This window comes from Sutcliffiella horikoshii, from assembly GCF_002157855.1.
Lineage (GTDB): Bacteria > Bacillota > Bacilli > Bacillales > Bacillaceae_I > Sutcliffiella_A > Sutcliffiella_A horikoshii_C.
Window position 1 is genome coordinate 1,839,852 of record NZ_CP020880.1, and the last position, 230,686, is coordinate 2,070,537.

At 40.3% G+C, this 230,686-nt stretch carries 226 protein-coding genes, 1 tRNA gene and 1 other annotated feature (2 of these 228 only partly in view); of the genes, 213 read left to right on the forward strand and 14 right to left on the reverse strand.

Annotated features, from left to right (window positions below; translation table 11 throughout):
- The 24 genes from spoIIGA to B4U37_RS09660 form a co-directional block, all read left to right on the forward strand.
- Positions 1 to 556: the 3' portion of a sigma-E processing peptidase SpoIIGA gene (spoIIGA, locus tag B4U37_RS09545; protein WP_088018054.1), read on the forward strand. The gene continues 374 nt to the left of window position 1, outside the view; the window shows 556 of its 930 coding nt (coding positions 375-930); the start codon falls outside the window, past its left edge; the stop codon is at positions 554 to 556.
- A 48-nt stretch (positions 557 to 604) separates the two neighbouring features.
- Positions 605 to 1,324 carry an RNA polymerase sporulation sigma factor SigE gene (gene sigE, locus B4U37_RS09550; protein WP_010193070.1) on the forward strand — a complete coding sequence of 240 codons (720 nt, stop codon included), beginning with the start codon at positions 605 to 607 and terminating at the stop codon, positions 1,322 to 1,324.
- Positions 1,325 to 1,466: 142 nt separating this feature from the next.
- Complete coding sequence (gene sigG, locus B4U37_RS09555; RefSeq protein ID WP_010193071.1) at positions 1,467 to 2,246, forward strand: RNA polymerase sporulation sigma factor SigG; 780 nt, start codon at positions 1,467 to 1,469, stop codon at positions 2,244 to 2,246.
- A gap of 168 nt (positions 2,247 to 2,414) precedes the next feature.
- The gene (locus B4U37_RS09560; protein ID WP_010193072.1) at positions 2,415 to 2,675 is read left to right on the forward strand and encodes a YlmC/YmxH family sporulation protein; all 261 of its coding nucleotides are present in this window, start codon (positions 2,415 to 2,417) and stop codon (positions 2,673 to 2,675) included.
- A 104-nt stretch (positions 2,676 to 2,779) separates the two neighbouring features.
- Positions 2,780 to 3,613, forward strand: a complete 834-nt coding sequence (gene pgeF, locus B4U37_RS09565; RefSeq protein ID WP_088018055.1) for a peptidoglycan editing factor PgeF — start codon at positions 2,780 to 2,782, stop codon at positions 3,611 to 3,613.
- Positions 3,610 to 4,296, forward strand: coding sequence for a YggS family pyridoxal phosphate-dependent enzyme (locus tag B4U37_RS09570; protein ID WP_088018056.1), 687 nt, complete (start codon positions 3,610 to 3,612; stop codon positions 4,294 to 4,296). Before pgeF ends, B4U37_RS09570 begins: the two co-directional genes overlap by 4 nt.
- Positions 4,297 to 4,312: 16 nt before the next feature.
- On the forward strand, positions 4,313 to 4,780 hold the full coding sequence (locus tag B4U37_RS09575; RefSeq protein ID WP_010193075.1) for a cell division protein SepF: 468 nt from the start codon (positions 4,313 to 4,315) through the stop codon (positions 4,778 to 4,780).
- A 6-nt stretch (positions 4,781 to 4,786) separates the two neighbouring features.
- Positions 4,787 to 5,056, forward strand: coding sequence for a YggT family protein (locus tag B4U37_RS09580; protein ID WP_010193076.1), 270 nt, complete (start codon positions 4,787 to 4,789; stop codon positions 5,054 to 5,056).
- 69 nt (positions 5,057 to 5,125) lie between these two features.
- On the forward strand, positions 5,126 to 5,899 hold the full coding sequence (locus B4U37_RS09585) for a YlmH family RNA-binding protein (RefSeq protein WP_088020229.1): 774 nt from the start codon (positions 5,126 to 5,128) through the stop codon (positions 5,897 to 5,899).
- A 79-nt stretch (positions 5,900 to 5,978) separates the two neighbouring features.
- A complete protein-coding gene (locus tag B4U37_RS09590; protein ID WP_010193078.1) occupies positions 5,979 to 6,479 on the forward strand; it encodes a DivIVA domain-containing protein in 501 nt (166 codons plus the stop codon).
- A 93-nt stretch (positions 6,480 to 6,572) separates the two neighbouring features.
- Positions 6,573 to 6,809: a binding site (T-box leader), on the forward strand.
- 68 nt (positions 6,810 to 6,877) lie between these two features.
- Positions 6,878 to 9,646, forward strand: a complete 2,769-nt coding sequence (ileS, locus tag B4U37_RS09595; RefSeq protein ID WP_088018057.1) for an isoleucine--tRNA ligase — start codon at positions 6,878 to 6,880, stop codon at positions 9,644 to 9,646.
- Positions 9,647 to 10,045: 399 nt separating this feature from the next.
- Complete coding sequence (gene lspA / locus B4U37_RS09600) at positions 10,046 to 10,513, forward strand: signal peptidase II (protein WP_010193082.1); 468 nt, start codon at positions 10,046 to 10,048, stop codon at positions 10,511 to 10,513.
- Positions 10,510 to 11,424, forward strand: coding sequence for an RluA family pseudouridine synthase (locus tag B4U37_RS09605; RefSeq protein ID WP_088018058.1), 915 nt, complete (start codon positions 10,510 to 10,512; stop codon positions 11,422 to 11,424). The genes lspA and B4U37_RS09605 overlap by 4 nt, the downstream gene beginning before the upstream one ends.
- A gap of 207 nt (positions 11,425 to 11,631) precedes the next feature.
- A complete protein-coding gene (pyrR, locus tag B4U37_RS09610; protein WP_088018059.1) occupies positions 11,632 to 12,174 on the forward strand; it encodes a bifunctional pyr operon transcriptional regulator/uracil phosphoribosyltransferase PyrR in 543 nt (180 codons plus the stop codon).
- A gap of 154 nt (positions 12,175 to 12,328) precedes the next feature.
- Entirely contained in the window at positions 12,329 to 13,648 is a 1,320-nt protein-coding gene (locus tag B4U37_RS09615) for a solute carrier family 23 protein (RefSeq protein ID WP_088018060.1), read from the forward strand.
- Positions 13,649 to 13,815: 167 nt separating this feature from the next.
- Complete coding sequence (locus tag B4U37_RS09620; protein ID WP_088018061.1) at positions 13,816 to 14,742, forward strand: aspartate carbamoyltransferase catalytic subunit; 927 nt, start codon at positions 13,816 to 13,818, stop codon at positions 14,740 to 14,742.
- On the forward strand, positions 14,708 to 15,997 hold the full coding sequence (locus tag B4U37_RS09625) for a dihydroorotase (RefSeq protein WP_010193089.1): 1,290 nt from the start codon (positions 14,708 to 14,710) through the stop codon (positions 15,995 to 15,997). The genes B4U37_RS09620 and B4U37_RS09625 overlap by 35 nt, the downstream gene beginning before the upstream one ends.
- The gene (locus tag B4U37_RS09630; protein ID WP_010193091.1) at positions 15,994 to 17,091 is read left to right on the forward strand and encodes a carbamoyl phosphate synthase small subunit; all 1,098 of its coding nucleotides are present in this window, start codon (positions 15,994 to 15,996) and stop codon (positions 17,089 to 17,091) included. Before B4U37_RS09625 ends, B4U37_RS09630 begins: the two co-directional genes overlap by 4 nt.
- Positions 17,076 to 20,291 (forward strand): carbamoyl-phosphate synthase large subunit, encoded by a 3,216-nt coding sequence (gene carB / locus B4U37_RS09635; RefSeq protein WP_088018062.1) that lies wholly within the window; start codon positions 17,076 to 17,078, stop codon positions 20,289 to 20,291. The genes B4U37_RS09630 and carB overlap by 16 nt, the downstream gene beginning before the upstream one ends.
- Positions 20,291 to 21,067: a dihydroorotate dehydrogenase electron transfer subunit gene (locus tag B4U37_RS09640; RefSeq protein ID WP_088018063.1), complete on the forward strand. Its 777-nt coding sequence runs from the start codon at positions 20,291 to 20,293 to the stop codon at positions 21,065 to 21,067. The genes carB and B4U37_RS09640 overlap by 1 nt, the downstream gene beginning before the upstream one ends.
- On the forward strand, positions 21,064 to 22,005 hold the full coding sequence (locus B4U37_RS09645; RefSeq protein ID WP_088018064.1) for a dihydroorotate dehydrogenase: 942 nt from the start codon (positions 21,064 to 21,066) through the stop codon (positions 22,003 to 22,005). Before B4U37_RS09640 ends, B4U37_RS09645 begins: the two co-directional genes overlap by 4 nt.
- The gene (pyrF, locus tag B4U37_RS09650) at positions 21,977 to 22,690 is read left to right on the forward strand and encodes an orotidine-5'-phosphate decarboxylase (protein ID WP_088018065.1); all 714 of its coding nucleotides are present in this window, start codon (positions 21,977 to 21,979) and stop codon (positions 22,688 to 22,690) included. Before B4U37_RS09645 ends, pyrF begins: the two co-directional genes overlap by 29 nt.
- 8 nt (positions 22,691 to 22,698) lie before the next feature.
- The gene (pyrE, locus tag B4U37_RS09655; RefSeq protein WP_088020230.1) at positions 22,699 to 23,331 is read left to right on the forward strand and encodes an orotate phosphoribosyltransferase; all 633 of its coding nucleotides are present in this window, start codon (positions 22,699 to 22,701) and stop codon (positions 23,329 to 23,331) included.
- Between the two features lie 636 nt (positions 23,332 to 23,967).
- Positions 23,968 to 25,005: a nuclease-related domain-containing protein gene (locus tag B4U37_RS09660; RefSeq protein ID WP_088018066.1), complete on the forward strand. Its 1,038-nt coding sequence runs from the start codon at positions 23,968 to 23,970 to the stop codon at positions 25,003 to 25,005.
- Here the strand turns inward: B4U37_RS09660 and B4U37_RS09665 are convergent.
- The gene (locus tag B4U37_RS09665; RefSeq protein WP_157663759.1) at positions 24,997 to 25,764 is read right to left on the reverse strand and encodes a SurA N-terminal domain-containing protein; all 768 of its coding nucleotides are present in this window, start codon (positions 25,762 to 25,764) and stop codon (positions 24,997 to 24,999) included. The genes B4U37_RS09660 and B4U37_RS09665 overlap by 9 nt on opposite strands.
- A gap of 168 nt (positions 25,765 to 25,932) precedes the next feature.
- Positions 25,933 to 27,636, reverse strand: a complete 1,704-nt coding sequence (locus tag B4U37_RS09670) for an Rqc2 family fibronectin-binding protein (protein ID WP_088018068.1) — start codon at positions 27,634 to 27,636, stop codon at positions 25,933 to 25,935.
- A 159-nt stretch (positions 27,637 to 27,795) separates the two neighbouring features.
- On the opposite strand from B4U37_RS09670, the gene B4U37_RS09675 reads away from it, so the two are divergent.
- The 18 genes from B4U37_RS09675 to spoVM all read left to right on the forward strand — a co-directional run bounded on the left by B4U37_RS09675 (position 27,796) and on the right by spoVM (position 46,100).
- On the forward strand, positions 27,796 to 30,483 hold the full coding sequence (locus B4U37_RS09675) for a calcium-translocating P-type ATPase, SERCA-type (RefSeq protein WP_088018069.1): 2,688 nt from the start codon (positions 27,796 to 27,798) through the stop codon (positions 30,481 to 30,483).
- A 192-nt stretch (positions 30,484 to 30,675) separates the two neighbouring features.
- Entirely contained in the window at positions 30,676 to 31,551 is an 876-nt protein-coding gene (locus tag B4U37_RS09680) for a YicC/YloC family endoribonuclease (protein WP_088018070.1), read from the forward strand.
- 60 nt (positions 31,552 to 31,611) lie between these two features.
- Positions 31,612 to 31,875, forward strand: a complete 264-nt coding sequence (gene remA / locus B4U37_RS09685; protein WP_010193107.1) for an extracellular matrix/biofilm regulator RemA — start codon at positions 31,612 to 31,614, stop codon at positions 31,873 to 31,875.
- A 15-nt stretch (positions 31,876 to 31,890) separates the two neighbouring features.
- Positions 31,891 to 32,505, forward strand: a complete 615-nt coding sequence (gmk, locus tag B4U37_RS09690) for a guanylate kinase (protein ID WP_010193108.1) — start codon at positions 31,891 to 31,893, stop codon at positions 32,503 to 32,505.
- Position 32,506: 1 nt separating this feature from the next.
- Positions 32,507 to 32,740 carry a DNA-directed RNA polymerase subunit omega gene (rpoZ, locus tag B4U37_RS09695; RefSeq protein ID WP_010193109.1) on the forward strand — a complete coding sequence of 78 codons (234 nt, stop codon included), beginning with the start codon at positions 32,507 to 32,509 and terminating at the stop codon, positions 32,738 to 32,740.
- Positions 32,741 to 33,203: 463 nt separating this feature from the next.
- Positions 33,204 to 34,409, forward strand: coding sequence for a bifunctional phosphopantothenoylcysteine decarboxylase/phosphopantothenate--cysteine ligase CoaBC (coaBC, locus tag B4U37_RS09700; protein WP_088018071.1), 1,206 nt, complete (start codon positions 33,204 to 33,206; stop codon positions 34,407 to 34,409).
- Positions 34,406 to 36,817 carry a primosomal protein N' gene (gene priA, locus B4U37_RS09705; protein ID WP_088018072.1) on the forward strand — a complete coding sequence of 804 codons (2,412 nt, stop codon included), beginning with the start codon at positions 34,406 to 34,408 and terminating at the stop codon, positions 36,815 to 36,817. The genes coaBC and priA overlap by 4 nt, the downstream gene beginning before the upstream one ends.
- A gap of 18 nt (positions 36,818 to 36,835) precedes the next feature.
- The gene (gene def, locus B4U37_RS09710) at positions 36,836 to 37,315 is read left to right on the forward strand and encodes a peptide deformylase (protein WP_088018073.1); all 480 of its coding nucleotides are present in this window, start codon (positions 36,836 to 36,838) and stop codon (positions 37,313 to 37,315) included.
- 5 nt (positions 37,316 to 37,320) lie between these two features.
- On the forward strand, positions 37,321 to 38,268 hold the full coding sequence (fmt, locus tag B4U37_RS09715) for a methionyl-tRNA formyltransferase (RefSeq protein WP_088018074.1): 948 nt from the start codon (positions 37,321 to 37,323) through the stop codon (positions 38,266 to 38,268).
- 1 nt (position 38,269) lies between these two features.
- Complete coding sequence (rsmB, locus tag B4U37_RS09720; protein WP_088018075.1) at positions 38,270 to 39,607, forward strand: 16S rRNA (cytosine(967)-C(5))-methyltransferase RsmB; 1,338 nt, start codon at positions 38,270 to 38,272, stop codon at positions 39,605 to 39,607.
- A gap of 4 nt (positions 39,608 to 39,611) precedes the next feature.
- Positions 39,612 to 40,703: a dual-specificity RNA methyltransferase RlmN gene (gene rlmN / locus B4U37_RS09725; protein WP_088018076.1), complete on the forward strand. Its 1,092-nt coding sequence runs from the start codon at positions 39,612 to 39,614 to the stop codon at positions 40,701 to 40,703.
- 9 nt (positions 40,704 to 40,712) lie between these two features.
- A complete protein-coding gene (locus B4U37_RS09730) occupies positions 40,713 to 41,462 on the forward strand; it encodes a Stp1/IreP family PP2C-type Ser/Thr phosphatase (protein ID WP_088018077.1) in 750 nt (249 codons plus the stop codon).
- A 5-nt stretch (positions 41,463 to 41,467) separates the two neighbouring features.
- Positions 41,468 to 43,441 carry a Stk1 family PASTA domain-containing Ser/Thr kinase gene (gene pknB / locus B4U37_RS09735; protein ID WP_088018078.1) on the forward strand — a complete coding sequence of 658 codons (1,974 nt, stop codon included), beginning with the start codon at positions 41,468 to 41,470 and terminating at the stop codon, positions 43,439 to 43,441.
- A gap of 18 nt (positions 43,442 to 43,459) precedes the next feature.
- Positions 43,460 to 44,338 carry a ribosome small subunit-dependent GTPase A gene (rsgA, locus tag B4U37_RS09740; RefSeq protein ID WP_088018079.1) on the forward strand — a complete coding sequence of 293 codons (879 nt, stop codon included), beginning with the start codon at positions 43,460 to 43,462 and terminating at the stop codon, positions 44,336 to 44,338.
- 2 nt (positions 44,339 to 44,340) lie between these two features.
- Positions 44,341 to 44,994 carry a ribulose-phosphate 3-epimerase gene (gene rpe / locus B4U37_RS09745; protein ID WP_088018080.1) on the forward strand — a complete coding sequence of 218 codons (654 nt, stop codon included), beginning with the start codon at positions 44,341 to 44,343 and terminating at the stop codon, positions 44,992 to 44,994.
- Between the two features lie 54 nt (positions 44,995 to 45,048).
- Complete coding sequence (locus B4U37_RS09750) at positions 45,049 to 45,234, forward strand: hypothetical protein (RefSeq protein WP_088018081.1); 186 nt, start codon at positions 45,049 to 45,051, stop codon at positions 45,232 to 45,234.
- Positions 45,235 to 45,291: 57 nt separating this feature from the next.
- A complete protein-coding gene (locus tag B4U37_RS09755; protein WP_088018082.1) occupies positions 45,292 to 45,948 on the forward strand; it encodes a thiamine diphosphokinase in 657 nt (218 codons plus the stop codon).
- Between the two features lie 71 nt (positions 45,949 to 46,019).
- Positions 46,020 to 46,100 carry a stage V sporulation protein SpoVM gene (spoVM, locus tag B4U37_RS09760; RefSeq protein WP_060665857.1) on the forward strand — a complete coding sequence of 27 codons (81 nt, stop codon included), beginning with the start codon at positions 46,020 to 46,022 and terminating at the stop codon, positions 46,098 to 46,100.
- Positions 46,101 to 46,469: 369 nt separating this feature from the next.
- Here spoVM and rpmB read toward each other — a convergent pair whose 3' ends face one another.
- Positions 46,470 to 46,658, reverse strand: coding sequence for a 50S ribosomal protein L28 (gene rpmB / locus B4U37_RS09765; protein ID WP_010193132.1), 189 nt, complete (start codon positions 46,656 to 46,658; stop codon positions 46,470 to 46,472).
- A gap of 364 nt (positions 46,659 to 47,022) precedes the next feature.
- Here rpmB and B4U37_RS09775 point away from each other — a divergent pair, with 364 nt between their 5' ends.
- The 125 genes from B4U37_RS09775 (at position 47,023) to spoVK (ending at position 179,941) form a co-directional block, all read left to right on the forward strand.
- Positions 47,023 to 47,385, forward strand: a complete 363-nt coding sequence (locus B4U37_RS09775; protein WP_010193134.1) for an Asp23/Gls24 family envelope stress response protein — start codon at positions 47,023 to 47,025, stop codon at positions 47,383 to 47,385.
- Positions 47,386 to 47,401: 16 nt separating this feature from the next.
- Positions 47,402 to 49,078 (forward strand): DAK2 domain-containing protein, encoded by a 1,677-nt coding sequence (locus B4U37_RS09780; protein WP_088018083.1) that lies wholly within the window; start codon positions 47,402 to 47,404, stop codon positions 49,076 to 49,078.
- 115 nt (positions 49,079 to 49,193) lie between these two features.
- On the forward strand, positions 49,194 to 49,856 hold the full coding sequence (gene sdaAB, locus B4U37_RS09785) for an L-serine ammonia-lyase, iron-sulfur-dependent subunit beta (RefSeq protein ID WP_088018084.1): 663 nt from the start codon (positions 49,194 to 49,196) through the stop codon (positions 49,854 to 49,856).
- A gap of 60 nt (positions 49,857 to 49,916) precedes the next feature.
- The gene (gene sdaAA, locus B4U37_RS09790) at positions 49,917 to 50,804 is read left to right on the forward strand and encodes an L-serine ammonia-lyase, iron-sulfur-dependent, subunit alpha (RefSeq protein ID WP_010193138.1); all 888 of its coding nucleotides are present in this window, start codon (positions 49,917 to 49,919) and stop codon (positions 50,802 to 50,804) included.
- On the forward strand, positions 50,797 to 52,845 hold the full coding sequence (recG, locus tag B4U37_RS09795; RefSeq protein ID WP_088020232.1) for an ATP-dependent DNA helicase RecG: 2,049 nt from the start codon (positions 50,797 to 50,799) through the stop codon (positions 52,843 to 52,845). Before sdaAA ends, recG begins: the two co-directional genes overlap by 8 nt.
- 138 nt (positions 52,846 to 52,983) lie before the next feature.
- Entirely contained in the window at positions 52,984 to 53,550 is a 567-nt protein-coding gene (fapR, locus tag B4U37_RS09800) for a transcription factor FapR (RefSeq protein WP_010193141.1), read from the forward strand.
- A 19-nt stretch (positions 53,551 to 53,569) separates the two neighbouring features.
- Positions 53,570 to 54,589, forward strand: a complete 1,020-nt coding sequence (plsX, locus tag B4U37_RS09805) for a phosphate acyltransferase PlsX (RefSeq protein WP_088020234.1) — start codon at positions 53,570 to 53,572, stop codon at positions 54,587 to 54,589.
- Positions 54,589 to 55,545 (forward strand): ACP S-malonyltransferase, encoded by a 957-nt coding sequence (fabD, locus tag B4U37_RS09810; RefSeq protein WP_088018085.1) that lies wholly within the window; start codon positions 54,589 to 54,591, stop codon positions 55,543 to 55,545. Before plsX ends, fabD begins: the two co-directional genes overlap by 1 nt.
- On the forward strand, positions 55,538 to 56,278 hold the full coding sequence (gene fabG, locus B4U37_RS09815) for a 3-oxoacyl-[acyl-carrier-protein] reductase (RefSeq protein WP_088018086.1): 741 nt from the start codon (positions 55,538 to 55,540) through the stop codon (positions 56,276 to 56,278). The genes fabD and fabG overlap by 8 nt, the downstream gene beginning before the upstream one ends.
- Before the next feature lie 215 nt (positions 56,279 to 56,493).
- Positions 56,494 to 56,727: an acyl carrier protein gene (gene acpP / locus B4U37_RS09820; protein ID WP_010193151.1), complete on the forward strand. Its 234-nt coding sequence runs from the start codon at positions 56,494 to 56,496 to the stop codon at positions 56,725 to 56,727.
- A 243-nt stretch (positions 56,728 to 56,970) separates the two neighbouring features.
- Positions 56,971 to 57,714 (forward strand): ribonuclease III, encoded by a 744-nt coding sequence (gene rnc / locus B4U37_RS09825; RefSeq protein WP_425329156.1) that lies wholly within the window; start codon positions 56,971 to 56,973, stop codon positions 57,712 to 57,714.
- Positions 57,715 to 57,985: 271 nt separating this feature from the next.
- Positions 57,986 to 61,552 (forward strand): chromosome segregation protein SMC, encoded by a 3,567-nt coding sequence (smc, locus tag B4U37_RS09830; protein WP_088018087.1) that lies wholly within the window; start codon positions 57,986 to 57,988, stop codon positions 61,550 to 61,552.
- Between the two features lie 19 nt (positions 61,553 to 61,571).
- Positions 61,572 to 62,570 (forward strand): signal recognition particle-docking protein FtsY, encoded by a 999-nt coding sequence (gene ftsY, locus B4U37_RS09835; RefSeq protein ID WP_088020236.1) that lies wholly within the window; start codon positions 61,572 to 61,574, stop codon positions 62,568 to 62,570.
- A gap of 558 nt (positions 62,571 to 63,128) precedes the next feature.
- Positions 63,129 to 63,467 carry a putative DNA-binding protein gene (locus B4U37_RS09845; RefSeq protein WP_088018089.1) on the forward strand — a complete coding sequence of 113 codons (339 nt, stop codon included), beginning with the start codon at positions 63,129 to 63,131 and terminating at the stop codon, positions 63,465 to 63,467.
- A gap of 12 nt (positions 63,468 to 63,479) precedes the next feature.
- Entirely contained in the window at positions 63,480 to 64,826 is a 1,347-nt protein-coding gene (gene ffh / locus B4U37_RS09850) for a signal recognition particle protein (protein WP_088018090.1), read from the forward strand.
- Positions 64,827 to 64,944: 118 nt separating this feature from the next.
- Complete coding sequence (rpsP, locus tag B4U37_RS09855; protein ID WP_010193419.1) at positions 64,945 to 65,217, forward strand: 30S ribosomal protein S16; 273 nt, start codon at positions 64,945 to 64,947, stop codon at positions 65,215 to 65,217.
- 8 nt (positions 65,218 to 65,225) lie between these two features.
- Positions 65,226 to 65,456: a KH domain-containing protein gene (locus B4U37_RS09860; RefSeq protein ID WP_088018091.1), complete on the forward strand. Its 231-nt coding sequence runs from the start codon at positions 65,226 to 65,228 to the stop codon at positions 65,454 to 65,456.
- A 139-nt stretch (positions 65,457 to 65,595) separates the two neighbouring features.
- The gene (gene rimM, locus B4U37_RS09865; RefSeq protein ID WP_088018092.1) at positions 65,596 to 66,114 is read left to right on the forward strand and encodes a ribosome maturation factor RimM; all 519 of its coding nucleotides are present in this window, start codon (positions 65,596 to 65,598) and stop codon (positions 66,112 to 66,114) included.
- 1 nt (position 66,115) lies between these two features.
- Positions 66,116 to 66,856 carry a tRNA (guanosine(37)-N1)-methyltransferase TrmD gene (gene trmD / locus B4U37_RS09870; RefSeq protein ID WP_088018093.1) on the forward strand — a complete coding sequence of 247 codons (741 nt, stop codon included), beginning with the start codon at positions 66,116 to 66,118 and terminating at the stop codon, positions 66,854 to 66,856.
- 130 nt (positions 66,857 to 66,986) lie between these two features.
- Positions 66,987 to 67,331: a 50S ribosomal protein L19 gene (gene rplS / locus B4U37_RS09875; RefSeq protein WP_010193413.1), complete on the forward strand. Its 345-nt coding sequence runs from the start codon at positions 66,987 to 66,989 to the stop codon at positions 67,329 to 67,331.
- A gap of 163 nt (positions 67,332 to 67,494) precedes the next feature.
- Positions 67,495 to 68,046, forward strand: a complete 552-nt coding sequence (lepB, locus tag B4U37_RS09880) for a signal peptidase I (protein ID WP_088018094.1) — start codon at positions 67,495 to 67,497, stop codon at positions 68,044 to 68,046.
- A gap of 252 nt (positions 68,047 to 68,298) precedes the next feature.
- Complete coding sequence (ylqF, locus tag B4U37_RS09885; RefSeq protein WP_088018095.1) at positions 68,299 to 69,156, forward strand: ribosome biogenesis GTPase YlqF; 858 nt, start codon at positions 68,299 to 68,301, stop codon at positions 69,154 to 69,156.
- A 54-nt stretch (positions 69,157 to 69,210) separates the two neighbouring features.
- Complete coding sequence (locus B4U37_RS09890) at positions 69,211 to 69,981, forward strand: ribonuclease HII (protein ID WP_088020238.1); 771 nt, start codon at positions 69,211 to 69,213, stop codon at positions 69,979 to 69,981.
- Positions 69,982 to 69,993: 12 nt separating this feature from the next.
- Positions 69,994 to 71,040, forward strand: a complete 1,047-nt coding sequence (locus B4U37_RS09895) for a hypothetical protein (RefSeq protein ID WP_088018096.1) — start codon at positions 69,994 to 69,996, stop codon at positions 71,038 to 71,040.
- A complete protein-coding gene (locus tag B4U37_RS09900) occupies positions 71,037 to 71,333 on the forward strand; it encodes an EscU/YscU/HrcU family type III secretion system export apparatus switch protein (RefSeq protein ID WP_088018097.1) in 297 nt (98 codons plus the stop codon). The genes B4U37_RS09895 and B4U37_RS09900 overlap by 4 nt, the downstream gene beginning before the upstream one ends.
- Positions 71,334 to 71,559: 226 nt before the next feature.
- The gene (gene sucC / locus B4U37_RS09905; protein ID WP_088018098.1) at positions 71,560 to 72,720 is read left to right on the forward strand and encodes an ADP-forming succinate--CoA ligase subunit beta; all 1,161 of its coding nucleotides are present in this window, start codon (positions 71,560 to 71,562) and stop codon (positions 72,718 to 72,720) included.
- A gap of 18 nt (positions 72,721 to 72,738) precedes the next feature.
- On the forward strand, positions 72,739 to 73,641 hold the full coding sequence (sucD, locus tag B4U37_RS09910; RefSeq protein WP_088018099.1) for a succinate--CoA ligase subunit alpha: 903 nt from the start codon (positions 72,739 to 72,741) through the stop codon (positions 73,639 to 73,641).
- Positions 73,642 to 73,717: 76 nt separating this feature from the next.
- Positions 73,718 to 74,614 carry a DNA-processing protein DprA gene (dprA, locus tag B4U37_RS09915; protein ID WP_088018100.1) on the forward strand — a complete coding sequence of 299 codons (897 nt, stop codon included), beginning with the start codon at positions 73,718 to 73,720 and terminating at the stop codon, positions 74,612 to 74,614.
- A gap of 423 nt (positions 74,615 to 75,037) precedes the next feature.
- Positions 75,038 to 77,116: a type I DNA topoisomerase gene (gene topA / locus B4U37_RS09920; protein ID WP_088018101.1), complete on the forward strand. Its 2,079-nt coding sequence runs from the start codon at positions 75,038 to 75,040 to the stop codon at positions 77,114 to 77,116.
- A gap of 116 nt (positions 77,117 to 77,232) precedes the next feature.
- The gene (trmFO, locus tag B4U37_RS09925) at positions 77,233 to 78,537 is read left to right on the forward strand and encodes an FADH(2)-oxidizing methylenetetrahydrofolate--tRNA-(uracil(54)-C(5))-methyltransferase TrmFO (protein ID WP_088018102.1); all 1,305 of its coding nucleotides are present in this window, start codon (positions 77,233 to 77,235) and stop codon (positions 78,535 to 78,537) included.
- 64 nt (positions 78,538 to 78,601) lie between these two features.
- On the forward strand, positions 78,602 to 79,510 hold the full coding sequence (gene xerC, locus B4U37_RS09930; protein ID WP_088018103.1) for a tyrosine recombinase XerC: 909 nt from the start codon (positions 78,602 to 78,604) through the stop codon (positions 79,508 to 79,510).
- A 22-nt stretch (positions 79,511 to 79,532) separates the two neighbouring features.
- Complete coding sequence (gene hslV / locus B4U37_RS09935; protein WP_060665887.1) at positions 79,533 to 80,075, forward strand: ATP-dependent protease subunit HslV; 543 nt, start codon at positions 79,533 to 79,535, stop codon at positions 80,073 to 80,075.
- 17 nt (positions 80,076 to 80,092) lie between these two features.
- Positions 80,093 to 81,493 carry an ATP-dependent protease ATPase subunit HslU gene (gene hslU / locus B4U37_RS09940; protein ID WP_088018104.1) on the forward strand — a complete coding sequence of 467 codons (1,401 nt, stop codon included), beginning with the start codon at positions 80,093 to 80,095 and terminating at the stop codon, positions 81,491 to 81,493.
- Between the two features lie 27 nt (positions 81,494 to 81,520).
- Positions 81,521 to 82,300: a GTP-sensing pleiotropic transcriptional regulator CodY gene (gene codY, locus B4U37_RS09945; protein ID WP_010193394.1), complete on the forward strand. Its 780-nt coding sequence runs from the start codon at positions 81,521 to 81,523 to the stop codon at positions 82,298 to 82,300.
- A 610-nt stretch (positions 82,301 to 82,910) separates the two neighbouring features.
- On the forward strand, positions 82,911 to 83,300 hold the full coding sequence (gene flgB, locus B4U37_RS09950) for a flagellar basal body rod protein FlgB (RefSeq protein WP_010193391.1): 390 nt from the start codon (positions 82,911 to 82,913) through the stop codon (positions 83,298 to 83,300).
- Positions 83,300 to 83,752: a flagellar basal body rod protein FlgC gene (flgC, locus tag B4U37_RS09955; protein WP_010193390.1), complete on the forward strand. Its 453-nt coding sequence runs from the start codon at positions 83,300 to 83,302 to the stop codon at positions 83,750 to 83,752. Before flgB ends, flgC begins: the two co-directional genes overlap by 1 nt.
- A gap of 45 nt (positions 83,753 to 83,797) precedes the next feature.
- Positions 83,798 to 84,064 carry a flagellar hook-basal body complex protein FliE gene (fliE, locus tag B4U37_RS09960; protein ID WP_392396760.1) on the forward strand — a complete coding sequence of 89 codons (267 nt, stop codon included), beginning with the start codon at positions 83,798 to 83,800 and terminating at the stop codon, positions 84,062 to 84,064.
- 148 nt (positions 84,065 to 84,212) lie between these two features.
- A complete protein-coding gene (gene fliF, locus B4U37_RS09965; protein WP_010193388.1) occupies positions 84,213 to 85,802 on the forward strand; it encodes a flagellar basal-body MS-ring/collar protein FliF in 1,590 nt (529 codons plus the stop codon).
- A gap of 18 nt (positions 85,803 to 85,820) precedes the next feature.
- Entirely contained in the window at positions 85,821 to 86,840 is a 1,020-nt protein-coding gene (gene fliG, locus B4U37_RS09970; RefSeq protein ID WP_010193387.1) for a flagellar motor switch protein FliG, read from the forward strand.
- On the forward strand, positions 86,833 to 87,603 hold the full coding sequence (gene fliH, locus B4U37_RS09975; protein ID WP_157663760.1) for a flagellar assembly protein FliH: 771 nt from the start codon (positions 86,833 to 86,835) through the stop codon (positions 87,601 to 87,603). The genes fliG and fliH overlap by 8 nt, the downstream gene beginning before the upstream one ends.
- Positions 87,604 to 87,605: 2 nt before the next feature.
- Positions 87,606 to 88,919 (forward strand): flagellar protein export ATPase FliI, encoded by a 1,314-nt coding sequence (gene fliI / locus B4U37_RS09980; RefSeq protein ID WP_010193384.1) that lies wholly within the window; start codon positions 87,606 to 87,608, stop codon positions 88,917 to 88,919.
- Positions 88,920 to 88,928: 9 nt separating this feature from the next.
- Positions 88,929 to 89,378 (forward strand): flagellar export protein FliJ, encoded by a 450-nt coding sequence (gene fliJ / locus B4U37_RS09985; protein ID WP_010193382.1) that lies wholly within the window; start codon positions 88,929 to 88,931, stop codon positions 89,376 to 89,378.
- Positions 89,379 to 89,385: 7 nt separating this feature from the next.
- Positions 89,386 to 89,958 (forward strand): MotE family protein, encoded by a 573-nt coding sequence (locus B4U37_RS09990; RefSeq protein ID WP_010193381.1) that lies wholly within the window; start codon positions 89,386 to 89,388, stop codon positions 89,956 to 89,958.
- Positions 89,959 to 89,972: 14 nt separating this feature from the next.
- Entirely contained in the window at positions 89,973 to 91,172 is a 1,200-nt protein-coding gene (locus B4U37_RS09995) for a flagellar hook-length control protein FliK (RefSeq protein WP_088018106.1), read from the forward strand.
- Positions 91,169 to 91,822, forward strand: coding sequence for a flagellar hook assembly protein FlgD (gene flgD, locus B4U37_RS10000; protein WP_088018107.1), 654 nt, complete (start codon positions 91,169 to 91,171; stop codon positions 91,820 to 91,822). The genes B4U37_RS09995 and flgD overlap by 4 nt, the downstream gene beginning before the upstream one ends.
- A gap of 39 nt (positions 91,823 to 91,861) precedes the next feature.
- Entirely contained in the window at positions 91,862 to 93,343 is a 1,482-nt protein-coding gene (locus B4U37_RS10005) for a flagellar hook-basal body complex protein (protein ID WP_010193376.1), read from the forward strand.
- Positions 93,344 to 93,383: 40 nt separating this feature from the next.
- Positions 93,384 to 93,602, forward strand: a complete 219-nt coding sequence (locus B4U37_RS10010) for a flagellar FlbD family protein (protein ID WP_010193375.1) — start codon at positions 93,384 to 93,386, stop codon at positions 93,600 to 93,602.
- A complete protein-coding gene (gene fliL / locus B4U37_RS10015) occupies positions 93,589 to 94,020 on the forward strand; it encodes a flagellar basal body-associated protein FliL (protein ID WP_010193373.1) in 432 nt (143 codons plus the stop codon). Before B4U37_RS10010 ends, fliL begins: the two co-directional genes overlap by 14 nt.
- A 38-nt stretch (positions 94,021 to 94,058) precedes the next feature.
- Positions 94,059 to 95,057 (forward strand): flagellar motor switch protein FliM, encoded by a 999-nt coding sequence (gene fliM, locus B4U37_RS10020; protein WP_010193371.1) that lies wholly within the window; start codon positions 94,059 to 94,061, stop codon positions 95,055 to 95,057.
- Entirely contained in the window at positions 95,047 to 96,279 is a 1,233-nt protein-coding gene (gene fliY, locus B4U37_RS10025; protein WP_010193370.1) for a flagellar motor switch phosphatase FliY, read from the forward strand. The genes fliM and fliY overlap by 11 nt, the downstream gene beginning before the upstream one ends.
- A gap of 18 nt (positions 96,280 to 96,297) precedes the next feature.
- A complete protein-coding gene (locus B4U37_RS10030) occupies positions 96,298 to 96,660 on the forward strand; it encodes a response regulator (RefSeq protein ID WP_010193369.1) in 363 nt (120 codons plus the stop codon).
- Positions 96,661 to 96,662: 2 nt separating this feature from the next.
- Entirely contained in the window at positions 96,663 to 97,328 is a 666-nt protein-coding gene (locus tag B4U37_RS10035; RefSeq protein WP_157663761.1) for a flagellar biosynthetic protein FliO, read from the forward strand.
- Entirely contained in the window at positions 97,325 to 97,990 is a 666-nt protein-coding gene (fliP, locus tag B4U37_RS10040) for a flagellar type III secretion system pore protein FliP (RefSeq protein ID WP_088018109.1), read from the forward strand. Before B4U37_RS10035 ends, fliP begins: the two co-directional genes overlap by 4 nt.
- Positions 97,991 to 98,003: 13 nt before the next feature.
- Positions 98,004 to 98,273, forward strand: a complete 270-nt coding sequence (fliQ, locus tag B4U37_RS10045; RefSeq protein WP_010193366.1) for a flagellar biosynthesis protein FliQ — start codon at positions 98,004 to 98,006, stop codon at positions 98,271 to 98,273.
- Between the two features lie 4 nt (positions 98,274 to 98,277).
- A complete protein-coding gene (gene fliR, locus B4U37_RS10050) occupies positions 98,278 to 99,054 on the forward strand; it encodes a flagellar biosynthetic protein FliR (RefSeq protein WP_010193365.1) in 777 nt (258 codons plus the stop codon).
- Positions 99,055 to 100,143 carry a flagellar biosynthesis protein FlhB gene (flhB, locus tag B4U37_RS10055; RefSeq protein ID WP_088018110.1) on the forward strand — a complete coding sequence of 363 codons (1,089 nt, stop codon included), beginning with the start codon at positions 99,055 to 99,057 and terminating at the stop codon, positions 100,141 to 100,143.
- 30 nt (positions 100,144 to 100,173) lie between these two features.
- The gene (flhA, locus tag B4U37_RS10060) at positions 100,174 to 102,213 is read left to right on the forward strand and encodes a flagellar biosynthesis protein FlhA (RefSeq protein WP_010193363.1); all 2,040 of its coding nucleotides are present in this window, start codon (positions 100,174 to 100,176) and stop codon (positions 102,211 to 102,213) included.
- A 2-nt stretch (positions 102,214 to 102,215) separates the two neighbouring features.
- Positions 102,216 to 103,355: a flagellar biosynthesis GTPase FlhF gene (gene flhF, locus B4U37_RS10065; RefSeq protein ID WP_157663762.1), complete on the forward strand. Its 1,140-nt coding sequence runs from the start codon at positions 102,216 to 102,218 to the stop codon at positions 103,353 to 103,355.
- Positions 103,352 to 104,233: a MinD/ParA family protein gene (locus B4U37_RS10070; RefSeq protein ID WP_088018112.1), complete on the forward strand. Its 882-nt coding sequence runs from the start codon at positions 103,352 to 103,354 to the stop codon at positions 104,231 to 104,233. Before flhF ends, B4U37_RS10070 begins: the two co-directional genes overlap by 4 nt.
- Before the next feature lie 25 nt (positions 104,234 to 104,258).
- A complete protein-coding gene (locus B4U37_RS10075; protein ID WP_010193356.1) occupies positions 104,259 to 105,338 on the forward strand; it encodes a protein-glutamate methylesterase/protein-glutamine glutaminase in 1,080 nt (359 codons plus the stop codon).
- An 11-nt stretch (positions 105,339 to 105,349) separates the two neighbouring features.
- The gene (locus B4U37_RS10080) at positions 105,350 to 107,383 is read left to right on the forward strand and encodes a chemotaxis protein CheA (protein WP_088018113.1); all 2,034 of its coding nucleotides are present in this window, start codon (positions 105,350 to 105,352) and stop codon (positions 107,381 to 107,383) included.
- 239 nt (positions 107,384 to 107,622) lie between these two features.
- Complete coding sequence (locus B4U37_RS10085; RefSeq protein ID WP_088018114.1) at positions 107,623 to 108,072, forward strand: chemotaxis protein CheW; 450 nt, start codon at positions 107,623 to 107,625, stop codon at positions 108,070 to 108,072.
- 10 nt (positions 108,073 to 108,082) lie between these two features.
- Entirely contained in the window at positions 108,083 to 108,709 is a 627-nt protein-coding gene (locus B4U37_RS10090) for a chemotaxis protein CheC (RefSeq protein ID WP_010193350.1), read from the forward strand.
- A complete protein-coding gene (locus B4U37_RS10095; protein WP_088018115.1) occupies positions 108,709 to 109,209 on the forward strand; it encodes a chemotaxis protein CheD in 501 nt (166 codons plus the stop codon). Before B4U37_RS10090 ends, B4U37_RS10095 begins: the two co-directional genes overlap by 1 nt.
- Positions 109,210 to 109,246: 37 nt before the next feature.
- On the forward strand, positions 109,247 to 110,011 hold the full coding sequence (locus tag B4U37_RS10100; RefSeq protein ID WP_088018116.1) for a FliA/WhiG family RNA polymerase sigma factor: 765 nt from the start codon (positions 109,247 to 109,249) through the stop codon (positions 110,009 to 110,011).
- A gap of 66 nt (positions 110,012 to 110,077) precedes the next feature.
- Complete coding sequence (locus B4U37_RS10105; RefSeq protein WP_088018117.1) at positions 110,078 to 110,554, forward strand: hypothetical protein; 477 nt, start codon at positions 110,078 to 110,080, stop codon at positions 110,552 to 110,554.
- 158 nt (positions 110,555 to 110,712) lie between these two features.
- The gene (gene rpsB / locus B4U37_RS10110; protein ID WP_010193342.1) at positions 110,713 to 111,420 is read left to right on the forward strand and encodes a 30S ribosomal protein S2; all 708 of its coding nucleotides are present in this window, start codon (positions 110,713 to 110,715) and stop codon (positions 111,418 to 111,420) included.
- Between the two features lie 109 nt (positions 111,421 to 111,529).
- The gene (tsf, locus tag B4U37_RS10115) at positions 111,530 to 112,411 is read left to right on the forward strand and encodes a translation elongation factor Ts (RefSeq protein WP_088018118.1); all 882 of its coding nucleotides are present in this window, start codon (positions 111,530 to 111,532) and stop codon (positions 112,409 to 112,411) included.
- Positions 112,412 to 112,666: 255 nt separating this feature from the next.
- Positions 112,667 to 113,389, forward strand: coding sequence for a UMP kinase (pyrH, locus tag B4U37_RS10120; protein WP_010193338.1), 723 nt, complete (start codon positions 112,667 to 112,669; stop codon positions 113,387 to 113,389).
- Between the two features lie 2 nt (positions 113,390 to 113,391).
- A complete protein-coding gene (gene frr, locus B4U37_RS10125; RefSeq protein WP_010193337.1) occupies positions 113,392 to 113,949 on the forward strand; it encodes a ribosome recycling factor in 558 nt (185 codons plus the stop codon).
- Positions 113,950 to 114,079: 130 nt separating this feature from the next.
- Positions 114,080 to 114,853: an undecaprenyl pyrophosphate synthase gene (locus B4U37_RS10130; protein ID WP_010193334.1), complete on the forward strand. Its 774-nt coding sequence runs from the start codon at positions 114,080 to 114,082 to the stop codon at positions 114,851 to 114,853.
- An 18-nt stretch (positions 114,854 to 114,871) separates the two neighbouring features.
- Positions 114,872 to 115,663, forward strand: coding sequence for a phosphatidate cytidylyltransferase (locus tag B4U37_RS10135; RefSeq protein WP_088018119.1), 792 nt, complete (start codon positions 114,872 to 114,874; stop codon positions 115,661 to 115,663).
- Positions 115,664 to 115,697: 34 nt separating this feature from the next.
- On the forward strand, positions 115,698 to 116,849 hold the full coding sequence (gene dxr, locus B4U37_RS10140; protein ID WP_088020240.1) for a 1-deoxy-D-xylulose-5-phosphate reductoisomerase: 1,152 nt from the start codon (positions 115,698 to 115,700) through the stop codon (positions 116,847 to 116,849).
- A gap of 13 nt (positions 116,850 to 116,862) precedes the next feature.
- Positions 116,863 to 118,122, forward strand: coding sequence for an RIP metalloprotease RseP (rseP, locus tag B4U37_RS10145; RefSeq protein ID WP_088018120.1), 1,260 nt, complete (start codon positions 116,863 to 116,865; stop codon positions 118,120 to 118,122).
- 243 nt (positions 118,123 to 118,365) lie between these two features.
- Complete coding sequence (locus B4U37_RS10150; protein ID WP_088018121.1) at positions 118,366 to 120,051, forward strand: proline--tRNA ligase; 1,686 nt, start codon at positions 118,366 to 118,368, stop codon at positions 120,049 to 120,051.
- Positions 120,052 to 120,186: 135 nt separating this feature from the next.
- Complete coding sequence (locus tag B4U37_RS10155) at positions 120,187 to 124,488, forward strand: PolC-type DNA polymerase III (RefSeq protein WP_088020241.1); 4,302 nt, start codon at positions 120,187 to 120,189, stop codon at positions 124,486 to 124,488.
- Between the two features lie 473 nt (positions 124,489 to 124,961).
- A complete protein-coding gene (gene rimP, locus B4U37_RS10160) occupies positions 124,962 to 125,432 on the forward strand; it encodes a ribosome maturation factor RimP (protein ID WP_010193320.1) in 471 nt (156 codons plus the stop codon).
- Positions 125,433 to 125,522: 90 nt separating this feature from the next.
- Entirely contained in the window at positions 125,523 to 126,647 is a 1,125-nt protein-coding gene (gene nusA / locus B4U37_RS10165) for a transcription termination factor NusA (protein WP_088018122.1), read from the forward strand.
- Positions 126,648 to 126,669: 22 nt separating this feature from the next.
- Complete coding sequence (rnpM, locus tag B4U37_RS10170) at positions 126,670 to 126,957, forward strand: RNase P modulator RnpM (RefSeq protein WP_088018123.1); 288 nt, start codon at positions 126,670 to 126,672, stop codon at positions 126,955 to 126,957.
- Entirely contained in the window at positions 126,950 to 127,249 is a 300-nt protein-coding gene (locus tag B4U37_RS10175) for a YlxQ family RNA-binding protein (protein WP_010193314.1), read from the forward strand. Before rnpM ends, B4U37_RS10175 begins: the two co-directional genes overlap by 8 nt.
- 17 nt (positions 127,250 to 127,266) lie before the next feature.
- On the forward strand, positions 127,267 to 129,420 hold the full coding sequence (gene infB, locus B4U37_RS10180) for a translation initiation factor IF-2 (RefSeq protein ID WP_088018124.1): 2,154 nt from the start codon (positions 127,267 to 127,269) through the stop codon (positions 129,418 to 129,420).
- Positions 129,417 to 129,695, forward strand: coding sequence for a DUF503 domain-containing protein (locus B4U37_RS10185; protein WP_010193313.1), 279 nt, complete (start codon positions 129,417 to 129,419; stop codon positions 129,693 to 129,695). The genes infB and B4U37_RS10185 overlap by 4 nt, the downstream gene beginning before the upstream one ends.
- A gap of 13 nt (positions 129,696 to 129,708) precedes the next feature.
- Positions 129,709 to 130,074, forward strand: coding sequence for a 30S ribosome-binding factor RbfA (gene rbfA / locus B4U37_RS10190; RefSeq protein ID WP_029326359.1), 366 nt, complete (start codon positions 129,709 to 129,711; stop codon positions 130,072 to 130,074).
- A 260-nt stretch (positions 130,075 to 130,334) separates the two neighbouring features.
- Complete coding sequence (gene truB / locus B4U37_RS10195; RefSeq protein WP_088018125.1) at positions 130,335 to 131,246, forward strand: tRNA pseudouridine(55) synthase TruB; 912 nt, start codon at positions 130,335 to 130,337, stop codon at positions 131,244 to 131,246.
- Positions 131,247 to 131,295: 49 nt separating this feature from the next.
- Complete coding sequence (ribF, locus tag B4U37_RS10200) at positions 131,296 to 132,267, forward strand: bifunctional riboflavin kinase/FAD synthetase (RefSeq protein ID WP_088018126.1); 972 nt, start codon at positions 131,296 to 131,298, stop codon at positions 132,265 to 132,267.
- Between the two features lie 102 nt (positions 132,268 to 132,369).
- On the forward strand, positions 132,370 to 132,639 hold the full coding sequence (gene rpsO / locus B4U37_RS10205; protein WP_010193305.1) for a 30S ribosomal protein S15: 270 nt from the start codon (positions 132,370 to 132,372) through the stop codon (positions 132,637 to 132,639).
- A gap of 276 nt (positions 132,640 to 132,915) precedes the next feature.
- Entirely contained in the window at positions 132,916 to 135,033 is a 2,118-nt protein-coding gene (gene pnp / locus B4U37_RS10210) for a polyribonucleotide nucleotidyltransferase (protein WP_088020243.1), read from the forward strand.
- A 143-nt stretch (positions 135,034 to 135,176) separates the two neighbouring features.
- Positions 135,177 to 136,142 (forward strand): polysaccharide deacetylase family protein, encoded by a 966-nt coding sequence (locus tag B4U37_RS10215; protein ID WP_088018127.1) that lies wholly within the window; start codon positions 135,177 to 135,179, stop codon positions 136,140 to 136,142.
- Between the two features lie 30 nt (positions 136,143 to 136,172).
- The gene (locus tag B4U37_RS10220; protein ID WP_088018128.1) at positions 136,173 to 137,417 is read left to right on the forward strand and encodes a M16 family metallopeptidase; all 1,245 of its coding nucleotides are present in this window, start codon (positions 136,173 to 136,175) and stop codon (positions 137,415 to 137,417) included.
- Positions 137,418 to 137,496: 79 nt separating this feature from the next.
- Positions 137,497 to 137,742, forward strand: coding sequence for a YlmC/YmxH family sporulation protein (locus tag B4U37_RS10225; RefSeq protein WP_010193298.1), 246 nt, complete (start codon positions 137,497 to 137,499; stop codon positions 137,740 to 137,742).
- 575 nt (positions 137,743 to 138,317) lie between these two features.
- A complete protein-coding gene (gene dpaA / locus B4U37_RS10230) occupies positions 138,318 to 139,214 on the forward strand; it encodes a dipicolinic acid synthetase subunit A (protein WP_088018129.1) in 897 nt (298 codons plus the stop codon).
- Between the two features lie 2 nt (positions 139,215 to 139,216).
- Positions 139,217 to 139,816: a dipicolinate synthase subunit B gene (locus B4U37_RS10235; protein ID WP_010193296.1), complete on the forward strand. Its 600-nt coding sequence runs from the start codon at positions 139,217 to 139,219 to the stop codon at positions 139,814 to 139,816.
- 150 nt (positions 139,817 to 139,966) lie between these two features.
- Positions 139,967 to 141,010 (forward strand): aspartate-semialdehyde dehydrogenase, encoded by a 1,044-nt coding sequence (gene asd / locus B4U37_RS10240; RefSeq protein ID WP_088018130.1) that lies wholly within the window; start codon positions 139,967 to 139,969, stop codon positions 141,008 to 141,010.
- Between the two features lie 164 nt (positions 141,011 to 141,174).
- Positions 141,175 to 142,446, forward strand: a complete 1,272-nt coding sequence (gene dapG / locus B4U37_RS10245) for an aspartate kinase (protein WP_088018131.1) — start codon at positions 141,175 to 141,177, stop codon at positions 142,444 to 142,446.
- The gene (gene dapA, locus B4U37_RS10250) at positions 142,439 to 143,311 is read left to right on the forward strand and encodes a 4-hydroxy-tetrahydrodipicolinate synthase (RefSeq protein ID WP_088018132.1); all 873 of its coding nucleotides are present in this window, start codon (positions 142,439 to 142,441) and stop codon (positions 143,309 to 143,311) included. The genes dapG and dapA overlap by 8 nt, the downstream gene beginning before the upstream one ends.
- 616 nt (positions 143,312 to 143,927) lie before the next feature.
- A complete protein-coding gene (locus B4U37_RS10260; protein ID WP_088018133.1) occupies positions 143,928 to 145,592 on the forward strand; it encodes a ribonuclease J in 1,665 nt (554 codons plus the stop codon).
- Positions 145,593 to 145,730: 138 nt separating this feature from the next.
- Complete coding sequence (locus B4U37_RS10265) at positions 145,731 to 146,489, forward strand: ClpP family protease (protein WP_088018134.1); 759 nt, start codon at positions 145,731 to 145,733, stop codon at positions 146,487 to 146,489.
- Complete coding sequence (locus tag B4U37_RS10270; RefSeq protein WP_088018135.1) at positions 146,486 to 146,698, forward strand: YlzJ-like family protein; 213 nt, start codon at positions 146,486 to 146,488, stop codon at positions 146,696 to 146,698. Before B4U37_RS10265 ends, B4U37_RS10270 begins: the two co-directional genes overlap by 4 nt.
- A 110-nt stretch (positions 146,699 to 146,808) precedes the next feature.
- The gene (locus tag B4U37_RS10275; protein ID WP_088018136.1) at positions 146,809 to 149,154 is read left to right on the forward strand and encodes a DNA translocase FtsK; all 2,346 of its coding nucleotides are present in this window, start codon (positions 146,809 to 146,811) and stop codon (positions 149,152 to 149,154) included.
- 189 nt (positions 149,155 to 149,343) lie between these two features.
- Positions 149,344 to 150,069, forward strand: a complete 726-nt coding sequence (locus B4U37_RS10280) for a GntR family transcriptional regulator (protein ID WP_088018137.1) — start codon at positions 149,344 to 149,346, stop codon at positions 150,067 to 150,069.
- A gap of 210 nt (positions 150,070 to 150,279) precedes the next feature.
- On the forward strand, positions 150,280 to 151,560 hold the full coding sequence (gene yfmF / locus B4U37_RS10285; protein ID WP_088018138.1) for an EF-P 5-aminopentanol modification-associated protein YfmF: 1,281 nt from the start codon (positions 150,280 to 150,282) through the stop codon (positions 151,558 to 151,560).
- A 3-nt stretch (positions 151,561 to 151,563) separates the two neighbouring features.
- Positions 151,564 to 152,847, forward strand: a complete 1,284-nt coding sequence (yfmH, locus tag B4U37_RS10290; RefSeq protein ID WP_088018139.1) for an EF-P 5-aminopentanol modification-associated protein YfmH — start codon at positions 151,564 to 151,566, stop codon at positions 152,845 to 152,847.
- A 62-nt stretch (positions 152,848 to 152,909) separates the two neighbouring features.
- Positions 152,910 to 153,626, forward strand: a complete 717-nt coding sequence (ymfI, locus tag B4U37_RS10295) for an elongation factor P 5-aminopentanone reductase (RefSeq protein ID WP_088018140.1) — start codon at positions 152,910 to 152,912, stop codon at positions 153,624 to 153,626.
- A 70-nt stretch (positions 153,627 to 153,696) separates the two neighbouring features.
- Positions 153,697 to 153,954: a DUF3243 domain-containing protein gene (locus B4U37_RS10300; RefSeq protein WP_010193278.1), complete on the forward strand. Its 258-nt coding sequence runs from the start codon at positions 153,697 to 153,699 to the stop codon at positions 153,952 to 153,954.
- A gap of 139 nt (positions 153,955 to 154,093) precedes the next feature.
- Positions 154,094 to 154,885 (forward strand): DUF3388 domain-containing protein, encoded by a 792-nt coding sequence (locus B4U37_RS10305; protein WP_010193276.1) that lies wholly within the window; start codon positions 154,094 to 154,096, stop codon positions 154,883 to 154,885.
- A gap of 21 nt (positions 154,886 to 154,906) precedes the next feature.
- Positions 154,907 to 155,812 carry a helix-turn-helix domain-containing protein gene (locus tag B4U37_RS10310; RefSeq protein ID WP_198317098.1) on the forward strand — a complete coding sequence of 302 codons (906 nt, stop codon included), beginning with the start codon at positions 154,907 to 154,909 and terminating at the stop codon, positions 155,810 to 155,812.
- Positions 155,813 to 155,959: 147 nt separating this feature from the next.
- A complete protein-coding gene (gene pgsA, locus B4U37_RS10315) occupies positions 155,960 to 156,544 on the forward strand; it encodes a CDP-diacylglycerol--glycerol-3-phosphate 3-phosphatidyltransferase (protein WP_088018142.1) in 585 nt (194 codons plus the stop codon).
- A gap of 193 nt (positions 156,545 to 156,737) precedes the next feature.
- Positions 156,738 to 157,982, forward strand: a complete 1,245-nt coding sequence (locus B4U37_RS10320) for a competence/damage-inducible protein A (protein ID WP_088018143.1) — start codon at positions 156,738 to 156,740, stop codon at positions 157,980 to 157,982.
- Between the two features lie 672 nt (positions 157,983 to 158,654).
- Positions 158,655 to 159,695, forward strand: a complete 1,041-nt coding sequence (gene recA / locus B4U37_RS10330; protein WP_010193272.1) for a recombinase RecA — start codon at positions 158,655 to 158,657, stop codon at positions 159,693 to 159,695.
- A gap of 303 nt (positions 159,696 to 159,998) precedes the next feature.
- Positions 159,999 to 161,561, forward strand: a complete 1,563-nt coding sequence (gene rny, locus B4U37_RS10335; protein ID WP_088018145.1) for a ribonuclease Y — start codon at positions 159,999 to 160,001, stop codon at positions 161,559 to 161,561.
- A gap of 102 nt (positions 161,562 to 161,663) precedes the next feature.
- On the forward strand, positions 161,664 to 162,458 hold the full coding sequence (locus B4U37_RS10340; RefSeq protein WP_088020245.1) for a TIGR00282 family metallophosphoesterase: 795 nt from the start codon (positions 161,664 to 161,666) through the stop codon (positions 162,456 to 162,458).
- A gap of 147 nt (positions 162,459 to 162,605) precedes the next feature.
- On the forward strand, positions 162,606 to 162,866 hold the full coding sequence (gene spoVS / locus B4U37_RS10345; RefSeq protein WP_010193268.1) for a stage V sporulation protein SpoVS: 261 nt from the start codon (positions 162,606 to 162,608) through the stop codon (positions 162,864 to 162,866).
- Between the two features lie 33 nt (positions 162,867 to 162,899).
- Entirely contained in the window at positions 162,900 to 163,895 is a 996-nt protein-coding gene (locus B4U37_RS10350) for a dipeptidase (protein ID WP_425444109.1), read from the forward strand.
- A 253-nt stretch (positions 163,896 to 164,148) separates the two neighbouring features.
- Entirely contained in the window at positions 164,149 to 165,885 is a 1,737-nt protein-coding gene (locus tag B4U37_RS10355) for a 2-oxoacid:acceptor oxidoreductase subunit alpha (protein ID WP_157663763.1), read from the forward strand.
- Positions 165,886 to 166,752, forward strand: coding sequence for a 2-oxoacid:ferredoxin oxidoreductase subunit beta (locus B4U37_RS10360; RefSeq protein WP_088018146.1), 867 nt, complete (start codon positions 165,886 to 165,888; stop codon positions 166,750 to 166,752). It begins immediately after the preceding gene.
- Positions 166,753 to 167,384: 632 nt separating this feature from the next.
- On the forward strand, positions 167,385 to 168,425 hold the full coding sequence (gene tdh, locus B4U37_RS10365) for an L-threonine 3-dehydrogenase (protein ID WP_198317099.1): 1,041 nt from the start codon (positions 167,385 to 167,387) through the stop codon (positions 168,423 to 168,425).
- A gap of 21 nt (positions 168,426 to 168,446) precedes the next feature.
- Positions 168,447 to 169,625 (forward strand): glycine C-acetyltransferase, encoded by a 1,179-nt coding sequence (locus B4U37_RS10370; protein ID WP_088018147.1) that lies wholly within the window; start codon positions 168,447 to 168,449, stop codon positions 169,623 to 169,625.
- Positions 169,626 to 169,816: 191 nt separating this feature from the next.
- On the forward strand, positions 169,817 to 171,361 hold the full coding sequence (gene miaB / locus B4U37_RS10375) for a tRNA (N6-isopentenyl adenosine(37)-C2)-methylthiotransferase MiaB (protein WP_088018148.1): 1,545 nt from the start codon (positions 169,817 to 169,819) through the stop codon (positions 171,359 to 171,361).
- A 3-nt stretch (positions 171,362 to 171,364) separates the two neighbouring features.
- The gene (locus tag B4U37_RS10380) at positions 171,365 to 171,802 is read left to right on the forward strand and encodes a YlbF/YmcA family competence regulator (protein WP_088018149.1); all 438 of its coding nucleotides are present in this window, start codon (positions 171,365 to 171,367) and stop codon (positions 171,800 to 171,802) included.
- A gap of 391 nt (positions 171,803 to 172,193) precedes the next feature.
- Positions 172,194 to 172,733 (forward strand): outer spore coat protein CotE, encoded by a 540-nt coding sequence (locus B4U37_RS10390; protein ID WP_088018151.1) that lies wholly within the window; start codon positions 172,194 to 172,196, stop codon positions 172,731 to 172,733.
- A 145-nt stretch (positions 172,734 to 172,878) separates the two neighbouring features.
- Positions 172,879 to 175,491 (forward strand): DNA mismatch repair protein MutS, encoded by a 2,613-nt coding sequence (gene mutS, locus B4U37_RS10395; protein ID WP_088018152.1) that lies wholly within the window; start codon positions 172,879 to 172,881, stop codon positions 175,489 to 175,491.
- A gap of 19 nt (positions 175,492 to 175,510) precedes the next feature.
- Positions 175,511 to 177,400 carry a DNA mismatch repair endonuclease MutL gene (mutL, locus tag B4U37_RS10400; RefSeq protein WP_088018153.1) on the forward strand — a complete coding sequence of 630 codons (1,890 nt, stop codon included), beginning with the start codon at positions 175,511 to 175,513 and terminating at the stop codon, positions 177,398 to 177,400.
- Between the two features lie 93 nt (positions 177,401 to 177,493).
- Positions 177,494 to 178,444 (forward strand): tRNA (adenosine(37)-N6)-dimethylallyltransferase MiaA, encoded by a 951-nt coding sequence (gene miaA, locus B4U37_RS10405; RefSeq protein WP_088018154.1) that lies wholly within the window; start codon positions 177,494 to 177,496, stop codon positions 178,442 to 178,444.
- Positions 178,445 to 178,474: 30 nt separating this feature from the next.
- On the forward strand, positions 178,475 to 178,702 hold the full coding sequence (gene hfq / locus B4U37_RS10410; protein ID WP_010193436.1) for an RNA chaperone Hfq: 228 nt from the start codon (positions 178,475 to 178,477) through the stop codon (positions 178,700 to 178,702).
- Between the two features lie 306 nt (positions 178,703 to 179,008).
- Entirely contained in the window at positions 179,009 to 179,941 is a 933-nt protein-coding gene (spoVK, locus tag B4U37_RS10415) for a stage V sporulation protein K (RefSeq protein ID WP_088018155.1), read from the forward strand.
- Positions 179,942 to 179,985: 44 nt separating this feature from the next.
- On the opposite strand, the gene B4U37_RS10420 is transcribed toward spoVK, so the two are convergent.
- Positions 179,986 to 181,491, reverse strand: coding sequence for a phytoene desaturase family protein (locus tag B4U37_RS10420; protein ID WP_088018156.1), 1,506 nt, complete (start codon positions 181,489 to 181,491; stop codon positions 179,986 to 179,988).
- Positions 181,492 to 181,631: 140 nt separating this feature from the next.
- On the opposite strand from B4U37_RS10420, the gene B4U37_RS10425 reads away from it, so the two are divergent.
- Positions 181,632 to 182,705: a glycosyltransferase family 2 protein gene (locus B4U37_RS10425; protein WP_157663764.1), complete on the forward strand. Its 1,074-nt coding sequence runs from the start codon at positions 181,632 to 181,634 to the stop codon at positions 182,703 to 182,705.
- Positions 182,706 to 182,742: 37 nt separating this feature from the next.
- On the opposite strand, the gene B4U37_RS10430 is transcribed toward B4U37_RS10425, so the two are convergent.
- Positions 182,743 to 183,351, reverse strand: a complete 609-nt coding sequence (locus tag B4U37_RS10430; protein WP_088018158.1) for a trimeric intracellular cation channel family protein — start codon at positions 183,349 to 183,351, stop codon at positions 182,743 to 182,745.
- Between the two features lie 175 nt (positions 183,352 to 183,526).
- On the opposite strand from B4U37_RS10430, the gene hflX reads away from it, so the two are divergent.
- Together hflX and B4U37_RS10440 are read left to right on the forward strand one after the other, a co-directional pair.
- Entirely contained in the window at positions 183,527 to 184,795 is a 1,269-nt protein-coding gene (gene hflX, locus B4U37_RS10435; protein ID WP_425329159.1) for a GTPase HflX, read from the forward strand.
- Between the two features lie 12 nt (positions 184,796 to 184,807).
- The gene (locus tag B4U37_RS10440) at positions 184,808 to 186,076 is read left to right on the forward strand and encodes a methionine gamma-lyase family protein (RefSeq protein ID WP_088018159.1); all 1,269 of its coding nucleotides are present in this window, start codon (positions 184,808 to 184,810) and stop codon (positions 186,074 to 186,076) included.
- A 570-nt stretch (positions 186,077 to 186,646) separates the two neighbouring features.
- On the opposite strand, the gene B4U37_RS10445 is transcribed toward B4U37_RS10440, so the two are convergent.
- Positions 186,647 to 187,813, reverse strand: a complete 1,167-nt coding sequence (locus B4U37_RS10445) for an IS256 family transposase (protein WP_088016864.1) — start codon at positions 187,811 to 187,813, stop codon at positions 186,647 to 186,649.
- A 578-nt stretch (positions 187,814 to 188,391) separates the two neighbouring features.
- Here B4U37_RS10445 and B4U37_RS10450 point away from each other — a divergent pair.
- The 6 genes from B4U37_RS10450 (at position 188,392) to B4U37_RS10475 (ending at position 192,713) form a co-directional block, all read left to right on the forward strand.
- On the forward strand, positions 188,392 to 188,796 hold the full coding sequence (locus B4U37_RS10450; protein ID WP_010193446.1) for a MerR family transcriptional regulator: 405 nt from the start codon (positions 188,392 to 188,394) through the stop codon (positions 188,794 to 188,796).
- Between the two features lie 68 nt (positions 188,797 to 188,864).
- Positions 188,865 to 190,199, forward strand: a complete 1,335-nt coding sequence (glnA, locus tag B4U37_RS10455; protein WP_088018160.1) for a type I glutamate--ammonia ligase — start codon at positions 188,865 to 188,867, stop codon at positions 190,197 to 190,199.
- A 124-nt stretch (positions 190,200 to 190,323) separates the two neighbouring features.
- Positions 190,324 to 190,725 (forward strand): hypothetical protein, encoded by a 402-nt coding sequence (locus tag B4U37_RS10460; protein ID WP_088018161.1) that lies wholly within the window; start codon positions 190,324 to 190,326, stop codon positions 190,723 to 190,725.
- 21 nt (positions 190,726 to 190,746) lie between these two features.
- Complete coding sequence (locus B4U37_RS10465; RefSeq protein ID WP_088018162.1) at positions 190,747 to 190,980, forward strand: phage holin; 234 nt, start codon at positions 190,747 to 190,749, stop codon at positions 190,978 to 190,980.
- 70 nt (positions 190,981 to 191,050) lie between these two features.
- Positions 191,051 to 191,989, forward strand: a complete 939-nt coding sequence (locus tag B4U37_RS10470) for a nucleoside hydrolase (protein ID WP_088018163.1) — start codon at positions 191,051 to 191,053, stop codon at positions 191,987 to 191,989.
- 100 nt (positions 191,990 to 192,089) lie between these two features.
- Entirely contained in the window at positions 192,090 to 192,713 is a 624-nt protein-coding gene (locus B4U37_RS10475; protein WP_088018164.1) for a DUF421 domain-containing protein, read from the forward strand.
- A 34-nt stretch (positions 192,714 to 192,747) separates the two neighbouring features.
- Here B4U37_RS10475 and lexA read toward each other — a convergent pair whose 3' ends face one another.
- Complete coding sequence (gene lexA / locus B4U37_RS10480; protein ID WP_010193459.1) at positions 192,748 to 193,359, reverse strand: transcriptional repressor LexA; 612 nt, start codon at positions 193,357 to 193,359, stop codon at positions 192,748 to 192,750.
- Positions 193,360 to 193,498: 139 nt separating this feature from the next.
- On the opposite strand from lexA, the gene B4U37_RS10485 reads away from it, so the two are divergent.
- The 7 genes from B4U37_RS10485 (at position 193,499) to B4U37_RS10515 (ending at position 201,138) form a co-directional block, all read left to right on the forward strand.
- The gene (locus B4U37_RS10485) at positions 193,499 to 194,173 is read left to right on the forward strand and encodes a YneB family resolvase-like protein (protein ID WP_088018165.1); all 675 of its coding nucleotides are present in this window, start codon (positions 193,499 to 193,501) and stop codon (positions 194,171 to 194,173) included.
- A 45-nt stretch (positions 194,174 to 194,218) separates the two neighbouring features.
- Positions 194,219 to 194,449 (forward strand): DUF896 domain-containing protein, encoded by a 231-nt coding sequence (locus tag B4U37_RS10490; RefSeq protein ID WP_088018166.1) that lies wholly within the window; start codon positions 194,219 to 194,221, stop codon positions 194,447 to 194,449.
- 92 nt (positions 194,450 to 194,541) lie between these two features.
- A complete protein-coding gene (tkt, locus tag B4U37_RS10495; RefSeq protein ID WP_088018167.1) occupies positions 194,542 to 196,548 on the forward strand; it encodes a transketolase in 2,007 nt (668 codons plus the stop codon).
- A 165-nt stretch (positions 196,549 to 196,713) separates the two neighbouring features.
- The gene (gene sirA, locus B4U37_RS10500; protein WP_148967176.1) at positions 196,714 to 197,145 is read left to right on the forward strand and encodes a sporulation inhibitor of replication protein SirA; all 432 of its coding nucleotides are present in this window, start codon (positions 196,714 to 196,716) and stop codon (positions 197,143 to 197,145) included.
- Between the two features lie 92 nt (positions 197,146 to 197,237).
- Complete coding sequence (locus B4U37_RS10505) at positions 197,238 to 197,456, forward strand: YneF family protein (RefSeq protein ID WP_010193468.1); 219 nt, start codon at positions 197,238 to 197,240, stop codon at positions 197,454 to 197,456.
- A gap of 130 nt (positions 197,457 to 197,586) precedes the next feature.
- Positions 197,587 to 199,335, forward strand: coding sequence for an ABC transporter transmembrane domain-containing protein (locus B4U37_RS10510; protein WP_088018169.1), 1,749 nt, complete (start codon positions 197,587 to 197,589; stop codon positions 199,333 to 199,335).
- Between the two features lie 3 nt (positions 199,336 to 199,338).
- Positions 199,339 to 201,138, forward strand: a complete 1,800-nt coding sequence (locus B4U37_RS10515; protein ID WP_088018170.1) for an ABC transporter ATP-binding protein — start codon at positions 199,339 to 199,341, stop codon at positions 201,136 to 201,138.
- A 105-nt stretch (positions 201,139 to 201,243) separates the two neighbouring features.
- Here the strand turns inward: B4U37_RS10515 and B4U37_RS10520 are convergent, their stop codons facing one another.
- The gene (locus tag B4U37_RS10520) at positions 201,244 to 201,405 is read right to left on the reverse strand and encodes an aspartyl-phosphate phosphatase Spo0E family protein (RefSeq protein ID WP_010193472.1); all 162 of its coding nucleotides are present in this window, start codon (positions 201,403 to 201,405) and stop codon (positions 201,244 to 201,246) included.
- Positions 201,406 to 201,632: 227 nt separating this feature from the next.
- Between B4U37_RS10520 and B4U37_RS10525 the strand changes: the two genes are divergently transcribed.
- The 3 genes from B4U37_RS10525 (at position 201,633) to B4U37_RS10535 (ending at position 203,456) form a co-directional block, all read left to right on the forward strand.
- The gene (locus tag B4U37_RS10525; protein ID WP_088018171.1) at positions 201,633 to 202,343 is read left to right on the forward strand and encodes a cytochrome c biogenesis CcdA family protein; all 711 of its coding nucleotides are present in this window, start codon (positions 201,633 to 201,635) and stop codon (positions 202,341 to 202,343) included.
- A gap of 105 nt (positions 202,344 to 202,448) precedes the next feature.
- On the forward strand, positions 202,449 to 202,808 hold the full coding sequence (locus B4U37_RS10530) for a response regulator (protein ID WP_088018172.1): 360 nt from the start codon (positions 202,449 to 202,451) through the stop codon (positions 202,806 to 202,808).
- A 153-nt stretch (positions 202,809 to 202,961) separates the two neighbouring features.
- On the forward strand, positions 202,962 to 203,456 hold the full coding sequence (locus B4U37_RS10535) for a CcdC family protein (RefSeq protein ID WP_088018173.1): 495 nt from the start codon (positions 202,962 to 202,964) through the stop codon (positions 203,454 to 203,456).
- A gap of 17 nt (positions 203,457 to 203,473) precedes the next feature.
- On the opposite strand, the gene B4U37_RS10540 is transcribed toward B4U37_RS10535, so the two are convergent.
- Positions 203,474 to 203,899 (reverse strand): DUF2621 domain-containing protein, encoded by a 426-nt coding sequence (locus B4U37_RS10540; RefSeq protein WP_088018174.1) that lies wholly within the window; start codon positions 203,897 to 203,899, stop codon positions 203,474 to 203,476.
- A 133-nt stretch (positions 203,900 to 204,032) separates the two neighbouring features.
- Here B4U37_RS10540 and B4U37_RS10545 point away from each other — a divergent pair, with 133 nt between their 5' ends.
- The 9 genes from B4U37_RS10545 to B4U37_RS10585 all read left to right on the forward strand — a co-directional run bounded on the left by B4U37_RS10545 (position 204,033) and on the right by B4U37_RS10585 (position 213,217).
- The gene (locus B4U37_RS10545; RefSeq protein WP_088018175.1) at positions 204,033 to 204,824 is read left to right on the forward strand and encodes an ATP-binding protein; all 792 of its coding nucleotides are present in this window, start codon (positions 204,033 to 204,035) and stop codon (positions 204,822 to 204,824) included.
- 144 nt (positions 204,825 to 204,968) lie between these two features.
- Positions 204,969 to 205,907, forward strand: a complete 939-nt coding sequence (locus B4U37_RS10550; RefSeq protein WP_088018176.1) for an AAA family ATPase — start codon at positions 204,969 to 204,971, stop codon at positions 205,905 to 205,907.
- A gap of 2 nt (positions 205,908 to 205,909) precedes the next feature.
- Positions 205,910 to 207,082 carry a DUF58 domain-containing protein gene (locus tag B4U37_RS10555; protein ID WP_088018177.1) on the forward strand — a complete coding sequence of 391 codons (1,173 nt, stop codon included), beginning with the start codon at positions 205,910 to 205,912 and terminating at the stop codon, positions 207,080 to 207,082.
- The gene (locus tag B4U37_RS10560) at positions 207,075 to 208,286 is read left to right on the forward strand and encodes a hypothetical protein (protein ID WP_088018178.1); all 1,212 of its coding nucleotides are present in this window, start codon (positions 207,075 to 207,077) and stop codon (positions 208,284 to 208,286) included. The genes B4U37_RS10555 and B4U37_RS10560 overlap by 8 nt, the downstream gene beginning before the upstream one ends.
- 518 nt (positions 208,287 to 208,804) lie before the next feature.
- The gene (gene proC / locus B4U37_RS10565; protein ID WP_088018179.1) at positions 208,805 to 209,647 is read left to right on the forward strand and encodes a pyrroline-5-carboxylate reductase; all 843 of its coding nucleotides are present in this window, start codon (positions 208,805 to 208,807) and stop codon (positions 209,645 to 209,647) included.
- A gap of 34 nt (positions 209,648 to 209,681) precedes the next feature.
- Entirely contained in the window at positions 209,682 to 210,800 is a 1,119-nt protein-coding gene (proB, locus tag B4U37_RS10570) for a glutamate 5-kinase (RefSeq protein ID WP_088018180.1), read from the forward strand.
- A gap of 39 nt (positions 210,801 to 210,839) precedes the next feature.
- Positions 210,840 to 212,099, forward strand: a complete 1,260-nt coding sequence (locus B4U37_RS10575; RefSeq protein WP_088018181.1) for a glutamate-5-semialdehyde dehydrogenase — start codon at positions 210,840 to 210,842, stop codon at positions 212,097 to 212,099.
- Positions 212,100 to 212,223: 124 nt separating this feature from the next.
- Positions 212,224 to 212,712, forward strand: a complete 489-nt coding sequence (locus tag B4U37_RS10580) for a hypothetical protein (protein WP_157663765.1) — start codon at positions 212,224 to 212,226, stop codon at positions 212,710 to 212,712.
- A 145-nt stretch (positions 212,713 to 212,857) separates the two neighbouring features.
- The gene (locus B4U37_RS10585; RefSeq protein WP_088018183.1) at positions 212,858 to 213,217 is read left to right on the forward strand and encodes a hypothetical protein; all 360 of its coding nucleotides are present in this window, start codon (positions 212,858 to 212,860) and stop codon (positions 213,215 to 213,217) included.
- A 42-nt stretch (positions 213,218 to 213,259) separates the two neighbouring features.
- Here B4U37_RS10585 and B4U37_RS10590 read toward each other — a convergent pair whose 3' ends face one another.
- Both B4U37_RS10590 and B4U37_RS21955 read right to left on the reverse strand, forming a co-directional pair.
- Positions 213,260 to 213,544, reverse strand: a complete 285-nt coding sequence (locus B4U37_RS10590; RefSeq protein ID WP_088018184.1) for a DUF2817 domain-containing protein — start codon at positions 213,542 to 213,544, stop codon at positions 213,260 to 213,262.
- A gap of 707 nt (positions 213,545 to 214,251) precedes the next feature.
- Positions 214,252 to 214,348, reverse strand: a tRNA-Sec gene (locus B4U37_RS21955).
- 140 nt (positions 214,349 to 214,488) lie between these two features.
- Between B4U37_RS21955 and B4U37_RS10595 the strand changes: the two genes are divergently transcribed.
- From B4U37_RS10595 to selB, 14 genes are all read left to right on the forward strand, one after another.
- Positions 214,489 to 215,250 carry an AAA family ATPase gene (locus B4U37_RS10595; RefSeq protein WP_010193504.1) on the forward strand — a complete coding sequence of 254 codons (762 nt, stop codon included), beginning with the start codon at positions 214,489 to 214,491 and terminating at the stop codon, positions 215,248 to 215,250.
- Between the two features lie 21 nt (positions 215,251 to 215,271).
- Positions 215,272 to 215,931, forward strand: coding sequence for a DUF429 domain-containing protein (locus tag B4U37_RS10600; RefSeq protein ID WP_088018185.1), 660 nt, complete (start codon positions 215,272 to 215,274; stop codon positions 215,929 to 215,931).
- A gap of 81 nt (positions 215,932 to 216,012) precedes the next feature.
- The gene (locus B4U37_RS10605; RefSeq protein WP_088018186.1) at positions 216,013 to 216,489 is read left to right on the forward strand and encodes a GyrI-like domain-containing protein; all 477 of its coding nucleotides are present in this window, start codon (positions 216,013 to 216,015) and stop codon (positions 216,487 to 216,489) included.
- A gap of 11 nt (positions 216,490 to 216,500) precedes the next feature.
- Positions 216,501 to 216,992, forward strand: coding sequence for a GyrI-like domain-containing protein (locus B4U37_RS10610; protein ID WP_088018187.1), 492 nt, complete (start codon positions 216,501 to 216,503; stop codon positions 216,990 to 216,992).
- 134 nt (positions 216,993 to 217,126) lie between these two features.
- Entirely contained in the window at positions 217,127 to 217,507 is a 381-nt protein-coding gene (locus tag B4U37_RS10615; RefSeq protein ID WP_088018188.1) for a GntR family transcriptional regulator, read from the forward strand.
- 3 nt (positions 217,508 to 217,510) lie between these two features.
- Positions 217,511 to 218,407 carry an ATP-binding cassette domain-containing protein gene (locus tag B4U37_RS10620; RefSeq protein WP_088018189.1) on the forward strand — a complete coding sequence of 299 codons (897 nt, stop codon included), beginning with the start codon at positions 217,511 to 217,513 and terminating at the stop codon, positions 218,405 to 218,407.
- Positions 218,391 to 219,146: a hypothetical protein gene (locus tag B4U37_RS10625; protein ID WP_157663766.1), complete on the forward strand. Its 756-nt coding sequence runs from the start codon at positions 218,391 to 218,393 to the stop codon at positions 219,144 to 219,146. Before B4U37_RS10620 ends, B4U37_RS10625 begins: the two co-directional genes overlap by 17 nt.
- Positions 219,143 to 219,841 (forward strand): hypothetical protein, encoded by a 699-nt coding sequence (locus B4U37_RS10630; RefSeq protein WP_088018191.1) that lies wholly within the window; start codon positions 219,143 to 219,145, stop codon positions 219,839 to 219,841. The genes B4U37_RS10625 and B4U37_RS10630 overlap by 4 nt, the downstream gene beginning before the upstream one ends.
- A 438-nt stretch (positions 219,842 to 220,279) precedes the next feature.
- Complete coding sequence (locus tag B4U37_RS10635; protein WP_088018192.1) at positions 220,280 to 221,122, forward strand: hypothetical protein; 843 nt, start codon at positions 220,280 to 220,282, stop codon at positions 221,120 to 221,122.
- 60 nt (positions 221,123 to 221,182) lie between these two features.
- Entirely contained in the window at positions 221,183 to 221,998 is an 816-nt protein-coding gene (locus tag B4U37_RS10640; RefSeq protein ID WP_157663767.1) for a hypothetical protein, read from the forward strand.
- A 131-nt stretch (positions 221,999 to 222,129) separates the two neighbouring features.
- Positions 222,130 to 222,279 carry a hypothetical protein gene (locus tag B4U37_RS21960; RefSeq protein WP_157663768.1) on the forward strand — a complete coding sequence of 50 codons (150 nt, stop codon included), beginning with the start codon at positions 222,130 to 222,132 and terminating at the stop codon, positions 222,277 to 222,279.
- Between the two features lie 162 nt (positions 222,280 to 222,441).
- Positions 222,442 to 222,933, forward strand: a complete 492-nt coding sequence (locus tag B4U37_RS10645) for a hypothetical protein (protein ID WP_088018194.1) — start codon at positions 222,442 to 222,444, stop codon at positions 222,931 to 222,933.
- 60 nt (positions 222,934 to 222,993) lie between these two features.
- Positions 222,994 to 223,221: a spore germination protein gene (locus B4U37_RS10650; protein ID WP_088018195.1), complete on the forward strand. Its 228-nt coding sequence runs from the start codon at positions 222,994 to 222,996 to the stop codon at positions 223,219 to 223,221.
- Positions 223,222 to 223,240: 19 nt separating this feature from the next.
- Positions 223,241 to 225,094: a selenocysteine-specific translation elongation factor gene (selB, locus tag B4U37_RS10655; RefSeq protein ID WP_425444110.1), complete on the forward strand. Its 1,854-nt coding sequence runs from the start codon at positions 223,241 to 223,243 to the stop codon at positions 225,092 to 225,094.
- A gap of 23 nt (positions 225,095 to 225,117) precedes the next feature.
- Here selB and selD read toward each other — a convergent pair whose 3' ends face one another.
- The gene (gene selD / locus B4U37_RS10660) at positions 225,118 to 226,182 is read right to left on the reverse strand and encodes a selenide, water dikinase SelD (protein WP_088018197.1); all 1,065 of its coding nucleotides are present in this window, start codon (positions 226,180 to 226,182) and stop codon (positions 225,118 to 225,120) included.
- Between the two features lie 267 nt (positions 226,183 to 226,449).
- Here selD and B4U37_RS22690 point away from each other — a divergent pair, with 267 nt between their 5' ends.
- Positions 226,450 to 226,587, forward strand: coding sequence for a SelT/SelW/SelH family protein (locus tag B4U37_RS22690; protein WP_244951569.1), 138 nt, complete (start codon positions 226,450 to 226,452; stop codon positions 226,585 to 226,587).
- Between the two features lie 79 nt (positions 226,588 to 226,666).
- Entirely contained in the window at positions 226,667 to 228,064 is a 1,398-nt protein-coding gene (selA, locus tag B4U37_RS10670; RefSeq protein WP_088018199.1) for an L-seryl-tRNA(Sec) selenium transferase, read from the forward strand.
- On the opposite strand, the gene B4U37_RS10675 is transcribed toward selA, so the two are convergent.
- The gene (locus B4U37_RS10675; RefSeq protein ID WP_010193529.1) at positions 228,048 to 228,191 is read right to left on the reverse strand and encodes a small acid-soluble spore protein P; all 144 of its coding nucleotides are present in this window, start codon (positions 228,189 to 228,191) and stop codon (positions 228,048 to 228,050) included. The two genes, selA and B4U37_RS10675, sit on opposite strands and share 17 nt — an antisense overlap.
- Positions 228,192 to 228,326: 135 nt before the next feature.
- Between B4U37_RS10675 and B4U37_RS10680 the strand changes: the two genes are divergently transcribed.
- Positions 228,327 to 228,593: a hypothetical protein gene (locus B4U37_RS10680; RefSeq protein WP_010193531.1), complete on the forward strand. Its 267-nt coding sequence runs from the start codon at positions 228,327 to 228,329 to the stop codon at positions 228,591 to 228,593.
- A gap of 113 nt (positions 228,594 to 228,706) precedes the next feature.
- Here the strand turns inward: B4U37_RS10680 and sspO are convergent, their stop codons facing one another.
- Positions 228,707 to 228,856 (reverse strand): small acid-soluble spore protein SspO, encoded by a 150-nt coding sequence (gene sspO, locus B4U37_RS10685; protein WP_010193533.1) that lies wholly within the window; start codon positions 228,854 to 228,856, stop codon positions 228,707 to 228,709.
- Positions 228,857 to 229,151: 295 nt separating this feature from the next.
- Here sspO and acnA point away from each other — a divergent pair, with 295 nt between their 5' ends.
- Positions 229,152 to 230,686: the 5' portion of an aconitate hydratase AcnA gene (acnA, locus tag B4U37_RS10690; RefSeq protein ID WP_088018200.1), read on the forward strand. The gene runs 1,171 nt beyond the window's last position; only the first 1,535 of its 2,706 coding nucleotides appear in the window; the start codon lies at positions 229,152 to 229,154; its stop codon lies off the right edge, out of view.

Below are 230,686 nucleotides of genomic sequence, written 5' to 3' on the forward strand. Positions count from 1 at the left end.
TGGACTTGGTGATCCTATTTCATGGATGTTCGTCCTCATCGGTTTTCCGGCCCTTTTATACTTATCAAAAAAGCAATTCCATGCAGTAGAAACAAGAAGATTTAAATATGATCAATTGGCCACTATCTCTATTACTGTTGAAAAGGAAGTGATTTCGTTACCAGGTCTTTTGGACAGTGGAAACCAGCTGTTAGATCCTATTACCAAAACCCCGGTCATGATTGTAGAGGTGGACTCTCTTCATGCATTTATCCCTCAAGAAATAATACAAGCCATGGACTCCATTGAACAAACACAAGGTTGGCCGACATTCTCAGAAGAGACGAAGTGGGTGGAGAGAATAAGAATCATTCCATATCGTGCAGTTGGAAAAAGCACCAGCTTGATGCTTGCAATTAAGCCGGATAAAGCTGTCATTCACCATGATGGCAAACAGTATGAAACAAGTAAATTTCTGCTGGGGCTGACAAAAACAAAACTCTCTTCCGAAAGGGATTATGTATGTATCCTCCATCCGAAAATGCTACAGGGGGAAGTAGTTGAGCAGGTTTCATGAAGCTATGCCAGAAATTCAGACATGAATTAGAAAAAGGGAGGAATTACTTTGGGGAAACTAAAGATTAAGGTTACTTATTTATGGTATAAATTATTAATCAAGCTCGGATTGAAGACAGATGAAATTTATTATATAGGAGGAAGTGAAGCACTACCTCCTCCATTATCAAAAGAAGAAGAGGCACACCTGCTCATCAAACTGCCTAATGGGGATCAAGCTGCAAGATCCATCTTAATAGAACGAAACTTGAGACTTGTTGTGTACATCGCAAGAAAGTTCGAAAACACGGGCATAAATATTGAAGATTTGATCAGTATTGGAACAATTGGGCTTATTAAAGCGGTAAATACATTCAATCCTGAGAAAAAAATCAAACTTGCAACTTATGCTTCCCGCTGCATCGAGAATGAAATTTTAATGTATCTGCGCAGGAACAATAAGGTTCGTTCAGAAGTATCATTTGATGAACCTTTGAATATCGACTGGGATGGGAATGAATTGTTGCTATCTGATGTGTTAGGAACTGAGGAAGATATCATCACAAAAGATCTGGAAGCAAATGTTGATCGAAAACTTCTATTGAAAGCTTTAGAACAATTAAATGATAGGGAAAAACAAATTATGGAACTACGCTTTGGACTTATTGGCGGTGAAGAAAAAACGCAAAAAGATGTGGCAGATATGCTAGGAATTTCGCAATCATATATATCCCGTTTAGAAAAACGTATTATTAAAAGACTTCGAAAAGAATTCAACAAAATGGTGTAAAAAAATTTTTTTAATGAATAATGCCAGCAGTGATAAGGAATGACATTATTTGTCAGAATAGATAGATTACTGCATATGCATATTTTTCCCTCCTGAGGAGATACTTAACTCTGAACAGCAACTCCTGTTAGGAGGGGAAAGAATGACACGTAATAAGGTAGAGATTTGTGGAGTAGACACCTCTAAACTTCCCGTTTTGAAAAATGAAGAAATGAGGAAGTTGTTTCGCGAAATGCAAGGTGGTGAGCTTTCTGCTCGTGAAAAGCTTGTGAATGGTAATTTAAGGCTTGTATTAAGTGTTATTCAACGGTTTAACAACCGTGGAGAATTTGTCGATGACTTATTTCAGGTAGGATGTATTGGATTAATGAAATCCATTGATAACTTTGATTTAGGTCAGAATGTTAAATTTTCTACATATGCAGTACCGATGATCATCGGGGAAATCAGACGTTATCTTCGTGACAATAACCCAATTAGAGTATCAAGGTCGTTACGTGATATCGCCTATAAAGCACTGCAAGTGAGAGAAAGATTGATGAGTGAAACATCCAGAGAGCCAACAGCTGAAGAGATTGCAAAGGTATTAGAAGTGCCTCACGAAGAGATTGTTTTCGCCCTAGATGCTATCCAAGATCCTGTATCATTGTTTGAGCCAATTTACAATGATGGAGGAGATCCTATCTATGTTTTAGATCAGATTAGTGATGAAAAGAACAAGGATATCCAATGGATAGAGGAGATTGCGCTTAAAGAAGGAATGAGACGCCTGAATGACAGGGAAAAGCTTATTTTGAGAAAACGTTTCTTTCAAGGAAAAACACAGATGGAAGTTGCTGATGAAATCGGAATTTCGCAAGCTCAAGTATCTCGACTGGAAAAGGCGGCAATCAAGCAGATGAATAAAAATATTCAAAGCTAATGCAGTAAAATATAAAAATAAAAGTGCCAGTGTCCAATTATAAACGGATCACTGGTTCTTTTTTTGGACAAGTATGTAATATCAATTAAAACTTTTTTCTTTTCCCTTCATGAAGACTGGTACACATATCATATAGTTAAGTATGATAGACAAAATGGAGGAATGAAAATGGTGAAAATATCTGATTTTCAAACGAAAGATGTTGTTAGTGTTTCTGATGGGAAAAAACTAGGTAATATTGGTGATATAGATATAAATCTAACGAATGGGAAAATTGAAGCGATTATCATTACCGGTGGTGGAAAAATGCTTGGTTTTTTCGGAAAGGATGAGGAAGTCGTAATCCCTTGGCGTAATATTGTCAAAATTGGTGCAGACGTCATTCTTGTGCGTTATCAAACAAAGGTAGAGACAACATATGAGGAATGATACGCGAAAATTACTGTCGAAAGGGACAATATAATTCAAAGTTAGTAGAAAAATGTGGTACAATATGAAAGAATATGAGTGTAAGAATAAAGAAGGTGTCATAAATGACGGAGCCATTTGTTCTGGAAAAAGAACAAGCACTGTCCCTCCCTGCTTGGAAAAAGGAAAATTCCAACCTTATTGTCGGATTTACGACGAAAAATGGAGGAGTCAGTGAAGGACAATTCAGTACATTGAATATGGGGTTGCATGTCAATGATTCAGTCGAAGCTGTTTGTCAAAATAAAGAAATTTTGGCAAGTATGTTTAATATGCCTACAGAGAATTGGGTAGGATGCGACCAAACACATGAAGATAAAATCATTAAAGTAGACAGCAATGATAAGGGAAAAGGTGTTTGCTCTTACAACACTACTTTGGCAGGAACGGACGGCATTTATACAGATTGTGAAGACATTTTATTAACACTATGTTTTGCTGATTGTGTGCCATTGTACTTTTATTCTAAGGAGCATTCGCTTGTTGGAATTGCTCATGCCGGCTGGAAGGGTACCGTGAAAAATATTGGCGGTCACATGATCAACAGATGGGTGGAAGATGGCGTTAACATGGATACCATTCAAGTAGCCATTGGACCAGCCATATCGGCACAAGCATATATTGTAGATGATTATGTTATTAATAGAATAGTGGATGCACTTCCTGCTGTAGAAAAGGAAAAATACATGAAAGAAGTTTCAAGCGGGCAGTATGCTCTTGATCTTAAAAAAGTCAACTACGAACTTCTTTTACAAGCTGGTGTGAATAAGAATAACATCCTTTGCAGCTCTTTTTGTACAAGCTCTGATGAATCCTTATTCTTTTCCCATCGTCGGGATAAAGGGAAAACAGGAAGAATGATGAGTTTTATCGGTTTGAAAGGAGCGGATTTTGCATGAACCAACCATCAGTCGAATCAAATCTTTCCGAAATTCAACAAAATATCAGAGATGCCTGTCACAATGTCAATCGTTCAGTAGAAGAGGTTAAGATTATTGCCGTAACAAAATATGTATCAACAGAGCGTGCCCAAGAGGCCATAAACTCTGGTGTAAAACATCTTGGTGAAAATCGGGATGATGGCTTTTTAAAGAAATGGGATGCAATTTCCAATGAGGCAACGTGGCATTACATTGGTACTTTACAATCTAAAAAAGTGAAAAATATCATCGGTAAAGTTGATTATATTCACTCCTTGGACCGCAAGTCCCTAGCAGAAGAAATACATAAGAGGGCAGAAAAAGCCGTTAAATGCTTTATACAAGTAAATGTATCAGGGGAAGATTCTAAACATGGGCTAGCGCCAGAAGAAGTCCCGGGTTTTATAAAAACGATCTCAGACCTTCATAACATTCAAATCGTCGGTTTAATGACCATGGCCCCTTTTACAGAGGAAGAAGAACTATTACGAAATTGTTTCCGCGGATTGAAGTCTCTGCAACAAGAAATTCAATCGATGAACCTTCCGTTTGCGCCATGTACAGAGTTGTCCATGGGGATGTCCAATGACTACAAGATTGCCATTGAAGAAGGTGCAACATTTATCCGAATCGGAAGTGCACTTGTAGGAAACGAACAATAATTTGGAGGTGTGAGGTATGACAATAAAATCAAAATTCAAAAGTTTTTTTGCCTTAGATGATGAAGAATATGAGTACAAAGAATCGGAAGTATACGAGGAAGAAGAAGTGGTAGAGGAGCCAAGAAGAACAAGATCCGGCACCACACAACAACCTGCTTCTAGACAGAACGTTGTCAGTCTGCAAAGTGTACAGAAGACATCTAAAGTGGTACTTTATGAACCTAGATCCTATTCGGAAGCACAAGACGTTGCCGACCATTTAAAGAACCGCCGCGCCATCATCGTCAACTTGCAGCGAATTGATATGGATCAAGCAAAAAGAATTGTAGATTTCCTAAGTGGCACCGTATACGCCATCGGTGGAGATATCCAGCGCATTGGACAGAATATCTTCCTATGCACTCCAGACAACGTGGATGTATCCGGGTCTATTTCTGAAATTATGCAGCAAGAACAGGAAGAATATACAGACAAGAGGTGGTAGACTAACATGGATGTTTTTTTTAGGTTATTGAACGATTTAGTTTTTATTTACACGATAGCTTTAATCATCTATATTTTTATGTCTTGGTTCCCAGGAGCAAGGGAATCATCATTTGGGAGGATCCTAGGAAGGATATGTGAGCCTTATCTTGATATGTTCCGCCGCATCATTCCGCCGCTAGGAATGATTGATATTTCTCCAATTGTGGCTATTTTCGTATTACGATATGCTGTCTTAGGGCTTGCAGCATTATTTAGAATGCTGGGATTATATTAATACTAAAGCAGGGAATCTCGACTTTAACGGGTTTCCCTTCTTATCTTTTTGTAAGAGTAGAGTGATATGATGAGTATTTATCAACATTTTCGTCAAGAAGAGCATGATTTTATTGATCAAGTCTTGGAATGGAAGGATACCGTTATAGAACAGTATGCCTCCAAACTCACGGATTTTCTTGATCCCCGTGAGCAAGAAATTGTGAAAAGCGTTGTAGGCAATCATGAGGATGTTAAGCTTGCTTTTCATGGTGGAGCGGAAGGTGCCGAAAGAAAGCGCGCCCTCTTGTATCCTCCATACCTCGAACCCACTGCAGAAGATTTCCAATTAAAAGCGTATAATCTTTCCTATCCGGAGAAGTTTGTGAAAATAGAACACCGCCAAGTGCTTGGGTCCTTGATGGGGATTGGTCTAAAAAGAAGCAAATTTGGTGATATCTATTTTCACGATAGTAGTATCCAAATAGTACTAAGCGCAGAAGTGAGTGCTTTTGTTGAGATGCAATTACAAGAAGTGGGGAAAGTGAAGGTTTCCTTAAATGAGTTGCCTCTTGAGGAAATAACATCTACAGTAACAAGCTGGGAAGAGGCTTCTACGACGGCTGCATCCCTGCGGTTGGATGTTATGATCGCCTCCATCTACAATCTTTCCAGACAAAAGGCGCAATTATTGATTGGTGGCAAGAAGGTGAAGATTAACTGGAAGCTTGTTGAACAGACAGCCTTTGAATGCCAGGAAGGGGACATCCTTTCTGTAAGGGGATTTGGAAGAAGTAAACTTTTAACTGTAGATGGAAAAACCAAGAAAGATAAATGGAGAATTATTGTAGGAAAACAAAAATAATTTTTTGTTCGGCAGGAAAACAAGAGAGTATGTCGAATAATGTTAAGTAACAGTAGAGATTTTAATGGAGGTGGCATCAATGCCCTTAACACCACTTGATATTCACAATAAAGAGTTTAACAAGGCTTTTCGCGGTTACGATGAAGATGAAGTAAATGAATTTCTTGACCAGGTAATCAAGGACTATGAAATGATTCTGCGTGAAAAGAAAGAACATGAGGAAAAGGCCAAAGAGTTGAATGACCGATTGTCTCACTTTAACACGATTGAAGAAACGTTAAATAAGTCCATTCTAGTGGCACAAGAATCCGCAGAGGATGTCAGAAGAAATGCCCAGAAAGAAGCAAAACTGATTATCAAGGAAGCGGAAAAAAATGCTGACCGTATTATTAATGAATCTTTATTAAAGTCAAGAAAGCTTCAAGTGGAAATAGACGAATTGAAGAAGCAATCAAAGATCTTCCGCAACCGTTTCAAGATGCTTGTTGAAGCGCAGTTGGAACTAATCGACAATGATGACTGGGAACATTTAATGGAATATGAAGAAAAAGATAAAGAATTAGAAGAAAGTGGAGTATAACCTTGACGATATAAGGTTATATTCAGTATAATAACGAAACAAATCAAAGTTTTTTCATACAATAAATAAATGCACTTATTTTTTATAAAACATATTAAAGCGTTGATAGGGACAGTAGTTTCTCTTACCACTTATGATAGCGAACCGGGGACGGTGAAAGCCCGGTATAAGAAGAGAAGTGAAAATCACCCTAGAGCATGGGACTGAACGCATAATGCCTCTAAGTCTTGTCGTCACATTCACGTTACGAATGCTAAAGCGGACTGAACCTGCCTTCAAGCAGCTAAGTCAATTTAGGGTGGTACCACGGGAGATCCTCTCGTCCCTTTCATGGGATGAGGGGATTTTTTTATTGTTATTTATGAAAAAACAAAAATGTGAAAGTTGGAGGAAAGACCATGGAATACAAAGATACGTTACTAATGCCTAAAACCGAATTCCCAATGCGCGGAAACCTACCAAACCGCGAACCGCAACTACAACAAAAATGGGACGAAATGGATATCTACAAAAAAGTGCAAGACCGCACAAAAGATCGCCCAATGTATGTCTTGCACGACGGACCTCCATATGCAAACGGAGACATCCATATGGGTCACGCACTCAACAAAGTCCTAAAAGACTTCATCGTCCGCTACAAATCCATGAGCGGTTACCATGCGCCATATGTTCCAGGTTGGGATACACACGGTCTGCCAATTGAAACAGCTCTTACAAAAAACAAAAAAGTAAAACGCAAAGAAATGTCCGTAGCAGACTTCCGTAAATTATGTGAAGAGTATGCATATGACCAAGTAGATCGCCAACGTGAGCAATTTATGCGCCTAGGTGTACGTGGTGACTGGTTCAATCCATATATCACATTAAAACCTGAATATGAAGCACAACAGATTAAAGTGTTCGGAGAAATGGCGAAGAACGGATTAATCTATAAAGGCTTAAAGCCGGTTTATTGGTCTCCTTCCAGTGAATCTGCACTTGCAGAAGCGGAAATCGAGTATCAAGATAAGCGTTCTCCTTCCATTTATGTAGCCTTTAAGGTAGAAGACGGAAAAGGTGTACTAGATGGTTCTGAGAGCTTCATCATCTGGACGACCACTCCATGGACCATTCCTGCTAACCTTGGAATTGCGGTGCATGCAGATCTAGATTATAGTGTAGTCGAAGTAAATGGCAGCAAGTTCATCATCGCTGCAGAACTGTTTGAAACGGTATCTAGCACACTTGAGTGGGAAGATGCGAAAGTTGTGAAAACACTTAAAGGGGCAGAACTTGAGCATGTAGTTGCTAAACACCCTTTATATGACCGTACTTCGTTAGTAATGCTTGGTGAACATGTAACGACTGACGCAGGAACAGGCTGTGTTCACACTGCTCCAGGTCACGGGGAAGATGACTTTATCATCGGAAAGAAATATGGCCTTGATGTATTATGTCCGGTTGATGCAAAAGGAAATATGACAGAAGAAGCACCAGGCTTTGAAGGACTTTTCTATGATGAAGCTAACAAGCCAATCACAGAAAAACTTCAAGAAGCAGGCGCGCTGTTAAAATTAAACTTTATCACGCACTCCTATCCACATGACTGGCGTACAAAAAAGCCGACTATTTTCCGTGCAACAGCACAATGGTTTGCTTCCATCGATAAAATCAGGGACCAATTGCTGGAAGCAGTAGCAGAAACAAAGTGGGTACCAGCATGGGGAGAAACTCGCCTTTACAACATGGTTCGTGACCGTGGAGACTGGTGTATCTCTCGTCAACGTGCATGGGGTGTTCCGATTCCTGTGTTCTATGCAGAAAACGGCCTGGAAATTATCACAGACGAAACGATCGATCATGTATCTGCTCTGTTCAGAGAGCATGGATCTAATATCTGGTTTGAAAAAGAAGCGAAAGACTTGCTTCCAGAAGGTTTCACACATGAAGGAAGCCCAAATGGTACTTTCTTTAAAGAGATGGACATCATGGACGTATGGTTTGATTCCGGTTCGTCCCATCAATCCGTTCTAGAAGAAAGAGATGACCTGCAACGTCCTGCTGACCTTTACCTTGAAGGTTCTGACCAATATCGAGGATGGTTCAACTCTTCTTTGACGACAAGTGTAGCAGTAACAGGAAAGGCTCCTTATAAAGGAATCTTGAGTCACGGTTTCGCACTTGATGGTGAAGGGCGCAAAATGAGTAAATCACTAGGTAACGTAGTTCTTCCATCTAAGGTAATGAACCAACTTGGTGCAGATATTCTTCGCTTATGGGTAGCTTCCGTTGATTATCAATCTGACGTGAGAGTGTCTGATAATATCTTAAAGCAAGTAGCCGAAGTGTATCGTAAAATCCGTAACACTTTCCGCTTCCTGCTTGGTAACCTAGCTGACTTTGATCCAACCGTAAATGCGGTGGATGTAAAGGATCTTCGCGAAGTGGACCGTTACATGATGGTCAAACTTAACAACTTAATCACGAAAGTGAAAAAGTCCTATGAAGATTACGAGTTTGCTGGCATCTATCATGCTGTACACAACTTCTGTACGATTGAATTAAGTTCCTTCTACCTTGACTTTGCGAAGGATATTCTTTACATCGAAGGAAAAGATCAGCATGACCGCCGAGCTATCCAGACCGTTCTTTATGAGACATTGCTTGCACTTACAAAACTTGTAACACCAATACTTCCTCATACAGCTGACGAAGTATGGTCACACATCGATTTTGTAAAAGAAGAGAGTGTCCAACTTGTTGATATGCCGGATGTATTGCCTGTTGACGGTGCAGATGCGATTGAAGAAAAATGGGATAAATTCATGGCATTACGTGACGATGTGTTAAAAGCGTTAGAGGTTGCCCGTAACGAAAAAGTTATCGGGAAATCCCTTGCTGCAAAAATCACTTTATATCCGAATGCGGAAACTAAGGCTTTGCTAGATTCCATCGAAGAAAATGTTCAGCAATTGTTCATCGTTTCCGGTTTGGAAGTTGCTGGCGTGAAAGAAGAAGCTCCAGAGAGTGCTCATGTGTTTGAAGGAGTAGCCATTTCGGTTACGCCTGCTGAAGGTGAAACATGTGACCGCTGCTGGGTTGTCACACCGACAGTTGGAGAAGATAAAGATCATCCAACACTTTGTGTTCGCTGTGCAACTGTAGTGAAAGAAAATTATAGTGCTTAATACTTTTAAAAAGACCTGCGCTGACAAATGTTGGCGCAGGTTTTATTATTATATTTTAATTAAGTTTTGCATTAGCACTAGGTAGTCATACAGGATGAACGAGGACAATGTTTTACACTTTTCAGTGGGGAAGGTAGTCATACGCTTTGAACGAGGACAATGTTTGGCACTTTTACATGGGGAAGGTAGTCATACGCTTTGAACGAGGACAATGTTTTACACTTTTCAGTGGGGAAGGTAGTCATACGCCCAGAATGAGGACAATGTTTCCCAAAATTCAAAGTCACAGGTAGTCATACGCTCTCGATGTAAGGATAATGTTTACTATCAGCTTTATTTACCACCCTCTATTTGCTATAATTCTAAAGTACATATAAAAACCTGGGGGTACGTGTTAAGATGTATTATCTTATTGCACTTGGAATTATCATTGTCGATCAACTAACAAAATGGTTGGTAGTAAGATATATGGAAATTGGAGAAAACATTCCGATCATACATAACTTTTTGTACTTGTCTTCCCACCGCAACAGAGGTGCTGCATGGGGGATACTTGAAGGCCAGATGTACTTTTTTTACATTATTACAGTTGGTGTTGTTATTGGACTTATCGTATACCTGCAAAAGCTTCCAAAAGATCAGCCATGGATGAAACTTGCATTAAGCCTGATGCTTGGTGGCGCGATAGGGAACTTTATCGATCGTTTATTGCACCAAGAAGTAATTGATTTTATCAACACATTCATCTTCACCTACGATTTCCCTATTTTTAATGTAGCCGATTCTGCATTAGTAATAGGCGTTGGGATTATATTAATCCTAACGATACTTGAGGGCAAGAAAGAGAAGGAGTTATCAAAAAAATGACAGAAACAATGACGATTCAGATTGATGAATCACAAAAAAATGACCGTATCGACAAGGTACTTTCCACTCAAAATGAAGAGTGGTCCCGTTCACAGGTCCAACAATGGATCAAAGAGGGGCAAATCCTTGTTAACGGAGAGAAAACAAAGCCAAATTATAAATTTAGTGTTGGTGATAATATAACGGTCACCATTCCGGAACCGGAGGCATTGGATGTCGTGCCGGAAGAAATGGATCTCGATATTTACTACGAAGATGCGGACGTTATTGTGGTTAATAAACCTCGCGGGATGGTTGTTCACCCTGCTGTTGGCCATGCAACAGGAACACTTGTGAATGGCCTTATGGCACATTGTAACGATCTTTCAGGTATCAATGGTGTATTAAGACCGGGAATTGTTCACCGTATTGACAAGGACACTTCAGGGTTATTAATGGTGGCAAAAAATGATTTTGCTCATGAAAAGCTTGTTAATCAACTAGTTGCCAAGACAGTTACAAGAAAGTACCAGGCAATCGTTCACGGTGTTATTGCGCATGATGTAGGCACGGTAGATGCGCCAATTGGACGTGATAAAAAAGATCGCCAAGCCATGACAGTAACAAATGAAAACAGCAGGAACGCTGTGACACACTTCCGCGTGATCGAACGGTTCAAAGACTTTTCGCACATTGAGTGCCAGCTTGAAACAGGACGAACGCATCAAATCCGCGTGCACATGAAATATATTGGTTATCCTTTAGCAGGTGACCCGAAATACGGTCCGAAGAAATCACTCGATATAGAGGGACAAGCTTTACATGCAGGTATCCTTGGATTTATTCATCCCCGTACGGAAGAGTACATGGAATTTGAGGCGCCTAATCCGCCAGAATTCGAGCGCGTTTTAAAACATTTAAAAAACCATTGACAGATTAATATTATTTTGAGATAATCATTCTAGTTGAATAAGACCTTTAAACGACAGTCCCGTGAGGCTGAGAAGGTAACGGCATATGCGAATGGAGCAGCTATATCTATAGCCATCCCTCTATTTTCGTGTACAAAAACCTCTCATCATACGGTGAGAGGTTTTTTGTTTCTCGTTACAAGTAAAGGCAAGAAAGGGTGAAAATAAATGTCGGAAAAAGCTTTGATTTTAGACGAGCAGGCAATAAGAAGAGCGTTAACACGCATTGCTCATGAAATTATCGAACGCAATAAAGGTGTGGAAGACTCCGTTCTTGTGGGAATTAAAACAAGAGGAATTCACTTGGCTAAAAGGTTGGCCGAGCGCATCAATCAGATAGAGGAAAAAGATATCGCAGTAGGCGAGTTGGATATCACCCTTTATAGAGATGATCTGACAACTAAAACTTCTGATAATGAACCACTTGTAAAGGGATCTGATATTCCGATGGACATTAATAATAAAAAAGTCATCTTGGTAGATGATGTCCTGTTTACAGGAAGAACGGTCCGGGCGGGAATGGACGCTCTGATGGATTTTGGAAGACCTTCACAAATCCAGCTTGCAGTCCTAGTAGACAGAGGTCATAGAGAATTACCAATTAGAGCGGATTTTGTTGGGAAAAATATTCCCACAGCAAGTAATGAAAAGATAGTAGTGGAACTATCTGAAATTGATAATAACGATCAAGTAAGCATTCATGATAAATAAATAGACCCTTTTAATTGCAGTCCCGTGAGGCTGGCAAAGGGGTGAATTGGTTTTAGAATCCGCTGCTGGCGGATTTCCTGGAGCCTCTCTACCTCTTTGTGCCATCACGCTGCACAAAGAGTTTTTTTATGGGAAAATACGGGAGGTTAACCTTATGAGAGAGAAACCAGTTTTAGACATACACGAAGTACCAAGTAAACCCAAGTGGTTGATTTTAAGCCTGCAGCACTTATTCGCAATGTTTGGCGCAACCATCCTCGTTCCGCTTTTAGTGGGCTTAAGTCCAGCAGTAGCATTAGTATCAAGCGGACTCGGGACACTCGCATACCTGCTCATTACCAAAGGGCAAATACCGGCATACCTTGGTTCATCCTTTGCCTTCATCGTACCAATCGTTTTAGCAACTGAAATTGGCGGGCCTGGTGCTGCCATGATCGGAAGTTTCATGGCAGGATTAGCATACGGAATTGTTGCATTGTTAATCAAACAACTTGGACATCAATGGATTATGAAACTTTTGCCACCTGTTGTAGTAGGACCGATTATCATCGTTATCGGTTTAGGTTTAGCTGGAGTGGCGGTAGATATGGCCATGTATGAAAACCCGGGAGCGCCGGAATCTGAGTTAATCTACAGCGTGAAGCACTTGCTGGTGGCGATGGCCACTTTAGCCATCACCATCGGAGCAATCATATTCTTAAAAGGAGTCTTCAGCCTGGTCCCTATCCTGATCGGAATAGTTTCCGGATACTTGATAGCCTATTTTACAGGCTTGGTTGACTTAACACCTGTTAAAGAAGCAAGCTGGATTCAAGTACCAGACTTTATTATCCCATTTGTCAGCTACACACCAAGCTTCAATGCATCGATCTTCTTCATCATGGTGCCGGTTGCCATTGTAACCTTATCAGAGCATATCGGTCATCAAATGGTATTAAGTAAAGTGGTAGGCAGACCTTTCATCCAAAAGCCGGGCCTTCACCGCTCCATTCTTGGAGACGGAGTAGCAACGATGCTTGCAGCAGTACTAGGAGGACCTCCTAATACAACATACGGGGAAAACATCGGTGTTCTTGCGATAACAAGAGTGTTCAGTGTGTTTGTAATCGGAGGAGCGGCAGTGATTGCCATCACATTCGGGTTCATCGGTAAAATCGCAGCATTGATCAGCACAGTACCAAGTGCAGTCATGGGGGGAGTAAGCATTCTACTCTTCGGAATTATCGCATCAAGCGGATTAAGAATGTTAATTGATAATAAAGTAGACTTTAATATAAAAAGAAACTTAATCATTGCGGCTGTCATTACAGTCATCGGAATCGGCGGGGCATTCATCAAGATTGATAACTTCCAAATTCCTGCAATGGCAATGGCAGCTATTATCGGAGTGGTATTAAACCTTGTCTTGCCACAAGATGAACAAGAAAAAACAGAGCAAAAAAAATACGAAGAAAAACAAAATACAGTAGCTTAACCTTTTAATAGAAGTCCAGAGAGGCTGAGAAGGGTGCAAGGCGAACACTTAGTAAACAAGGAAGATTCGGCAGTACTAGTACTACCCACTTGTTTACCTAAGTTTGAGCAAAACACCCTTCCGGCAACATGGATAGGGTGTTTTTTTATGAAATGGGAGGGATGGAAATGAGACACTTACGAACGATGAGTGATTTGGCAAACGAAGAGATTATGGCACTGATTGTAGAAGCAATAGAATTTCAACAAGGAAAACAATGGACACCAGAAAAACAGACATTCGTCGCCAACCTCTTCTACGAATCAAGTACCAGAACGAAATGCAGCTTTGAAGTGGCAGAAAGAAGGCTAGGTCTTCAAGTACTGCCATTTGAAGTGAGCACATCAAGCGTCAACAAAGGTGAAAGCTTGTACGATACAGCGAAAACATTAGAGTCCCTTGGCGTAAGTGCACTTGTCGTTCGCCATCCTGAAGAGGAATATTTCAATCAGTTACATACTATCGATGCAGCGATCATCAACGGAGGCGATGGTTGTGGCAATCATCCAACCCAGTCGTTATTGGATCTGATGACAATCTACCAAGAGTTTGAGCACTTCGAGGATTTGAAAATAACCATCATTGGTGATATCCGCCATAGCCGAGTGGCTCGATCCAACGCACAAGTACTGGAGCGACTGGGTGTAAAAGTAAGATTTGTCGCACCTGATGAATGGAAGGATAACAGCTACCCAAAAGAAGCTTACATCACGATGGATGACGCAATACAAACAAGTGATGTGGTGATGCTCTTAAGAATTCAGCATGAAAGGCATCACAGCGGTAAAGCAGGATTGGATGATTACCATGAGCAGTACGGTATGACAATCCAACGAGAAAAAGAAATGAAGCCGAATAGCATCATTATGCATCCGGCACCAATCAACCGCGGGGTGGAAATTGCTTCAGAGCTTGTGGAATGCGAGCGCTCAAGAATTTTCAAACAGATGGAAAATGGCTTATACATGAGAATGGCTGTACTGAAAAGAGCATTAACAAACAATGAAGGAGGAAAAGAGCATGACAACATTATTAAAGAATGGGAAATGGCTTAATTCTGAAGGTGAAATGGAAAAGGTGGATATCCTGATTGAGGGTAAATACATCAAAAGCATCGCCTCCAACATTGAAGATATAGGGATAAAGGAAGTAATCGATCTAGATGGAAATCTTATATCCGCAGGTTTTATTGATGTACATGTACACTTAAGGGAACCTGGCGGGGAAAAGAAAGAAACCATTGAAACAGGAACGTTGGCTGCTGCTAAGGGAGGCTTCACCACCATCTGCGCAATGCCTAATACAAGACCGACGCCTGATACGAAAGAACAGCTAGATTGGCTGAACAATAGAATCGCAGAAACAGCAAGTGTTCGTGTCCTTCCATATGCTTGCATCACGACAAGGCAGCTTGGTCAGGAGCTTACCAATTTTGCCGAGTTAAAAGAAGCGGGGGCATTCGCTTTTACCGACGATGGGGTTGGCGTGCAGGATGCCTCAAAGATGCTTGAAGCAATGAAACAAGCGGCTGCTCTAGATATGGCGATTGTTGCTCACTGTGAAGAAAATACACTGATAAACAAAGGAGCTGTCCATGAAGGGACGTTTTCCAAGGAACATGGGTTAAATGGGATTCCATCTGTATGTGAATCTGTTCATATCGCACGCGACATTTTGCTTGCGGAAGCTTCAGGATGTCACTATCATGTCTGCCATATCAGTACAAAAGAATCGGTCAGAGTGGTAAGGGACGCAAAGCGAGCTGGAATTAAAGTGACCGCCGAAGTCAGCCCGCATCACCTGCTATTGTGTGAAGAAGATATTCCGGGACTTGATCCGAACTTCAAAATGAATCCGCCATTAAGAGGAAAAGCGGACCAAGAAGCACTAATAGAGGGCTTGCTAGACGGAACCATTGATTTCATTGCGACAGATCATGCTCCACATACTGCTGAAGAAAAAGCAGAAGGCATGGAAAAGGCACCATTCGGAATTGTAGGACTAGAAACTGCCTTTCCGTTACTCTATACAAACTTTGTGGAAACTAAGGAATTCACACTAAAGCAACTGTTGGATTGGCTGACTGTTAAGCCGGCGGAAGTGTTCAAACTGCAAAGTGGAATAATAGAACAAGGAGCTACAGCAGACCTTACCATTATCGATTTAAATAGCTTCTCTACTGTGAATCCAGAGAGCTTCCTTTCTAAAGGAAAAAACACACCTTTCACAGGTTGGGAATGCAAAGGATGGCCAGTAATGACATTAGTAGAAGGAAAACTAGTTTGGCAGAAAGGTAGTGTTCAAGTATGAATCGACAACTAATTTTAGAAGACGGCACTTTCTTTGTAGGAAAGGCGTTTGGCAGCTTAAAGGACTCTATTGGCGAAGTGGTTTTTAATACAGGAATGACAGGTTATCAAGAAATTTTATCTGATCCGTCTTACTGCGGGCAGCTTGTGACTCTGACTTACCCGCTGGTTGGGAATTACGGTGTGAACAGAGATGATTTTGAATCCATACACCCTGCCATCCACGGATTTATTGTAAAAGAAGTGAGTGATTATCCTTCCAACTTCCGTAATCAATGGACACTGGATGAGTTTTTCAAAGCGAAAGACATTCCAGGAATTGCAGGTATTGATACGAGGAAACTGACAAGAATCATTCGTCAACATGGAACATTAAAAGGTGCTCTATGCGGACTTGATGTAGATCGCGAAGAAGTGATTCAACAATTGAAAACGACAACGCTTGCCACCAACCAGGTACATCAAGTGTCCACGAAGACAGCCTATCCTAGTCCTGGGCGTGGCTACAGAGTAGTACTCGTTGACTTCGGCATGAAGCATGGTATTTTACGAGAGTTGAACAAACGTGGATGTGACGTAGTAGTGGTTCCATACAACATCACTGCAGAAGAAATCATGCAGCTTAGCCCGGACGGTGTGATGCTGTCCAATGGACCTGGAGATCCAAAAGACGTACCTGAAGCCATCACGATGATTCAAGGCCTGCTTGGAAAAATACCAGTCTTCGGCATCTGCCTTGGACACCAGCTTTTTGCCCTTGCATGTGGAGCGGACACGGAGAAAATGAAATTCGGTCATCGAGGATCCAATCACCCGGTGAAAGATTTGAAAACAGGAAAAGTGGCACTAACTTCCCAAAACCATGGCTACACCGTGACCGAAGAGTCATTAGGGAATACAAGACTCGAAGTAACGCATATCGCATTAAACGACAGTACGGTAGAAGGTGTCAAACATAAAGATTATCCAGTATTCACGGTCCAATACCACCCGGAAGCAAGTCCAGGACCAGAAGATGCAAACTACTTATTTGATCAATTCATGGAACTTATCAAGGAAGCGAAAAAGGAGGAACTTGTATGCCAAAACGTCTAGACATCCAATCCATCTTAGTAATCGGGTCCGGTCCAATCGTGATCGGCCAGGCAGCAGAATTTGATTATGCAGGTACGCAAGCGTGTATTGCACTTCGAGAAGAAGGGTACCGCGTTATATTAGTAAACTCCAATCCTGCAACCATCATGACAGACCAAGAGATGGCGGACAAGGTATACATGGAGCCATTAACCGTAGAATTTGTGAGTAGAATCATTCGTAAGGAACGACCTGATGCCATCCTTCCAACTCTTGGTGGTCAAACAGGTTTGAACCTTGCTGTGGAATTGGCGGAAGCAGGTGTATTAGAAGAATGTAACGTTCAGATTCTTGGTACTAAGTTATCTGCCATCCAAAAAGCAGAGGACCGCGACCTGTTCCGCACCTTGATGAATGAGTTGGGAGAACCTGTCCCACAAAGTGAAATTATTACAAATCTTGAAGAAGCTTTTGAGTTTATAAAAGAAGTAGGATACCCGGTAATCGTAAGACCTGCTTATACGCTTGGCGGTACAGGCGGAGGAATTTGTTCGGATGAAGAAGAATTGATTGAGATTGTGACTAGCGGTCTGAAAAATAGTCCGGTAACACAATGTCTACTCGAAAAAAGCATCGCAGGATTTAAGGAAATTGAATACGAAGTGATGCGTGACAGTAATGACAATGCAATTGTGGTCTGCAACATGGAGAACATCGACCCGGTTGGTGTACATACCGGAGACTCCATCGTTGTCGCACCAAGTCAGACGCTAAGCGACAGGGAATACCAGTTGTTACGAAATGTCTCCTTGAAAATCATACGTGCCCTGGAAATTGAAGGCGGGTGTAACGTACAGCTTGCGCTTGATCCACACAGTTTCAACTACTACATTATTGAAGTAAACCCGAGGGTAAGCCGTTCATCTGCACTTGCTTCTAAGGCAACAGGTTATCCAATTGCGAAGCTTGCAGCGAAAATAGCGGTAGGTTTGACGCTCGATGAAATGATGAACCCTGTCACAGGAAAAACATATGCATGCTTTGAGCCAGCACTTGATTATATCGTAACAAAAATCCCTAGGTTCCCATTTGATAAGTTCGAATCCGCCAACCGACGACTTGGAACTCAAATGAAAGCAACCGGAGAAGTAATGGCAATCGGAAGGACGTTTGAAGAGTCTCTTCTTAAGGCCGTTCGTTCATTAGAATCCAACATCTCCTACCTTGAGCTTGAAGGAAGCGAAGGGTTTTCAGATGAACTAGTGGAAAAAAGAATCAGAAAAGCTGGAGATGAAAGATTGTTTTATATCGCTGAAGCAATAAGAAGGGGCGTTACCATTCAAACTATCCATGACTGGTGCGAAATCGACCTGTTTTTCCTGCAAAAGTTGCATAAAATTTTGGCGATGGAAGAGTTCATCACTAGCAATAATGGTTGCCTCTCCACGTTGATTGAAGCAAAAGAAATGGGATTTAGCGACGAGACGATCGCTAAACTATGGTCTACAACCGAAAGAGATATCTATGAACTACGTCTTCAAGAAACAATAGCACCTGTATACAAAATGGTGGATACTTGCGCGGCTGAGTTTGAATCCAGTACCCCTTACTACTATGGGACGTATGAAGATGAGAATGAGTCAGAAGTTACCGAAAAAGAAAGCATCGTCGTACTGGGCTCTGGTCCAATCCGAATCGGCCAGGGAGTTGAGTTCGACTATGCAACAGTCCATTCAGTTTGGGCCATTAAGGAAGCGGGTTATGAAGCAATCATCATCAACAACAACCCAGAAACAGTATCAACAGACTTCAGTATTTCTGACAAGCTTTATTTTGAGCCGTTAACAATCGAGGATGTCATGAATATCATCAATCTCGAAAAGCCAAAAGGCGTCGTCGTGCAATTTGGCGGCCAAACGGCAATCAACCTTGCAGCGGAATTAGAAGCAAGAGGAGTAAAGATACTTGGTACTACATTAGAAGATTTAGATCGTGCAGAAAACCGAGATAAATTCGAACAAACTTTAAACACCCTTGAAATACCACAACCTAAAGGGAAAACAGCCATCTCTATCCAAGAGGCAATTGCAATTGCCGAGGGAATCGGCTACCCAGTGCTTGTGCGTCCATCCTATGTCCTGGGCGGTCGTGCGATGGAAATCGTCTACAAGTCGGAAGAACTTTTACACTATATGAAAAACGCGGTAAAAATTAACCCTGAACATCCTGTACTGATTGATAAATACATGACAGGTAAAGAGATTGAAGTTGATGCGATCTCAGATGGAAAAGATGTATTCATTCCAGGAATCATGGAGCATATCGAACGCGCCGGTGTTCACTCAGGTGACTCAATTGCGGTTTATCCTCCGCAAACATTGAGTGAGGCTATTAAAGAACAAATCATCGACTATACAAGAAGGTTGGCACAAGGCCTGAACATTATTGGATTACTAAACATTCAATTTGTCATCTATAAAGAGGAAGTCTATGTAATCGAAGTAAACCCAAGATCAAGCCGTACCGTTCCATTCTTAAGCAAAATAACCCATGTGCCGATGGCCAAAGTAGCAACCAAGATTATCTTGGGAGAAAGTCTTGCAGCTCAGGGCTACGGTTCTGGACTTCAACCAGAAACAAAAGGAGTTTTCGTGAAAGTGCCGGTGTTCTCATTTGCAAAACTACGGAATGTCGACATCACGCTTGGACCAGAAATGAAATCTACTGGGGAAGTCATGGGGAAAGACATTACTCTTGAAAAAGCACTATATAAAGGTCTCGTCGCATCAGGAATATCCATTAAAACTTACGGCTCTGTGTTGTTCACCATTGCCGACAAGGATAAAGAAGAAGCACTTCAACTGGCAAAAAGATTCCACCGTATCGGGTATAAACTTTTGGCAACAGCCGGAACTGCCGAGTTCTTTGGCGAGTCGGACATCCCGGTAACGGTTGTTAATAAAATTGGTGGAGAATCACCAAACCTGATTGATGTGATCAGAAAAGGGCAAGCACAATTTGTTATCAACACGTTGACAAAAGGAAAGCAGCCAGCACGAGACGGATTCAGAATCCGCCGAGAGTCAGTGGAAAACGGGATCCCTTGCTTGACTTCACTTGATACAGCAAAAGCAATCCTGAGAGTACTAGAATCGATGACTTTCTCCATCGAATCGATTGAAACGTTAGAAAGCACAGAAAAAGAGGCGGTGTACAGCTAATGAAAAAAGCTTGGATGACCATCATCTCTCAAACTAATATTGCGCGTAACATCTATGAAATGACGTTAGAAGGAGAACTCGTCGATCTGATGAGTTCCCCTGGTCAGTTCGTTCATATCCGTGTGACAGAAGGATTTGACACCCTTTTAAGGCGTCCGATCAGTATCTCTTGCATCGATAAAGAGAATAGACAATGTAAGATCACCTACAGGGCTGAGGGAAAAGGAACGATGCTTTTGGCTTTGAAACAGCCCGGTGAAAAGCTGGACGTATTAGGCCCGCTCGGGAACGGTTTTACTGTGGATGAATTACAACGCGGCGATCATGCATTGATTGTTGGGGGAGGAATCGGTGTCCCTCCACTGCTAGAGCTGACCAAACAATTAAACCGCAGAGGAGTAAGTACCACCCACGTACTTGGCTTTCAATCAAAAGAAGACGTTTTTTATAAAAATGAATTTGCATACTTTGGCGACACTTATGTGGCGACGGTTGATGGGACTTACGGTACAGAAGGCTTCGTGACAAATGTGCTAGAGGAGATTCAACCACCTTTCACGACACTTTTTGCATGCGGACCAACCCCGATGCTTGGCGCACTTGAAAACTTATATCCTGATAAAAACGTCTACCTCTCTCTTGAAGAGCGGATGGGCTGTGGCATCGGCGCTTGCTTTGCTTGTGTCTGCCATCTTCAAAATGATCCAGAAGGGTATTCTTACAAAAAAGTTTGTACAGATGGTCCGGTATTCCGAGCAGGGGAGGTTGTACTATGAGTTGCTTATCTATCAAATTACCTGGACTAGACTTGAAGAATCCAATTATGCCTGCATCCGGATGCTTTGGGTTTGGCAGAGAGTATGCCAAGCTCTATGACTTGAATGTACTTGGAGCAATCATGATTAAAGCCACCACTGCAGAGCCTAGATTTGGTAATCCGACCCCAAGAGTGGCCGAAACGAATGCGGGGATGCTGAATGCAATCGGCTTGCAAAACCCCGGATTAGAAAAAGTTCTTTCTGAAGAGCTACCATTCTTAGCGAACTACAATGTTCCCATCATTGCTAATGTTGCAGGTTCCTTAATTGAAGACTACGTCAAGGTGGCAAAAGAAATTTCCGCGGCCCCAAATGTCCATGCACTGGAATTAAACATATCCTGTCCCAACGTAAAAACAGGAGGGATCGCGTTTGGAACGGACCCTGCAGTAGCCTTTGAAGTAACGAAGGCAGTAAAGGAAGTTTCAGAAGTGCCGGTTTACGTAAAATTGTCCCCAAACGTTGCAAACATTTCAGAGATTGCTGTGGCTATTGAGCAGGCTGGAGCCGATGGATTGACGATGATCAACACATTGCTCGGAATGAGAATCGATTTGAAAACAGGACGACCTGTACTGGCAAACGGTACAGGTGGATTATCCGGTCCTGCAATCAAGCCGGTAGCAATACGTATGATTCATGAAGTCAGCCAAAAGGTTTCCATCCCGATCATTGGTATGGGAGGGGTACAATCTGCCGAAGACGTTTTAGAGTACCTCTTTGCAGGCGCAAGTGCCGTTGCAGTCGGAACCGCAAATTTTGTGGATCCATTCATATGTCCTACCATCATCGAAGAACTTCCTTATAAAATGCACGAATTAGGATTTGAGCATATTTCAGAGTGTATCGGAAGGAGCTGGAAGCAGCATGCAAAAATCGCTTATAGTCGCACTTGATTTTCCTGGAAGAGAGGAAGTCTTGAGGTTTCTTTCTCAATTCGGTAAGGAGAAATTGTATGTAAAAGTAGGAATGGAACTGTTTTACCAAGAAGGGCCTGGGATTGTTGAATATCTAGTTGCAGAAGGTCACGATGTATTTCTTGATTTGAAGCTTCACGATATACCCCATACCGTTTATCAAGCAATGAAAGGTCTTGGTAAGCTAGGAGTGACGATGACCAATCTCCATGCTGCTGGTGGCAAAGAAATGATGAAGGCCGGGTTGGAAGGTTTGATGGAGGGGGCGGGTGAACGACGCCCAAACTTGATAGCTGTCACTCAGCTTACTAGTATGACGGAAAAACGCATGCAAAAGGACCTTAAGATTAGTGCTTCGCTTGATGAAGTAGTTCTGCACTATGCACGGAATGCATTTGAATCCGGTTTGGATGGAGTGGTATGTTCGTCGCTAGAAGCAACCATGCTGCGTGATGCCTTGGGAGCGGAATTCAAAAAAGTGACACCAGGGATTCGATTAAAAGAAGACAGTGTGGATGACCAGAAGCGAGTGGTTACTCCAATGGAGGCCCGTAAGTTTGGCGCAACAGAAATCGTGGTAGGGCGCAGCATCACCCGTGCTAACGACCCACGCAAGGCTTATGAAGCAATCTTACAACAATGGCAGGGAGTGGAGATAGGATGAACGAGCTTATGAACAGAACAGTGGCAGAAGATTTATTGGAAATTAAAGCGGTATTTTTCCAACCCAATGACCCTTTTACATGGTCTTCAGGAATTAAATCACCTATTTATTGTGACAACCGTTTGACCATTTCTTATCCACGAGTTAGAAAAAACATTTCTGAATCTTTGTCACGATTGATTGTTTCAAAGTTTCCTAATGTGCAGGTGGTAGCAGGCACAGCGACAGCAGGCATTCCACATGCTGCATTAGTGAGCAATGAACTGAACCTGCCGATGTGCTATGTTCGAAGCAAGGCGAAAGCACATGGAAAAGGAAATCAAATTGAAGGAAGAGTAGAAGCCGGGCAGAAGGTAGTTGTCGTGGAAGATTTGATTTCCACAGGCGGGAGTGCCATCGCGGCAGTTGACGCACTAAGAGAAGCCGGATGCGAAGTGCTTGGTGTGGTCGCCATTTTTACATACGGTCTGGAAGTAGCCGATGATAATTTATCCAATTACGAGATTGAAGCCCATGCATTGTGTGATTATCAGACTTTGATGGATGTTGCGATTGAAAAGGAATACATTGGAGAAGGTGACCGCAAGAAGCTTTCGAAGTGGGTGGAGAACCCGACAAGCGAGACTTGGATGGAGTTTTAAGGATTGTTTTTGAGGTTCCCTCAGACGGATGTGGTCTGGGGGATTTTTTGTGTTGGGGTTAGATTAATGGAATAGAAGATTACCTACTTTTTAGAATTAGGTAGATGAAGTTGCAAAAATGTAGAATATGAGAGTTTAGAGGTAGTAGGGAGGTTGGGAAATGTACAAGCGGATCCGGGAAATGTAGAAGGTCGCACCAAAAGTGATAGAAGGTTGCGATTTAAATGTAGAAGGTGGAATTGAAGGGAGGAAGGTTGCTGTTGAAAACATGGGACTCCCCTGATGTCCCAAGCGTGAGGTCCCATTCCTTTGCGAGAAGCTTGTCGGAGTCACAAAAAATTAGAAGGTTACCTACTTTTGAAATTAGGTAGCTGAAAAGCAAAAGTGTAGAATATGAGAGTTTAAGTGTCGAAGGACGACTGGGAAATGTACAAGCGGATCCGGGAAATGTAGAAGGTCACACCAATAGTGGTAGAAGGTTGGGATTTAACTGTAGAACCTCCACGAAGAACCCCAACCAGTCCAGTAAACCCAATAATTAGAATTGAAAAATCCAAAAAATCTCTAAATAAAGCAGGGAACCCACCAATAAATGTCGAAATATGTAACTAAACAAAAAAAGAAAGGTGTGAAGTATTGAATAAACAAACATACCGTCGTTCTATCATGCAATGTAAGCTTGATGCCTTACATAGAAGGCTGTCACCTCAACATGAAAAATACCCCCAGATTGAGAGTGAATTAGGCAAAAGACGTTCTGGAGACTTTGGTGAAAACTCCATAGATTATTATTTGTCGCAATCAAGTGGAATTCAAGATTGTATAATAGTAAAAGGGGCAAGGCTACTCCTTAATAATCATCATTTCCAAATGGATACTCTTCTACTGTTTCCTTCATTTTTTATCCTCTTAGAAACCAAACACTTAACTGGAACACTTCTTTTTGATCCGGATTACCAACAACTCATTCAAATTAAGAAAGAAGATTTAAATCATGAGATTTCTAGGCAAGAGCCGATCCTCCAAGTGAAAATGCAATATAATCAATTTAAGCGGTGGTTAGAAAACCAAGGGATAGAAGGGTACCCAGGGTATTGTTTTGTAGGTGTGACAAACCAAAATGCTATTGTAAAAGCACTTTCCAACCCAGCCCTAGTACAAGAATTCGTGGTGAGAAGCCCTGCACTGACAATCAAAATCAACGACATTCAAGCCAACCAGCAGCAAACCCGCTCCACCATATATTCCCCAAAAGAAATATCCTTACTGATTACCAAACATCATGCTCTAAGAAACATAAATATCCTCAAAGAGTTCGATATAGATCCTACAGAGATAATGACAGGTGTTGCTTGCCCTGATTGCAACAAACTGGCTATGGAGAAGCATCCAAGAAAATGGAGCTGCCCTAATTGCAAACACCAATCAAAGAATGCTCACACTCAAACCCTGATTGATTATTCTTTTTTATTTGGTACAAACATTTCAATTAGAGAAATGTGCAGAATTTTACACATAAATAACGTACGTAGTGTAAGAAGAATGTTAAAAGAGTTATCACTCAATCGAATCGGAACCACTTACAACTCTAGATATTGCCTAGAAAGTCTCCGAAAACAACAAAACGCACCCAGTTCAGAGGGTGCGTTTGTTCACTTCATCATATTAGATTAGCTTTTCAATTTCGCTGTCTTTTTTAAGATCTTCTACAAGAGTTTGTAGTTTCTTTTGTGTTTCTTCTTGTTCAAGTTGACCGCGAATTTGGTCTTCCACTTCCGCAAGTTCTGGGAATTCGTTTGCAGGCGCTTCTTCTCCTTCAGGAGCTTCAGCTTGTTGAGCTTCATTTTGCTCTTTTGCTTGGTTATAGTATTCTTTAATCTGCTCGTCCGTTACTTTTGTTTCAGGGAATTCTTTTTCCATGTATTTTTGAAGAGCTAGTTCTTCAGAGATTTGAGCCTTCAAAGTTTCCATTGTCAGTGGGCTTTCTTCTAGAGCCTCTTCGAATTTTTCTTCGCTTTCGTAATTAGCTTTGATGTCCTTGATGTAATCTTCAATTTCTTTTTCGCTTGTTTTATAGCCTTTGCTTTCTACTTCTTGAGAAAGAATTTGTTGATCGATCAATGCGTTTAATGTTTGGTCTTTCATCGCTTTAGCGTCTCCGCCTTGACCAAACTGCATCATCATCATTTGAGTTTGTTGAAGCATTTCATTATATTCCTGGCCTTTGATTTCCTGACCGTTAACTTTGGCCACAACTTTTTCAGGATCCACTTCTTCGACTTCAGGAGTTTGTTGTTCTTGTCCTTCTTGTCCTTCTTGAGCTTCTTTGTTTTCATTTCCTTCTTTAGAAGCATTGTTACCATCAGAACCGCATGCAGCTAATAGAACAGCTGTTAACATTGCTACTAGAAACATCGTCAATTTCTTTTTCATGTTGTTACCCTCCATTTAAAAAACATTTGAAACTATTTTTCCATTTAAACATGGTTTTTATGAGGAAGCAAATAATTACCCTTCTTTTTGTTAAAATAAACCTGAATTGTGATTATATTTAAACTAATTCAAGAGAAAAGCACCCGCAATACAAGCAGGTGCTCTTACCTATTTCCTCAATCCAATAATCATTTCCTCATCCGGTGTCACATAAACAGTCTGTTGTTGTTCGTAGATGACAAAACCCGGTTTGGAGCCGGACGGTTTTTTTACATGCCTTACTTTTGTATAATCAACCGGTACAGAACCGGAATGGCGCGCTTTACTGAAATAGGCAGCGATGGTCGCTGCTTCTTTGATGGTCTCTTCAGAAGGCTCATCACTTCTAATGACAACATGAGACCCAGGGATGTCCTTTGTATGCAGCCATACATCATCCCTGCGTGCAACACGGTTTGTCAGGTGATCATTCTGTTTGTTGTTTTTTCCGACTAGAATCTCTGTGCCGTCACTTGACGTGTAAGTTTCAAGAACAGGCTTTTGAGGTTTAAGTTTTTTGCGCTTTTGCTTCATGCGCAAATAGCCTTCTTCCATCAGTTCTTCCCGGATTTCCTGGATATCCTTTGGAGAAGCGGTTTCTACTTGTTGGTTCAGCATTTCGAAATATTGAATTTCCGACTTGGCTTTTTCGATTTGTTCCTGCACGATAGCTAGTGAGTTTTTCGCTTTTTGATATTTGTTAAAGTAGCGTTGTGCATTACTTGAAGGGGAACGCTGCGGATCCAGTGTAATGGTGATGGTTCCGGCATTCTCATCATAATAATTCACCACAGTTACTTCAGTATCTCCCCGTGATATCTGATAGAGGTTGGCGGTCAAAAGTTCTCCGTAAAGTTGGAATTTTTCAGCGTCCCTGGCATCGTCTAACGTCTTCTCTAGTTTCACAATTTTCTTTTCATTTTTTTGAATTTCATTTGAGATAAATCTCTCCAAGTCATTTGCTTGCTGTTTGACTCTGTCTCTTGAGGCTTTCCCGAAGTAGAAGCGATCAAGGGTTTCGCTGAGCGTGGAGAAAGATTTGCTTTCCCCTTTAATGTGTTCCAAATCAACTAAGTAAAATACCTCTTTGTTTCCATCTGTGATGATTTGAGGGGAGAGGTCCAAAGCTTTTATTTTTCCCACTAAAGTCATAAAGCTCTTCGGTAAAGTGTCCCTATTGGCAAGACCAGCTCTGAAAACAGCTTCTTTAGCAAACAAAGGAGAAATTCCGGCAAAAGTGTTTACTAACTGTTTATCAAGTCTTCCTCCGATATAATCAAGTTTTCTTTGTACGGTTTCTTCGGTAGCTTCAAGTGGATTAAGTTTATCCTGAACAGGCGGCAGTACATAGATCTGGCCAGGTGTCAGGCTGCGATGTCTGTTTTGTGCCATTGGGACATGTTTGATGCTGTCTAAAATCATCTGCTTTTCTTTATCTACAAAAATGATGTTCGAATGGCGTCCCATAATTTCTACGATAAGCTGTTTATAAGAAACATCCCCAATTTCATTTCGTGCTTTCACATCAAAAACGATGATTCGGTCCATCTCAATTTGGTGGATCTGGGTGATGATACTGCCCTCTAAATGCTTTCTAAGCAGCATGCAAAACATCGGTGGCTCTGAAGGATTATCATAGGATTCCTCTGTCAAATGCATTCTTGCATAGCTTGGGTGCGCACTAATTAGCAGCTTATGATTGGTTCTTCCAGAGCGAATGGTTAATATAAGCTCATTTTTATAGGGCTGATAGATTTTCGTGATTCTCCCGCTTTCTAGCTTTTCCTTCAACTCCGCGGTCATTGCGTATGTAAAAATACCGTCAAAACTCATATATGTAAACTTCCCTTCTAATTACAAAACTAATAAATTTCTCTTTTATCATTATATCTTAACAATCTTGATAACACCCAAAAAGTATATCATTTTTTTGGACGAGTCCGAATAGACTTTCTTAGATAGATTTTGTGCAAAGGTTGTGAGGTGGAACAGATGAAATGGCATGAAATGAGAGCAGAAGAAGTCGAAGAACAGATCAATTCCGATTTTGAAGCGGGCTTAAGTGAATCAGAAGCAAAAAATCGTCTGTTGCAATATGGGACGAATGAACTTCAGGAGGCGGAGAGACCGAACGCCTTTTTAGTGTTTTTAGAGCAATTTAAAGATTTTATGGTGGTGGTGTTGCTTGCTGCAACACTGATATCCGGTTTGCTTGGGGAATACATCGATGCAGTTGCCATTATTGCCATTGTGATCATTAATGCATTTTTAGGATTTTTCCAGGAACGAAAAGCAGAAAAGTCCTTACAGGCATTAAAAGAACTCTCGGCACCACAAGTAACGGTTCTTCGAGAAAAAGAATGGCGAAAAGTGGCCTCAAGAGAAATAGTGGTAGGGGATATTATCAAATTTGGGAGTGGAGACCGTATAGGGGCGGATCTTCGAATTGTACAGGCCAGTTCCCTTGAAATTGAGGAGTCTGCTTTAACAGGGGAATCCGTTCCAGCTGTAAAAAGTGATAAACCTGTACATGGCTCGGATATATCCATTGGAGATCAGGAAAATATGGCCTTTATGGGGACGCTTGTGACCCGTGGTACAGGAGTGGGTGTCGTAGTTGCAACTGGTATGAATACTGCAATGGGACAAATTGCCGACCTATTGCAGACTGCTGAGACAACCATTACTCCGTTGCAGCGGAAATTAGAGCAGCTCGGGAAGATTCTGATAACCGTTGCGTTGATATTGACAATGCTAGTGGTTGTGGTTGGAGTTCTGCAAGGCCACAGTCTATATGAAATGTTCTTAGCTGGAGTCTCTTTGGCGGTTGCGGCCATTCCAGAAGGATTGCCGGCTATTGTGACCGTTGCACTTTCGCTTGGGGTTCAGCGGATGATCAAAAAGAAATCCATTGTCAGAAAGCTTCCTGCAGTAGAGACGCTAGGGTGTGCTTCTGTTATTTGTTCCGACAAAACAGGAACGCTGACGCAAAACAAAATGACCGTTACGCATGTTTGGTCTGGTGGAACCACTTGGAATGTGAGCGGTAATGGTTATGAACCGAAAGGGGAATTTATTTCAGAAGGCACTGAAAGCAACATTAAAAATAAATCCTTGCATCAATTGCTGACATTCGGTCTTCTATGTAATCACGCCAATATAATCCAGAAAAAAAATCAATACATCCTTGATGGAGACCCGACAGAAGGGGCACTTGCTGTTGCAGCCATGAAGGCTGGGTTTACTCGGGATGGCTTACTAAGTGAGTTTCAGATTGTAAAAGAGTACCCGTTTGATTCGGAGAGAAAGATGATGAGTGTTGTCGTGAAAGATAAGCAAGGGAAATTGTTTGTCATCACGAAGGGTGCTCCGGATGTCATCACAAATGTGAGTGACTCTTTATTATGGGAAGGAAAGCGCGAATTGTTTTCTTCCAAATATGAAAAGGTTGTAGCAGATATGGTCCATACCCTGGCTTCACAGGCTTTGAGAAATATCGCGGTGGCTTTTAAACCGATTACCAACTTTCACGATGGCATGCAGGAAAGGGAGATCGAAAAAGACCTTGTCTTTATTGGAATTCAAGGGATGATTGATCCACCTCGCCCAGAAGTAAAACAGGCAGTCCGTGAATGTAAAGAAGCAGGAATCAGGACAGTGATGATCACAGGGGATCATATTGTCACGGCAAAAGCGATTGCAGCCGAAATTGGCATCCTTCCAATGGGAGGAAAGGTGCTGGAAGGAAAAACACTTCAAAAGATGAGTCAAGAAGAGTTGGAAGACATGGTGGATAACGTATATGTGTTTGCCAGGGTATCTCCTCAACACAAACTTTCCATCGTAAAAGCACTGCAGAAAAAAGGTCATATTGTCGCCATGACAGGAGATGGAGTGAATGATGCCCCTGCAATAAAAGCTTCTGACATTGGTATTGCGATGGGGATTACCGGAACGGATGTTGCGAAGGAAGCAAGTTCACTTGTATTATTGGATGACAATTTCGCCACTATTAAGTCAGCCATTAAAGAAGGGCGTAACATTTATGAGAACATAAGGAAGTTCATCCGATATTTATTGGCTTCGAATGTAGGGGAAATTCTTGTGATGCTGTTTGCGATGTTATTGGCTTTGCCGCTCCCACTTGTTCCGATTCAAATCTTGTGGGTGAACCTTGTAACGGATGGCTTGCCGGCAATGGCGCTTGGACTAGATCAAGCCGAAGGGGATGTCATGAAGCGTAAGCCAAGGCATCCAAAGGAAGGTGTGTTTGCCAGAGGACTTTGGTGGAAAATTGTCTCGCGCGGTTTTCTGATTGGAATTGCCACGCTCCTTGCATTCATCATTGTATACAAACAACATCCAGATAACCTCATCTATGCGCAAACAGTGGCATTTGCAACTCTTGTCATGGCGCAGCTTATACATGTGTTTGATTGCCGAAGCGATAGATCTATTTTCCATCGTAACCCGTTTCAGAACATGTATCTTGTCGGCGCAGTAGTCTCCAGTATCATTTTAATGCTGATCGTAATTTACTATCCACCTTTACAAGGAATTTTCCACACAGTGGCACTTGCTCCGAAAGAGTGGTTATTGATTATTGGGATGGCATCGTTACCGACCTTTTTGTTGGTGGGAACCCTTTTCACGGGAAAAGCAAAAAAGAATATGGTATAATTTATTAAAGGTAGTAGAGGTGTACTCTATTGCCTTTTCTTCTTTTCCCGCCAACAATGAAGATACCTCTTAAATTTCTGTAAAAATAGCTTTCAAATTAGGGGAAACAATGCTAATATAGTGGTTGCTTAGCATCAAGAATGGCCAGTTTTCCGGCTCTTTTCTATACTTAAGAACGGAAGTGAGTATAATATGGTGAAAAGTATGACAGGCTTTGGCCGGGCAGAAGCAAAACAAGGTTCCTATCAGATTCTTGTCGAGATGAAATCTGTCAACCATCGCTTTTGTGAGATTAATATCCGGATGCCTAAGCAGTTCCTAGCAATGGAAGAGAAAATGAAAAAAGTCGTTCACTCTTATTTGCAAAGAGGAAGAATAGAAATGTTCATTACGATTGAGGGCCAAGACATACATGATAAGCATTTGAATGTGGATTGGGAGCTTCTTTCGGCATACATAGATTCTATACATAAGGTAAAAGATAGATACCAAATTTCCGGTTCCATTGAGATTAATGATATACTTAAATTAGAAAATGTGTTTACCATCATGGAAACACAAACAGGGATGGAAGCAATAGAAGAAATATTGCTAGACCAAGTCCATTTAGCGTCCAAGCAATTGGTTGCCATGCGAAAGGCTGAAGGCGATCAGTTGCAAAAGGATATTATCACCCATCTAACTTTTATCGAAAACATGTCGGAGCAGCTTGCAAAACTCGGTCCGACCGTTGTGGAAGCGTATCGGTTGCGTTTGGAGAAAAAACTGAAGGAATATTTAGGTTCCCAGATCGATGAACAACGTATACTGGCAGAAGCCGCTATTTTTGCTGATAAGGCTGACATTAACGAAGAGTTAAAAAGAATTAACAGCCACCTTGGTCAATTCACTCAAACCTTGCAATCTGCAGATCCTGTAGGCAGGAAGCTTGATTTTCTTGTTCAGGAATTGAACAGGGAAGTGAATACCATCGGATCCAAGGCGAACGACGCAAATATCGCAAATCTGGTAGTCGAGATGAAAGCTTGCCTGGAAAAAATTAAAGAACAGGTGCAAAACATTGAATAATCATTGATTACTAACCTGTGAACACGGTTAGAATAGAGTTTGTAACTAGAGGTGGGAACCATGAGCATAAAGTTGATTAATATTGGCTTTGGTAATATCGTATCAGCAAATCGTATCATATCTATTGTTAGTCCTGAATCTGCTCCGATCAAAAGAATCATCCAAGATGCAAGGGATCAGGGTATGTTAATAGATGCAACCTATGGAAGACGCACAAGAGCAGTACTAATAATGGATAGCGATCATGTTATCTTATCGGCGGTGCAACCTGAAACAGTGGCACAACGCTTGGTAAATAAAGATGATATGTCTGATGAAGGGTAGGTATTTGTAAATATAATGAGAGATAGAGGATTATTGATTGTCCTTTCCGGGCCTTCCGGTGTTGGGAAAGGGACAGTAAGAAAAGCGTTATTTTCAAAAGAAGATGTCAGTTTGCATTATTCCATTTCCATGACGACACGTAACCCGCGTGAGGGGGAAGTGGACGGAACGGATTACTTCTTTAAGTCTAGAGAGGTATTTGAGCAGTTAATAGAAGAAGATAAATTTATCGAATGGGCAGAGTATGTTGGTAATTACTACGGCACTCCTGTTGATTATGTAGAACAGTGTTTAGCAGAAGGAAAGGATGTCTTCCTTGAAATTGAAGTACAAGGTGCCATCCAAGTTAAGAGCAAATTCCCTGAAGGTGTTTTCATCTTTTTGATGCCGCCAAGCCTTTCTGAACTAAAGAATAGAATCACAACAAGAGGTACAGAGACAGAAGACTTAATCAACAACCGCATGACAGTTGCCAAAGAAGAAATCGAAATGATGGACGCTTATGACTATGTGGTAGAAAATGATCAAGTGGACCTTGCTTGTGACAGAATTAAAGCAATTGTTCAAGCGGAACATTGCAAACGTACAAGATTGCGTGAAAAATATAAGCAAATGCTGGAGGCTGAATAATATGCTATACCCATCTATTGATTCCCTAATGCAAAAATTAGATTCAAAATATACGCTTGTAACCGTGTCTGCACGACGCGCTCGTGAACTGCAACAAGTAAACGACCAAATGATTGAAAAAACGGTTTCCTACAAATTTGTCGGAAAAGCCCTTGAAGAGATTGATGCAGGCTTACTATCTGCAAAGACAATCAAAACTGCTGAAAGAAGCGAAGGCATCCTAAATCACAAGTAAAGATAACAACCTAGAAATAGGTTGTTATTTTTTTAAAAAGAAAGAAGTTTATAAAACGGTTGATTTCCGTTCCAGGCGCTTCGCTTGCCTGCGGGCGGTCCGTGAGCCTCCTCAGGCTTCGCCTTCCGGGGTCTCACCTGTCCCTTCCTCCCGCGGGCGTCTGGGCGCCTTCCACTCCAATCAACAAGATGACTTCATTTACCTAAGGGTTTATGAAAGGCACCTAACCGAGTTAACTGAAAATGAAGTAACCTTTCGTTCAAGTAACTTCTAGCTGTGGATTGGAGCAAAAGGCGAAGCCATTTGTGGAAAGGAACAGCGGCGATTAACCAAACCGCCAAAATTTTAGAATAAAAAGGACCGGGCGGATTTTGCACGGTTTTTCTTAATGAGGCAAGTGCCTTTAGTCGAAAGATAATATCAGGGTTAAGTGGATTTTCAAGTACATGACGGGGGTTATGAAATGAAAAATAAAAAAATCCTATTGTGTGTGACAGGTGGAATAGCTGTCTATAAAGCGGTCGCTTTAACAAGTAAGCTCATTCAGCAAGGTGCCGAAGTGAAGGTGATTATGAGCCAGTCTGCCTGCAAATTTGTTACACCATTGTCTTTTCAAGCTTTATCAAGAAACGAAGTATTTACTGATACATTCGAAGAAAAGAATCCTGCCGTTATTTCCCATATTGACCTTGCAGACTGGGCCGATGTGGTACTGGTTGCACCCGCAACTGCAAATGTAATCGGAAAGCTTGCGAACGGTATTGCAGATGATATGATCACGACAACTTTATTGGCGAGTACCGCCCCTGTTTGGATCGCACCAGCTATGAATGTACATATGTATGACCATCCTGCGGTAAAAAATAATATGGAGAGGCTAGTTTCTTTCGGATATCGTTTCATTGAGCCTGGAGAAGGTTTTTTGGCATGTGGCTATGTTGGAAAAGGAAGATTGGAAGAACCTGAAACGATTGTGGAAGGACTCAAACGTTATTTCCAGAAACAAGATGAGATGACGCTTAAAGGGAAAAAGGTACTTGTAACCGCAGGACCGACTGTTGAAAAAGCAGACCCTGTACGTTTTTTCACCAACCGTTCAACAGGAAAGATGGGGTATGCCATTGCAGAAGCAGCAGCAAGTTTAGGTGCGGATGTTATCTTGGTATCAGGCCCGACCAACCTTCCTGATCCGCCGAAAGTACAAACAATCCGAGTGGAATCTGCTGAAGAAATGTTTCATGCCGTGATGGAACACTATGAAAAGACAGATGTTGTCATTAAATCAGCTGCCGTTGCCGACTATCGCCCTAAATTTGTGTCAGACATCAAGATGAAAAAACAGGACGGAGACAGTGTGCTTGAATTAGAGCGAACGAAAGACATTTTGAAAACTCTAGGAGAAAGAAAAAAGCATCAGGTGCTCGTGGGGTTTGCGGCAGAAACGAATAATGTTGAGGAATACGCCAAAGGTAAGCTTGAAAAGAAAAATCTAGATTATGTGGTTGCAAACAATGTAACCGTTTCTGGAGCGGGATTCGGCACGGACACGAATCTGGTAACCATCTATAATAAAGACGGTACAAGCATTTCGCTGCCGATGATGTCTAAACAGGATGTCGCTTATGCACTTCTTGAGGAAGTTGCAACAGCCCTAGAGGAAAAACAATGACCTACTATGCCAGTGTGATCGTTGATGTCCCTGCCAAACAAACGGACAGAGCCTTTGATTATGAGATACCGGCAAAATGGCATGGATTCATTCAACCCGGTATGAGGGTGAATGTACCTTTTGGCCCAAGGCAGATTCAAGGTTTTGTAGTGGAAGTGAAAGACAATACTACCATACCAAAGACCCGTCCTATTACATCATTAATCGATATCCAGCCAATTCTTACACCAGAGCTTATGCGATTGGCAGACTGGCTTAGAGATTATACGCTATGTTTTACTATTTCTGCCTACCAGGCAATGTTACCGGCAGCTTTAAAGGCGAAATATGAAAAATGGTTAATTGCCACTGACCTAGGGGGAGTCCCTGCAGAACTTCAGCCTTTCTTTCACGCATCAAACCGCGTCAAGTTTGAAGAGATGGCAGGAACAAGCCACTTTAAAACAATCAAACAGCTGATCGAAGAGGACGTTTTAGAGGTTTATTATGAAGTAAAAGATAAACTTTCTAAGAAAACGAGAAGAGTAATGGAGTTACAGGTGTCAAAAGAAGCCCTACTGAAAGCAAAAGAGAAAATTTCTGCTCGCGCAGCCGCTCAGCATAAACTGTTGGACTTTTTTTTAGAAACAAATACAGAAAAGATCGATAAAAAAACATTGTTAGAAGAATTGCAGATTGGAACAAGTGCGATCGGGGCTTTAGTGAAACTTGGTATTTTAAAAGAAAAGGATGAAGAAATTTATAGGGACCCATATGAAAACAGGGAGTTTAAAAAGTCTCAAGCCCTTTCATTAACTCAGCAGCAACAAGAAGCCATCATTCCCATTCTTCATTCAATCGAACAACATACGCATGAAGCATTTGTTATGTTTGGCGTCACAGGGAGCGGTAAAACCGAAGTCTATATGCAGGCTGTAGATGCAGTATTAAAGCAAGGGAAAGAAGCAATTGTCCTTGTTCCTGAAATTGCCTTGACTCCACAAATGGTCAACCGTTTCAAATCAAGATTCGGTTCAGATGTGGCTGTAATGCACAGCGGACTTGGAATGGGTGAGAAATACGATGAATGGAGAAAGATACACAGAAAAGAAGTCAAAGTGGTTGTTGGCGCCAGGTCTGCTATCTTTGCTCCTTTTGAAAACGTAGGTATCATCATCATTGATGAGGAACATGAAACAAGCTATAAACAAGAGGACACTCCACGTTATCATGCCCGCGATATTGCTTTAGAACGGGGCAGATATCACCAATGCCCAGTTGTTCTTGGCAGTGCCACCCCCACACTTGAAACCTTCGCCCGAGCATCCAAAGGGGTGTATAAGCTTCTGACGATGGACAAAAGAATGAGTGAACAAGGAATGCCTTCAGTGGAAATTGTCGACATGAGAGAAGAATTGCGTGAAGGCAACAGATCGATGTTTTCTAGAAGCCTTCTTGAAAAGCTTCAAACTAGACTAGAAAGAGGAGAACAATCTGTTTTATTTTTAAATAAAAGGGGTTATTCTTCTTTTGTAATGTGTCGAGACTGTGGATATGTGGTGGAATGTCCTCATTGCGACATTTCATTAACCTACCATCGAAGCAGCAATCAAATGAAATGTCATTATTGTGGCTATGAAGAACCTGTCCGCTCTACCTGTCCTTCTTGTGACAGTGAACATTTCCGTTTCTTTGGCACAGGTACCCAAAAGGTGGAGGAAGAATTAACAAAGCTACTTCCACACGCTAGGGTCATAAGGATGGATGTGGATACAACAAGCAGGAAGGGATCTCATGAAAAACTTCTCCAGCAATTCGGGGACAGGAAAGCAGATATTCTGCTTGGCACCCAGATGATTGCCAAAGGACTGGATTTTCCGTATGTGACCCTTGTTGGAGTATTGACAGCGGATACGATGCTAAATGTTCCTGATTTCCGTTCATCTGAAAAGACCTTTCAGCTACTCACACAAGTAAGTGGAAGAGCGGGCAGGCATGAATTAGCCGGTGAAGTGGTGGTCCAGACATACAGCCCGGAACATTACAGTGTCGAGCTTGCCGGAACGCATAATTACCTGGACTTCTACCAAAAAGAAATGCAGATTAGAAAGCTGCATCAATATCCGCCATTTTACTTTTTGGCGCTTGTAACGGTGACTCATCAGGAATTAACGAAAGTGGTTACCGTGACAGAAAAAATCACCAATTTCTTAAACATGCAATTATCCGATGAGGCTGTTATACTTGGACCGGTTGCTTCTCCTATAGCCAGAATAAAGGACCGCTACAGGTATCAATGCATCATTAAATATAAACGAGAACCAAACTTACACGAAGCATTAAAAACGGTTATTGAAAAATACCAAACACAAATGGATCAAGAAAAGTTAGCTGTTCATATTGATCTAAATCCTTATATGCTCATGTAACTGATGGAGGAATCAAGATTGACTATATTAGATATTGTGAAATACCCGGACCCTGTGCTGGAGCAAAAATGTGAGACGGTTACCGTATTTGATAAAAGGCTAATTCGACTCTTATCCAATATGTATGATACGATGCTTGAGGCAGATGGGGTCGGACTTGCAGCCCCGCAGATAGGCATCGCAAAAAGAATCGCTATTGTAGATATTGATGATAAACATGGAAAGATAGAACTAATTAACCCTGAAATAGTGGATGAAGAAGGGGAACAGGTCGGACCTGAAGGCTGTTTAAGTTTTCCCGATTTGTACGGGGAAGTGAAACGCGCTGATTATGTGAAGGTACGTGCTCAAAACCGAAAAGGGAAATGGTATGAGCTCGAGGCGCGTGGATTTCTAGCCCGTGCTATTCAACATGAAATTGACCACTTGAACGGTGTATTGTTCACATCTAAAGTGTTAAGATATTTTGAACCAGATGAGTTGGAAGTAGAAGGGTGATAGAGATGAAAAAGAAAATTGTATTTATGGGAACGCCTGATTTTGCAGTACCTGTATTGCAACAAATTATCCAAGATGGATATGAGGTAATTGCGGTGGTAACACAGCCTGACCGTCCTAAAGGCAGAAAAAAGGTGTTAACGCCACCTCCTGTAAAGGTAGAGGCGGAAAAACATAACATCCCAGTGTATCAACCGGAAAAAATTAAAGAGGCTGCAGAGTATGAAAAAATCACTTCATTAGAGCCGGATTTAATTGTAACTGCAGCATTTGGACAAATTTTACCTAAGCCCTTGCTTGATGCACCGAAATTCGGCTGTATCAATGTCCATGCTTCTTTGCTACCAAAACTGCGAGGTGGTGCACCCATTCATTACTCTATCATCCAAGGGCATGAGAAAACTGGTGTAACCATCATGTATATGGTCGAAAAACTGGATGCAGGTGATATGTTAACACAAGTGGAAGTGAAAATAGATGAGCGTGACCATGTCGGTACCTTGCATGATAAATTAAGTGTTGCTGGATCTAAATTGCTCTCAGAAACCCTTCCGCAACTTTTTGATGAAAAGCTGCAAGCAGAAGTACAAAATCATGAAGAAGCAACATTTGCATCCAACATCAAGCGTGAACAGGAAAAAATCGACTGGACGAAGGATGGGGAGCAGATCTATAACCATATTCGCGGGTTGCATCCATGGCCGGTTGCCTATACCACCATGGAAGGGCAAGTGATGAAAGTTTGGTGGGGGGAGAAAACCCAAATTACCTATGAAGCTGTACCTGGAACCATCATTGGAATCGAGGATGATGGATTCATCGTCAAAACAGGCAATTCTACAGGGATTAAAATAACAGATTTGCAGCTGGCTGGTAAGAAGAGAATGACTGGAACGCAATATTTGAACGGCGCAGGAGCTTCATTATCAGAAGGCACAAAGCTAGGAGACTAAGATGAAAAATGTAAGAGAACTTGCTTTAGAGGCATTGTTAAATGTGGAAAAGAAGCAAGCATACAGTAACTTATTGTTAAATAACTATCTGGATTCAGGTAAGTTATCCAAAAAAGATGCCGGGCTTTTTACAGAAATTGTGTATGGTACCATTCAAAGAACGATAACCTTGGACTATTATTTGGCTTCCTATATAGAAAAACAAAAAAAGTTGCAGGATTGGGTAAAAGTCCTGTTAAAGATGACTTTGTATCAGATGTTGTATCTAGACAAAGTTCCGGCACGCGCCGCTATTTATGAAGCGGTAGAAATTGCCAAAAAAAGAGGACACAAAGGTGTTGCATCCGTAGTCAATGGCGTGTTAAGGTCCATTCAGCGTAACGGTGTTCCTGATCTTGAGAAAATGGAAAACGATGTGGAGCGCATTTCCATTTCGACAAGCCATCCCAAGTGGTTAGTGGAAAAATGGATCGAACAATACGGCGTGCATGATACAGAAAGAATGTGTGAGATGAACCTTGTCCCCCCACATCAATCAGCCAGAGCGAATACTGCAAAGGCTGATGTGGAAGAAGTTTTGCAAATGCTCACCACTCAAGGATTTAATGTGGAAAAAGGCGAGCTTGCAGAAGAAAGCATTGTCTCTTTAAAAGGAAATATGGCCTATTCTAATGCCTTTAAAAATGGCTATATGACCATTCAAGACGAAAGTTCCATGCTTGTAGCCCGAGCGCTTGGTGTAGAAAAAGACGATTTTGTTTATGATTGCTGTGCAGCTCCTGGAGGGAAAACAACACATATTGCCGAATTATTGAAAGATAGTGGTAGAGTCATTTCAACCGACCTCCATGAGCACAAGGTGAAACTTATTAAAGATCAAGCAGAACGCCTGCAACTTTCCAATATAGAAGCACAGGCCCTTGACAGCCGAAAGGCACAAGAAATTTTTAAGGAAGGACAGTTTGATAAAATTCTCGTAGACGCACCATGTTCAGGTTTTGGTGTTATCCGCAGGAAGCCAGATTTGAAATACACGAAGTCGATGCAAGATATCAAGCAACTAGCATCTATTCAATTGGCTATACTAAAGGAAGTGGCACCTCTTGTAAAAAAAGGTGGAACTTTGGTATATAGTACATGTACAATTGATAAAGAAGAAAATGCTGATGTAGTAGAAGCATTTCTAGAAGCAAACAAAGAGTTTGAAATAGATTTCAACATTAAAGAATTACTGCCAGAAAAGGTAAACAGCTATGTTAAAGAAGGTATGCTCCAACTATTGCCTCACTATTTTGGTACGGATGGATTTTTTATTGTTAGACTAAAAAGGCAGGTGTAAAAAGATGGAACATAATACAAAAGAACAAATCAAACAAGAAGAAGCAACGCGTAAACCGTCCATCTATTCTCTACAATTGCACGAATTGGAAGAATGGTTATTAAGTATCGGAGAAAAAAAATTCAGAACAACACAGATCTTTGAATGGCTCTATCAAAAGCGTGTGACATCATTTGAAGAAATGTCCAATCTCTCTAAAAGCTTGAGAGACAAGTTAGAAGAGACGTATGCCTTGACTACGTTGAAAACGATTGTTCAACAAACATCTTCTGATGGAACGATGAAATTCCTATTTGAACTTCATGATGGATATTCCATTGAAACGGTCCTAATGAAGCATGAATATGGTAATTCTGTTTGTGTAACGACACAAGTAGGCTGCCGAATCGGATGTACATTCTGTGCTTCTACTCTGGGAGGATTAAAACGTAACCTTGAAGCAGGAGAAATTGTTGCGCAAGTAGTGAAGGTACAACAGGCTCTTGATGAAATGGATGAACGTGTCAGTCACGTGGTAATCATGGGAATTGGTGAACCATTCGATAACTTCGATGAGATGCTCGATTTCTTAAAAATCATCAATCACGACAAAGCGCTTAATATTGGCGCACGTCATATAACAGTTTCCACAAGTGGCATCATCCCGAAGATTTATAAATTTGCAGATGAAAACATGCAGATTAACTTTGCTGTTTCTCTGCATGCTCCAAACACAGAAATACGTTCAAGACTGATGCCTATCAATAGAGCATATAAACTTCCAGATCTAATGGAGTCGATCCGTTATTATATTAATAAAACGGGACGTCGTGTCAGCTTTGAATATGGCTTGTTCGGTGGGGTCAATGACCAGGTAGAACATGCTGAGGAATTGGCACAGCTGCTAAAAGGCATCAAGTGCCACGTGAATTTAATTCCGGTGAATTACGTTCCAGAGCGTGACTATGTGAGAACACCAAAAGAACAAATTAATTTATTTGAAAAAACGTTGAAAAATCTTGGTGTCAATGTAACGGTTCGTCGTGAGCAAGGCCACGACATCGATGCTGCATGCGGACAGCTGCGTGCGAAGGAGCGGAAAGAAGAGACGAGGTGACAATGGTTAATGGTCTTTTTAACAGATAGAGGGAGAGTTCGTTCACATAATGAAGACAATGGGGGAATTTTTGTTAATAAAGACGGCACAATGCTAGCAGTGGTTTGTGACGGAATGGGGGGCCATCAAGCAGGTGAAGTGGCAAGCGAAAGAGCAGTAAGCCACATCAAGGAAGTGTGGGAAGAGACAACTAACATCTCTTCCCCTGAACCTGCTGAAATCTGGTTGAAGACGTTCATTCTTCAAGCCAACCAAACACTCTTTGACCATGCAAATTCCCATGAGGAATGCAATGGCATGGGGACTACAATCGTCGCTGCCATTATTGGCGATGGTTTTGTTACCCTTGCACATGTCGGTGATAGCAGGATTTATCTTGTTTCAGAGGAAAGTGCCAAGCAATTAACGGAAGATCATACTTTTGTTAATGAACTTGTAAAAACCGGTCAAATATCAAAGGAAGATGCAGAACATCATCCTAGAAAAAATGTTATACTACAGGCTTTAGGGACAGAAAAAACAGTGAAAATAGATATAAAAACCATTACATATGATGACCCAGGGTATATTCTCCTTTGTTCAGACGGCTTGAGTGACAAAGTGAAAGACCGGGAACTGGTTGAGGTTTTAAACAACGGGACCCATGCTTTGTCTGAAAAGGCAGAGGAATTAATAAGACGCGCCAACCATTACGGTGGGGAAGATAATATCACGGTTGCCATCTTGGAATTATCTGTCTCCGAAGCTGGGAGTGGGTGAAATAGGTGTTAATAGGTAAAAGATTAAATGATCGCTACAAAATTAAGGAAGTCATTGGTGGCGGTGGAATGGCGAATGTTTACCTTGCCCATGACATGATTTTGGATCGTGATGTAGCAGTAAAAGTATTACGTTTAGATTTTGCGAATGATGAAGAATTTATTCGCCGCTTTAGAAGAGAGGCGCAATCTGCAACAAGCTTAGACCATCCGAATATAGTAAGCATTTATGATATCGGGGAAGAAGATGATATTTATTATATCGTGATGGAGCATGTGTCAGGTAAAACATTAAAACAGTACATTCAACAATATGCACCTGTGGAACAATACAATGCAGTGGAGATTATGAACCAGCTGACATCAGCTATTTCTCATGCCCATGAAAACGGTATAATCCACCGGGATATAAAACCACAAAATATTTTGATTGATGATTACGGTACTATAAAAGTGACTGATTTTGGTATTGCCATGGCCTTGAGTTCAACAACAATCACTCAGACCAATTCCCTATTAGGTTCTGTTCATTATTTATCTCCTGAACAGGCTAGAGGAAGTTTGGCAACAAAGAAATCTGATGTCTATGCACTAGGTATTGTGATGTTTGAATTGTTAACAGGAAGATTACCGTTTTCTGGGGAATCTGCTGTTTCGATTGCTTTAAAACATTTGCAATCACAAACACCGTCTCCAAAGCGTTGGAACCCTACTTTGCCTCAAAGTATGGAGAATGTTGTGTTAAAAGCGATGGCAAAGGATCCACTTCACCGCTATGAATCTGTAGACGAAATGCAGGCAGATGTCATGACGGCGCTTGAACCAAGCCGTATGAATGAACCTAAATTTTATATTCCAGATGACGATGAAGAGGCGACAAAGGCCATTCCAATTATTAAAGGCAGTTTAAATAATATTTCAAATGAAGATGAAACCAGAATTCGGCCACCAGATAATAAACCTGTAAGCGAAAAGGCTGAAGAACCAACGCCCCCTAAAAAGAAGAAAAAGAAAAAATGGGTTATCGGGTTGTTACTCTTACTTTTACTGCTTGTTGGTGGTGGAATTGCTGCATTTACACTATTACCTTCCATGCTTCTTCCTAAGGATGTAACAGTCCCTGATGTGTCAGGTAAAGAGTATGACGATGCTGTCAAAGACCTCATCGATTTAGGTTTTGTTTTAGAAGAACCAAAAGAGGAACCTAGTGATGAGATAGAAGAGGGTAGAGTGACGAGAACTTTCCCTGAAGCAGGAGAGGTAGTAAAAGAAGGCAAAGCTATTACCATTTTCCAAAGCTTAGGCAAAGAAAAAGTCGAAATGGCGGATTACTCTGGACTCCCTGTTAATGAAGCTATCAATAGGATAAAAGCAGCCAACTATGACGACCATGATATTGAGGAAATTCACTCTGATGACGTCCCCGAAGGAGAGGTCATCAGTCAAGAACCTGAAGCCGGGGAAAGTGTTGTTCCGGAAGAAACAGTTGTAAAACTTATTGTCTCTATGGGTTCAAGTCCCATTGAACTGGACGATTTTCAAGGATCTTCCATTGAGTTTGCTCAACGACATCTTGCTAACTTGGGGTTAGAGCCTGAAGTGACAAGAGAATATAATGATTCTGTGTCAGAAGGGAATATTATTCAACAGGAGCCTGCCCCTAATTCCCAAGTGAAAAAAGGAGACACTATTACACTTATCGTTTCCGATGGTCCACAACCTGGAGATAAAACAGTAGATATACCACTAGAAGTAAAATATGATCCAGAAGAAGAAGGCGCAGAGCAGACAGTTGAACTGTATCTAGAGGACCTTAACAACACCATGGATGGTGAACCAAAAGAAACCTTCATAATTACGGAGGACTTAATCACAAGTTTCACCGTGACTGTGGCATATAAGCAACAGGCTAAATATCGAGTGGTTGTAGATGGAAAAGAAGTAGAAAATGAAACCATCAATTATGACGACATAGAGTAATAATTAAGGAGTGAGTGTATGCCAGAAGGCAAGATTGTCAAAGCATTGAGCGGTTTTTACTATGTTTTGACAGCAGATGGCAAAATTACCCAATGTAGAGGAAGAGGGGTTTTCCGTAAAAATAAGATAACCCCTCTTGTTGGGGATTCCGTTGTATTCCAAGCGGAAAACGACCAAGAAGGATACATTATGGATGTACTTCCTCGGAAAAACGAGCTGGTTAGACCGCCAATCGCTAACATTGATCAGGCAATACTTGTGTTTTCTGCGATGGAGCCTGAATTCAGTACGGTTCTTTTAGATCGATTTCTTGTGCTGATTGAATCCAAAGGGGTCAGTCCATTGATTTGTATTTCTAAAATGGACCTTCTTGATGAAGATGCCAAACTGCTGGGGTTTGCCGATTATTATCGTTCCATAGGGTACGAAGTGCTGTTGACTTCCACAAAGGAACCTGAGCAGCTTAAAGAAATACTGCCATATCTGAAGGAAAAGTCATCCGTAATTGCGGGACAATCAGGAGTTGGAAAATCATCTCTTTTGAATGTGTTACGCCCAGAGTTAGAATTAAAAACAGATAATATTTCTTCCCACTTAGGACGTGGAAAGCACACAACAAGGCATGTCGAGCTGATGGAAATCAACAACGGTTTTGTTGCGGACACACCTGGTTTTAGTTCATTAGAGTTCCTTGAAATGGAAGCGGAAGACGTAAAAGATTGTTTTCCTGAATTCGTTGAAAAAAGCCATGACTGCAAGTTTCGGGGATGTACGCACCTTAAAGAACCAAAATGTGCGGTGAAAGCAGCGGTTGAAAAAGAAGAGATTGCGTCATACCGCTATAAACACTACGTTTCTTTTGTGGAAGAAATAAAAGACAGAAAGCCGAGGTACTAAATATGATAAAAATCGCCCCTTCCATTCTAAGTGCGGATTTTGCTAACTTAGGAAAAGACATTCTAGATGTGGAACAAGGAGGAGCAGACTATATTCATATTGATGTGATGGATGGTCATTTTGTGCCAAACATCACCATTGGCCCTCTAATCGTGGAAGCAGTTCGTCCTATCACAAAGCTGCCTCTAGATGTGCATCTGATGATTGAAAACCCCGATGCCTACATTGCTGATTTTGCAAAAGCGGGTGCCGATATTATTTCCGTTCATGTGGAAGCATGTCGTCATCTTCACCGCACCATCCAGCATATTAAATCACAAGGAGTTAAAGCTGGGGTTGTTATCAATCCTGCAACACCAGTTGAGAGCATCATTCCTATTTTGAATGATGTGGATATGGTGCTTTTGATGACAGTCAATCCTGGATTTGGCGGTCAAGCTTTCATCCATGATGTTTTGCCCAAAATCAAACAGGTAGCTTCCTTGGCGGAAGAAAGAGGATTGTCCATTGATATTGAGGTTGATGGTGGCGTGAATCCTGAAACAGCGAAGCTTTGTGTAGACGCAGGTGCAAATGTTTTGGTTGCCGGATCTGCCATCTACAACAAAGAAGACCGTAAACAGGCAATCTCCTCCATTAGAAGCAACTTGTCATAATTTCGTGATTGCTGCGGCATGCTATTGTTAAATGTAATGGGAGGACTTTGTGAAATGAATATTTCGAAGGATGACCAGGCAATACTTGAACAAGCATTGCATTCCGCATTGGCCAATAGCACCGACTATAACGAAATTGACATGTATGAACAGCTGCTAAAGAAATTTTCAACAGTTGAAGTGGAAAATAAACAACTGGACGGATTCCGTTATGATTATGACGACTCCTCCAGTACGTAAAAAGTCTTCGTTAATGAAGGCTTTTTTACGTTAAAAAGAAGTAAGGGGAGAGGCAAATTGATTATACATATTGTTGCAGGGGGACCGATAGAGCGGATACCCAAGCTCTATGATTGGCAAGCAGAAGATGTGATTTGGGTAGGTGTAGATAGAGGGGTTGCTTATTTACTTGAACATAATATCGTGCCAGCCAAAGCCTTCGGAGACTTTGATTCCATTACAAGAGAAGAACTTTTTAACATAAAAGCACAACTCCCTCACGCAGAAGTATTTCCAAGCGAAAAAAATGAAACAGATACAGAACTTGCTGTAAACTGGGCGCTTGAACAAAATCCAGCACTTATTAGAATTTTTGGAGGAACAGGTGGAAGGCTGGATCACTTTTTAGGGAACATACAGCTTCTGTTAAAAGGTCTTGAAAAAGGGGCATTAATGGAGCTACATGATATTCAAAATAAACTTTTTGCTCATAGAGAGGGTACATACTCTATTACGAAAGATGAGACCTTACCATATATCTCATTTATGCCCATCACACCTGATGTAAAAGGAATCACGCTTAAAGGATTTAAATATCCTTTAGAAAAAAAGCATATTCGCTTTGGGGACACACTATGTATTAGTAATGAACTTGAAGTGGAAAGTGGTACTTTTTCATTTGAGGAAGGCATATTAATGGTGATAAGGAGCCGTGATTATCATCCATTATCTTAAGACGGTCCCAGCGATCCGCTAATTTGTAACCTGATTTAATAAAAAGGTAAAAGTTCGGAGGAGGGAATGTAATGAAATTTTATACAATCAAACTACCTAGGTTCTTGGGGGGAATAATCCGAGCTATGCTTGGGTCGTTTAAAAAGGAGTAAGGCACCTTGAAAGGGTGCTTTTTTTATAAATGTTGGGGATTGCTTGAACTTGGTGGCTGATTGAGAGTGGGGAACGTGGACATTGAGGTCAAATGTCCGAAGATTTGTTGATTTTGACCGAAGTTTCCCTGAAGTTGACCAAAGATTTTGCGAAGTTGTCCGAAGTTTGCGGATAAATGACCGAACCAATTTTTACTTGCTCAAAAAAGCATCTAAAACCTAAAAATTCAGCCCATTTTTGAATATCCCCCTAAAATATATACGATAAAATTGTTATGTAAACCATCGATAACTAGATCGACCTGCAACCTAAAGTAAAAAGCGACAGGGATTATCTCCCTGTCGCTTTCGTATGTGCGCAACTATTAATTAAACGCGCTCAACTTTACCTGATTTTAAAGCTCTTGCAGAAACGTATACACGCTTTGGCTTACCATCTACTAAGATGCGAACTTTTTGAAGGTTTGCACCCCAAGTACGACGAGTAGAGTTCATTGCGTGAGAACGTGCGTTTCCAGAACCAGTCTTTTTGCCTGTAATTACACATTTACGTGCCATGTTCAATTCCCTCCTAACTACAAAGAAACATCATTCAATATTTTCATTAGTAATAAGAAAGTACCTTCTTATTATTGCGAGAAGAACCATACATAAGGTCTACGTCCAAAGAAGTACCCTTCTGCATCGTTTTTCTTTACCAAAATAATCTCTTGAAAATACTTATATAATTTAACATACAACCCCACACATTGCAATAGTTCTAAGGAAAGCTTTCAAGAAAAAAACCTTGACATACATGTTTTTAGCATTCAGTATAATAATAGTATTATTAGAATAGTACCCGCCTGCTTTTAAATTGAACGTTTTTATAGTAAAATAGCGTGTAGACAAGGTGAAAAATCCAATTGAAGGGGGAACCTTTATGTCCATCGAACTAAAAACATCCTATGGTCAAATAGATATTTCTAATGATGTAGTTGCTACTATCGCTGGTGGAGCTGCAGTTGATTGTTATGGAATAGTAGGCATGGCCTCTAAAAGCCAATTGAAAGATGGGTTATCCGAAATACTTAGAAAAGAGAATTTTACAAAAGGTGTCATCGTGCGCCAAGAAGAAGATCAGTTACATATCGATATGTACATCATCGTAAGCTACGGGACAAAAATTTCCGAGGTGGCTCACAACGTACAAACGAAAGTGAAATATACCCTGAATCAAATGCTCGGTCTTTCCGTTGATTCTTTAAATATTTATGTACAGGGAGTTCGAGTTACGAACCCGTAATAAGGAGGAAATTTTAGTGTCAGTAAAAGTTCTAAATGGGAAACGTTTTGCACAAATGGTTATCCAAGGTGCAAATCATTTATCAAACAACGCCAAAACAGTAGATGCGTTGAACGTTTTTCCGGTTCCGGATGGAGATACGGGAACAAATATGAATCTTTCCATTACCTCAGGAGCGAAAGAAGTAAAAGGTAATGTTTCTGAGCATATCGGAAAGGTTGGTTCTGCTCTGGCTAAAGGCCTACTTATGGGTGCAAGAGGTAACTCAGGGGTTATTTTATCCCAATTATTCCGAGGATTCTCTAAGCATATTGAAGCTAAAGAAACAATTACAAGCAAAGACTTTGCACAAGCTTTGGAAGCAGGAGTACAAACAGCTTACAAGGCTGTTATGAAACCTGTGGAAGGTACCATTCTTACTGTAGCGAAAGATGCTGCAAAGAAAGCAGTTGCTGTTGCGAAAAACGAAGAAGACATCATTGTTTTGATGGAAGAAACGTTAAAAGAAGCAAATGCTTCCCTTAAGCGCACACCAGACCTTCTTCCTGTCTTGAAAGAAGTAGGAGTAGTGGACAGCGGCGGACAAGGTTTAGTATATATTTATGAAGGATTCCTTGCAGAACTTAAGGGGCAAAGAATTGAGGACATCGTTCCTACTACTACGATGAACGAGCTTGTAAATGCAGAACACCATAAAAGTGTTCACTCTGCAATTAATACAGAAGATATCGAATTTGGCTACTGTACAGAGTTCATGGTCAAGTTTGAAGAGGATAAAGTGAAAGCTAATCCTTTTACAGAAGAAAACTTCCGTAATGACCTTTCTGAATATGGGGATTCTCTTTTGGTTATTGCTGACGAGGAAATCGTTAAAGTGCATATTCATGCCGAGCAACCTGGTGATGTTTTGACTTATGCTCAAAAATACGGAAGCCTGATCAATATGAAGATTGAAAATATGAGAGAACAGCACAGCAACCTTCTTTTTGAAGAAGATGCTTATCCTGCTCCAAAACCTGAAGTAAACAAAAAGCGCGAGAAATTTGGAATCATCACTGTTGCAATGGGGGAAGGAATTGCCGAGCTATTCAAGAGCATCGGAGCGAAGGCAGTTATTGAAGGCGGCCAAACGATGAACCCGAGCACAGAGGATATCCTTAAAGCAATCGATGAAGTGAATGCTGATAACGTAATCATCTTGCCAAATAACAGCAACATCATTATGGCGGCAAAACAAGCTGCAGAAGTTGCGGAGCAAAATGTGGCGGTTGTTGAAAGTAAAACAGTTCCACAAGGGATGGCGGCAATTCTTGCATTCAACCCGACAGGAGAGCTTGCTGACAATGAAGCGACGATGAAAGAAGCTCTAGGTTCTGTTAAGACAGGTCAAATCACATTTGCTGTCAGAGATACAAACATCGATGGAGTTGAAATCCAGAAAGATGATTTCATGGGAATAGCTGACGGTAAGATTGTCCTTACTAACAAAGACAAAAAATTAGCGGCAAAGGAACTTCTTACATCCATGATGGACGAAGACTCCGAAATTCTTACTGTCATCTACGGTGAAGATGTATCTGAAGAAGATGTAGAAGAGCTTGTCAGTGATTTAGAAGAATCCTATCCTGACGTGGAAGTAGAAGTCCATAACGGAAAACAGCCACTATATTCCTTTATCTTTTCGATCGAGTAAGCTAATATAATATTTGAAAACAAAAGAAGGGGTAACACCCTTCTTTTGTATGTGAATAAATAAGAAAGAATACTGGGGTATGTTACAGTAAACCGACATAGGGGAGTGGGCAGGCATGAAATATAAAAGCGTATTTGATATTATTGGCCCCATTATGATAGGACCATCAAGTTCCCATACAGCTGGAGCCGCAAGAATCGGACGTGTGGCAAGAAGTCTATTCGGCAGGCAGCCAAAGTGGGCGAACATTTCGTTTTACGGCTCGTTTGCTAAAACATATAAAGGGCACGGTACAGATGTAGCGATTGTCGGGGGGTTACTAGATTTTGATACTTTTGATGAAAGAATCAAAACCTCTCTACAAATTGCAGATTCTTTAGGAGTTTCCATTTCATTTCATGAAGAAGATGCCGTTACAGACCACCCCAATACGGCAAAAGTGGTAATAGGTGATGACGATGGTGAATTAGAGCTTGTCGGCATTTCGATAGGCGGAGGGAAAATTGAAATTACAGAACTGAATGGTTTTGCTTTAAAACTTTCAGGAAATCATCCAGCATTGCTTGTCGTGCATGATGACCGTTATGGTGCGATCGCAGGGGTTGCGAATGTGTTAGCGAAGTTTGCCATAAACATTGGCCATATGGAAGTTTCCCGCAAGGAAAAAGGACAAAAAGCCTTGATGACCATAGAGGTGGATCAAAATATTGATGATGCAGTGATTCAAGAACTATCAGCACTGCCTAACATCACGCAAGTTACAAAAATTGTGGACTAGCTTTTAGAATAATAATGATAGCGCTTTCATCTGATATATAGCTCTTAAGGGGGAAAAATCATGTTTCGTAATGTTGCAGAACTGATTGAGATAGCACAAAGCAGTAATAAGAAGATTTCAGAGATTATGATTGAACAGGAAATGGAATTTACGGGCAGAACGCGTGAGGAAATTTTCGAACAGATGGACAAAAATCTTACCATCATGGAGCAGGCTGTTGAAAGAGGGCTTGAAGGGGTGAGGTCTGTTTCTGGTTTAACGGGCGGAGATGCGGTATTGTTACAAAAATATATTGAAAAAGGGAATTTCCTTACAGGAAAAAATATTTTAGATGCAGTGAGTAAAGCAGTTGCGACAAATGAAGTTAATGCTGCGATGGGTACAATTTGCGCCACCCCAACAGCCGGTTCTGCAGGGGTGGTTCCCGGAACGCTTTTTGCCGTGAAAAATGTGCTTAACCCAACAAGAGAAGAAATGATCAACTTCTTATTTACGTCAGGAGCATTTGGATTTGTTGTTGCTAATAATGCCTCTATCTCTGGTGCCGCTGGCGGATGTCAGGCTGAGGTAGGGTCTGCTTCCGGAATGGCAGCAGCTGCTATCGTGGAAATGGCTGGCGGAACTCCTGATCAATGTGCACAAGCAATGGCCATTACGCTTAAAAACATGTTAGGATTAGTATGTGACCCTGTTGCAGGGCTTGTAGAAGTACCATGCGTAAAGCGTAATGCAATGGGTGCAGCAAATGCAATGGTCGCAGCAGACATGGCACTTGCCGGAATCACAAGCACCATTCCATGTGATGAAGTGATCGACGCAATGTACAAAATCGGACTGACGATGCCTACTGCACTTAAAGAGACTGCACAAGGAGGGTTGGCGGCAACACCAACTGGTCGTGAATTAGAAGCGAAAATATTTGGTGTTCCCTTACAAAAAGGTGACTAATTTATCCGAAACGACAGTAACATCCTTAAAAGGCATTGGGGAAGAAACCGCAAACTCTCTGCACGCAATGGGAATTTACTCAGTAGAAGACCTGCTGATGCATTTCCCGTACAGATATGAAGATTATCGGCTTAGAGATATATCAGAAGTAAAACATGAAGAGAAAATAACGGTAGAAGGGAAGGTTCATGGAGAGCCTTCTCTTATGTATTTTGGCAAAAAGAAATCCAGGCTTACTTTTCGTTTCTATGTTGGACGTTTTTTAGTGAAGGCAGTATGTTTCAACCGGCCATATTACAAAAACAAGCTCTCCATCAACGATACCATCACCATTACTGGAAAATGGGATCAGCATCGTCAAACAATCACTGTCATGGAGATTCACTTTGGTCCATTCATGAAAGAAAGTGAAGTGGAACCTGTTTACTCGGTTAAAGGTAATATCACCGTCAAGCAGATGCGTAAGTTTATTGGAAACGCACTGCAAACATATGGAAGCGGGTTGGAAAGTGCACTTCCTGTTTCTCTTTTGCAAAAATACAAACTGCCGTCAAAAGGTGATTCTGTAAGAGCCTTACATAACCCAGTCAATCAAGAAACGTTGAAACATGCAAGACGCTATTTTGTTTACGAGGAATTTTTACTTTTCCAACTTAAGATCCAGGCATTAAGAAAATATAAGCGTGAGCAAACAGAAGGGCTTGTACATGAATTTCCTAAAAGTAAGCTTGAACGTTTCATCGCTACACTTCCATTTCCTCTGACAGGTGCACAAAATAGGGTATTGGGAGAAATCTTAGGTGACATGACTTCGCCATACCGTATGAATCGCCTGTTACAAGGTGATGTAGGGTCAGGTAAAACGGTGGTGGCGGCAATATCTCTATATGGTGCACATCTTTCCGGTTACCAAGGCGCCTTAATGGTGCCTACAGAAATACTTGCTGAACAACACGCCCAATCGTTAACAAGTCTGTTTAGTGAAACAGAGGTCAACATAGAATTGTTAACAAGTTCAGTAAAAGGCAAGCGACGTAGGGAGCTCTTGGAGAGATTGGCTAATGGGGAAATTGATATTCTTGTCGGTACACACGCTCTTATTCAAGGAGAAGTGAACTTCAAAAGCCTCGGCCTTGTTATTACAGATGAGCAACATCGTTTTGGGGTCGAACAACGAAGGGTACTCCGTGAAAAAGGATCCAATCCGGATGTGCTGTTTATGACGGCGACGCCGATCCCAAGGACACTTGCTATTACAGCTTTTGGAGAAATGGATGTATCCATTATTGATGAAATGCCAGCAGGACGAAAAGCGATAGAGACCTACTGGGCAAAACATCAAATGATTGACAGGGTATTGGGGTTCGTCGAAAAGGAACTTCAAAAAGGCAGGCAAGCATATGTGATCTGCCCGCTTATAGAAGAATCGGAAAAGCTTGACGTGCAAAATGCGATAGATGTCCATGATATGCTTACCCATTACTATCGTGAAAAATGGAAAATTGGGTTAATGCATGGCAGGTTGAGTTCAGATGAAAAAGAAAAAGTCATGGAAGCTTTCAGCGAAAACGAAGTGCAGCTTCTTGTTTCCACAACCGTTGTGGAAGTCGGGGTCAATGTACCGAATGCCACCATGATGGTGATTTATGATGCAGAGCGTTTTGGACTCTCACAACTGCATCAGCTTCGAGGCCGTGTTGGGCGTGGGAGTGAACAATCTTATTGCATACTGCTTGCAGATCCCAAGTCTGAAGTTGGGAAAGAACGGATGAAGATCATGACAGAAACGAACGATGGTTTTGTGCTGTCAGAGAAAGACCTGGAACTGCGGGGCCCTGGTGATTTCTTTGGCAGAAAACAAAGCGGTGTCCCGGAATTTAAAGTTGCTGATATGGTGCATGATTACAGGGCCCTTGAAGTAGCAAGGCAGGATGCTCATGATCTACTTTATTCGGATAGCTTTTGGGTGGATGAGGAGTATAAAGGATTAAGAGAAATGATTGAACACTCAGGGATTTTAGACGGTGACAAGTTGGATTAACAGAGGCAGTGTGAAGCCGTTTAACGGGCTTTCTCTGCCTTTTTGTAGCTATATCAGGAAATTTTGTCTTGCAATATGCTTTTTATGTATATATACTACTATTAGTACCTAGTCATAATAGTTCGGATGGTGTGTAATATGAGACGAAACAAAAAGGAGCGCCAGTTATCTTTAAAGGATAAGATACAGGAAAACCCTTTTATAACAGATGAAGAACTTGCAGATTTTTTTCAGGTCAGCATCCAAACAGTCCGGTTGGATCGTCTGGAATTAAATATCCCTGAATTACGGGAGAGAATTAAAAACGTGGCTGCAAGGACGCTTGAGAAAGAAGTGAAATCCCTGCCTCTTGATGAAGTGATCGGTGAGATTATTGATCTTCAATTAGACGAGAGTGCGATTTCCATTTTTGATGTTCAAAGTGAGCATGTTTTTAAACGAAATCAAATTACACGGGGGCATCACTTGTTTGCACAAGCCAATTCTTTGGCAGTGGCCGTCATTAATGATGAACTGGCGTTAACTGCAAAAGCTACCATTCGATTTACACGACCTGTTAAATTGGGCGAAAGAATTGTTGCAAAAGCCTTCGTTAGTAAAGTGGATAAAGAAAAAGGTAGAACAACTGTAGAAGTGAAAAGCTCTGTCGGAAGCGAAAAAGTATTCCATGGTGAGTTTGAAATGTTTCGCTCTACAAGTTCTTGATTAAAGGCAGGTTATAATGATGAGAATTGCCATTGATGCAATGGGTGGCGATCATGCACCAAAGTCTATTGTAGAAGGTGTCATGAAAGCTGTTGAGAAATATAATGATGTTACGTTTACCCTTGTTGGGGATGAAAATAAAATACGACCATACTTAACAAATGAAAAACAAATAACGATTTTACATACAGATGAGGTTATATCAGGAGATGAGGAGCCGGTACGGGCTGTACGCCGTAAAAAGAACGCCTCAATGGTCTTGATGGCCAAAGAAGTGAAAGAAGCACGAGCAGATGCCTGCATTTCAGCAGGGAACACAGGTGCCTTGATGACAGCAGGACTATTGATTGTTGGCCGCATTAAAGGGATTGAACGACCTGCGTTATCACCGACTTTACCAACCGGCGACGGTAAAGGATTTGTCATGATGGATGTAGGTGCCAATGCAGATGCGAAACCAGAACATCTATTTCAATATGCCTTGATGGGATCCATCTATGCAGAAAAAGTTCGTGGTATAAAAGCTCCTCGTGTAGGATTATTGAACGTGGGAACAGAAGATAAAAAAGGAAATGAACTGACTAAAGCTGCTTTTGAATATATCAAAGAATCCAATGCAGTTCACTTTGTCGGAAATGTAGAGGCAAGGGACCTTTTAAATGGTGTAGCAGATGTTGTGGTGACAGACGGATTTACCGGAAATATCACGTTAAAAGCAATTGAAGGAACAGCTCTTTCTGTCTTTGACATGCTAAAAGAGGCGCTGACAAGTGACTTGAAAAGCAAGCTTGCAGCTGCCGTGTTGAAACCAAAACTAAAAACAATAAAAAACAAAATGGATTACTCTGAATACGGCGGAGCGGCTTTATTTGGACTAAAGGCGCCAGTTGTTAAGGCTCATGGTTCTTCAGATGACAATGCAGTGTTCAATGCCATCCGTCAAACACGCGAAATGCTTCAGAAAGAAATGGTTGGTACCATTGCGAACACTATCGAGAAAATGGAGTTTGTGACTACACAAGAGAACGGAGGAGAATAATGGGAAAGGTTGCATTTGTTTTTCCAGGACAAGGTTCACAGATTGTTGGCATGGCCCAAGAATTAGCCACTGAATATAAAGAAGTTCAAACGGTGATTGATCAGGCAGACGAGAAATTAGGTTACAAACTCTCATCCTTAATGTTTGAAGGGCCTCAAGAAGAACTTACGCTGACCTATAATGCCCAACCTGCTCTTCTTACGTCAAGCATTGCAATCCTGCAACTGCTTAAACAATCAGGGATCAAAGCCGATTATACAGCAGGACATAGCCTTGGTGAATACTCTGCTCTTGTAGCGGCAGACGCCATCAGCTTTGAAGATGCTGTCTATACTGTGCATATGCGCGGAAAGTACATGGAAGAAGCAGTTCCAGCTGGTGTTGGTTCCATGGCGGCCGTACTTGGTCTTGACGAAGGTTTATTGAAAGAGGCTTGTGAGGAGGCATCCGTGGAAGCCGGACCTGTTCAACTTGCAAACTTAAATTGTCCAGGTCAGATTGTTATTTCCGGGTCCGCAAAAGGTGTGTCGCTGGCTTCTGATAAGGCGAAGGAAAAAGGGGCCAAAAGAGTGATTCCTCTTGTAGTCAGCGGACCTTTTCATTCCAGTTTGATGAAACCTGCAGCATCTAAGCTTGAAGATACTTTGACCTCCATTTCTATTGATGACTCTAAGATTCCTGTCATTGCAAATGTGGATGCGAAAGAAATGACAAGCGCTTCTGAAATTCCAGTAAAGCTAGTCGAGCAGCTCTACTCTCCTGTACGTTGGGAGCAATCTGTTGAAAAGCTGATCGAACTTGGCGTTGATACGTTTATTGAAGTTGGTCCAGGTAAAGTGTTATCAGGTCTTATTAAAAAAGTGAATCGCAGAGCAACAACGATTCCGGTATACGATAAGGAAACACTGCAAAAAGCGATCAATCACTTTAAAGGGGAGGGCTCTACAAATGCTTAAAGGAAAAACAGCCGTTGTTACGGGGGCGTCGCGCGGAATTGGGCGTGCCGTTGCACTTGAACTAGCAGAACAAGGTGCAAATGTAGTGGTAAACTATTCAGGAAGCGAAGCAAAAGCCTATGAAGTAGTGGAAGCTATTAAAGAAATGGGTAGCGAGGCTATCGCTGTACGTTGTAATGTCGGGAACATGGAAGACGTTCAAGCAATGATGAAAGAAGCGCTCACTCAGTTCGGTACTATTGACATCCTTGTCAATAATGCCGGTATCACCCGTGATAACCTTCTAATGCGAATGAAGGAAGACGAGTGGGATGATGTGATCAATATCAATCTAAAAGGTGTATTTAATGCGACAAAAGCAGTAACACGCCAAATGATGAAACAACGATCCGGACGAATCATCAATATTGCGTCCATTGTTGGGGTAATGGGGAATGCAGGTCAAGCAAACTATGTAGCGGCAAAAGCCGGTGTGATTGGTCTTACTAAATCAACGGCACGCGAGTTAGCTTCTCGCCATATCACCGTAAACGCAATCGCACCTGGATTCATCACAACGGATATGACGGATAAACTAACAGAAGAAGTGAAGGCGGAAATGCTCAAGCAAATCCCTCTAGCTAGATTTGGAGAAGCAAAAGACATCGCCTCTGTCGTATCTTTCCTAGCATCTGAAAAAAGTGCCTACATCACCGGCCAAACCCTCCACGTAGACGGAGGAATGGTGATGTAATAAGAATTTACCCTGATGACTGGAGTGCAAGGTGTGAGACTCCTGCGGGGGAGAAACGGTAGCTTGAGACCCCACAGGCGAAGCCGAGGAGGCTCAAGCACCGTCCCGCGGAAAGCGAATACCTGGAACGGAAGTCATCAGGGAGTTAATAAATACGACAAACACTAGTTTTTTAAAGTTAAATTCACTATAATACTTGAGGGGAGGTGAAAGTTATGGCAGATGTATTAGAGCGTGTAACAAAGATCATTGTTGATCGTTTAGGTGTAGATGAGTCCGAGGTGAACCTTGACTCCAAATTCAAAGACGATTTGGGTGCTGACTCTCTTGATGTAGTTGAACTAGTAATGGAGCTTGAAGACGAGTTTGATATGGAAATTTCAGACGATGAAGCAGAAAACATTACAACAGTTGCCGATGCGGTAAACTACATAAAAGCAAACGCTTAATCTTTCTTGATTGTCCCACTAAGGTGGGACTTTTTGTTTTTATGGGCATAATAAACTTTGAAATACAGGATAAAAATACCTTTTAGCAATAAAAGATTACGTAATATACATAATTTAAAGCAAGTTGCTATTTGTATCCTCTAAATAATTTGTTAAAATAGTAATGTTATACAACTTTCATCAACAAAAAGAAGAACGTTGCCATCTTAGTGAAAGAAGATTGTATGTTGGAGGCTCCTTTACATGACCAGAAGCAAAAGTAGAATAAATGAAATGAAAAACGAAGCAACAATAAAGAATTTTGTTATGCTTCAAGAAAAATTAGGAGTTAAGTTTCATAATGAGAAACTTTTATATCAAGCTTTCACCCATTCATCCTATGTGAATGAGCATCGCAGAAAGCCTTACGAGGACAATGAGCGTTTGGAATTTTTGGGTGACGCTGTTTTAGAGTTGACCATCTCACAATTTTTATATAAAAAATATCCAATGATGAGTGAAGGTCAATTAACAAAACTAAGAGCGTCTATTGTATGTGAACCTTCTTTGGTTTCATTCGCCAATGATCTTTCGTTCGGACAATATGTACTGCTTGGTAAAGGAGAAGAAATAACAGGTGGAAGAGCGAGACCAGCACTGCTTGCCGATGTATTTGAGGCATTTATCGGCGCCTTGTATCTGGATCTTGGCCTAGAGACTGTTTTTCAATTCCTTGAAAAGTATGTGTATCCTAAGATTAATGAAGGTGCTTTTTCTCATGTGATGGATTTTAAAAGTCAACTGCAAGAGATGATACAACGAAATGCACTTGGAATAATTGAGTATGAAGTACTAGAAGAAAAAGGCCCGGCCCACAACCGTGAATTTGTGTCTAAGGTCTCCTTGAACAAAGAAGAGATGGGGATTGGAGTCGGAAGGTCTAAAAAAGAAGCAGAACAACATGCCGCTCAATTTGCTCTCCAGAAATTAAAAAAAGTCAGAAAATGAAGGTAGGCGATCCTCTGGTGTCTCAATATACCTTAAGGATTGCTTACTTTTCTGTTACATAAGGTCCGTAAAATAGTAAACACTTCTAGCTGTTAATTGGAGCAAAAGGCGGAGACTTCTGAGGGAGATAGCGCTAGGTTGAGACCCCGCAGGCTTGCCGAAGAGGCTCTAGCAGCGCCCCTAGGAAAGCGAAACTATTTGCGTAAATTAACAGCGGCGTACCATGGAATCATTATTTTATTAGGTTAAGAAACTAAACGAGGTGAGGAATATGTACCTCAAACGATTGGAAGTAGTAGGGTTTAAGTCGTTTGCTGAAAAAATATCCGTAGATTTCGTACCAGGTGTCACAGCCGTCGTAGGTCCGAATGGAAGCGGAAAAAGTAATATTATCGATGCCATCAGATGGGTGCTGGGAGAACAATCAGCCAAATCCCTCCGCGGTTCCAAAATGGAAGATATCATTTTTGCCGGCAGTGATAGCAGAAGAGCATTAAACATGGCAGAGGTTACACTGACACTTGATAACAGTAATCGCATCTTGCCGATAGATTATATGGAAGTGAGCGTTACACGAAGGGCGCTAAGGTCCGGTGACAGTGAATTCCTGATAAATAAACAAACCTGCAGATTAAAAGACATTGTTGACCTTTTCATGGATTCCGGTCTTGGGAAGGAAGCCTTTTCCATCATCAGCCAAGGTAAAGTGGAAGAAATCCTGAGCAGTAAATCAGAAGAGCGTCGAAGTATTTTTGAAGAAGCGGCCGGTGTGCTTAAGTACAAATCCAGAAAAAAGAAAGCCGAGAGTAAACTTATGGATACCCAAGAGAATCTGAACCGGGTATCAGATATTTTACATGAGCTGGAAGGACAAGTGGAGCCGTTAAAAATACAAGCATCCATTGCCAAAGATTATCTGGAAAAAAAAGAAGAGCTTGAACAAATAGAAGTAGGCGTGACGGTGCACGAAATAGAAGAACTTCATCAAAAATGGGAACAAAATTCTCTGGAAGTTAAAAACAGCACCGAAAAAGAGCTTGTTCTATCTTCTGAATTGAGCCACAAAGAAGCAACACTTGAAAAGTATAAGGACCAAGTGGCGGCGTTGGATGAATCCATTGATTCTTTGCAACAGGCACTTTTAGTGGCTAGTTCGGAGCTGGAGAAACTTGAAGGAAGAAAAGAAGTTTTGAAGGAGCGGAAGAAGAACGCTACGACAAACCGTGCCCAATTGGAAAGTTCATCGGTGGAGCTTGCTGAATTTATTGATGCTCAAAAGAAAAGATTGGAAAGCGAAAAACTTCTTTTAGATACCCTTCGTCAAGAATTGGTATTAACAGAGCAACAACTTAAGGAAAAACAAGTGATCAACGAACAATTTGACCAAAATATCGAAGGAAAAATAGACGCTTTAAAAAGTGATTATATTGAACTTCTAAATAAACAGGCAGCAATCCGTAACGAAGTTTCTTACTTGGAGCAGCAAGAAAAGCAAGAAGGCATGAAAGTAACCCGTCTTGACGAGGGAAACCGGAAGTATGTCGATTTAAGGGCTAATACCCAACAGAAGAAAGATAAGGTGCTCACTGACCATAAACAGGTACAGGAAGAGTTGAATCAAACTGTTGACCGCTTCAGAGCTGAGCAAGCTAATCTGGAACAATTTAAGCAGTCCTATCAGAAAAAAGAAACAACCTTGTATCAAGCATACCAATTCTTGCAGCAAACACGTGCTCGAAAAGAAATGCTAGAAACCATGCAGGGAGATTTTACAGGATTCTTTCAAGGTGTTAAAGAAATTCTGAAAGCAAGGGATGAGAATAGGCTTACTGGAATTAAAGGGGCTGTTGCAGAACTCATCCAAGTAAATCAGGATGTGGAGACAGCAATTGAAATTGCCCTTGGCAGTGCGACACAGCATATCGTTGTGGACAATGAGCAAAATGCGCGAACATCCATCCAATACCTGAAAACGAACGGTTTTGGCCGTGCGACGTTCCTGCCAATGACGGTTATGAAACCTAGGACATTATCAGACTATCAAGTGAATCAGATTAGTCAACATGAAGCTTTTGTAGGATTAGCTGCTTCGCTTGTGGAGTACGACAAAGCCTATGAAAATATCGTCAATAACCTCTTGGGGAACATTGTCATCGCTAAAGACCTAAAAGGAGCCAATGCGTTGGCAGGCATCCTTCAGCACCGTTACCGGATCGTGACATTAGAAGGGGATGTGGTAAATCCCGGTGGATCTATGACAGGCGGAGCCGTTAAACAAAAATCGAATTCCCTTTTAAGTAGAGGTCGTGAACTTGATTCTATTTCAGCTAAACTAGAAGAGATGGAGAATAAAACGGCCCTGCTTGAAGATCAGGTCAAGACACTTAAGAAGAAAATAGAAGAGAAAGAGTCTCAAGTTATAGAACTAAAGGGAACTGGCGAGGAACTAAGATATAAAGAACAGCAGGTTGCAAGCTTACTTCGGGAAGTGGAACTAGAAGAGAAAAACGTCAATGAACATTTAAGTTTATATGACTATGAAAAGCAACAGCTCACCATATCCATGAAGGATGCCCTCAACAAAAAAGCAAAACTAGATGTTGATTTGAAAACGGTTGGAATGCAGATTGCTGCTCTAGACAAAGAGATTGCCGAGCTAAACTCCTTAAGGTTGGAGCAACATGCAAACAAAGAAAACGTACAAAACGAGCTGACACAATTAAAAGTTGATTATGCGGGTAAAAAAGAAAAGCTTACTAATCAATCAGAAAAAGTGGATACTATTGAAACAGACCTTAAACAAGCCACAGAAAGATTGACTGACATTAAAGAAGATCTTTCTCTACTACAAAGTGAAATGAATGATAATTCCTCAGGTGAACAAAAACTGGAAGTGGCTGCGGCTGAAAAGTTACAAGACAAAAATACCACTATGAAGCTTATAGCGGAACGTCGTGCAGAAAGGCTTTCTTACCACGAAAAGGTGGAACAAGAAGAGCTTGAATTGAAAGATTTAAAAAGGCAGTATAAACAGCTTACTGAAGTTTTGAAGGCGGAAGAAGTGAAAATGAACCGTCTGGATGTGGAATTAGATAATAGACTTCACCATTTAAGGGAAGAGTATATGCTGTCCTTTGAAGCGGCAAAAGCAGATTATCCACTTGAGATGGAGTTAGAAGAAGCGCGTAAAAAGTTAAAACTGATCAAGCTTGCCATCGAGGAGCTTGGCACAGTCAATATCGCGGCAATAGAGGAATATGATCGAGTAAGCGAGCGATATACATTCCTTAAGGTACAAAAGGACGATCTTCAAGAAGCAAAAGACACCTTATTCCAGGTTATCGGTGAGATGGATGAGGAAATGAAAAAACGCTTTGAGACGACCTTCACCAATATCCGTGCGCATTTCCACGATGTGTTCCGCTCTTTATTTGGAGGAGGAAGGGCAGATCTTGTGCTAACTGATCCGTCAGACATGCTGAATACGGGCGTAGATATTGTGGCACAACCGCCTGGTAAAAAACTGCAGAATCTTGGTCTCTTGTCAGGGGGAGAAAGAGCGTTAACGGCAATTGCTTTGTTATTCTCAATACTAAAAGTAAGACCTGTGCCGTTCTGCATCCTTGATGAAGTGGAAGCGGCGCTTGATGAAGCCAACGTACACCGCTTTGCCCAATACTTAAAGCAGTTCAGTGAAGAAACACAGTTCATCGTCATCACCCACCGCAAAGGAACGATGGTATTCAGTGATGTTCTTTACGGAGTAACGATGCAAGAATCCGGTGTCTCTAAATTGGTCTCTGTCCGGTTAGAAGAATCCAAAGAACTTGTTAAATAGAGAGGAAGAGAATGAGAAAATGAGTTTCTTTAAAAAGTTGAAAGAAAAGCTTACCACCCAAACAGATTCCGTAACGGAAAAATTCAGAGAAGGATTAACGAAAACTCGTGATTCCTTCTCTGGTAAAGTAAATGACCTTGTCGCTCGTTATCGCAAAGTCGATGAAGATTTCTTCGAAGAATTGGAGGAAATCTTAATCGGAGCGGATGTTGGCGTTAACACCGTGATGGAATTGATTGATGAGCTTAGAATGGAAGTGAAACGACGCAACATTCAAGATCCCCGCGAGGTTCAAAGTGTCATTTCTGAAAAGTTGGTGGAGATCTATCAAGCCGGAGATGACGTGTCTCCGACCATCAACTTTCAACAAGACGGCTTAACGGTTGTTCTGGTTGTAGGGGTAAACGGAGTAGGGAAAACTACGTCTATAGGAAAGATTGCTAAGAAACTGAAGCAAGAGGGGAAAAGTGTTCTTCTTGCAGCGGGAGATACATTCCGTGCCGGCGCTATCGACCAGCTTGAAGTATGGGGCGAACGTGTTGGAGTGGATGTGATCAAGCAATCAGAGGGCTCAGATCCTGCAGCTGTTATGTATGATGCCCTCCAAGCCGCTAAAGCTCGTAAAGTTGACGTACTTCTTTGTGATACAGCAGGTCGACTTCAAAACAAGGTCAATTTAATGAAGGAACTGGAAAAGGTGAAGCGTGTCATTGAGCGCGAGGTTCCGGGTGCACCGCATGAAGTTCTGCTAGTTCTGGATGCAACGACTGGCCAGAATGCATTAAGCCAGGCGAAGATCTTTTCTGAAGCAACGAATGTTACGGGAATCGTTTTGACGAAGCTTGACGGTACCGCAAAGGGCGGAATCGTTCTTGCTATCCGAAATGAAATGAAAATTCCGGTCAAGTTTGTCGGTTTAGGGGAAAAAGCAGAAGACTTGCAGGAGTTCAATGCAGAGCAATATGTGTACGGATTATTTGCAGATATGATGGAAAAAGAAGAAGCACAAGAAAGCTAATAAAAAAATCATCACTTGCCGCCCCTCCACTCTGACGGGCGGCTTTTATATAGAGAAGAAATTGTGGGAACCTGTTGATTTCCGTTCCAGGCGCTTCGCTTGCCTGCGGGCGGTCTGGAAGCCTCCTCGTCTTCGCCTGCGGGGTCTTCCCTATCCCTTCCTCCCGCGGGCGTCTGCGCGCCTTCCACTTCAATCAACAAGAAGGTTTCATTAATTTAAGGGTCTATGAAAAAGACGTTACATCTACTCAATTTTCAGCTGTGGATTGGAGCAATTGGCGAAGACTCCAGCGGGGGAGTAACGGTTGATTGAGACCCCGCAACGAAGTGAGGAGGCTCAAACACCGTCCCGCGGAAAGCGAAGCCATATGCGGAAAGGAACAGCGGTGGATAACCAACCAACAAATATTTTTCAAGTATAAAAGAACCTAAGGTGGTAATATGTTTTCTCTCATTTTCGCTTTTCCCCCAGTCAAGAAAAAAACTTGACATTCCATATTCCAACCTGTAAACTAAGCTATTGTAAAGGCATTTCACTTAACAAGGGAGAGTGAAGAGGATGCTTGAAAAAACAACGAGAATGAACTATCTATATGATTTCTATCAGTCGTTGTTAACACCAAAGCAACGAAGCTATATGTCTTTGTATTACTTAGATGATCACTCCCTTGGTGAGATAGCAGAGGAATATAACATAAGTCGTCAAGCAGTGTATGATAACATAAAACGTACAGAACAGATGCTTGAGCAATATGAAGAAAAGCTTTTGTTATTTCAAAAGTTTCAAGAGCGGCAGAAGCTTTTGCAGCAGATGAAAGATGAAGTCGATAAAGCGGAAAGACCGCTTTACGGCCAGTCTCTTTTAGCGCTGATCGAGTCGCTTGAGAAATTAGATTAGGGGGCGGCATACATGGCATTTGAAGGTTTAGCCGACCGTTTGCAAAATACGATACAGAAGATCCGCGGAAAAGGTAAGGTAAGCGAACAAGACGTTAAAGAAATGATGCGTGAAGTTCGACTGGCATTGCTTGAAGCGGATGTTAACTTCAAAGTAGTGAAAGACTTTGTAAAACGCGTGAATGAACGTGCAGTTGGACAAGAAGTCATGAAAAGTCTTACACCCGGTCAGCAAGTAATTAAAGTGGTAAAAGAAGAACTCACCGCGCTTATGGGCGGAGAGCAAAGTAAAATAGCTGTAAGCAGCCGACCGCCAACTGTCATTATGATGGTAGGTCTACAAGGTGCTGGTAAAACGACGACAACAGGAAAGCTTGCAAACTTATTGCGCAAAAAGCACAATAGGAAGCCGCTTTTAGTTGCGGCGGATATTTACCGACCGGCAGCGATTAAACAGCTTGAAACACTTGGAAAACAACTCAGCATGCCTGTATTCTCTTTAGGAGATCAGGTAAGTCCCGTTGAAATCGCAAAGCAAGCCATCCAAAAAGCGAAAGATGAGCACCATGATTATGTGCTGATCGATACTGCCGGACGTTTGCATGTGGATGAAAACTTAATGGACGAGTTAAAACAGGTAAAAGAAATCTCCAACCCGGATGAAATCTTCCTTGTTGTCGATGCAATGACAGGACAAGATGCTGTAAATGTAGCGCAAAGCTTCAATGAACAGCTTGGCTTGACTGGCGTTGTCTTAACAAAGCTTGATGGAGATACACGAGGTGGAGCTGCATTATCCGTTAAGGCGGTAACCAATACCCCAATCAAGTATATTGGTATGGGTGAAAAATTGGATGCCATCGAGCCTTTCCATCCTGAACGTATGGCCTCTCGTATTTTAGGTATGGGAGATGTGCTGACTCTTATCGAGAAAGCACAATCGAATGTAGATGAAGAGAAAGCCAAGGAGCTTGAACAGAAACTGCGTACGATGAACTTTACGTTTGATGATTTTCTGGAACAGCTTGGCCAAGTAAGAAACATGGGCCCACTTGATGAAATACTGGGAATGATTCCTGGAGCCAACAAGATGAAAGGCTTAAAAAATGTCCAGGTGGATGAAAAGCAGATTGGTCACGTGGAGGCAGTTATCCAATCCATGACCAAAGCGGAGAAAGATAATCCAGATCTAATCAACGCTAGCCGCAAAAAGCGGATAGCAAAAGGTAGCGGACGACCTATTCAGGAAGTTAACCGTCTACTCAAACAATTTGAAGAGATGAAAAAAATGATGAAACAGATGACAAGCATGCAAAAAGGAAAAGGTAAAAAAGGCGGCTTCAAATTCCCTTTCATGTAAGCATCAACAGCATTTTTTCTCTTAATAAATAAAGTGACAAGAAAAAACACTTTACAAACAAGTAACTACTTGTTATCATACTATCTTGTGTGAAATATTTTCGGAGGTGCTATATTAAATGGCAGTTAAAATTCGTTTAAAACGTATGGGTTCTAAAAAATCCCCATTCTATCGTATTGTAGTAGCAGATTCTCGTTCTCCTCGTGACGGACGTTTCATTGAAACAGTTGGAACTTACAACCCAGTATTACAACCAGCTGAAGTTAAAATCAATGAAGAACTAGCTCTTAAATGGTTACAAGATGGCGCGAAGCCTTCTGACACAGTTCGTAACCTTTTCTCTAACGAAGGTATTATGGAAAAATTCCACAATGCCAAATTAGGTAAGTAAGAGGCAAAATGACAGATCTAATCCAAACAATTGTGACGTCGTTAGTAGATCATCCAGAAAATGTAGTGGTTACGGAAAAAGAAACAGGTAATGTTCTTACGTACCAACTTACTGTGCATCAAGATGATTTAGGGAAAGTGATTGGCAAGCAGGGTAGAATTGCAAAAGCAATCCGGACAGTTTTGTTCGCTGCTGCTTCTCACGAGAATAAACGAGTACAATTAGAGATTATGGAGTAGGGGGAGGCTTTGATGCTTCCCCTTTTCTTATGGTTGAATAATGATAATTACTCAAAGTTTAGATTAAAGTGTTCCCTTATAGGGGTACGCTATAATACATAGAACAGTCAGATAAATACTGCGCGTGGAGGTGCATGAAATGTCAAAATGGTTCAATGTAGGTAAGCTTGTTAATACGCATGGGATAAAAGGTGAGGTGCGTGTGGTTTCCAGAACGGATTTTCCGGATGAACGTTATAAAAAGGGAAATCTTCTATACTTATTCTTGCCAAATGAAAAAGAACCTGTAGAAGTTAAGGTGGCATCTAGAAGGGTACATAAATCCTTCGATCTTCTTACATTCGAAGGATTCCATAATGTAAACGAAGTGGAAAAGTTCAAAGGTGCCATTGTCAAGGTTCCGGAAGATCAACTAGGGGAGCTGGAAGAAGGGGAATATTATTTTCACGAAATCGTTGGGTGTAAAGTCATCCTTCAGGAAACAATGGAGGAGATAGGCACTGTTAAGGAAGTACTGACACCGGGAGCAAATGATGTCTGGGTCATACAGGCAAAGAAAGGGAAGGATATCTTGATCCCTTATATCGATCAAGTAGTAAAGAAAGTGGACGTGCAGGAAAAAACAATCATTATAGAGCCATTAGAAGGATTGTTTTAAGATGAAGATTGATATTCTTTCCATTTTTCCGGAGATGTTTACAGGTGTTCTTGGATCTTCCATTCTGAGCAAAGCTGCGGAGAAAGGTGCCGTTCAATACAGTGTGACCGATTTCAGAGAGTTCGCGGACAATAAACATAAGACAGTCGATGACTACCCTTATGGAGGCGGAGCTGGAATGGTTCTCAAAGCCCAGCCGATATTTGATGCAGTATCATCTCTTACAGAGGAAAACCAAACTGGTAATAAACCGAGAGTTATTCTGATGTGTCCCCAGGGAGAGCGGTATACGCAAAAGAAAGCAGAAGAACTGGCACAAGAAGAGCACTTGATATTCATCTGCGGTCATTATGAAGGCTATGACGAACGAATAAGAGAACATGTGGTTACAGATGAGATTTCCATTGGCGACTATGTTCTTACCGGCGGGGAACTTGCTTCAATGGTTATTGTAGACAGTGTAGTGCGTTTACTTCCAGATGTATTAGGAAAAGCGGCTTCCCATGAACAGGACAGCTTTAGTACCGGACTCCTTGAGCATCCCCATTATACGAGACCGGCTGATTTTCGTGGCATGAAAGTGCCAGACGTACTTCTTTCAGGAAATCATGCACATATTGAAAAATGGCGGACAAAAGAGTCCATCAGAAGAACTTGGAATAGAAGACCTGACTTATTTGATGAATATCCACTTACAGATCAACAACGAGCATGGCTCGAAGAAATAAAAAAAGAGGACTAGGCATATTGATTTTATCTTTCTAATATGCTATTATACTCTTTGTGACTTAGCTATTGCTATGTCTAAAAACGATGTTCCGCTGCATCAAATAAGTATGGTATGAGCATCTGTGGAAAAGGAGCAGAAAACTATGCAAAAATTAATTCAAGATATTACTCAAGAGCAGTTGAAAACTGATCTTCCTTCTTTCCGTCCTGGTGACACTGTACGTGTTAACGTTAAGGTTGTAGAGGGAACGCGTGAGCGTATTCAGGTGTATGAAGGAGTAGTAATCAAGCGTCGTGGCGGCGGAATCAGCGAAACTTTCACAGTTCGTAAGATCTCTTACGGAGTTGGAGTTGAGCGTGCATTCCCACTTCATTCCCCTAAAATTGAGGGAATTGATGTAGTTCGTCGTGGTAAAGTACGTCGTGCGAAACTTTACTACCTACGTGCATTACGTGGTAAAAAAGCGCGTATCAAAGAGATTCGATAATCAAAAGGGGAGCTTGGAGACAAGCTCTCTTTTTTTACTAAAAAAACGGCTGCGCAATATCTAAGTTTTGTATAAACCAAAACAAGGTATATAATTGAAGTAGAATTACATATAAATTCTCATTTAAACAAGAGAACATAATGAAAACGGCGGAGGAACAGATATGGCACGTTCTAAAAATGAGCTATGGGAATGGGTAAAGGCCTTAGCTATCGCAGTAATTCTTGCAGCAGCAATACGCTATTTCTTTTTTGCACCGATTGTGGTAGATGGTGATTCCATGATGCCCACTCTGCATAATCAAGATAGAATGATCGTGAACAAGATCGGATATAAAGTTGGCGAACCGGAACGATTTGACATCGTTGTGTTCCATGCAACAGAAGATAAGGACTATATCAAGCGTGTCATCGGTCTGCCGGGCGACGAAGTGGAATACCGGGATGATGTTCTGTATATTAATGGACAAGCTTACGATGAGCCATATTTAGACAGTTATAAGGCTCAGTATCCTGATGGTCCATTAACGGAAGATTTCACATTGGAAGAAAAGACAGGCCTAAAAAAGGTGCCAAAAGGTCATCTCTTTGTAATGGGAGATAACCGGAGATTCAGTAAGGATGGCCGTCATATCGGAACTGTTCCACAAGAAGAAGTATTAGGCAAAACCAATATCGTCTACTGGCCGCTACCAGACTTAAGAATGGTAAAGTAGAACCTAGCAGTTGATTAGAGCAAAAGGCGAAGACTCCTCGAAAATGCTACGCATTTTCTTCGTGCGATGTTTCGCTGTCGAAGCCTTCCTTGTCCTGAGGGAGATAGCGCTAGCTGGAGACCCCGCAGGCGAAAGCCGAGGAGGCTCCAGCAGTGCCCCTAGGAAAGCGAAGCCATTTGCGGAAATCAACTGCGGTGTTTACAGAAACTCAAAATAAATGTTTTTTTGCAAGGACTTCAGGAGGCAATTCTCATGACAATACAGTGGTTTCCCGGGCATATGGCGAAAGCCCGCAGACAAGTAACAGAAAAACTTAAATTGATTGATATCGTCTATGAATTGGTAGATGCCCGCATCCCCGTTTCATCACGAAACCCGATGATCGACGAAATCATCTCCAATAAACCAAGAATCATCCTATTAAACAAAGCAGATATGGCAGATGCAAAAGTAACCCGGGAATGGTTGGACTATTTTAATCTTCCAGGTTCATCAACTAAAGCGATTGCCATCGACTCCCAAACTGGTAAAGGTATTCAACAGATTGCAACATTATCAAAAGAGCTGTTAAAAGAGAAGTTTGATAAAATGCAATCTCGCGGAATAAGACCTAGAGCAATCAGAGCGTTGATTGTTGGTATCCCCAATGTTGGGAAATCAACGCTGATTAACAGGCTGGCGAAGAAAAATATCGCTCAAACAGGAGACAGACCAGGTGTAACAAAAGCTCAGCAATGGGTTAAAGTCGGGAAAGAATTGGAGCTGCTCGATACCCCAGGAATTCTCTGGCCGAAATTTGAGGATCAGGAGGTCGGCTACCGCTTAGCTACCACTGGTGCCATTAAAGATACGATTATTAACCTGCAGGATATTGCCGTATTTGCTTTAAGATTTTTGACCGACGCTTACCCTGAAAGGTTGAAGGATCGTTACGGTCTTGAGGAAATCCCTGAGGATATAGTCGAACTTTTTGATGCGATAGGCTCAAAACGCGGCTGTAAAATGAGTGGTGGACATATCGATTATGATAAGACCGCAGAATTGGTTATTCGTGAGATCCGTTCGGAAAAGCTAGGGAAAATCAGTTTAGAAAGACCAGAAAAACTATAGAAAAAGGCTGTCATCCGTGCAGCCTTTTTCTTTTGGGGAAATGGAGTGGAAAATGTGGCAAAGCTGTCGATAAAAGAGATAGAACAAATATTAGCCAAAACGGAAAATGAGCAAGACTCTTTCCTCCTTTCAATAAAAAGTGATGAACGTAAAGGTGTACAGGTACTTTTAAGTAGATGGGAAAAGCGGAAAGAGGAAAAACAGAAGCTTATAAATCAGTTCAGAGAAATGCAAAAATATGAACGTGCTCTTTGGGAGAAAGGGTCCCGGTACATTGCTGGAATAGATGAAGTCGGTCGAGGGCCTCTGGCAGGACCGGTCGTTGCAGCTGCTGTGATCTTGCCTGAAAATTTTCAGTTGCCCGGACTGACAGACTCAAAAAAACTCAGCCAGCAAAAACGCGAGATTTTTTATGATTATATTAAAAAGAATGCTCTTAGTTACGGAATAGGAATTATCATGCCAAGCGATATAGATAAGGTGAATATCTATGAAGCAACCAAGCTTGCCATGATGGAGGCAGTGAAAAACCTGTCCCTCCTACCTGATCATCTCCTGATTGATGCCATGAAACTAGAAGTAGATATAGCACAAACATCCATCATAAAGGGAGATGCGACAAGTATATCCATCGCAGCGGCATCTGTGTTGGCTAAAGAGACAAGGGATGCTTATATGAAGAACCTTGCATCTGAATTTCCACAGTATGGATTTGATAAAAACATGGGATATGGAACCCGAGAGCATTTAATCGCTTTAGAAGAAGTTGGGGTGACCCGAGAACATCGTCGATCATTCTCACCAGTAAAGGAATTGGTTGACTAAAAGGAGTTAGCTATGAACATTTCACCGTTAGGCTCTGGAGTCGGAAAAGCCCAAAACCAAGCGACGGCTTTTCCTGCCACTTCACAAACCGCACAGGTAAGCACTCAGGTACTTATAACCCAAATAGGGGGGAAGATGCCTTCAACCTCTTTAAAAGAAGTAACAGAGGCTATAGACAGCCTTCCCCCATCACAAAAAGAGAAAGCAATGGAACTGGTTAAAGTATTAGTGCAGCGAAATGGACTTACCAACCTACCTGAGAAGCTTCAAATGATGGTCACCAGTTTTTCCGATAAGGAAACGATACTACAAAATCTAGCCAAAGTGGAAACTTATCTTGAAAAAGCAAATCTTCCAACACCAGTTCAGGAAAAATTAATAGATGTCATTCGAAACATGCAACTTCCACAGACTCTTAACAACAAAACAGAAACCTTGCATTTTATTAAACAAGTACTACCTTTACTTGGATTGAATTTCGAACAAAACTTAAACAATTATATTCGACAAGACCAGCCTTTGTCAGAAGCTAAGTTAGAACAGTTGAAGCCATTACTCTTGAATTATATGAACCAGGCAACAACTCCTGAAGAAAAAGCTGCCATTGGCCAGCTCATTTCCAAATTGACGAGTTTTCAACTTCTAACAAGAGAAGAAGGAAACCTGCATCATGTTTTTTTACCTATTCCTGTTAACATGGAAAATGAATCAAAAGAATGGTATGTGCATATAAGCTCCAAACAAAAGAACGAGGAGCTGGATTCGGAATATTGCCGTGTTGTTCTATTGCTAGATCTGCCTATATTTTCTTCCGTAATGGTGGACGTACTCGTTCAAAAGAAAGTAATCGGTATTTCCTTTCAACATTCTTATCCTGCGCTAGAATCACTTGTGGAAAAAAGCGCACCACTGCTTAAGGAGAACCTCGCTAAAATAGGCTATACATTAAGCAATGTGAAAACAGAATGCAAGGAAACGGACCATACTCCTGGGATACCATTAGGTTATCTAAGGACGATTTTGGCGCCACCAAAGGAAGGGGTGGACATCCGAATATGAGTAAAAACATCATAAAGCGAAAAAAAGCAGTCGCCATAAAATATGAACAACAAAAAAGTATTGCTCCAGTGGTGCAGGCAAAGGGCACTGGACTCATAGCTGAAAACATTCTGGAGGAAGCCAAAAAGCATAATATCCCCGTTCAGGAAGACCAGGCTTTATTGGAAATACTAATGGAATTAGAATTAAATGAAACAATACCGGAAGAATTATATGAGGTGGTAGCAGAAGTCTTGGCCTATGTGTACAAGCTTCATAAAGAAGAGAATAAGAATGTGAAAAACACCACGTGAAGGTTTTTTAACATAATGAAAATAGATTGAATAATCTGTAAAATAACACATCTTATTGTTAATTAGCTTCTTTTTCTCGACAAAATAGGATGTCAATCTATTAATTTTTTGAAAATAGTATAATATTTTTGCAGAAAGGTAGACATTTGTTGGCTCATTTAATAAAATGAAAGCGCAGTCTATTTTTAAATAATGTTCTGTTATACATAAGATTGGAGGATGGGAAATGAATATCCATGAATATCAAGGAAAAGAGATCCTCAGAAAATACGGGGTGGCTGTTCCAAATGGCCGTGTAGCGTTCACTGTTGAAGAAGCAGTAGAAGCTGCAAAAGAACTAGGAACAGAAATTTGTGTTGTGAAAGCGCAAATTCACGCTGGTGGCCGCGGTAAAGCGGGCGGAGTGAAAGTTGCCAAGAATTTGGATGAAGTTCGTGAATATGCGGGTGAAATCCTAGGCAAAACGTTAATTACTCATCAAACGGGCCCAGAAGGTAAGGAAGTAAAACGCCTACTTATCGAAGAAGGATGCGACATCAAGAAAGAATACTATATCGGACTTGTATTAGACCGTGCAACTTCCCGAGTTGTCCTAATGGCATCTGAAGAAGGCGGAACAGAAATTGAAGAAGTGGCAGAGCAAACGCCAGAAAAAATCTTCAAAGAAGTGGTTGATCCTGTTGTAGGATTAATAGGTTTCCAAGCTCGTCGTATTGCATTCAACATCAACATACCAAAAGAGTTGGTTGGACAAGCGGTTAAATTCATGATGAGCCTATATACAGCTTTCGTGGAGAAAGACTGCTCCATCGCAGAAATCAATCCACTTGTTGTTACGGGTGACGCAAAGGTTATGGCATTGGATGCAAAACTTAACTTCGACTCCAATGCACTATACCGTCACAAGGACATTTTAGAATACCGTGATCTGGAAGAAGAAGATGCAAAAGAAATCGAAGCTTCCAAATACGATCTAAGCTACATTTCACTTGATGGAAACATCGGATGTATGGTTAATGGTGCCGGCCTTGCTATGGCAACTATGGATATTATCAAACATTATGGTGGGGACCCTGCTAACTTCCTGGACGTTGGGGGCGGAGCAACTGCTGAGAAAGTAACAGAAGCTTTCAAAATTATCCTTTCTGATGATAATGTAAAAGGAATTTTCGTTAACATTTTCGGTGGAATTATGAAGTGTGACATCATCGCTACAGGTGTTGTGGAAGCAGCGAAACAAGTAGGACTTGAAGTACCTCTAGTAGTACGTTTGGAAGGTACGAACGTAGACCTAGGAAAGCAAATCTTACGTGAGTCTGGCTTAAACATCGTGGCAGCAGAATCCATGGCTGATGGTGCACAAAAAATCGTAGCGCAAGTAGGATAAGAAAGGCAGGGGACATTCATGAGTGTATTCATTAATAAAGATACAAAAGTAATCGTACAAGGTATTACTGGTTCCACAGCGTTATTCCATACAAAGCAAATGCTTGAGTATGGCACACAAATCGTTGGTGGGGTTACACCAGGTAAAGGCGGCACTGAAGTTGAAGGTGTACCTGTATTCAATACAGTAGAAGAAGCTGTCAAAGTTACTGGTGCAAATGCATCCGTTATTTATGTACCAGCTCCATTTGCTGCAGATGCGATCATGGAAGCGGTAGATGCTGAGCTTGACTTGGCTATTTGTATTACAGAGCATATTCCTGTACTTGATATGGTAAAAGTGAAGCGTTACATGGAAGGGAAAAAGACTCGTCTTGTTGGTCCTAACTGCCCTGGCGTTATCACTCCTGGTGAGTGCAAAATCGGAATCATGCCTGGATATATCCATACAAAAGGCCATGTTGGGGTTGTTTCCCGTTCTGGTACTCTAACGTATGAAGCGGTTCACCAATTATCACAAGAGGGCATCGGTCAATCTACAGCAGTAGGTATCGGTGGAGACCCTGTTAACGGTACAGACTTCATTGATGTATTAAAAGCATTCAATGAAGATGAAGATACGTATGCGGTTATCATGATCGGTGAAATCGGCGGAACAGCTGAAGAAGAAGCAGCTCTTTGGGTAAAAGAGAACATGACAAAACCTGTTGTCGGCTTCATCGGCGGCCGTACTGCACCTCCTGGTAAGCGTATGGGTCACGCAGGAGCAATCATCTCTGGCGGTAAAGGTACTGCAGATGAGAAAATCCGTGTGATGAATGAGTGTGGCATTGAAGTTGCCGATACTCCATCTGTAATGGGTGAAACGCTTATCAAAGTAATTAAAGAGCAAGGCATTTACGATAAATGTAAAACTCACTAATATAATATTGGAAAAGGGATAGTCGGGTCAGGCTATCCCCGTTTCCGTTTCTAAGGAGAGAGGTGTTTTTGCGTATATGCAAAAGGAGAAAAGAAGATTGATAACCCTGCATCATTGTCCAGGTCTCACCATAAAGGCACTCCAAAATCTATTAATGAAAGATCCCACGCTTGAACGACTATACACCATGACCCCTTCTGATATTGCTTCATATTTCACCACTACTCAAAAGCAAGCACAGTCCATTTATCACCATATCCACAACAATAATGTTTCGCAGCTTCTTTCTATTTATAAAGAGCAAAGCATAGTACCATTAACCATTTGGGATAAAGATTACCCTGCCCTATTAAAAGAAATTTACGACCCACCAGTTGTCCTATACACAAAAGGAAATCAACATCTGTTAAAGACCAGGATGCTCGGAATAGTCGGTGCAAGATTGATGTCTTCTTATGGTAAACACTCTTTAAATAAGTTAATTCCCCCTCTAGTAAAAGAAAAATTTACAATTGTTAGCGGATTGGCAAAAGGAGTGGACATTTCCGCTCATCAATTAACAATGGAAAAGGGAGGGAACACCATTGCAGTCTTAGGAAGCGGATTTTTTCAAATTTATCCGAAAGAACACCTGTCTTATGCAGAAAAAATTGCCTCTCACCAGCTACTCCTCTCAGAATATCCTCCATACACACCTCCAACAAGATGGAATTTCCCACAAAGGAATCGTATTATCAGCGGTTTAAGTGAAGGAGTAATCATTATTGAAGCGAAAGAGAAAAGTGGGTCCCTCATTACAGCAGATCAAGCGATGGAACAAGGAAGAGAGGTGTTTGCTGTTCCAGGTTCCATCCTTTCTGAAACCTCTAAGGGGACAAATGCGCTTATCCAACAGGGAGCAAAGCTTGTGACAAGTCATCATGATATTTTAGAAGAATTACGTAGCCGTGAAATGATAAAAATAAATAAATAGTAAAAGAGATTACAATTAAGTGACAAAAAATTAACTATTTTTGAGAGAATTTTCGTTTTTTACTTTACAAATCAATATATGTCTATATTATTATAGGGTACAATGATATTAAAAATTGTACCCTTTTTCCTTATTAGATGGACTATTCTAATGAGAAAAGTTTGCATAGGCAAGTATATAAAGAAGATTCTGTGTCTACATATAATACATAAGGATAACCGGGATGTTTAATGTGAGTAAAACTAGGAAATTACATAAATTATTGAAAAGCTCTGTTTGACAAACGGTTACATAATATTTGATAATGGTGAAGATTTATAATAATAGATAAAACAAAAATGAAAATAGAAGCTAAAAACTTTGAGAAAACGCATCACCTTAATGTTTTTTCTAAGAATTTACCCTCTTGAGGAGGATTATTGAATGGCAGATTATTTAGTGATTGTGGAATCACCAGCAAAAGCGAAGACAATTGAACGATATTTAGGAAAAAAATATAAAGTGAAAGCCTCCATGGGGCATGTAAGAGACTTACCTAAAAGTCAAATGGGTGTAAATGTAGACCATGAATTTGAGCCTAAATATATAACCATCAGAGGGAAAGGTCCCGTCTTGAAGGAATTAAAAACAGCTGCAAAAAAAGCAAAGAAAATTTTTCTCGCGGCTGACCCGGATCGCGAAGGGGAAGCTATCGCATGGCATCTTGCTCACAGTCTTGATATTGATATCACATCTGATTGTCGGGTGGTTTTTAATGAAATAACAAAAGATGCAATAAAGGAATCATTCAAACATCCAAGACCGATCAATCTTGATGTAGTGGACGCACAACAGGCAAGAAGGATCTTGGATCGACTTGTGGGCTACAATATAAGCCCTTTATTATGGAAGAAAGTGAAAAAAGGATTAAGTGCAGGACGCGTTCAATCCGTTGCGGTTCGGTTAGTTATTGAACGAGAGCAAGAGATAAATGCATTTGAACCGGAAGAGTACTGGTCCATAAAAAGCAGTTTCCTGACAGGAAAATCAAAAGAATTTGAAGCAAGCTTCTATGGCGTAGATGGAAAGAAGACAGAGCTTAAATCTGAAGCGGATGTCAATGAGATTCTTGGAAGGCTTGAGGGCAACTCTTTTGAAATTAAGAGTGTAACCAAAAAAGAGCGTAAACGTAATCCAGCGCTTCCTTTTATCACATCCTCCTTGCAACAGGAAGCAGCGCGTAAACTTAACTTCCGTGCAAAGAAAACGATGATGATGGCTCAGCAGCTCTATGAGGGCATTGAGCTTGGAAAAGAAGGTACGGTCGGTCTTATCACCTATATGCGTACGGATTCAACTCGTATTTCAGAAACCGCAAAAAAAGAAGCGGTGGAATATATCGAAAAGACATATGGCAAACAATTTGTTTCTAATGAAGAAAGAAAAGAGACAAAAAAGAGCAATGCACAGGATGCCCATGAAGCGATTCGTCCGACATCAACCACGAAGGACCCTCAGTCGATCAAAGAATATTTATCACGCGATCAATTCCGTTTGTATAAATTGATTTGGGAGCGGTTTGTTGCGAGTCAGATGGCACCTGCAATTTTGGATACGGTCAGTGTGGACTTAACGCAAAATGATGTTCAATTCCGTGCGACCGGTTCCACGGTCAAGTTCGCCGGTTTCATGAAAGTATATGTGGAAGGTAATGACGATCAACAGGAAGAAAAAGAAAACCTGTTGCCTCCTTTAGAGAAAGGTGATACAGTCTTCTCCAAAGATATCGATCAAAAGCAACATTTCACACAACCCCCACCAAGGTACACAGAGGCAAGGCTGGTACGTGCCCTTGAAGAGTTGGGAATAGGAAGACCGTCCACATATGCTCCTACACTGGATACTATCCAGAAAAGAGGCTATGTAGCGCTTGATAACAAAAGATTTGTTCCAACAGAGCTTGGGCAGATTGTCATTCAATTGATTTTGGAGTTCTTCCCGGAAATCATCAATGTCGAATTTACAGCAGATCTTGAAACGAACCTGGATAATGTGGAAGATGGTAAAGTAAATTGGGTAAATATCATTGACGGCTTTTATCATGAATTTGCCAAGCGTTTAGAAAAAGCGGAAGCGGAAATGCAGGAAATAGAAATAAAAGATGAACCTGCAGGTGAAGATTGTGAGCTTTGCGGTCACGAAATGGTCTTTAAAATGGGTAGGTATGGAAAGTTCATGGCGTGCTCCAATTTCCCTGACTGCCGCAATACAAAACCTATCGTAAAAGATATCGGCGTCCCTTGTCCTAAATGTGAAAAAGGGAATATCGTCGAAAGAAAAAGTAAAAAGAAACGAATTTTCTATGGTTGTGACCAATACCCTACTTGTGAATTTCTATCCTGGGATAAGCCTATTGCCAGAAAATGTCCGAAGTGTGAATCCTTACTGGTCGAGAAAAAGCTTAAAAAAGGTGTACAGGTTCAGTGCGTAGAGTGCGATTATAAAGAAGAACCACAAGGATAAGCTTTATTATAGTAAAGAGGGGACTGACACTTGAGTGGTTGGGTCAGCCCTTTTTCCTTTGTAAAAAAAATAGTGAGTGCAGCAATAATCTTACAACGTTTTTGGAGGTATCAGTTATGACAAACACAGTAGTTAATGTAATTGGAGCGGGCCTTGCCGGTAGTGAAGCAGCATGGCAGCTTGCAAATAAAGGGATTAGGGTCCATTTATACGAAATGCGCCCAGTCAAACAAACTCCTGCCCATCATACAGATAAATTCGCAGAGCTTGTTTGCTCCAATTCCCTGCGCGCGAACAACCTGACAAATGCAGTTGGGGTGTTAAAGGAAGAGATGAGAATGCTTGACTCCGTCATTATCCGTTCAGCAGATGACTGTGCGGTTCCTGCAGGCGGTGCTCTTGCGGTGGACAGGCATGAATTTGCTGCTAAAGTTACGGAAAGAGTAAAAGAACATCCTAATGTGACAGTATTTAATGAAGAAATGGAACAAATCCCGGAAGGACCGACGATCATAGCAACAGGACCGTTAACTTCCAAAGCCCTTTCAGACCAACTTCGTTCCTTAACAGGAGAAGAGTATCTATATTTCTACGATGCTGCAGCTCCAATTATTGAAAAAGACAGCATCAATATGGATATTGTTTATTTGAAATCCCGTTATGATAAAGGGGAAGCTGCCTACTTGAATTGCCCGATGACAGAAGAGCAGTTTAATCGTTTTTATGATGCATTAGTTGAAGCAGAAACCGTACCATTAAAGGAATTTGAAAAAGAAATTTTCTTTGAAGGGTGTATGCCGATTGAAGTCATGGCAAACCGCGGAAAGAAAACGATGCTTTTTGGACCTTTGAAGCCTGTTGGGTTAGAAGATCCTAAAACAGACAAACGCCCATATGCAGTCGTGCAACTCCGACAAGATGATGCGGCAGGCACTTTGTATAATATTGTTGGTTTTCAGACACATTTAAAATGGGGTCCACAAAAAGAAGTAATCCGTCTTATTCCTGGTTTGGAAAATGCAGAGATTGTAAGGTACGGTGTAATGCACCGTAATACCTTTATCAATTCACCTAATCTGTTGAAGCCAACGTATCAATTCAAAGAAAGAGAAGATCTTTTCTTTGCAGGACAAATGACAGGTGTGGAAGGTTATGTGGAATCTGCAGCGTCAGGACTTATTGCCGGGATGAATGCGGCACGCCTCGTTCTTGGAGAGGAACCGTTGGTGTTCCCTAAAGAAACGGCGATTGGAAGTATGGCGCACTATATTACTTCTACAAACGCGAAAAACTTCCAACCGATGAATGCAAACTTTGGGTTATTTCCAGATCTTCCGAAGAAAATAAAAAATAAACAAGAGCGAAATGAAGCGCATGCTAGGAGAGCGTTGGAAACAATTCAGAATTTTGTAAAAAATTAATCAAATTAATTGCAAGGGCTACTAAATTGTGATAATATTTAGTAGCCCTTGTGAGGTGATAAGTATGCAAAATGTTAACGTTCCATTAATTTCTTTTCTAGAATATTTACAAATTGAAAAAAATTACTCAAAATATACTATTGTATTTTATCAGAAGGATATTGAAGATTTTTTTGATTTTATGAAAGAGGAAGCCATTTCAAGCATCAATGAAGTCACTCATACAGAAGCACGTATGTATTTAACCAGGCTGCATCAAAAAAAGTACGCACGAAAATCGGTTGCAAGAAAAACATCAAGCTTACGCAGTTTCTATAAGTTTCTACTGCGAGAAGAGAAGGTGGAGCAAAACCCTTTTACCAGTGTTTCCTTGCCAAAACAGGAAAAGCGGCTTCCGCAGTTCCTGTATAGTGAAGAACTTGATAAGTTGTTTGCTGTATCAGATTTGGAAACACCATTAGGTCAGAGGAATCAAGCCATTTTAGAATTGCTCTATGCAACTGGTATCCGAATTAGTGAATGTTGTCACATTCAAATTCATGATATTGACTTTCAAGTCGGTACCATCCTTGTCACTGGAAAAGGGAATAAACAGCGTTACATCCCGTTTGGAAGTTTTGCACAAGACGCCATGAAGACCTATTTAGAAGATGGCCGAAAAACACTGCTTGATAAGCAAAAAACGCCTAATTCCACCAAGCATCTTTTTCTTAATTTCCGTGGAGGTGCCCTTACCCCCCGAGGTGTAAGGCTGATACTTAATGACATGGTACAACAGGCATGTTCAACCTTACATATTAGTCCACATATGCTTCGGCATACTTTTGCCACTCATATGTTAAATGAAGGAGCAGACCTTCGTGTTGTACAAGAATTGCTCGGACATGCCAGTTTATCATCCACCCAAATCTATACACATGTGACAAAAGAACATTTGCAAAAGACGTATAATCAATTTCATCCTCGTGCATGAGGAACGAATGGAGGATCTTTTCATGTCATCATTTCATGCTACCACGATATTTGCAGTCCAGCATAAGGGACAATGCGCAATGTCAGGTGACGGTCAAGTTACATTTGGAAACGCAGTTGTCATGAAGCATACAGCACGAAAAGTGCGCAAGCTTTTTAACGGACGGATTCTTGCGGGTTTTGCAGGATCTGTGGCAGATGCATTTACCTTATTCGAAATGTTCGAGGCGAAGCTTGAGGAATATAACGGCAATATCCAACGCTCAGCAGTTGAGCTTGCCAAAGAATGGCGTAGTGATAAAGTGTTGAGAAAGTTGGAAGCCATGTTGATTGTAATGGATGAGTCCAGCATGTTGTTAGTTTCCGGAACGGGTGAAGTTATTGAACCTGATGACGGAATACTTGCAATTGGTTCAGGCGGGAACTATGCACTTTCTGCAGGCCGTGCTTTAAAACGATATGCAGGTGATCATATGACAGCACGTGAGATAGCAAAAGCATCCTTGGAAACAGCAGGTGAAATTTGCGTGTACACTAATGACAATATCATTGTAGAAGAACTATAGAAAAGGCGGTTGTGGACATGAGTACAAAATTAACCCCTAGGCAAATAGTAGATATGCTCGATCAATATATTGTAGGTCAAACAAATGCGAAAAAGGCTGTTGCGGTTGCACTGAGAAACAGATATAGAAGAAGTCTTCTCAAAGGCAGTCTTCGTGATGAAGTAGTCCCTAAAAACATCCTGATGATCGGTCCGACTGGTGTCGGAAAGACTGAAATAGCCCGAAGAATTGCCAAACTTGTTGGTGCACCATTCATCAAAGTAGAAGCAACGAAATTCACAGAAGTTGGCTATGTAGGCCGTGATGTTGAATCGATGGTACGCGATTTGGTGGAAACATCCGTCCGTCTTGTAAAAGAAGAAAAGATGGCGAGTGTAAAAGAAAAAGCCCTGGAAAATGCAAACAAACGCTTGGTGGAACTACTTGTTCCTGGCAAGCAAAAAAGCGCGTCCTATAAAAATCCGCTTGAAATGTTTTTTGGAGGAAATGCTAACTCCAACGACACGGAAGAGCAGGAAAAGCAAGAAGAAGTATCAATCAAAGATCAAAGAAGAAGAATGGCCCATCAACTTGCTCTAGGAGAACTAGAAGACCGTTATGTCACGGTTGAAGTGGAAGAACAGCAAGGGTCCATGTTTGACATGCTGCAAGGCTCGGGTATGGAACAAATGGGCATGAACATGCAAGATGCCCTAAGCAATCTCATGCCGAAGAAAAAAAAGAAAAGAAGGCTGACTGTCCGTGAGGCAAGACCAGTACTTGCACATGAAGAAGCACAAAAACTAATTGATATGGATGAAGTGACACAAGAAGCTGTTAATAGAGCAGAACAAAATGGAATCATCTTTATAGATGAAATCGATAAAATCGCTAAAAAGAACAGCGGTTCTTCTGCAGATGTGTCCCGTGAAGGAGTTCAGCGTGACATCCTCCCTATTGTGGAAGGATCAACGGTAGTAACAAAATACGGCCAAGTAAAGACAGATCATGTTTTATTTATTTCTGCAGGGGCCTTCCATATCGCCAAGCCTTCTGATCTCATTCCAGAATTGCAAGGTCGTTTTCCGATTCGTGTGGAATTGACCAAACTATCAATAGATGACTTTGTAAGAATTTTAGTGGAACCAGATAATGCTTTACTTAAACAATATACGGCATTATTGGAAACGGAAGGTATAAAAGTCGAATTTTCTGACGATGCTATTCGTAAACTAGCTGAAGTAGCGTTTCAGGTGAACCAGGATACCGATAATATCGGTGCCCGTCGTCTTCACACTATCCTTGAGAAATTGTTGGAGGACCTGTCATTTGAAGCGCCAGATATCAACCTGGAGAAAATCGTCATCACACCGAAATATGTGGACGAAAAACTAGGCAATATCGTAAAAAATAAAGATTTAAGCCAATTTATCTTATAGAAGTAGATTTTTAGGAGGAAATATAAAATGCCATTATTACAAAAAACAAGAACCATCAACGCTATGCTGCAAAGAGCAGCTGGTAAACCAGTTAACTTCAAGGAAATGTCGGAAACACTTTGCAATGTCATTGAAGCAAATGTTTTCGTATTATCCCGCCGTGGGAAGCTATTAGGCTATTCCATTAACCAACAGATTGAAAACGAGCGTATGATCAAGATGCTTGAAGACCGTCAATTCCCTGAAGAGTATACTAAGAACTTGTTCAATATCTCAGAAACATCTTCTAACCTGGATGTGGATAGTGAATATACAGCTTTCCCTGTAGAGAACAAGGAATTGTTTAAATCTGGTTTAACAACAATCGTTCCTATTATCGGTGGAGGGGAACGCCTTGGAACACTGATTCTTGCTCGTCTTCAAGAGCCATTCTCTGATGATGATTTGATTATGGCTGAATACGGCGCGACAGTTGTAGGTATGGAGATCCTACGTGAAAAATCGGAAGAAATTGAAGAGGAAGCAAGAAGCAAGGCTGTTGTTCAAATGGCAATCAGCTCCCTTTCTTACAGTGAGCTTGAAGCAATCGAGCATATCTTTGAAGAGCTTGATGGAAAAGAAGGCCTTCTTGTAGCAAGTAAAATTGCAGACAGAGTAGGAATCACTCGTTCTGTTATCGTAAACGCACTAAGAAAATTAGAAAGTGCCGGTGTTATCGAATCCCGTTCACTTGGGATGAAAGGTACTTATATTAAAGTGCTAAACGACAAGTTCCTTATGGAGCTTTCCAAACTAAAATCACATTAATGCTAAATATATAAAAAAGGGTCTGACTTTTATCTGCATTTCGCAGAAGAGTCAGACCCTTTTTATTTTATAGTGAGAAAGTTTATAAAACTGTTGATTTCCGTTCCAGGCGCTTCGCTTGCCTGCGGGCGGTCCGTGAGCCTCCTCGGCTGCGCCTGTGGGGTCTCACCTGTCCCTTCCTCTCGCGGGCGTCTGCGCGCCTTCCACTCCAATCAACAAGGTGACCTCATTCATTAAAGGGTTTATGAAAAGCCATCTAATATGGTTTACGTAATTTTCAGCTGTGGATTGGAGCAAATGGCGGAGACTCCAGCGGGGGAGTAACGGTTGGTTGAGACCCCGCAACGAAGTGAGGAGGCTCAAGCACCGTCCCGCGGAAAGCGAAGCCATTTGCGGAAAGGAACAGCGGCGTATAAGTTATTAGTAATTTTTCTATCCTAAAATAGCAATAGGTCTTTATGCCTATGGAGGAAAATGAGTCAAATTGACGATTTTTTTTAACAATTGACACATAGACATATCGGTTACCTTAATTTACAATAAAAACATACATACATATTTCGACAAAAATATATAATTCGTAACAAAAGATATATTTATGGGGGTACTAATGAAGATTTTTTCGACATCAATCCAAGCATTGGAAAAAGGTATACAGTATTCGGGTGCAAAACATAAAGCTATTTCACATAATATCGCAAACGTTGATACACCCAACTTTAAACGAAAAGAAATAAAACCGAACTTTGGTGAAACTTACCAAAGAGCACTTGAAGCAAATAAAACAGATGACAGACATAGAGAATTTTCCGGAAGTTCAAATAAAGCGTTTAAAATGGATAACACATCTTATTCCTACTCACATAATGGCAATAATGTCGACATAGATAAAGAAATGTCAGATTTGGCTGAAAATCAAATATATTATTACACATTAATTGATCAAATGAGCGGGAAGTTCCAATCCCTTCAAAACGTAATTAAAGGAGGGAGAGGATAATGTCCATGTTTAAAAGTATGAACATCTCGAGCTCCGCTCTTACCGCACAGAGGCTCAGAATGGATGTTATATCATCAAATATGGCAAACGTCGACTCAACCCGCGGGGAATACCGTAACGGGCAGTGGGAACCGTACAGAAGGAAGCTGGTAGAAACCGCACCGAAGGAAAACAGTTTCCAATCCTATTTACAAAAAGCCTCTGGAAATGGAAGTGGTTTTGGAAGTGGAGTGAAGGTAACTAGAATTAAAGAAGATGATGCTCCTTTCCGTGTAATGTTCGACCCAGAGCACCCGGACGCAAATGAAGACGGATATGTTGAACTGCCCAATGTCGATCCTTTAAAAGAAATGGTCGACCTTATGAGTGCATCAAGGTCCTATGAGGCGAATGTGACGGTATTTAATGCTTCAAAAGGTATTATGATGAAAACGTTGGAGCTTGGTAAATAAGTGGAGGTCATATAGATGATTACTAAAATAGCTAATTCTAATCAAATGGTTCAGAATCTAAATAGTGTTCAGAAAACGAGTGGGGATGTGCATCAACAGTTTTCTACCTATTTAAAAGATGCTTTAAATGAAGTGAACAATGCACAAGTTGCTTCCAATCAAATTACTACAAAGCTAGTTAATAATGAGGGAGTAGAGCTTCATGACGTGCTGATTGCTCAGCAAAAAGCAAGTGTAGCCATGTCGCTTACGATGGAAGTAAGAAACAAAGGCGTGGAAGCATATCAGGAAATTATGAGAATGCAAGTGTAGCCTAAAGGATATGGCTAAGTAACTCCGCTCAACCTTGATACATAAATAATTTTTGTCACCCAAGCGTGACTGTGATCTTACAGATAGAAAAATGCGGTTATTTACTGCATAACTTTGCTGCAAGATAATAACCGGGGGAATTGACGTAATGAAAGAGAGATTACAAGAGATAAAGACAAAAACTTTTTCCTTTTGGACTAGTAGAACGAAAGCTCAAAAGACAGCAATGCTCAGTACAGTTATCGTATCCATTTTTGCAATAGCTGCGATGGTGTACTTCCTGAATAAGACGGACATGGCTCCTCTATATAAAGATTTGACCGTGCAGGAAACAGGTCAAATTAAGGAAGTGTTAGATGGAAGAGGCATCCAATCGCAGATTACAAATAACGGTACCGCTATTTTGGTACCTCAACAATCAGTAGATTCATTGAAAGTGGAATTGGCTGCTGAGGGCCTTCCGAAAAGCGGTAGCATTGATTATGGTTTTTTTGGAGAAAGATCAGGGTTTGGAATGACAGATAATGAATTCCGAATAATGAAATTGGATGCCATGCAAACAGAACTTGCGAATTTGGTTAAAAGTATTGAAGGTGTGAAAGAAGCACAGGTCATGCTTAGTCTCCCTGAAGAAGGGGTGTTTGTAAGAGAGTCAACACAAGAGGCTTCAGCCTCCATCGTCATAGAAAACGATCCTGGGTATCAATTTGACCAGAATCATGTTAATGCGCTTTATCATCTTGTTTCAAAGAGTATTCCTAACTTAGCTACAGATAATATCGTCATCATGAACCAAAATTTTGAGTATTTTGATTTAAATAATAACCAGAGTTCCGGTAACACCTTTAATGCGTCCACGCAATTGGAGCTAAAGAAGGAAATTGAAAGAGACATCCAAAGGCAAGTACAGCAGATGTTAGGAATGATGATGGGTTACAACAAAGTAGTAGTTTCCGTAACCACTGACATTGATTTCACGCAGGAAGCAAGAGAAGAGAATAGGGTAACACCAGTTGATCCAGAAAACATGGAAGGAATTGCAGTAAGCGTTGAACGAATTACGGAGAGTTATACAGGTAGTGAAGACACTGCTGGTGGGGTTCCTGGAACTGGAGAAGCAGATATCCCTGCATATGTAGCCGGAGGAGGATCCGGCAGTGGCGATTATGAAAAAATGGAAGAAAGAATCAATAATGAAGTGAATCGAATCAGATCTGAAATTGTAGAAAGCCCTTATAAAGTTAGAGATTTGGGCATCCAAGTTATGGTTGAACCTCCTGTCGCTGATGACCCATTATCCATGCAGGAAAATACGATAAATGATATTAGACAAATACTAAGTACAATTGTCCGAACAACCATTGATAAAAATATGTTAGGGGAAGACCCTGAACTAGCTAACATTGATGAGAAAATTGTTGTTTCCGTTCAAGAGTTCAATGGAAAAGTAGAAATGGAAGAATCAACTGAATCTACAATTCCAACATGGGTATATATCGCTGCTGGAATTCTCTTAGCTGTCATCCTCTTGTTATTGTTCCTACTATTCAAACGAAGTAGTAAAGAGGAAGAGGAAGAAATAATGGTTACAGAAGAGGAAACTGTTCCATTCCAAGTGCCGGATATAAACAATGAAAAAGAGTCAGAAAGTTCAGCGCGCCGAAAACAACTAGAAAAAATGGCCAAAGAAAAGCCGGACGAATTTGCGAAACTTTTACGTTCGTGGTTGTCGGAATAGAAGGGAAGGGAGACGAATATGGCAAAAGCAACGCAGGCAAAAGCCTTTTCAAATAAGCAAAAGGCAGCCATCTTATTGATCTCGCTTGGTCCGGATGTTTCGGCTTCCGTTTACAAGCACTTATCAGAAGAAGAAATCGAGAAATTAACACTTGAAATCAGCGGTGTGCGTACAGTCGATTCTCATATTAAAGAGGATGTTCTGGAAGAGTTTCACCAAATCGCCCTTGCTCAAGATTATATATCTCAAGGAGGAATTGGTTACGCCAAAACAGTTTTAGAGAAAGCCTTGGGGAAAGACCAGGCTACAGCCATCATCACAAGGCTTACCTCTTCTTTGCAAGTTAAGCCCTTTGACTTTGCAAGAAAAGCGGATGCTTCTCAAATCCTTAATTTTATACAAAACGAACACCCACAAACGATTGCACTTGTCTTATCTTACTTGGAACCGACAAAGTCCGGTCAAATATTATCAGAGTTACCGCAAGAATTGCAGGCGGATATTGCAAAAAGGATTGCAGTCATGGACAGTACCTCACCTGAGATTATTAATGAGGTAGAGCAAATCCTTGAACGAAAGCTTTCTACTACCGTTACTCGGGATTATACAAACACTGGCGGAATTGACTCTGTCGTAGAAGTGTTAAATCAGGTAGACAGAAGTACAGAAAGAACCATCCTTGACTCCTTGGAAATTCAAGACCCTGAATTGGCAGAAGAAATCAAGAAACGCATGTTTGTATTCGAAGACATTGTTACGCTTGATAACATGGCCATTCAGCGAGTAATTCGTGACGTTGAAAATGAAGATATGATGCTTGCACTGAAGGTTGCAAGTGAAGAGGTCAAAGAGATTGTATTTAAGAATATGTCTAAACGAATGGTAGAAACCATGAAAGACGATATGGAATACATGGGTCCTGTTCGCTTGAAGGATGTTGAAGAGTCTCAATCTCGTATCGTAGGAATCATTAGAAAGCTTGAAGAAGCAGGGGAGATCGTCATTGCTCGTGGCGGAGGAGATGACATCATTGTCTAAGTTAATAAAATCTTTTTCTCTTAAAGAAGGAAATTCTCAATCTGTTGCTATAAAAGTTGCTCCGATTTTCAACAAGAAACAAACGGATGCAAATACAGAAACAGTACTTGGTCATAGTATAGAATCTATTAATCATGCCATAGAAAAGGCAAATCGTGAGGCTGCCGATATTTTGGAACAGGCATCCTTGGAACGACAAACTGCTGCAAAGAAGATTGAAGAGGACAAGAAAGCATGGGAGTCAGAGAAAGAATCTTGGATGCAAAAAGCATATGATAAAGGCCATGATCAAGGTTATCAAGCAGGGGAAAAAGAGGCACAAGCACTATATGAAGAGAAGCTTAACGAGGCAAATCAAATAATTGAACTTGCCCAATTGCATTATAATGAAAAACTTGACAGCTCATTGGAGTCCATCGTCAAGCTTGGTGTAAAAGTGGCTGAAAAGATTATTGGGTCTTCCTTGGATTCAGATCCTTCCACTTTTACGCAGTTGGTTCAAGCAGCCCTTAAAGAAGTAAAAGAAAAAGAGGATGTAAAAATTTATGTATGTCCTAAACAATACCCAACTCTTATGATGAATAAACAGATTTTGCAAAATATCATCAATAGCCAATTTGAACTTATTATCTATCCTGACTCAGAGTTGAAAGAAAACGGTTGCTGGATTGATTCTACTGCAGGAAGAATGGATGTATCTATTGATACTCAGTTGAAGGAAATTAAAGAACATCTTTTACAACTTGTAAGAGCGGAGTTGTAACCATGTTGACAATTGAGGAGTTACTGCAAGAAATAGACACGATGAATTCGTACAGGCGCTATGGAAAAGTAAAAAGAGTTATCGGTCTTATGATTGAGTCCAAGGGGCCAGAGAGCTCCATTGGGGATGTATGCAATATCATCATCCATAAAAAGAAAAAAAGAATTGTACAAGCGGAGGTCGTCGGCTTCAGAGATGACCACGTTATTTTAATGCCATTTACTGATATCCAGGATATTGGACCTGGATGTATGGTGGAGGCGACAAATAACCCTTTGGAAATTAGAATCGGTGAAGAGTTGAGGGGAAAGGTACTTGATGCACTGGGAAAACCTCTAAATCAAGAGGAGGAATTACCAGTCGGTTTAGGTAAATACCCTACAGACCAAGCACCCCCAAACCCAATGACGCGACCATCAATTACAGAAGAATTGGAAGTGGGAGTAAAAGTCATTGACGGCCTGCTTACAGTAGGCAAAGGGCAGAGGGTCGGGATTTTTGCTGGTAGTGGAGTTGGAAAAAGTACACTTCTTGGGATGATTGCACGAAATACTCATGCAGATATTAATGTGATAGCACTTATTGGGGAACGAGGCAGAGAAGTTCGAGACTTTTTGGAACGTGACCTTGGTCCTGAAGGGTTAAGTCGTTCCATCGTTATCGTGGCTACATCCGATCAACCCGCACTTATGCGGATAAAAGGGGCATATACGGCAACGGCCATCTCAGAGTATTTCCGAGATATGGGCTATAATGTCATGCTCATGATGGATTCAGTGACAAGGGTGGCAATGGCGCAAAGAGAGGTTGGTTTGGCAGTGGGAGAACCGCCGACCACCAAAGGTTATACACCCAGCGTATTTTCCATGCTTCCTAAATTGTTGGAAAGAACCGGCACAAACCAACACGGGTCCATCACGGCCTTCTACACAGTGCTGGTGGATGGGGATGACATGAATGAGCCCATAGCTGATACAGTTCGCGGGATACTTGACGGTCATTTTGTTTTAGATAGAGATCTTGCAAATAAGGGGCAATACCCGGCAATTAACGTGTTAAAAAGTGTGAGTCGGGTTATGAACCATATCGTCGATAATGAACATAAACGTGCAGCGGAATCCATGAGGGAAAAGCTTTCGAAATATTACCAAGCTGAAGACCTTATTAATATTGGGGCCTATAAGCGAGGAAGCTCCAGAGAAATCGATGATGCCATTCAATCCTACCCGGCCATCATAAACTATTTAAAACAAGAAGTGGATGATAGCTGGAAGTTTACTGATACAAAAAAAGAATTAACAAACTTAATGAAGTAGGTGGTAGGCATGTCTGTTAGAAGAGGCCGTTTAGAAAAGTTGTTGGTGGTGAAAAAAGCCGAAAAAGACCAGGCAAGTTCAGAATATCAAACGGCAATTTCACAGTTTGAAACAGAAGGCCAAACCTTATATGAATTATTAAAGAAGAAAGAGCAATTAGATGAAGTTTTGCAAGTTAGCCTCCAAACTGGAATACCAATAGAAACACTTAAACAGCAGCAATTCTTTATGGGGAACTTGGAAAAAAACTTGCTTCACCAACAAAAAAAAGTAAGCCATGCTAGGGCATTCATGAACTTAAAAGAAGAAAAACTAAAAGAACAATCGGTGGAATGTAAAAAATATGAAGTGTTGGATAACAAAGAAAAACTTTATTGGAAGCAAAATGATCTTAAAGTGGAGGCAACATTTATAGACGAACTCTCCATTCTTCAATATTCGCAACACACGAATAGGTGAATAAAAAATGAAAATAGAAAAACAAACAGAAGAAGTAGAAGAAAAATATACATTCCTGCAAAAGCTTTTGTATTTGTTTATCATTCCGCTTCTTTTCACACTTGTCATTGTACTGGGCTATCTGACGTATGAAGGGAAAAATGTATTTGAAGTTGCCCAATCTTTCCTCCCTGCCAAGGAAGAAGTGATTATTACTGAGGAAGAAAAAGAAGAAGAAGGGTCGTCATCTACAAAAAATGACAACACAAATTCCTCGCAAGAAATCATTCTCCTAGAAAGGCAAATTAGTGATAAAGAAAGGGAGATCACTAAGCTTGTTGCAAGTCTAGAAGAAGCGAATAGTAAAATAGAAGATTTAGAGAAACAACAACAAGAAATAAGATCTTCAACAAAAGAGTTGGCCAAGCTATATGAAGGAATGTCCACGAAAAAGGCTGCTCAAATCATAATAGAACTGGATGAAGATATGGCGCTCTTGATCTTAAATGAATTAAGCACCTCCAAAACATCTTCTATCTTAGGACAACTCGAACCAGAACAGGCAGCAAGATTTACGGAACTACTAGCCGATAAGGAATAGGTTTTTAGAAAGGAATGAAAGAAGTGAACTTTTTTGTAACTGGTGAAGCTTCTGCTTCCGTCGGTTCAAGCAAGAAAATGAGTCCAGACGGTATGAAAAAGTCAGAGCAACTAACCGAAAGTGTGTCGGACAGTTTCCGTTCAATCTTGTCTGAAAGTCTCCTTTCTGCCATGTTGTCCCTTTCTCAGTCTGATAGTGAGATGGTAGGAGAAGATAATGCCGCAGTGGAGAAATTGATGAAAGAAATGGATGACATCACAACATTGCAGCTTGCTATTCTTAATGAACTACAAGAGTGGCAAAACATGCAGACTGATTCAAATGAAAATAAAGAACTACCAGAAGAATATTTCCATTTGTTAGAAGATGTTATGGCGATGATGTCCCTCCTCTCAAATTTTGACGGCAATATTCAAGGAAAAGTCGATAAAAAGTTAATACAACCATTCACTCAGCTATCAGATAGAGTGATGATATTTATGAAAAGTTATATTACGCCAATGGATGAAAAGTCAGATCTACAAATGTCTACTAAAGAACAGTCAAACATACAGGATCTGTTAAAGGCAATAGATTCCAAGATGGGCAAGGTAGAACAGATGGTAAGGGCAGCGACCCCAACTTTTCCACCCACATCGGATTCGTCTTCATTGAAAACAGCTTTTATGCCTAGTGAATCCTTACTACAAAATGGTCCCGTTACGATGAACTTGTTGCAACAACCAAAACAGACGACCATCCAATGGGTAGTGGATACAACTTCAAATGAGGTTGCACGAGAACAATTGATGCAAAAGCTTGAAGGTATCTTGTCTAAAACAACTACAAGACTAGTTAACGGTAACCAGTCCATGACCATCCGGTTGGCTCCCGATCATCTTGGAACATTACATATAAAATTACAGGAAACCGAGAACGGTTTAGTCACTAAACTTATTGTTCATTCCAAGTCTGCTGCATCGCTTCTTGAGAGCGGTATTGCCAATTTGAAACAAACTCTTGCACAGGCGAATGCGAATATGGATAAGATTGAAATTGTGTTTTTAGATCAAGAGCAAAAGTTCACACAACAGCATAAAGGAACAAATGAAGAAAATTCCCAAGCAAAGCAATCTTTTAAGCAGAACAAGCAACAAGACGATTCCAATCAAACTTTTGAAGATGTCCTTTTAGAAGAGTTAGAAATAAAAATCCCTGAAGGTGAGAGAACATGACAAATACTATTTCATCTGATCTTTACATTCAGAACCGTCCGGTGGAAACATCTAATCAGAACAATGTGATGGGAAAAGACGATTTCCTACGTCTTCTTATTACCCAATTGCAAAACCAGGATCCATTAAACCCAATGGAAGACAGAGAATTTATTGCCCAAATGGCAAATTTCTCTTCTCTTGAACAAATGGCGAACTTGAATAAAAGCATGGAAGGTTTTATAGACACCCAGAATAAAATGAACGTACTCTCCCTGCAACAATATCTAGGCTCAGAACTTACTTGGCAGCACACATATATGGTGGAAGACGAACCATTTGTCGAAATGAAGAACGGTACGGTTACAAGTATCTCCATGCAAGATGGAAAGGCGAGACTTATCATGGATGATGGAAGTGAGATCACTGTAGAGCAAATCACAAAAGTGAATCAGTCTGGAGAGATCTCTCAAGGTGGAAATGCCTCCCTACTATCAGCAAGTCACCTAATTGGAAAAAAGGTTTCCATCACTTTAGGGGAAGAATCCTATGAAAACGTCATGGTTAACTCCGTATTTACCAAGGACGGAAAAATTCATCTCACAGTTACAGATGAGCGCTTGTCAGATAAAAAGATACCGCTTAATGCCATCCACCAAATTACACAATAAATAGTGATAGACCAGAAAGCAAAATGAGGGGGAAAAAGAATGTTACGTTCCATGTATTCAAGTATCGGAGCACTTAGAAACTTTCAAACAAAACTAGATGTGATTGGTAACAATATTGCAAACGTCAATACGTATGGCTTTAAAAAAGGAAGAGCTACTTTTCAAGAGATGATGGTCCAACAATTATCAGGTGCAAGCGGACCTGCAGCAGGAAAAGGTGGAGTTAATGCGAAGCAAATTGGACTAGGCTCCATGATTAGTACGATAGATACCATCCAAACTCAAGGGTCACTGCAAACCACTGCAAGACCACTTGATTTAGCCTTATCCGGAGATGGATTCTTCGCAGTAGCCTCCATTGCAGATGTTACAAGAGTGAATGTTGATAGTGACACCAACTATGGGGATAACAAGATACTAGGTGGTGCCGTTAACAATGCGGTAGCGATGAACTATACAAGGTCAGGTAACTTCTACCTTGATAATAATGGATACATCGTAAACTCAAACGGAATGTACATGGTTGGAGAAACAGGGGAGAAGCGAATTCCAAATGACCAAATCATGGAAGCGTCCAACGCTGCGTTGAATTCTGGGGAGATTTTCTTTGATGAATACAGGGACTTTAGAAATGACACGAACAAATTCCTAGACCTTTCAATGAAGTTCTTGGAAGCTCAACGAACATTTGAAGATGCTGAAAAAGCGAATCTGGAATCAGGCGGAAATGATCCTCAACTTGCAGCAGCGGCGACAGCAGCCGAAACCGCCAGAGATAATGCAGCAACCCAGTTCAATGATTTCAATACGGATATTTATGTGAATCAAAGAACTGCTTTTACAACTTCAGCCCAAAACATGAACGACGGGATAGACAGTTTTATTGGTGAAACTGGTGAAGTAGCATACAGAATGATTGACCCGGTTGTCCAAGACCCAACCATCCCGATGCCTACTGCAGCAACAGCCAATGTCAATGACCTTTCAAATCTTGTAAGCTATGCACAATCAGTCAAAACCAGCCTTGACACCGCATACAAGACTTTCGAGAATTTCATCGCCAAAGCTGAAATGATCCAACAACCTACATGGACAGATTCATTAAGCGGCAGCCCTGGTCTAATCCAAATTCCGCCTAATGCAAGAAGCTTCAGTATTTCCGGAGATGGAAAAGTGAACTTTATTGATCAGTTTGGAGATTTAAAAGTTGCAGGTCAGCTAATGTTAGCTAAATTTCCAAATGATGCTGGTTTAGAAAGAATTGGAGAAAATCTATTCCAACAATCCAACAACTCCGGAACAATGGATAAAAATGGTGATGGAATCCAGCTTGAGGAAATGTTTAAACCAGGTGACGATGGCGCTGCATCCATTATTTCCGGCACACTTGAAATGTCCAATGTGGACTTATCTGAGGAATTTACGGAAATGATCACGGCTCAAAGAGGGTTCCAAGCGAACACCAGAATCATCACGACATCAGATGAAATTCTTCAAGAGCTTGTCAATCTGAAGCGATAAAGGGGGAAGGGATGAGTTGGAATAACTTAGCCCGACTAAAATGATAAAGCTAACAAAGCTTAACGGGAAGCCTTTTGCGCTCAATGTCTGGTTGATTGAGCAGGTAGAGGAAACACCTGATACGATGATTACCTTAAATAATGGTAAAAAGGTGATAGTCAAAGAGAGAATGGAAGAAGTGGTCCTGCATTGCAAAGAGTTCTTCGCTCACATGCATCATGGAACACATTTGGAGGGTACAAAAGATGTTTCGCAATAAGTTACTTAATATCATGATCATTATCCTCCTTGGTATTTCACTTATAGGAGTAATTGCATTGGTTACTGTGGATAAGTTCTATGCGGATGAATCAACTGAAGAGCCCACCATTGATGAAATCATTAAATACTCCATTGATTTCGATGAAATGACAACGAACCTGCAAAGCGGGGGCTATGTCCGTTTGAAGATGAAAGTCCAAACAGATAGTAAAAAAGCGACGGAAGAACTATTGAAAAGGGATTTTCAGGTTCAAAACATCGTGATACACCAAATTGCCAGCAAGACTGCTTCTGATTTTGAAGGTGGAAAAGGTCTGACGCAACTGGAAGAGGAAATTCAACAAAAAATCAATGAAGTGATGCAGGACGGAGAAATCGTGAAAGTCTATACAACCTCCTTTCTCCTTCAAAATTAATCACCCAAGAGATTCATGTAAATTAGGAGGTGGTGGATATGTCGACAGAAGTGATGTCACAAAGTGAAATAGATGCGCTTCTTTCTGCCCTATCGACAGGGGAAATGAACGCCGAGGAGCTAAAAAAGGAAAATCAGGAGAAAAAGGTTAAAGTATATGACTTTAAAAGGGCACTTCGGTTTTCCAAAGATCAAATCAGAAATTTAACAAGAATTCATGAAAACTTTGCCAGATTGTTAACGACCTATTTTTCTGCTCAATTGCGAACCTACATACAAATCAGTGTGGCGTCTGTAGATCAGCTGCCTTATGAAGAATTCATTCGTTCTATCCCTAAAATGACCATTCTGAATGTATTTGAAGTGGCGCCGCTTGAAGGAAGGGTTGTTCTTGAAATAAACCCAACTATTGCTTATGCGATGCTTGACAGGCAACTTGGAGGCAAGGGAACGGGCGTTAATAAAGTGGACAGCTTAACAGAAATAGAAACAAAGCTTATGACCACTCTTTTTGAGGGAGCCATTGAGAACTTCGGCGAAGCATGGGATACAATAGCGGACATTCAACCATTTCTTTCAGATTTAGAAGTGAATCCGCAGTTTCTGCAATTAGTTTCTCCGAATGAAACAGTAATAGTAATATCCATGAATATTACGATCGGTGAAGTAACGGGGATGATCAATATATGTATTCCTCATGTAGTGCTAGAGCCAGTTATTCCTAAATTATCTGCTCACTATTGGATGGAAGAGAAAAACAAAGTGAGGCAGGATCATGAGATAGCTACTCTAGAAAAAGCGATCAGAGCCACTGCATTAACGGTTACGACTGAATTGGGACACTCAGAAATATCTTTTTCAGATCTATTGAACATAACAATTGGTGATGTACTTCCACTACAACAGAAAATAGATGAGCCCATAATTGTCAAAGTGGACAATAAACCTAGTTTTTATGGACAGGTCGGCCAGGTGAAGAAAAATATGGCCGTACAGATTTTAGAAAAAATCAAGGAGGGATACGAGGATGATGAGTGATGGAATGTTATCTCAAGATGAGATAGATGCGTTGCTTCGAGGTACAGATAGCAACAATGAAGAACCCCTCTTTGTTGATCTTAATATTGAAGAATATCTATCTACAATGGAGCAGGATGCGCTTGGTGAAATTGGCAATATATCGTTTGGCAGTTCCGCAACCGCTTTATCCACTTTATTGAATCAAAAAGTTCAAATTACAACACCAAAGGTTACTTTGGTAGAGAAAAGCAGATTGGAAAGTGAATTCCCAGATCCTTATGTAGCAATAAGAGTAAGTTACACAGAAGGGTTTTCTGGTTCTAACATACTGGTTGTTGAACAAAAGGATGCTGCTATCATTGCAGATCTGATGCTTGGAGGAACAGGGGAGAACCCTCAGAATGAATTTGATGAAATTCACTTGAGTGCCGTCCATGAAGCGATGAATCAGATGATGGGTTCTGCCGCTACTTCCATGTCGACTGTGTTCGCAAAAAAGATTGATATTTCACCTCCTTCTGTCATGTTGATTGATTTTAAAGCAGGAGATGGGACCAGTGAGATGCCAGAAGATGAACTGTTAATTAAGGTGGCCTTTTCCATTAAGATCGGCAAATTAATAGATTCATCCATCATGCAAATACTTCCCTATCCATTTGCAAAGAAATTAGTGGAAGAACTCCTGCACCGCGATGACGAAACCAATCAAGTTTCAGAAGTTATCCAGGAAACAGAAAAACCAACTAGTCAAGCAAATGAATCTTCCTATGAGCAACGGAATCAAGAACAAACAGCTTCCACTGCAGATTACTATCAAAGGGAAGAAGAGCGTTCGGTTACAGAAGCTCCTATTAGAGAACATGCATATGCAGGCGGGCATGAAAGGCCTAGCAATCCTGCACCAAGAACGCAGCAAGCAGTTAATGTACAACCTGCAGTCTTCTCGAGTTTTGAAACAACAACCGTGGAAGAATCTGAACCTAATAACTTAAATATGCTTTTGGATATACCTCTACAGGTTACGGTGGAACTAGGAAGAACGAAGCGTTCTGTCAAAGACATCCTTGAATTGTCAACAGGCTCCATTATTGAACTGGATAAGCTTGCAGGGGAACCGGTGGATATTCTTGTCAATAACAAACTTATCGCGCAAGGTGAAGTGGTAGTGATAGATGAGAGTTTTGGAGTAAGAGTAACAGATATTGTAAGTCAAACAGATAGAATTAGAAAACTTCGATAGATCCTAGGAGGAAATAACATGAGTAAAAGAATTTTAATTGTGGATGATGCGGCATTTATGAGAATGATGATAAAAGATATCCTGACGAAAAACGGCTATGACGTTGTGGGTGAAGCAGCGGATGGCGTGCAAGCGGTGGAAAAATACAAAGAACACCACCCAGACCTAGTTACTATGGATATCACTATGCCTGAAATGGATGGAATCACTGCCCTTAAAGAAATCAAAGCGATCAATCCAAATGCAAAAGTAATCATGTGTTCTGCAATGGGGCAACAAGCAATGGTCATTGATGCAATCCAGGCGGGTGCGAAAGACTTCATCGTAAAACCTTTCCAGGCGGATCGAGTGATTGAAGCTATCCACAAAACTCTTTCATAGAGGTGTCTGTTTTGTATGCCAACAAGATTTTACGTAGTTTACTAGTGGTGGCTCTTCTATTTTCACTGCCGATGACAGGCTTTGCGGCCGGTTTAGAAAATAGTGTAAAAAACGAATTAGACAAACAAAAAGCTGATCAAACAGAAGGAGAACTGAACACTCCTTCTGAAGGTGAACAGGATATTTTGGAGCAAAAGCCGCCATCTGTCTCCTTTTTTGATTTTATTAAAATGATATTCGCTCTGTTATTTGTATTGGCACTGCTCTATGGAGCGTTGAAACTAATCAATAGCAGAAACAAGTTAGATAGTGGACGGTCGGTTGAAAACATTGGTGGGACAAACCTCGGAAACAACAAATCTCTTCAACTTGTGAAAGTTGGAAACAGTGTGTTGGTTGTCGGGGTGGGAGACTCCATCAATCTGCTGAAAGAAATAACAGATGAACAAGAACGTGAACAACTTATTCAGTCTTACAGAGACCGTTCTGAGAATATGACAATTAATTCCGATAAGTTGTCAAGTATGGTGGAAAAGTTCAAAGGAATAAAGAAAACAAACAGCAAATCAAGCTTTTCCTCTCTTTTACAAGATCAATTAGGTCAATTATCTAAAGATCGGAAAAAGAAGTTGACTGAAATGGATGATAAAAAGGAGTATGGGCAATGACGGAATTCATGGGACTATTTAGCGGGAATGAAGCGTCGACTGTCTCCACATCCGTGCAACTATTATTATTACTGACTGTTTTCTCTTTAGCACCAGCGATACTTATTTTGATGACTAGTTTTACGAGGATAATTATTGTGTTATCGTTTGTCCGAACATCCCTTGCCACCCAATCAATGCCGCCAAACCAAGTTTTAATAGGCCTTGCATTGTTTTTGACATTTTTTATTATGGCACCAACATTTTCACAAGTGAACGATCAGGCTCTTCAGCCTCTTTTCAACGAAGAAATAACGCTTGATGAGGCGTATGAAAAAGCGAGCATTCCTTTAAAGGAATTCATGAGCAAACATACTAGACAAAAGGACCTGGCATTATTTATCGATTATGCAGGAATGGAAAGACCTGAGAGCATTGAAGATATACCGCTTACCGTTCTTGTACCGGCTTTTGCCATCAGTGAATTAAAAACCGCCTTTCAGATTGGCTTTATGATCTTTATTCCCTTCCTAGTCATTGACATGGTTGTCGCAAGTGTTTTGATGAGTATGGGGATGATGATGTTGCCGCCTGTTATGATTTCTTTGCCGTTCAAGATTTTATTGTTCGTCCTTGTGGACGGTTGGTATTTAATCGTGAAATCTTTATTGCAAACATTTTGAATGAGGTGTAAAAATGAGCCCGGAATTTGTAATATCTATGGCAGAAAGAGGAGTTTATACGATTCTATTAATTAGCGCACCTCTTCTGATATTGGCTTTAGTCGTGGGCTTAATTGTAAGTATCTTTCAAGCAACAACCCAGATCCAAGAGCAAACACTGGCTTTTATACCGAAAATTGTAGCGGTATTGGTGGGGTTGGTTGTTTTTGGTCCGTGGATGCTGTCCAACATGCTTTCCTATGCTTTGGAAATCTTCAATAATATTCACCGGTATGTGAGTTAGTCCCATGCTAGAATGGGTGAACTATTTTCCAGCATTTTTATTGGTTTTGACAAGAGTGACGGCATTCTTTGTCACCCTGCCACTCTTTTCTTATCGGAATGTACCTTCCACTTTTAAAGTGGGTCTCGGATTTTTCTTTGCACTTGTTATGTCCTTTTCGTTGGACCTCCCGATTATAGGGATTGATGGGACATATATTTTGTTGGTAATAAAAGAGTTGATGGTAGGGCTTTTGATAGGTCTGGTCGCATATATGGTCTTATCTGCCATTCAAATTGCAGGGGGATTCATCGACTTCCAAATGGGATTTGCGATTGCCAATGTCATTGATCCGCAGACAGGCATACAGAGTCCAATCATGGGCCAATTCTTTTATACATTCGCCTTGCTGCTTCTTTTGGCTGTTAACGGGCACCACTTAATGATGGATGGCATCTTTTACAGCTATGAAATGATAGCAGTTACGCAGGCATGGATACCACTTGGGGAAGCACAAGTATTTGAGTTTGTGCTCAAAACAATCAACACCATGTTTGTCATAGCGTTGCAACTAGCCATTCCAATAGTCGGTGTACTATTTTTAGTGGATGTGGCGCTAGGGATTGTCGCTAGGACAGTGCCGCAGCTTAATGTTTTTGTGGTAGGTCTTCCTTTGAAGATAGGGGTAAGTTTTATTACGATCATATTCTCTCTCACCATCCTTTTCACCCTGTTTTATAAGCTTTTTGAACTCATGCTTTATACCATGAGAGGCTTATTGGAATTGCTTGGAGGTATCTAGATGACAAATTGGGTTAGGTTAGACCTGCAATATTTCAGTGGTGAAAAGACGGAGAAAGCTACACCGAAAAAGAAGCAGGATACAAGGAAAAAAGGGCAGGTTGCCAAAAGTGCAGATGTAAATACTTCCTTCGTATTAATTGCAGTTTTCTTATGTCTGTTTGCTATCGGCCCTTGGATGAAGGAAGAAGTATTGAAGCTGTTTGAGCATTCCTTCCGTGTTTATCTGCTCGAGGAAGTGACTGTCCAAAAAGTTCATATGATATTTCTGGAGTTGATTATGCAATTGATCTGGATCATCGGACCAATTATGCTAGCTGCTCTTCTTGGAGCAGTCATAGCAAATTATCTACAAGTAGGTCCATTATTCTCGACAGAAGCGATACATATGAAACTCAATAAGTTGGATCCAATACAAGGATTCAAACGGATTTATTCCGTTCGCGCCATAGTCGAATTCGTTAAGTCCATGCTGAAAATTGTTTTTGTAGGGATCATAACTTTTTCTATTTTGTGGATGAGTTTAGAAGAAGTGCTGATTCTTTCTCAAAAGAATTTACATGATGCGTTTGCCTTCTTGGGGACCTTGACCGTGAGAATGGGTTTGTTTGCAGGAGGAGCGTTGCTGTTTTTATCCATTTTCGATTATTTATATCAAAAGTATGATTATGAAAAAAACATCCGAATGTCTAAGCATGATGTAAAAGATGAGTATAAAAAAGCGGAAGGTGACCCGCTTATTAAATCAAAAATCAAGCAAAAACAACGCGAAATGGCGATGCAGAGGATGATGCAAGAGGTTCCTCAGGCAGATGTCATCATTACAAATCCGACCCATTATGCGATTGCATTGAAATATGATGAATCAAAAGGTGATGCGCCGATTGTTCTTGCTAAAGGCGTGGATTATGTCGCTAAAAAGATTAAAGAGAAAGCAAAAGAGCATAACATTGTCACAGTGGAAAATAAACCGCTGGCAAGGTCACTTTATAGCCAGGCTGAAATAGGAGATGCCATCCCTGAAGAATTTTTTCAGGCAGTAGCGGAGATTCTGGCATATGTTTATCGATTACAAAATCAAGTGAAATGATGGTTGAAAGAAAAGGAGAGATAGAAGTTCATGTCAGCTAAAGATTTATCCGTATTACTTAGTGTCATTTTGATTATTGCCATGTTAATTATTCCTTTTTATCCATGGATGCTAAGTATTTTTATCATTATTAATATCTCCCTTGCTCTAATTGTCCTATTAACAACCATGAATATTCAAGAGCCGTTGCAATTCTCCATATTTCCGTCCTTGCTTTTATTACTAACACTATACAGGTTAGGTCTAAACGTTTCTACGACAAGATCCATTCTGAGTGAAGGTACTGCGGGTACTGTTGTAGAAACGTTTGGAACATTCGTGGTAGGTGGCAATGTGGTCGTTGGACTTGTTGTATTTATCATTTTGGTGGTTATACAGTTTGTTGTTATTACGAAAGGTGCAGAACGTGTCTCAGAGGTGGCTGCACGTTTTACATTGGATGCAATGCCAGGGAAACAAATGAGTATTGACGCAGACCTGAACGCAGGAATGATTTCTGAACAAGCAGCAAAAGAGAGACGTGAAAAAATAGCAAAAGAAGCAGACTTCTACGGAGCGATGGACGGGGCCAGTAAGTTTGTGAAAGGTGACGCCATAGCAGGGATTATCATCGTATTCATCAATGTAATCTTCGGTATTGTTATCGGGATGGCTCAGATGGGATTGAGTTTTGCTGAATCTGCTCAAAAATTTACGCTTCTAACGGTAGGGGATGGAATTGTATCTCAAATTCCTGCCCTGCTGATAGCAACTGCTACAGGTATCGTGGTTACAAGGGCGGCATCTGAGGGGAATCTTGGTGGAGATATTACGAAACAGTTGTTTGCCTATCCGCAGATGCTTTATGTTGCTGGAACCACCATTCTCCTTCTTGGTATTGCTACTCCGATTGGTCCGTTATTAACAGCACCAATTGCGTCTCTTATCATCGTAGGTGGCTATATGATAAGCCAAAAGCAAAAAGCAGACATTGTCGTGGAAGAGGAAACGGAAGAGGAAGTAGTGACAGATGAATTGAGGAGTCCTGACAGTGTGGTCAACCTTTTATCTGTCGACCCGGTAGAATTTGAATTCGGTTATGGATTGATTCCATTGGCAGATTCCAAGCAGGGGGGAGACTTGCTAGATAGGATAGTCATGATAAGACGCCAACTAGCACTTGAGCTTGGGTTAGTCATCCCTGTTGTTCGCATCCGGGATAATATTCAGCTGCAACCCAACGAATACCGTTTAAAAATCAAAGGAAATGAAGTCGCAAAAGGCGAGCTATTGCTTGATCACTACCTTGCTATGAGCCCAGGAATGGATGAAGACAGCATTGAAGGAATTGATACGATAGAACCTTCCTTTGGTCTCCCAGCAAAATGGATAAGCGAGGATATGAAGGATGAAGCAGAAATGTATGGCTATACCGTTGTAGATCCTCCTTCAGTGGTATCAACACATATTACAGAAAAAATGAAACAACATGCTTACGAACTTCTTGGTAGGCAGGAAACAAAACAACTTGTCGATCATTTGAAAGAAAGTACGCCAATTTTAGTGGAAGAGGTAACACCTTCGCCACTTTCCATTGGGGATGTTCAAAAAGTCCTTGCCAAACTTCTTAAAGAAAACGTATCGATTAGGAACCTGCCTATTATTTTTGAAACGTTGGCAGATTACGGGAAGATGTCAGCAGACACAGACCTTCTGACAGAGTATGTAAGACAAGCACTAAGTAAACAGATAACCAATCAATATGCCGTTGGAAATGAGACGTTTAAGGTCGTTACATTGGCAGGCAGGGTGGAAAAACTGATTGCTGATCACATTCAACAAACAGAACATGGCAACTTCTTATCCCTTGACCCAAATGTATCAATGGAAATTGTCCAAAAGGTTGGCGAGCAGATGGAACAGTTCTCTGTTTATGAGCAATCACCGATCCTATTATGCTCTCCGGCTGTCAGGATGTATGTGAAGCAAATGCTAGATCGATATTTACCGCAAGTACCTGTTCTGTCTTATAACGAATTGGAAGCAAGCATAGAAGTACAAAGCATCGGGGTGGTGAATGTGGAAGGATGAAAGTGAAAAAATATAAGGCCGAGAATATGCAACAAGCTATGCAACTGGTCCGGCTTGAATTGGGAGATGATGCGGTCATCCTTAATTCCAAAGCAGTTAAAACATCAAGATTTTTTGGGCTCCTTTCCAAAAAGGGAGTGGAAGTGATAGCAGCAGTGGATGAAGATTTATCTGACCAGACGCTGAAAACAAAAAATATCCCAATTCAACCTGAGGGAATTTCAGATTCCAAGCAAAAAATCTCTACTCCAGCAGCCTCAAGACTAGAGCAAGATAAACTTTTTGACAGCATACAAGAAATGAAGAAAATGATGAAAAGCTTAACCCAAGAAAAGCAAAGGGACCCATCGTTGCCGGATTTTTTCTTCCATTTGGAAGAAAAGCTCTTAAAAAGTGAAATTAGCACCCTCCATGTAGAAGAGATAATGGAAATCATTTATGAAAAATGGCTGGAAAATAAAACAATGACAGATAAATCTTTGTTGAAACTGTTGGAAACGGAAGTGCTTCAGTCTTTAGAAGAGGTATCTTTTGTTCAAGATTCTTACGAAAAGAAGTTTATCTGTCTAGTAGGCCCAACAGGAGTCGGTAAAACAACAACATTGGCAAAGCTTGCTGCCGACGCATCCCTTAAAAAGGGGAAATCAATCGGTTTCATTACAACAGATACTTACCGTATCGCTGCAATCGAACAATTAAAAACGTACGCAAGCATTCTAGATGCACCAATTGAAGTTTGTTATTCCGCCGAGGACTTTTTGGCAGCTAAAAACAAGCTGTCCCATTTGGATGTCGTCTTTATCGATACAGCTGGAAGAAATTTTCTAAACGAACGATTTGTAGAAGAATTGAAGGAAGTACTGGATTTTAAAGAGGAAATGACGACTTTCTTGGTTTTATCCCTTACTTCCAAAATGTCTGATATGAAAAAAATAACGGACCAGTTTTGGAATGTGGGAATCCATCAATTCATTTTTACTAAAAAAGACGAAACAACCTCGATTGGTTCGATGTACGAGATATCCAGAACGTATCAAAAAGGTGCTGCGTTTGTAACAGATGGCCAAAATGTTCCTGAGGACCTTATTCCGTTCACGAAAGAACTGATGGTTCGCACGATCATGGAGGAAATTGGGGAATGAATGATCAGGCAAGAGCTTTAAGGGAACAAGTGAAAAGATCAAAAGAAAGTCCGCAAGAAGACCCTGCCATAAGACAAGAAGCAAGGGCCATTGCGGTGATGAGCGGAAAAGGTGGGGTCGGCAAGTCGAATTTCTCATTGAACTTCTCCTTATCCCTGCAAAAAAAAGGCTATAACGTTTTACTTTTTGATATGGACATAGGGATGGCCAATATTGACATTCTACTGGGAGTTACGCAAAGATACAGCATTCTGCACCTTTTTGAACGGAACCTTCCATTAGAAGAGATTGTTCAAAAAGGGCCAGAAGGATTATCATATATTGCCGGTGGTTCCGGCTTAAAAGATATATTTCATTTTGATGATCAAAAAAGAAATCATTTTCTCTCTCAGCTTCAACGATTGTCCATTCAATATGATTACATTATTTTTGATATGGGAGCAGGGATTACAAATGAAAGTTTGCAATTAATCTTGTCCTGTAACGAAATAATCTTGATTTCAACATGCGAACCTACCGCAATGACAGATGCTTACTCTGCCATGAAATTTATCCACAACCACGATCAAAATATACCTTTTCAGTTGGTGGTCAATCGTGCGATAAGTGCAAAACATGCCACAAATACTGCTGTAAGGCTACAATCTGTTTCTCGAAAATTCTTGAACAGAAGCCTTTCCCATTTGGGGTCGTTACCTGACGATAAGTATGTGACGTTAGCTGTGATGGAACAAACTCCATTTGCATTAAGATTTCCCAACAGTCATGTAAGTCGTGCTGTCCAAGACATTGCTTCAAATTATTTACGTGGACAGGACACTAATTCCACCAAGAAAACGAACTCATTTATACATAAGCTGCGACGACTGTTCGGTTAGCGTTATGGGAAGGAAGGCGTTTAGCATGAACAAAGTGAAAGTACTTATTACAGATGACTCCATTTTTATGCGAAAGCTATTATCCGATCTATTGGAAAAACATCCTGAGATAGAGGTAATAGCCACTGCTAAAAACGGAAAAGAAGCTATTGAGAAAATTAAAGAGTACTCTCCTGATGTTATAACGTTGGATGTAGAGATGCCACAGATGAATGGCTTACAGGCACTAGAGGTCATTATGAGAGAACATCCGGTTCCTACTATTATGCTATCAAGTACAACAACAGAGGGTTCCTTAAATACGATCATTGCAATGGAACAAGGTGCAGTAGATTTCGTTGCCAAACCCTCAGGTGCCATTTCACTTGACATACATAAAGTGAAAGAGGAACTAATCGAAAAAATTCTGCTTGCATCCAGATCAAACATCTCTCTTTTCAAGCAACCTATAAAAAAAGAGAAGGAAATACTTTCCTCTCAGAGTTTTTATAGTAAAATAGACCTATTGGAAAAGGCGGGTAAGCGTGATGCAGTGGTTTGTATCGGAACATCCACTGGAGGTCCACGTGCGTTGCAAACACTTCTTACGGCGCTTCCTAAATCTTTTCCTGCACCACTATTTATTGTTCAGCATATGCCAAAACATTTTACCAAGTCACTTGCAAATAGACTAAACTCCATTTGCGAAATAACAGTAGTTGAGGCTGTACATAATCAAAAAGTGGAAAAGGGGACCGCATATATCGCACCGGGAGATTTTCATATGGAAGTGATAAAGCGTGCAGGAAGCCTCTTCATTCATCTTCATGAAGCCCCTCCTATTCGGGGTCACCGTCCTTCTGTAGACACATTATTCCGTTCCATTGGGAATCTTGAAACCTATCAAAAAATCGCTGTGATCCTAACGGGCATGGGGAATGATGGAACAGCCGGATTAAAGCAATTAAAGGAAAATGGAAAAACGGAAACAGTGGCACTTGCTGAGTCAGAAGAATCATGTATCGTTTATGGCATGCCAAGGGCCGCAATACATTCAGGTATGGTAGATGAAGTACATCATCTAAAAGATATGTCAAAGAGAATTAACCAATACATTTTGTCTTAGGGGTGCAATGAATGGACTTAAACCAATATTTAGATATTTTTCTTGAAGAGAGCAAAGAACATTTACAAACTATCAATAATCAGCTATTAGAGTTGGAGAAACACCCTGCCAACATTGAGATTGTTAATGAGATTTTCCGGTCTGCGCATACCCTCAAAGGCATGTCTGCCACAATGGGTTATGAAGATCTGGCAAGCCTTACCCATCAGATGGAAAATGTTCTTGATCTTATTCGTAATGAAAAATTAAATGTTACCACCAACCTGTTAGATATTATATTTCGTTCCGTTGAATACCTGGAGGAAATGGTGCTTTCTATTTCAGAAGGTGGAGATGGAAAGAAAGATGTCAAAGAAGTGGTTGCCCTGCTTATTAAAATTGAGAAGGGGGAAGAATATTCCTTGCCCACAAACTCTAAGGAACAAAAATCTCCAGAGCATTTTTATGATTCCTATGAGATTACGATATTGCAACAATCAGAGGAACAGGGATACACACCATATGAAGTAACAATCACTCTTCGACAAGACTGTCTATTAAAAGCAGCAAGAGTGTTCATGGTTTTTGAAGTGGTGGAGGGGATGGGAGAAGTCATCAAGTCAAATCCTTCCGTTGATCTCTTAGAAGAAGAGAAGTTTGAAAATAGTTTCCAAATTACGATGGTTTCAAAAGAAGAAGTAAGTAGTATCAAAGAAAAGATAATGAAGGTATCTGAGCTTGAAAAGGTAAATGTCATTAAGCTAGATACACAACTTCTTGTAACTTTCGACGGCGAAAGTTCCGTAGAAGCAGCTGTAGAAGAAATAACTTCAGCACAAGTAGAAGCGGCTCCAACAACCTCAGTGTTGGAAAAAAAGGAAGAGAAGTCAACTCCAGTCAAGGGGACCCCGGGATCCAATAAAACAATCCGGGTTAGCATTGATCGTTTAGACGGTTTAATGAACTTGTTTGAAGAGCTTGTCATAGACAGAGGCAGATTAGAACAAATCTCTAAGGATTTGAATGAGCAGGAATTAATTGAAACTGTGGAAAGAATGTCCCGAATCTCTAATGATTTACAAAATATTATCCTAAATATGCGTATGGTCCCAATAGAAACAGTCTTTAACCGCTTTCCTAGAATGGTAAGGCAATTGGCCAGAGATCTAGGGAAAAAGGTGGACATTGAAATTATAGGAGCGGAAACAGAGCTTGATAGAACCGTGATGGATGAAATAGGAGACCCTCTTGTTCATTTATTGCGCAATGCCATAGACCATGGCATTGAGATCCCGGAGATTAGAAGTCGTAATGGAAAGCCGGAAGAAGGCAAAATAACGCTAAAAGCGTATCATAGCGGAAATCATGTTTTTATTGAGATCATGGATAATGGTGCCGGTATTTCGAAAGAAAAGGTTCTTAACAAAGCCATCAGTAAGGGTGTCATTACTCAACAAGAAGGGGAAAGATTAAGTGAACAAGAAGTGTATCAACTTATCCTTTCTTCCGGCTTTTCCACAGCAGAAGTAATTTCTGACATATCCGGCCGCGGCGTAGGACTTGATGTGGTGAAAAATACGATAGAGTCGTTAGGCGGGAAAATCACCATTGATTCCCTTGAAGGAGCAGGTACAACATTTTCCATCCAGCTACCGTTAACACTTTCCATCATCTCCGTTTTATTAACGGAAATTGAGAACGAAAAATATGCGATTCCTTTATCTTCTATTATAGAGACTGCCATTATAAAAAAAGAGGAAATCCTGACGGCACATAACCAGGAAGTCATTGATTTCAGGGGTAAAATTGTACCTGTAGTCTACTTGGAAAAAGTATTCGAGGTTCATAAGCAGCAAGTAGAACCTCCAGACTTTTATTCACTTGTCTTGGTGAAAAAAGGTGAAAAAATTGCCGCATTAGTGGTTGATTCCTTCATAGGACAACAAGAGGTCGTTCTTAAGGGACTAGGACAATACCTGAACTCTACCTTTGCAATCAGCGGAGCAACCATCCTCGGAGACGGCCAAGTAGCACTAATCGTAGACTGTAATGCTTTAATTAAATAAAGACCCTAGCTGTTGATTGGAGCAAAAGGCGAAGACTCCTCGAAAATGCTACGCATTTTCTTCGTGCGATGTTTCGCTGCCGTAGCCTTCCTTGTCCTGAGGGAGATAGCGCTAGGTGGAGACCCCGCAGGCTTGCCGAGGAGGCTCTCGTCAGCCCCTAGGAAAGCGAAGCCATTTGCGGAAATCAACAGCAGTATCAAACGATACCATTTATTAAATATGAACAGGAGGTAACATTTATGGAAGCAACAGAAAAGAAATTAAAGCTAATAGTATTCGAACTTCAAAAAGAAGAATACGCCATACCTGTCCAACAAGTACGTTCCATTGAAAAACTACTGCCGATCACACGTGTTCCCAACGTCCCTCCTCATATAAAAGGAGTCATCAACCTAAGGGGCGTCATCACACCAATTGTGGACTTGCGAGCAAGGTTCGACATTGAGGAAAAAAGAAAAACAGATGCGTCTCGTATCATCATTACCGTAGTGGACGAGCATGAAGTAGGATTTATTGTAGATGCGGCCAATGACGTAGTCGATATTACAGAGGACCAAATAGAACCCGCTCCGGAAGTTGTAGGCTCTTTAGAAAATAAATATGTCCAAGGTGTAGTGAAAATTGATAAAAGGCTTTTCGTATGTTTAGACCTAAATGAAATCCTGCAGCTAGATCAATCCAAGGATTGAGGCCATACAGATGAACAATGAAGATAAATTAAATGAGTTAGATTTATTAAAAGAGTTGGGAAACATAGGGGCAGGCAATGCAGCAACGGCATTATCCCAGCTTCTTAATAAAGAGATACACATGAATGTCCCACTAGCAAAAATTGTCTCTTTTAATGAGATGATGGACTTGATGGGAGGCTCAGACAGACCTGTCGCAGCTGTTTTTCTTAGAATGGAAGGTGAATTATCAGGAAGCTTATTCTTTGTTTTATCATTAGATGATGCAACGAAGCTGATTAACCAACTTATTCCTGAGAAGAAAATAAGTGTAGAGGAACTTCCCTCACATGAACTTGGTTTATCCGCCTTACAAGAACTAGGGAATATAATTTCTGCCCACTATTTAACAGCGCTATCTGAGTGTATAGGGCTTGCGGTCACACCTTCTGTACCGCAAGTCACCATTGATATGGTAGGCGCGATTGTCGTAACTGGACTTTTGGAAATATCCCAAGTCAGTGATCACTCCATTTTCATCGATACAGAATTGACAGAAACAACAGATAACCAGATAGAGAAGACGAAAGGCCATTTTTTCCTAATCCCCTATCCAGATTCATTTGAAAAAATATTGGCTGCTTTGGGTGAAAAATAATGACGAGCGTAGATTCAGTCGTTAAAGTCGGAATTGCGGAAATGGGAATAGTGAAATCTCCTCAACTGATTCGAACTTGTGGACTTGGTTCATGTGTAGGGGTTGTTATTTATGATACTTCTACCAAGATTGCCGGAATGGTCCATATCATGCTTCCAGATTCGAGTCTGACGAGACAGTCACCTTTCAATGAAGATAAATATGCGGATACAGGAATTTTGCATCTAGTTGAAAACCTTTTTTTAAAAGGAATCAAATCTTACAGCATGAAAGCCAAGATTGCAGGCGGAGCACAGATGTTCCAGTTCAGCAGTTCTGGAACTGACATGATGAGGATAGGACCAAGAAATGTAGAAGCGGTAAAGGAGAAGCTTGCCGCCTTACATATTCCATTAATCAGTGAGGACTGTGGAGGAAACAATGGAAGAACCATTGAATTTAATCCTGAAAACGGGAAATTAATGATAAAAACCGTTAATAAAGGAGTATGTTACATTTAACCGCTTTCGGTCTTAGGAGTATATAAGGAGGAAAGCCATGACTACTTCAACTTCAAATAAGGATTCCGCCTATTGGGATCTTTGGAAAACAAAAAAAGATCCCGATGCAGGGGACTTCCTAGTGAAAAAATATATGCCACTTGTCCATTACCATGTCCAGCGAATTTCAACCGGTCTGCCTAAAAGTGTGAAAAGGGAAGAATTAAAGAGCCTGGCATTTGTGGGACTGTTTGATGCAATTGAAAAATTTGATCCGTCAAGGGATTTGAAGTTTGATACATATGCTTCTTTCAGAATCAGAGGATCTATTATAGATGGTTTACGAAAAGAGGACTGGCTCCCAAGAAGTGTAAGGGAAAAGGCAAAGAGAATCGAGTCCACTTTAGAAAAACTAGAACAGAAACTGATGAGGAATGCCACAGTGGAGGAAGTTGCAGCACATCTTGATATGCCGGAGGAAGAAGTCTCCACCGTCATGCATGAAGTCTTTTATTCGAACATACTTTCCATGGATGAGATGCCAAAAGAAAACGATGAACAATCGCATGGTGCATATGTTCTTAAAGACGAAAAGGTTATTTCTCCAGAGGAAGAGTTAATAAAGTCGGAACTCATTCAACTTCTAGGCGAACAGATTGAGAATCTGACTGAAAATGAACAAATTGTTATTAGCTTATTTTATAAAGAAGAGCTTACTTTGACAGAGATTGGGCAAGTGTTGGGACTTACAACATCCCGTATTTCCCAAATACATTCCAAGGCAATTTTCAAACTAAGAAAACAATTAAATCCTATGTTGTAACACGCGTGTATGGCCGCCTGCTTTCCAATGTGGACAGCAGGCAAATGATAAAAGGGTTGTGAAGACATGTTAATAATTTTTACTATTGTAAATTTCGCACTCATTCTTCTTGTGATTTTTTTTATTATTTTACTTTTCATCAAGCTATCCAGAGTTCAACAATTAGAACAAGAGTATCGTACTTTGATTCAAGAGGCAGAGGACACCATCACAAGCTATGTATTAGAACTAAAAGAAGAAAACAATTCCTTTTTACAAAAACTGTCCAATTCAAATCATGATATATCCCATTCAGACAAACAAGAAAGCTTTGATGCTAGGGAAGATGCGCTTACGGAGGCAGATTTAAAGGAATTATTAATGCAAGAAAACGTTCGGGAAGATCATAAAGAAACGTTGATCGCAGAGAAACCATTTGAGGAATGGAACTTCAAAGATCAGGTAAAACATTTAAGTGAAAATGGGCTCACTTCTTCTGAAATTGCCAAAAAACTTAACAAAGGGAAAACAGAAATAGAATTACTTTTGAAATTTCGACAATGAAACCTATTTAAAACTTGATTGTCAAAAGTGATTATGATATATTTATTTTCGGTGTTATAAATTCACACGTTTGCCGATCTGAGCATTGGTGCTGATTCGTCAGTTTTGCTTGGAGATGACGTTAACGGAGGAAAAAAAACCATTAGGAGGAATATAACATGTCAGTAATTTCTATGAAACAATTATTAGAAGCTGGTGTACACTTCGGTCACCAAACTCGTCGCTGGAACCCAAAAATGAAGAGATATATCTTCACTGAGCGTAACGGCATCTACATCATCGACCTTCAAAAAACTGTTAAAAAGGTTGAAGAAGCTTATAACTTCGTTAAAGAACTTGCAGGTAACGGCGGAACAGTATTATTCGTTGGTACTAAAAAGCAAGCTCAAGATTCTGTGAAGGAAGAAGCAGAACGTTCTGGAATGTACTATGTTAACCAACGTTGGTTGGGTGGAACATTAACTAACTTTGAAACAATCCAAAAGCGTATCTCCCGTCTAAAAGCTATTGAAAAAATGCAAGAAGACGGTACTTTTGAAGTACTTCCTAAGAAAGAAGTTGTAATGTTGAAGAAAGAGCTTGATCGTCTTGAGAAATTCTTAGGCGGAATCAAGGACATGAAAGGTCTTCCTGATGCATTGTTCATCATCGACCCTCGCAAAGAGCGTATCGCTGTTGCAGAAGCAAGAAAATTAAACATCCCTATCGTTGGTATCGTTGACACTAACTGTGATCCAGACGAAATCGATGTTGTAATCCCTGCAAACGATGATGCTATTCGCGCGGTTAAACTATTAACTGGTAAAATGGCAGACGCTATCTTAGAAGCTAAACAAGGCGAAGAGACAGCTACAACTACTGCATAATTTGATTTAAGAAAAAGGTGATAAGAGGGGAAAGCCTTTTATCACTTTTTTTTGGAAAATATGACAATCTCAATAAAAATTTATACATATCCTAAGGAGGAAATGAACAATGGCTGTTACTGCTCAAATGGTAAAAGAATTACGTGAAAAAACTGGCGCTGGAATGATGGATTGCAAAAAAGCGTTAACGGAAACAAACGGAGACATGGAAAAAGCAATCGATTTCTTGCGTGAAAAAGGGATTGCTAAAGCTGCAAAGAAAACAGACCGTATCGCTGCTGAAGGTTTAACTGCTATCGTAACAAAAGGAAACGAAGCGGTAATCCTTGAAGTAAACTCCGAGACTGATTTCGTTGCGAAAAACGAAGGCTTCAAAACGCTTGTAAACGAATTAGGTGAATTCCTTATCTCCAACAAGCCTGAGTCTGTAGAAGTTGCTCTTGAAGCAAAAATGGACAACGGTGTTGCAGTTTCCGAGCACATCAACTCCGCAATTGCTAAAATTGGTGAGAAATTGACTCTTCGTCGTTACACAATCGTTACAAAAACTGACGCAGACGCATTCGGTGCATACTTGCACATGGGCGGACGCATCGGAGTATTGACTCTTCTTGAAGGTACTACTGATGAAGCAGCTGCAAAAGACGTTGCTATGCACATCGCTGCAATCAACCCTAAATACATCTCTCGTGACGAAGTTTCTCAAGAAGAAGCAGACCGCGAGCGTAAAGTATTAACTGAACAAGCTCTAAACGAAGGTAAGCCAGAAAACATCGTAGCTAAAATGGTAGAAGGCCGTCTTGGAAAATACTTTGAAGATATCTGCCTACTTGACCAATCTTTCGTTAAGAACCCTGATATGAAAGTACGTCAATTCGTAGAAAGCAAAGGCGCTACTGTAAAATCCTTTATCCGTTACGAAGTTGGAGAAGGAATCGAAAAACGCCAAGACAACTTTGCTGAAGAAGTAATGAGCCAAGTTAAAAAATAAGAGGAACAACATATATAAGAGGGGAACACAATATGTGTTCCTCTTTTTGAAAGGATAGGCTTGAATGAAATATCTCAAACCTATTTCCCTGTTGACTGAAGTGCAAGGTGTGAGACTCCGAAGGGAGGTAGCGGTAGGTTGAGACCCCGCAACGAAGTGAGGAGGCTCAAGCACCGCCCCTCGGAAAGCGAACACCTGGTACGGAAGGAAAAAGGAGTAAACGAAATCTCAACCCTTTTATTAATGGAGGTTACTATGGCTCAAGCTAAATTTCAACGTATCGTACTAAAACTAAGCGGAGAAGCACTTGCAGGTGAACAAGGCTTCGGCATCAATCCAACTGTCATCAAATCTGTATCTCAACAAGTAAAAGAACTAACCGAACTAGGCGTAGAAGTCGCAGTTGTCGTAGGCGGCGGAAACATCTGGAGAGGAAAAGTAGGCAGCGAAATGGGCATGGACCGTGCATCAGCAGACTATATGGGCATGCTTGCAACTGTTATGAACTCCTTAGCACTTCAAGACAGCCTAGAAAACTCCGGTGTCCAAACACGAGTTCAAACATCGATTGAAATGCGCCAGGTTGCTGAACCTTACATTAGAAGAAAAGCAATTCGCCACTTAGAGAAAAAACGTGTAGTCATCTTCGCAGCTGGTACAGGGAACCCATACTTCTCTACAGATACTACTGCAGCATTGCGTGCAGCGGAAATCGAAGCAGATGTCATCTTGATGGCAAAGAACAATGTGGATGGAGTTTACAGTGCAGATCCAACTATCGATGCTACTGCAACTAAGTATGATACATTATCTTACCTAGATGTATTACGTGAAGGACTAGCTGTTATGGACTCTACTGCATCTTCCTTATGTATGGACAACGATATCCCTATTATCGTTTTCTCCATCATGGAAGAAGGGAACATTAAGCGCGTAGTATTAGGTGAAAATATCGGAACGATTGTGAGGGGGAAATAATTATGGCAAATCAAGTTATTACTCAAACAAAAGACAGAATGGAAAAAGCGGTACAAGCCTACTCTAGAGAATTGGCAACGATTCGTGCTGGACGAGCAAGTGCAGCACTCCTAGATAAAGTAACAGTTGACTACTACGGGGCACCAACTCCAGTCAACCAATTGGCTTCTTTAAATGTACCTGAAGCAAGACTTCTTGTGGTACAACCTTATGATAAAACATCATTGGGTGATATTGAAAAAGCGATCATCAAAGCAGACCTTGGATTAAACCCATCCAATGATGGTACAGTAATCCGTATTTCTATTCCTGCATTGACAGAAGAGCGCCGTAAAGAACTAGTAAAACAAATCAAGAAAATTTCTGAAGAAGCGAAAGTGGGAATCCGCAATATTCGCCGTGATGGAAATGATGATTTGAAGAAACTAGAAAAGAACGGGGAAATCACGGAAGACGAGTTACGCGGCTATACGGATGACATCCAAAAGCAGACCGACGCGTTCATCGCGAAGGTTGATACCGTTACAAAAGAAAAAGAAAAAGAAATCATGGAAGTATAAGCGATTTACATGTAAAATAGAAAGATGGAAAGACCCTCTAATGTTTACAGGGGGTTTTTTTGTTAATACTGTTACTATAAATGGATAGACCCCTATAGGTACGTCTGTTTATTTTTAATGGAGGATTTTTATGCTGAAGAAAATACAAGAGTGGAGAGGCAAAGAAACCTCTAAATCGCTTAGCTTAAAAGAAGAAATAATGAATCATCCCATTCCAGAGCATATCGCCATTATCATGGACGGCAATGGAAGATGGGCCAAAAAGCGTGCAATGCCTAGAATAGCCGGACATCATGAAGGAATGAAGACGGTAAGGAAAATCACCAAGGCTGCAAATAGCCTGGGAGTAAAAGTTCTGACTATGTATGCATTCTCAACTGAAAATTGGAAGAGACCGAAACTGGAAGTCGATTTTCTGATGAAACTGCCAGAAGAGTTCCTCGGTACATTTCTCCCTGAATTAATGGAAGAGAATGTACAAGTTCGGCTTATGGGGAATAAGTCTGATCTGCCAGAACATACGCTTAGAGCTGTTAACAATGCAATGGAGAAGACGAAGGATAACACTGGACTTATTCTTAACTTTGCATTAAATTATGGGGGACGCGATGAAATCCTTCGTGCTGTAAAGAATGTAGCTGCTGATATCAAGGATAATGCACTTACAACCGATCAATTAACAGAAGAGATGTTCTCAGAATATCTTTTCAGCAATTTATTACCGGATCCGGATCTTTTAATACGTACAAGCGGCGAAATACGATTAAGCAATTTTATGCTATGGCAATTGGCTTATGCAGAATTTTATTTTACTGATGTACTATGGCCTGACTTTGAAGAAAACGATTTATATGAGGCTATCAATAGTTTTCAAATGCGCGGGAGAAGATTTGGTGGTATATAAGAAGGTGTTGGACATACAATGAAACAAAGAATTATAACAGCTGTTATTGCAGCTGCAGTTTTTTTACCAATTGTTATTTACGGAAAGCTTCCATTTGTTGCTTTTATCTATTTTCTTGCAACAGTCGGCCTATTTGAAGCGATGAGAATGAATCGTATGTCTATGGCAAGTGTACCTGGAGTGTTGTCATTGTTCCTTCTATGGTTTTTAATGATACCTTCAAACATGTTTGAGGCAGATTCGCTGATACTCTCAAAAATGGATTTCATCCTGCTTATCGCACTATTGCTATTATCGTACACGGTTCTTTCTAAGAATAGGTTCACATTCGATGATGTCGGATTTTTATTAATTTCGACCATCTATGTTGGATTAGGCTTTTATTATTTCATTGAAATTAGAGAACTAGCATTAGCGTTTGTGTTTTTTGCATTATTCGTAATATGGACGACAGATTCCGGAGCATACTTTATTGGAAAATCAATGGGTAAAACCAAATTATGGCCAGAGATCAGTCCTAATAAAACAGTAGAAGGTTCACTTGGTGGAGTTATTTGTGCGATTGTTGTGGCATTAATTTTCCACTTTGTTGTTGATTTCGATCACTCGCTTTTCATCACCATTATCATTGCTAGCCTTTTATCCATTTTTGGACAAATTGGCGACTTGGTGGAATCTGCTCTGAAAAGGCATTACAAAATTAAAGATTCAGGTTCTATTTTACCTGGTCATGGTGGAATTTTAGATCGCTTTGACAGCCTTCTTTTTGTATTGCCGTTATTGCATTTTATACATATCTTTCTTTTCTGACACATTAGAGAAGGTTTTGGAGAGGTGAGTGTTGGTGAGGAAAATAAGTTTATTGGGAGCATCAGGCTCAATAGGAATACAAACTATAGAAGTATTAAGACAGCATAGTGATCAATTTCAGTTACTGGCTTTTAGTGTAGGTGGTAATATCAAAGTCGCACAAGAATTGATTCAAGAATTTTCACCACATGTCGTTTCTGTACAATCAAAAGAAGATTGTGAAACGCTGAAAAGTCAATTCGCTTCGACAGACACCCGCTTTGTTTATGGAGAAGAAGGCTTAATTGAAGTGGCTACCCTCAAAGAAGTCGATGTGTTGGTTAATGCTGTAATGGGAAGCGTGGGACTTGTTCCCACCCTGCATGCCATCGAAAATAAGAAGGTGATTGCACTCGCTAACAAGGAAACTCTTGTGACAGCTGGTCATATCGTGATGGAGGCAGCCAGGAAGCATCAGGTGCCGATCCTTCCTGTCGACAGTGAGCATTCAGCAATTTACCAGTGTCTTCAAGGGGAAAAGGAAAAAAACATTGAAACCATCATACTTACAGCATCAGGAGGAAGCTTTCGCGACCGTACGAGACAACAGCTTGAAGGTGTGACAAGAGAAGATGCACTCAATCATCCAAACTGGTCCATGGGGGCAAAAATAACCATTGATTCGGCTACCATGATGAACAAGGGATTGGAAGTAATAGAAGCTCATTGGCTGTTTGATATCCCTTATGAGGACATACAAGTGGTTTTGCATAGGGAAAGCGTCATTCATTCCATGGTGGAGTTTCATGATACCAGTATCATTGCCCAGCTCGGAACACCAGATATGAGAGTTCCCATCCAGTATGCACTAACATATCCGGATAGATTGCCACATCCAACAGGCAAAAGATTAAACTTTATGGAAATGGGTAAACTTCATTTCGAAAAAATGGATTTTGACCGTTTCCGATGCTTACAGTACGCCTTTGATGCAGGAAAAGCAGGAGGTACCATGCCAACTGTGTTAAATGCAGCAAATGAGATTGCTGTCGAAGCGTTTCTTAATGGCAGAATAGAATTCCTTACCATAGAAACATTTATAGAAAAGGCAATGTCCAGGCATTCCAATCAATTAAATCCCGATTTACAGACGATTAGGGAAGTGGATTTGGAAACTAGAAATTATGTTCGTTCACTAATAGATTAGAGGTGGAAATCTAGTGAATACTGTAATCGCGTTTATTATTATTTTTGGAGTACTTGTTTTTGTCCATGAACTTGGACATCTAGTATTCGCCAAAAGAGCTGGTATACTTTGTAGAGAATTTGCAATTGGGTTTGGTCCGAAAGTGTTTTCTTTCAAGAAAAATGAAACTGTCTATACGATAAGACTTCTTCCTATAGGAGGTTTTGTTCGTATGGCTGGGGAAGATCCTGAAACCATTGAAATCAAACCAGGCTATCATATTGGCCTCCTGTTTAATGCTAATGGAGAAGTCAACAAAGTGGTAGTCAATAATAAAGATAAACACCCTGATGCAAAAGTCATCGAGGTGGAATATGCAGATCTCGAGAAGGAACTTGTCATCAGAGGATTTGAAATGAATGAAGAGGAAGTTTTGAAAGAGTTTAAGGTGAGTGAAGAATCGTACTTTGTTATGGACGGGCAAGAAATTCAAAACGCTCCTTATAACAGACAATTTGGATCAAAGACACTTGGTCAACGTACGATGGCAATATTTGCTGGACCTATGATGAACTTCGTACTAGCCTTTTTCATCTTCACATTCCTTGGGATGGTACAAGGTTACCCTATCAACGAATCTGTTATCGGTGAGCTGACTCCTGATGGAGCTGCACAGGCTGCAGGACTGCAACAAGGTGACAAAGTGGTAGCAATTAATGATACAGAAGTTTCGACCTGGGAAGAGGTAGTGAAAATCATTCAGGTGAACCCTGGTGAGGAACTTGATTTCTTGATTGAAAGAAACGGACAATCCGAAACAATCGCAATCACGCCTAAAGCAGAAACCATTGAAGGTGAAACTCGTGGAATTATCGGTGTATACATGCCGATGGAACAGTCTTTCTGGGGCTCTTTCCCTAAAGCTGCCTCTGAGACGTATAACTGGTCAAAAGAGATAGTGGTAGGGTTAGGTAAATTAGTCACTGGTCAATTCTCCTTAGACATGCTGTCGGGTCCTGTTGGGATTTATAAATCAACGGAAGTTGTGGCAGAATCCGGCGTATTCCTATTGATGAGATGGGCTGCGGTCCTTAGTATCAACTTAGGTATTATCAATCTCCTGCCAATTCCTGCACTAGATGGGGGAAGATTGATGTTCTTCGCAGCAGAAGCAGTAAGAGGAAAGCCAGTTGACCGACATAAAGAAGGACTTGTCCACTTTATCGGCTTTGCATTGTTAATGCTGTTGATGCTTGTTGTAACATGGAATGACATTCAGAAATTCTTCCTGTAAAATAGAAATAGAAGCACATGGACTTGCATCATGAAATGTGATGCAAGTTTTCTTTTTCAACTCCCTGATGACTTCCGTTCCAGGTGTTCGCTTTCCGCGGGACGGTGCTTGAGCCTCCTCACTTCGTTGCGGGGTCTCAACCTACCGTTACTCCCCCGCAGGAGTCTCACACCTTGCACTTCAGTCATCAGGGTAAAATTGCAATTTACATAAATTTTATAGAAATGGTTATGGGGTGTAGATATGAAACAAAGTAACATGCTAATTCCAACACTAAGAGAAGTCCCGGCAGACGCTGAAGTCAAAAGCCACCAACTACTGCTAAGAGCAGGCTATATCCGCCAAAACACAAGCGGCATCTACAGCTTTCTGCCACTAGGGAAAAAAGTGCTAAAAAAAGTAGAAGACGTTGTCAGAGAAGAAATGGAAAACGCAGGTGCAGTGGAACTGCTTATGCCGGCAATGCAAGCTGCCGAACTATGGAAAGAATCAGGAAGATGGTACTCTTACGGTCCAGAACTGATGAGACTAAACGACCGTCATAATCGAGAATTCGCCCTTGGTGCAACTCATGAAGAAGTAATCACCACACTTGTAAGAGACGAAGTGAAGTCTTATAAGAAGCTTCCATTATCTCTATATCAAATTCAGACAAAATTCCGTGACGAAAAACGTCCGCGCTTTGGTTTATTAAGAGGACGCGAATTCCTTATGAAGGATGCGTATTCGTTCCATGCAAATGCAGAATCACTAGATGAGACATACGAAAAAATGTTCACAGCTTACTCCAACATTTTTACAAGGCTCGGACTGAACTTCCGCGCGGTAATTGCAGATTCAGGAGCAATGGGCGGTAAGGATACGCATGAGTTTATGGTCCTATCTGAAATCGGTGAAGACACCATTGCTTATTCTACTGAATCTTCCTTTGCGGCGAATATTGAAATGGCTCCGGTTGTTGCTAATTATGAAAAGAAATCGGAAGCAGCACGTGAAATGGAAAAGGTGAATACACCTGACCAAAAGACAATCGATGAAGTGGCAACCTTCTTGCAAATGGAGAAATCCGACTTGATTAAATCCATCGTCTTTAAAGTAGATGATAAATATGTTCTTGTTTTAGCAAGAGGAGATCACGAAATTAATGATGTGAAAGTCAAAAACTTCTACCAGGCATCTGTCGTTGAGACTGCAACAGCTGAAGAAGTTCAAAAGGTAATGGGCTGTTCAGTTGGCTCATTAGGTCCAATAGGAGTACCTGATTCTGTTGAAATCATTGCAGATACAGCTGTTGAGTATCTAGTCAATGCTGTAACAGGTGCCAATGAGGAAGGCATTCATAACATCAACGTTAATCCATCCAGAGACTTTAACGCGCAATACACTGACTTGCGTTTCATCGAGGAAGGAGATCTTTCTCCTGATGGTCAAGGGGTCATTAAATTCGCAAAAGGTATTGAGGTAGGTCATATCTTCAAACTTGGTACACGTTACAGTGAAGCAATGGGAGCAAACTTCCTTGATGAAAATGGAAGAAACCAGCCGATGATTATGGGTTGTTATGGTATTGGTGTTTCCCGTGTACTTGCTGCGATCGTGGAACAATACCATGATGAAAACGGAATCGTTTGGCCAAAAGCGGTAACCCCATTTGATGTTCACGTCATTCCTGTAAATATCAAAAATGAAGCTCAAGCTTCCTTGGCAGAAGAAATCTACTCTGAATTAAAAAATTCAGGTTTAGCTGTTCTGATGGATGATCGCCAAGAACGTCCAGGTGTGAAATTTGCTGACGCTGATTTAATTGGACTACCTGTACGCGTAACAGTTGGTAAAAAAGCGGAGGAAAGAATCGTTGAAGTCAAGTGGAGAGAAACAGGCGACATGGAAGAACTGTCTGTGGAAGAATTAATACAAAAACTCCGTTAAAATATAGTACAATAGAAATGCATATTAAAAGAAGGTACCCCATCCTGGCGGTACCTTCCATTATGTCGAAAATAGATTATTAAACATCGATGATCAACTATGCAAGGGAAAGGGGACAGAACTTTGCTTGACCAGATGTCTCAAGAAAAAAAAGATAGATTCCGGTTATTGCTTCAACAGCTCGAATTGACAAGTGATGATATTTTTCCTTACTTTGCAGAAGCTGGAATAGAAAAACTAACAGTAGAAAAAACAACAAAACGATGGCACTTTCATTTTGTTTTAGAAAACATCCTCCCAGCAAAAGTGTATATGCTCTTTTACGATAAACTGACTAAAAGCTTTGCACACATCGCAAATGTATCCTTTACTGTAGCGGTTCAGAACCGTTCTTTTGAAGATTCTTATATAGCCGACTATTGGCCAATCTGCTTAAAGGAGTTACAAGGTGGTTCTCCACCACTCATGATGTTGCTAAACGGGCAAACACCTTCCCTGCAAGGCAACAAGTTTATGCTCAAAGCAAGAAATGAAGCGGAAGCAATTGCTGTTAAGAAAAAGCTGAGTTCAACCATATGCTCTATATATGAAGGTTTTGGCTTTCCTACCTTCATCTTAGACACAACCCTTTCACATTCTGAGGAAGAATATCAGCAGTTTGTGGAACAAAAACAACAAGAAGATAAACAAAAAGCCCTGGCTGCTGTAACAGAAATGCAGAAAAAAGAATCCTCTAAAGATGAAGGTTCCGTTAGTGGGCCAGTAATGATTGGTTACACCATTAAAGACGATGCAGAAATCAAAACATTGGCGGAAATTGTGGAAGAGGAAAGACGGGTTGCCGTTCAGGGGTATGTATTCGATGCGGAGACAAAAGAGCTTCGCAGCGGAAGAACTCTTCTAACTTTTAAGATTACTGACTACACAAATTCCATCATGGTGAAGATGTTCTCCCGTGATAAAGAAGATGTACCTTTATTACAAGCAGTCAAAAAGGGTATGTGGCTGAAAGTAAGAGGAAGCATCCAAAATGATACATTTGTCCGTGACCTTGTGATGATGGCTAATGATATTAATGAATTTCATGGAAAAGAAGTGCTGGATACTGCACCAGAAGGGGAAAAAAGGGTGGAATTACATCTGCATACCCCGATGAGTACGATGGACGCCGTGAGCTCCATTTCTTCTTTAGTGGCGCAAGCGAAAAAATGGGGTCATGAAGCCATTGCAGTTACCGACCACGCTGTTGCCCAAGCATACCCAGAAGCATATGCAGCAGGTAAAAAGAATGGTGTGAAAATCTTGTATGGGCTTGAGGTCAACCTTGTTGACGATGGTGTACCAATTGCCTATAACCCTGCACATCGAAACCTTGCAGAAGAAACCTACGTGGTCTTTGACGTGGAAACCACAGGGTTATCTGCTATGTATGATACGATAATTGAGCTTGCGGCAGTGAAAGTGAAAGGCGGGGAGATTATTGATCGATTTGAATCTTTTTCCAACCCTCACCATCCACTCTCGGCTACTACTATAAATTTAACAGGCATTACCGACGATATGGTACAGGATGCACCTGAAGTAGGAGATGTGTTGAAACAATTTTCCGAATGGATGCAGGATGATATTTTAGTAGCACATAATGCAAGTTTTGATATGGGCTTTTTGAATATAGGATTCCAACGCATAGGGTTAGGAAAGGCAAAGAATCCTGTCATTGACACATTGGAATTGGGACGCCTTCTATTCCCGTCGTTAAAAAATCACCGTTTGAATACTTTATGTAAAAAGTTTGATATTGAATTAACACAGCATCACCGTGCAATTTATGATGCAGAAGCAACAGGCTATTTGCTTGTTAAGATGCTAAAAGATGCGTTCGAAAAAGGGATAACGTTTCATGACGAATTAAATGAGCATTCTGGTACAACAGATGCCTACAAACGGGCAAGACCTTCTCATGTTACGCTGCTAGCCGTTAATGAAATAGGGTTGAAAAACATTTTTAAAATTGTTTCCATTTCACATATGAACTACTTTTTCCGTGTTCCTCGTATTCCAAGATCACAGCTACAAAAGCTGCGTGAAGGCATAATTGTCGGGACAGCATGTGACAAGGGCGAAGTGTTTGAGGGTATGATGCAAAAATCCCCAGATGAAGTGGAAGGGATAGCTGAGTTCTATGACTATATCGAGGTTCAGCCACCAAGCAACTATGCCCATTTATTGGAGCTGGAATTAGTGCGAGATGAAAAAGCGCTAAAAGAGATCATCACCAACATTGTCAAACTTGGTGAAAAACTCGAAAAACCTGTTGTGGCAACCGGTAATGTACATTACTTAAAAGAAACGGATAAAATTCACCGAGAGATTTTGGTTCGTTCACAATCAGGTGCCAACCCGTTGAACAGGCATCAATTGCCGGATGTTCACTTTAAAACAACAGATGAAATGCTTGCAGCCTTTTCTTTCCTTGGAGAAGAAAAAGCAAAAGAAATCGTTGTAACCAATACCCAAAAGGTTGCGGGAATGATTGAAGAAATCAAGCCAATCAAAGATGACCTATATACTCCGAAAATCGAAGGTGCAGATGAAGAAATCCGGGAGATGAGTTATTCCAGGGCAAGAAGCATCTACGGCGATGATCTACCCGAGATTGTAGAGAAGCGGATTGAAAAGGAATTAAAAAGTATTATCGGTCACGGCTTCGCAGTCATCTATTTGATTTCCCAAAAGCTCGTGAAAAAGTCTCTAGACGACGGATACCTCGTAGGTTCACGTGGTTCTGTAGGGTCGTCCTTTGTGGCAACCATGACTGAGATCACTGAGGTAAATCCATTGCCTCCGCATTATGTGTGCCCATCATGTAAAAAGTCTGAGTTCTTTGATGACGGATCAGTAGGCTCTGGATTTGACCTGCCAGATAAAGATTGTCCGGATTGTGGCGAGGCATTCACGAAAGACGGCCATGATATCCCATTCGAAACTTTCCTTGGTTTTAAAGGAGATAAAGTACCAGATATTGACTTGAACTTCTCAGGTGAATATCAGCCAAGAGCCCATAACTATACAAAGGTGCTGTTTGGAGAAGATTATGTATTCAGGGCGGGAACCATTGGTACAGTAGCTGATAAAACCGCCTATGGGTATGTAAAAGGTTATGCAAATGACCGCAATTTAATATTGCGTGGAGCCGAAGTGGACAGACTCTCAGCAGGGTGTACAGGGGTTAGAAGATCGACAGGACAGCATCCAGGAGGAATTATCGTTGTTCCCGATTATATGGATATATTCGATTTCTCCCCAATCCAATATCCAGCGGATGATCAGTCATCAGAATGGAAAACAACACATTTTGATTTCCACTCCATTCATGATAACTTGCTAAAGCTTGATATTCTTGGACACGATGACCCGACCGTAATCAGGATGCTTCAGGATCTTAGTGGAATTGACCCAAAGACCATTCCGACAGATGATCCTTATGTGATGAAGATCTTCAGCGGTACGGAGTCGCTTGGCGTGACCGAAGAACAAATCATGTGTAAAACAGGAACCCTCGGGATTCCGGAGTTTGGTACAAGGTTTGTTAGACAGATGCTTGAAGATACAAAACCGTCAACTTTCTCTGAATTAGTTCAGATTTCTGGATTATCTCACGGCACCGACGTTTGGCTTGGCAATGCACAAGAGCTCATTCACAACAAGACTTGTACATTAAGTGAAGTTATTGGTTGTCGTGACGACATCATGGTTTACCTTATCTATAAAGGACTCGATCCATCCATGGCCTTTAAGATCATGGAATCAGTTCGTAAAGGAAAAGGTCTGTCAGATGAGTTTAAAGAGGAAATGATCAAGAATGATGTACCGGCATGGTATATCGACTCCTGTTTAAAAATAAAATATATGTTCCCGAAAGCCCATGCAGCAGCTTATGTGCTTATGGCAGTTCGTATTGCATATTTTAAAGTTCACTTCCCATTGATGTACTATGCAGCGTACTTTACCGTTCGCGCAGATGACTTTGATATTGATACAATGGTCAAAGGTTCTGCAGCCATCCGGAAGGTTGTAGAAGAAATCAACGCAAAGGGCCTTGAAGCTTCACCGAAAGAAAAGTCCTTACTCACGGTAATGGAACTGGCATTGGAAATGAGTGAACGAGGATTCTCATTCAAAAAAGTGGACTTATATAAATCAAGCGCCACTGATTTCTTAATAGAGGGTGATTCCCTGATCCCGCCATTCAACTCCATTCCGGGACTTGGAACAAACGCAGCGATCAACATCGTGAACTCAAGAGCAGATGGAGAGTTCTTATCCAAAGAAGATCTGCAACAAAGAGGAAGAATCTCCAAAACAATCTTAGAATACCTAGACAACCACGGTTGCCTAACAGGATTACCAGACCAAAACCAACTATCATTATTCTAATTTTCATGCGAATTGACTGGCTTATTCAATCCACCCTGTTGACTGAAGTGGAAGATGTGAGACTCCGGCGGGAGGTAGCGGTAGGTCGAGACCCTGCAACGAAGTGAGGAGGCTCGATCATCGCCCCGCGGAAAGCGAACATCTGGAACGAAAGGAAACAGGGAGTTGAAAGCTGAGGTGCCGCAAACCCCTGAAAACACTAGAAAGATTTGCATATTTCATAGGGATATGATATATTTACATTGGAAATGCTATATACAGGTAATTAGCAGAGAGTGGGGAAACCCACTCTTTCGTATTGTATTCCCATTTTTTCTGGCCACCTTGTTTTTCATGACAATGAGAAAAAAGGGAACGTTAGATTTTCGTATCAGCTTTACATAAGCTTGCTTGTTTATGATTCCCTGCTTATTGGCAGGGTCTTTTGTTCAGATTTTAAACACATCGTCTCGCGTTTGCGAAGGAGGAAAATGATGAGCAAAAATGTTACAGAAACGGTGGAAGAACTAGCTCTTCCCATCGTAAAAGAAATGAATGTTGAATTAGTGGATATTGAATATGTAAAAGAAGGGTCCTCTTGGTTTTTACGTGTATTCGTCGATAAAGAAGGCGGTATCGACATCGAGGATTGCGGAACGGTAAGTGAAAAGTTAAGTGAAAAGCTTGATGAACTAGATCCTATTCCTCATAACTATTTCCTGGAAGTTTCCTCTCCTGGTGCTGAGCGCCCTCTAAAGAAGAAGGAAGACATCGAGAAATCGGTCGGTAAATATGTCAACATTAAAACGTATGAACCTATCGACGGCTTGAAGTCCTTTGAAGGTGATCTTCTGGATTTCGATGGAGAAACAATCAAACTCTCCATGACTATAAAAACACGTAAAAAGGAAGTTTCCATTCCATATCCAAAAGTAGCGAAAGCACGCTTGGCTGTCAGGTTCTAAAACGAACCAGACAATCCAATTTCACCTTCGTTTAGGTGATTGTTGGAAAAAAATTTTGAATCATAGGTATTTTAAGGGGGACTTGGTTGTATGAGCAGCGAGTTATTTGATGCTTTAACCCTGATGGAAAAAGAAAAGGGCATTAGCAAAGATGTAATTATTGAAGCGATTGAGGCTGCACTTATATCTGCTTACAAAAGAAACTTTAATCAAGCACAAAATGTACGAGTGGATATGAACCTAGAAACAGGTACAATGCGCGTATTTGCAAGAAAAGACGTAGTAGATGAAGTATTTGATTCCCGTCTGGAAATCTCCATTCAGGAAGCACGTCAGATTGATCCTAACTATCAAGAAAATGATGTTGTTGAGATTGAAGTGACACCAAAGGACTTCGGGCGTATTGCAGCTCAAACTGCAAAGCAAGTAGTAACTCAGAGAGTAAGAGAAGCAGAACGAGGAGTCATCTATTCTGAATATATTGAACGTGAAGAAGATATTATGACAGGTATCGTTCAGCGTCTAGACTCTAAATTCATCTATGTGAGCCTTGGCAAAATTGAGGCATTGTTGCCAGTTAATGAGCAAATGCCTAATGAACATTACAAGCCTCATGATAGAATTAAAGTGTTCCTTACAAAAGTGGAAAAAACCACTAAAGGTCCACAAATTTTTGTTTCACGTTCTCATCCTGGGCTTTTAAAGCGCCTTTTTGAACTTGAAGTTCCAGAAATTTATGATGGCACCGTAGAAATTAAGTCCGTAGCTCGTGAAGCTGGGGACCGTTCAAAGATTTCCGTTCACTGTGACAACCCAGAAGTAGATCCGGTGGGAGCATGTGTTGGACCTAAAGGACAAAGGGTGCAAGCAATTGTTAATGAATTAAAAGGTGAGAAAATTGACATCGTTCGATGGTCTAAAGATCCTGTTGAGTTCGTTGCAAATGCATTAAGTCCTTCTAAAGTACTGGAAGTTCAAGTTAATGAAGAAGAAAAGGCAACAACTGTCATCGTACCTGATTACCAACTTTCTTTGGCAATTGGTAAACGTGGACAAAACGCGAGACTAGCTGCTAAGTTAACAGGTTGGAAAATTGACATTAAGAGTGAATCTGAAGCGGAAGAACTAGGAATTTACCCAAGTCTTTCTTTATCCAAAAATGATACAGAAGATTCCGATGATGAATTCTACGATGACGACAATTTTGAAGACTGATTTTTAAAAGAAGGTGAATCAGGTGATCAATCGCAAAAAAGTCCCAATGCGCAAATGTGTGGCAAGTCAAGAACTAAAGCCGAAAAAGGAATTGATTCGTATCGTCCGTTCTAAAGAAGGCGAAGTTTCGATTGACCCTACAGGGAAAAAGTCAGGCCGAGGGGCATATCTTGCAAGAAACAAGGAGAGCATCCTCCTTGCTAAAAAGAAAAACATCCTAGCCCGTCACCTGGAAGTAGCGATTGATGATTCATTGTATGATGAATTGCTTCAGCTGGTAGAAACGGAGAATAACTCAACACATGAATAATCAATGGCTATCCATTGTCGGTCTTGCTACAAGAGCAAGAAAGACTATAACAGGGGAAGAACTTGTTATTAAAGAAGTGAGGGCAGGGAAGGCGAAGTTGGTCTTATTGGCAAGCGACGCTTCTGCTAACACGATGAAAAAATTACAAGATAAATGTACGTACTACAACGTACCGATCAGAACGGTAGACGATCGGTATGAGTTAGGTCGAGCGATAGGAAAAGATGCGAGGGTTTCGGTCGCCATTCTTGATGAAGGGTTCGCCAAAAAGCTACTCTCCATGCTCGATTAATCTTTGGGGGTGAATGTATGACGAAATTACGCGTGTACGAATACGCAAAACAAAAGAACGTATCAAGTAAAGATGTCATTACAAAACTAAAAGAAATGAATATTGAGGTATCAAACCATATGGCAACATTAGACGACGACACGATCCAAAAATTGAACGGCACAAATAAAACAGAAGCACCAAAGAAAGCAGCACCACAAAACACTGCTTCTGCACCTAAGAAACAAAATAACAACCAAACTCAAGGCGGCAACCAAGGCGGAAAAGGAAAAAACACCTCTTCACCTAAAAAGCCATTTAACAATAACAACAGCAATAACAATCATTCTTCTAAAGGGAAAAAGAAACAAAACAATAAACAAAATCAAAACCGCGGACAACAAGCTCCGCCACAACCTGTGAAGAAAAAAGAAACTCCTTCTAAAATCACTTTCACTGGCTCCCTGACAGTTGGTGAATTGGCGAATAAGCTAAACAAAGAGCCTTCTGAAATCATCAAAAAGCTCTTGATGCTTGGTGTCATGGCGACAATCAACCAGGATCTTGATAAAGATTCCATCGAGTTGATCGCTGGTGAGTACAATGTGGAAGTAGAAGAGGAAATTATCTTCGAAGTAACCGATTTTGAGGGATACGATTCCGAAGATACAGAAGAAGTAATGGAAGAGCGTCCTCCAGTTGTTACCATCATGGGTCACGTTGACCATGGTAAAACAACGCTTCTTGACTCTATCCGTAATACAAAGGTAACTGCAGGTGAAGCTGGTGGAATTACACAGCACATCGGGGCATACCAAGTAGAAGTGGAACAAGGTAAAAAAATCACATTCCTTGATACTCCTGGACATGCTGCGTTTACAACAATGCGTTCTCGTGGAGCACAAGTTACAGATATCACCATCCTTGTAGTTGCAGCAGATGACGGTGTTATGCCTCAAACAGTGGAAGCCATCAACCATGCTAAAGCTGCGGAAGTACCAATCATCGTTGCGGTAAACAAAATGGATAAAGAAGGTGCCAATCCTGACCGTGTTATGCAAGAATTAACAGAACACGGATTAGTGTCAGAAGCTTGGGGCGGAGATACTATCTTTGTACCACTTTCTGCAATCAATGGGGAAGGCATCGATACACTTCTAGAAATGATTCTTCTTGTATCCGAAGTCGAAGAATATAAAGCGAACTCCAAACGTGCTGCGTCTGGTACAGTTATCGAAGCACAGCTTGATAAAGGAAGAGGTTCAGTTGCTACCCTTCTTGTACAAAGAGGAACACTTCGCATTGGAGACCCAATCGTTGTAGGTAACACGTTCGGTCGAGTTCGTGCAATGGTCAACGATCTTGGACGTCGCGTGAAAGAAGCTGGTCCATCCACACCAGTTGAAATAACTGGACTAAATGAAGTACCACAAGCTGGGGACAACTTCATGGTGTTTGCGGATGAGAAAACAGCTCGTAACGTCGGAGAAGCGCGTGCTCAAAAGCAACTTCAAGAACAACGCAGTGAAAAAACGCGTGTAACACTTGATGACTTGTTCGAACAAATCAAACAAGGTGAAATGAAAGAAATCAACTTGATTGTAAAAGCAGACGTTCAAGGTTCTGTAGAAGCAATGGCTGCTTCCCTGCAGAAAATTGACGTAGAAGGTGCAAAAGTTAAAATCATCCACACTGGCGTTGGTGCCATCACGGAATCTGATATCATCTTAGCTTCTGCGTCCAATGCGATTGTCATTGGTTTCAACGTTCGCCCTGACGCTGGCGCGAAACGTACTGCAGATGTTGAAAACGTTGATATCCGTCTTCACCGTATCATCTATAAAGCAATTGAAGAAATTGAAGCGGCAATGAAAGGTATGCTTGACCCTGAATTCGAAGAAAAAGTAATCGGTCAAGTTGAAGTTCGCCAGACATTCAAAGTTTCAAAAGTAGGTACAATTGCAGGTGCATACGTAACAGATGGGAAAATCACTCGTGATTCCAGCATTCGTTTAATTCGTGACGGAATTGTTATTTTTGAAGGGGAACTTGATACACTCAAGCGTTTCAAAGACGATGTGAAAGAAGTTGCGACAAACTACGAATGTGGTGTAACAATCAAGAACTTTAACGATATTAAAGAAGGCGACATCATCGAAGCGTATGTAATGCAAGAAATCGAAAGAAAATGATTGGATATTTAGAGTGTGACTGTATGATCTATGATGCTCAATCTTTGAAAGAAAAAAGAGCAGTCCTTCAGCGCATTATGACAAGGCTGAAGCAGAGGTTCAATATTTCCATCTCAGAGATTGATCATCAGGACGTATGGCAACGGACGAAGATTGGAATTGTATCCATCTCTTCTTCCAAATCCATCACCGAGAAAGAATTGCAAAAAGTGCTCGATTACCTGGATTCCTTTCCAGAGATAGAGCGGGCAGAAACTTCGCTTGATTGGCTTTAAAGGGGTGAAAGGTATGACACTCAGATCAAACAGAGTTGGAGAGCAAATGAAAAAAGAGCTTTCCGATATCATTGGTCGTAAAATCAAAGACCCTCGTGTAGGCTTTGTAACAGTAACGGATGTACAGGTTACTGGAGATCTTCAACAAGCCAAGGTTTTCATCTCTGTGCTTGGAGACGATGAGAAAAGACAAGACACATTGATTGGCTTGGCAAAAGCAAAAGGCTTCATCCGCAGTGAAATTGGACGCAGAATTCGCTTAAGAAAAACTCCAGAGCTTTTCTTTGAGTTTGACGAATCCATCGCTTACGGTAACCACATCAATAGCCTGATACACGAATTGAATAGAAAAGACTCTGACTCTGATGATGAAGAGTAACAAAAAAGGATAGGCAGCACTTGTCTATCCTTTTTGTTGACTCAAAGTGTTAGAGAAATGTATATAACAAGTAATGGGATACATGTTTCCTCTGGAGATTGGAATGCAAGGTATGAGACTTCAGCGGGGGAGTAACGGTAGGTTGAGACCCCTGAAGCGTTGGGAGGAGGCTCAAGCACCGTCCCGCGGAAAGCGAATACCTGGAACGTAAGTCTACAGAGTGTTAACGCGAACATAATTTTATGAAAGGAGTGGCCTAAATGGATGGCATTTTAATTTTAAACAAACCAAAAGGCTTCACTTCACATGACTGCGTATTTAAAGTGAGGAAAATACTACAAACAAAAAAAGTCGGCCACACCGGAACACTAGACCCCGAAGTGACCGGAGTCCTTCCTATCTGTATCGGCAGAGCGACAAAAGTCGTAGAATTCCTGACTGCAGAACAAAAAACATATGTAGCAGAGGTCACCATCGGAACCGCAACCACAACAGAAGACCAAACAGGGGAAGTGGTGGAAGAAAAATGGGTGGACAACCCTATAGCAAAAGAAAAAATACTTTCCGTTCTTCAAGAACTTAAAGGAGAAATTGACCAAACACCTCCCATGTACTCCGCTGTAAAAATTAAAGGGAAAAAGCTTTATGAATACGCAAGAGAAGGGAAGGTAATCGACAGACCTTCAAGAAAAGTGACCATCCATGATATCTTCCTTACAAGCGATATTACATATGAAGAAGAAAATGGCCAAGTTAAATTTTCCTTTCAAGTAAACTGCAGCAAAGGGACATATGTAAGAACCCTTGCTGTACAAATTGGTGAGTTGCTTGGTTATCCTGCTCACATGTCCTATTTGACCAGAATTTCTTCTGGAGACTTTACCATAGATCAAGCAATCACTTTAGAACAATTAAGTGAATTGGCAGAACAAGGAATGGTCCAAGAGAAACTGTTGCCCATGGAAAAAGCACTAAGTTCATTGCCTAAGTTGGAGATTAGTGATAAAGTAGCAGAGAAAGTGTATAATGGTGCGGTTTTGCCGTACCCGGAAAATATTGATGAATCAAATGAATACTTTAGTGTATTCCATGAAGATAAATGCTTGGCCATCTATATGAAACATCCATCAAAGCCAGGCCTTATGAAACCAAAGAAAGTTTTTCATGACTAATTGGTGTGTGAAGGTCCTGCATGATTAATTAAGATTTAGGTGATAAATGATGAAAGTTGTGTATTTGGAGCATCCGCATTCCCTTTCAAAAGAAGAATGTATCCCTGCTACAGTGGCCCTCGGTTTTTTCGATGGCATTCATTTGGGACATCAAAAAGTGATTAAAAGTGCACTGTCTAAAGCCAAAGACCTTGGTGTGGCAAGTGCCGTAATGACATTGGATCCGCATCCTTCAGTCGTTTTGAGAAAGACTGTCCAACATGTCCGCTACATAACGCCACTTTCTGAAAAGATTAGATTGCTTTCATCTTTAGGTGTGGACATTCTTTATGTGGTCAAATTTGACATGTCTTTTGCGTCACTTGTACCGCAGGACTTTGTAGATCAATATATTATTGGGCTGAATATTAAACATGTGGTAGCTGGATTTGATTATTCCTATGGAAGTCTTGGTAAAGGGACTATGGAGACCCTTCCGTTTCATTCCAGACAGCAATTTGATCAGACTGTTGTGGAGAAATACACGACAAATGATTTGAAAGTAAGTTCGACCTTCATTAGAGAGCAGCTGAAGGATGGCAAAGTTTCCGATCTGCCGAATACTTTAGGCCGTTATTATCAAATTCGTGGAAAAGTCGGGCATGGAGAAAAGAGGGGCCGGACAATCGGTTTTCCAACTGCCAATGTAGTCCTTGGTGATGATTATGTAATTCCTAAGACAGGTGTCTACACGGTACGAATGAACGTGAATGACAGATGGTTCAATGGGGTGTGCAATGTCGGCTATAAACCAACTTTTCACAAACAGGAAAAAGAAAGCTTACCGTCCATAGAAGTACATCTTTTGGATTTTGATCAGCAGATCTATGGAGCAGTGGTAATAATAGAATGGCATGATTGTATAAGGGAAGAAAAGAAGTTTTCGGGTATTGATGCACTTGTTGCTCAGATTAGAAAAGACAAGGGAATTGCTGAAGACTATTTTCAAAAAAACCTGCACGATACTTGCTTTTTGACGTAAAAAGAGGTATGCTATTAAACGTACTAAAACCATTGCTTGGCAAGTCGAATCACCAACGCTTGCTCGGTAATAGGGGTTTTTACTATTAAGGAGGTGAATAGGATGGCTATTACACAAGAGCGTAAACAAGAACTTATCAACGAGTTCAGAACTCACGAATCTGACACTGGATCTCCAGAAGTTCAGATCGCTGTCCTAACAGAACAGATCAACAACCTGAACGAGCATTTACGTACTCACAAGAAAGATCACCACTCACGTCGTGGTCTATTGAAAATGGTTGGTAAGCGTCGTAACTTACTTACTTACCTACGTAACAAAGATGTAACTCGTTACCGTGAACTAATTAACAAATTAGGTTTACGTCGATAAGTTTGTCAGAAAAAGCGGGAGAATTCCCGCTTTTTTATTAGTATTTTAGAAGTTATTTTTCAAAAATTGCTTATAAAACACCAAAAAGCGATTTTTTTCCTATACATGCTGGAATTCTATTGATATGTAGTAGTTATTTCGTTCATACTATACATAATACTAAAACTTATTTTCACATAGACTGTTCTACTAATTAAGCTGCATTCCGATGATTGGATGCAGGCATTGAGAAGAAGGTCAATACATATGAAAGCTAGAGAGGGGTTAAACGAACTCATGGGACAAGATAAACAAGTCTTTTCTATCGACTGGGCTGGAAGAAACCTGACGGTAGAAGTAGGACAATTAGCGAAGCAAGCAAACGGAGCTGTTATGGTCCGCTACGGAGATACTGCTGTGCTCAGCACTGCAACCGCTTCAAAAGAACCGAAGAAATTAGATTTCTTTCCATTAACAGTTAACTATGAAGAAAGATTATACGCAGTAGGTAAAATCCCTGGTGGATTCATTAAGAGAGAGGGACGTCCAAGTGAGAAGGCTGTACTGGCTAGCCGCTTGATTGACCGCCCAATTCGTCCGCTATTTGCTGATGGTTTCCGTAACGAAGTACAAGTTATCAGCATCGTGATGAGTGTAGATCAGAACTGCTCTTCCGAAATGGCAGCGATGTTTGGTTCTTCTTTGGCACTTTCTGTTTCCGATATTCCTTTCCAAGGTCCGATCGCAGGGGTAACAGTAGGAAGAATCAATGACGAATTCGTTATTAATCCTAATGTTGACCAGCTTGAAAAGAGTGATATCAACTTGGTTGTAGCTGGTACAAAGGATGCAATCAACATGGTTGAAGCTGGTGCTGATGAAGTGCCGGAAGAAGTAATGTTAGAAGCAATCATGTTTGGTCATAACGAAATCAAACGTTTAATTGCTTTCCAAGAAGAAATTGTACAAGCAGTAGGGAAAGAGAAAACAGAAGTTACTCTTTATGAAGTTGATAAAAACCTTGAACATGAAATCCGTGCACTTGCTGAAGAGAAAATGACAAAAGCTGTTCAAGTCTTTGAAAAGCATGCTCGTGAAGCAGCTATCAAAGAAGTGAAGACAGAGGTCCTTGCTCGCTATGAAGAGCAAGAAGCAGAAGCTGATGTGTTGAAGCAAGTCAACGAAATCCTAAGTATGCTAGTGAAAGAAGAAGTAAGACGCCTTATTACAGAGGATAAAGTACGCCCTGATGGACGTAAGAGCGACGAGATCCGTCCACTTGCTTCTGAGGTCGGCTTATTGCCTCGTACTCACGGTTCAGGTCTGTTTACACGTGGACAAACTCAAGCATTGAGCATCTGTACTTTAGGTGCACTTGGTGACGTGCAGATTCTTGACGGATTAGGTATTGAAGAAGAGAAACGTTTCATGCATCACTATAACTTCCCATTATTCAGTGTTGGGGAAACTGGTCCAATGAGAGGTCCGGGCCGTCGCGAAATCGGACATGGTGCTCTTGGTGAGCGTGCCCTTGATCCGGTTATTCCTTCCGAGAAAGACTTCCCGTACACAGTTCGTCTTGTATCTGAAGTTCTTGAATCGAACGGTTCCACTTCTCAAGCAAGTATCTGTGCAAGCACACTTGCCATGATGGATGCAGGTGTACCTATTAAAGCTCCAGTAGCAGGTATTGCAATGGGATTAATTAAAAAGGGCGAGCATTATACTGTTCTTTCCGATATTCAAGGAATGGAAGATCACCTTGGAGATATGGACTTTAAAGTTGCTGGGACAGCCAAAGGTGTTACGGCACTTCAAATGGATATTAAGATTGAAGGTCTTTCCCGCGATATTTTAGAAGAAGCACTTCAACAGGCTAAAATTGGACGTATGCATATTCTTGATTCCATGCTTGCTACGATTGATGAGTCTCGTAAAGAGCTTTCTCCTTATGCGCCTAAGATCTTGATGATGAGCATCAACCCTGATAAGATCCGTGATGTAATTGGACCTAGCGGTAAACAAATCAATAAGATTATTGAAGAAACTGGCGTTAAAATTGATATCGAACAAGATGGAACGGTATTTATTTCTTCCATTAATATGGAGATGAATGACAAAGCGAAGAAAATCATCGAAGATATCGTACGTGAAGTCCAAGTGGGCGAAATCTACATGGGTAAAGTAAAACGTATTGAAAAGTTCGGTGCATTTGTTGAGCTATTCAGTGGAAAAGATGGACTTGTCCACATCTCAGAACTTGCAGAAGAACGCGTGAAACAAGTGGAAGATGTTGTGAAACTTGGGGAAGAAGTTCTTGTAAAAGTTATGGAAATCGACAAGCAGGGAAGAGTGAATCTTTCTAGAAAAGTTTTACTTAAAGAGAAAAAAGAAAAAAACGAACAAATGTCCTAAGATAGGAGCCTGGTTTGACCGCCGGGCTTTTTGCAGTACCTCCCCATGAACATTTATTTAATGGGGGTTGGTATCTAACAAGCTTTATTTGTTCTACCTTGTCCACTTCCTACATAAATTTTAAGTAGGAAGGAGTGGGTGGAATGAAAAGAAGTACGTTTCAACTGTTGGCATTTGTTATTATTGCATTTTTTACATATAACACGGTGAGTCATCCTTTTCAGGGTGATATAGCAGCTATACTTTCTAAAGATATAGCAGAAGTGGCCCAGAAAAAGGATGCACTTTATGTGGAGATTGAGCAAAAAGCGTCCACATATGAAGTGGCCCCGCAAGACGCTAAAATAGACAAGGTTTGGAAGGCCCAGCCCGGACTTAACGGTTTAAAAGTGGATCTTGAAGCCTCATATAAAAACATGAAAAAGAGCGGTGTATTTGACGAGAAAAAGCTCGTAATGGAGCAAATATCGCCTAAAATTCACCTTTCCGACTTGCCACCTTCACCAATTTATAGAGGGCACCCAGAAAAGCCAATGGTATCGTTTTTGATAAATGTGGCGTGGGGAAACGAGCATATTCCAGGGATGCTAGAAACTTTGAAAAATCATGGAGTGCAGGCAACTTTTTTTCTTGAAGGAAGATGGGTTAAAGAAAACCCTTCGATGGCTAAAATGATAATAGATGCTGGACATGAAGTGGGGAATCATTCTTACACACACCCTAATATGAAAACATTGGGAAGTACTGCGGTCAGGGAACAGCTTTTAAAGACAAATGAAGTCATTGAGGCGATTTCTGGCAGTAAAGTCACTTGGTTTGCCCCTCCAAGTGGAAGCTACCGCGACGAGGTCGTTAACATTGCCCATGAGATGAAATTAGGGACGATTATGTGGAGTGTTGATACCATTGATTGGCAGAAGCCGTCACCTGATGTTCTCGTTAATCGAGTGATGGGGAAGATTCATCCTGGTGCAATGGTTCTTATGCATCCTACGCCATCAACAGCTAACAGTTTGGAAACTCTTATTACATCCATTAAAGATAAAGGGCTCGAACTAGGGACGGTTTCTTCTCTTTTAAGTGAAGAAAGGATCGTTCACCACAACTAGATTTGGCAAACTTGAATAGGAGGATTATCGTTGCTTACTAAACATACATGTTCAAACGGAGTAAGAATTGTATTAGAAAATATTCCACATGTCCGATCGGTTGCGATTGGCGTATGGATTGGAACAGGTTCACGAAATGAAGACAATGTAAACAATGGAGTATCTCATTTCCTTGAGCATATGTTCTTCAAAGGAACAGAAACAAAAAATGCACGTGAAATTGCCGAGGCTTTCGATTCTATCGGAGGGCAGGTAAATGCATTTACTTCAAAGGAATACACTTGTTATTATGCAAAAGTGATGGATGAACACTCTTCCTATGCACTTGGAGTGTTAGCTGATATGTTTTTCCATTCCATCTTTGATGAAGAAGAATTGAAGAAGGAAAAGAATGTTGTGTACGAGGAAATCAAAATGTATGAAGATGCACCAGATGATATCGTTCATGACGTTTTGGCAAGAGCTTCCTACGGTAACCATCCTTTAGGTTATCCGATACTTGGAACAGAAGAAACTTTATCTGCTTTTAACGGAAATACGTTGCGTGATTATATGAAAGAAACCTATACACCTGACAATGTCGTGATCTCCGTAGCTGGTAATATTGATGAGTCATTTGTGAAAGAGATTGAAAATCTATTTGGAAGTTATGAAACTGGGCACTCAAAGCGTGAGTATGTAAAACCTAGCTTTGAAACCGGAAGAATTGCCAAAAAGAAAACTACCGAACAGGCTCATCTCTGCATTGGTTACGACGGGCTTCAAATTGGTGATAAAGATATTTACAACCTGATTGTGTTGAACAATGTGCTTGGCGGCAGCATGAGCAGTCGTCTATTCCAAGATGTCAGAGAAGAACGCGGACTTGCGTATTCTGTCTATTCCTATCACTCCACCTTCCAAGACAATGGTATGCTAACCATTTATGGTGGAACTGGCAGCAACCAATTAGATCTTCTGTTTGAAACCATTCAACAGACGCTTAACACACTGAAGCGTGACGGAATAACTAAAAAAGAGCTTGTCAACAGTAAGGAGCAAATAAAAGGTAGCCTTATGTTGAGTCTTGAGAGCACAAACAGTCGTATGAGCAGAAACGGAAAGAACGAACTTCTTCTCGGAAGACATCGCTCCCTAGATGATATCTTAGAAAGAATCAATAGTATCACAGAGGAATCTGTCAATAACTTGGCAACCAAGATTTTCACAGATGAATATTCTGTTGCTTTGATCAGCCCTAGCGGTGAGATGCCTAAATCAATTCAAGAAAAATAAGAAGAAACCTGCCATTTTTCATTGGCAGGTTTTTTTTTGGACGCCTTCTAATATAGATAGTATAGGAGGTGTTTTTTATATGAGGTTAAGTGAAATGAGCGGAAAGGAAATTGTCGATGTGAAACGTGCAGAACGGTTAGGGATACTTGGTCATACGGATCTTGAGATCAACGAAAATACTGGTGAGATACGTTCGCTCATCATTCCTTCGTTGAAATGGTTCGGGTTGAAGAAGGAAGGCAGTGACATTCGTGTGCCGTGGAATCATATTAAAAAGATTGGAACAGATATGATTATTATAGATATACCGGAAGAGGAAGAATGACTGACTTGGCGCGAGCTAGGTCTTTTTTTGTTTGGAGCGCTCTATACGCCCGAACGGAAGGAATCCCGAGGTCTTCGGTAGTATAGAAGCGTTCTATACGCCCGAACAGAAGGAAACCCGAGGTCTCTGGTAGTATAGAAGCGCTCTATACGCCCGCACGGTAGAAATCACAAGTTCTTCGGTAGTATAGAAGCGCTCTATACACCCGAACGGAAGGAATTCCGAGGTCTTCGATAGTATAGAAGCCTTCTATAAGCCCGAACAGAAGGAATCACACAGTCTTCGGTAGTATAGAAGCGTTCTATACGCCCGCAAGGAAGGAATAACACAGACTTCGGTAGTATAGAAGCCTTCTATATGCCCGAAAGAAAGAAATCACCACGTCTTCGGGCAGAAAGCTCAGAAAGACTCAATCAAAATATTTACAAAATACTAAATAACACTCCCCTTGCAAACTCTTCCCTTTCTCCCTGGATTCAAGCACAGATTTTCTCTAGCTTACATAAGATGTGGAAGTAAGAAAAACTTGAGCCAGATTTACAAACTTTCACGAAGTAGAAGAAGGTGAACGATATATGCTGACCGGTTTGCACATAGCTGTCATTGGCGGTGATGCAAGGCAGCTGGAAGTGATACGTAAGCTTATTGAGCTGGACGCGAAGCTTTCGCTTGTAGGATTTGACCAACTAGATCACGGCTTTACAGGTGCTTCAAAGGAGCAAATGAATGAAGTGGATTTCACGACTGTCCATGCCATTATCCTTCCTGTTCCCGGCACAAATTTAGAGGGGCAGGTTGATACAATCTTCTCTAATGAAAAAATTGTGCTGACAGAGGAACTAGTCAAGAACACACCAGAGCACTGTACCATTTATTCCGGTATTACGAATCCTTATTTGAATCAATTGGTGGCAAGTACAAACAGGAAATTGGTTCAATTGTTTGATCGTGATGATGTTGCCATTTATAACGCAATCCCGACAGTGGAAGGTACCATTATGATGGTGATTCAACATACAGATATTACGATTCATAACTCCAAAGTGGCAGTGTTGGGATTAGGAAGAGTCGGTATGAGTGTAGCGCGTACTTTTGCCGCACTAGGTGCTAATGTACGTGTAGGTGCGAGAAAATCCGAACATATTGCCCGTATCTTTGAGATGGGCGTTACACCATTTCATCTAAATGATTTGGCTGCGAATGTTACAGATGTAGATGTGTGTATTAATACTATTCCACATCCTATCGTAACATCGGATGTAATCTCCAAAATGCCTGCTCACACTCTCATCATTGATCTGGCATCAAAACCAGGGGGAACTGATTTTCGATATGCCGAAAAAAGAGGAATTAAAGCATTATTAGCTCCAGGACTTCCAGGAATTGTTGCTCCGAAAACTGCGGGGCAGATCGTGGCGAATGTCTTGTCACAATTACTTAAAGAAGAAATGGAAGGGAGAAAGGGGAATTAACCATGCAATTAAAAGGTAAACGGCTAGGTTTTGGTTTAACGGGATCTCATTGTACGTATGATGCAGTTATACCGGAGATACAAAAGCTACTTGATGCTGGTGCAGAAGTGAGGCCAGTAGTTACTTCGACCGTTCAACATACAAATACCAGATTTGGTCAAGGCGAAGATTGGATAAAACTGATTGAAGATATGACAGGATTTAAAGTAATAGATTCCATTGTAAAAGCAGAGCCGCTTGGACCGAAAATTCCATTGGATTGTATGATCATTGCCCCTTTAACTGGGAATTCAATGAGTAAATTAGCCAATGCACTTACAGATTCACCTGTACTAATGGCTGCAAAGGCAACACTAAGGAATCATAACCCGGTTGTTTTAGGGATATCAACAAATGATGCCCTTGGATTAAATGGATTAAATTTAATGAGATTAATGGCTACCAAAAATATATACTTTATTCCTTATGGGCAAGATGCACCAGATAAAAAACCAAATTCCATGGTTGCAAGAATGAGTATGCTCATGCCTACAGTGGAGCATGCATTAGAGCATAAGCAAATACAACCAGTCATCGTGGAAAGATATAAAGACGATTTATAATAAAATTTGCTTAGAAGAGAAGAAAAGTAAGAATTTCTTCTCTTCTTTATTTCAGTAATATGATAAAATAAAAAACTATATATGAATATTTATTCTGAAAGCTCAGATAAACATTAAGAGCTATTTTTAAAATGGAGAGGTGCTTAATAGATGAGTGGTTTACATGTAGCAGTAGTAGGCGCAACAGGAGCAGTAGGGCAGCAGATGCTTCATACATTAGAAGAAAGAAATTTCCCTATCAAGAAGCTTACGCTATTATCTTCGGAGCGCTCTGCAGGTAAAAAAGTATTATTCAAAGGGGAAGAAGTGACAATTGAAGTGGCAACACCTGATAAATTTGAGGGTGTTCATATAGCATTGTTCAGTGCAGGTGGAAGTGTTTCCAAGGAGCTTGCGCCTGAAGCGGCAAAGCGGGGAGCAATTGTGGTTGATAATACTAGCTACTTCCGTATGGATCCTAATGTGCCGTTGGTCGTACCAGAAGTAAATGAGGAAGACATCAAATCCCATAATGGCATCATTGCAAACCCGAATTGCTCGACGATTCAAATGGTAGTTGCATTAGAGCCGATTCGTAAATCATATGGTCTTACTAAGGTCATAGTCAGCACATATCAAGCTGTATCAGGAGCAGGTGCGGCGGCAATTGATGAGCTTGAGTCCCAATCACAGGCAATCTTAAACAAAGAAGCTTTCACACCAAGCATTCTACCTGTTAAAGGTGATAAAAAGCATTATCAAATTGCATTTAATGCCATTCCACAGATTGATAAGTTTGAAGAAAACGGTTTTACGTTTGAAGAATTAAAAATGATTAATGAAACAAAAAAAATCATGCATGACCAAAACTTACAGGTTGCTGCGACATGTGTACGCCTTCCGGTTGTAACAGGACATTCCGAGTCTGTATATATTGAAGTAGAAGACGAAAATGTGACTGTTCAAGATATGAAAGCGTTGCTTGAAAAAGCTCCTGGCGTTGTACTGCAAGACAATCCGGCAGAACAGGTTTACCCGATGCCTGCTGATTGTGTGGGCTCTAACGATGTGTTTGTCGGTAGAATCAGGAAGGACTTGGATAACAAAAAAGGGTTCCATTTATGGATTGTTTCCGACAACTTGCTAAAAGGTGCAGCCTGGAATTCCGTACAAATTGCTGAGAGCTTAGTGAAACTTGGTGTCATCAACCGATAAAAAGATAGAGAAAAGGTCTTTGTAAGACCTTTTCTTTTCGGAACAAAGTCGGGTTTCATTCCAATGCCATTCTTGAACAGGGAGTCCCATTCACAGGGTACTATTTTCATCACATCTTTCGTATGTATTAAGGATGTTTCTAAACCGCGATGAGGTGTCAATATATGAAAATTATAGTTCAAAAGTTTGGTGGAACGTCTGTAAGGGATGAAACCAGTAGACATGCTGCAGTCAAACATATAAAGAAAGCCGTGAATGATGGATACAAAGTAGTTGTTGTCGTATCCGCCATGGGAAGAAAAGGGGAGCCCTACGCAACAGACACCCTTTTGAACCTTGTGGAAAAAGGAAAGAACAACGTGTCTAGGCGCGAAATAGATATGCTTTTATCCTGTGGGGAAATTATCTCTTCCATTGTTTTCAGTAGCCTGTTGCAAAAAGAAGGAATTTCCGCAACAGCATTGAATGGTCCACAGGCCGGATTTCGAACCAATAATGACCACACAAATGCGCGTATCATTGAAATGAAATGTGAAAGACTTCTTGAAATGCTAGAATTGCATCAAGTGGTGGTTGTAGCAGGATTTCAAGGCGAAACGAAGAACGGAGATATTTCTACCATTGGGCGTGGAGGAAGTGATACTTCAGCTGCCGCATTAGGTGCAGCCCTTCAGGCAGAATGGATTGATATTTTTACAGATGTGGAAGGGGTCATGACCGCAGATCCGCGTATCGTCAAAGATGCTTCTCCATTGCCTGTTGTCACCTATAACGAAATATGTAACATGGCATATCAGGGCGCGAAAGTAATCCATCCGCGGGCCGTGGAAATTGCGATGCAAGCAAAGATTCCAATTCGTATCAGGTCGACGTATTCTAACTCAACTGGGACATTAGTCACCTCCCTTGATAGAATGGGTAAAGGTGCTGATGTGAAGGACCGCTTGATAACAGGGATAGCCCATGTACCGAATGTCACGCAAATAAAGGTATTTGCAAAAGAAGGAAATTATGGTATCCAAACAGAAGTCTTTCGAGCAATGGCAAATGAACAGATAAGCGTAGACTTTTTCAATATCTCCCCTACTAGTGTCGTCTATACCGTCACAGATGAGATGAGTGAAAAAGCGATAAATGTATTGCGAAAGTTGGGTTATGAGCCGAAAGTTAACCGCCACTGTGCAAAAGTTGCCACAGTTGGAGCAGGAATGACAGGCGTCCCAGGCGTAACATCAAAAATAGTGACGGCACTTTCAGAATTAGGCATACAGATTCTTCAATCCGCAGATAGTCACACTACAATCTGGGTACTTGTAAAACAGGAAGATATGATTAAAGCGGTGAATGCTTTACACAAGGCTTTCAATCTTGCAAAAAAACAAATAACGATCATACACCCAACCGCAGAAGAAGGAGAGAAAACAGTTCATGATTAACTTTGGTAAAGTATCAACAGCTATGGTAACCCCTTTTGATAATAAAGGAAACATAGATTTTGAAAAAACAACACAATTGATTAACTATTTGATTAAAAACGGGACGGATTCCGTTGTTGTTGCCGGTACAACAGGAGAATCTCCTACACTATCAACAGAAGAAAAGCTTGCCCTTTTCTCCCATGTAGTAAAGATTGTCGATGGTAGAATTCCCGTAATAGCAGGAACAGGAAGCAATAATACCCGAGCATCTATTGACCTGACGAAAAAGGCGGAGGCTGCAGGTGTTGACGCCATCATGCTAGTGGCACCATATTACAGTAAGCCTAGTCAAGAGGGGCTTTATCAGCACTTCAGTACAATCGCATCTGAAACTACCCTGCCTGTCATGCTATACAATATTCCTGGCAGATCTGTTGTTAACATGTCAGTTGAAACCATTGTGCGCCTTTCTGCTATTGAAAATATCGTTGCAGTCAAGGAAGCAAGCGGTAACCTGGATGCCATGACGGAAATAATTGCAAATACACCGGATGAATTTGTCCTATACAGTGGGGATGACGGGTTAACCTTGCCGGTTCTTTCTATAGGAGGTAATGGTGTGGTTTCTGTAGCCTCACATGTTTTAGGGAATCAAATGCAAGAGATGATTCGTTCTTTTGAGACAGGAGAGTTTGCAAGTGCAGCTAAACAGCATCAATCGTTGCTGCCTATCATGAAGGGACTATTCAGTGCTCCGAGTCCTTCCCCAGTAAAAACAGCCCTGCAATTAAAGGGAATGGATGTCGGCGGTGTCAGACTACCGTTGGTGCCGTTAACAGAAGAAGAAAGAAATACGTTAACAAAACTTATAGAAACTGTTTAATATACAAAAAGAACCAAGGCTTGTTATAAAGCTTTGGTTTTTTTGATAGATAAGAAAGAATGTATGAAAACTGATGATTTCCGTTCCAGGCGCTTCGCTTGCCTGCGGGCGGTCCGTGAGCCTCCTCACATCCGTTGCGGGGTCTCACCTGTCCCTTCCTCCCGCGGGCGTCTGCGCGCCTTCCACTCCAATCTACAAAGTGATTGCATTTACCTTTGTTAAAAAGACAATCTCTCAGTTACTAAAGAACTTTTTACATTTCTTTAACATACTTTCTAGCTGTGTATTGGAGCAAATGGCGTAGACTCCAGCGGGGGAGTAACGGTTGATTGAGACCCCTGAAGCGTTGTGAGGAGGCTCAAACACCGTCCCGCGGAAAGCGAAGCCATTTGCGTAAAGGAACAGCGGGGATTAACCAATCAACTAAAAAACCATTAAATTCCAGTTATTATAATATTTCTTGTATTCCAATTCTTTCATACGTTATAATAATTTCAAATGACATGGAGCGGATAAATTGATTTGGCACTAGGTAGCTGAAAATTTAATAGATCTCTTGATGCAAAGCGTGCATTATCGTCATAATTCGTGTTACAGATATATAGGAGGTAAAAAAGTGAATACACCACAGATAGAGAAACTTAAAGTGTTTGCCCTCGGGGGGATCGGGGAAATCGGTAAGAATATGTACGTTTTAGAAATGGAAGATTCGATTTATATCATGGACACAGGTGTCATGATTCCAGAAGACGGGATGCTTGGTATTGATATGGTAATACCAGATACCACTTATCTTGAAGATAACAAGGACAAGATTCAGGGTGTTTTCCTCACGCATGGCCATGAAGAACATATGGGCGGGCTTGCATACATCCTAAGGAAGTTTAAAGCTCCTGTATATGGTACTAAATTTACTTTGGCACTTGCAAAAGAACTTGTGAACGGGCTTGGATCTAAAGAACAAGTAGAGTTTAAAGAGGTAGATGATACCACTGTCTTAGAGTTACCTCAAACAACAGTGACCTTCTTCAGAACGAACCATAGCATTCCTGATTCTGTGGGTATATGCTTTCATACTTCACAAGGTGCAATCGTGCATACAGGTGACTTCAAATTTGATCAATCCCAGTTATCCCAGAATGCAGATTTGGGGAAAATTGCGGAAATAGGCAATAAAGGTGTTTTATGTGTTCTTTCAGATAGCACCAATGCAGAGAAGCCTGGGTATACGGTTTCCGAATCCGTTGTTAAACAAGAAATTGCAGATGTAACATATAATGCAAAGGGACGCGTATTTGCAGCATGCCTTTCCACTAACGTCGGACGTATTCAACAAATTGTTCAGGCAGCTGTAGACAGCAACAGAAAGCTTGTCGTTGTTTCTCATCCAACAGACCGAAACTTCACGATTGCAACAGAACTAGAATACTTAAACATACCGGATGACCTGCTTGTACCTGTTAATGAACTTGGTAGCCTAAAAGATGATAATGTAGTGGTCCTTACGATTGGGACGCATTCCCAACTTATGTCTTCTCTTTTAAAAATGGCCAAAGGCACTCATAAACATGCTCAGATAAAACAACAAGACATTGTTATGATTGCAGCTTCGCCCTCACCTGGGACAGAAGTAACGGTAGCTAAGGTGATAGACAAGCTATACCGCGCCGGTGCTGTTGTTATTTATGGTCAAAAGAAAATTCATTCCTCTGGTCACGGTTGTCAGGAAGAACTTAAGTTAATGTTGAACTTGCTTAAGCCAACGTATGTTATTCCAATCCAAGGGGAATTCAAAATGCAAAGAGCGCTCTCTAAAGTGGCAGAAAGCGTTGGAATTAATAAAGATAACATTTTCTTATTGAATAAAGGAGAAGTTGTTGAGTTTAACAAAGGTACTGGAAAATATGCTGGAAAAGTATATGCTGGAAATGTTTTAATAGACGGTCTTGGCGTCGGGGACATTGGAAATATCGTTTTAAGAGATCGTAGATTGTTGTCGCAAGACGGTATTATGGTGGTTGTCGTTTCCATCAGCAAGAGCCAAAAAAGAATTATTGCAGGTCCAGAAATTCTTTCAAGAGGTTTTGTATATGTAAGGGAGTCAGAGGAACTTCTAGACAGAGCAAATGCGATTGTGACAGAAATTCTCGACAATGCAGTAAAAGAACAAGTTCTCGAGTGGTCAAGCTTGAAACTGAAAATAAGAGAATCCCTCAATCAGCACTTATATGAAAAGACTAGACGTCGTCCAATGATCCTTCCGATCATCATGGAAGTATAATATTTCCTTACCCGCAGTGTGGCAGTTAATGCCGCACTGCGGGTTTTGTTTTTCTTTTAGTTGCGAATGAAAAAAAACATCGCGTCAATACTATACTTAAGAAAACTTATTCTAGATGGGACGGAAGGAGATTATCACATGTCTGATTTTACATATCAATCATCAGAACAAACACAAGGGGAGCCAAACAAGCAGGATGCAGGGAAGGATTCCTTAGTCAATAAAATCCAGCAGCTTGGTCAAACGAATGTTGCCCAAATGCCATCTGACTCAAAAATTCATTGTCTTACCATAGTCGGTCAAATTGAGGGGCATGTCCAATTACCTCCTCAAAACAAAACAACCAAATACGAACATGTTATTCCTCAAATAGTTGCAATTGAGCAAAATCCAAATATTGAAGGCCTGCTAGTTATTTTAAATACGGTAGGTGGAGATGTCGAAGCGGGGTTGGCTATATCGGAAATGCTAGCTTCCTTGTCAAAACCAACCGTCTCACTCGTGCTTGGTGGCGGGCATTCCATCGGTGTACCTATTGCGGTCTCTTGTGATTATTCCTTTATTGCGGAAACTGCCACAATGACCATTCATCCTGTTCGATTGACAGGTTTGGTTATTGGAGTTCCCCAAACCTTTGAATACCTTGATAAAATGCAAGACAGGGTCATTAACTTTGTAACTAAAAATTCCGGTATTCCTGAAGAGAAATTCAAGGAGTTGATGCTCTCAAAAGGAAATCTCACCCGTGATATCGGAACGAATGTAGTTGGTGCAGATGCTGTGGAGTACGGGCTAATTGATCAAGTTGGTGGAGTTGGCGAAGCGATTCGAAAGCTCAATGAGATGGTAGAAGCAAAAAATCCAAATAAAACGCAAGAAGGGAAGATGTTGCAATGATTCTCTATACGACCATGCCGCAGGAATTGATCTTTCCAGTGGAAAATGGCGAATATGAAAAACAACGTGTGATTGATTTTAACGGCGTCTCCTTAGTTGTTCAACAAACAGAGATGAACAACTATCAGATTGTCCGAAATTTGAGCACAGACCCGGCACATTATCTTAGTAGCGAGTATTCTCCAGGTCAAACGATTAATTTTCCTTAACACCGTTTCAAGTGTTAGGGCTTATGTTATAATACAAGCATCAGAGGAAAAAGCAGCCAGTATTTGTTGGCTGCTTTCGTCTTCTCATTATGGTCAGATAGGTGAGAAATATGTCAAAACGAAAAAAGAGACAAAGAAAAACCAAAAACCGGGATGAATGGAAACGCACGGTCACCTTTGAAGTGATGGGGCTGCTGTTGTTGGCCATTACATGTATAGCGATTGCCAAACTTGGTATGGTAGGACAAACCTTTGTTCTATTATTTCGTTTTTTTAGTGGAGAATGGTATATGCTTATGCTTCTTGGGTTATTGCTCTTGTCGGGCTATATCATCTGGAAAAGGGAGCTTCCTACCTTCTTCTCAAGGCAATTGGTTGGTGTGTACGTTATTATGATGTCTGTTTTATTACTTAGCCATGTTACGCTGTTCAGGATGTTGTCACGTGGAGGCTCATTTGCTGATCCATCCGTTATCGGCAATACATGGGAGCTTTTTTGGCTAGAAGTCAACGGAGAAACAAGTACAACAGACCTTGGCGGCGGAATGATGGGAGCGGTATTGTTTGCCCTGTTCCACCTGCTATTTGATGCAAGAGGCGCACAGTGGATTGCTATGATATTCATCGTGATAGGTATCATATTAGTCACTGGAAAATCCCTCAATGACACGGTAATCAAAGTTGCTGCAGGCTTATTCGGTTTTGCGAAAAATCAATGGGTTGCATTTATGGAAGATATGAAAGGTTGGAAAGAGGACAGCAATAAACGAAAAAAAGAGAAACAAGCAGAAGAGAAAAAGCAAAAATCAGAGAAAAAAGAAAAAACAGAAGAAGTCCTTGTTGTGGAAGATACTTCAGAAGAAATCATCTCTCCACCTATCATTTCGTCTTTTAACGACCGGGAGTCAGAAGTAAACCAGGTTGAAGCAGAACCTGTAGCATCTTCAAGTGAAGACAAAGAGGCTGGACAAGAAGAAGCCGGGGAGCTCATTGCGGGTCCTATGGCCTTTACTGAAGTAGAAAATAAGGAATATGTGCTTCCGTCTCTTGATCTTTTAAACAAGCCAATCGCGAATCATCAGACAACAGAGCATGAAAACATTTATCAGAACGCTAGAAAGTTAGAGAAGACGTTTGCTAGCTTTGGGGTAAAAGCTAAAGTAACGAAAGTTCATCTCGGTCCTGCTGTTACAAAATATGAAGTATATCCAGATGTCGGTGTTAAAGTCAGCAAGATTGTAAACTTAAGTGACGATTTGGCACTTGCACTGGCAGCCAAAGATATACGAATTGAAGCCCCAATACCGGGCAAGTCGGCTATTGGAATTGAAGTGCCAAATAATGAAGTTGCAATGGTATCCCTAAGAGAAGTTTTAGATACCAAACAGGCCGAAAAGCCGGATGCGAAGTTATTGATTGGCTTAGGCCGTGATATTTCTGGAGACTCTGTCGTGGCAGAGCTTAATAAAATGCCCCATCTTCTTGTGGCCGGTGCAACAGGTAGCGGTAAAAGTGTATGTATAAACGGAATAATCACTAGTATTTTAGTGCGTGCAAAGCCACATGAAGTAAAAATGATGATGATTGATCCTAAAATGGTAGAGTTGAATATGTATAATGGGGTACCACATCTTTTGGCACCAGTTGTAACGGATCCTAAGAAGGCCTCTCAAGCACTGAAGAAAGTGGTAAATGAGATGGAACGTCGTTATGAGCTTTTCTCCCACACGGGTACAAGAAATATCGAGGGGTATAATGACTACATAAAGAGACACAATCAGGATGAAGAAGCAAAACAGCCTTCCTTACCGTACATTGTGGTAATTGTAGATGAGCTTGCCGACTTAATGATGGTCGCTTCCTCCGATGTCGAAGACTGTATAACAAGGCTTGCCCAAATGGCTCGTGCAGCAGGGATCCACTTGATTATTGCTACACAGAGACCATCTGTTGATGTTATTACAGGGGTTATTAAAGCGAATATCCCATCTAGGATCGCCTTTAGCGTTTCGTCACAGACAGACTCTAGAACGATTTTGGATATGGGAGGAGCGGAAAAACTTCTTGGACGAGGGGACATGCTGTTTCTGCCGGTTGGTGCGTCCAAACCTATAAGGGTACAGGGTGCATTCCTATCTGATGAAGAGGTGGAGCGTATTGTGGACTTTGTCATCGAACAGCAGAAGGCCCAATATCAGGAGGAAATGATTCCTCAGGATATCAATGAAGAAGTGGAAGATGTGAATGATGATCTTTATGATGATGCTGTGCAGCTCGTACTAGAGATGCAAACTGCCTCTGTATCCATGCTTCAGCGTCGATTCCGGATAGGATACACAAGAGCTGCAAGGCTAATCGACGCCATGGAAGTAAGGGGAGTAGTTGGACCTTATGAGGGCAGCAAACCGCGAACGGTATTAATATCAGGAAATCAAAGTGAAGATGTGGGTTCATAAAATCAATTGGAAAGGCGGCTATCAAAAGCCGTCTTTTTATCATATATAAATGGTAAAATGCATAAAACGCTTACTTTTTCGACAAAAAACTATAATTTCTATTTATTTTACCCCTAAAAAGTGTTATATTATTTTGGATTAATAGGAAAACATGAAAGTGTTTTGTAAACGGTTAATGGGGGATCAGTTATGACGATTCGGTCAGACAGCAGACATTTGTATTTACTAGTTGTAGACAAATTAAAGCAAGATATCGAGAATAAGGTGTATAAAGAGAAAGAAAAATTACCTTCCGAATTCGAATTGTCTCGACGTCTAGGTGTTAGCAGAGCAACATTAAGAGAAGCATTGCGTGTATTAGAAGAAGAAAATATTGTCGTAAGAAGACACGGTGTAGGAACCTTTGTTAATTCTAAGCCGGTATTCTCATCAGGGATCGAACAGCTAAATTCTGTAACGGAAATGATCTCACAAGCTGGAATGAAGCCGGGGACGGTCTTTTTAACTTCCACCATTGAAACACCAAGCGAAGAAGAATTAATAAAATTCAATAACAAAGAAATCAGTGAAGTCCTTCACTTTGAGCGTGTAAGAACTGCCAATGATTTACCGGTTGTTTACTGTATTGATAAAATTCCTACCACGATCGTAGAAGACTATCAATCCTATAAGAACGAATCTCTCCTGAAACTTCTTGAAAAAGAAGCGGGTAGATATATTTCTTATGCTGTAACACATATTGAACCCGTCGGTTACCATGACAAAATTTCACCGATTCTTGAATGTGAACCTGAGACGGCATTGCTCGTATTAAAACAAATGCATTATGATCAAAATGACGAACCAATTCTTTATTCACTCAACTATTTTAGAGCAGACAAATTCAGCTTCCATGTTTTAAGAAAGCGTCCATAAAGACTGCGGAACACCACAAATTCGTGGTGTTTTTATTTTGAGCATTTCTCTGGGCTATCTGACTTGAAAATCTTTCTAATTTAACGTTATATTGGGTTTAGGACTATTTTTTGAACGTTATAGAAAGAATAGTACTGTCTATATTTTTATACGATTAATAACAGAATGAAAATCTGTTGTGTTAAGCATCAAAGTAAAGGAGGAGATTTCTTGAAACTAGTTGATGAAAGAACGTACACGCTTAATGGAATTAACGTTCACACTATTCCGACGAATAAATTTAAAACGAATACTATTGTATTGAAAGTAAAGGCTCCGTTATCAGAAGAAGATGTAACGGTTCGTGCTATATTGCCGTATGTCCTTCAGAACGCGACAGAGTCCCATCCGCAACCTTCCCAATTCAGGGCATATCTTGATGAATTATATGGTGCCAGCCTTGCTGTGGACCTTAGCAAAAAGGGCGAAGATCATATCATATCCATAAGGTTAGAGATTGCCAATGAAAAGTTTCTAAAAGATTCTACACCACTCCTTGAAAAAGGGATTGAATTGTTAAGCGAAGTCCTATTGAAGCCGGTAACTGAAGGAAATGGGTTCAAAACAGCTACAGTGGAAAAGGAAAAAAGGGCATTAAAACAAAGAATTCAATCTGTATACGATGATAAAATGCGTTATGCAAGTCAGCGTCTTATCGAAGAAATGTGTGCAGAGGAACCTTACCGCCTGAGTGCAAACGGTGAAAAGGATAAAGTAGAGGCCATAACAGCAGAGTCTCTTTACAGCTATTATCAAAACATGTTGAAAACCAACGATATTCACCTTTATTTGGTGGGAGATATAAAAGAAGAAGAAGTAGACGAATACGTTAAAAAGTACTTTGTATTGCCTGACCAAGAAAACAAAGTAACCTCTTCCATCCAACAGCCTAATAAAGATATGACAGAACCGAACGAAGTCATAGAACGCCAGGATATTAAACAAGGTAAATTAAATATTGGCTACAGAACAAACGTGACATTTAAAGATGATCTATACTATGCTTTGCAAGTCTTCAACGGCATCTTTGGCGGTTTTTCTCATTCTAAGCTTTTTATTAATGTAAGGGAAAAGGAGAGTTTGGCCTATTACGCTGCGTCGAGAGTAGAGAGTCATAAAGGGTTATTACTTGTCATGTCCGGGATTGACTTTTCCAATTACGAAAAAGCAGTGACCATCATCAATCAACAAATTGAAGCGATGAAACAAGGGGAATATACAAACGGTGAAATTTCCCAGACGAAAGCGGTCATTAAAAATCAAATTCTTGAAACAATTGATACTGCAAGAGGATTGATTGAAGTTCTATATAATAATGAAGTTTCAGAAGTTGACAAACCAATAGAAGCATTCCTAGAAGGGGTAGAGAATGTTACAAAAGAGGAAATTCAGGAAGTTGCCAAGATGATTGAACTTGATACTACCTACTTTTTGACTGGAAAGGAGGCGTAAAAGATGGAAAAAATCGAATTTAAACAATTGGAAGAAAACCTATATCACGAAACACTAGACAATGGATTAGAAGTGTATCTTTTACCAAAATCCGGTTTTCATAAAACATATGCCACATTTACGACCAAGTATGGCTCTATAGATAATAAGTTTGTACCACTTGGTGAGGACGATTTTGTAACGGTCCCAGATGGAATCGCTCATTTTTTAGAGCATAAGCTTTTCGAAAAAGAGCATGGGGATGTTTTTCAAGATTTCAGTAAACAAGGCGCCTCTGCTAATGCCTTTACATCTTTTACTAGAACGGCCTATCTTTTCTCAAGTACATCAAATGTGGAAAAAAATCTTGAAACCTTGATGGACTTTGTCCAAGCACCGTATTTTACTGAAAAAACTGTGGAAAAAGAGAAAGGAATTATCGGGCAAGAGATTACGATGTATGAAGATAATGCTGATTGGCGTGCCTATTTCGGATTGATTGAAAGCATGTTCCATTCACATCCTGTTAAAATAGATATTGCAGGCACCATTGATTCCATCTCTAAGATAACAAAAGATTCTTTATACACATGCTACGAGACGTTTTACCATCCGAGCAACATGCTCTTATTCATTGTCGGACCAATGGATACATCAGAGATGATGCAATTTATCAAAGATAATCAAGCGAAGAAAACTTTCAAAGAGAAAGAAGAAATTAAACGTCAATTTGATGAAGAACCAACATCCGTGAACGAAAAGAAGAAAGTTTTAAAGATGAATGTCCATACGTCTAAATGTATGGTTGGAATTAAAGAGTCTAATCCAACTAAACAAGGGCCAGAACTTCTAAAGCATGAACTGACAGTGAACATATTGCTCGACCTTTTGTTCGGGAAAAGTTCTGATCACTACCAAAAGCTTTATGATGACGGTCTGATTGATGAAACATTTGCTTATGATTATACTGGAGAAAATGGATTCGGCTTTGCCATGCTTGGCGGAGATACTTCAGAACCGGATAAATTAGCAGAAAGAGTTCAAAGTATATTACTGCAATTTGATCCAAACTCAATTGAAGAACAGGAACTAGAACGAATTAAAAAGAAGAAAATTGGTTCTTTCCTGAGAGCACTTAACTCACCAGAATTCATTGCAAACCAATTTACCCGGTATGCTTTTAATAATATGGATCTTTTTGAGGTAACGCCTCAACTTGAGAAAATTACGCTTGAAGACCTAAAAGCCGTTGCTAAGGACTTTATCAAGGAAGAAGCATTCACAACGTGCCAAGTTGTGCCAAAATAAAGATACAACGAAGTCCGGTTCGGCACTATCGAACCGGCTTCTTTTTATAAAGGATGATATACATGAGAAAAACCGCACTTTTAATTGGAGCAAGCGGAGATATTGGCAAAGAAATTGCTAAAAATCTTTTGAAAGAGGGCTACACAACCTACCTCCACTATAACCAGGATAATCAGTCCATACATAAGCTGCAGAATGAATTTGGCGAAGAAAAGGTTATTCCCATTCAATCAGACCTGAGCACTGAAGATGGTGTACATAAACTCAAAAACAGCACGTATACATTTGTTGATACGATTATTTATAATGCAGGAACTACCTTTTATGGATTGATGACAGATGTTGACGAACAAACAAAGCAACAAATGATACAACTTAACATAACATCATTATATTCAACCATCCAAGCTTTTCTACCAGAAATGGTTAGAAAGCAAAACGGCAATATTGTAGTGGTTTCTTCGATCTGGGGGGAAATAGGGGCTTCTTGTGAAGTGCTTTATTCAATGACAAAAGGTGCACAGCTCTCTTTTGTAAAAGCGTTGGCCAAAGAAGTGGCTTTGAATGGAATTAGAGTAAACGCGATAGCACCTGGAGCCGTATCAACAAAGATGTTGAATAATTTATCTGAGGAAGAAAAACTGGAAATAAGTGATGACATTCCAATGGGGAGATTAGCTCAACCTTATGAAGTTGCCGATTCTGTAAGCTTTTTGCTTTCAGATAAGTCCTCTTATATTACAGGACAAGTTTTAGGAGTAAATGGCGGATGGAATTAACAAACGATGAATAAATGAGACAGGAGCTTCACATACTAACTCTTGAACAAATGTGGAAGGAGGAGTTAATATGTCAGTACTTGATAACTGGGATCAATGGAAAGGTTTTTTAGGTGACCGTTTGAATCATGCAGAACATGAAGGAATGGACAATGGAGCTATTTCTCAACTTGCTTATGAAATCGGTGACTATCTTGCAAAAGAAGTAGAAGCGAAAAACCCTCAAGAGAGAGTTTTAGCTGACCTTTGGAAAGTTGCAAGTCCAGAAGAGCAACATGCTATTGCCAATATGATGGTAAAATTGGTTCAAAACGACTCAACGCATTAAGAGAGGCCTCTACCTCTCTTTTTTTGTTTGCCAAAATTCGAGATTATTCACAAGTAATTACTTTCTTATTAAAGAAATATTGGATATGATAGAAGTAACATACAGCAGAACGAATAGTTAGAGAGGGTGAAGGGGTTTGGTGGAGAAAAAAGAGTGGTATTTAGAATATGAAATACATATTAACAGGCCAGGGCTACTTGGGGACATCGCATCCCTTTTAGGTATGCTGTCCATCAATATTGTTACAATAAACGGGGTGGATGATGCAAGAAGGGGAATGCTTTTGCTCAGTGATTCAAATGAGCAAATAGTCCGTCTTGAATCTATCTTGAATACAATGGATAATATAACTGTTACAAAGCTGCGTGAACCTAAATTGCGCGATCGCTTGGCAGTGCGACATGGAAGATACATACAGAGGGATGCTGATGATAAAAAAACGTTTCGCTTTGTACGTGATGAATTAGGTTTATTGGTTGATTTCCTTGCCGAACTATTCAAACAGGATGGTCATAAGCTTATTGGAATTAGGGGGATGCCCCGTGTAGGCAAAACGGAATCAATCGTTGCTTCTAGTGTATGTGCTAATAAAAGATGGTTATTTGTATCAAGTACATTGCTAAAACAAACCATCCGAAGTCAATTGATAGAAGATGAATATAATGTGGACAACCTATTTATTATAGATGGTATCGTATCAACCAAAAGGGCAAATGAAAAACATTGGCAGTTAATTCGTGAAATAATGCGAATATCTGCTGTGAAAGTGGTTGAACATCCTGATATTTTCGTGCAAAATACAGAATATAAACTAGATGATTTCGATTATATTATTGAACTTAGAAATAATGAAGATGAAGAAATCACCTATGATGTGGTGCAACCAAATAATATGTTTGATGAGAATCCTTTCGGGGGTTTTGATTTCTAAAAATGTTGGAAGGTGTAATTGTTGACAGAACTAGGTAATAGACTGAAACAGGCAAGAGAAGAAAAAGGCTTGTCACTGGAAGATTTACAAACCGTTACAAAAATACAAAAAAGATATTTAATTGGAATAGAAGAAGGCAATTATTCCATCATGCCTGGTCAATTTTATGCACGTGCATTTATCAGACAATACTCTGAAGCTGTGGGGCTTGACCCGGAACTTATCTTTGAGGAGTACCAAAATGATATTCCTGCAAATGACAAAGATGAAATTCCACAACTATCAAGAGTGAAAACTCGAAAACAGGTACCAACGTCGTCCAAAAACACAAAGGTATTTAATTTTATCCCAAAAGTGTTAATGTTCTTAGCATTTGTTGCAGTGGTTGCCATCATCTATGTGCTCTTTCAAAATTGGGGTGTAGGAAGCTCATCTGACACTCAGCAGGATAACAAAAATGTAGTCTATGACCCTGCAGACACAGTAAATGAAGGACAAGGTGAAAACGAAACAGAAGATACTAAAGAAGAACAGCCTGAAGAAACGGAAGAAGCAGAAGAAGAGGAAGAACCTGTTGAAGAAAAACCGACAACAGGTACTTTGACAGAAGTAAGTTCAAACAGTCCGAATGCGACCTTGGAACTAAAGGATACGGATAAATTTGAAGTGGAGATTGCAGCAGACGGCGGAAACACTTGGGTAGGAGTTAATAATGCAGACGGAGATTACTACCTTAACAAAGAGCTTAAAGACGGGAATTCTGAAACAATGGATTTATCTTCAGAAAAAGAAATTCTATTAAATGTAGGTTGGGTTCCAGCCACCAAAATTAAGATAAACGGCGAAGTATTTGAATTTCCATTTCCAGTTAAAGACGTAACAACACAGAAAGTCACTATTAAATTTGTACCTAATGGTCAACAATAAAGTCATCAGGATGATGGCTTTTTTTGTACAGACCTTTAGGAAAATGCTTTCACCAAAGCAAATAATAGACCTAAAACCCTTAAGCAAACATTAGACAAACCTGTATATTTTATGTATAGTGGAAAAGCAATATTGAATGCTGGAGGAATGAACGTGAATTTACCTAACAAAATTACTGTTTCAAGAATTTTTATGATTCCGATCTTTATGATTCTAATGCTTGCACCATTAAATTGGGGAGAACTTGCCATTGGAGATGAGTCCATCCCATACACACATCTTCTTGCTGCACTTATTTTTATCATAGCATCCATCACCGATTGGGTAGATGGTTATTATGCAAGAAAACTTAACCTTGTTACCAACCTTGGAAAGTTCCTAGATCCACTTGCAGATAAGCTATTGGTGTCGGCAGCATTGATTGCACTTGTCGAGTTGCAATTGGCTCCAGCGTGGATTGTCATTGTCATCATCAGCAGAGAATTCGCTGTCACCGGTCTGCGTTTAGTTCTAGCAGGTGAAGGGGAAGTTGTTGCAGCGAATATGCTGGGCAAAATCAAAACTTGGGCTCAAATTATTGCAGTATCCGCACTTCTATTACATAACTTGCCATTTGAACTGATCGGTTTCCCATTTGCCACTATTGCTCTATGGGTAGCGATGATCTTTACCATTTACTCTGGTTGGGACTATTTCTACAAAAACAGACAAGCATTTGTTAATTCTAAATAGACAAAAAAATATATTTTATAGTAGCTTATAGCTGGTGAATGGAGCAAAAGGCGAAGACTCCTGCGGGGAAGTAGCGGCAATGTTGAGACCCCTGAAGCGTTGTGAGGAGGCTCAAGGTCGCCCCGCGGAAAGCGAAGCCGTTTGCGGAGATCAACAGCGGCGTTATCCAGAACCAATAAAAGGGGAGAGTGCCATGATAAGAAACGCAGAGATTATTGCTGTAGGCTCTGAATTACTATTGGGACAAATCTGTAATACGAATGCCCAATTCCTTTCAAAACAACTTGCAGAATTAGGAATAAACGTCTTTTATCATACAGTAGTAGGAGATAATCCTTCTAGACTTGAAGAAGTAATAACAACAGCAAAACAACGCTCTAATCTTCTTATTTTCACTGGAGGTCTTGGTCCGACCAAAGATGACCTGACTAAAGAAACCATATCAAGAGTGCTCGATAAACAATTGGTTATGGATGAAGAAGCTCTAACCAACATTAAAGATTATTATAAAAAATCAAAACGAGTGATGAGTGAAAACAATAAAAAGCAGGCGCTAGTTTTAGAAGGCTCCTCTATTTTGGTAAACGAGTTTGGAATGGCCCCGGGGATGGCGCTGACTGAAGGTTCTCATACATACATGCTTTTACCTGGTCCGCCTAAAGAACTTCAGCCAATGTTTTCAGTCCATGGCAGAGAATACCTGCTAGATAAGCTTGGAGTTAAAGAGCAAATTGTCTCCAAAGTGCTCCGCTTTTTTGGTATTGGGGAATCACAATTGGAAACAGATATTGAAGATATCATTGATAAGCAGACAAACCCAACCATTGCTCCACTAGCAGGGGACAACGAGGTCACACTAAGATTAACGGCTAAGCACCAATCTATTGATGAAGCAAATCGTTTAATAGATCAATGCGAAAAAGAAATCTTGGATAGAGTGGGAGAATTCTTTTTTGGATATGACGAAGATACCATTTATTCTGTTCTCTTTAAAAAGATTCAAGATTCCCACTACACTCTTAGCAGTGCCGAGAGCCTTACGGGCGGTTTGTTCTCTGAGAAAATGACAAGCTTCACCGGTGCTTCCGAAGTGATTGAAGGTGCCATTGTCAGCTATACTAATAGCGTGAAGGAACATGTACTGGGAGTTGAAAAACATACACTTGATACCGATGGAGCAGTAAGTGAGCAGGCTGCAAAAGAAATGGCAAACGGCGTGAAGAAATTGCTGCAAACAGATATCGGAATCAGTTTTACAGGAGTTGCAGGTCCGGGGACAATGGATGATCAACCTGTTGGAACAGTGTTTATCGGAATCGCCCTTCCGAACGGTGAAACTACCGTTCATAAAATTCATTTAGCAGGAACTAGAGACGGTATAAGACATAGATCAGCTAAATATGGCTGCCACTACCTATTAAAAGAATTGTTCAAGTAGTTGAGGGGAACTTCAACTGCTTTTTCTTTTGGGGCGGGCGATGAAGGGACGGGTTTGCTGGATTTTGGTGGGCAGGTTGATAGGAAAGTCAGGGTTGGCGAGAAGGTTTGCGGAAAAATAAATGGATATGGCGCATTTAGGTTCACTTTAAGCGAGTATAAAATGGTTTGGACAAATTAAACGGGACTTCGGACATTTTTGTCCTGATTTGGACAATGGGTCGGACAATTATAGGTGGTCGTTCGGACAAGAATTCTGAGTGTTTGGTCATTTGAAAAATTGGTTCGGTCTACTTCGTTGATCATGTACCTGTCAAGTAGACGTCAAATCTTCGGTCAAAAATGAAAAAACTTCGGACACTTCAAATCCCCCCGCCGTCTCCTTGTAAATCAGTAACTACCTCTCAAACCGAGCAAACAACCCAAACTACCCCATCCGAAGCGCCAAACAAAAAATTAATCCAAAAAACCAATTTTGTATTTTCACTAAAATCCCACCCACAAAATCCCTTTTTCCCCTTAAAGCAAATTCAATATTTTACGCAAAAATCTCACTATAAAAAAACCGAATGGATGTTCGTTTTTTGGTTGCCAAACGAATTGAAAAAGGGTATAGTAAGAGTAGTTAATAGATACTAATCATTTAGTTTAATAGATAAGAGGAGGAAATTGTGTGAGTGATCGTAAAGCGGCTTTAGATATGGCGTTAAAACAGATAGAAAAGCAATTCGGAAAAGGTTCCATTATGAAATTAGGGGAACAAACAGAACGTAAGATTTCCACTATCCCAAGTGGATCGTTGGCATTGGACGTTGCATTGGGTGCTGGCGGATATCCTCGAGGCAGAGTGGTAGAAATATATGGTCCGGAATCTTCCGGTAAAACAACTGTAGCCCTTCATGCTATCGCTGAAGTACAGCAACAAGGCGGACAGGCTGCGTTTATCGATGCAGAGCATGCGTTGGATCCAGTATATGCACAAAAACTTGGCGTAAACATTGATGAGCTTCTTCTTTCTCAACCAGATACTGGTGAGCAAGCATTGGAAATCGCAGAAGCTCTTGTAAGAAGTGGTGCGGTTGACATTATCGTTGTCGATTCTGTAGCGGCCCTTGTACCTAAAGCGGAAATCGAAGGGGAAATGGGAGACTCTCACGTTGGTCTTCAAGCTCGTTTAATGTCCCAAGCACTTCGTAAACTTTCTGGTGCCATCAATAAATCAAAAACCATTGCCATTTTCATCAACCAGATTCGTGAAAAAGTCGGGGTTATGTTTGGTAATCCGGAAACGACTCCTGGTGGCCGTGCCCTGAAATTCTACTCTTCCGTACGTTTAGAAGTTCGTCGTGCTGAGCAGTTGAAACAAGGTCATGACATTGTCGGGAATAAAACAAAGATTAAAGTTGTAAAAAATAAAATAGCTCCCCCTTTCAAAGTAGCAGAAGTGGATATCATGTACGGTGAAGGTATCTCAAGAGAAGGGGAAGTAATTGATATGGGCTCCGATTTGGATATTGTCCAAAAAAGTGGTTCATGGTATTCCTACAATGAAGAAAGACTTGGACAAGGACGCGAAAATGCAAAGCAATTCCTAAAAGAAAATAAAGATATCCTAAAAGAAATTCACCAGCAAATTCGTGATCACCACGGATTGGATAAAGATTTAACCGCACCAGCGGAAGAAGAAATGGATCAAGAAGAATTAGATTTTTAATACTCAAATCAGGCCCTGTACATCAATACAGGGCCTGAAATTTTATAAAATTCCACTAAATTCATAAAAAAATCATTAAAAACAGGATTAGTTTACCAAAAAGGTCATATCCTTAGCGGGACAGGCTTGACAATAATTTTTCACAGATTTACAATTAGTATGTATAATTTACATTTTGTTAGAATTTTAGAGCTATAAAAAAGCAAAAGCCCTTGAGCTGTATATTGACAAACATTGTTACAATGTACATGCCGACAATGAAATCTAGCAAGAAAAAAGTTCATAGCAAGAGGAGGTGTAATGATGGATTATATGCCAATTATTATCTCCGCTTTGCTTGCCCTAATCGTCGGTGTAGTTGTTGGCTTTTATGTTCGTAAATCCATTGCAGAACAGAAGATTGCTGGCGCAAGAAGTGTCGCGGATCAAATTGTGGAAGATTCCAGACGCGAAGCTGAATCGCTTAAAAAAGAAGCACTTTTGGAAGCAAAGGACGAAATTCACAAACTTCGAACTGAAGCTGAACGTGATATTCGAGACCGTAGAAGCGAACTGCAAAAACAAGAAAATCGTTTAATGCAAAAAGAAGAGAATCTGGATCGAAAAGATGAATCGCTTGATAAGCGAGAAGTAGCATTAGAAAGGCGTGAAGATTCTTTAAACGATAGACAACAGCATATTGAAGAATTAGAAAGCAAAGTGGATGATATAGTGCGTAAACAGCAAGAAGAGCTTGAACGCATTTCAGCATTAACACGAGAAGAAGCCAAACATATCATTTTGGATCGTGTTGAAAACGAATTATCCCACGACATTGCTCTTATGGTCAAAGAAAGCGAAAACAGAGCAAAGGAAGACGCGGATAAAAAGGCAAGGGAGATCCTTTCTTTAGCCGTTCAACGTTGTGCCGCAGACCATGTGGCTGAGACAACAGTATCCGTCGTTAACTTACCTAATGATGAAATGAAAGGCCGAATCATTGGTCGTGAAGGACGTAATATTCGTACTCTTGAAACACTTACTGGAATCGATTTAATTATTGATGATACGCCAGAGGCAGTTATTTTATCAGGTTTTGATCCAATCAGACGTGAAACTGCACGCATTGCTTTAGATAAGCTTGTCCAAGATGGACGTATTCACCCTGCACGTATTGAGGAAATGGTTGAGAAATCAAGACGTGAAGTAGATGAGTATATTCGTGAAATGGGCGAACAGACAACATTTGAAGTTGGTGTACATGGTCTACATCCTGATTTAATCAAGATTCTGGGACGACTGAAGTTCCGTACAAGCTACGGGCAAAATGTTCTGAAGCATTCTATGGAAGTAGCATTTCTATCAGGTCTTATGGCTGCTGAGCTTGGTGAGGATGAAACACTTGCCCGCCGTGCAGGTTTACTACATGATATTGGGAAAGCTGTCGATCATGAAGTCGAAGGAAGCCACGTGGAAATCGGTGTGGAATTGGCAACAAAGTATAAAGAACATCCAGTTGTCATTAACAGTATTGCTTCCCACCATGGTGATACAGAGCCAACTTCCATCATTGCAGTTTTGGTTGCTGCAGCAGATGCACTATCTGCGGCTAGACCAGGAGCGCGTAGTGAAACGTTGGAAAACTATATCCGCAGACTTGAAAAGTTGGAAGAGATTTCCGAAAGCTATGAAGGTGTAGAAAAGTCCTTTGCGATTCAAGCAGGACGTGAGGTTCGTATCATGGTGAAACCTGATACTATTGACGACCTTGAGGCTCATCGATTGGCACGGGATATCCGAAAACGCATTGAAGAAGAACTGGATTATCCAGGACATATTAAAGTGACGGTCATTCGTGAAACAAGAGCCGTAGAGTATGCAAAATAAAGTGGTGCTTGCACCGCTTTATTTTTTTTCGTTTATTTGCATACCGCGCCTACATATGTAAAACTAAAAAGAGAAATTGATTGTAAGAAGGGATTAGTGAATGTGAGAATATTATTTATCGGAGATGTAGTGGGATCACCAGGAAGAAAAATGGTGAGCGAATACCTGCCAAAATTAAAAAGTAAATATAAACCGGCTGTTACCATAGTGAACGGGGAAAACGCAGCGGGCGGAAAAGGAATAACGGAAAAAATCTATCAAGGATTTTTAAAAGCCGGTGCCAATCTAGTAACATTAGGAAATCATACATGGGACAACAGGGAGATTTTTGAATTTATTGAAGGCGCAAAGCATATGATCAGGCCGGCAAATTTTCCAAGTTCAAATCCTGGAAAAGGAATTGCCTATCTGCCATTTGAAGGAAAGGAGCTTGCGGTCATCAATCTCCAAGGGCGTACTTTTTTACCTCCAATAGATTGCCCTTTCAACAAAGTGGATGATCTTGTAGAAGAAGCAAAGAAAAGAACGCCGTTTATCTTTGTGGACTTTCATGCTGAAGCAACGAGTGAAAAACAAGCAATAGGTTGGTATCTGGATGGTAGAGTTACAGGTGTTGTTGGAACACATACGCATGTACAAACAAATGATTATCGTATTCTTCCTGAAGGCACGGCGTATATTACGGATGTAGGCATGACAGGGCCTTATGACGGTATTTTAGGTGTGGATAGAGAGGCTGTGCTTAAACGATTCACAACTGCGCTGCCTGTAAGGTTTGAAGTGACAGAAGGAAGAGCCCAATTAAACGGGGTTCTAATAGATGTAGATATGAAAACAGGTAAGGCCAAGAAAATCCAGCCATTGATGATTAATGAGGACCACCCATTCTTTGATTAACCGATAAGATAGAATATTTTGACGATTATACAATAAGTTAAGGCATATACAGAGCTCTTCCCGAATATAGTAGGAATGAAATTATTAACAATTCATTCATCTATGGATCTTTCACCATATACTGTAAATGTTAAGGAGGAGCTAGAAATGGAAATATTAAAGGTTTCAGCTAAGTCAAACCCAAATTCGGTAGCAGGGGCTTTAGCAGGGGTTTTAAGAGAGCGTGGAGGTGCCGAAATCCAAGCGATTGGGGCAGGTGCGCTTAATCAAGCAGTGAAGGCAGTTGCCATTGCTCGGGGGTTTGTTGCACCAAGTGGAGTGGATTTAATCTGTATCCCGGCATTTACAGACATTCTGATTGACGGAGAAGAAAGAACGGCCATCAAGCTGATAGTGGAGCCGAGATAAAAATATTCGTTTACTAAACCTGTTTGCTTGTACTTGCAAACAGGTTTGTTTTATTCTAATTCAATAGTGCATATGCTTGCTGTTCAAATAATGGAGGGGCTGTTCTTGAGAATATTTGATGCACATTGTGATGTGCTTTGGAGAATGTGGGAAAATAGAGAGATTTCATTTAAAGATAGTGAAATTTTGCATGTGACATGGGACGGATTAAAGAAGTCAGCTGCGAAGGTGCAATGCTTCGCTGTATATGTTCCTGAAAAAGTGAGGAAAGAATCTGCTTTTGATGTAGCATTGGAAATGATTGATATCTTTTATGAAGAGATCTTGCAGAGGTTTCCTAACATGAAGCTTATTACAACGAAGAGGGATATAGGGGAACTTAAGGAAGGTCAGATAGGAGCCATTTTGACTTTAGAGGGCTGTGACGCTATAGGAACTGATTTAGATAAATTGAGAACCTTGTATCGATTAGGGATTTCTTCTGTCGGATTAACATGGAACCATGCCAATTCAGTTGCAGACGGGATTTTAGAAGAAAGAGGTGCCGGGTTAAGTTCTTTTGGGAAGAGTGTAGTGAAGCTGAACAACGATCATTTCATTTGGACAGATGTTTCCCACTTGTCTGTCAAAGGATTTTGGGATGTGATGGAATTAGGTGAATATGTGATTGCTTCTCATTCCAATTGCAAGGACCTTTGTCACAATCCGAGAAATTTATCCGATGAACAAGTACAAGCGCTCATACAAAAGGATGGTGCAATCGGGGTCACCTTTGTCCCGCAATTTTTGTCAAACAACTCACAGGCGAGTATTACAGATATACTTCGTCATGTAGAACACTTCTGTACTTTAGGTGCAGTAGAACATATAGGGTTTGGTTCAGACTTTGACGGAATTGACCAGACAGTTCAGGGGCTCCACAAAATTGAAGATTATAGTAATTTAGTGAATAGCTTATTAAAATACTATTCTGAAACAGAAATCAGAGGGTTTTTGTTTGATAATTTTTATAAAAGGTTCCCTAAATGACCGGGAATTACAAGGGTTTTCGCCTTTAAGTACTATACTGTTAAAATATCCAAATTTTTCGAAAGAAATTAATTCAAAGACTTGTATTTTTAAATAAATAGGTCTACAATGAAAGCGTTTAGTACATATTCAGCGGTTTTTAAGTCTGTTTTTTTATTTAATAGTTAACTTCTAGTTATATAATGGGAATAATGCTACAATAAATATTGTACAAAATTCTGAAAACGAACGCAGTTAAAGGGGTGTAAGGCACATGATCAATCAACTTTCATGGAAAGTTGGAGGGCAACAAGGGGAAGGTATCGAAAGTACCGGTGAGATTTTCTCCATTGCATTAAATCGTTTAGGCTATTACTTATATGGTTATCGCCATTTTTCTTCTCGTATTAAAGGTGGACATACGAACAACAAGATTCGTGTGAGTACGACTCAGGTCCGTTCCATTTCGGACGACCTTGATATATTAGTAGCGTTTGATCAAGAAACAATCGACGTAAACTATCATGAACTCCGCGAAGGTGGAGTGGTAATTGCAGATGCAAAGTTTAAACCAAGCATACCTGAAGACGGAAAAGCTACATTGTACCCTGTACCATTCACTGAGATTGCTACAGAGCTTGGAACGTCATTAATGAAGAACATGGTTGCTGTCGGAGCTTCAAGTGCCATCCTTGATTTAGATGCGGAATCATTTCGTGAAGTGGTGCAAGAAATTTTCGGACGCAAAGGCGAATCCATTGTTGAGAAAAACATGGAAGCGATCCGAGCAGGTGTTCAGTTCATTAAAGATCAAGCTGAAAATGTAGAAACAATGCAGCTTGTAAAAGCAGACGGCAATAAACGTCTATTCATGATCGGTAATGATGCTATTGCATTGGGTGCAGTTGCTGCAGGATCTCGCTTTATGCCGGCGTATCCAATTACTCCAGCATCTGAAATTATGGAATACTTAATCAAAAAGCTTCCAAAATTCGGCGGTACTGTTATTCAAACGGAAGATGAGATTGCTGCTTGTACCATGGCAATTGGTGCCAACTATGCAGGTGTACGTACTTTGACTGCTTCAGCAGGTCCAGGTCTTTCTTTAATGATGGAAGCAATTGGTCTTTCTGGCATGACAGAAACACCTCTTGTAGTTGTGGACACGCAACGAGGAGGACCAAGTACAGGGTTACCGACAAAGATTGAGCAGTCTGACCTTATGGCGATGATCTATGGTACTCACGGAGAGATCCCGAAAGTGGTAATGGCTCCTAGTACTGTACAAGAGGCTTTCTACGATACAATCGAGGCATTTAACATTGCAGAAGAATATCAAGTACCCGTAATTCTTTTAACTGATCTTCAATTGTCTCTAGGGAAGCAATCGGTAGAAGCATTAGATTACAAAAACATTGAAATTAGACGCGGAAAGCTGGATATCAATCAAGAGCTTCCGGCTGCTGACGATAAAGCATATTTCAAACGATATGAAGTAACAGAAGATGGCGTATCTCCTCGTGTGATTCCTGGCATGAAATACGGTATCCATCATGTTACTGGTGTAGAGCATGAAGAAACAGGTAAGCCTTCTGAAGTTGCTGCGAACCGTCAAGCACAGATGGACAAGCGTCTTCGTAAATTGAATAACCTTAAATTCAATACGCCTGTACATGTTAATGCAAAGCATGAAGAAGCTGATGTACTACTTGTAGGATTTAACTCGACGCGCGGAACGATCGAAGAGGCAATGGAAAGATTGGAATTGGATGGTGTTAAAGCTAACCATGCACAAGTCCGCCTGATCCACCCATTCCCGACAGAAGAAATCGCGCCACTGGTAAAGGCGGCTAAAAAAGTTATTGTTGTGGAGTATAACGCTACTGGACAACTTGCAAACATCCTGAAAATGAATGTTGGCGAGCATGAGAAAATCCGTAGTCTCTTAAAGTATGATGGGGATCCATTCTTACCGAAAGAAATCCACACAAAATGCAAGGAGTTGTTATAAATGGCAACGTTTAAAGACTTTCGAAATAATGTAAAACCTAACTGGTGCCCTGGGTGTGGAGACTTCTCGGTACAAGCTGCCATTCAACGTGCTGCCGCAAATGTTGGTTTAGAGCCTGAAAATCTTGCAGTAGTATCTGGAATCGGGTGTTCTGGACGTATTTCCGGTTACATCAATTCCTACGGTTTCCATGGTATTCATGGTCGCTCTCTACCAATCGCACAAGGTGTGAAAATGGCGAATAAAGATCTTACGGTCATCGCTTCAGGTGGAGATGGAGATGGATTTGCCATCGGTTTAGGTCATACCATCCATGCCATTCGTCGAAATATTGATGTTACATACATCGTAATGGATAATCAGATTTATGGACTAACAAAAGGCCAAACATCACCACGAAGTGAAGTAGGATTCAAAACAAAATCTACACCACAAGGTTCCATTGAATCCTCACTGTCTGTAATGGAAATGGCGTTAACAGCAGGAGCGACATTTGTAGCGCAAAGCTTCTCAACTGATTTAAAAGATCTTACTTCCTTGATCGAACAAGGAATCAACCATAAAGGGTTCTCTTTAATCAACGTTTTTAGTCCGTGTGTGACATACAACAAAGTAAACACATACGACTGGTTCAAAGAAAACTTGACAAAGTTGGCTGATATTGAAGGATATGACGCTCACAACAAAGTTTCTGCGATGCAGACACTAATGGAGCATAACGGCCTAGTAACTGGTTTGATCTATCAGAATAAGGACCAACAATCTTATCAAGATTTGGTTCCTAATTATAGCGAAGAGCCTCTTGCAAAAGCAGATCTTCAATTAGACGAAGAACAATTCAACGCACTAGTAAAAGAATTTATGTAACAACCTGGAAGTCCTGGCTTAATTGCTGGGACTTTTTTAATTCTCTTGATTAGGAGTCATATAATCCGGTTGATTTCCGTTCCAGGCGCTTCGCTTGCCTGCGGGCGGTCCGTGAGCCTCCTCAGGCTTTGCCTTCCGGGGTCTCACCTGTCCCTTCCTCCCGCGGGCGTCTGCGCGCCTTCCACTCCAATCAACAAGGGTGCTTCATTCAACTAAGGTTGATAAGAAATTCTCTAATTTATTTGTCAGAAAAAGCAGAAATATTTTTCAACATATTTACTAGCTGTGGATTGGAGCAAATGGCGAAGACTCCAGCGGGGGAGTAACGGTAGGTTGAGACCCCGCAACGAAGTGAGGAGGCTCAAGCACCGTCCCGCGGAAAGCGAAGCCATTTGCGGAAAGGAGCAGCGGAGATGATCGATAACACTAAAGTCGGCAGATTTTAAAAGAACTTGGCAATTTTTTAAAAAATGTAAGCGTTATTTAAAAAATAAAAAAGTCTTATTTTTTTATCTGACATACTCAGTTGTCCTTCTCCAGTGGACAATGAGGTTTACAAAAACCCTTATAGATGTTACACTCTTACTAGTATTTATGATTAGTAGTTTTATATTTATAAGGGAGTGTTCTCTGTGAATGGAAAAATGAAGGCGATCGTGAAGCATCAACGAGGATATGGTGCCGAACTTCAAATGATAGATATACCAAAGATTAAAGAAGATGAAGTTTTAATAAAAGTGAAAGCAACATCTATATGTGGTACAGATGTTCATATTTATACATGGGATGAATGGTCTCAAAGCAGGGTAAACCCTCCATATGCATTCGGTCATGAATTTGCTGGTGAGATTGTGGAAGTAGGCAGCAAGGTTAATAATGTGCAATTGGGCGACCAAGTTTCCGCTGAAACGCATATCGTTTGCTACAAATGTCCCCAATGTCTTCAAGGTGACTATCACATTTGTAAAGATACAAAAATAATCGGGGTAGACACACAAGGTTGTTTTGCTGAATATGTCGCTCTTCCTGCGGTAAATGTATGGAAAAACCCTAAAGAAATGCCTTATGATGTTGCTTCTGTACAAGAGCCAATGGGAAATGCCGTTCATACAGTTCTTGCCGGTGATGTCACCGGAAAATCGGTGGCTGTAATTGGTTGCGGTCCTATCGGAATTATGGCAGTAGGTGTTGCCAAAGCGGCAGGTGCTTCTCAGGTTATTGCTATTGACCTGAATGAATATCGCTTAGATCTTGCTACGAAAATGGGTGCTACAACAGTTATCAATGCTAAAGAAGCTAATCCTGTTGAAGAAGTCATGAAGTTAACAGATGGACACGGTGTAGAAGTGGTATGTGAAATGTCAGGCCATCCTATTGCCATGAACCAAGGCTTTAAAATGATTACTAATGGCGGCAGAGTTTCCATCCTTAGCTTACCTGTACGTCCGGTGGAACTGGATATTACCAATGATATTGTATTTAAAGGTGTAACGGTTCAAGGAATTACAGGAAGAAAAATGTACTCTACATGGCAGCAAGTATCAAGTCTTCTTAAATCAGGTCAAGTGGATGTGAAACCGATGATTACTCATCATTTCCCACTTGAGGAATTTGAAAAAGGCTTTGATTTAATGATTTCCGGACAATGTGGTAAAGTTGTATTACATCCATAACAGTATACAGGAGGGGTTAAGATGAAAGGTTTTGAATACCTGCAAGAAGAGTTAGAACAAATGAAAGAACAAGGTACATTTCGTAAATTGATACCGTTAGAGTCCGATCAAGGTTCAAAAGTTGTTATCAACGGCAAAGAAGTGATTCAGCTATCTTCTAATAACTATCTAGGATTAACAACCCACCCTCGCTTGGTGAAAGCTGCATTAGAAGCTGTGGAAAAATACGGTGCCGGGACAGGTTCTGTTCGTACCATTGCCGGGACTTTCACTATGCATGAACAATTAGAAGAAAAATTAGCAAAGTTTAAACATACTGAAGCAAGTCTAGTATTTCAATCCGGATTTACGACAAATCAAGGGGTTCTTTCCGCTATTCTTTCTCCGGAAGATGTTGTAATTTCTGATGCGTTAAATCACGCTTCTATTATTGATGGAATCCGTTTGACAAAGGCTGCGCGTAAAGTGTACAAGCATGTTGACATGGAAGATCTAGAGCGTGCATTGAAAGAATCCGGTGAATACCGTAAACGTCTTATCGTAACAGACGGTGTATTCTCTATGGACGGAAACATTGCCCCTCTTGATAAAATCGTGGAGCTTGCTGAAAAATATGACGCGCTTGTAATGGTGGACGATGCGCATGCTTCCGGCGTACTTGGGGAAAATGGCCGTGGTACTGTGAATCACTTTGGATTAGATGGACGTGTGCATATCCAAGTAGGTACATTAAGTAAAGCAGTCGGCGTTCTTGGCGGATATGTAGCGAGCTCTCGCTCATTAATTGACTACTTAATTCACAAGGGCCGCCCGTTCCTTTTCAGCACTTCTCATCCACCAGCAGTAACTGCTGCATGTGATGAAGCAATTCAAGTTTTACTTGAAGAGCCTGAACTTATTGAAAAACTATGGGATAATGCCAAGTTCTTCAAAGATGGACTTCTGAAACTAGGTTTTAATACAGGCGAAAGCCAAACACCGGTTACACCAGTTATCGTAGGGGACGAAGCTTTATCTCATAAATTCTCTGATAAGCTATTAGAATACGGAGTTTTCGCACAAGGTATTGCGTTCCCGACTGTTGCAAAAGGACTTGCGCGTGTAAGAACAATAGTAACTGCACAACATTCAAAAGAAGAGCTTCAAGAAGCACTAGACATCTTCGAAAAAGCAGGAAAAGAACTAGGTATCATATCGTAATTAAACAAAGAGAGACACCTCATACGTGTCTCTCTTGTTGTGTATTCATAATGAATGAGCTTTCCTGTCACTTAAATATGTAGATTTATGTAAACTTCTCCATATTTATTGTTTAAGAAGCTATAAAATTATATACTATGTTAATGTGTAGAGTTTTATGCGCTCTACTTTTCTGGAAAGGAGTTATCACAATGAATGAGAAACAAAGAGTGGAAGCAGGACAAGTAGCGACTGGAAATTCTTCGGACAAAAAATCCGAAAAGGATTTCAGCAAATACTTTGAGTCTGTTTATGTACCACCTTCCCTGAAAGATGCGAAAAAGCGCGGAAAAGAAGAGGTTGCCTATCAAGATTTTTCTATTTCTGAGGAGTTTAAAAACCTTGGGGTTGGCAAGAAATTTTATATCCGTACGTATGGTTGTCAGATGAATGAGCATGACACGGAAGTAATGGCAGGGATTTTCCTTGCGTTAGGCTACGAAGCGACCTATACAGTGAATGATGCGGATGTTATTCTTTTAAATACCTGTGCGATCCGGGAGAATGCAGAGAACAAAGTTTTTGGTGAACTAGGTCACTTAAAGACTTTGAAAAAATCAAGACCAGGTCTATTAATTGGTGTTTGTGGCTGTATGTCCCAGGAAGAATCAGTAGTGAATAAGATATTGAAAACGTATCAGCAAGTCGACATGATTTTCGGTACCCATAACATTCACCGACTTCCTAACATTTTAAAAGACGCTTACATGTCTAAAGAAATGGTGATTGAAGTTTGGTCTAAAGAAGGAGACGTTATCGAAAACCTTCCAAAGAACCGCAAAGGTGAAATCAAAGCTTGGGTAAATATCATGTACGGCTGTGACAAGTTCTGTACGTACTGTATTGTGCCATATACACGAGGTAAAGAGCGCAGCAGACGTCCAGAAGATATTATTCAAGAAGTGCGTCACTTGGCAGCGCAAGGTTATAAAGAAATTACATTGCTTGGACAGAATGTAAATGCGTATGGAAAAGATTTTGAGGATATAAAATATGGGCTTGGCGATTTAATGGATGAAATCCGTAAAATTGATATTCCTCGAATCCGTTTCACAACTAGTCATCCAAGAGACTTTGATGATCGCTTGGTCGAAGTGCTTGCTAAAGGCGGAAACCTTCTCGACCATATTCACTTACCAGTTCAGTCAGGCAGTTCGGAAGTATTGAAATTAATGGCACGTAAATATGATAGAGAACGATATCTTGAGCTAGTTGGTAAAATTAAAGCGGCAATGCCAAATGCTTCATTAACGACGGATATCATCGTTGGATTCCCTAATGAGACAGAAGAACAATTTGAAGAAACGATGTCTCTGTATCGTGAAGTGGAATTTGATACAGCATATACTTTCATCTATTCTCCACGTGAAGGTACTCCTGCTGCAAAAATGGTGGATAACGTTCCACTTGAAGTAAAAAAAGACCGCCTGCAACGACTTAACGCACTTGTAAATGAAATCTCTGCCAAGAAATTAAAAGAGTACGAAGGGCAGATTGTGGAAGTGTTAGTTGAGGGGGAAAGTAAGAAAAATCCGGAAGTTCTTGCCGGATACACAGATAAAAGTAAACTAGTTAACTTTAGAGCACCAAAATCTGTCATCGGTAAAATGGTCAAAGTGAAAGTTGTAAAAGCGAAAACTTGGACATTAGATGGAGAATTGGTGGAAGAAGTAGCAGAAGAAGCACTGGAGGTATAAAAAATGGCAAAATATACGAGAGCAGATATAGTTGAAAGAGCAAAAGAATTGGCACAAATGATCGCTGACACAGAAGAAGTGGAATACTTCAAACGTGCAGAAGAACAAATCAATGAAAACCAAAAGATCAAAGAAATGGTTGCAAGTGTAAAGAGCTTACAAAAACAGGCTGTTAATTTCCAACATTACGGGAAAACAGAAGCCTTGAAGAAAACAGAAGCGAAATTAGATGCACTTTTAGCAGAAATGGATGAAATTCCTATTGTGCAAGAATTTAAAACTTCCCAAACAAATGTAAACGATCTATTACAATTAGTTTCTTCCTATATCTCCAAAACAGTTACAGACGAAATCATCGTTGCAACTGGAGGAGATGTTCTTCGCGGAGAAACCGGCTCCTACGTAAAAAACACCACATACGGTGGAGGAAGCTGCTCATAATTTAATGCAGTATCCCTGTTGATCGTAGTGGAAGGCGCGAAGACTCCTATGGGAGGAAGGGACATGGAAGACCCCGCAGGGCGAATGCCCGAGGAGGCTTCCGGACCGCCCATGGAAAGCGAAGCGCCTGGAACGAAGATCAACTGTTTATGCGAATTTTATATTTTTGTTAAAAAGCATGGAAGCTTCATTCCATGCTTTTTTTATCGTCTGCTGCACATTGTGATTTTTTCAAAAAATAGGCACATATCCAGATTAGCTTGCATACAATGAACTATACGTTAATGTGTTAGAAATCATTTAGTTATGCAGCAAATTCAATCTAATCACAATTGTCATTTAACCCGCATAGGATGAAATGAAGATTGTAATGAGGAGGGTGTATGCTCGAATGTCTGAATACAGAGAAATTATCACAAGAGCAGTAACCGGCAAAGGTAGAAAGTTTACGCAGTCCAAACATACGATAAGTCCCTCGCATCGTCCTACAAGCATTTTAGGATGCTGGGTCATTAACCATACGTATGATGCGAAAAAAGTGGACGATACCGTGGAAGTAAAAGGGAAATATGATATCAACGTCTGGTATTCTCACAGTGATAATACAAAGACGGAAGTAGTGACGGAAACAGTTTCCTACAAAGATGTCGTCAAGTTAAGGTATAAAGATGATAACAGCCTTGGTGATGATCATGAAGTAATTGCGCGTGTCCTACAACAACCTAATTGCTTAGAAGCGAGCATCGCTGACAAGGAAGCGAAAGTGGAAGTCCAAGTGGAGAGAGAATTCTTAACTGAGATTATTGGGGAAACCAAAATTACAGTTGAAGTTCATCCAGACACATTAGCGGATGATAATGGCTGGGATGTTGATGAAGATGAGTTTGAAGATCTGAATCCAGACTTTATCGTCGACGGTTACGAAGAGTAAAGGAAACTGGGGAGCACTATGCTTCCTGGTTTTTTTGTTAGATGATGATTTCACCAGTCGTGATTACCAAGCTATCGGCAATCACCCCCTGAAACCTAAAATATGATATAATAAAGCAGCAAAAAACAATAGTTGGGGGATTACGATGGCTTCTTATACGCCGATGATACAGCAATACCTGAGAGTAAAGGCAGACTATCAAGATGCCTTTTTATTTTTTCGCCTAGGCGATTTTTATGAAATGTTCTTTGAAGATGCGATTAAAGCATCTCAAGTGCTTGAAATTACATTAACCAGCCGCGACGGTGGGGGAAAAGAACGAATCCCGATGTGTGGGGTTCCTTACCACTCGGCTCCTAATTATATAGATCAATTGATTGAGAAAGGCTTTAAAGTAGCAATTTGCGAACAAGTGGAGGATCCAAAACAGACAAAAGGGGTCGTGAAAAGAGAAGTGGTTCAACTAATCACTCCTGGTACGGTAATGGAAACGAAAGGTTTATCTGATAAACAAAACAATTTCTTGACTTCCATTACCCACTTTGAAGACGAGACCTTTGGACTTGCGTATGCGGACCTTTCCACTGGGGAATTACATACGACTGTAATTAACGGACCTGTCCAGCAACTTGTAAATGAGGTATATTCCATCGGTGCAAAGGAAATTGTGGTTTCTGAGAAATTTCCGCCAGATCTTGTTCAAATGATCAAAGAGAGAATGGTTACCACATGCTCTTATGAGGAAGTAACAGATATCCCGATGGAATTTGATCAAATCGTTAAAAATTTGGAACAAGAGAAGTTGCAAATGTCTGTTGGGCGATTACTTCATTACTTAAAAAAGACGCAAAAACGCAGTTTGGATCACCTTCAACCGGCAAGGTTTTTTGAATTAGATCAATCAATGAAAATTGACCTCTTTTCCAAGCGCAATCTTGAGTTGACGGAAACCATTCGTTCCAAAGGAAAAAAAGGTTCTTTGCTCTGGTTGTTAGATCAAACGGTAACAGCAATGGGTGGTCGCTTGTTAAAGCAATGGGTGGACAGGCCGTTAATCAACCCTGCATTGATTGAACAACGCCATGATATGGTAGAAACTCTTATAAATGAGTATTTTACAAGACAAGAAATACGTGAGTTGTTAAAAGAAGTTTATGATCTTGAGAGACTGGCGGGAAGGGTAGCATTTGGAAATGTAAACGCAAGAGATCTTGTGCAATTACGCAAGTCTCTTTCGCAGATTCCTCACCTGAAGGCGATGGTGGAAAAGCTGCCAATCGAGAACGCTTCCATTCTGGACAATATGGATGAGTGTGAGGAGTTAACAACTCTTCTTCATGATAGTTTAATTGAGCAACCCTCCTTGTCGGTCAAAGAAGGCAACATGATGAAGGATGGTTTCCATGAGGAACTGGATAAGTACCGGGATGCCAGAAGAAACGGCAAGACTTGGATTGCTGAATTAGAAAAAAGAGAACGAGATTTAACGGGAATACGGTCTCTTAAAATAGGATATAATCGCATTTTTGGTTATTATATTGAAATAACAAAAGCGAATATCTCTTCTCTACCTGAAGGCAGGTATGAGAGAAAACAGACACTTGCCAACGCAGAACGATATATTACAGAAGAACTGAAGGAAAAAGAGACACTTATTTTAGAAGCAGAAGAAAAAATTGTCGCACTAGAATATGAACTTTTCCTGAAACTACGTGAAGAAGTAAAGGTATATATTCCAAGACTGCAGAAACTAGCAAAAGCAGTCAGTGAAATTGATGTCCTTCAATGCTTTGCGACCATTAGTGAGGACAGATACTACACAAGACCATCCTTTAACGATGAGAGAAAGGTATACATCACAGAAGGTCGTCATCCTGTAGTGGAAAAAGTGATGGATGCGAATGAATACGTACCGAATGACACGTGGATGGATAAAGAGAATGAGATGCTGCTTATTACAGGGCCAAACATGTCCGGTAAAAGTACGTACATGCGCCAAGTGGCCCTGACAGCGATTCTTGCCCAGATAGGTTGTTTCGTTCCAGCAAAAGAGGCGTCCCTTCCCATTTTCGATCAGATATTCACAAGAATTGGAGCTGCGGATGATTTGATATCTGGTCAAAGTACTTTTATGGTCGAGATGTTAGAAGCACGTAACGCCATTGTCTATGCCACACAAAACAGTTTGATTCTTTTTGATGAGATTGGCCGGGGAACATCAACTTATGATGGCATGGCCTTAGCTCAAGCGTTGATTGAGTATATCCATGATAAAATTGGAGCAAAAACGTTGTTCTCCACTCACTATCATGAATTAACTTCGTTGGATGAAGAGCTTAAAAAGTTGAAAAATATTCACGTTAGTGTCGTCGAACAAAATGGTAAAGTGGTGTTTCTTCATAAAATGAAAGAAGGACCTGCAGATAAAAGCTATGGAATTCATGTTGCTGAACTTGCGGAACTTCCTAAAGAATTAATAACAAGAGCCCAGATTATCCTTGAAAAGTTAGAAAGCCAACCGAAGAGCGAGCCTGTCGAAGTAGCTGCAACAAAAGAGGTACAATCAATAGATCAAGACCCACTTGCACAACTGTCTTTCTTTGCAGAAGACAAAGACAAAAAGCAGGTGGATAAGCAATCCAAAAGTGAAAAAGCAGCTCTTGAAAAGCTCAAAAAGTTAGAATTACTTGAAACGACACCGTTAGAAGCGTTAAATAAATTGTACGAAATTCAGAAGTTATTAAAAGTAAAATCATAAAAAGGAAGGAGGAAATAGAATGGGCAAGATCGTCCAGTTAGATGAGAGTTTAGCAAACAAAATAGCGGCCGGGGAAGTGGTAGAACGACCTGCATCTGTTGTAAAAGAGTTGGTGGAAAACGCGATTGACGCAAATTCTACCATCATCGAAATAGAGCTTGAAGAAGCGGGTCTTTCTAAAATCCGCGTCTTGGACAATGGAGATGGAATAGAGCAGGAAGATTGTCTGACAGCATTTCAACGGCATGCAACAAGTAAGATAAAGAATGAGAATGATTTGTTCCGTATCCGGACGCTTGGTTTTAGAGGAGAAGCACTGCCGAGTATTGCCTCTGTCTCCCTTTTTGATATCACCACAAGTACCGGAGAAGGTCCTGGTACACATCTAAGCTTTAAAGGTGGAGTGTTGGAAACTCAAGAGTTATCTAGCAGTCGAAAAGGAACCGACATCGTAGTGCAGCACTTATTTTTTAATACCCCTGCAAGATTAAAATATATGAAAACGATCCACACGGAATTAGGTAATATATCTGATATGGTCAATCGGCTTGCTTTAGCTCATCCTTCTATTTCCTTCCGTTTAAGCCATAATGGGAAAAGGATGCTCGCTACAAATGGTAATAGTGACAGTCTGCATGTATTAGCTGCCATTTATGGTATGAATATCGCCAAGAAAATGATTCCCATCCACTTTACTTCGTTAGATTTTGAAGTGAAAGGGTATATTGCCATGCCTGAAGTGACACGAGCATCCAAAAATTATATCTCAACCATAATTAATGGACGCTATGTAAAGAACTATACAGTGGTAAGAGCGATTCGAGAGGGGTATCACACACTACTGCCGATCGGTAGATATCCAATTGTTTATTTAGAAGTTATGATGGATCCTCTTTTAGTAGATGTTAATGTACACCCGGCCAAGTTAGAAGTAAGGCTTAGTAAGGAAGATGAGCTTTATAGACTTGTAGCAGAAGGAATAAAAGGTGTATTTGGTCAAAAGCAGCTTATTCCTTCTAATAGCCCACGAAAGCAGACAAGCTATACAGAAGAACCAAAGCCTACTCAGCAAACCTTTACACTTGAAGAAAGTATTCCGGTTGAACGTACAGTAGAAAGGCAGGCACAACCTTCTATTAACCAGAAAGTAGAAGAAAGTAGATGGATTCAGGTGAATGAACCCACTGAATCGTGGGGAGATACCAATCATAATGATGCCTATCAAAGTAATCAGTCTGATGTGTATGTAGAAGATTCTTTTATCGAAGTAGAGGAAATTCATAACGAAAAACAACCTGAACCTTCTCATGAAAAAAAGAGGGAGTCCCGTATTCCTGCTCTATATCCTATAGGTCAGATGCATGGAACCTATATCGTTGCGCAGAATGAAAATGGATTATATCTAATTGATCAGCACGCAGCACAGGAGCGAATTAACTACGAATATTTTTATCAAAAACTCGGCCGGGAAGAAAGAAATCTACAAGAACTGCTTGTTCCTTTGACGATTGAATGTTCCTTAGACGAGTATCTTTTTCTTGAAGAGCACGCGGAAGTATTCGAGGAAGTAGGAATCATGCTTGAACCCTTTGGCCACCAAACATTTATCGTGAAGGCTCATCCAGTCTGGTTTCCTAAAGGTGAAGAAAGAGAAACGATTGATGAAATGATAAATTTATGTTTGGAAAAGAAAAAAATCAACATCTCTGACTTAAGAGAAGAAGCGGCGATCATGATGAGCTGTAAAGCAGCTATTAAAGCCAATCATCATCTTAGACAGGATGAGATAACGGCACTTTTAAACACGTTAAGAGAAGCTGAGAATCCATTTACATGTCCTCATGGAAGACCGATTCTCATTCATTTTTCGTCTTATGAATTAGAAAAAATGTTTAAACGGGTCATGTGAAAATAAGAATTTTTTATCAATTAGATTGAGCTCTATGGAAAATGGGTATAATGATATCTTGTGATAAAGAAAAATTGAGAGAGTGAGTGAGCGTTGGGAGAGAAACAAAAAGTCATTGTGATAATTGGTCCGACAGCTGTAGGGAAAACGAAAACAAGTGTAGAATTGGCTAAAAGCTTAAAAGGTGAAATCATCAGCGGAGATTCCATGCAAATCTACAAGACAATGGATATTGGGACTGCCAAAGTGAAAAAAGAAGAAATGCAGGGGATTCCACACTACCTGATTGATATTAAAGAGCCTCAAGAAGCTTATTCGGTCGCAGAATTCCAAAGGGATGTCCGAAATAAGATCGACGAAATTTCTTCAAGAGGTCGTATTCCCATCATTGTCGGGGGAACGGGTCTATATATTCAATCTGTCCTATATGACTATCAATTTTCAGAAAGTGGGAAGGATGAAGAAACTCGTCTTCGCCTTGAAAAGAGAAGTCAAGAAATTGGAGTAGATAAATTGCATCAAGAGCTTACGGATATTGATCCAAAAAGTGCTGCCAATATTCATCCCAATAATGTAAGAAGAGTAATCCGTGCGTTGGAAATTTTCTATACTACGGGTAAAACCATGTCAGAATACCAAGATACCCAGCAACCTGAATCGTTGTACGACATTGCCTTAATCGGTCTCACCATGGACAGGGAAAGGCTATATGAAAGAATCAATCTCAGAGTGGACCTAATGATGAAGGAAGGTTTGCTAAGAGAAGTGCAAACTCTCCATAACAATGGGATTCGGGACTGCCAGTCGATCCAAGCAATCGGGTATAAGGAGTTGTATGCTTATCTTGATGGTAAGGTAACGTTGGAGCAAGCTGTGAACGACTTGAAGCAAAATTCAAGAAGGTATGCAAAAAGACAGCTCACTTGGTTCCGTAATAAAATGGATGTAACTTGGATTGATATGACAGATGGCGAGTTTGAGCAAAAGTTATCACAAATTTTCACGGTTATAGCAGGAAAGCTTCGACTTGAAGCGAATAAGTAAGGAAGATAGAGATAAGAGGAGGAAGAAAAGATGAAGCAATCAATTAATATCCAAGATCAAGTTCTTAACCAATTAAGAAAAGATGGAACAAGCGTGACGGTTTTCTTGCTGAATGGGTTTCAACTTCGCGGATTAATAAAAGGGTTTGATAATTTCACTGTGCTTTTAGAAACAGAAGGGAAGCAACAGTTGATTTATAAGCATGCCATCTCTACTTTTTCTCCATCAAAGAATGTACAAATTGAAACAGAAGCCTAAAACCAGCTATATGCTGGTTTTTTATTTTGCATAAAATAAACATATAGCGCTCTTATAATCATATATTTAGTTAATAAATGGAGAATTTCTCTCCATTTGTTTTATTGCGGAAATAATAGGCTCGAAAAACAGTAATTATTTCTCGGGAAAGCGCATAATATGACAAGTTTGTCAATAGTTTGATGAAAATATATGAAAATTGTAGAAGAGAATCGAAAGAGAGCGGATTTAAGAGGAATATCGTATAGGGAATAGTGTGCTACATCAGGATATGTCGGATTTTGGCGTGGAAATGAGGTGGACATCTTGGATCAACCAATGAAAAATCAGAATGGGAAAATAAATATCGTCTTAAATGGGCAAAAAAAGCCGTTGAGAGTCACCCATGTTCATACATTAGAGGAACCGCTTACTCCTACCAATCATGCAATATTGCAGGAAATAGAGCGGGAAATGGGGGAATTGGTAGGATTAAAGGAAATGAAAAAAGTAGTTAAAGAAATCTATGCTTGGATTTATGTGAATAAAAAGCGGGAAGAATTCGGGTTGAAGACAGAGAGACAAGTGCTTCATATGATGTTCAAAGGAAACCCCGGTACAGGAAAAACGACTGTTGCCAGGTTGATTGGGAAGTTGTTTTGTGACATGAATGTTCTTTCCAAAGGACACCTGATTGAGGCGGAAAGAGCGGACCTTGTCGGGGAATATATTGGTCATACTGCTCAAAAGACGAGAGATCTGGTGAAAAAAGCATTAGGAGGCATATTGTTTGTAGATGAAGCCTATTCCCTTGCAAGAGGTGGGGAAAAGGATTTTGGAAAAGAAGCGATCGATACCCTTGTGAAACACATGGAAGATAAGCAGCATGATTTTATTTTAATACTTGCAGGCTATCAGCGTGAGATGGAAGAGTTTTTGCGGACGAATCCCGGGCTTATTTCCCGTTTTCCAATTATCGTCGATTTTCCCGATTATTCAGTGGAGGAGTTAATGGAGATCTGTCAGCGAATGCTGAAAGAACGTGAATATATTATGAGTAAAGAAGCGGAATGGAAAATGCGTGAGCACCTCAATCAAATGAAAAGTGTATTGTTGCCTTCTGCGTTCAGCAATGGCCGTTATATAAGAAACGTTTTGGAAAAATCAATAAGGACTCAAGCGATGCGACTTTTAATGTATGACAGTTTTCATAAAAATGAATTGATGACGATTGAAGCGAGGGATCTTCTCCTCAATTGATTATACAAATTAAAAATAGCAGCCAGGCGGCTGCTATTTTTGTGTCATCCAATACTTTTATTAACTTGTTCCCAATCTTCGTTAATGGCATCTGCGGTCAGTTGTCCGGAAAGTGTCACCATTGGTACTCCGCCACCTGGGTGAGTAGAGCCACCGGTAAAGTATAGGTTATCAAGTAGCTTACTTCTGCAAGGGATTTTAAATCCGCCATTCTTTTTGCGGTCTGTCACTACTCCATAAATGGAGCCTCCGTTTGCTCCGTAGAGATTCATTAAATCGTTCGGAGTAAAGCAGTATTCGAACTCTATGGATGAAGACAACCCTTCAAGACCCATTCTTTCTAATTTTGAAAGAACTTTTTCGCGGTAGATATCTTTATACTCATCCCATGTTTCTCCCTCTTTTAGTGGTGGGACGTGGGTAAGGACAAATAAGTTTTCCTTTCCTTGTGGTGCTTGGGTTGTATCTGATTTCGATGATACCCCGATATATATGGTAGGATCATGTGCCGGCTTACCTTCGTTGAAGATGGTGTTAAACTCCACTTCAGGATCTTCAGAGAAGAAGAAATTATGATGTGCCAGTTCTTCATATTTTCTGTTCACACCAAGTAAAAGAACAAGCCCGGAAACAGTCGGTGAGAACTTTTCCAAATCCTCTGCGGCCTTTTTGGCCATTGGGATATCTTTTAATAACGTATTATAGGTCGGGATCGCTTCAAGATTTGAAACAACCAGATCTGCAGGGATCTCTTGACCATTCTCTAAGATAATCCCGGTCGCCTTTTTTCCATCCGTTGTAATTTTTCGAACGGAGGTATTTAAGCTGTACGAAACACCCAATTCACCTAAGAGGGTCTGCATCGCTTCGGCGATCTTATACATCCCGCCTTTTACATAATAAATACCAAGTCCAAGTTGAACATGCGTTAATTGAGACAGAACAGCAGGAGCATGATATGGAGAAGAACCAATATACATAATCATGAAATTAAACAGTTGTTGGATATGTTTGTCTTCAAAATATTTCTTTGTAATTTGATCCATGGATTTCATCGGATCCATCCCAATAAGTTCCTTCAGGTTATGCAATGCACGAAGTTCACCTAATCCTGAAAGGCTTTTCTTATAAAAACTCTTCATGCTATACTCATACATTTTGCTGCAATAATTCAAATACTCGAAAAAGCCGTTTGCGTCTTTAGCTGAGAGTTCTCTAATTTGCTCCAGCATTTTAGGGAGGTCGCTGGTTACGTCTATTTTCGTACCGTCTTCAAAGAAGGTTCTCCATTGAGGCTCCACTCTTTCAATGGTAATATAATCATGTAAATTTCTTTTTGCGCTAGCAAACAATTGTTCCAACACCCATGGCATCGTCAGGATAGAGGGACCAGTATCAAAAGTAAACCCTTTGCCTGAACGGATGTTTAACTTACCTCCAAGACGCTCTCCTTTTTCAATTACATGGACATCGTAACCGTCAGCAGATAGCCTTATAGCAGCCGATAATCCACCAAGACCGCCACCAATTACTACTACTTTCTTTCTCATACTTATTCCTCCTTATGAAAACTAATAAGTTTGACTAGACTGTCTAGTAGATAGAAGTAATATAAATGTGTATACAACTTTACATTTTACCCTTTTTTTCTATTTTCAAACAAAAATAGATGTATATGGAGGAGTTAGTAGTGACAGCATTAATATTAATTATGACATTATTACTTGGGAGAGTACTTTTTTTTCATATTCCGAGTTTGGCCATTAAGTCAGAGAAGAATTCTCTTTTGAAAAAGGTTTCGGTAATCATCCCTGCCAGAAATGAAGAAAGGAATCTTCCTGTTTTATTAAAATCACTGCATGGGTATCACGGTAAGGTTAAAGAAATTATTGTGGTAGATGATCACTCAACCGACGATACAGTAAAGGTTGCAAGGACATTCGGCGCCCGTGTTTTGAAATTGGAGGATCTTCCTGCAGGGTGGTTTGGTAAATCCTTTGGATGTTGGAACGGTGCTTTGCGGGCAAACGGAGAAATATTTTTATTTTTAGATGCGGACACAATTATTTCAGAAAATGGATTAGAAAATATGCTTACGGCATACAAGGGAGAGGGAGAAGTACTTTCTGTTCAACCTTATCACAAAATAAAAGAAAAATATGAAAGCTTATCGTCCTTCTTTCATCTCGTGGTGATGGGATCCCTTGGAGCCTTTCATATTTTGCAAAAATGGCTGCCTGTGAAGGGGGCGTTCGGAGCATGTCTGCTGATCCATCGGCAAGACTACTTTAAGTATGGCGGTCATCAAGCTATTCAGGGAGAATTGATGGAGAATATGGCGTTTGGTTTTCAGGTTCAAAAGCATGGAGGGAAAGTTAGGTGCTATAGCGGAATGGGAGCTATTGAAATGAGGATGTACCCAGAAGGTTTTGGTTCACTATGGAATGGCTGGAGCAAAAGCTTTGCAACAGGGGCATCTAGAACAAACATTTGGTATTTGATGTTGGTTTGTATATGGCTTGGAGGTTTGATGACATTTTTAACAAGCTATCAAACCCTTCCATTAGAACTTTATGTTATTGGCTATGTGTTAATTGCTCTGCATATCAAGAGAACACTCGCAATTATCGGAAACTTTGGGTGGGGTACCGCATTATTATTTCCTTTTCATCTACTATTCTTTTTTATCTTGTTTGGCTACTCTTGTGTGCAAACATTTTTCAAAAAGAATGTTACTTGGAAAGGGCGAAAAATTGACCTGTAAATATACAAAAAAACAGGAGGCAGATACACCTCCTGAATTAAGCAGCACTTTGTAAACTTCGGTTAGGTAACCTCCATTTGTACGTGTAAGATAGGACGCGTAAAGAGACAATTCCTACAAAAAGAATATAAAGTTGAACTGGGGAGCTTGCAATTCCAAAGCCGATAATTAAGCCGGCGAGGATTGCCCAAGCTGCATATATTTCCGCTCTTAGTACAAGTGGCCTTCTGCCTGCAAGTAGATCACGGATGATACCGCCGCCGCTCCCGGTTAATACTGCAGCGACCACTACTGCGCTAATTGGGTGATTCATGCCTGTTGCAAACAAAGCCCCTTGGATGGCAAAGGCGGCAAGACCTATCGCATCAAAGAAATTGCCCCACTTTCTCCAGTGCTTTAATAAATTATTTGGAAAAAGGAAGACTGTTGTCATTGCGACCAGCGCAACTTGAAACAGCATTCCTTGCTCCCAAAGCGAGGAGATTGGAACCCCGATGAGGAGGTTTCGAACTGCTCCGCCCCCAAAAGCTGTCACTATTCCTAATATATAAACGCCGAGTATGTCATACTCTTCTTCCATCGCTACAATCGCTCCGCTTATAGCAAATGCGATGGTCCCGATGATGCTGAAAACTTCCCAAGTCATGCTATCACTCCATCAAAATAATACAAGATTCATAAAGCCTTCCTGATTTTATATAGAAAACCAGCCGAATGCAATAGTTTTAGAGGATTTAATAGAGAAAAAACGCATATTTTGATATGATTAAGGAACTTATACAACCATTCCTAACAATATTTTAGAAAAAGGGGTTACGCATTTGAACGAAACGCAAAAGAAAGACATGGAAAGAGTCATTCTAGTTGGCTGTCAGTTGCCAAAAGATGACGATCAAGCATTCTTCTATTCGATGGATGAATTAGCATCCCTGACCAAAACGGCCAACGGAGAAGTTTTAGTTTCCTTAACTCAAAAAAGAGAACGGGTTCACCCTGCTACATACATAGGTAAAGGGAAATTAGAAGAGTTGGTCCAGCTTGAAGAAGAATTAGAACCTGAAATCATTATTTTTAACGGAGAACTGGCACCAAGTCAAAACAGAAACCTCTCTAAAATACTTAATGCCAGAATCATTGATCGCACACAGTTGATCTTAGACATATTTGCTCAGCGTGCCAAATCAAAAGAAGGAAAGCTTCAAGTAGAATTGGCTCAACTTCAGTACCTATTACCCCGCCTTGGCGGAAAAGGTGTGGAACTGTCCCGTCTTGGAGGAGGAATAGGAACAAGAGGACCGGGTGAAACGAAATTAGAATCCGATCGCAGACATATTAATAGAAGAATTGTGGATATCAAAACCCAGCTAACTTCGATTGTCAGTCATCGAGAAAGATATCGTGAGCGCAGAAAAAGAAATCAAGCATTTCAACTTTCGTTGGTCGGATATACCAATGCGGGTAAATCAACCATTTTCAATCGTCTGACGGAAGCTGGTACGTTTGAGGAGAACCTATTATTCGCAACTCTCGATCCAACAACAAGAAAGGTCATGATGCCATCTGGATTTAATGCCCTTCTGACTGACACTGTAGGATTTATCCAAGACCTGCCGACCTCGCTTGTAGCAGCATTCCGTTCTACACTTGAAGAAGTGACGGAAGCTGACCTGATTTTACATGTGGTCGATAGCTCCAGTCCCGATCACGTCAACCATGAAAAAACGGTAGACAAACTGCTGAAGGAACTTGGAGTGGAAGGTGTTCCTGTATTAACAATTTATAATAAGAAGGATCAGACCACTGAAGGGTTCACACCTGCTTATAATCAAGAAATTTTGCATATTAGTGCTTTAGACCCTATGGACATCACCTTATTGATCAATAAGATAGAATCGCTCATCAAAGTTCAGATGGAGCCCTATCATATTGTTGTGCCGTCTTCGGAAGGGAAAATGATTGCACAATTAAAACAAGAGACTGTCCTTTCAACTATGGAATTTACCGAAGAGACAGAAAGCTATGAATTACAAGGGTATTATTTTGATAACTCAAAATTGGCTTCTGTCATTCAGCAAAGAATGAAGAAATAGAGGAGATTTAGAATGTTCCATTTATTACAACACGGGGAAGTCATTGAACCGATCGTACGTAAAATAGAAGAAAAGCTTCAAGAAAGTTTTCAACAAGTGGATGCAGGTGTAGAAACCAATCAATTCAGAGTTTTAAAAAGCTTTCAGGAGAATCGTGTAAGTGATTCTCATTTCATTCCATCCACTGGATATGGATATGATGACATTGGACGAGATACGCTTGAGAAAATCTATGCGGAAGTATTTGGTGGGGAAGCGGGACTGGTGCGACCACAAATCATCTCGGGCACACATGCCATCTCGATTGCACTGTTTGGGGTGTTGCGGCCTGGAGATGAACTGCTTTATATCACTGGAAAGCCATATGATACGTTAGAAGAAATTGTAGGAATTCGCGGAAGTGGCGTGGGCTCTTTGAAAGAATATAATATTGGCTATAAAACCATTGATCTAAAGAATAATCGTGGAATTGACTGGGAAGCGGTGAGCAATGCAATAACGCCTTCCACCAAAATGATTGGCATACAACGTTCAAAGGGGTATGCTACAAGACCTTCTTTTACAATAGAAGAAATTAAAGAAATGATCCGTTTTGTTAAGGAAATCAAACCAGACGTGGTGGTGTTTGTGGACAACTGTTACGGGGAATTCGTGGAGCTTGAAGAACCATGCCACATTGGGGCAGATTTAATGGCAGGCTCTCTAATTAAGAATCCTGGTGGAGGTATTGCTAAAACAGGCGGATATATTGTAGGAAAAAAAGAGTTGGTGGAAGCTTGTTCTTACAGGATGACTTCCCCTGGGATTGGCGCGGAGGCTGGTGCGAGTCTATACAGTCTGCAAGAAATGTATCAAGGTTTCTTCCTTGCTCCCCATGTAGTCGGCCAAGCGTTGAAAGGCGCTATGTTCACTGCTGCGTTTTTAGAAGAGCTTGGGATGAATACCTCCCCAAGCTGGGATGCACACCGTACGGATTTGATACAATCTGTGCAATTTGATGATAAAGAAAAAATGATTGCCTTTTGCCAGGCAATTCAATATGCATCACCTGTCAATTCTCATGTTACGCCATATGCCAACTATATGCCTGGGTATGAAGATGACGTCATTATGGCTGCAGGCACGTTTATTCAAGGTGCAAGTATTGAGCTTACGGCAGATGGTCCGATCAGAGCACCGTATGTTGCATATGTCCAGGGAGGCTTGACCTATGCGCATGTGAAGATTGCTGTGTGCAGTGCGGTGGATCATTTGATTAGTAAGGGGTTATTGGATAGTTGATTTTTTATGAGCCTAGGGTTACCCCTGGGCTTTTTTGTTTGGATGGAAATATATTACTGGTGTTTATAGGGTTAAGACCTTAGTGAGGCGGAAAACGGTCTGGAGAAGTCTTCATGAAGTCGATGAAGACGTGAATGGGGCAGAAAAGGGTCAGGAGAAGTCTTCATGAAGTCGGTGAAGACGTGAGTGAGGCGGAAAAGGAACAGGAGAAGTCTTCATGAGGTCGATGAAGACCCGAGTGAGGCAAAAAAGGGTGAAGAGAAGTCTTCATGAGGTCGATGAAGACGTGAGTGAGGCGGAAAAGGAACAGGAGAAGTCTTCAAGAAGTCGATGAAGAGTCAAGTCCATATTAATGTGTAAAAATAGTTACAATGAGATCTAATGCTAAATGTGTTATGGGGTTATGTTTTCAGGTCTTGTTCTTCTTAAAGGTTTAGGGTGTATTCTTTACCCCCTAGGGGGTAAAATTTTCCCTTTTTATGGCCCAGTCACTGTAAGCGCTTTTTTATTAACAAACATTAATGTGACAGTTCACATAATTCCGTTTAGGGAATTAAAAAACTATTTTACTTAGATATGGTGTATATACTTTGACTTACTCCATTCTTCCTCCATTTTCATCAGTACAGATCCAATTATACGTATTGCAGATTGATCGTTCGGGAAAATTTGAATTACCCTTTCTCTTCTCCTTATTTCCCTATTTACTCTTTCTAGCATATTGGTTGTACGTAAGTGTTTGTGAAGCTCAGCTTTTTGAGAATGAAACTGCATTGCATCTTCAAAGCCAGCATCCAACGTTTCAATTACCTTAGTAAACCCTTTTACTTCGTAATACTTCTCAATAAAGTCGCGCTTCAGTTCTCGGCTCAATTTAATGTTGGATGTTCTAAAGATTTCCTTGAGTTCTGTTTTTGCTTCTGAAGAGTTTTTCTTAGGAAAGGAGTCCATTATATTCCTAAGAAAATGAACACAACACCTTTGCCAAGAGGTTCCTAAAAAGGATTCTTTTATAGCAGCCACTAACCCTGCATGTGCATCAGAAATCACCATCTTAGGTGATTGTATCCCTCTTGATTTTAGGTGATCAAAGAAATTAGACCAACTTTCTTCTGATTCCCCATGGGTAACCCTTAACCCAATAATCTCTCTATGTCCTTCTTCGTTTACACCGCAAGCTATAAGTACTCCTTTTGAAACAACCCTATCGTTCTCACGAACTTTAATATACATGGCATCAACATATATGTATGGATAATAAAGGGTGTTTAGTGGGCGGTTTCTCCACTCATTAACTATTGGATCCAATGATTTAGTGAGGTTAGATACTAGTGATTTAGATACACCTTTTCCACACAGTTCTTCTACAATCTTGGTAACTTTACGAGTTGAGACTCCATTTACAACCATCTCAATCATAGAAAGAATTAGAGCTTGTTCGCATCGCTCATACTTTTGGAATACAGAAGTTGAAAATTCACCATCACGAGTTCGGGGAACCTTTAATGTGAGTGAGCCAGTGCCGGTAATTAATTCTCGTTCATAGTAGCCATTCCGATATCCTCTGCGGTCATCCGTTCTCTCGTGAGAGAGAGCATTAATATATTCGTCCCTTTCTTTCTCCATAAGCGAATTCAATACAAGGGCTAAAGATGCTTTTACCGGGGATCCTAAAGAGCTTTTTTCTACCTCGGCTTTAAGTTGTTCCAAATTTATAGTAATATTAATGTTGGTCATTATCATTGCCTCCGTGTGTGATTGTTTTTCGTCGAACACATTGTAACACGGACATTGATAATGGCCTTTCTTTTTACACAATTATATAGACTTAATCCGATGAAGACGTGAGTGAGGCAGAAAAGGAACAGGAGAAGTCTTCATGAGGTCGATGAAGACCCGAGTGGGGCAGAAAAGGGTGAAGAGAAGTCTTCATAAGGTCGATGAAGACCTGAGTGAGGCGGAAAAGGGTCCGGAGAAGTCTTCATACAGCCAATGAAGACCTGAGGCAAGTCGGAAAACGGTCATGAGAGGTCTTCATGAAATGTATCACGTTTTCCCATGAGAAAAAATCAATTACACAGTGCTTCCTAACTATAGTTTTTAAAAAGTTTATCAATATGTTTTCAAATGACTGTAAGTGGTATTAGATAAAGGGGACCAATATCCCTATTACATAGAACTACTTTCCTCATCCCACGCAATTATTCTTAGAAAATAAAAATGATGTTAGAAAACCTAACATGTTCTTGACAGATTATCTAACATCGCATAAACTAAGAGTAACTTCATAGGAAATGATGAAAGGAGGATTTGTAGTGAGTGACAATATTAGACGTTCGATGCCATTATTTCCAATAGGAATTGTCATGCAACTAACGGAATTGTCAGCTCGACAAATCCGATATTATGAAGAAAATGAGCTGGTATTTCCTGCTCGTTCAGAAGGCAATCGCCGACTTTTTTCCTTCAATGATGTAGACACTCTATTAGAGATTAAAAACCTCATTGAACAAAAAGTGAACATTGCTGGCATCAAACAGTTGATGACAGTCAAGCAACAGCTTAACGAGGTTCCTTCAGAAGAGGTAACGAAAGAAGCTGTTAAGCCTGAATTGTCGGATGACCAATTACGCAAATTATTGCGTGCTGAAATGATGCAAGCTGGAAGATATAATCGAACGAGTCTTCGTCAAGGAGACATGTCCCGATTTTTCCATTAATTTTTTGAGTTTTTTGGTAAGTTTTTATTAAAACTATAAGAGTAAAAAATTTGAGGAGGAACTTTATTATGGCTAAGTACACACACGAGGACATCAAACGTATCGTCCAGGAGGAAAATGTAAAATACATCCGTCTACAATTCACGGATATCCTTGGGACAATCAAAAATGTGGAAATCCCTGTAAGTCAGTTAGAAAAAGCTTTGGATAACAAAATGATGTTTGACGGATCTTCTATCGAAGGATTCGTACGTATCGAAGAATCGGATATGAACTTATACCCTGATCTTGACACATTTGTAGTTTTCCCTTGGACTTCTGAAAAAGGTAAAGTTGCACGCTTCATCTGTGATATCTACAACCCAGATGGAACGCCATTCGATGGAGACCCTCGTGCAAACTTAAAGCGTATGTTAAAGGAAATGGAAGACCTAGGATTTTCCGATTTCAACCTTGGACCAGAGCCAGAGTTCTTCCTATTTAAATTAGATGAAAAAGGCGAACCTACTTTAGAATTAAATGATAAAGGTGGATATTTCGACCTTGCTCCAACGGACCTTGGTGAAAACTGCCGCCGTGATATCGTTCTTGAGCTTGAAGAAATGGGCTTTGAAATTGAAGCTTCCCACCATGAAGTAGCTCCAGGACAACATGAAATTGATTTCAAATATGCAAGCGCAATTCAAGCTTGTGATGACATTCAAACTTTCAAGCTTGTTGTAAAAACAATCGCTCGTAAACACGGTTTGCATGCAACATTCATGCCAAAACCATTGTTCGGAGTGAACGGTTCTGGTATGCACTGCAACCTTTCCTTATTCAAAGACGGCGAAAATGCGTTCTATGATGCTAACGGTGACTTAGAATTAAGCGATAATGCAAGACACTTTATCGCAGGTATCATCAAGCACGCGACAGCTTTCACTGCAGTAACTAACCCTACTGTAAACTCTTATAAGCGTCTAGTACCTGGATACGAAGCACCTTGTTATGTTGCATGGTCTGCTCGTAACCGTAGCCCATTAATTCGTATTCCGGCTTCTCGTGGTATTTCCACTCGTGTAGAAGTTCGTAGTGTAGACCCGGCAGCAAATCCATACCTTGCTATGGCTGTATTATTAAAAGCTGGACTTGACGGCATTAAAAACAAATTGGAAGCTCCAAAGCCAATTGACCGCAACATCTATGTGATGAACAAAGAAGAGCGTGTCGCTGCTGGTATCGCAGACCTTCCGGCAACACTTTATGCTGCACTTGAAGAATTAAAATCAAATGAAGTTATCCAATCTGCTTTAGGTGAGCATTTACTTGAGCACTTCATCGAAGCAAAAGAAATCGAGTGGGATATGTTCCGTACACAGGTTCACCCATGGGAGAGAGATCAATATTTAACTCAATACTAAGATAATCAAAAACCTTCGCACATAACGTGCGGAGGTTTTTTTGTGGAATTGAGATTTTTGTCCTGTCATATTATCCACTTCAAACAAATAAGCTTTACTAGTAAGTGTACAAGGGAGTGGCTATATGGCAAAGGTGAATCATCCAACTATAACTGCTGAAATGATTGAAAAGTATTATGAGTGCAATAAGGAAAAGAAAGAAATAGAAAAACAGATGGAAGAACTAAAAGAACGATTTCATCTATATTTTGACAAAAGCTTTGGAGAAGATGAAAAAGCAGAAGTTGTGATGGGAGGATACAAGCTGCAAAGACAGGTTAGGAAATCGGAGAAATATTCCGATGAAACTGTTCAAAAACTTGAGGATTTGAGAATGACAGAACTGATAAAGACGGTTAAAAAGCCGGATGATGCTAAAATCAAAGCCGCTATCCAACTTAATTTGATCCAAGAAAAGGACTTGGAAGGTTGTTTAGTAACCAGTTCATCATTAGCGATTTCCGTAAAACCGCTTACACCGAAATAATATAAGAGGGGGGATGGAGAGGTGTCAGAGCAAAAACAGATTAGACCGATTTCTAAAGGTGCATGGTTCCGAATCGTGTTTCTTGCATTTGCTCTTGTTAATCAGCTACTCGTAGTTTATGGAAAATCGCCGTTACCTTTTACAGAAGCTCAGTTGGAGCAACTATTCAGTTTAGTTTGGACTGCCGTGGCGGCGCTCGTTGCTTGGTGGAAGGATAATGATTGGTCAGAGAAAGCTAGAAGCAGAATTAAGTAGAGGGTGTGCTAGGCCGAGGTGATACCACCTTGGTTTTTTGTTATTTAGATAGCGTGGGTGGTGAAGAAAAATGAAAGTACTGCTTTTCGCAGACCCTGGAATTGATGACTCTTTAGCAATTATCTATGCATTGCTTCATCCTGAACTTGAGCTGATGGGAATAGTTACAGGATATGGGAATGTTTCTGTATATGATGCAACACGAAATGCCTCCTTCCTTTTAGCGCTTGCAGGAAGATCAGATATTCCCGTAATTAGGGGATCTTCTCAGCCTCTAAGTGGTATTCCTACAACCTTTTATCCAGAAATACATGGACCACAAGGGTTGGGTCCGATAATTCCGCCGGAGGATTTTCAGGCTGATGTCAGCTCGTTTGAAACTATGTTTGAGGTTATCGAGAATAATATAGAAGAACTTGTAATTGTTGATGTGGGTAGACAAACATCCCTTGCTTTTGCATTTAATCTCAGACCTGAACTAATGGACCAGGTTAAAGAGGTATATCTAATGGGTGGAGCATTTATGGTTCCTGGTAACGTAACAGATGTTGCGGAAGCCAACTTTTGGGGAGACCCGATTGCTACTTCTGTAATCTTGAATAAAGCGAAAAAAGTATATATAACCCCACTAAATGTAACAAACAGGGCCATAATTACCAGGGATATTGCGACATTCATTTTCACTCAAACTAGCAGTCCGTACAAATATCTAATCCCAGCTGTCACCAATTATTATGCTACATTTTACGACCAGGTGATGCCTGGTATAGATGGTTCACCAGTGCATGATGTATTCACTCTTTATTATCTATTGAATAAGGATAAAACATATACAATTCAAAGAGATGTAAGGGTTGCAGTTGTTGATGTAAACAGAGGGCAAAGTATAGCGGACTTAAGGATGGTTTACAAAAAGCCTGAACGGAAGCATTATATAGCGATGGATTTTGATTATAACGATTTTATTGATGACTTTACAAGGGTGAATTTGAGAGACGCAAGCCAATAAAGAATTAAAAATACTGGGAGCCCCAATTATCTAATTGCTGAATAAAAAACAGTGATGTGACTATTATAAAAACATAGTAGTTAGATGGGGTGATGGGTTAATGGATTTGAATTGGATTTGGAAAGCGGTTTTAATAACTATAATAGGAACGTTTTTACTAAGAATTGCAGGAAGAAAGTCCATTTCACAGATGACTTTAGCTCAAGTGGTAATAATGATTGGTATCGGATCTCTGTTAATTCAACCTTTAGCAGGTAAAAGCATTTGGGTAACGTTTGGAGTGGGTATCACTCTTGTAGTAACGCTTGTATTAATGGAATTCTTGCAATTAAAATCCGACATTTTTGAAAAGTTGATTACGGGAAAATCCAAAATACTAATAGAAAACGGAAAATTAAATGTAAAAACATTAAAGAAATTAAGATTTACCATTGACCAACTGGAGATGAAACTTAGACAGAATAGTATATCTAGTATAAGTGATGTAAAGTGGGCCACACTAGAACCAAACGGTCAATTAGGGTTTGAGTTAAACGAGCAAGCAAAGCCCATAACTAAGAAAGAATGGAATCTCCTCTATCAAGAAATTCAACTCTTAAAAATAATGATTAACCCTTCAAGCAAACCAAGCTGTCTTGATAAAGAGAAAGAGGGAAATCTATTTACCGAAGTTAAAAATGGAAAACATAAATTAAAAAAACGTCCTAATGAGGTACTTGATTAATCTTTAACAAAAAAAGCCGGTATACCGGCTTTTTTTAATGGATATTACGATATACTCCGATTACTTTACCAAGAATGCTCACATTTCGGACAATGATCGGTTCTAAAGTAGAGTTTTCCGGTTGTAAACGGATATAATCCTTTTCTTTAAAGAAGCGTTTGACAGTAGCCTCATCTTCTTCTGTCATGGCAACGACGATGTCTCCATTGTTAGCGGATTGCTGCTGACGAACGATAACGTAGTCGCCATCAAGGATCCCGGCTTCGATCATGCTATCTCCCATAACCTCAAGCATGAAAACTTGTTCGTCTGGTGCCACATAACGATCAGGAAGCGGAAAGTAGTCCTCGACGTTCTCAATGGCTGTAATTGGCTGGCCCGCGGTGACTTTACCGATGATTGGAACATTAACTGCAGATATTTTAGGTACCAGTTCGTCTTCCATAATCTCAATGGCTCTCGGTTTAGTAGGGTCTCGGCGTATGAGACCTTTGCTTTCTAGTCGTGCAAGATGACCATGAACCGTGGAGCTAGAAGCAAGTCCAACTGCTTCCCCGATTTCACGGACGGAAGGTGGATATCCTTTTGCTTGGACTTCTTTTTTTATGTAATCTAATATGTCCTGTTGCCTTTTTGATAGTTTCATATTCCGCACCTCTATCATTTATATTAGTGATAGTATAGCATGTTTTGGTATAAAATACAAACATAAGTTCGAATTATTGACAAGAATATACGTTCGCTTGATAATAATAGTTTAAAAGATTGGTGGAGGAAATCATATTATGAAGGGAATCATTTACTGTCGTGTGAGTACCAAAAAAGATACACAAGAAACGTCGCTGTCCCGGCAAAGGGAAGAATTAGTTTCCTTAGCGGCAAACCGAGATATCGAAATCATCGAGATAGTGGAGGAACAGGCGAGCGGATATGATTTGGATCGTGAAGGGGTTTTTCAGATAATCGAGCTTATTTCAAGTCAGCATATTGATGTCCTTCTAATCCAGGATGAAACAAGGCTTGGCAGAGGGAATGCAAAAATCGCTTTTTTACATTGGTTAAGAAAACACGAAATCAAGATATATTCTATCACGGATAATGGAGAACTGAGATTATCTGATTCTGATTCCATGGTCATGGATATTGTGGCAATTGTTGAGGAATACCAAAGAAAGCTACATAATTTGAAAATAAAGAGAGGCATGCAACGTGCGGTTAAAAGAGGGTATGACCCCACAAAAAACCTGACCAACCTCCATATGAGCCCTGGCCGCGAGAAAATTGAGGTGCCGATTGAAGAGATAGTCAGGCTTCGTAATAATAAACTTACTTTTCATGAAATCGCTGCCACATTGAGAGGGCTTGGATATGAAGTTTCAAAAGCTACTGTTAATAGAAGGTATCGTGAGTATATAGAGGATAACGACACCGGTTTGCTTGTAAAAAAACAACCTCTCTAGTAAGATAAAAGCATATCTTCACAAGGATGAAAGAAGGAGTTTTCTATGTTATCAAAAGAAAAAATAGCAAGAATCAATGCACTTTCCAAAAAGGCCAAAAGTGAAGGTCTTACAAAGGAAGAGACAGCCGAACAACAAAAGCTTCGTCAAGAGTATATCAAGACATTCCGAGCTTCCATGGAAAATACGTTGCAAGGTGTAACAATTGTGGATCCGGAAGGAAATGATGTTACTCCGGAAAAATTGAAAGAAACAAAAAAGAATTTAAAGCATTAATCGCTTTTTTTCAGAACATTGGAACATACTATTTATGATAAAATAGAATTTTTCCATGAAAAAATAAGTTAAAGAGAGAAAGGGTGGATAAGATGACACAACATATAGATCAACTTTCCATTAATACAATCCGTACATTATCTATCGATGCAATTGAAAAGGCAAACTCTGGTCACCCAGGAATGCCAATGGGTGCTGCACCTATGGGATATTCTTTATGGACAAGATTTATGAACCACAACCCTAAGAATCCGAACTGGTTTAATAGAGACCGCTTTGTACTTTCTGCAGGTCACGGTTCCATGTTACTTTATAGCCTTTTACATTTAGGCGGATATGACGTATCTATGAATGATTTAAAAGAATTCCGTCAATGGGGAAGCAAAACTCCAGGACACCCTGAAGTTGGTCACACGCCTGGTGTAGATGCAACAACTGGCCCTCTTGGACAAGGTATTGCGATGGGTGTCGGTATGGCAATGGCAGAGCGCCACTTGGCAGCTACATATAACAAAGAAGATATGGAACTTGTGAATCACTTTACATATAGCATTTGTGGAGATGGGGACTTGATGGAAGGTGTATCTGGAGAAGCTGCTTCTCTTGCATCTCACTTGAAATTGGGACGTTTTATCGTTCTTTACGATTCCAATGATATCTCGCTTGATGGTGACTTAGATCGTTCCTTCTCTGAGAGCATTGAAACGCGTTTCAAAGGATACGGCTGGCAATATATCCGCGTGGAAGATGGAAACAATTTAGAAGAAATTGCTGCTGCGGTGGAAGAAGCACAAAGTGACCTTTCCCGTCCAACCATGATTGAAGTAAAAACTACCATTGGTTACGGTTCACCAAACCGTGCAGGTAAATCGGATGTTCATGGTGCACCACTAGGCTCCGATGAATTGAAACTGACTAAGGAAGCGTACAAATGGACATTTGAGAACGATTTCCATGTTCCGGAAGAAGTTTACACTCATTTCCGTGAAACAGTTGCAGATAAAGGTGCAAAAGTGGAAGCGGAATGGAATGAAATGTTTGATGCTTACAAATCAAAATACCCAGAGCTTGGAAAACAACTTGAAGCAGCGATGAAAGGTGAACTTCCTGAAGGATGGGATTCTGAGATTCCTGTCTATGAAGAAGGAAAAAGCTTAGCTTCCCGTGCTTCATCTGGTGAGGTTCTGAACGCTATTGCCAAACAAGTACCTTCCTTCTTTGGTGGATCTGCTGACTTGGCTGGTTCAAACAAAACGAATATTAAAAACGAAGCTGACTTCACTGCAGAAGATTACAGCGGACGCAATATTTGGTTTGGTGTTCGTGAATTCGGAATGGGTGCAGCTATGAACGGTATGGCGTTACATGGCGGTCTAAAAGTATATGGTGGAACGTTCTTCGTATTTTCCGATTACTTGCGTCCAGCTATACGATTAGCGGCACTTCAACAGTTGCCTGTAACGTATGTGTTCACTCATGACTCCATTGCAGTTGGGGAAGATGGACCTACACATGAGCCAATCGAACAACTTCCATCATTACGTGCAATGCCGAACCTTTGTGTTATTCGTCCTGCAGACGGTAACGAAACGGCTGCAGCATGGAAAGTGGCATTAGAATCCGAAAAGACACCAACAGCACTTGTGTTAACACGTCAAAACCTGCCTACTATTAAAGGGACAGATGAGACGGCACTTGAAGGTGTGCGTAAAGGTGCTTATGTCATTTCTAAAACTGAAAAAGAAACTGCTGATGCACTTATACTTGCAACAGGTTCTGAAGTCGGTCTTGCTGTGGATGCTCAGAAAGCATTACAACAAGAAGGTATTCATGTGTCTGTCGTAAGTATGCCTTCATGGGATCGTTTTGAACAACAATCTCAAGAATACAAAAACTCTGTATTACCGAAAGAAGTGAAGAAACGTCTTGGAATTGAAATGGCTACTCCACTAGGGTGGGAGCGTTATACTGGAGATGAAGGGGATATCCTCGCCATCAACGGATTCGGTGCATCTGCACCAGGCGAAAGAATCATGAAAGAATACGGTTTTACTACTGAAAATGTAGTTGCACGTGTTAAAGCGTTGTTAGATAAATAAGCATGTTAGAAAAAGTGAGTATTACCTAATTACATGGTAATGCTCATTTTTTTATGCATTCGACAATATTTGCTAAAAATAGCCCCTTGTCAACTACACTATAAGACAAAACTCTGCTCTATCATTCTCTATAATAAAAGAAAAGAAGTGTCAGGAGGGTTTCGTTTGCGCGAATATATGATTTATTTGATAGAGGAAGAAGTAGCTAAACATTACTCTGGTAATGAGTTAAAACTTTTCCAGCTTTTTCAGCAATACGAACAAGAGGAACCACTTCGTTCCATCATCAAACGGCAAGTGGATTATGTTACGCTCCCAGTCCCGACCTTCCCCCTTCAACAATCATTAGAGCAGGCCTTAAAGAACAAGGAAGGTTACAAACGAGTGGCCTATCAACATAAAATAGAAAAAGAAGATTCCACAGCAAAGCTATCCATATTCGAAAAGTACTTAAAGCTTTCTTCAAAGGGATCATTTGAAGCAGAGGCAATCTTCTTTGAAATAATACGTAAACAAGCTCCATATTTTCTTGCAATAGACGCCAGCTCAAATCGCTATGGGTGGCTCCAACCAATTAAACAGAGAAAATTTGTTTAATTGGTGGAGAAATCTATCGGAAAATGTTGTATAATAGGTTTTAGTTTAGTACACTACATTGGTAGACCTAGTTTTGAGGAGGAAATTTTTTAATGGAAACATGGATTTGGATTCTTATTGTAGTTCTAGCATTGATTGCTGGGGTTGCACTAGGATTTTTCATCGCTCGTAAGTACATGATGACTTACCTAAAGAAAAATCCACCAATTAATGAGCAAATGCTTCGCGTGATGATGATGCAAATGGGAATGAAACCATCCCAAAAGAAAATTAATCAAATGATGTCTGCGATGAATAAGCAAATGAAATAAATGAAAAAGCACTCACTATGGGTGCTTTTTCTTTTTGAGAAAAAACACTACAAAAAGTATCTTCCTAAAAATTTGAATATTTGCTAAACTGTTATAGTTGATCATAGATATAAAAATCGGGGGAAAGAGAATGAGTATTTTCAAAGACCTTTGGTGGTTTTTTAAACAAGAAAGAAAGTCATACATTCCAGGAGTGCTGCTCCTAGCATTTGTCGCGTTCCTAGAACTGATTCCACCAAGGATAGTTGGAATGACGGTCGATCATATTGTAGAAGGTACCCTTACGAGGGAGACGGTTCTTACACTAATGCTGGTGCTCCTTGGTACAGCTGTCATCGTCTACATATTACGTTATCTTTGGAGAATCATGATTTTTGGCCCGGCGGTGAGACTGGCTAGATTACTCCGCAACAATTTATATGAGCTTTTTACAAAGATGTCGGCAAGTTTTTATCAACGCAGACGTGTTGGGGATTTGATGGCGCATTCGACGAATGACCTACAAGCTATACAACAGACCGCAGGAGCGGGGGTTTTAACTCTTGTTGATTCCTTAATGACTGGAGGATTTGTTCTCATTGCCATGGCAGCGACGATCAGTTGGAAATTGACACTTATCTGCCTTATTCCACTTCCAATTATGGCTATAGCAACCAACTACTATGGAACGCTGCTTCACAAAACATTTCATAAGGCTCAAGCTGCATTCTCTTCTCTAAATGATAAAGTACAAGAAAGTGTTAATGGAATAAAAGTGGTCAAAACCTTCGGGCAAGAAAAAGAGGAAATAGTTGAGTTTGAAAAACAGGCAGAAGATGTGGTGAAAAAGAATGTTACGGTTGCAAAAATAGACTCCCTGTTTGACCCTACAATTGGGTTGGTGATTGGTGTTTCTTTTTTCCTTGCGATCGCTTTTGGTTCTAGATATGTCATGACAGGAGAACTGACAATTGGGGAACTAATTGCATTCACTACCTATCTTGGTCTGTTGATTTGGCCGATGCTTGCATTTGGCTGGCTTTTCAACATTGTAGAACGCGGCAGGGCTTCTTACGACCGTGTAACAGCCCTGATGAAAGAGGAAGTTGATATAAAAGATACCAAAGGAGCAATCGAGACAGTTCCAACAGGTGATATTATGTACAATGTACAAACTTTTACATATCCAACCGAAAAAGAACCGTTGTTAAAAGACATTAATGTACACGTAACACAAGGTCAGACACTTGGTGTAGTTGGAAAGACTGGTTCCGGGAAAACAACTTTGTTGAAGATGCTGATCAGGGAATTTGATGGTATACAAGGAGATATCCTGATTGGTGAAACTTCCATAAAAAATTACAGGTTAGAAGCTTTGCGAAAAGCGATTGGTTATGTTCCACAGGATCACTTTCTATTCTCTGCCACCATTGCTGATAATATCGCCTTTGCAGTACCTGATGCGACATTTGAAGAAATCATTCAGGCAGCGAAACTGGCAAATATCCATGAAGATATTATTCAGTTTACTGACGGTTATCAGACCATGGTTGGAGAACGTGGAGTTTCCTTGTCGGGTGGACAAAAACAAAGATTATCCATTGCTAGGGCCTTGCTAATGGATCCGGAAATTTTAATACTCGATGATTCTCTTTCCGCTGTTGACGCAAAAACGGAGGAAAGCATCTTGCATGCTCTTAAGGAAAATCGTCAAGGAAAAACAACCATTATAACTTCTCATCGATTAAGTGCCATCCAGCATGCACAAACAATTATCGTTTTAGAAAATGGGCACATCGTGCAGAAGGGGACACATGGGGAGCTGATGGATGAGGAAGGTTGGTATAAGAATATGTATCATCGTCAAGCATTGGAATCCCTTGTGGAGCATGGGGGTTAAGAGATGAACAATCAGACAATAACAGCAAAAGAACAAAGGCAGGTCTTAAAGAGATTATTGGGGTATGCCAGACCGCACATTAAACAATTCATATTTGCATTCAGCTTACTAGTCCTTGCGACGATCGGTGAAATAGTGGGGCCTTTAATCATAAAAGTGTTCATTGATGATTATTTAACACCACAAGTGATGGAAACAGGTCCCATTGTCACCCTTGCTTCGCTTTATATCGGGATCTTGATTGCAAAAGTAATCATTACTTACTTTCAACTGTTAAAATTTCAAGAGATATCCTTAAAGATAATACAAGAACTGCGTATTGATATTTTTGCAAAAGTACAGAAACTTGGATTGAAGTTCTTTGATAAAACCCCTGGAGGAAGTATAGTTTCAAGAGTTACTAATGATACAGAGGCAATCAAGGATATGTTTGTAAGTGTTATCTCGACATTCGTCCAAAATGGTGTGTTCTTAATTGGAATTTTTATAGCAATGTTTCTATTGAATGTTCAATTGGCCATCTTCTGTTTGCTGATCATCCCGATCATTTTTGCAATCATGGCGACGTACCGACATTTTAGCTCCAGATTTTATGCGGATTTGAGAGAAAGGCTCAGCCAGTTGAATGCCAAACTGAATGAATCCTTACAAGGTATGTCTATCATTCAAGTATTTCGACAAGAGAAACGCCTTCGCAAGGAATTTGCAGAAATTAATGAAGCGCACTACCAGGCTGGAGTGAAAAACATTAAGCTTGACGGACTCTTGCTTCGCCCGGCTATTGATTTTGTCTATGTCCTTTCGTTAATCTTGGTATTGAGTTATTTTGGAATATCATCGATTGGTAACGTGATAGAAATAGGAGTCCTTTATGCATTTGTCAATTACTTGGGGAGATTCTTTGAACCGGTTAATCAAATGATGATGAGGCTGTCTATGTACCAACAGGCTATAGTATCCGCCTCAAGGGTCTTCCAACTTCTTGATGAAAAGGAACTAGCACCAACAGCGGAAAAGTCACTAAGCTCACCATCTATTGCATCTGGGGAAATCGAATTTAAAAACGTAACATTTTCATATGATGGAAAACGTGATGTATTAAAGGATATATCTTTTACAGCAAAGCCGGGGGAAACGGTTGCTTTGGTCGGCCATACGGGCAGTGGGAAAAGTTCCATTATCAACCTGCTAATGAGATTCTATCAGATTGAAAGAGGAGAAGTCCTTATTGATGGCTTCCCATTAAAGTATTTTGAAGATCAGGAGCTTCGAAAAAACATGGGGCTTGTACTTCAAGATCCATTCCTTTTCTATGGTACAATCAATCATAATATCCGCTTGCATGATCCATCCATAACAGATCAAGAGATAAAAGAAGCGGCTGAATTTGTTCAGGCAGATTCTTTTATTAAGAAATTACCAGACCAATATGAGCAATTGGTAGTCGAAAGAGGAGCGACCTTCTCTAGTGGTCAAAGGCAGCTGGTGGCTTTTGCGAGAACCATTGCAACAAAACCAAAAATTCTAGTTCTTGATGAGGCAACGGCAAACATTGATACCGAAACTGAAGAAGCAATCCAGACAGCTCTTGAAAAAATGAGAAAAGGACGAACGACCATCGCGATTGCTCATCGACTTTCTACTATCCAAGATGCTGATCAAATTCTAGTTTTGCATCAGGGAGAAATTGTCGAGAGAGGAACACATCAAGAATTATTGAATGTAGAAGGTTTGTATTACAAAATGTATCTTCTTCAAAACGGTAATCCTGAAAAGGTGGAAGATGCGGTCATTCACCCTTAATTAAATTGTACACGGCTGTTTTAATTGGCCGTGTATTTTTTGTTTTAAAAAATAAACCCCTTCTCATTGTTTAGAAGGGGTACTGCCTGTTAAAAGCGCTATGTATTATTTAGGTACAATGATATGGTTATACTTATTTAGTAGGGTATCCAGTTCCTGGCTGAGCTTTAGTGTCTTAGAAGAGGACATTCCGTACTTTGCGACAATATCAATCAGTTCAGATCGCTTTTTTTCAATTAGTTCTATTAGTTCGTGTTTAGTAGCCAATGTTGAGTATCCTTCCTTCTTCCAATTCGTAACATCATTATACTAGAATTTAGGAGGCAATACAAAGAAAAACTTCAAGTTAATGGGACTTTAATAATTGTTAAACTAGTGAAAAATAACTAGACAATACTGTCACGGTTTCGACATAGAATGTTATAAACAGATGGTTTGTTTTAACTGATTTTTTGATACTATTATAGATATACTTTTGTAGGAGAAGTGATTATATGTCTGGAGATCTTACGTTATTCTTGGCATTTGGGGCTGGAGTACTTTCTTTCATATCTCCATGTACCTTGCCAATTTACCCTGCTTTTCTTTCTTATATAACAGGGGTATCTGTAGGGGAGTTAAAAGAAGAAAAAGGAATGCTGCAAAAGAGAAGTATTTTACATACGTTATTCTTTTTAGTTGGATTTTCTCTGATTTTTATTGCATTAGGATTTGGGACCACCTTTTTAGGTAGGTTTTTTGTACAATATCAAGATTTAATTAGGCAAGTGGGTGCTATATTAATCATCTTTTTTGGGTTAGTTATCCTAGGGGTTTTCCAACCTAAGTTTTTAATGCAGGATAAAAAGTTTGCTTTTAAAAACCGTCCATCTGGTTATATAGGAACTGTGTTAATAGGTATGGCTTTTGCTGCGGGATGGACACCTTGTTCCGGTCCGATTCTTGGAGCGGTGATTGGGATGTCGATGAATAATCCATCATCAGGTATCTACTATATGCTGGCGTATGTGTTAGGATTTGCTATACCGTTCTTTATTCTTTCGTTTTTCATTGGGAAGATGGGATGGATTAAACGCAATCATACGCTAATAATGAAAATCGGCGGATACGCAATGATCGTAATGGGAGTCATGTTGTTCTTTAATTGGTTAACCAAAATAATTGTTTGGCTGACTGCTATTACAGGAGGATTCCAAGGGTTTTAAATTGTGTGATATTTTAGTTGATTCTTATGTCCGAAAAGAGTAAAGTTAAAATTGGGAATAAAGGAAAATTACAACTTTTTTATAGGACATAAGGAGGGCTCTGCTGTGGCCAACGTTTTAGTAGTGGATGATGCAAAGTTTATGAGACTAACAATTGGGAACATTTTAACTAAATCTAACCACACTGTTATCGGTGAAGCAGAGAATGGAAAAGATGCGGTTTCACTCTATCGGGAACACCAGCCTGATCTTGTAACGATGGATATCACGATGCCTGAAATGAACGGTATTGAAGCTGTTCGTGAAATAGTGAAAGACTTTCCGAAAGCAAAAATCATTATGTGCTCAGCCATGGGGCAGCAGCGCCTTATTGTAGACGCAATTGAAGCAGGTGCAAAAGACTTCATTGTAAAGCCTTTTGATGAGAGCAGGGTACTGGAAGCTGTTAAAAGAGTGTTAGGTTAGGTGTAAAAACTATCGGACTTCTTGTACGATAGTTTTTTTTCTATAGGTAAGAGTTTTCAACCTCTATTTTAAAATCATAAATCTTAGATATCACTTTTAATATTTCTCTTTTTCGGTATAATAGTAAGAGGTTAAAAGTTGTGAATACAGAGGATGATTAATTTGTATACAGTACTATCTACGATTTTTGCAGTATGTATGGCACTTCTGGTGATATTTATCAGAATGAAAGCTGCGAAAAAACCTTCATCAGTGAAAAAAATTGTATTACCTCCTATTTTCATGAGTACCGGGGCATTGATGTTTTTATTTCCCGAATTTAGGGTCTCCTCCTTACAAATACTAGAAGCTCTAACAGTAGGTGCGATATTTTCGATATTTTTAATTAAAACTTCTAAGTTTGAAATGAAGGATAATGATATATATTTAAAAAGATCAAAGGCGTTTGTTTTCATATTGCTGGGGTTATTGGCAATAAGAGTTGTTATGAAGCTGGTACTCAGTACACAAATTGATATTGGTGAATTGACAGGGATGTTTTGGCTGCTCGCTTTCGGCATGATTGTACCTTGGAGAATTGCCATGTATATCAAGTACAAGAAGATAGAGAGTGGATCTATTCCACCAACGATAAAAACCTCGGTATAAAAACCGAGGTTTTTCCTTTAAAATAGGTGTTGATACGGGGTATGATCAATATTAAGGTGTTCCAATTTTTTTATTAGGAACTTATGATCCCGTTTAGGTGTTGCGAGAATATATCCACGAATGACATGTTCTCTTGTTATTTCCTTCGCATTTTCCTTATAGGCAATTTCGCCAATTTTTCCGGCGATCTTTTGTCTTGCAATATCTCGGAAAAGTTCCGGTACAGGTGAAACAAGCTCTTCTAATAGCTGTTTCAAATCATCCGGCCAGAGGTGACGGGTTTTATCTAAATAGAAATCCTGCCAATCCAATTCCGATTTGCCATCTTCTTTAGGCATTCTTTTAAGAAATTTACGAAACATAAAAAATCCGCCAATGGCCAAAAGTCCAACCATTGCCACGACCCAAAATAAAATTAACCATAAAAACCATCCGGTTAACATGTTCTTTTTCCCTCCGAACTCGTTAACATTCTTGTATTATTATAACCGAAACTATTATAATTGCACTAGTAAATGAAAAATCCAACCTAATTGATATAGAAAAAATGACAAAGTTTTGACGGAGGTGGCGACGATGAAAAAGATTGGTGCCGTAATAGGCAGCATGGGGAAAACAGAGATACTTTCCCAAAAAGTCTGCCCAAAATGTAATAGAGAAGTAAAACGCGTCCGCATGCAAATCATTGGTGGGGAAAATAAAGGTCAATGGCAAGAATATGAAAATGAATGTGATTGTCGATTGGCTGCTGAAACGATGCAAGCAGAAAAACGCAGAAAACATAAGTACTTTGAACAGTTTTGTATCATCCCTAGGGAGCTTGAGGATGCTACCCTCGAGAACTTTAAAGTGGATTATTCCAGCCAAGGTGAGGCTTTGGCAAGCACAATAGACTTTTTCGACCAATTCACGGGAAAAGAAAATTTATACTATTTTGGCCGGACAGGCAGAGGTAAAACACATTTAGCAGTCGGATTGTATAGATACTTCAAGGAAAATAATATTACCGCGATGTTTTTTGATGTGCCGAAACTGATGGATACCATCGTCGCATCTTGGGATAATGATTCAGGTTATTCGGAGAGTAAGTTTATGAAGGCCATCGCGGAAGTAGATGTCCTTATTCTCGATGACCTTGGAGTAGAGAGGGTAAGTGAGTGGGTGGATCAGACCATTTATTCCATCTTGAACCAAAGGCAAGGTAAAAGTATCGTGTTTACTTCCAATATCCACCCAGGGGATCTGACGAAACGGTATGGAGAACGGATTGCAGATCGAATAAAAAATAAAATGAGTCAAAATCAGTTGATTTCCATTGTGACACCGGAGAGTTATAGAACCAAAGATTTAACGATGTATAAAGATTAATATTGCTCCAAAATTTAGCCCATAGCAAACTATTGCTATGGGTTTTTCGTATTACGAAACAAAAAGTGAAATTTGTCTATTTTTGCAAGTGGAATAATGGTAAAATAATTCTAAATAGAAAGAAAAATACAAAAGGGGTGCCTTATATTGAAACAAGTAGAACAATTAAAGAAAGAACTTTCTAATGTAATTATCGGAAAAGACGAGGTTGTAGAGCTCTTATTTATCTCGTTACTTAATAAAGGACATGTGTTGTTAGAAAGTGTTCCCGGTACGGGTAAAACGATGTTGGCAAAGAGTTTTGCCAAGACAATGGATGCAAGCTTTAAACGAATCCAGTTTACTCCGGATGTTTTGCCAAGTGATGTCACAGGAATTCAGTTTTTTAATCCAAAGGAACAAAACTTTGAATTAAGGCCTGGCCCAATCATGACAAATATCTTGTTGGCGGACGAGATCAACCGTGCCACTCCAAGAACGCAATCAAGTTTACTAGAGGTAATGGAGGAACGACAAGTAACCATTGATGGGCAGACATTATCCATTCCTGGACCGTTCATGGTAATTGCGACACAAAATCCAATTGAATCTCAACAGGGTACGTTTCCATTGCCGGAAGCACAGATGGACCGCTTCTTTATCCAAATTGACTTAGGTTATCCTACGAAGGAAGAAGAGAAGGAAATAATGAATAAGTATCGGTTAGACGAGCCGATTAAACAAATGACATCCTTATATAGTAAAGAAGAAGTACTTGAATTGCAGGAACAGGTCAAACAGGTGAAAGTATCTTCGGTAGTAGAGGATTACATACTTGAAATTGTCCACATGACAAGAAACCATGAAGAAATAGAGCTAGGCGTGAGCCCCCGTGGGACATTGGCATTGATGCGTGCGGCACAAGGGTCAGCCTTCGTGAATGGCCGAGAATACGTTACACCGGAAGATGTAAAGAAAATGGCTCCATACGTTTTAAGTCACCGATTGGTACTTACGATGGAAGGGTCACTGAAGAAGACAAATAAACAAGTTGTTATAGAAGTGTTGGCAAGAGTTGTGGTGCCTGTGGAGGCGACAATATAGGAATGACTAGATGGAATCAACAAGTAGATAACCTGACACACCATATTTATTTCCGGGCATGTGCGTTCGTCATTATTGCAATCGGCTTCTTTACAGGACATCCTATTTTATTTTTTATGGGTAGCTTGTATTTTGTATACTTCGTTGTTTCTTACTATTATTTAGCCAATGTAGGAAAGAAACTCAAGCTTACAATAGTAGACGGGCAAGTGAAAGTGTTTCCCGGAGAAACAGGAATCATTAAATTGAAGGTCGAACAACCATCGAGGTTGCCTGTTTTTTCGGGACGGATTCAACTTGTTGCAGATAATAACATCGAGTTTCATAACGGAGACAGGAGAACACGGATCAGCCAAATAAGTCTGCCATTTTCCTTAATGGGTAAAAGTGAATTAGTGATTGAAATTCCTTTTACGGCAATAGAAAGAGGAGTGGCTAAATTACATCATATTGAGCTGCAAATCTCCCATTTTATTGATTTTGGTAAAGTGTATCTGCAGAAGAACGATCTGACGAAATTCGAAGCACTGGTTTACTCTGAACAGATGCCTGTAACCGGTCTTGAAAGAATCATGCCAAAGAATCAGGGCACGTATCCGACTCGGTCGTCCCTTTTTGAAGATGTTAGCACCATTATTGGGACCCGTGATTATGCAGCTGGGGATTCCTTTAATAGAATTCATTGGAAAGCTTCAGCTAAGGTCACAAGCCTTCAAACAAAAATGTATGAAAAAACATCTCAATTTTCTTGGTTAATTGTGTTTGATATTAGATCAGGGAATTTAGAAGAGAGAATCAAGGGGATTACTCATTTGTTACATCATGCAACAAAATTCAATATCCCATATTCCTTACTTGTAAACATTAAGAGAGTTGGTACACCAAGCTATTTTGAACTGCCTTACGGGGAAGGGAAACGCCATCTGCAAACTGCGTTGACCATGTTGGCAAGATTGCAAGGAAACAGTGTGTCCATTAATATGCCAACCTTTGAGAGAATTACCTTTCAACATGCTGCACATGCCCCTTATGTCATTCTTTGTGGCGAGGAAGAGCGCTTAAAAGGGTGGAGGATGCCTACTGGGACTAATGTAAACCTCCTTGATGTCAAAGTAGATTGTTGTACATTAATACCATGGCGGTCAGAAGCAAGAAAGGAGGCTGTAAATGGGTAATCTTTGGAGGAACAGCATTCACTTATTGCTCGAGCTTAATATTCTCTATTTTTTCATCTTGCTCTTGTACTTAGATTCCGGAAATTTGCCTCCTTTTTTAGGAGTGTTGTTGCCGTATGTTTTTGCGATCGCAATCTTTGGCTTTTTAAACAACAAACTTCCAAGTAGTTATGCGTCAATCATGCTTGTTGCACCAGTTTTAGCTCTTTTTGCTTACCTTTCGTCTTATAGTATCGGCCTTTCTCTTATTATAGGATTTATTATTAGTTTCCGGGCATTCATGTATTTTGTGGAGGAAAGATTCATTTCCACCTTTGCCCTTTTGATCATTTCATTCATTTGGATGCCTTTTGTATACGGCGCCGGAACATTGGTGGACTATCCTCATGGACTTACACTAATGATATTATTTGGTGCGCAGCTGGCTCTAGTTATTTTATTGTATAGTGGAAATGCTGTGATTCAATTAAAGGGAAATCGCTATATGCAAAAAAGAGTGGTTAGTGCGACTGCAGCCGTTTTTATAGGCATTTTTGCTGTTTCTGCAGTCTTTACTACAATAGGAAAATACCTGATAACAGCGGGCCTTTCGGTTTTCGGTTTAGGTGTTAGCTTTATTTTCGATATTTTGGCAAGGCCAGTGTTTGCTTTGCTTGGAATGCTTGATTGGACACCCAAAAGCAGTGGTCCTCAGGATGAGGGAGGTATTGAGATGGGGGAGGAGGAGGAAGCGGAAACCGCTGAGCTCTTACCACCCACAGACAGCCTATTTGATAATCCTGTAGTAGTGGCAGTTGGTGTCATTGTTTTCTTATCTGTGCTTTACCTCCTATTAAATAGAAAAAAAGTGAACAATCAAAAACGAGAGATGCAGCCTGAACAGCAATTTACTTCTACTATGACTAAAAAGAGTGGCGGTGGATTCTTCGCGGGCAGAAGAAAGCAAAAGCCACCGGAAAATGAAGTAAGGAAACTTATGTTTGATTTAGAGCAATTGGCTATGAAAAAGAACCGTAGCCGCCTTCCGAACGAAACTTTGGAGGAATGGTTAAAACGGGAAACCTCATTTAATGAAAGCTTTATGAAGCTGTATGCCAAAGTGCGATATGGCGAAATGAAGCTCTCACCTTCGGAAGTAGAAACTTGCAGGACCATGGCAGAAGAAATTCGTAAAGTGATGAAGCAGTGGAAAAAAGCGAGTTAGATATTAATTTTTGCAGTGTATCCAGCTTAGGGTACACTGTTTTTTTTGCGCTATGAGGAACTAGATGGCGGGAGATTAGGTAGAGAAGTCTTCATCGGCTCTATGAGGACCTGAGTGGCGGGAGATTAGGTAAAAAGAAGTCTTCATCGGTGTTATGAAGACCTGAGTGACTGGGAATTCGTTAGAGAGAAGTCCTCATGGCAGCTATGAAGACCTTAGTCGGTGGAAATTCGGTGGAGAGAAGTCTTCATCCAAGAAAAACCGTTCAAAATCAATGCATAAATGGAGTTGAGCTTCGTTTCCATAATTATCCTCCATCATATTTCGCCGTATTTGTCCATTTTCAGCGATTATTCCGCTTCTACTGTAATTAAACGAAGGTCGATATTATTGGTAGCGTTTACACTCACTATCTGGCTTTCATACGGACTAATTGCCCAAACACCCTTGATATAGATCCTCTACATGTTACGATAATAAACGTTGTTAAAAACGAACGGACAGACGGGAGCGATTAGATGCTGAAAGAAAAAGTAATTGGATTTATTGGAGCAGGATCAATGGCAGAAGCGATGATCTCAGGAATAGTAGCAAGTGAAATCATCCCTGCTAATAATGTAGTAGTAAGTAACAGATCAAACATCGACAGATTAATGGAACTTGAAGATAAATACGGTGTTCGTGGCGTGATGAAACAGGATTTGAATATGAGTGAGCTAGACATTATTGTATTGGCCATGAAACCGAAAGATATAGAAATTGCATTAGCTTCATTAAAAGATCAATTAAACTCTTCACAGTTATTGCTTTCCGTATTAGCAGGCGTAACCACAAGCTATATGGAAGAGGGATTAAATCCCGGCCAGCCCGTAATTCGTGTGATGCCAAACACGTCAAGCATGATAGGTGAATCGGCAACAGCGATTTCAGCTGGGAAGCATGTTGCGATGGATCATATAGTAGACACAAAAGTCATTTTAGAAACAATCGGTAAAGTATACAACATAGAAGAGGAACAAATGGACGTTTTCACAGGAGTAGCAGGAAGTGGTCCAGCATATTTCTATTATTTAATGGAACATATGGAGAAAACAGCGAAGGATGCTGGGTTAGATGAAGAGGTAACACGCGATGTGGTTTCACAAACTATTCTCGGTGCTGCGAAAATGATGCAGGCGAGTAATGAAGAACCAGCTTCGCTACGCAAGAAAGTGACTTCTCCTAACGGTACAACAGCAGCAGGATTAGAAGCATTAAGTGACAACGGTGGTGGAAAGGCCATCTCAGCTGCCATTAAAGGTGCAGCAGAACGTTCTAAAGAGATCAGTGCAGAAAAAGAAAAAGAATTGGTATTACAGTAAGGTTTACAACTATGTTCATAACAGGAGTGATTGAATGACCCCCGATAATAAGACAAAACGGGTAGTAATAAAAATTGGAAGCAGCTCATTGACAAGTTCACACGGTGAAATAAGCAGAAGAAAACTAGAAAGGCTTGTTGATGAAGTTGCTCAACTGAAGGATCAGGGCTATGAAGTCTTATTGGTATCTTCAGGTGCAGTAGCAGCCGGATACAGAAAGCTAGGCTGCCTGAATAGACCAACAAGTTTGCCGGAAAAACAAGCAGCAGCATCCATCGGACAAGGCTTGTTGATGGAAGCATACAGCGAGCTGTTATTATCTAACGGTTACGTTGCCTCACAAATCCTTATTACAAGAGAAGATTTTTCGGATGAAAATCGCTACAATAACGCGCGCAACACCGCTAATGTTCTTTTAGAGCGTGGTATTGTACCGATCGTCAATGAAAATGACACCGTCACGGTAAACCGTCTAAAATTTGGGGATAATGATACACTTTCCGCTAAGGTAGCAGGCCTTGTTGATGCAGATATGTTGTTAATTTTATCTGATATCGATGGGTTATATGATGCAGATCCGCGCAAAGATCCGGATGCCACTCTCTTACGAAAAGTGGAAGAGATCACCCCTGAAATTGAAGCGGCAGCAGGAGATCCAGGAAGTTCTGTCGGAACTGGCGGAATGAAATCAAAAATTGATGCTGTGAAGATTGCTATGGCATCTGGAATCCCTGCTTTCTTAGGTAAAGCAGGAGTTCCAAACATTCTCCTTCAAGCAGTGGAAAAAGAAGCAACGGGAACGTATTTTGAATCGAAGGATACAGCAGGGAACTTAAACCACAAAAAGCAATGGATCGCTTTCAACTCAGGACCTGAAGGAGAAGTAGTACTCGCGGAAGGTGCTGACGTGTCCATGCTGGGTAAAAAGAGATTATTACCTTCTAGCATCTGTAAAGTGAAAGGGTACTTCCAGGAAGGTTCCGTTGTGAGGATCTTGGACTTTGAAGGAAACAGAATCGGTCTTGGAGTGGTTAACTACTCATCCGAACAATTAAGAGAGTATGATCAGACACAGGATAAATTTACAGAAGAAGTCGTGAAGAATGACGATTTAGTATGTCACTTAGAATCGTCTATCCCAGTTGGTATATAAAAACTCAAACAGTTCTAAATAAAAAATAGGAGGAATTTGATGTCTTTATTAGTAGAAACAAATGTAGAAACACAAGCAAAAGAAGCGAAGAAAGCAGCAAAAGTTGTCAGCCTATTATCAACTGAAGAAAAAAACAGTATTCTTTTGCATATCGCTAACACCCTTGAAAGCAATGTTTCACACATCTTGGAAGCCAATAATAAGGATTTGGACAAAGGGCGCGAAAAGGGCTATACAGAAGCATATATGGACCGCTTGGCATTATCTGAAGACCGCATTGCGGATTTCGCAAATGGTCTAAGAGAAGTTGCTGAACTAGAGGATCCTGTTGGGGACATTCTGTCAGATTGGACATTGGAAAACGGCCTTCAAGTTGAAAAAGTCCGCGTACCACTTGGAGTGATTGGCATGATCTATGAAGCCCGTCCAAACGTGACAGTTGATGCAACTGGACTAGCGTTGAAATCTGGTAATGCGATTGTATTAAAAGGTGGTTCTTCTGCCATCAACTCCAACCAGGCGATTGTCGATGTGATTCATAAAGCTTTAAAGACAACTTTAATCCCTGCAGAAGCAGTACAGTTTATAGCGAGTACAGACCGCAAAGCAACTCAAGAGCTGTTTACGATGAAGGATCATATTGATGTATTGATTCCTCGCGGAGGAGCATCTTTGATTAATGCTGTCGTAGAAAATGCTACAGTACCAGTCCTTGAGACAGGTGTTGGGAATTGCCACCTTTATGTTGACAAGGATGCAGATGTCGAGAAAGCATTATCCATTGTCGTTAATGCCAAAACGGACCGTCCGGCGGTTTGTAACGCAGCAGAGACGTTGATTGTCCATGAGGCGTGGTTCCACGCCAATAAAGAAGCTTTAATCAACATGTTCAAGGAAAATGGGATTACCGTGCACGGAGATGACACAGTTGTTGAAACAATTCCTGGAGCAGTTAAAGCTGGGGAAGAAGATTGGACAAACGAGTATTTAAGCATGGATATTGCAGTGAAAGTGGTTTCTGACATTGACGAGGCAATCGACCATATAGATGAATATGGAACAAAGCATTCCGAAGCCATCATTACAGAAAATAAAGAAACTGCCAGCAAGTTTATGAAACTAGTGGATGCAGCAGCTGTTTATCATAACGCTTCTACACGTTTCACAGACGGTGGAGCTTTAGGATTCGGTGCTGAGATTGGTATTTCCACTCAAAAACTTCATGCTCGTGGTCCTATGGGATTACCTGCATTAACAACGGTTAAATTCCAAATGACTGGTAATGGTCAAATTAGATAAAAATATTTTGTTATGAGTCTTGCCTCCATGGGCAGGGCTCTTTTCACTAAACATATTAAATAAAAAGAGGATTTTTTTGTCGAAAGTGGAATACATATTGTACAGAGAGAAAAGGGGAGATATTTTGCAAAATCAAATTGGCGCAATACTTAAAGTAGTAGGCGGTATAGTAATAGCCCTCGGATTCTTGTTCGGAATTATTGGAGCTTCACAAACAAACAGTTTTATATTTTTTGTTACTACTTTACTTGGTTCCCTTGTTACAGGAATGGTATTGATTGGTTTATCAGAAATCATTAGAATCTTGGAAGTGATAAACGAGAACATACCTAAAAGACGTAAAAAAATGGGATTGAGCTCAAACAACACACTTATTGAAGCACCTCCTCATCCTATGAACACTAAGGAAGAGGATGATATAAAGTCATTCCTACAAAAGCATGATGTGGAAATAGAAAAGATTATTCCGACTCCAAAGGAAGATTTCTTTATCATAAAGACTTCTGCAAGGTATATGTTGATTGAAATGGGCGGCTTCACACCAAAGATTATAGATGAGGAAAAATGGCCAGAAGATTTGGTAGGTTGGTTTGAACAGTATAATCAACAATAAAGAAAACGTAGCATTCACTAAACAGAATGCTACGTTTTTCTTTTGTTTTTCCTGAAAATTAATAGATTTGACTATTATACTTACCCTATCAATTTGGAATTACTAGAATACTATAAAGTAATTCCAGAAAAAAGGGGGTGAAAGTATGGCAGAAAAAACGTTTAACAATCGTAGTGCAGCTAGTTTGCAAATAGTCCTCCTTGTTCGCCAGGGAAGCAACCCCGCAAACTACGCCGGAGAAGTGGTATTCACCTTGCGTCCTGGACAAACAAGAACCATTTTTTACGGAAGTGAAGAAAATCCGTTCTTGAATGGTATTGTGATGTCGACAAATTTCAATGGAGATATTTACAGTAAAACTCAAATCGTAACAGTAAGAGGAACTCAGTTTGATAATCTATTGAATTTTAATAGCATTATCGACATTTTACCAATCTCTACAGACTATGTAATGTTTGGTCGTAATCCTGAAATGGTTATGCAGGACAGTAACATGACCCCTTAAAAAAAACGTGGCAGGACTAGGTCCTGCCATTTTTTGTGTTAGCTATTCCATGATATTATTAAATTTCATTACTCCCTCCATAGCTTGAAGGAAATCTTCTTTTGCCTTATCAGGCCATTTCTGCTCGGAAGGGTAAAACATTTCTCGATAACGTGATTCTAATACTTTTATTGTCTGTTTATTATTACTTCCATGATGGACCAGTTGGTTCTCCATAACTGTTCTTTTTAATGAATCAATAGAACCCAATAACCCGTCACCCATTGTTCCGAACTCAAAAGTAGTGGAATATAAACTTTTGGAAGGCGCTATTTCGTCTTTAAGCATAGTAAAATACTCCGGTACATCACCATTGGTTACATAAAATTCATCAGAGTCAGGAGTAAAAACCAGCGGATAGTCAAATGTCTCTTGTGCTTCTTCTTCATTTGATAACGAGGATCATAGCCTGTATGCAGATCGACGTGAAGTATATTAGCGTAATCAGATAACAAGATCTCCTCAAACAAGCCCTATGTAAATTCAGTGGAAGGCTCATCTTCTTGGCCATCATAGTAGACCTTTTGGCTGCGTATATTTCCGGCTTAATAGCGCTTTCTCTATTTTAGTACTTTCATCAATTAGTACCGTCTTTGCAATTTCCCCGTAAAACCTTATATCTCTACAAGTTAAGGTGCCGATTTCTTTCGTTGGTTGGAATAAACCTTTCAGGTCCTCATAGTCTGTGTTCATGTCCTTATCAAAAGTGTCCCAATCATAGATAAAACCTTTTCGTAACTTAAAAAGCGTATTTTTGATTCTTCATACGTGTTGATAAAATGACCGGAACTTGCAGGTGTTTTTCTAAGTTCACTAGAATGAGGAGGGGTACGATTAAATGTAGAAATAGAAAAATAACGATAAAAGCAAAACCGAACTTAATCCATTTACTTTTCAGCATAGACAATGCAACAGCCTTCGTTATTCAAATTGGATAAATAGTTGGGTAGCTTTTTTGAGGTGTAAAAGGTATGAGGGTTTGTGAAGAATATGTATGGCGGGACTGCGTGGGAATCGAACCCACCTGAGACGGCACGCGCCTCACAAGCGGTTTTGAAGACCGAGACAAGCACCAGCATTGCAATCAGCCCCATACATTGGATAGTACCATTTTACTTATAGCTATGGAAGAATGCAATAAAAATATTGTTATAAAAATTGGAAACATTTGTTCGGTTATGGTACATTATTCACTATAAGAGTACTATTTTCAAAAAAGGAGGGAGAAAAAGTTGAAATTAGAGAAAGAAACCCAATACATAAGAGGAATTACATTAAAAAGAGAAACCATTCCCACATTCGACCAATTCCCTTTCAACCTCCCAGTAATAAAAAATTTGAACACACTTCACCTTCATCCTAATGTCACTTACATCATCGGGGAAAATGGAATGGGTAAATCCACGTTGCTTGAGGGTATAGCTATTGCTTTAGGCTTTAACCCTGAGGGAGGAACGATAAATTTTAATTTTACGAGCTACGACTCCCATTCGGAATTAGACAACTATTTACGGGTTATAAAAGGTGCAGAGAGACCAGAAGACAGCTTTTTCTTTAGAGCGGAGACCTTTTATAATGTTGCAACCAATATTGAGGAAATGGACCGTGAATCTGGAGGCGGAAGAAGAATCATTGATTCATTTGGAGGAAAATCACTGCACCAACAATCGCATGGAGAGTCCTTTTTCGCAGCATTTGTGGAAAGGTTTCAAGGAAAAGGTTTATACATACTTGACGAGCCGGAAGCTGCCTTATCACCGCTGAGACAAATGTCGATGCTTGCCAGAATTAACGAGCTGGTGCAAGATGGATCGCAATTCATTATCTCTACTCACTCCCCGATAGTCATGGCTTATCCTGGTGCAAAAATTTTAGAGCTTACAGACGAAGGAATGTGCGAAACCTCTTTAGAGGAGACTCCTCACTTTACAATTATGAAACAATTCTTTGGTAATAGAGAAAGGATGTTGTATCACCTGTTTCAGTCTAATTGAGGAGTTAAAGGAGGAAGACGAATGATTGTAATCGGATTGGACTTAGCTGGTCCAAGTAATCATAAGGATACAGTACTAACCGTTTTTCAACAAAATAAGGATCATTTAATTTTCCAAAAAATGATCTCAAACATCAGCGACGAAGAAATATTATACGAAATTATAGACTTAAGTAGATTAGATGAGGTCGTCATTGGAATAGATGCTCCATTATCCTATCAGGATGGTGGTGGAGACAGAATGAGTGACAAACAGTTACGAAAATTTATTGTTTCCTTAGGGATGAAGCCAGGTTCCATTATGCCGCCGACATTCACTAGAATGGTATATCTTACATTAAGAGGGATCAAGCTCACGAGAGAGATAGAGAAACTCCATACGAATTTTCCAGTTTCTATAGTTGAAGTGCATCCAGGAGCGGCAATGGGATCAAGAGTATCGGAAAAAAAGTTAGAATATGTTCTTACATACAAGCAAAATCTTTCATCACGAAAATATCTTAAGAACTGGTTTGAACAACAAAACGTGATCGGGTTGCCCGATGGTGTAGAAAATGAGAGCCACTCCATCGATTCTTGTGCAGCAGCATTGGCAGCGTGGCACTGGGCGGATCAATCATTAAAGCCACAATGGATATATACAGCACAGCCTCCCTTGCATCCATATGATTATTGTTGTTAAATGCAAAATCTAAGCAGGAGATTTATCTTTTATATCGAAATCAACGAATGGTGAATTTATCCAAAAGAGGCGGGTGTTAATATGATTCAGAATTCCATTGCAACATTTAAGTGCGAAGTGGTTCAAAGAAAACTACAGTTAGTTGGTCAATGTGCCACAGGTAATTTTCCAAAGTCCTTTCCTGAAGTTGCGATGAATGTACAACAAGAATTTGAGAATAGAAGAGACGAAGTGAGGCATGCGGTAAATCGTGATGTGATTTATAGTCCGTACCTTGCAAATAGTCTGGTTGCTACTTATTTTGCCTGTGTGGAAGTGCAGGAATATCAAGATATTCCTAAAGGGATGATGGCATTAAATATCCCACTGACAACTTATGCAAAAATAAGCTGCTCAAACAAAACAGTTGATATAGGTTATGACAGAATCTTCTCTTGGATGAAGGAAAATGGATACAGTCAAGAAAGTCTAGAGAAAGCATTTCCTATCGAAGTTTTTTATTTTGAAGACAATGTAGAGGAAGAAATCGTAGAATTATATATTCCTATAGTCGAATAGGGGGTTATGATATGAAAACATTGGTTGGTGAAATAGTAACTATTCCTGCTTATCGGGCGATGGGATTAAAGTGGGAAGGTGCCTATGCAGAGGTGCCACAACTAAAAGAACTTATAATTCAGATGAGTAAAAGAGTTGGTGAGTTTGCTTTTGCAAAAGAACCTGAAACGCAATTAGGGTTATCTTATCATCTAAGATCTGATGGGTTTGTTCATTATTCTGTTTTTGAAGTGGATGAACAACAGGAGATACTGCCTGGAATGATAGAAATCATTGTTCCAGAGATGACCTATTTAATAGTCAAGCACCCTAAAGGAAAAAATATTGGCGCCACTTATACGGGAATTTATCAATGGTTTAAAGAGTGTGACTATCAACCGTTAAAAGAAAAAGGTATAGAATATTTCGATGATCTGCCAATAAAGCATGAGAGATATCCTGTTGATAGAGATTTAGAAGATCCCCATTTCGATATCCTTATTCCAATTGAATTAAAATCATGAACATAAAACGATGCCACTAGCTGGTGTCTTTTTTTTTGTGTAAAAAATTTCCTCAATAGTCGTTGCATTATTTTGGTAATTATAATATACTACATTACAACACTAATGCACTATGGTTGGATGGAGGTGGAACATTGATATTAAACACGGATGGTACAAAACCGATTTATGTGCAAATTGCTGAATGGCTTGAAACAGAGATCCTTAACGGTAATTTCCTCCAGGATCAAAAAGTGTATTCCCAATATCAATTAGCTGAAATCTTTAATATAAACCCTGCAACTGCAGCAAAGGGTCTTACATTATTGGTGGAAGATGATGTCTTATATAAAAAGAGGGGGCTCGGCATGTTTGTAACAGAAGCAGCACAAGCTATCATCCTGACGAAAAGGCGGGAACATACGTTGAAAAGACTGGTTACCGAATTGGTATCAGAGGCTGAACAATTAAATGTAGGGATGGATGAACTGCTTGAGATGGTAAGAAAGGAAAGTAAACAGAGCAAGGGGGAGTAATGGATGAAGGTAGTGGATTGTGAGGGCTTGGTTAAGAAATACGGTCGATCAAAGGCACTTAATGACCTAAGTTTCCAAATTAGTGAAAATAAAATAACAGGGTTGATTGGGAGAAACGGTGCAGGGAAAACGACTCTTTTAAAAATAATGGCTGGTTTTCTAAAGCAAACTTCAGGAGGGATTAAAATCTTTAATGAACAACCATATAATAGCTTGTTTGCTTCAGCCAACAGCATTCTTGTAGATGATCAAATGGCGTTTCCCACTGCGTTAAATTTAGGAGAGGTGTTGGATGCAGCAGGAAGATTTTACGCTAACTGGGATGATGGATTGGCCAAGAAATTATTTGATTACTTTTCTTTTCAGAACAGTCAGCGACATAGTGAATTGTCCAAAGGAATGAAAAGTACGTTTAACATGATCGTTGGCTTGGCTTCAAGGTGCCCGCTTACCATGTTTGATGAACCTACTACTGGAATGGACGCATCCGTTCGCAAGGACTTCTATAGGGCTTTGCTTAAAGATTATATTGCGAACCCTAGGACAATCATTATTTCAAGTCATCATCTGGAAGAGATGGAGGACCTTCTCGAGGATATCCTTCTACTGAACGATGGACAAAAAATATTACATCTGCCCGTGTCTGATTTAAAAGAATATGCAATAGGCGTCAAAGGAAACCCAAAGGGACTTATTGAGTGGTTGGACGATAAAGAGGTGCTTTATAAAAAAGAGATTGGTACTTCCATGATATATGCTGTAATCGAAAACATTTACTCGGAAAAAATCAAAAAAGATGCAAATAAATTTGGATTTGAACTCTCGCCTGTTTCATCCAATGACATTTGTATCTATCTAACTGGGAAGGAAAAAGGAGGGATTGATGATGTCTTTAAATAAAGTAACACTGGAACAAGTAGTGAAAAACCAGTTTATTTATAAATTAGGTGCCTATTCTGGAGTTTTTATATCTTTGATTATTCTGCAACTAATCGCAGTGCTTTTTTCTCTGAATGGTGTTGGCATGTCTGGAGGAGGATCTGAGCAAATAAGCTACAGTCTACATTATTATTCTGGCAATCTAGTTTTTATTTTCACTATGTTATGGGTGTTTATTGTATCGATTATCATTACATCAAAAGCATATCGAAATGAGGACTTCTCCTTTGTGAACAATAGGTTGAGTAGTGATTTATCAAATATTCTATTTGTAATTTTGGTCAGTGTTATCGGGACAGTTACCTCTTTGTTATCGCCATTCCTGATAAAAATGATTCTGTTATTCCTTCCGAAATTCGATTTGATTTATTATTCTCCAGTTTCCATTAATATGGTCAGTTTCTTTTTTTATGGAATAGTTACAGCGTTTTGTTACATTTTTCTTTGCGGAGCAGCTGGATATTTTGTGGGGACGTTGGTTAGGTTGTCTTCACTTTTCAAGATCATGCTACCTGTAGTGTTTGTAGGGTATTTATTCTTCGGTGAGATGATCAGTGAGGTCAGCAGTCTACCTACCATTGTGGAATTCTTCTACTTTGATTCTTCACCAGTAACATTTGTTCTTAAAACTATATTCACTGTGGTTCTATTGTTCGTTAGTTCTGTTGCCATCTTCAACAGAGTGGAGGTCAGACAATGAACAGTTTAGTAATTATTTTAGTCATTAACATTGTCATCATGATTGCTATTATTTTGAGTGTTTATACTTTCTTTTCTAAACAAGCGAAAAGTATTAATTTCTCCACATCCGTTAAGAAAAACATATTAGTTTTAGGTGGGTACGTAATTATTCTGTTTGTCTCTATGGTTATGAACTTTTTGATTCCAGAAGAAAAATTAATGGAAGTCGAAAATAAAGGAGGGAATCAAGAGGGATTTCTCCTATATGAAAACCTCATGAATAAAGAAGAAGTTGGCGAAAAGTACCTTGAAAGTTTTGATGTTTATCCACTTAAAGAGAAGGAACTTGTAATAAGAAATAGTGAGGGATTTGCAGAATATAATGTATTATTTCAAAAAACCGAGGAGTTACAGGAGGAAATAGAGGTCCAATTTTATAAAGGCCAATTTGAAATTAATGAATTTGATTTTTCAGATGAACTTCCACTTCCATCGATTCGCTTTACTAATAATATAATAGAAGTGGAGAATGCTCCATATTTCGAAAAAAATATTGGTTTCATGACCCCGGAGTTTCCGTTCACACAATTTAATAGAGAGCGTTGGGAAGAGCAAGGTTCTAGCAGCGCTTCGAGGAGTCCCATCATTTACATCAAGATCCCAAAGGATGTGGATGTAATCTGGAATAAAGAAAGTATATTCGAGACGAAGTAAAATAGACAAATCAAAAACCCAGCATGAAGCTAGCATCCATGCTGGGTTATCTGTTTTTCTCATCTGTTTTCTTTTTCGCTATATAAAAAGCTAGTAAAACTAAAGGAATGGCGATAAAGAACGGAATGTTGATGTGGCTTTGTGTCACAATAGCTAAAAGCAGTAATACTCCAATTCCAATAATGATATATAAACAGCCTCGACCGAAAGTCTCCAGTTAAATCCCCCCTAAGATTATCAATTTAGTCTAACATATGCAGTTTGGTCGTAAGTACAACCCATAAAAGATTCAAGGATTATTTTAAAACATTACTTATAAACCTGGTGTCTCAAAAATTCTTCATTTTCTTACAATTTCATTAAGAAACCGACAAAAAATAATACCTTTTGAGGAATATTATAGTAGGTATGCGTTACAACTGGAAAGGAGGTGAAGCGATGAATGTGCGTCACAGTTTGATTCTTTCACTTTCCTTACTGTTTTTACTGCTTTTTCCTACAATAGGAGTTGCTGAAAAAGGAGCTAATCAAGCTGAAGGGAACGGAAAACCTGCTGAAAAAACTGTTATTGACTCAAAAGAGGATTCGAAGAAGGAAGAGACTCCTGGCATTAGTAAACCTGAAAACTCTAATAATGAGAATGCTAGAGTTAACAACAGCAAAGCTACAATGCCAAAGCCTGATAAGAAGTCAGAGGTAGTTGTGCCACAAAAAGTGAAGCAGGCTGAACCGTCCAATAAGCTCCCTGCCCAGGCAAATGAGAAAGCAAAAAAGGTTCGGTTAGAGAAAACAGATAAAAGTAAGAAATCAAATCCAAACCAGCCTATACATAATAAGTCAGAATCAAAGAAGCCGTCTGAAGTTGTTAAAAAGAATGTTGGTCCTGAGCCTATTAAAAAGATACGAAAGGAGCAACTAACGGACACCTCAGCAAATGAATTAGATGATAGTTTAAAAGAGTCGCCCAAGCTAAGTCAAGTCAATACTGCTAGAGTAGAGGCTAATGGCGATTCACCAATGAAGGATCTCCCTGAGCAATTTCCTGAATCAGAGTCTCCTGAATTTTTTATAACCCAGACTAAGCCTTCAGGAAATAACGGGAAAGGACATTCTTCTGATCAGAAAGTGTCATCAAAATCTATTTTTGACCTGATAGCAGAATCTTTAGAGGAAATACAAGTGAATTTCCTGCAACCTTATGTAATGAGGCAACATATTTATCGAGACCAGTGGGTAAACGCGCCACCAGCACCACCGCCGGAAAATGCTCTTTTTTTCTAAAAATATATAAAACTATATGATAATAGAAAAGGGAGCGAATTTAAAATGAAAATCAACTTTATGAACGGTAAAACAGTCGTGAAATCTTTAGTTTTAGCAGGTGTACTTTCTTTAGGATTCGGAGTTGGAATGAGTGAGGCTGCTGGAAAAGAAAATAAGCCAAATACAGCACAAAAGGTTGAAGTCCAAGCGAAATCTGTAAAAGAGGAAAAAGTGAATCCTTCCGCTGAAAATAAAGCAAATTCAAAAGCAAGCGAAAATGCTAGCGATCAGGCGAAAGCTAATGCTTCTGCTAACTCTGCGATACATCATTCCACGGAAAAAAAAGAGGAAGAGCCTAAAGAAGCACAACCGGTTATGGATGAAGTTCAGGAAGAACCTGTAACGGAAAAAGCGGTGGAAGTAGAAAAGAAGCAAAAAGCACACAAAGGCCGTTCCATGGCAAGTGAAAAAGCCAATGAACAAGCGAAACTAAATGCTGCGCCAAATGCTGCAGTTCACGGTAATGCTGAAGAAGTTGTGGAAGAAGAAGCAACAGAAGAAGTGACCGAGGAAACTACAGAAGAAGCAACAGAAGAAGTAACTGAGGAAACTACAGAAGAAGCAACAGAAGAAGTGACTGAGGAAACAACGGAAGAAGCAATAGAAGAAGAGACTGAGGAAACAACGGAAGAAGCGACAGAAGTAGTGGAAGAGGAAACTTCAGAAGAAACTACTGAAACTGAAAAGGTAAGTCCTTCAGTTGAGAACAAACAAAACGCCAACGGTAGCAAAAATGCTAACGAAAAAGCGAAAGAACATGCTGCACTTCAATCTGCCGTTCGTATTACGGTAGAGGAAGAAACAATGGAAGAAGAAGAAACGGAAGTAGAATAATTAATTAGTAGACTCCAGGGTTCACAAGAATCCTGGAGTTTTTTAAATTTTTACTCTCTCCTGTCACATTTTTTCACAAAGCGCATATACTTTCCATTGTGTGATAAAAATTTGTAAGGGGAGTTTGAGCCATGAAAGAACTAATTTTAAAAGACGGAAATGAATTTGCAGAATACAAATTGGAGACATTTGCAACTGATTTTAAAGTGGTTGAAGTAAATGTTTCTGATTCAACAGAAAGCTTACCGGCTTTAGTAAATCCAATAAAACTAAACTACTAAATTTCAAATTAATGATCTTGCAATCCTACATAATGGAAAAGCAAGAAGAGAGAAGCGTACCGTATTGGTGACGCTTCTTTTGCATTGTACCGTATAATATTTCAAGTTTCTCCAATTGATTGGTATAATCGGGGATAAAGACAGTTTTAGTGGAGGAACGACTTGGACTTATATTGTACAAAGCATAAAAAGGCACTGGCGGAACGTTATAATAGGGTCACACATGAGATTGAACCATATTGTGTGTATTGTGAAATAGAAAATAAATACGAAACTCAAATTCAAAACAGCAGTAAGGTAAGCAGGAAGATAATGAAGAACTTGAGCGGCAAAATCTGGACAGTTTTGGTGTTTTTCGCTCTAATTGTGTTTTTTTTACCGATACATACTTTTGTAAAGGTTATCCTCTGTGTCTTGTTAATTTTTATGGCATTGAAGTTAATATTTGATCCTTTTCTATCCTTGCCAGCAGAAGATCGTAAACCTGATTGGGACGATATCCGGGCTAAAGCGCTTAATCAAAGCAGTATCCAGGCAAATGAGGTTGCAAATGTCAAAAGGCAATGGAAAAAGGGTTTTTTACAGGAAAAAAGGCACACATCTTGGACAGAAGAAGAGTGGCAACAATACTTGAAACAACATTATAAAAAATAGGACGTCCACCTATACAAGCACAAGCATGCTATCATACGCTATCAAAAAGGGGTGGCGGAGATGGGTTGTTTTATTAACAAAGTAGTAATTAAGAATGTAAATGGTGGGGTCGTAAACTTCGGAAATATTTTTAAAGCTTGTCCAATAGCAGAGGAAACTGGTGTGACAGGCTCTGGTTCCGGAAATCTTGGACAGTGCATCAAAACATTTACAAAAATCAGTGTGGTCAACATATGCGGGAAGAAAAATGTTCAAATTAATGATGAAATAGGTGAGGGGTTTGATTAATAAACATTATACCATTGGGATGGCAGGGCATATCGATCACGGAAAGACCACATTGACAAAAGCGTTGACTGGTGTGGATACGGATCGACTCAAAGAAGAGAAGGAGAGACAGATATCCATTGAACTCGGGTATGCGCCGTTAAAAATGGATGACGGTTCTCTCTTATCCATTATAGATGTGCCTGGACATGAACGGTTTATTCGTCAGATGATTGCAGGGGTGTCGGGAATCGACCTGGTCATTTTGGTCGTCGCTGCAGACGAAGGGGTAATGCCACAGACGAAAGAACATCTGGAAATAGTCAAGTTCCTCCAAATCCAGAAAGGAATCATCGCCATTACAAAAAAAGATAAGGTGGAAGAAGATTTATTGGATTTGGTTAAAGAGGAAATAATGGATGAGTTAGAGGGTACCGTATTTCATCATTCTCCAGTAATTTTCTTGGATAGCACCAAAAATATTGGTATAGAGGACTTAAAGGAAACGATCTTTGGTCAATTAGAAGATATACAACATAAGCAGGAGACTGGAGATTTTCGTTTGCCGATTGATCAGGTATTTACCATCAAAGGGCAAGGGACGGTCGTCCGGGGAACGATTTTGGAGGGGATCGTTCAAACAGACGATGAACTTCAAATTCTTCCTGCTAGAGTACCAGTAAAAGCAAGGCAGTTACAAGTACATAATAAAATGGTTGATAAGGCAATGGCCGGTCAGCGGGTTGCAGTAAATCTTCCAAATATTAGTGCTGAGGATATCACTCGAGGGGACGTACTAGTTCTTTCCCAGACATATGAAACAACAGATACCATTGATGTCAGTTTGAAATTCATTAAAAAGCTGCAATATCCTATTAAGCAAAGAAGTGTATTAAAAGTACATATCGGTACTGCCGAAGTGATGGGGAAAATCATCTTTTTTGATCAAAATGAATATCAAGATTCAAATGAAGATGTTCTGTGTCAGTTGCGTTTAGAGCAAAAAATAACAGTGAAACGAGGAGACAAATTCATCGTCAGAAGACCTACTCCAGTGGAAACAGTCGGTGGAGGCTGGGTGATTCAAGCAAAAGGCTCCAAATATAAGTTTGGAGAAAATACAATACGAACACTACAAAAAGTGAAAGAAGGGAGCCCGGAAGAAAGGGTCGCTCAAGCATTAAGAAAGAATAAGCTGTTAGAACCTAAAGATATACTAGAAGAAACAGGATTGAGCAAAATGGAGCTGGATTCCTTATTGGAAGTAGGAAAACTTATCAAAATAAAGGATAAATACTATACATGTTCAGAAAATGTAAAAGCTACTTCACATCAAGTAACCAGCTATATTCATGCTTTCCACGAAGCCAATCCATTAAAAGCCGGAGTGGCAAAGGCAGAAATACTCTCTAACTTTTCAAATTCGGTACCTAAGGACTTAGTAGAAAATGTCCTCCAATCACTACAAGGTGATGGAAAATTAAAGCGTCATGATAGTTTATTGTATGATGCTGGCTTTGAACCTCACTTTCCTCCTGCTTGGAAAAAAAGAATGGAACAGGTCGTAACTCGTATTGAGGGGGACGCTCTTACACCTAAACCTTATGAACAATATGGACGAGAGGCGGGACTTCCTGAAAAGGAACTGCGCGACCTTCAGCACTATTTAATCAGGCAGAAAAAAGTGTATGAGTTGGATGAAAAGTATTTAGTGAGTGTAAAAAGCATAGAAAGTTCTGTCTCTAAACTAAAGAAGAAATGTTTAAAGGAAATAGAGCTGAGCGGAGTAAAAGAGGAACTTGGATTGTCCCGTAAGTATTTGATTCCTTATATGGAATTGTTAGATGCCTTACAAATTACAAAAAGAAAAGACTCTGTTCGGTATTGGTTATAAGAAAACGGTGCTACTGAAATTCATCAGTAGGCACCGTTTTTATTTACATAAATGTATTTTTCACTTTTTTCTTTAACAGCTCCTATAACAGCAGCATGCACATTGTTCTCTTTAAGCTTGCTTACATACTGATATGCTTCCATTTCAGGCATGCTGACCAACAAGCCGCCAGATGTAATGGCATCACACAACACTAGTTGCTCATGTATAGAGACACAATCATCATAACAGACCTCATTCTCTAACCATTGATGGTTTGACTTAGATCCACCAGGGACAATTCCTTCTTCTGCCAGCTCATAAGTTCCGGACAGAACAGGAACCTTCTTTTGATCGATATGTAAGCTTACGCCGCTTCCACGGGCGATTTCACATGCATGTCCGAGAAGTCCAAAACCAGTAACGTCTGTAACAGCATTCGAATTGAATTCTTTCAATGTTTCAGCAGCATGTTTGTTTAAAGATGCCATTGTCTCCGTTACAAGAGTAATTTGTTCATCCGTTGCTTTTTCCCGCTTTATGGCAGTAGTAAGAATCCCTACACCAATAGGCTTTGTTAATACAAGTGCATCTCCGGGGCGAGCACCGATATTCTTCCAAATATGATCCGGATGGGCAAACCCTGTAACAGATAAGCCGAATTTTGGTTCTTGGTCATCAATGGAATGACCACCAACAATGACTGCACCGGCTTCCTTCACTTTATCCATCGCACCTGAAAGGATAGAGTGAAGAATTTCGGGTCCCAATTTCTTAATGGGATATCCGACAATATTGAGTGCTGTTTTTGGGGTGCCACCCATCGCATAAACATCACTCAATGCATTCGCAGCAGCTATTTGTCCGAACATGTATGGGTCATCCACAACCGGTGTAAAATAATCAAGTGTTTGGATCATGGCAATTTCATCTGTAATTTTATAGACGCCGGCATCATCTGAAGTACTGTAGCCAACCAACAAATTAGGGTCGTGGATATTTGCAGGTAAATCACGCAAAACTTGCGCGAGGTCGCTAGGACCAAGTTTGCATCCTCAACCAGCTTTAGTCGAAAGTGATGTTAAACGAATTTTTTCGTGTTCACTCATATTAGGGCACCTCCTGTCTTATCTAAGTATATTCGTCCAGAGGCTCGTTTACCAGTGATAAAGATTTGAATTTTGCGAAAAGATAGTAGATGTACTATGATAATAATAGTGACTGAGAAGGAATATCTTGGTCATCGTAGTAAAACTTGCATAGGAGGAAAACTCATGAGCAATTTCAAAGTATCTATCGAATTTTGCATGCAGTGAAACTACGCGCCAAAAGCCGCGAGTTTCGCGGAATCACTATTCACCCATTTCCGAACGGATATCTCCTCTTTGGAGCTAATTCCAAGCTCCGGTGGGAAATTTGAAGTGACGGTAAATGGGGAAACGATTTTTTCTAAAAAAGAAACAGGTGTGTTTCCGAAAGCGGAAGACATCATCGCCCAATTAGAAGGTAAGTAAGAGAGGAGGGGAATCCCTTCTCTTTTACGTTTTCATTGCGTTATAATAAGAAGATGATTCGACGGAAAAGGTGAAAAAAGTGAAAGACATATTACGTAATATCCCTCCAGTTCATGAACTGCAAAAACATCATCTATTTATTCTTTTAGGCAAAAAATACAATCTAGATGAAACGGTACTTACTTCCATAATTAGACAGGTGTTAGATGCAGTAAGAAATACCGTTAAAAGTGGACAGCACATAAATAAAGACCTTAATTCCTTCATTTGGGATGAAATAGAAGAGATTGCTAAAGCGAAAAATAAACCAAGCCTTCTTCCTGTTATCAATGCAACGGGAACCATTTTACATACAAATTTAGGACGTTCAAGATTAAGCAGAGAGGCAATAGACCGAGTGGTGGAGGTCGCCGAAAATTATTCCAACCTTGAATTTGATATAATTTCAGGTAAACGGGGCTCTAGGCATGATATTGTCGAGGATTTAATTAAAGAGGTAACAGGTGCGGAAGCTGCCATGGTAGTAAATAATAACGCAGCAGCAGTGTTTTTTATCTTGAATGCGTTTGGCAAAGGGAAAGAAGTAATTGTTTCGAGAGGCCAGCTTGTGGAAATTGGAGGTTCTTTTCGTATCAGCTCCATCATGGAAGAGAGCGGTGCCAAGCTTGTGGAGGTAGGAACCACCAACAAAACCCACCTTAAAGATTATGAGGAAGCTCTTACTGATGGAACTTCCATGGTGTTAAAAGTACACACAAGTAATTTTAAAATAGTTGGATTTACTCAGGACGTATCAACACAACAACTCGTTGATTTAAAGAAGTTTCAAGATAATTTGATTGTCTACGAAGATCTGGGTAGCGGAGTCCTTTTTGATTTCACAGAAGCGGGTATCGGAGAAGAACCAGTTGTACAAAAAGTGTTAGAAACTGGTGTAGATATCGTGTCGTTTAGCGGTGATAAACTGTTGGGTGGACCCCAAGCAGGTATCATAGCCGGAAAAAAACAATATATCGATCAACTAAAAAAACATCAACTAGCCAGAGTGCTTCGAGTGGATAAAATGAGTTTTGCTGCGCTAGAGGGGACATTACAAGCATATGCAAACAATAAAGCAAAAGACATTCCAGCGGTAAGAGATATGTTATTAACGATCGAAGAGGTTAGAGAAAGAGCCACAGTATTCCTTTATTCCGTAACTTCACTAATGATGTTTCAATGGGAGCTTGTAGAAGATGAATCCATGGTGGGCGGTGGAACGATGCCAGAAGTGAAAATACCATCCATCGCTATTAGGGTGCAAGCCGATACTCTTTCGTCTCAAAACTTGGCAGACGAGTTAAGAAAAGGAACCCCTAGTGTGGTGGTACGGCTCCAAGATCAGCATGTGATTTTGGATTTCCGGACTATCACACAAGGGGAAATACCAAAGCTAGTGGAAGCTTTTCGTAAAATTGAGCTTACATATCGTGACTAGAATTATGCTTTTGACGAGTATGCTGGCGGTTTTTCACTTTATGAGATCCGCTTAAAGGTGCGGGTTGGCCTGATTGATTATCTTTAGGCTGGTTTCTGACCATATCTTTGTGGCTGTTTTTGTTCATGGATTATCTCCTCCTTTGCTTATAGTTTTTGAAAAACGGACAGGTTTATGCTCAACTGTCTGAGGTATATTTTTCTTTTAGACGGGCAGTATAGGTAGAGCTATTCTTTACTTTAATCTAAAGGAGCGAAATGATATGCCATATCATAAAGATAAACAGCAAGCATTCCAAGCAGCGCAACAAGGAACAGAACAAGCGAGAGATGTATATGAAGCGATTGTCAGAAACGACCCAAATTACGGGCATGATTTCAAACGATTAGAAAATGAAGTAAACGAAGCGATGGAGCAGATCAACAATGCACTAGAAGTAGCTTCTGAAACACAACGACCGCAATTGATGCAATTTCAGGCAGACCTTCAACGATTGATGCAGCAAGGCGATGGGAATACGCTGGAGTAGAGTGTAGTAGGAGTTAGGCTAATTCTGAACCGGTATTATAGGTTTGGGATTGGCTTTTTTTGTATAAAAAAATCAACCCCACATATTTGGAGTTGACTTCACATTTACTTCTATTACTGATTCTTCTTACGTTTTTTATTATTCTGCTTCTGAGCTTCTGTCAAAGGCTCATTGGAAAGTTCCTCATTATACCCAGCACCTTTGCCCTGTCCGCTAGCACTGTTCATACCTTCGATGACATGGTTTGATTTTCTTTTTGCCACTTTGCTTCACCTCCATTTATAGTTTCTCCTGAGGTTTCAACAGCATGTATTTGTGGAATATTATGAAAGATAAGTGTAACTTATGTGATTTGATAACTTTATTGATATTTACTTATGAGAAATGTTGTATTAAGATAATATTGTAAGGACTATTCGGTGGGAGAAACAACTCGAAAATTGTCTCAAAGAAAAACATTCGCAAACGCTTTCCACTAAAAGAAAGCTTGTTTTTCAATGCCTATTAATTGTTCATAGCGAGGTCCTATTAAACTATGAGTAGCAGGGGGTAATACATATGACGAAGCAAGATGTTTTTAATGCCCGCACGTCTTTTGATGTGAACGGCAAAACGTATCATTACTATTCTTTGCAAGCGCTTGAAAAAGCAAACATTGGTAACGTATCACGCTTACCATACTCCATTAAAGTATTATTAGAATCCGTTTTACGTCAAGTAGACGGCCGTGTTATCACAAAAGAGCACGTTGAAAACTTAGCAAAATGGGGAACAGACGAGCAGAAGGAAGTAGATGTACCATTCAAACCTTCCCGTGTAATTCTTCAAGACTTCACAGGAGTTCCAGCTGTAGTTGACCTTGCATCTTTACGTAAAGCAATGGCTGACGTTGGTGGAGATCCTCAGAAAATTAATCCTGAAATTCCGGTTGATCTTGTAATTGACCACTCTGTACAAGTTGATAAAGCTGGTACAGCTGATTCTTTAGACTTCAACATGAAGCTTGAGTTCGAACGTAATGCAGAGCGTTACAAGTTCCTAAGTTGGGCAAAGAAATCTTTTGACAACTACCGTGCAGTTCCACCAGCAACGGGTATCGTTCATCAAGTTAACCTTGAGTACTTAGCAAACGTTGTCCACGCTGTGGAAGAGAATGGCGAGTATCTTGCCTTCCCAGATACACTTGTTGGAACAGATTCTCATACAACGATGATCAATGGTATCGGTGTTCTTGGATGGGGTGTAGGTGGTATTGAAGCAGAAGCAGGAATGCTTGGCCAACCTTCATACTTCCCAGTTCCTGAGGTTGTTGGGGTTAAATTGACAGGTGCACTTCCTAACGGAACAACTGCAACTGACTTAGCACTAAAAGTTACACAGGTTTTGCGTAAACATGGTGTGGTTGGTAAGTTTGTTGAATTCTTCGGACCTGGTGTATCTGAACTGCCACTAGCTGATCGTGCAACTATTGCTAACATGGCACCTGAGTACGGAGCAACTTGTGGATTCTTCCCGGTTGATGAAGAGTCTCTTGACTACATGCGCTTAACTGGACGCAGTGAAGAACAAATCAAATTGGTAGAAGAGTATTCCAAAGCAAACGGATTGTTCTTCAGCCCTGATGCTGATCCTATCTACACAGATGTTGTAGAAATCGACCTTGGGGAAATCGAACCAAACCTTTCTGGACCTAAACGTCCACAAGACCTTGTGCCACTATCCATGATGCAGGAAACTTTCCGCAATGCACTAGTAGCTCCACAAGGTAACCAAGGCTATGGTTTAACTCCTACTGACATCAATAAAGAAGTAGAAGTGACATTGGCTTCTGGTGAGAAAACGACAATGAAAACAGGATCTATTGCGATTGCATCCATTACTTCCTGTACCAATACATCCAACCCATACGTATTAATCGCTGCTGGTTTAGTTGCGAAAAAAGCGGTGGAATTAGGATTGGAAGTACCAAGTTTTGTGAAAACTTCTTTAGCGCCTGGTTCAAAGGTTGTTACAGGATATTTACACGATTCTGGACTTCAACCATATTTAGATCAATTAGGTTTCAACATCGTAGGTTACGGTTGTGCGACATG

Excerpts from the sequence above, each read along its gene's own strand:
- B4U37_RS09845 (WP_088018089.1), top strand. The coding sequence starts at position 63,129 with ATGCTTGAAAAAACAACGAGAATGAACTATCTATATGATTTCTATCAG.
- B4U37_RS10505 (WP_010193468.1), top strand. The coding sequence starts at position 197,238 with ATGGAAACATGGATTTGGATTCTTATTGTAGTTCTAGCATTGATTGCT.
- B4U37_RS09605 (WP_088018058.1), top strand. The coding sequence starts at position 10,510 with ATGACAGAAACAATGACGATTCAGATTGATGAATCACAAAAAAATGAC.
- dapA (WP_088018132.1), top strand. The coding sequence starts at position 142,439 with ATGATTAACTTTGGTAAAGTATCAACAGCTATGGTAACCCCTTTTGAT.
- yfmH (WP_088018139.1), top strand. The coding sequence starts at position 151,564 with ATGGAAAAAATCGAATTTAAACAATTGGAAGAAAACCTATATCACGAA.
- B4U37_RS10675 (WP_010193529.1), bottom strand. The coding sequence starts at position 228,191 with ATGAACAAAAACAGCCACAAAGATATGGTCAGAAACCAGCCTAAAGAT.
- B4U37_RS10215 (WP_088018127.1), top strand. The coding sequence starts at position 135,177 with ATGAAAAGAAGTACGTTTCAACTGTTGGCATTTGTTATTATTGCATTT.
- truB (WP_088018125.1), top strand. The coding sequence starts at position 130,335 with ATGGATGGCATTTTAATTTTAAACAAACCAAAAGGCTTCACTTCACAT.
- glnA (WP_088018160.1), top strand. The coding sequence starts at position 188,865 with ATGGCTAAGTACACACACGAGGACATCAAACGTATCGTCCAGGAGGAA.
- ileS (WP_088018057.1), top strand. The coding sequence starts at position 6,878 with ATGGAATACAAAGATACGTTACTAATGCCTAAAACCGAATTCCCAATG.
- B4U37_RS10460 (WP_088018161.1), top strand. The coding sequence starts at position 190,324 with ATGGCAAAGGTGAATCATCCAACTATAACTGCTGAAATGATTGAAAAG.
- asd (WP_088018130.1), top strand. The coding sequence starts at position 139,967 with ATGAGTGGTTTACATGTAGCAGTAGTAGGCGCAACAGGAGCAGTAGGG.
- B4U37_RS09575 (WP_010193075.1), top strand. The coding sequence starts at position 4,313 with ATGACAATAAAATCAAAATTCAAAAGTTTTTTTGCCTTAGATGATGAA.
- rpoZ (WP_010193109.1), top strand. The coding sequence starts at position 32,507 with ATGCTATACCCATCTATTGATTCCCTAATGCAAAAATTAGATTCAAAA.
- trmD (WP_088018093.1), top strand. The coding sequence starts at position 66,116 with ATGAAGATTGATATTCTTTCCATTTTTCCGGAGATGTTTACAGGTGTT.
- B4U37_RS10620 (WP_088018189.1), top strand. The coding sequence starts at position 217,511 with ATGAAGGTAGTGGATTGTGAGGGCTTGGTTAAGAAATACGGTCGATCA.
- B4U37_RS10625 (WP_157663766.1), top strand. The coding sequence starts at position 218,391 with ATGATGTCTTTAAATAAAGTAACACTGGAACAAGTAGTGAAAAACCAG.
- B4U37_RS10225 (WP_010193298.1), top strand. The coding sequence starts at position 137,497 with ATGAGGTTAAGTGAAATGAGCGGAAAGGAAATTGTCGATGTGAAACGT.
- plsX (WP_088020234.1), top strand. The coding sequence starts at position 53,570 with ATGAGAATTGCCATTGATGCAATGGGTGGCGATCATGCACCAAAGTCT.
- B4U37_RS09680 (WP_088018070.1), top strand. The coding sequence starts at position 30,676 with ATGGTGAAAAGTATGACAGGCTTTGGCCGGGCAGAAGCAAAACAAGGT.
- B4U37_RS10080 (WP_088018113.1), top strand. The coding sequence starts at position 105,350 with ATGGACTTAAACCAATATTTAGATATTTTTCTTGAAGAGAGCAAAGAA.
- B4U37_RS10300 (WP_010193278.1), top strand. The coding sequence starts at position 153,697 with ATGTCAGTACTTGATAACTGGGATCAATGGAAAGGTTTTTTAGGTGAC.
- B4U37_RS10280 (WP_088018137.1), top strand. The coding sequence starts at position 149,344 with ATGACGATTCGGTCAGACAGCAGACATTTGTATTTACTAGTTGTAGAC.
- B4U37_RS10075 (WP_010193356.1), top strand. The coding sequence starts at position 104,259 with ATGAACAAAGTGAAAGTACTTATTACAGATGACTCCATTTTTATGCGA.
- fliE (WP_392396760.1), top strand. The coding sequence starts at position 83,798 with ATGGTTCAGAATCTAAATAGTGTTCAGAAAACGAGTGGGGATGTGCAT.
- ftsY (WP_088020236.1), top strand. The coding sequence starts at position 61,572 with ATGAGTTTCTTTAAAAAGTTGAAAGAAAAGCTTACCACCCAAACAGAT.
- B4U37_RS09860 (WP_088018091.1), top strand. The coding sequence starts at position 65,226 with ATGACAGATCTAATCCAAACAATTGTGACGTCGTTAGTAGATCATCCA.
- B4U37_RS10605 (WP_088018186.1), top strand. The coding sequence starts at position 216,013 with ATGATTCAGAATTCCATTGCAACATTTAAGTGCGAAGTGGTTCAAAGA.
- rsmB (WP_088018075.1), top strand. The coding sequence starts at position 38,270 with ATGAAAAATGTAAGAGAACTTGCTTTAGAGGCATTGTTAAATGTGGAA.
- B4U37_RS10585 (WP_088018183.1), top strand. The coding sequence starts at position 212,858 with ATGGCAGAAAAAACGTTTAACAATCGTAGTGCAGCTAGTTTGCAAATA.
- fliG (WP_010193387.1), top strand. The coding sequence starts at position 85,821 with ATGGCAAAAGCAACGCAGGCAAAAGCCTTTTCAAATAAGCAAAAGGCA.
- xerC (WP_088018103.1), top strand. The coding sequence starts at position 78,602 with ATGCAAAATGTTAACGTTCCATTAATTTCTTTTCTAGAATATTTACAA.
- B4U37_RS10130 (WP_010193334.1), top strand. The coding sequence starts at position 114,080 with ATGCTGAAGAAAATACAAGAGTGGAGAGGCAAAGAAACCTCTAAATCG.
- rbfA (WP_029326359.1), top strand. The coding sequence starts at position 129,709 with ATGACACTCAGATCAAACAGAGTTGGAGAGCAAATGAAAAAAGAGCTT.
- ylqF (WP_088018095.1), top strand. The coding sequence starts at position 68,299 with ATGACAATACAGTGGTTTCCCGGGCATATGGCGAAAGCCCGCAGACAA.
- B4U37_RS10270 (WP_088018135.1), top strand. The coding sequence starts at position 146,486 with ATGATTCTCTATACGACCATGCCGCAGGAATTGATCTTTCCAGTGGAA.
- dprA (WP_088018100.1), top strand. The coding sequence starts at position 73,718 with ATGCAAAAGGAGAAAAGAAGATTGATAACCCTGCATCATTGTCCAGGT.
- B4U37_RS10515 (WP_088018170.1), top strand. The coding sequence starts at position 199,339 with ATGAACAATCAGACAATAACAGCAAAAGAACAAAGGCAGGTCTTAAAG.
- coaBC (WP_088018071.1), top strand. The coding sequence starts at position 33,204 with ATGAAAAATAAAAAAATCCTATTGTGTGTGACAGGTGGAATAGCTGTC.
- B4U37_RS10420 (WP_088018156.1), bottom strand. The coding sequence starts at position 181,491 with ATGAGAAAGAAAGTAGTAGTAATTGGTGGCGGTCTTGGTGGATTATCG.
- B4U37_RS10535 (WP_088018173.1), top strand. The coding sequence starts at position 202,962 with ATGATTAATTTGTATACAGTACTATCTACGATTTTTGCAGTATGTATG.
- B4U37_RS10150 (WP_088018121.1), top strand. The coding sequence starts at position 118,366 with ATGAAACAAAGTAACATGCTAATTCCAACACTAAGAGAAGTCCCGGCA.
- B4U37_RS09775 (WP_010193134.1), top strand. The coding sequence starts at position 47,023 with ATGTCCATCGAACTAAAAACATCCTATGGTCAAATAGATATTTCTAAT.
- B4U37_RS10630 (WP_088018191.1), top strand. The coding sequence starts at position 219,143 with ATGAACAGTTTAGTAATTATTTTAGTCATTAACATTGTCATCATGATT.
- spoVS (WP_010193268.1), top strand. The coding sequence starts at position 162,606 with ATGGAAATATTAAAGGTTTCAGCTAAGTCAAACCCAAATTCGGTAGCA.
- miaB (WP_088018148.1), top strand. The coding sequence starts at position 169,817 with ATGAATGAGAAACAAAGAGTGGAAGCAGGACAAGTAGCGACTGGAAAT.
- fabG (WP_088018086.1), top strand. The coding sequence starts at position 55,538 with ATGCTTAAAGGAAAAACAGCCGTTGTTACGGGGGCGTCGCGCGGAATT.
- fapR (WP_010193141.1), top strand. The coding sequence starts at position 52,984 with ATGAGACGAAACAAAAAGGAGCGCCAGTTATCTTTAAAGGATAAGATA.
- B4U37_RS09900 (WP_088018097.1), top strand. The coding sequence starts at position 71,037 with ATGAGTAAAAACATCATAAAGCGAAAAAAAGCAGTCGCCATAAAATAT.
- ymfI (WP_088018140.1), top strand. The coding sequence starts at position 152,910 with ATGAGAAAAACCGCACTTTTAATTGGAGCAAGCGGAGATATTGGCAAA.
- B4U37_RS10575 (WP_088018181.1), top strand. The coding sequence starts at position 210,840 with ATGTCTTTATTAGTAGAAACAAATGTAGAAACACAAGCAAAAGAAGCG.
- B4U37_RS10485 (WP_088018165.1), top strand. The coding sequence starts at position 193,499 with ATGAAGGGAATCATTTACTGTCGTGTGAGTACCAAAAAAGATACACAA.
- sigG (WP_010193071.1), top strand. The coding sequence starts at position 1,467 with ATGACACGTAATAAGGTAGAGATTTGTGGAGTAGACACCTCTAAACTT.
- rny (WP_088018145.1), top strand. The coding sequence starts at position 159,999 with ATGGATTATATGCCAATTATTATCTCCGCTTTGCTTGCCCTAATCGTC.
- dapG (WP_088018131.1), top strand. The coding sequence starts at position 141,175 with ATGAAAATTATAGTTCAAAAGTTTGGTGGAACGTCTGTAAGGGATGAA.
- B4U37_RS09630 (WP_010193091.1), top strand. The coding sequence starts at position 15,994 with ATGAATCGACAACTAATTTTAGAAGACGGCACTTTCTTTGTAGGAAAG.
- B4U37_RS10470 (WP_088018163.1), top strand. The coding sequence starts at position 191,051 with ATGAAAGTACTGCTTTTCGCAGACCCTGGAATTGATGACTCTTTAGCA.
- B4U37_RS10490 (WP_088018166.1), top strand. The coding sequence starts at position 194,219 with ATGTTATCAAAAGAAAAAATAGCAAGAATCAATGCACTTTCCAAAAAG.
- fliL (WP_010193373.1), top strand. The coding sequence starts at position 93,589 with ATGTTTCGCAATAAGTTACTTAATATCATGATCATTATCCTCCTTGGT.
- remA (WP_010193107.1), top strand. The coding sequence starts at position 31,612 with ATGAGCATAAAGTTGATTAATATTGGCTTTGGTAATATCGTATCAGCA.
- B4U37_RS10010 (WP_010193375.1), top strand. The coding sequence starts at position 93,384 with ATGATAAAGCTAACAAAGCTTAACGGGAAGCCTTTTGCGCTCAATGTC.
- proB (WP_088018180.1), top strand. The coding sequence starts at position 209,682 with ATGACCCCCGATAATAAGACAAAACGGGTAGTAATAAAAATTGGAAGC.
- B4U37_RS10555 (WP_088018177.1), top strand. The coding sequence starts at position 205,910 with ATGACTAGATGGAATCAACAAGTAGATAACCTGACACACCATATTTAT.
- lepB (WP_088018094.1), top strand. The coding sequence starts at position 67,495 with ATGGCACGTTCTAAAAATGAGCTATGGGAATGGGTAAAGGCCTTAGCT.
- pgeF (WP_088018055.1), top strand. The coding sequence starts at position 2,780 with ATGACGGAGCCATTTGTTCTGGAAAAAGAACAAGCACTGTCCCTCCCT.
- pyrH (WP_010193338.1), top strand. The coding sequence starts at position 112,667 with ATGGCTCAAGCTAAATTTCAACGTATCGTACTAAAACTAAGCGGAGAA.
- fliI (WP_010193384.1), top strand. The coding sequence starts at position 87,606 with ATGTTGACAATTGAGGAGTTACTGCAAGAAATAGACACGATGAATTCG.
- rpe (WP_088018080.1), top strand. The coding sequence starts at position 44,341 with ATGATAAAAATCGCCCCTTCCATTCTAAGTGCGGATTTTGCTAACTTA.
- ribF (WP_088018126.1), top strand. The coding sequence starts at position 131,296 with ATGAAAGTTGTGTATTTGGAGCATCCGCATTCCCTTTCAAAAGAAGAA.
- rplS (WP_010193413.1), top strand. The coding sequence starts at position 66,987 with ATGCAAAAATTAATTCAAGATATTACTCAAGAGCAGTTGAAAACTGAT.
- fliF (WP_010193388.1), top strand. The coding sequence starts at position 84,213 with ATGAAAGAGAGATTACAAGAGATAAAGACAAAAACTTTTTCCTTTTGG.
- B4U37_RS10635 (WP_088018192.1), top strand. The coding sequence starts at position 220,280 with ATGAATGTGCGTCACAGTTTGATTCTTTCACTTTCCTTACTGTTTTTA.
- B4U37_RS09620 (WP_088018061.1), top strand. The coding sequence starts at position 13,816 with ATGAGACACTTACGAACGATGAGTGATTTGGCAAACGAAGAGATTATG.
- B4U37_RS09665 (WP_157663759.1), bottom strand. The coding sequence starts at position 25,764 with ATGAAAAAGAAATTGACGATGTTTCTAGTAGCAATGTTAACAGCTGTT.
- B4U37_RS10155 (WP_088020241.1), top strand. The coding sequence starts at position 120,187 with ATGTCTCAAGAAAAAAAAGATAGATTCCGGTTATTGCTTCAACAGCTC.
- B4U37_RS10680 (WP_010193531.1), top strand. The coding sequence starts at position 228,327 with ATGCCATATCATAAAGATAAACAGCAAGCATTCCAAGCAGCGCAACAA.
- B4U37_RS10545 (WP_088018175.1), top strand. The coding sequence starts at position 204,033 with ATGAAAAAGATTGGTGCCGTAATAGGCAGCATGGGGAAAACAGAGATA.
- mutL (WP_088018153.1), top strand. The coding sequence starts at position 175,511 with ATGGGCAAGATCGTCCAGTTAGATGAGAGTTTAGCAAACAAAATAGCG.
- ffh (WP_088018090.1), top strand. The coding sequence starts at position 63,480 with ATGGCATTTGAAGGTTTAGCCGACCGTTTGCAAAATACGATACAGAAG.
- B4U37_RS10440 (WP_088018159.1), top strand. The coding sequence starts at position 184,808 with ATGTTCCATTTATTACAACACGGGGAAGTCATTGAACCGATCGTACGT.
- lspA (WP_010193082.1), top strand. The coding sequence starts at position 10,046 with ATGTATTATCTTATTGCACTTGGAATTATCATTGTCGATCAACTAACA.
- B4U37_RS10275 (WP_088018136.1), top strand. The coding sequence starts at position 146,809 with ATGTCAAAACGAAAAAAGAGACAAAGAAAAACCAAAAACCGGGATGAA.
- codY (WP_010193394.1), top strand. The coding sequence starts at position 81,521 with ATGCCATTATTACAAAAAACAAGAACCATCAACGCTATGCTGCAAAGA.
- B4U37_RS10135 (WP_088018119.1), top strand. The coding sequence starts at position 114,872 with ATGAAACAAAGAATTATAACAGCTGTTATTGCAGCTGCAGTTTTTTTA.
- B4U37_RS09615 (WP_088018060.1), top strand. The coding sequence starts at position 12,329 with ATGAGAGAGAAACCAGTTTTAGACATACACGAAGTACCAAGTAAACCC.
- B4U37_RS09560 (WP_010193072.1), top strand. The coding sequence starts at position 2,415 with ATGGTGAAAATATCTGATTTTCAAACGAAAGATGTTGTTAGTGTTTCT.
- fliP (WP_088018109.1), top strand. The coding sequence starts at position 97,325 with ATGACGGAATTCATGGGACTATTTAGCGGGAATGAAGCGTCGACTGTC.
- B4U37_RS10185 (WP_010193313.1), top strand. The coding sequence starts at position 129,417 with ATGATTGGATATTTAGAGTGTGACTGTATGATCTATGATGCTCAATCT.
- B4U37_RS10090 (WP_010193350.1), top strand. The coding sequence starts at position 108,083 with ATGAACAATGAAGATAAATTAAATGAGTTAGATTTATTAAAAGAGTTG.
- dpaA (WP_088018129.1), top strand. The coding sequence starts at position 138,318 with ATGCTGACCGGTTTGCACATAGCTGTCATTGGCGGTGATGCAAGGCAG.
- B4U37_RS09585 (WP_088020229.1), top strand. The coding sequence starts at position 5,126 with ATGAGTATTTATCAACATTTTCGTCAAGAAGAGCATGATTTTATTGAT.
- B4U37_RS10430 (WP_088018158.1), bottom strand. The coding sequence starts at position 183,351 with ATGACTTGGGAAGTTTTCAGCATCATCGGGACCATCGCATTTGCTATA.
- B4U37_RS09570 (WP_088018056.1), top strand. The coding sequence starts at position 3,610 with ATGAACCAACCATCAGTCGAATCAAATCTTTCCGAAATTCAACAAAAT.
- B4U37_RS10095 (WP_088018115.1), top strand. The coding sequence starts at position 108,709 with ATGACGAGCGTAGATTCAGTCGTTAAAGTCGGAATTGCGGAAATGGGA.
- B4U37_RS10070 (WP_088018112.1), top strand. The coding sequence starts at position 103,352 with ATGAATGATCAGGCAAGAGCTTTAAGGGAACAAGTGAAAAGATCAAAA.
- rpsB (WP_010193342.1), top strand. The coding sequence starts at position 110,713 with ATGTCAGTAATTTCTATGAAACAATTATTAGAAGCTGGTGTACACTTC.
- infB (WP_088018124.1), top strand. The coding sequence starts at position 127,267 with ATGACGAAATTACGCGTGTACGAATACGCAAAACAAAAGAACGTATCA.
- fliJ (WP_010193382.1), top strand. The coding sequence starts at position 88,929 with ATGTCTGTTAGAAGAGGCCGTTTAGAAAAGTTGTTGGTGGTGAAAAAA.
- gmk (WP_010193108.1), top strand. The coding sequence starts at position 31,891 with ATGAGAGATAGAGGATTATTGATTGTCCTTTCCGGGCCTTCCGGTGTT.
- B4U37_RS10560 (WP_088018178.1), top strand. The coding sequence starts at position 207,075 with ATGGGTAATCTTTGGAGGAACAGCATTCACTTATTGCTCGAGCTTAAT.
- tsf (WP_088018118.1), top strand. The coding sequence starts at position 111,530 with ATGGCTGTTACTGCTCAAATGGTAAAAGAATTACGTGAAAAAACTGGC.
- rimP (WP_010193320.1), top strand. The coding sequence starts at position 124,962 with ATGAGCAAAAATGTTACAGAAACGGTGGAAGAACTAGCTCTTCCCATC.
- rnc (WP_425329156.1), top strand. The coding sequence starts at position 56,971 with ATGACCAGAAGCAAAAGTAGAATAAATGAAATGAAAAACGAAGCAACA.
- hfq (WP_010193436.1), top strand. The coding sequence starts at position 178,475 with ATGAAGCAATCAATTAATATCCAAGATCAAGTTCTTAACCAATTAAGA.
- B4U37_RS10540 (WP_088018174.1), bottom strand. The coding sequence starts at position 203,899 with ATGTTAACCGGATGGTTTTTATGGTTAATTTTATTTTGGGTCGTGGCA.
- fliQ (WP_010193366.1), top strand. The coding sequence starts at position 98,004 with ATGAGCCCGGAATTTGTAATATCTATGGCAGAAAGAGGAGTTTATACG.
- B4U37_RS10265 (WP_088018134.1), top strand. The coding sequence starts at position 145,731 with ATGTCTGATTTTACATATCAATCATCAGAACAAACACAAGGGGAGCCA.
- hslV (WP_060665887.1), top strand. The coding sequence starts at position 79,533 with ATGTCATCATTTCATGCTACCACGATATTTGCAGTCCAGCATAAGGGA.
- spoVM (WP_060665857.1), top strand. The coding sequence starts at position 46,020 with ATGAAATTTTATACAATCAAACTACCTAGGTTCTTGGGGGGAATAATC.
- B4U37_RS10100 (WP_088018116.1), top strand. The coding sequence starts at position 109,247 with ATGACTACTTCAACTTCAAATAAGGATTCCGCCTATTGGGATCTTTGG.
- priA (WP_088018072.1), top strand. The coding sequence starts at position 34,406 with ATGACCTACTATGCCAGTGTGATCGTTGATGTCCCTGCCAAACAAACG.
- rlmN (WP_088018076.1), top strand. The coding sequence starts at position 39,612 with ATGGAACATAATACAAAAGAACAAATCAAACAAGAAGAAGCAACGCGT.
- frr (WP_010193337.1), top strand. The coding sequence starts at position 113,392 with ATGGCAAATCAAGTTATTACTCAAACAAAAGACAGAATGGAAAAAGCG.
- B4U37_RS10030 (WP_010193369.1), top strand. The coding sequence starts at position 96,298 with ATGAGTAAAAGAATTTTAATTGTGGATGATGCGGCATTTATGAGAATG.
- flhA (WP_010193363.1), top strand. The coding sequence starts at position 100,174 with ATGTCAGCTAAAGATTTATCCGTATTACTTAGTGTCATTTTGATTATT.
- B4U37_RS09625 (WP_010193089.1), top strand. The coding sequence starts at position 14,708 with ATGACAACATTATTAAAGAATGGGAAATGGCTTAATTCTGAAGGTGAA.
- pgsA (WP_088018142.1), top strand. The coding sequence starts at position 155,960 with ATGAACGTGAATTTACCTAACAAAATTACTGTTTCAAGAATTTTTATG.
- B4U37_RS09730 (WP_088018077.1), top strand. The coding sequence starts at position 40,713 with ATGGTCTTTTTAACAGATAGAGGGAGAGTTCGTTCACATAATGAAGAC.
- rimM (WP_088018092.1), top strand. The coding sequence starts at position 65,596 with ATGTCAAAATGGTTCAATGTAGGTAAGCTTGTTAATACGCATGGGATA.
- B4U37_RS10175 (WP_010193314.1), top strand. The coding sequence starts at position 126,950 with ATGAATAATCAATGGCTATCCATTGTCGGTCTTGCTACAAGAGCAAGA.
- pyrE (WP_088020230.1), top strand. The coding sequence starts at position 22,699 with ATGAACAGAACAGTGGCAGAAGATTTATTGGAAATTAAAGCGGTATTT.
- proC (WP_088018179.1), top strand. The coding sequence starts at position 208,805 with ATGCTGAAAGAAAAAGTAATTGGATTTATTGGAGCAGGATCAATGGCA.
- B4U37_RS10610 (WP_088018187.1), top strand. The coding sequence starts at position 216,501 with ATGAAAACATTGGTTGGTGAAATAGTAACTATTCCTGCTTATCGGGCG.
- B4U37_RS09580 (WP_010193076.1), top strand. The coding sequence starts at position 4,787 with ATGGATGTTTTTTTTAGGTTATTGAACGATTTAGTTTTTATTTACACG.
- B4U37_RS21960 (WP_157663768.1), top strand. The coding sequence starts at position 222,130 with ATGAAAGAACTAATTTTAAAAGACGGAAATGAATTTGCAGAATACAAA.
- B4U37_RS10600 (WP_088018185.1), top strand. The coding sequence starts at position 215,272 with ATGATTGTAATCGGATTGGACTTAGCTGGTCCAAGTAATCATAAGGAT.
- B4U37_RS09995 (WP_088018106.1), top strand. The coding sequence starts at position 89,973 with ATGAAAGAAGTGAACTTTTTTGTAACTGGTGAAGCTTCTGCTTCCGTC.
- fabD (WP_088018085.1), top strand. The coding sequence starts at position 54,589 with ATGGGAAAGGTTGCATTTGTTTTTCCAGGACAAGGTTCACAGATTGTT.
- nusA (WP_088018122.1), top strand. The coding sequence starts at position 125,523 with ATGAGCAGCGAGTTATTTGATGCTTTAACCCTGATGGAAAAAGAAAAG.
- flgB (WP_010193391.1), top strand. The coding sequence starts at position 82,911 with ATGAAGATTTTTTCGACATCAATCCAAGCATTGGAAAAAGGTATACAG.
- carB (WP_088018062.1), top strand. The coding sequence starts at position 17,076 with ATGCCAAAACGTCTAGACATCCAATCCATCTTAGTAATCGGGTCCGGT.
- rsgA (WP_088018079.1), top strand. The coding sequence starts at position 43,460 with ATGCCAGAAGGCAAGATTGTCAAAGCATTGAGCGGTTTTTACTATGTT.
- flgC (WP_010193390.1), top strand. The coding sequence starts at position 83,300 with ATGTCCATGTTTAAAAGTATGAACATCTCGAGCTCCGCTCTTACCGCA.
- sdaAB (WP_088018084.1), top strand. The coding sequence starts at position 49,194 with ATGAAATATAAAAGCGTATTTGATATTATTGGCCCCATTATGATAGGA.
- lexA (WP_010193459.1), bottom strand. The coding sequence starts at position 193,359 with ATGAAACTATCAAAAAGGCAACAGGACATATTAGATTACATAAAAAAA.
- B4U37_RS10590 (WP_088018184.1), bottom strand. The coding sequence starts at position 213,544 with ATGCTTAAAGACGAAATAGCGCCTTCCAAAAGTTTATATTCCACTACT.
- trmFO (WP_088018102.1), top strand. The coding sequence starts at position 77,233 with ATGACAAACACAGTAGTTAATGTAATTGGAGCGGGCCTTGCCGGTAGT.
- B4U37_RS09750 (WP_088018081.1), top strand. The coding sequence starts at position 45,049 with ATGAATATTTCGAAGGATGACCAGGCAATACTTGAACAAGCATTGCAT.
- B4U37_RS10370 (WP_088018147.1), top strand. The coding sequence starts at position 168,447 with ATGAAAGGTTTTGAATACCTGCAAGAAGAGTTAGAACAAATGAAAGAA.
- B4U37_RS10005 (WP_010193376.1), top strand. The coding sequence starts at position 91,862 with ATGTTACGTTCCATGTATTCAAGTATCGGAGCACTTAGAAACTTTCAA.
- sucD (WP_088018099.1), top strand. The coding sequence starts at position 72,739 with ATGAGTGTATTCATTAATAAAGATACAAAAGTAATCGTACAAGGTATT.
- B4U37_RS09645 (WP_088018064.1), top strand. The coding sequence starts at position 21,064 with ATGAGTTGCTTATCTATCAAATTACCTGGACTAGACTTGAAGAATCCA.
- B4U37_RS09670 (WP_088018068.1), bottom strand. The coding sequence starts at position 27,636 with ATGAGTTTTGACGGTATTTTTACATACGCAATGACCGCGGAGTTGAAG.
- smc (WP_088018087.1), top strand. The coding sequence starts at position 57,986 with ATGTACCTCAAACGATTGGAAGTAGTAGGGTTTAAGTCGTTTGCTGAA.
- selB (WP_425444110.1), top strand. The coding sequence starts at position 223,241 with ATGGCAGGGCATATCGATCACGGAAAGACCACATTGACAAAAGCGTTG.
- pyrF (WP_088018065.1), top strand. The coding sequence starts at position 21,977 with ATGCAAAAATCGCTTATAGTCGCACTTGATTTTCCTGGAAGAGAGGAA.
- B4U37_RS09640 (WP_088018063.1), top strand. The coding sequence starts at position 20,291 with ATGAAAAAAGCTTGGATGACCATCATCTCTCAAACTAATATTGCGCGT.
- B4U37_RS10475 (WP_088018164.1), top strand. The coding sequence starts at position 192,090 with ATGGATTTGAATTGGATTTGGAAAGCGGTTTTAATAACTATAATAGGA.
- rpsO (WP_010193305.1), top strand. The coding sequence starts at position 132,370 with ATGGCTATTACACAAGAGCGTAAACAAGAACTTATCAACGAGTTCAGA.
- fliM (WP_010193371.1), top strand. The coding sequence starts at position 94,059 with ATGTCGACAGAAGTGATGTCACAAAGTGAAATAGATGCGCTTCTTTCT.
- pyrR (WP_088018059.1), top strand. The coding sequence starts at position 11,632 with ATGTCGGAAAAAGCTTTGATTTTAGACGAGCAGGCAATAAGAAGAGCG.
- B4U37_RS10360 (WP_088018146.1), top strand. The coding sequence starts at position 165,886 with ATGGCAACGTTTAAAGACTTTCGAAATAATGTAAAACCTAACTGGTGC.
- B4U37_RS09895 (WP_088018096.1), top strand. The coding sequence starts at position 69,994 with ATGAACATTTCACCGTTAGGCTCTGGAGTCGGAAAAGCCCAAAACCAA.
- fliY (WP_010193370.1), top strand. The coding sequence starts at position 95,047 with ATGATGAGTGATGGAATGTTATCTCAAGATGAGATAGATGCGTTGCTT.
- pnp (WP_088020243.1), top strand. The coding sequence starts at position 132,916 with ATGGGACAAGATAAACAAGTCTTTTCTATCGACTGGGCTGGAAGAAAC.
- sdaAA (WP_010193138.1), top strand. The coding sequence starts at position 49,917 with ATGTTTCGTAATGTTGCAGAACTGATTGAGATAGCACAAAGCAGTAAT.
- B4U37_RS10640 (WP_157663767.1), top strand. The coding sequence starts at position 221,183 with ATGAACGGTAAAACAGTCGTGAAATCTTTAGTTTTAGCAGGTGTACTT.
- acpP (WP_010193151.1), top strand. The coding sequence starts at position 56,494 with ATGGCAGATGTATTAGAGCGTGTAACAAAGATCATTGTTGATCGTTTA.
- sucC (WP_088018098.1), top strand. The coding sequence starts at position 71,560 with ATGAATATCCATGAATATCAAGGAAAAGAGATCCTCAGAAAATACGGG.
- tkt (WP_088018167.1), top strand. The coding sequence starts at position 194,542 with ATGACACAACATATAGATCAACTTTCCATTAATACAATCCGTACATTA.
- B4U37_RS09590 (WP_010193078.1), top strand. The coding sequence starts at position 5,979 with ATGCCCTTAACACCACTTGATATTCACAATAAAGAGTTTAACAAGGCT.
- flgD (WP_088018107.1), top strand. The coding sequence starts at position 91,169 with ATGACAAATACTATTTCATCTGATCTTTACATTCAGAACCGTCCGGTG.
- B4U37_RS10650 (WP_088018195.1), top strand. The coding sequence starts at position 222,994 with ATGGGTTGTTTTATTAACAAAGTAGTAATTAAGAATGTAAATGGTGGG.
- B4U37_RS09675 (WP_088018069.1), top strand. The coding sequence starts at position 27,796 with ATGAAATGGCATGAAATGAGAGCAGAAGAAGTCGAAGAACAGATCAAT.
- B4U37_RS10510 (WP_088018169.1), top strand. The coding sequence starts at position 197,587 with ATGAGTATTTTCAAAGACCTTTGGTGGTTTTTTAAACAAGAAAGAAAG.
- B4U37_RS09990 (WP_010193381.1), top strand. The coding sequence starts at position 89,386 with ATGAAAATAGAAAAACAAACAGAAGAAGTAGAAGAAAAATATACATTC.
- B4U37_RS10525 (WP_088018171.1), top strand. The coding sequence starts at position 201,633 with ATGTCTGGAGATCTTACGTTATTCTTGGCATTTGGGGCTGGAGTACTT.
- B4U37_RS10445 (WP_088016864.1), bottom strand. The coding sequence starts at position 187,813 with ATGACCAACATTAATATTACTATAAATTTGGAACAACTTAAAGCCGAG.
- fliR (WP_010193365.1), top strand. The coding sequence starts at position 98,278 with ATGCTAGAATGGGTGAACTATTTTCCAGCATTTTTATTGGTTTTGACA.
- B4U37_RS10105 (WP_088018117.1), top strand. The coding sequence starts at position 110,078 with ATGTTAATAATTTTTACTATTGTAAATTTCGCACTCATTCTTCTTGTG.
- topA (WP_088018101.1), top strand. The coding sequence starts at position 75,038 with ATGGCAGATTATTTAGTGATTGTGGAATCACCAGCAAAAGCGAAGACA.
- rpsP (WP_010193419.1), top strand. The coding sequence starts at position 64,945 with ATGGCAGTTAAAATTCGTTTAAAACGTATGGGTTCTAAAAAATCCCCA.
- B4U37_RS10380 (WP_088018149.1), top strand. The coding sequence starts at position 171,365 with ATGGCAAAATATACGAGAGCAGATATAGTTGAAAGAGCAAAAGAATTG.
- flhB (WP_088018110.1), top strand. The coding sequence starts at position 99,055 with ATGACAAATTGGGTTAGGTTAGACCTGCAATATTTCAGTGGTGAAAAG.
- fmt (WP_088018074.1), top strand. The coding sequence starts at position 37,321 with ATGAAAAAGAAAATTGTATTTATGGGAACGCCTGATTTTGCAGTACCT.
- mutS (WP_088018152.1), top strand. The coding sequence starts at position 172,879 with ATGGCTTCTTATACGCCGATGATACAGCAATACCTGAGAGTAAAGGCA.
- hslU (WP_088018104.1), top strand. The coding sequence starts at position 80,093 with ATGAGTACAAAATTAACCCCTAGGCAAATAGTAGATATGCTCGATCAA.
- B4U37_RS10355 (WP_157663763.1), top strand. The coding sequence starts at position 164,149 with ATGATCAATCAACTTTCATGGAAAGTTGGAGGGCAACAAGGGGAAGGT.
- rpmB (WP_010193132.1), bottom strand. The coding sequence starts at position 46,658 with ATGGCACGTAAATGTGTAATTACAGGCAAAAAGACTGGTTCTGGAAAC.
- B4U37_RS10320 (WP_088018143.1), top strand. The coding sequence starts at position 156,738 with ATGATAAGAAACGCAGAGATTATTGCTGTAGGCTCTGAATTACTATTG.
- B4U37_RS10235 (WP_010193296.1), top strand. The coding sequence starts at position 139,217 with ATGCAATTAAAAGGTAAACGGCTAGGTTTTGGTTTAACGGGATCTCAT.
- B4U37_RS10085 (WP_088018114.1), top strand. The coding sequence starts at position 107,623 with ATGGAAGCAACAGAAAAGAAATTAAAGCTAATAGTATTCGAACTTCAA.
- B4U37_RS10390 (WP_088018151.1), top strand. The coding sequence starts at position 172,194 with ATGTCTGAATACAGAGAAATTATCACAAGAGCAGTAACCGGCAAAGGT.